This window comes from Lactobacillus sp. ESL0684 (assembly GCF_029392675.1).
Taxonomy (GTDB): domain Bacteria; phylum Bacillota; class Bacilli; order Lactobacillales; family Lactobacillaceae; genus Lactobacillus.
On the sequence record NZ_CP113941.1, the window covers coordinates 453,699 to 684,384 of the forward strand.

Annotated in this window: 236 protein-coding genes, 1 tRNA gene, 1 other RNA gene, 3 pseudogenes and 4 other annotated features (2 of these 245 only partly in view); of the genes and pseudogenes, 205 read left to right on the top strand and 36 right to left on the bottom strand. The window is 37.6% G+C overall.

Annotated elements, in window-relative coordinates; genetic code table 11:
- The 3 genes from OZX56_RS02165 to rpoC all read left to right on the top strand — a co-directional run.
- Positions 1-176, top strand: the 3' portion of a protein-coding gene (locus tag OZX56_RS02165) for an ATP-dependent Clp protease ATP-binding subunit (protein WP_277140020.1). It extends 2,329 nt beyond the left edge of the window; the window shows 176 of its 2,505 coding nt (coding positions 2,330-2,505); the start codon falls outside the window, past its left edge; the stop codon is at positions 174-176.
- Positions 177-378: 202 nt separating this feature from the next.
- A complete protein-coding gene (locus OZX56_RS02170; protein ID WP_277140021.1) occupies positions 379-4,023 on the top strand; it encodes a DNA-directed RNA polymerase subunit beta in 3,645 nt (1,214 codons plus the stop codon).
- A 16-nt stretch (positions 4,024-4,039) separates the two neighbouring features.
- On the top strand, positions 4,040-7,705 hold the full coding sequence (gene rpoC, locus OZX56_RS02175) for a DNA-directed RNA polymerase subunit beta' (RefSeq protein WP_277140022.1): 3,666 nt from the start codon (positions 4,040-4,042) through the stop codon (positions 7,703-7,705).
- A gap of 40 nt (positions 7,706-7,745) precedes the next feature.
- On the opposite strand, the gene OZX56_RS02180 is transcribed toward rpoC, so the two are convergent.
- Complete coding sequence (locus tag OZX56_RS02180; RefSeq protein ID WP_277140023.1) at positions 7,746-8,438, bottom strand: A24 family peptidase; 693 nt, start codon at positions 8,436-8,438, stop codon at positions 7,746-7,748.
- Between the two features lie 199 nt (positions 8,439-8,637).
- On the opposite strand from OZX56_RS02180, the gene rpsL reads away from it, so the two are divergent.
- From rpsL to OZX56_RS02375, 39 genes are all read left to right on the top strand, one after another.
- Positions 8,638-9,045: a 30S ribosomal protein S12 gene (gene rpsL / locus OZX56_RS02185; protein ID WP_277126879.1), complete on the top strand. Its 408-nt coding sequence runs from the start codon at positions 8,638-8,640 to the stop codon at positions 9,043-9,045.
- A 14-nt stretch (positions 9,046-9,059) separates the two neighbouring features.
- Positions 9,060-9,530: a 30S ribosomal protein S7 gene (gene rpsG / locus OZX56_RS02190; RefSeq protein WP_277126878.1), complete on the top strand. Its 471-nt coding sequence runs from the start codon at positions 9,060-9,062 to the stop codon at positions 9,528-9,530.
- Positions 9,531-9,561: 31 nt separating this feature from the next.
- Positions 9,562-11,655 carry an elongation factor G gene (gene fusA / locus OZX56_RS02195; protein ID WP_277126877.1) on the top strand — a complete coding sequence of 698 codons (2,094 nt, stop codon included), beginning with the start codon at positions 9,562-9,564 and terminating at the stop codon, positions 11,653-11,655.
- A 366-nt stretch (positions 11,656-12,021) separates the two neighbouring features.
- Entirely contained in the window at positions 12,022-12,330 is a 309-nt protein-coding gene (rpsJ, locus tag OZX56_RS02200; protein ID WP_046327486.1) for a 30S ribosomal protein S10, read from the top strand.
- A gap of 25 nt (positions 12,331-12,355) precedes the next feature.
- Complete coding sequence (gene rplC, locus OZX56_RS02205; RefSeq protein ID WP_277140024.1) at positions 12,356-12,985, top strand: 50S ribosomal protein L3; 630 nt, start codon at positions 12,356-12,358, stop codon at positions 12,983-12,985.
- A gap of 14 nt (positions 12,986-12,999) precedes the next feature.
- Complete coding sequence (gene rplD, locus OZX56_RS02210; protein ID WP_277126875.1) at positions 13,000-13,632, top strand: 50S ribosomal protein L4; 633 nt, start codon at positions 13,000-13,002, stop codon at positions 13,630-13,632.
- The gene (rplW, locus tag OZX56_RS02215) at positions 13,629-13,934 is read left to right on the top strand and encodes a 50S ribosomal protein L23 (RefSeq protein WP_277126874.1); all 306 of its coding nucleotides are present in this window, start codon (positions 13,629-13,631) and stop codon (positions 13,932-13,934) included. The genes rplD and rplW overlap by 4 nt, the downstream gene beginning before the upstream one ends.
- A gap of 15 nt (positions 13,935-13,949) precedes the next feature.
- Positions 13,950-14,786 carry a 50S ribosomal protein L2 gene (gene rplB, locus OZX56_RS02220; protein WP_277126873.1) on the top strand — a complete coding sequence of 279 codons (837 nt, stop codon included), beginning with the start codon at positions 13,950-13,952 and terminating at the stop codon, positions 14,784-14,786.
- 18 nt (positions 14,787-14,804) lie between these two features.
- Positions 14,805-15,089, top strand: coding sequence for a 30S ribosomal protein S19 (gene rpsS, locus OZX56_RS02225; RefSeq protein ID WP_277126872.1), 285 nt, complete (start codon positions 14,805-14,807; stop codon positions 15,087-15,089).
- A 19-nt stretch (positions 15,090-15,108) separates the two neighbouring features.
- Positions 15,109-15,462, top strand: coding sequence for a 50S ribosomal protein L22 (gene rplV / locus OZX56_RS02230; protein WP_277126871.1), 354 nt, complete (start codon positions 15,109-15,111; stop codon positions 15,460-15,462).
- 13 nt (positions 15,463-15,475) lie between these two features.
- Positions 15,476-16,147 (top strand): 30S ribosomal protein S3, encoded by a 672-nt coding sequence (rpsC, locus tag OZX56_RS02235; RefSeq protein WP_277140025.1) that lies wholly within the window; start codon positions 15,476-15,478, stop codon positions 16,145-16,147.
- Positions 16,147-16,587 (top strand): 50S ribosomal protein L16, encoded by a 441-nt coding sequence (rplP, locus tag OZX56_RS02240; protein ID WP_277126869.1) that lies wholly within the window; start codon positions 16,147-16,149, stop codon positions 16,585-16,587. The genes rpsC and rplP overlap by 1 nt, the downstream gene beginning before the upstream one ends.
- A complete protein-coding gene (gene rpmC, locus OZX56_RS02245; protein WP_277126868.1) occupies positions 16,577-16,774 on the top strand; it encodes a 50S ribosomal protein L29 in 198 nt (65 codons plus the stop codon). Before rplP ends, rpmC begins: the two co-directional genes overlap by 11 nt.
- A gap of 18 nt (positions 16,775-16,792) precedes the next feature.
- Positions 16,793-17,059: a 30S ribosomal protein S17 gene (gene rpsQ, locus OZX56_RS02250; RefSeq protein WP_277126867.1), complete on the top strand. Its 267-nt coding sequence runs from the start codon at positions 16,793-16,795 to the stop codon at positions 17,057-17,059.
- A 32-nt stretch (positions 17,060-17,091) separates the two neighbouring features.
- A complete protein-coding gene (rplN, locus tag OZX56_RS02255) occupies positions 17,092-17,460 on the top strand; it encodes a 50S ribosomal protein L14 (protein WP_277126866.1) in 369 nt (122 codons plus the stop codon).
- Between the two features lie 17 nt (positions 17,461-17,477).
- The gene (gene rplX, locus OZX56_RS02260) at positions 17,478-17,726 is read left to right on the top strand and encodes a 50S ribosomal protein L24 (protein WP_277126865.1); all 249 of its coding nucleotides are present in this window, start codon (positions 17,478-17,480) and stop codon (positions 17,724-17,726) included.
- Positions 17,727-17,740: 14 nt separating this feature from the next.
- Positions 17,741-18,283, top strand: a complete 543-nt coding sequence (rplE, locus tag OZX56_RS02265) for a 50S ribosomal protein L5 (protein WP_277126864.1) — start codon at positions 17,741-17,743, stop codon at positions 18,281-18,283.
- Positions 18,284-18,295: 12 nt separating this feature from the next.
- Entirely contained in the window at positions 18,296-18,481 is a 186-nt protein-coding gene (locus OZX56_RS02270; RefSeq protein WP_277126863.1) for a type Z 30S ribosomal protein S14, read from the top strand.
- Positions 18,482-18,502: 21 nt separating this feature from the next.
- Positions 18,503-18,901, top strand: coding sequence for a 30S ribosomal protein S8 (gene rpsH, locus OZX56_RS02275; RefSeq protein ID WP_277126862.1), 399 nt, complete (start codon positions 18,503-18,505; stop codon positions 18,899-18,901).
- Positions 18,902-18,925: 24 nt separating this feature from the next.
- Positions 18,926-19,456 carry a 50S ribosomal protein L6 gene (gene rplF, locus OZX56_RS02280; RefSeq protein WP_277140026.1) on the top strand — a complete coding sequence of 177 codons (531 nt, stop codon included), beginning with the start codon at positions 18,926-18,928 and terminating at the stop codon, positions 19,454-19,456.
- 25 nt (positions 19,457-19,481) lie between these two features.
- Complete coding sequence (gene rplR, locus OZX56_RS02285) at positions 19,482-19,841, top strand: 50S ribosomal protein L18 (protein ID WP_277126860.1); 360 nt, start codon at positions 19,482-19,484, stop codon at positions 19,839-19,841.
- A 15-nt stretch (positions 19,842-19,856) separates the two neighbouring features.
- Positions 19,857-20,363 (top strand): 30S ribosomal protein S5, encoded by a 507-nt coding sequence (gene rpsE, locus OZX56_RS02290; protein WP_277126859.1) that lies wholly within the window; start codon positions 19,857-19,859, stop codon positions 20,361-20,363.
- 11 nt (positions 20,364-20,374) lie between these two features.
- A complete protein-coding gene (gene rpmD, locus OZX56_RS02295; RefSeq protein WP_277126858.1) occupies positions 20,375-20,560 on the top strand; it encodes a 50S ribosomal protein L30 in 186 nt (61 codons plus the stop codon).
- A 23-nt stretch (positions 20,561-20,583) separates the two neighbouring features.
- Positions 20,584-21,024 (top strand): 50S ribosomal protein L15, encoded by a 441-nt coding sequence (gene rplO, locus OZX56_RS02300; protein WP_277126857.1) that lies wholly within the window; start codon positions 20,584-20,586, stop codon positions 21,022-21,024.
- Positions 21,024-22,319, top strand: a complete 1,296-nt coding sequence (gene secY, locus OZX56_RS02305) for a preprotein translocase subunit SecY (protein WP_277140027.1) — start codon at positions 21,024-21,026, stop codon at positions 22,317-22,319. Before rplO ends, secY begins: the two co-directional genes overlap by 1 nt.
- 11 nt (positions 22,320-22,330) lie before the next feature.
- Positions 22,331-22,984, top strand: coding sequence for an adenylate kinase (locus OZX56_RS02310; protein ID WP_277140028.1), 654 nt, complete (start codon positions 22,331-22,333; stop codon positions 22,982-22,984).
- 68 nt (positions 22,985-23,052) lie between these two features.
- A complete protein-coding gene (infA, locus tag OZX56_RS02315) occupies positions 23,053-23,274 on the top strand; it encodes a translation initiation factor IF-1 (RefSeq protein WP_034980408.1) in 222 nt (73 codons plus the stop codon).
- Positions 23,275-23,288: 14 nt separating this feature from the next.
- Positions 23,289-23,405, top strand: a complete 117-nt coding sequence (gene rpmJ / locus OZX56_RS02320) for a 50S ribosomal protein L36 (protein ID WP_003647815.1) — start codon at positions 23,289-23,291, stop codon at positions 23,403-23,405.
- 23 nt (positions 23,406-23,428) lie between these two features.
- On the top strand, positions 23,429-23,779 hold the full coding sequence (gene rpsM / locus OZX56_RS02325) for a 30S ribosomal protein S13 (protein ID WP_277126854.1): 351 nt from the start codon (positions 23,429-23,431) through the stop codon (positions 23,777-23,779).
- Positions 23,780-23,800: 21 nt separating this feature from the next.
- Positions 23,801-24,184: a 30S ribosomal protein S11 gene (gene rpsK, locus OZX56_RS02330; RefSeq protein WP_277126853.1), complete on the top strand. Its 384-nt coding sequence runs from the start codon at positions 23,801-23,803 to the stop codon at positions 24,182-24,184.
- 45 nt (positions 24,185-24,229) lie between these two features.
- Complete coding sequence (locus OZX56_RS02335; protein WP_277140029.1) at positions 24,230-25,168, top strand: DNA-directed RNA polymerase subunit alpha; 939 nt, start codon at positions 24,230-24,232, stop codon at positions 25,166-25,168.
- Between the two features lie 25 nt (positions 25,169-25,193).
- Entirely contained in the window at positions 25,194-25,577 is a 384-nt protein-coding gene (gene rplQ, locus OZX56_RS02340) for a 50S ribosomal protein L17 (protein ID WP_277126851.1), read from the top strand.
- 573 nt (positions 25,578-26,150) lie between these two features.
- Positions 26,151-27,002, top strand: coding sequence for an energy-coupling factor ABC transporter ATP-binding protein (locus OZX56_RS02345; RefSeq protein ID WP_277140030.1), 852 nt, complete (start codon positions 26,151-26,153; stop codon positions 27,000-27,002).
- The gene (locus tag OZX56_RS02350; protein ID WP_277140031.1) at positions 26,978-27,823 is read left to right on the top strand and encodes an energy-coupling factor transporter ATPase; all 846 of its coding nucleotides are present in this window, start codon (positions 26,978-26,980) and stop codon (positions 27,821-27,823) included. Before OZX56_RS02345 ends, OZX56_RS02350 begins: the two co-directional genes overlap by 25 nt.
- 5 nt (positions 27,824-27,828) lie before the next feature.
- A complete protein-coding gene (locus OZX56_RS02355) occupies positions 27,829-28,626 on the top strand; it encodes an energy-coupling factor transporter transmembrane component T (protein WP_277126848.1) in 798 nt (265 codons plus the stop codon).
- The gene (gene truA, locus OZX56_RS02360; protein WP_277126847.1) at positions 28,626-29,411 is read left to right on the top strand and encodes a tRNA pseudouridine(38-40) synthase TruA; all 786 of its coding nucleotides are present in this window, start codon (positions 28,626-28,628) and stop codon (positions 29,409-29,411) included. Before OZX56_RS02355 ends, truA begins: the two co-directional genes overlap by 1 nt.
- Before the next feature lie 106 nt (positions 29,412-29,517).
- On the top strand, positions 29,518-29,961 hold the full coding sequence (rplM, locus tag OZX56_RS02365; protein ID WP_277126846.1) for a 50S ribosomal protein L13: 444 nt from the start codon (positions 29,518-29,520) through the stop codon (positions 29,959-29,961).
- An 11-nt stretch (positions 29,962-29,972) separates the two neighbouring features.
- Positions 29,973-30,368: a 30S ribosomal protein S9 gene (gene rpsI, locus OZX56_RS02370; RefSeq protein ID WP_277126845.1), complete on the top strand. Its 396-nt coding sequence runs from the start codon at positions 29,973-29,975 to the stop codon at positions 30,366-30,368.
- A 79-nt stretch (positions 30,369-30,447) separates the two neighbouring features.
- Positions 30,448-32,391, top strand: a complete 1,944-nt coding sequence (locus OZX56_RS02375; RefSeq protein WP_277140032.1) for a TetM/TetW/TetO/TetS family tetracycline resistance ribosomal protection protein — start codon at positions 30,448-30,450, stop codon at positions 32,389-32,391.
- 20 nt (positions 32,392-32,411) lie between these two features.
- Here the strand turns inward: OZX56_RS02375 and OZX56_RS02380 are convergent, their stop codons facing one another.
- Entirely contained in the window at positions 32,412-33,284 is an 873-nt protein-coding gene (locus OZX56_RS02380; RefSeq protein WP_277140033.1) for a LysR family transcriptional regulator, read from the bottom strand.
- Positions 33,285-33,422: 138 nt separating this feature from the next.
- Here OZX56_RS02380 and OZX56_RS02385 point away from each other — a divergent pair, with 138 nt between their 5' ends.
- Both OZX56_RS02385 and OZX56_RS02390 read left to right on the top strand, forming a co-directional pair.
- Positions 33,423-34,424: an aldo/keto reductase gene (locus tag OZX56_RS02385; protein WP_277140034.1), complete on the top strand. Its 1,002-nt coding sequence runs from the start codon at positions 33,423-33,425 to the stop codon at positions 34,422-34,424.
- 25 nt (positions 34,425-34,449) lie between these two features.
- Positions 34,450-35,040: a histidine phosphatase family protein gene (locus OZX56_RS02390; protein ID WP_277140035.1), complete on the top strand. Its 591-nt coding sequence runs from the start codon at positions 34,450-34,452 to the stop codon at positions 35,038-35,040.
- A 49-nt stretch (positions 35,041-35,089) separates the two neighbouring features.
- On the opposite strand, the gene OZX56_RS02395 is transcribed toward OZX56_RS02390, so the two are convergent.
- Together OZX56_RS02395 and OZX56_RS02400 are read right to left on the bottom strand one after the other, a co-directional pair.
- The gene (locus OZX56_RS02395) at positions 35,090-35,674 is read right to left on the bottom strand and encodes a DJ-1 family glyoxalase III (RefSeq protein WP_277140036.1); all 585 of its coding nucleotides are present in this window, start codon (positions 35,672-35,674) and stop codon (positions 35,090-35,092) included.
- A gap of 36 nt (positions 35,675-35,710) precedes the next feature.
- Positions 35,711-36,367: an HAD family hydrolase gene (locus OZX56_RS02400; RefSeq protein ID WP_277140037.1), complete on the bottom strand. Its 657-nt coding sequence runs from the start codon at positions 36,365-36,367 to the stop codon at positions 35,711-35,713.
- A 154-nt stretch (positions 36,368-36,521) separates the two neighbouring features.
- Here OZX56_RS02400 and OZX56_RS02405 point away from each other — a divergent pair, with 154 nt between their 5' ends.
- The 11 genes and pseudogenes from OZX56_RS02405 (at position 36,522) to OZX56_RS02455 (ending at position 48,876) form a co-directional block, all read left to right on the top strand.
- On the top strand, positions 36,522-37,202 hold the full coding sequence (locus tag OZX56_RS02405) for a histidine phosphatase family protein (RefSeq protein ID WP_277140038.1): 681 nt from the start codon (positions 36,522-36,524) through the stop codon (positions 37,200-37,202).
- A 42-nt stretch (positions 37,203-37,244) separates the two neighbouring features.
- A complete protein-coding gene (locus OZX56_RS02410) occupies positions 37,245-38,135 on the top strand; it encodes a cation diffusion facilitator family transporter (protein ID WP_277140039.1) in 891 nt (296 codons plus the stop codon).
- A gap of 9 nt (positions 38,136-38,144) precedes the next feature.
- Entirely contained in the window at positions 38,145-38,321 is a 177-nt protein-coding gene (locus tag OZX56_RS02415; protein ID WP_277126836.1) for a hypothetical protein, read from the top strand.
- A 3-nt stretch (positions 38,322-38,324) separates the two neighbouring features.
- Positions 38,325-38,999 (top strand): 2,3-diphosphoglycerate-dependent phosphoglycerate mutase, encoded by a 675-nt coding sequence (locus tag OZX56_RS02420; RefSeq protein ID WP_277140040.1) that lies wholly within the window; start codon positions 38,325-38,327, stop codon positions 38,997-38,999.
- A 103-nt stretch (positions 39,000-39,102) separates the two neighbouring features.
- Positions 39,103-40,038 (top strand): AAA family ATPase, encoded by a 936-nt coding sequence (locus OZX56_RS02425; RefSeq protein ID WP_277126834.1) that lies wholly within the window; start codon positions 39,103-39,105, stop codon positions 40,036-40,038.
- A 111-nt stretch (positions 40,039-40,149) separates the two neighbouring features.
- Positions 40,150-41,313, top strand: a complete 1,164-nt coding sequence (locus OZX56_RS02430) for a galactokinase (RefSeq protein WP_277140041.1) — start codon at positions 40,150-40,152, stop codon at positions 41,311-41,313.
- Positions 41,314-41,334: 21 nt separating this feature from the next.
- Complete coding sequence (galT, locus tag OZX56_RS02435; RefSeq protein ID WP_277140042.1) at positions 41,335-42,813, top strand: UDP-glucose--hexose-1-phosphate uridylyltransferase; 1,479 nt, start codon at positions 41,335-41,337, stop codon at positions 42,811-42,813.
- A 140-nt stretch (positions 42,814-42,953) separates the two neighbouring features.
- Complete coding sequence (locus OZX56_RS02440; protein ID WP_277140043.1) at positions 42,954-44,519, top strand: ABC transporter ATP-binding protein; 1,566 nt, start codon at positions 42,954-42,956, stop codon at positions 44,517-44,519.
- A gap of 332 nt (positions 44,520-44,851) precedes the next feature.
- Positions 44,852-46,074: pseudogene (locus OZX56_RS02445) on the top strand (IS110 family transposase).
- Between the two features lie 202 nt (positions 46,075-46,276).
- Positions 46,277-47,170 carry a hypothetical protein gene (locus OZX56_RS02450; protein WP_277126830.1) on the top strand — a complete coding sequence of 298 codons (894 nt, stop codon included), beginning with the start codon at positions 46,277-46,279 and terminating at the stop codon, positions 47,168-47,170.
- 143 nt (positions 47,171-47,313) lie between these two features.
- On the top strand, positions 47,314-48,876 hold the full coding sequence (locus OZX56_RS02455; RefSeq protein ID WP_277140044.1) for an ABC transporter ATP-binding protein: 1,563 nt from the start codon (positions 47,314-47,316) through the stop codon (positions 48,874-48,876).
- A 43-nt stretch (positions 48,877-48,919) separates the two neighbouring features.
- Here OZX56_RS02455 and OZX56_RS02460 read toward each other — a convergent pair whose 3' ends face one another.
- The 3 genes from OZX56_RS02460 to OZX56_RS02470 form a co-directional block, all read right to left on the bottom strand.
- Positions 48,920-50,569, bottom strand: a complete 1,650-nt coding sequence (locus OZX56_RS02460) for an IS1182 family transposase (RefSeq protein ID WP_277140045.1) — start codon at positions 50,567-50,569, stop codon at positions 48,920-48,922.
- A gap of 156 nt (positions 50,570-50,725) precedes the next feature.
- On the bottom strand, positions 50,726-52,072 hold the full coding sequence (pepC, locus tag OZX56_RS02465; protein WP_277140046.1) for an aminopeptidase C: 1,347 nt from the start codon (positions 52,070-52,072) through the stop codon (positions 50,726-50,728).
- A gap of 80 nt (positions 52,073-52,152) precedes the next feature.
- On the bottom strand, positions 52,153-52,458 hold the full coding sequence (locus OZX56_RS02470) for a hypothetical protein (RefSeq protein ID WP_277140047.1): 306 nt from the start codon (positions 52,456-52,458) through the stop codon (positions 52,153-52,155).
- Between the two features lie 117 nt (positions 52,459-52,575).
- Between OZX56_RS02470 and OZX56_RS02475 the strand changes: the two genes are divergently transcribed.
- The 30 genes from OZX56_RS02475 to OZX56_RS02620 all read left to right on the top strand — a co-directional run bounded on the left by OZX56_RS02475 (position 52,576) and on the right by OZX56_RS02620 (position 81,280).
- A complete protein-coding gene (locus OZX56_RS02475) occupies positions 52,576-53,124 on the top strand; it encodes a dUTP diphosphatase (protein WP_277140340.1) in 549 nt (182 codons plus the stop codon).
- Positions 53,124-54,500 (top strand): DNA repair protein RadA, encoded by a 1,377-nt coding sequence (gene radA, locus OZX56_RS02480; protein WP_277140048.1) that lies wholly within the window; start codon positions 53,124-53,126, stop codon positions 54,498-54,500. The genes OZX56_RS02475 and radA overlap by 1 nt, the downstream gene beginning before the upstream one ends.
- Positions 54,501-54,574: 74 nt before the next feature.
- The gene (gene gltX / locus OZX56_RS02485) at positions 54,575-56,074 is read left to right on the top strand and encodes a glutamate--tRNA ligase (protein ID WP_277140049.1); all 1,500 of its coding nucleotides are present in this window, start codon (positions 54,575-54,577) and stop codon (positions 56,072-56,074) included.
- A 144-nt stretch (positions 56,075-56,218) separates the two neighbouring features.
- Positions 56,219-57,616: an APC family permease gene (locus tag OZX56_RS02490; RefSeq protein ID WP_277140341.1), complete on the top strand. Its 1,398-nt coding sequence runs from the start codon at positions 56,219-56,221 to the stop codon at positions 57,614-57,616.
- A gap of 41 nt (positions 57,617-57,657) precedes the next feature.
- Positions 57,658-58,548 carry an ATP-binding cassette domain-containing protein gene (locus OZX56_RS02495; RefSeq protein ID WP_277140050.1) on the top strand — a complete coding sequence of 297 codons (891 nt, stop codon included), beginning with the start codon at positions 57,658-57,660 and terminating at the stop codon, positions 58,546-58,548.
- Entirely contained in the window at positions 58,541-59,755 is a 1,215-nt protein-coding gene (locus OZX56_RS02500) for an ABC transporter permease (RefSeq protein ID WP_277140051.1), read from the top strand. Before OZX56_RS02495 ends, OZX56_RS02500 begins: the two co-directional genes overlap by 8 nt.
- 271 nt (positions 59,756-60,026) lie before the next feature.
- Positions 60,027-60,267, top strand: a binding site (T-box leader).
- A gap of 58 nt (positions 60,268-60,325) precedes the next feature.
- Positions 60,326-61,219, top strand: coding sequence for a proline iminopeptidase-family hydrolase (locus OZX56_RS02505; RefSeq protein ID WP_277140052.1), 894 nt, complete (start codon positions 60,326-60,328; stop codon positions 61,217-61,219).
- Between the two features lie 13 nt (positions 61,220-61,232).
- Positions 61,233-62,855 (top strand): peptide ABC transporter substrate-binding protein, encoded by a 1,623-nt coding sequence (locus tag OZX56_RS02510; RefSeq protein ID WP_277140053.1) that lies wholly within the window; start codon positions 61,233-61,235, stop codon positions 62,853-62,855.
- 134 nt (positions 62,856-62,989) lie between these two features.
- Complete coding sequence (gene cysS / locus OZX56_RS02515; RefSeq protein ID WP_277140054.1) at positions 62,990-64,411, top strand: cysteine--tRNA ligase; 1,422 nt, start codon at positions 62,990-62,992, stop codon at positions 64,409-64,411.
- The gene (locus OZX56_RS02520) at positions 64,404-64,847 is read left to right on the top strand and encodes a ribonuclease III domain-containing protein (protein ID WP_277140055.1); all 444 of its coding nucleotides are present in this window, start codon (positions 64,404-64,406) and stop codon (positions 64,845-64,847) included. Before cysS ends, OZX56_RS02520 begins: the two co-directional genes overlap by 8 nt.
- The gene (gene rlmB / locus OZX56_RS02525; protein ID WP_277140342.1) at positions 64,834-65,586 is read left to right on the top strand and encodes a 23S rRNA (guanosine(2251)-2'-O)-methyltransferase RlmB; all 753 of its coding nucleotides are present in this window, start codon (positions 64,834-64,836) and stop codon (positions 65,584-65,586) included. Before OZX56_RS02520 ends, rlmB begins: the two co-directional genes overlap by 14 nt.
- A gap of 46 nt (positions 65,587-65,632) precedes the next feature.
- Positions 65,633-65,851 (top strand): hypothetical protein, encoded by a 219-nt coding sequence (locus OZX56_RS02530; protein WP_277140056.1) that lies wholly within the window; start codon positions 65,633-65,635, stop codon positions 65,849-65,851.
- 68 nt (positions 65,852-65,919) lie between these two features.
- Complete coding sequence (gene rpmG, locus OZX56_RS02535) at positions 65,920-66,069, top strand: 50S ribosomal protein L33 (RefSeq protein ID WP_277126809.1); 150 nt, start codon at positions 65,920-65,922, stop codon at positions 66,067-66,069.
- A gap of 6 nt (positions 66,070-66,075) precedes the next feature.
- Entirely contained in the window at positions 66,076-66,246 is a 171-nt protein-coding gene (gene secE / locus OZX56_RS02540) for a preprotein translocase subunit SecE (protein ID WP_277126808.1), read from the top strand.
- A gap of 99 nt (positions 66,247-66,345) precedes the next feature.
- A complete protein-coding gene (gene nusG, locus OZX56_RS02545; protein ID WP_277140057.1) occupies positions 66,346-66,894 on the top strand; it encodes a transcription termination/antitermination protein NusG in 549 nt (182 codons plus the stop codon).
- A 127-nt stretch (positions 66,895-67,021) separates the two neighbouring features.
- Positions 67,022-67,447 (top strand): 50S ribosomal protein L11, encoded by a 426-nt coding sequence (gene rplK, locus OZX56_RS02550; protein WP_277126806.1) that lies wholly within the window; start codon positions 67,022-67,024, stop codon positions 67,445-67,447.
- Between the two features lie 72 nt (positions 67,448-67,519).
- Positions 67,520-68,212, top strand: a complete 693-nt coding sequence (gene rplA, locus OZX56_RS02555; RefSeq protein WP_277126805.1) for a 50S ribosomal protein L1 — start codon at positions 67,520-67,522, stop codon at positions 68,210-68,212.
- Between the two features lie 143 nt (positions 68,213-68,355).
- On the top strand, positions 68,356-69,237 hold the full coding sequence (locus OZX56_RS02560) for a phosphate ABC transporter substrate-binding protein (protein WP_277140058.1): 882 nt from the start codon (positions 68,356-68,358) through the stop codon (positions 69,235-69,237).
- Positions 69,224-70,216 (top strand): phosphate ABC transporter permease subunit PstC, encoded by a 993-nt coding sequence (gene pstC / locus OZX56_RS02565; RefSeq protein WP_277140059.1) that lies wholly within the window; start codon positions 69,224-69,226, stop codon positions 70,214-70,216. Before OZX56_RS02560 ends, pstC begins: the two co-directional genes overlap by 14 nt.
- 6 nt (positions 70,217-70,222) lie before the next feature.
- A complete protein-coding gene (gene pstA / locus OZX56_RS02570) occupies positions 70,223-71,116 on the top strand; it encodes a phosphate ABC transporter permease PstA (protein ID WP_277140060.1) in 894 nt (297 codons plus the stop codon).
- 9 nt (positions 71,117-71,125) lie between these two features.
- The gene (gene pstB, locus OZX56_RS02575; protein ID WP_277140061.1) at positions 71,126-71,923 is read left to right on the top strand and encodes a phosphate ABC transporter ATP-binding protein PstB; all 798 of its coding nucleotides are present in this window, start codon (positions 71,126-71,128) and stop codon (positions 71,921-71,923) included.
- A gap of 12 nt (positions 71,924-71,935) precedes the next feature.
- On the top strand, positions 71,936-72,691 hold the full coding sequence (gene pstB, locus OZX56_RS02580) for a phosphate ABC transporter ATP-binding protein PstB (protein ID WP_277140062.1): 756 nt from the start codon (positions 71,936-71,938) through the stop codon (positions 72,689-72,691).
- Between the two features lie 18 nt (positions 72,692-72,709).
- On the top strand, positions 72,710-73,378 hold the full coding sequence (gene phoU / locus OZX56_RS02585; RefSeq protein ID WP_277140063.1) for a phosphate signaling complex protein PhoU: 669 nt from the start codon (positions 72,710-72,712) through the stop codon (positions 73,376-73,378).
- A gap of 33 nt (positions 73,379-73,411) precedes the next feature.
- Positions 73,412-73,541, top strand: a sequence feature (ribosomal protein L10 leader region).
- Positions 73,542-73,574: 33 nt separating this feature from the next.
- Positions 73,575-74,084, top strand: a complete 510-nt coding sequence (gene rplJ, locus OZX56_RS02590) for a 50S ribosomal protein L10 (protein WP_277126798.1) — start codon at positions 73,575-73,577, stop codon at positions 74,082-74,084.
- 48 nt (positions 74,085-74,132) lie between these two features.
- Entirely contained in the window at positions 74,133-74,495 is a 363-nt protein-coding gene (gene rplL / locus OZX56_RS02595; RefSeq protein WP_277140064.1) for a 50S ribosomal protein L7/L12, read from the top strand.
- 242 nt (positions 74,496-74,737) lie between these two features.
- The gene (locus tag OZX56_RS02600) at positions 74,738-76,201 is read left to right on the top strand and encodes an SLAP domain-containing protein (protein ID WP_277140065.1); all 1,464 of its coding nucleotides are present in this window, start codon (positions 74,738-74,740) and stop codon (positions 76,199-76,201) included.
- A gap of 179 nt (positions 76,202-76,380) precedes the next feature.
- Positions 76,381-77,352 carry an ATP-binding cassette domain-containing protein gene (locus OZX56_RS02605; RefSeq protein ID WP_277140066.1) on the top strand — a complete coding sequence of 324 codons (972 nt, stop codon included), beginning with the start codon at positions 76,381-76,383 and terminating at the stop codon, positions 77,350-77,352.
- 219 nt (positions 77,353-77,571) lie between these two features.
- The gene (locus OZX56_RS02610) at positions 77,572-78,447 is read left to right on the top strand and encodes a C39 family peptidase (RefSeq protein ID WP_277126794.1); all 876 of its coding nucleotides are present in this window, start codon (positions 77,572-77,574) and stop codon (positions 78,445-78,447) included.
- Between the two features lie 31 nt (positions 78,448-78,478).
- Positions 78,479-79,498, top strand: coding sequence for an NlpC/P60 family protein (locus tag OZX56_RS02615; protein WP_277126793.1), 1,020 nt, complete (start codon positions 78,479-78,481; stop codon positions 79,496-79,498).
- Between the two features lie 228 nt (positions 79,499-79,726).
- Positions 79,727-81,280 carry a ClC family H(+)/Cl(-) exchange transporter gene (locus tag OZX56_RS02620; protein ID WP_277126792.1) on the top strand — a complete coding sequence of 518 codons (1,554 nt, stop codon included), beginning with the start codon at positions 79,727-79,729 and terminating at the stop codon, positions 81,278-81,280.
- Between the two features lie 42 nt (positions 81,281-81,322).
- Here OZX56_RS02620 and OZX56_RS02625 read toward each other — a convergent pair whose 3' ends face one another.
- Positions 81,323-82,390: a C39 family peptidase gene (locus OZX56_RS02625; protein ID WP_277140067.1), complete on the bottom strand. Its 1,068-nt coding sequence runs from the start codon at positions 82,388-82,390 to the stop codon at positions 81,323-81,325.
- Between the two features lie 164 nt (positions 82,391-82,554).
- Between OZX56_RS02625 and OZX56_RS02630 the strand changes: the two genes are divergently transcribed.
- The 17 genes from OZX56_RS02630 to tsaD all read left to right on the top strand — a co-directional run bounded on the left by OZX56_RS02630 (position 82,555) and on the right by tsaD (position 94,162).
- Positions 82,555-83,505: a serine hydrolase gene (locus tag OZX56_RS02630; protein WP_277140068.1), complete on the top strand. Its 951-nt coding sequence runs from the start codon at positions 82,555-82,557 to the stop codon at positions 83,503-83,505.
- 79 nt (positions 83,506-83,584) lie between these two features.
- On the top strand, positions 83,585-84,205 hold the full coding sequence (locus tag OZX56_RS02635; protein WP_277140069.1) for a class I SAM-dependent methyltransferase: 621 nt from the start codon (positions 83,585-83,587) through the stop codon (positions 84,203-84,205).
- Positions 84,205-84,702 (top strand): tRNA adenosine(34) deaminase TadA, encoded by a 498-nt coding sequence (gene tadA, locus OZX56_RS02640; RefSeq protein WP_277140070.1) that lies wholly within the window; start codon positions 84,205-84,207, stop codon positions 84,700-84,702. The genes OZX56_RS02635 and tadA overlap by 1 nt, the downstream gene beginning before the upstream one ends.
- 25 nt (positions 84,703-84,727) lie before the next feature.
- Positions 84,728-84,828: signal recognition particle sRNA small type (gene ffs, locus OZX56_RS02645), an RNA gene on the top strand.
- 53 nt (positions 84,829-84,881) lie between these two features.
- On the top strand, positions 84,882-86,666 hold the full coding sequence (dnaX, locus tag OZX56_RS02650; RefSeq protein WP_277140071.1) for a DNA polymerase III subunit gamma/tau: 1,785 nt from the start codon (positions 84,882-84,884) through the stop codon (positions 86,664-86,666).
- Between the two features lie 17 nt (positions 86,667-86,683).
- Entirely contained in the window at positions 86,684-87,013 is a 330-nt protein-coding gene (locus OZX56_RS02655) for a YbaB/EbfC family nucleoid-associated protein (protein WP_277140072.1), read from the top strand.
- Positions 87,014-87,613 carry a recombination mediator RecR gene (recR, locus tag OZX56_RS02660; RefSeq protein WP_277140073.1) on the top strand — a complete coding sequence of 200 codons (600 nt, stop codon included), beginning with the start codon at positions 87,014-87,016 and terminating at the stop codon, positions 87,611-87,613. It begins immediately after the preceding gene.
- Entirely contained in the window at positions 87,614-87,844 is a 231-nt protein-coding gene (locus OZX56_RS02665) for a YaaL family protein (protein WP_277126784.1), read from the top strand.
- A 101-nt stretch (positions 87,845-87,945) separates the two neighbouring features.
- Positions 87,946-88,593, top strand: coding sequence for a dTMP kinase (gene tmk / locus OZX56_RS02670; protein WP_277140074.1), 648 nt, complete (start codon positions 87,946-87,948; stop codon positions 88,591-88,593).
- Between the two features lie 5 nt (positions 88,594-88,598).
- A complete protein-coding gene (locus OZX56_RS02675; protein ID WP_277126782.1) occupies positions 88,599-88,922 on the top strand; it encodes a cyclic-di-AMP receptor in 324 nt (107 codons plus the stop codon).
- Positions 88,922-89,770: a DNA polymerase III subunit delta gene (locus OZX56_RS02680; protein WP_277126781.1), complete on the top strand. Its 849-nt coding sequence runs from the start codon at positions 88,922-88,924 to the stop codon at positions 89,768-89,770. The genes OZX56_RS02675 and OZX56_RS02680 overlap by 1 nt, the downstream gene beginning before the upstream one ends.
- 21 nt (positions 89,771-89,791) lie before the next feature.
- Positions 89,792-90,133 (top strand): DNA replication initiation control protein YabA, encoded by a 342-nt coding sequence (gene yabA / locus OZX56_RS02685; RefSeq protein ID WP_277126780.1) that lies wholly within the window; start codon positions 89,792-89,794, stop codon positions 90,131-90,133.
- Positions 90,134-90,136: 3 nt separating this feature from the next.
- Entirely contained in the window at positions 90,137-90,991 is an 855-nt protein-coding gene (gene rsmI / locus OZX56_RS02690) for a 16S rRNA (cytidine(1402)-2'-O)-methyltransferase (RefSeq protein WP_277140075.1), read from the top strand.
- A gap of 9 nt (positions 90,992-91,000) precedes the next feature.
- The gene (locus tag OZX56_RS02695; RefSeq protein ID WP_277140076.1) at positions 91,001-91,735 is read left to right on the top strand and encodes an acyl-ACP thioesterase domain-containing protein; all 735 of its coding nucleotides are present in this window, start codon (positions 91,001-91,003) and stop codon (positions 91,733-91,735) included.
- Positions 91,736-91,791: 56 nt separating this feature from the next.
- Positions 91,792-92,310 (top strand): folate family ECF transporter S component, encoded by a 519-nt coding sequence (locus OZX56_RS02700; protein WP_277140077.1) that lies wholly within the window; start codon positions 91,792-91,794, stop codon positions 92,308-92,310.
- Between the two features lie 28 nt (positions 92,311-92,338).
- Positions 92,339-93,079, top strand: coding sequence for a tRNA (adenosine(37)-N6)-threonylcarbamoyltransferase complex dimerization subunit type 1 TsaB (gene tsaB, locus OZX56_RS02705; RefSeq protein ID WP_277140078.1), 741 nt, complete (start codon positions 92,339-92,341; stop codon positions 93,077-93,079).
- Positions 93,080-93,112: 33 nt separating this feature from the next.
- Positions 93,113-94,162 (top strand): tRNA (adenosine(37)-N6)-threonylcarbamoyltransferase complex transferase subunit TsaD, encoded by a 1,050-nt coding sequence (gene tsaD, locus OZX56_RS02710; RefSeq protein ID WP_277140079.1) that lies wholly within the window; start codon positions 93,113-93,115, stop codon positions 94,160-94,162.
- Between the two features lie 58 nt (positions 94,163-94,220).
- On the opposite strand, the gene OZX56_RS02715 is transcribed toward tsaD, so the two are convergent.
- From OZX56_RS02715 to OZX56_RS02725, 3 genes are all read right to left on the bottom strand, one after another.
- Complete coding sequence (locus OZX56_RS02715; RefSeq protein WP_277140080.1) at positions 94,221-96,128, bottom strand: ABC-F family ATP-binding cassette domain-containing protein; 1,908 nt, start codon at positions 96,126-96,128, stop codon at positions 94,221-94,223.
- A gap of 72 nt (positions 96,129-96,200) precedes the next feature.
- Positions 96,201-96,611 (bottom strand): DUF3021 domain-containing protein, encoded by a 411-nt coding sequence (locus tag OZX56_RS02720; protein WP_277140081.1) that lies wholly within the window; start codon positions 96,609-96,611, stop codon positions 96,201-96,203.
- Positions 96,612-96,621: 10 nt separating this feature from the next.
- Positions 96,622-97,077, bottom strand: a complete 456-nt coding sequence (locus tag OZX56_RS02725) for a LytTR family DNA-binding domain-containing protein (RefSeq protein WP_277140082.1) — start codon at positions 97,075-97,077, stop codon at positions 96,622-96,624.
- Between the two features lie 254 nt (positions 97,078-97,331).
- Here OZX56_RS02725 and OZX56_RS02730 point away from each other — a divergent pair, with 254 nt between their 5' ends.
- From OZX56_RS02730 to groL, 3 genes are all read left to right on the top strand, one after another.
- Complete coding sequence (locus tag OZX56_RS02730) at positions 97,332-97,976, top strand: redox-sensing transcriptional repressor Rex (RefSeq protein ID WP_277126771.1); 645 nt, start codon at positions 97,332-97,334, stop codon at positions 97,974-97,976.
- Between the two features lie 188 nt (positions 97,977-98,164).
- Positions 98,165-98,449 carry a co-chaperone GroES gene (gene groES, locus OZX56_RS02735; RefSeq protein ID WP_277140083.1) on the top strand — a complete coding sequence of 95 codons (285 nt, stop codon included), beginning with the start codon at positions 98,165-98,167 and terminating at the stop codon, positions 98,447-98,449.
- A gap of 18 nt (positions 98,450-98,467) precedes the next feature.
- Positions 98,468-100,096 (top strand): chaperonin GroEL, encoded by a 1,629-nt coding sequence (gene groL, locus OZX56_RS02740; protein WP_277126769.1) that lies wholly within the window; start codon positions 98,468-98,470, stop codon positions 100,094-100,096.
- A gap of 62 nt (positions 100,097-100,158) precedes the next feature.
- On the opposite strand, the gene OZX56_RS02745 is transcribed toward groL, so the two are convergent.
- Complete coding sequence (locus tag OZX56_RS02745) at positions 100,159-100,995, bottom strand: helix-turn-helix transcriptional regulator (protein ID WP_277140084.1); 837 nt, start codon at positions 100,993-100,995, stop codon at positions 100,159-100,161.
- 176 nt (positions 100,996-101,171) lie between these two features.
- Here OZX56_RS02745 and OZX56_RS02750 point away from each other — a divergent pair, with 176 nt between their 5' ends.
- The 20 genes from OZX56_RS02750 (at position 101,172) to OZX56_RS02845 (ending at position 121,092) form a co-directional block, all read left to right on the top strand.
- Positions 101,172-102,380 carry a hypothetical protein gene (locus tag OZX56_RS02750; RefSeq protein ID WP_277140085.1) on the top strand — a complete coding sequence of 403 codons (1,209 nt, stop codon included), beginning with the start codon at positions 101,172-101,174 and terminating at the stop codon, positions 102,378-102,380.
- A 95-nt stretch (positions 102,381-102,475) separates the two neighbouring features.
- Positions 102,476-103,291: a hypothetical protein gene (locus OZX56_RS02755; RefSeq protein ID WP_277140086.1), complete on the top strand. Its 816-nt coding sequence runs from the start codon at positions 102,476-102,478 to the stop codon at positions 103,289-103,291.
- A gap of 2 nt (positions 103,292-103,293) precedes the next feature.
- Entirely contained in the window at positions 103,294-103,878 is a 585-nt protein-coding gene (locus OZX56_RS02760) for a hypothetical protein (RefSeq protein WP_277140087.1), read from the top strand.
- Positions 103,879-103,890: 12 nt separating this feature from the next.
- Complete coding sequence (locus OZX56_RS02765) at positions 103,891-104,496, top strand: ABC transporter ATP-binding protein (protein WP_277140088.1); 606 nt, start codon at positions 103,891-103,893, stop codon at positions 104,494-104,496.
- Positions 104,480-104,986, top strand: a complete 507-nt coding sequence (locus OZX56_RS02770; RefSeq protein ID WP_277140089.1) for a hypothetical protein — start codon at positions 104,480-104,482, stop codon at positions 104,984-104,986. The genes OZX56_RS02765 and OZX56_RS02770 overlap by 17 nt, the downstream gene beginning before the upstream one ends.
- Before the next feature lie 149 nt (positions 104,987-105,135).
- Positions 105,136-105,477 carry a type II toxin-antitoxin system Phd/YefM family antitoxin gene (locus tag OZX56_RS02775; RefSeq protein WP_277126763.1) on the top strand — a complete coding sequence of 114 codons (342 nt, stop codon included), beginning with the start codon at positions 105,136-105,138 and terminating at the stop codon, positions 105,475-105,477.
- Entirely contained in the window at positions 105,477-105,785 is a 309-nt protein-coding gene (locus OZX56_RS02780) for an addiction module toxin RelE (RefSeq protein WP_277140090.1), read from the top strand. The genes OZX56_RS02775 and OZX56_RS02780 overlap by 1 nt, the downstream gene beginning before the upstream one ends.
- Positions 105,786-105,880: 95 nt before the next feature.
- Positions 105,881-106,528: a pyroglutamyl-peptidase I gene (gene pcp, locus OZX56_RS02785; RefSeq protein WP_277140091.1), complete on the top strand. Its 648-nt coding sequence runs from the start codon at positions 105,881-105,883 to the stop codon at positions 106,526-106,528.
- A 135-nt stretch (positions 106,529-106,663) separates the two neighbouring features.
- A complete protein-coding gene (gene mutS / locus OZX56_RS02790) occupies positions 106,664-109,237 on the top strand; it encodes a DNA mismatch repair protein MutS (protein WP_277140343.1) in 2,574 nt (857 codons plus the stop codon).
- A 2-nt stretch (positions 109,238-109,239) separates the two neighbouring features.
- On the top strand, positions 109,240-111,120 hold the full coding sequence (gene mutL, locus OZX56_RS02795) for a DNA mismatch repair endonuclease MutL (protein WP_277140092.1): 1,881 nt from the start codon (positions 109,240-109,242) through the stop codon (positions 111,118-111,120).
- A 3-nt stretch (positions 111,121-111,123) separates the two neighbouring features.
- Positions 111,124-111,708 (top strand): Holliday junction branch migration protein RuvA, encoded by a 585-nt coding sequence (gene ruvA / locus OZX56_RS02800; protein WP_277140093.1) that lies wholly within the window; start codon positions 111,124-111,126, stop codon positions 111,706-111,708.
- A gap of 40 nt (positions 111,709-111,748) precedes the next feature.
- The gene (gene ruvB / locus OZX56_RS02805) at positions 111,749-112,759 is read left to right on the top strand and encodes a Holliday junction branch migration DNA helicase RuvB (RefSeq protein ID WP_277126758.1); all 1,011 of its coding nucleotides are present in this window, start codon (positions 111,749-111,751) and stop codon (positions 112,757-112,759) included.
- Positions 112,760-112,835: 76 nt separating this feature from the next.
- Positions 112,836-113,282 (top strand): preprotein translocase subunit YajC, encoded by a 447-nt coding sequence (gene yajC / locus OZX56_RS02810; RefSeq protein ID WP_277140094.1) that lies wholly within the window; start codon positions 112,836-112,838, stop codon positions 113,280-113,282.
- Positions 113,283-113,526: 244 nt separating this feature from the next.
- Entirely contained in the window at positions 113,527-114,486 is a 960-nt protein-coding gene (locus OZX56_RS02815; protein WP_277140095.1) for an ATP-binding cassette domain-containing protein, read from the top strand.
- Positions 114,476-115,246, top strand: coding sequence for an ABC-2 family transporter protein (locus OZX56_RS02820; protein ID WP_277140096.1), 771 nt, complete (start codon positions 114,476-114,478; stop codon positions 115,244-115,246). Before OZX56_RS02815 ends, OZX56_RS02820 begins: the two co-directional genes overlap by 11 nt.
- A 2-nt stretch (positions 115,247-115,248) precedes the next feature.
- Positions 115,249-116,025 (top strand): ABC-2 family transporter protein, encoded by a 777-nt coding sequence (locus OZX56_RS02825; RefSeq protein ID WP_277140097.1) that lies wholly within the window; start codon positions 115,249-115,251, stop codon positions 116,023-116,025.
- 124 nt (positions 116,026-116,149) lie between these two features.
- Positions 116,150-117,598 (top strand): glucose-6-phosphate dehydrogenase, encoded by a 1,449-nt coding sequence (gene zwf, locus OZX56_RS02830; RefSeq protein WP_277140098.1) that lies wholly within the window; start codon positions 116,150-116,152, stop codon positions 117,596-117,598.
- A complete protein-coding gene (gene dinB, locus OZX56_RS02835) occupies positions 117,591-118,727 on the top strand; it encodes a DNA polymerase IV (RefSeq protein ID WP_277140099.1) in 1,137 nt (378 codons plus the stop codon). The genes zwf and dinB overlap by 8 nt, the downstream gene beginning before the upstream one ends.
- A gap of 54 nt (positions 118,728-118,781) precedes the next feature.
- Positions 118,782-119,738 (top strand): bifunctional oligoribonuclease/PAP phosphatase NrnA, encoded by a 957-nt coding sequence (locus OZX56_RS02840; protein WP_277140100.1) that lies wholly within the window; start codon positions 118,782-118,784, stop codon positions 119,736-119,738.
- Complete coding sequence (locus OZX56_RS02845) at positions 119,731-121,092, top strand: DEAD/DEAH box helicase (RefSeq protein ID WP_277140101.1); 1,362 nt, start codon at positions 119,731-119,733, stop codon at positions 121,090-121,092. Before OZX56_RS02840 ends, OZX56_RS02845 begins: the two co-directional genes overlap by 8 nt.
- Positions 121,093-121,153: 61 nt before the next feature.
- On the opposite strand, the gene OZX56_RS02850 is transcribed toward OZX56_RS02845, so the two are convergent.
- Positions 121,154-121,795 carry a phosphatase PAP2 family protein gene (locus OZX56_RS02850; RefSeq protein ID WP_277140102.1) on the bottom strand — a complete coding sequence of 214 codons (642 nt, stop codon included), beginning with the start codon at positions 121,793-121,795 and terminating at the stop codon, positions 121,154-121,156.
- A 288-nt stretch (positions 121,796-122,083) separates the two neighbouring features.
- Here OZX56_RS02850 and leuS point away from each other — a divergent pair, with 288 nt between their 5' ends.
- Together leuS and OZX56_RS02860 are read left to right on the top strand one after the other, a co-directional pair.
- Positions 122,084-124,498 (top strand): leucine--tRNA ligase, encoded by a 2,415-nt coding sequence (gene leuS / locus OZX56_RS02855; protein ID WP_277140103.1) that lies wholly within the window; start codon positions 122,084-122,086, stop codon positions 124,496-124,498.
- A 96-nt stretch (positions 124,499-124,594) separates the two neighbouring features.
- Positions 124,595-126,238 carry a polysaccharide biosynthesis protein gene (locus OZX56_RS02860; RefSeq protein ID WP_277140105.1) on the top strand — a complete coding sequence of 548 codons (1,644 nt, stop codon included), beginning with the start codon at positions 124,595-124,597 and terminating at the stop codon, positions 126,236-126,238.
- A gap of 123 nt (positions 126,239-126,361) precedes the next feature.
- Here OZX56_RS02860 and OZX56_RS02865 read toward each other — a convergent pair whose 3' ends face one another.
- Positions 126,362-126,583, bottom strand: a complete 222-nt coding sequence (locus tag OZX56_RS02865; protein ID WP_277126746.1) for a PspC domain-containing protein — start codon at positions 126,581-126,583, stop codon at positions 126,362-126,364.
- 77 nt (positions 126,584-126,660) lie between these two features.
- A tRNA-Leu gene (locus OZX56_RS02870) sits at positions 126,661-126,744 on the bottom strand.
- Positions 126,745-126,842: 98 nt separating this feature from the next.
- On the opposite strand from OZX56_RS02870, the gene OZX56_RS02875 reads away from it, so the two are divergent.
- The 16 genes and pseudogenes from OZX56_RS02875 (at position 126,843) to OZX56_RS02950 (ending at position 139,617) form a co-directional block, all read left to right on the top strand.
- Positions 126,843-128,123, top strand: a complete 1,281-nt coding sequence (locus tag OZX56_RS02875; protein ID WP_277140106.1) for a D-alanyl-D-alanine carboxypeptidase family protein — start codon at positions 126,843-126,845, stop codon at positions 128,121-128,123.
- Between the two features lies 1 nt (position 128,124).
- Positions 128,125-128,970 (top strand): NAD(P)H-hydrate dehydratase, encoded by an 846-nt coding sequence (locus tag OZX56_RS02880; RefSeq protein WP_277140107.1) that lies wholly within the window; start codon positions 128,125-128,127, stop codon positions 128,968-128,970.
- Between the two features lie 30 nt (positions 128,971-129,000).
- Positions 129,001-129,645, top strand: coding sequence for a L,D-transpeptidase (locus tag OZX56_RS02885; RefSeq protein WP_277140108.1), 645 nt, complete (start codon positions 129,001-129,003; stop codon positions 129,643-129,645).
- 482 nt (positions 129,646-130,127) lie between these two features.
- Positions 130,128-130,733, top strand: coding sequence for a hypothetical protein (locus tag OZX56_RS02890; RefSeq protein WP_277140109.1), 606 nt, complete (start codon positions 130,128-130,130; stop codon positions 130,731-130,733).
- Positions 130,734-130,747: 14 nt separating this feature from the next.
- Positions 130,748-131,377 (top strand): hypothetical protein, encoded by a 630-nt coding sequence (locus tag OZX56_RS02895; protein ID WP_277140110.1) that lies wholly within the window; start codon positions 130,748-130,750, stop codon positions 131,375-131,377.
- A 197-nt stretch (positions 131,378-131,574) separates the two neighbouring features.
- On the top strand, positions 131,575-132,036 hold the full coding sequence (gene tnpA / locus OZX56_RS02900; RefSeq protein WP_277140111.1) for an IS200/IS605 family transposase: 462 nt from the start codon (positions 131,575-131,577) through the stop codon (positions 132,034-132,036).
- A gap of 459 nt (positions 132,037-132,495) precedes the next feature.
- Positions 132,496-133,452 (top strand): SLAP domain-containing protein, encoded by a 957-nt coding sequence (locus OZX56_RS02905; RefSeq protein ID WP_277140112.1) that lies wholly within the window; start codon positions 132,496-132,498, stop codon positions 133,450-133,452.
- Between the two features lie 245 nt (positions 133,453-133,697).
- Positions 133,698-134,057, top strand: coding sequence for a type II toxin-antitoxin system RelE/ParE family toxin (locus OZX56_RS02910; protein ID WP_277126738.1), 360 nt, complete (start codon positions 133,698-133,700; stop codon positions 134,055-134,057).
- Between the two features lie 4 nt (positions 134,058-134,061).
- A complete protein-coding gene (locus OZX56_RS02915) occupies positions 134,062-134,319 on the top strand; it encodes a helix-turn-helix transcriptional regulator (protein WP_277140113.1) in 258 nt (85 codons plus the stop codon).
- Positions 134,320-134,387: 68 nt separating this feature from the next.
- Positions 134,388-135,383 carry an SLAP domain-containing protein gene (locus OZX56_RS02920; RefSeq protein ID WP_277140114.1) on the top strand — a complete coding sequence of 332 codons (996 nt, stop codon included), beginning with the start codon at positions 134,388-134,390 and terminating at the stop codon, positions 135,381-135,383.
- A gap of 148 nt (positions 135,384-135,531) precedes the next feature.
- Entirely contained in the window at positions 135,532-135,816 is a 285-nt protein-coding gene (locus OZX56_RS02925; protein WP_277140115.1) for a type II toxin-antitoxin system RelB/DinJ family antitoxin, read from the top strand.
- Positions 135,797-136,174, top strand: coding sequence for a toxin-antitoxin system, toxin component, MazF family protein (locus OZX56_RS02930; protein WP_277140116.1), 378 nt, complete (start codon positions 135,797-135,799; stop codon positions 136,172-136,174). The genes OZX56_RS02925 and OZX56_RS02930 overlap by 20 nt, the downstream gene beginning before the upstream one ends.
- Positions 136,175-136,231: 57 nt before the next feature.
- A complete protein-coding gene (locus OZX56_RS02935; protein ID WP_277140117.1) occupies positions 136,232-136,486 on the top strand; it encodes an SLAP domain-containing protein in 255 nt (84 codons plus the stop codon).
- Between the two features lie 275 nt (positions 136,487-136,761).
- A complete protein-coding gene (locus OZX56_RS02940; RefSeq protein WP_277140118.1) occupies positions 136,762-137,106 on the top strand; it encodes a hypothetical protein in 345 nt (114 codons plus the stop codon).
- Between the two features lie 409 nt (positions 137,107-137,515).
- Positions 137,516-138,550 (top strand): annotated as a pseudogene (locus tag OZX56_RS02945) (IS30 family transposase).
- A gap of 56 nt (positions 138,551-138,606) precedes the next feature.
- A complete protein-coding gene (locus OZX56_RS02950; protein WP_277140119.1) occupies positions 138,607-139,617 on the top strand; it encodes a helveticin J family class III bacteriocin in 1,011 nt (336 codons plus the stop codon).
- An 88-nt stretch (positions 139,618-139,705) separates the two neighbouring features.
- On the opposite strand, the gene OZX56_RS02955 is transcribed toward OZX56_RS02950, so the two are convergent.
- Positions 139,706-140,962: a hypothetical protein gene (locus OZX56_RS02955; RefSeq protein ID WP_277140120.1), complete on the bottom strand. Its 1,257-nt coding sequence runs from the start codon at positions 140,960-140,962 to the stop codon at positions 139,706-139,708.
- Between the two features lie 351 nt (positions 140,963-141,313).
- On the opposite strand from OZX56_RS02955, the gene argS reads away from it, so the two are divergent.
- From argS to OZX56_RS02975, 4 genes and pseudogenes are all read left to right on the top strand, one after another.
- A complete protein-coding gene (gene argS, locus OZX56_RS02960) occupies positions 141,314-142,996 on the top strand; it encodes an arginine--tRNA ligase (RefSeq protein WP_277126731.1) in 1,683 nt (560 codons plus the stop codon).
- A 104-nt stretch (positions 142,997-143,100) separates the two neighbouring features.
- A complete protein-coding gene (gene fba, locus OZX56_RS02965) occupies positions 143,101-144,015 on the top strand; it encodes a class II fructose-1,6-bisphosphate aldolase (RefSeq protein ID WP_277126730.1) in 915 nt (304 codons plus the stop codon).
- Positions 144,016-144,188: 173 nt separating this feature from the next.
- Positions 144,189-144,650: a hypothetical protein gene (locus OZX56_RS02970; protein ID WP_277140121.1), complete on the top strand. Its 462-nt coding sequence runs from the start codon at positions 144,189-144,191 to the stop codon at positions 144,648-144,650.
- Positions 144,651-144,709: 59 nt separating this feature from the next.
- Positions 144,710-144,931 (top strand): annotated as a pseudogene (locus OZX56_RS02975) (ATP-binding cassette domain-containing protein); the annotation flags it as partial.
- 48 nt (positions 144,932-144,979) lie between these two features.
- Here the strand turns inward: OZX56_RS02975 and OZX56_RS02980 are convergent.
- The 3 genes from OZX56_RS02980 to OZX56_RS02990 form a co-directional block, all read right to left on the bottom strand.
- Entirely contained in the window at positions 144,980-145,501 is a 522-nt protein-coding gene (locus OZX56_RS02980; protein ID WP_277140344.1) for a Fic family protein, read from the bottom strand.
- Positions 145,396-145,782 (bottom strand): hypothetical protein, encoded by a 387-nt coding sequence (locus OZX56_RS02985; RefSeq protein WP_277140122.1) that lies wholly within the window; start codon positions 145,780-145,782, stop codon positions 145,396-145,398. Before OZX56_RS02985 ends, OZX56_RS02980 begins: the two co-directional genes overlap by 106 nt.
- A gap of 151 nt (positions 145,783-145,933) precedes the next feature.
- The gene (locus tag OZX56_RS02990) at positions 145,934-146,794 is read right to left on the bottom strand and encodes an RluA family pseudouridine synthase (protein ID WP_277140123.1); all 861 of its coding nucleotides are present in this window, start codon (positions 146,792-146,794) and stop codon (positions 145,934-145,936) included.
- A gap of 86 nt (positions 146,795-146,880) precedes the next feature.
- Between OZX56_RS02990 and OZX56_RS02995 the strand changes: the two genes are divergently transcribed.
- Genes OZX56_RS02995 through OZX56_RS03015 form a run of 5 tightly spaced genes read left to right on the top strand, consistent with a single transcriptional unit; the run spans position 146,881 to position 153,978 of the window.
- The gene (locus OZX56_RS02995; RefSeq protein WP_277140124.1) at positions 146,881-148,938 is read left to right on the top strand and encodes a PBP1A family penicillin-binding protein; all 2,058 of its coding nucleotides are present in this window, start codon (positions 146,881-146,883) and stop codon (positions 148,936-148,938) included.
- Between the two features lie 14 nt (positions 148,939-148,952).
- Complete coding sequence (locus OZX56_RS03000) at positions 148,953-149,303, top strand: YlbF family regulator (protein WP_277126722.1); 351 nt, start codon at positions 148,953-148,955, stop codon at positions 149,301-149,303.
- An 8-nt stretch (positions 149,304-149,311) separates the two neighbouring features.
- Entirely contained in the window at positions 149,312-150,523 is a 1,212-nt protein-coding gene (locus OZX56_RS03005) for a DNA repair exonuclease (protein ID WP_277140125.1), read from the top strand.
- Complete coding sequence (locus tag OZX56_RS03010) at positions 150,510-153,008, top strand: AAA family ATPase (protein WP_277140126.1); 2,499 nt, start codon at positions 150,510-150,512, stop codon at positions 153,006-153,008. The genes OZX56_RS03005 and OZX56_RS03010 overlap by 14 nt, the downstream gene beginning before the upstream one ends.
- Positions 153,001-153,978 carry an HD domain-containing protein gene (locus OZX56_RS03015; protein ID WP_277126719.1) on the top strand — a complete coding sequence of 326 codons (978 nt, stop codon included), beginning with the start codon at positions 153,001-153,003 and terminating at the stop codon, positions 153,976-153,978. The genes OZX56_RS03010 and OZX56_RS03015 overlap by 8 nt, the downstream gene beginning before the upstream one ends.
- 53 nt (positions 153,979-154,031) lie before the next feature.
- On the opposite strand, the gene OZX56_RS03020 is transcribed toward OZX56_RS03015, so the two are convergent.
- The 3 genes from OZX56_RS03020 to OZX56_RS03030 all read right to left on the bottom strand — a co-directional run bounded on the left by OZX56_RS03020 (position 154,032) and on the right by OZX56_RS03030 (position 155,816).
- Positions 154,032-154,931, bottom strand: coding sequence for a peptidylprolyl isomerase PrsA (locus OZX56_RS03020; RefSeq protein WP_277140127.1), 900 nt, complete (start codon positions 154,929-154,931; stop codon positions 154,032-154,034).
- Between the two features lie 138 nt (positions 154,932-155,069).
- The gene (locus OZX56_RS03025) at positions 155,070-155,378 is read right to left on the bottom strand and encodes a hypothetical protein (protein WP_277140128.1); all 309 of its coding nucleotides are present in this window, start codon (positions 155,376-155,378) and stop codon (positions 155,070-155,072) included.
- 6 nt (positions 155,379-155,384) lie between these two features.
- On the bottom strand, positions 155,385-155,816 hold the full coding sequence (locus tag OZX56_RS03030) for an HIT family protein (protein WP_277140129.1): 432 nt from the start codon (positions 155,814-155,816) through the stop codon (positions 155,385-155,387).
- 87 nt (positions 155,817-155,903) lie between these two features.
- Between OZX56_RS03030 and OZX56_RS03035 the strand changes: the two genes are divergently transcribed.
- The 14 genes from OZX56_RS03035 (at position 155,904) to OZX56_RS03100 (ending at position 171,325) form a co-directional block, all read left to right on the top strand.
- Entirely contained in the window at positions 155,904-156,644 is a 741-nt protein-coding gene (locus OZX56_RS03035) for an ABC transporter ATP-binding protein (RefSeq protein WP_277140130.1), read from the top strand.
- Positions 156,637-157,839, top strand: a complete 1,203-nt coding sequence (locus tag OZX56_RS03040) for an ABC transporter permease (protein ID WP_277140131.1) — start codon at positions 156,637-156,639, stop codon at positions 157,837-157,839. Before OZX56_RS03035 ends, OZX56_RS03040 begins: the two co-directional genes overlap by 8 nt.
- On the top strand, positions 157,840-158,499 hold the full coding sequence (gene trmB, locus OZX56_RS03045; protein WP_277140132.1) for a tRNA (guanosine(46)-N7)-methyltransferase TrmB: 660 nt from the start codon (positions 157,840-157,842) through the stop codon (positions 158,497-158,499). It begins immediately after the preceding gene.
- Positions 158,500-158,529: 30 nt separating this feature from the next.
- On the top strand, positions 158,530-158,850 hold the full coding sequence (locus OZX56_RS03050; RefSeq protein ID WP_277140133.1) for a thioredoxin family protein: 321 nt from the start codon (positions 158,530-158,532) through the stop codon (positions 158,848-158,850).
- A 20-nt stretch (positions 158,851-158,870) separates the two neighbouring features.
- Positions 158,871-159,518: a YtpR family tRNA-binding protein gene (gene ytpR, locus OZX56_RS03055; RefSeq protein WP_277140134.1), complete on the top strand. Its 648-nt coding sequence runs from the start codon at positions 158,871-158,873 to the stop codon at positions 159,516-159,518.
- Between the two features lie 136 nt (positions 159,519-159,654).
- On the top strand, positions 159,655-160,968 hold the full coding sequence (murC, locus tag OZX56_RS03060; protein WP_277140135.1) for a UDP-N-acetylmuramate--L-alanine ligase: 1,314 nt from the start codon (positions 159,655-159,657) through the stop codon (positions 160,966-160,968).
- Between the two features lie 135 nt (positions 160,969-161,103).
- Entirely contained in the window at positions 161,104-163,773 is a 2,670-nt protein-coding gene (gene polA / locus OZX56_RS03065; protein ID WP_277140136.1) for a DNA polymerase I, read from the top strand.
- 14 nt (positions 163,774-163,787) lie between these two features.
- Positions 163,788-164,615 carry a DNA-formamidopyrimidine glycosylase gene (gene mutM / locus OZX56_RS03070; protein WP_277140137.1) on the top strand — a complete coding sequence of 276 codons (828 nt, stop codon included), beginning with the start codon at positions 163,788-163,790 and terminating at the stop codon, positions 164,613-164,615.
- Entirely contained in the window at positions 164,615-165,214 is a 600-nt protein-coding gene (coaE, locus tag OZX56_RS03075; protein WP_277140138.1) for a dephospho-CoA kinase, read from the top strand. The genes mutM and coaE overlap by 1 nt, the downstream gene beginning before the upstream one ends.
- A gap of 4 nt (positions 165,215-165,218) precedes the next feature.
- A complete protein-coding gene (gene nrdR, locus OZX56_RS03080; RefSeq protein ID WP_277140139.1) occupies positions 165,219-165,686 on the top strand; it encodes a transcriptional regulator NrdR in 468 nt (155 codons plus the stop codon).
- A gap of 3 nt (positions 165,687-165,689) precedes the next feature.
- Positions 165,690-167,042 (top strand): DnaD domain protein, encoded by a 1,353-nt coding sequence (locus OZX56_RS03085; RefSeq protein ID WP_277140140.1) that lies wholly within the window; start codon positions 165,690-165,692, stop codon positions 167,040-167,042.
- Positions 167,043-167,052: 10 nt separating this feature from the next.
- A complete protein-coding gene (gene dnaI, locus OZX56_RS03090) occupies positions 167,053-167,952 on the top strand; it encodes a primosomal protein DnaI (RefSeq protein ID WP_277140345.1) in 900 nt (299 codons plus the stop codon).
- A 278-nt stretch (positions 167,953-168,230) separates the two neighbouring features.
- The gene (thrS, locus tag OZX56_RS03095; RefSeq protein WP_277140141.1) at positions 168,231-170,165 is read left to right on the top strand and encodes a threonine--tRNA ligase; all 1,935 of its coding nucleotides are present in this window, start codon (positions 168,231-168,233) and stop codon (positions 170,163-170,165) included.
- Positions 170,166-170,512: 347 nt separating this feature from the next.
- The gene (locus tag OZX56_RS03100; RefSeq protein WP_277126702.1) at positions 170,513-171,325 is read left to right on the top strand and encodes a transporter substrate-binding domain-containing protein; all 813 of its coding nucleotides are present in this window, start codon (positions 170,513-170,515) and stop codon (positions 171,323-171,325) included.
- Between the two features lie 404 nt (positions 171,326-171,729).
- On the opposite strand, the gene OZX56_RS03105 is transcribed toward OZX56_RS03100, so the two are convergent.
- The gene (locus OZX56_RS03105; RefSeq protein ID WP_277140142.1) at positions 171,730-172,353 is read right to left on the bottom strand and encodes an SAP domain-containing protein; all 624 of its coding nucleotides are present in this window, start codon (positions 172,351-172,353) and stop codon (positions 171,730-171,732) included.
- Positions 172,354-172,740: 387 nt separating this feature from the next.
- Positions 172,741-172,850 (top strand) — a sequence feature (ribosomal protein L20 leader region).
- Between the two features lie 40 nt (positions 172,851-172,890).
- Here OZX56_RS03105 and infC point away from each other — a divergent pair.
- From infC to OZX56_RS03165, 12 genes are all read left to right on the top strand, one after another.
- Complete coding sequence (gene infC, locus OZX56_RS03110) at positions 172,891-173,403, top strand: translation initiation factor IF-3 (protein ID WP_277126980.1); 513 nt, start codon at positions 172,891-172,893, stop codon at positions 173,401-173,403.
- Positions 173,404-173,423: 20 nt separating this feature from the next.
- Positions 173,424-173,624 (top strand): 50S ribosomal protein L35, encoded by a 201-nt coding sequence (rpmI, locus tag OZX56_RS03115; RefSeq protein ID WP_277126699.1) that lies wholly within the window; start codon positions 173,424-173,426, stop codon positions 173,622-173,624.
- 43 nt (positions 173,625-173,667) lie between these two features.
- A complete protein-coding gene (gene rplT, locus OZX56_RS03120; protein WP_277126698.1) occupies positions 173,668-174,024 on the top strand; it encodes a 50S ribosomal protein L20 in 357 nt (118 codons plus the stop codon).
- Between the two features lie 100 nt (positions 174,025-174,124).
- The gene (locus OZX56_RS03125) at positions 174,125-174,649 is read left to right on the top strand and encodes a YqeG family HAD IIIA-type phosphatase (protein WP_277140143.1); all 525 of its coding nucleotides are present in this window, start codon (positions 174,125-174,127) and stop codon (positions 174,647-174,649) included.
- Positions 174,642-175,751: a ribosome biogenesis GTPase YqeH gene (gene yqeH / locus OZX56_RS03130; protein ID WP_277140144.1), complete on the top strand. Its 1,110-nt coding sequence runs from the start codon at positions 174,642-174,644 to the stop codon at positions 175,749-175,751. The genes OZX56_RS03125 and yqeH overlap by 8 nt, the downstream gene beginning before the upstream one ends.
- A 10-nt stretch (positions 175,752-175,761) precedes the next feature.
- On the top strand, positions 175,762-176,406 hold the full coding sequence (locus OZX56_RS03135; protein ID WP_277126695.1) for a nicotinate-nucleotide adenylyltransferase: 645 nt from the start codon (positions 175,762-175,764) through the stop codon (positions 176,404-176,406).
- On the top strand, positions 176,399-176,998 hold the full coding sequence (yqeK, locus tag OZX56_RS03140) for a bis(5'-nucleosyl)-tetraphosphatase (symmetrical) YqeK (protein ID WP_277140145.1): 600 nt from the start codon (positions 176,399-176,401) through the stop codon (positions 176,996-176,998). Before OZX56_RS03135 ends, yqeK begins: the two co-directional genes overlap by 8 nt.
- Before the next feature lie 10 nt (positions 176,999-177,008).
- On the top strand, positions 177,009-177,356 hold the full coding sequence (gene rsfS, locus OZX56_RS03145) for a ribosome silencing factor (RefSeq protein ID WP_277140146.1): 348 nt from the start codon (positions 177,009-177,011) through the stop codon (positions 177,354-177,356).
- A 6-nt stretch (positions 177,357-177,362) separates the two neighbouring features.
- Positions 177,363-178,517: a nucleotidyltransferase gene (locus OZX56_RS03150; protein ID WP_277140147.1), complete on the top strand. Its 1,155-nt coding sequence runs from the start codon at positions 177,363-177,365 to the stop codon at positions 178,515-178,517.
- A 1-nt stretch (position 178,518) separates the two neighbouring features.
- Positions 178,519-179,085, top strand: coding sequence for a DUF177 domain-containing protein (locus OZX56_RS03155; RefSeq protein ID WP_277140148.1), 567 nt, complete (start codon positions 178,519-178,521; stop codon positions 179,083-179,085).
- 131 nt (positions 179,086-179,216) lie between these two features.
- A complete protein-coding gene (locus OZX56_RS03160) occupies positions 179,217-179,930 on the top strand; it encodes a response regulator transcription factor (RefSeq protein ID WP_277140149.1) in 714 nt (237 codons plus the stop codon).
- Positions 179,908-181,488 carry a HAMP domain-containing histidine kinase gene (locus tag OZX56_RS03165; protein ID WP_277140150.1) on the top strand — a complete coding sequence of 527 codons (1,581 nt, stop codon included), beginning with the start codon at positions 179,908-179,910 and terminating at the stop codon, positions 181,486-181,488. The genes OZX56_RS03160 and OZX56_RS03165 overlap by 23 nt, the downstream gene beginning before the upstream one ends.
- A gap of 89 nt (positions 181,489-181,577) precedes the next feature.
- On the opposite strand, the gene OZX56_RS03170 is transcribed toward OZX56_RS03165, so the two are convergent.
- From OZX56_RS03170 to OZX56_RS03185, 4 genes are all read right to left on the bottom strand, one after another.
- The gene (locus OZX56_RS03170; RefSeq protein WP_277140151.1) at positions 181,578-182,516 is read right to left on the bottom strand and encodes an NAD(P)H-binding protein; all 939 of its coding nucleotides are present in this window, start codon (positions 182,514-182,516) and stop codon (positions 181,578-181,580) included.
- A 104-nt stretch (positions 182,517-182,620) separates the two neighbouring features.
- Complete coding sequence (locus tag OZX56_RS03175) at positions 182,621-183,496, bottom strand: LysR family transcriptional regulator (RefSeq protein WP_277126687.1); 876 nt, start codon at positions 183,494-183,496, stop codon at positions 182,621-182,623.
- Between the two features lie 70 nt (positions 183,497-183,566).
- Positions 183,567-184,532, bottom strand: coding sequence for a membrane protein insertase YidC (yidC, locus tag OZX56_RS03180; protein WP_277140152.1), 966 nt, complete (start codon positions 184,530-184,532; stop codon positions 183,567-183,569).
- Positions 184,533-184,565: 33 nt separating this feature from the next.
- Positions 184,566-184,898, bottom strand: coding sequence for an acylphosphatase (locus tag OZX56_RS03185; protein WP_277140153.1), 333 nt, complete (start codon positions 184,896-184,898; stop codon positions 184,566-184,568).
- A gap of 92 nt (positions 184,899-184,990) precedes the next feature.
- On the opposite strand from OZX56_RS03185, the gene OZX56_RS03190 reads away from it, so the two are divergent.
- The 5 genes from OZX56_RS03190 to greA all read left to right on the top strand — a co-directional run bounded on the left by OZX56_RS03190 (position 184,991) and on the right by greA (position 190,509).
- On the top strand, positions 184,991-185,758 hold the full coding sequence (locus OZX56_RS03190) for an RNA methyltransferase (RefSeq protein WP_277140154.1): 768 nt from the start codon (positions 184,991-184,993) through the stop codon (positions 185,756-185,758).
- 78 nt (positions 185,759-185,836) lie between these two features.
- Positions 185,837-186,184 carry a helix-turn-helix domain-containing protein gene (locus OZX56_RS03195; protein ID WP_277126683.1) on the top strand — a complete coding sequence of 116 codons (348 nt, stop codon included), beginning with the start codon at positions 185,837-185,839 and terminating at the stop codon, positions 186,182-186,184.
- Positions 186,185-186,236: 52 nt separating this feature from the next.
- Positions 186,237-186,446 (top strand) — a binding site (T-box leader).
- 40 nt (positions 186,447-186,486) lie between these two features.
- Positions 186,487-187,536 (top strand): phenylalanine--tRNA ligase subunit alpha, encoded by a 1,050-nt coding sequence (pheS, locus tag OZX56_RS03200; protein ID WP_277126682.1) that lies wholly within the window; start codon positions 186,487-186,489, stop codon positions 187,534-187,536.
- Positions 187,536-189,953: a phenylalanine--tRNA ligase subunit beta gene (gene pheT, locus OZX56_RS03205; protein WP_277140155.1), complete on the top strand. Its 2,418-nt coding sequence runs from the start codon at positions 187,536-187,538 to the stop codon at positions 189,951-189,953. Before pheS ends, pheT begins: the two co-directional genes overlap by 1 nt.
- Before the next feature lie 79 nt (positions 189,954-190,032).
- Positions 190,033-190,509 carry a transcription elongation factor GreA gene (greA, locus tag OZX56_RS03210; RefSeq protein ID WP_277126680.1) on the top strand — a complete coding sequence of 159 codons (477 nt, stop codon included), beginning with the start codon at positions 190,033-190,035 and terminating at the stop codon, positions 190,507-190,509.
- A gap of 57 nt (positions 190,510-190,566) precedes the next feature.
- Here the strand turns inward: greA and OZX56_RS03215 are convergent, their stop codons facing one another.
- On the bottom strand, positions 190,567-191,478 hold the full coding sequence (locus OZX56_RS03215) for a BadF/BadG/BcrA/BcrD ATPase family protein (protein ID WP_277140156.1): 912 nt from the start codon (positions 191,476-191,478) through the stop codon (positions 190,567-190,569).
- A gap of 152 nt (positions 191,479-191,630) precedes the next feature.
- Positions 191,631-192,980, bottom strand: a complete 1,350-nt coding sequence (locus tag OZX56_RS03220) for a transposase (protein WP_277140157.1) — start codon at positions 192,978-192,980, stop codon at positions 191,631-191,633.
- A 272-nt stretch (positions 192,981-193,252) separates the two neighbouring features.
- On the opposite strand from OZX56_RS03220, the gene OZX56_RS03225 reads away from it, so the two are divergent.
- The 11 genes from OZX56_RS03225 (at position 193,253) to OZX56_RS03275 (ending at position 208,825) form a co-directional block, all read left to right on the top strand.
- Positions 193,253-195,343: a penicillin-binding protein 2 gene (locus OZX56_RS03225; RefSeq protein WP_277126678.1), complete on the top strand. Its 2,091-nt coding sequence runs from the start codon at positions 193,253-193,255 to the stop codon at positions 195,341-195,343.
- Positions 195,344-195,426: 83 nt separating this feature from the next.
- The gene (rpmG, locus tag OZX56_RS03230; RefSeq protein WP_277126677.1) at positions 195,427-195,576 is read left to right on the top strand and encodes a 50S ribosomal protein L33; all 150 of its coding nucleotides are present in this window, start codon (positions 195,427-195,429) and stop codon (positions 195,574-195,576) included.
- A 55-nt stretch (positions 195,577-195,631) separates the two neighbouring features.
- On the top strand, positions 195,632-196,204 hold the full coding sequence (locus OZX56_RS03235; RefSeq protein ID WP_277126676.1) for a 5-formyltetrahydrofolate cyclo-ligase: 573 nt from the start codon (positions 195,632-195,634) through the stop codon (positions 196,202-196,204).
- Positions 196,205-196,214: 10 nt separating this feature from the next.
- Positions 196,215-196,943, top strand: a complete 729-nt coding sequence (locus OZX56_RS03240; protein ID WP_277140158.1) for a rhomboid family intramembrane serine protease — start codon at positions 196,215-196,217, stop codon at positions 196,941-196,943.
- Positions 196,940-197,152, top strand: coding sequence for a YqgQ family protein (locus tag OZX56_RS03245; protein ID WP_277126674.1), 213 nt, complete (start codon positions 196,940-196,942; stop codon positions 197,150-197,152). The genes OZX56_RS03240 and OZX56_RS03245 overlap by 4 nt, the downstream gene beginning before the upstream one ends.
- 44 nt (positions 197,153-197,196) lie before the next feature.
- Positions 197,197-197,601: a rhodanese-like domain-containing protein gene (locus OZX56_RS03250; protein WP_277126673.1), complete on the top strand. Its 405-nt coding sequence runs from the start codon at positions 197,197-197,199 to the stop codon at positions 197,599-197,601.
- A gap of 72 nt (positions 197,602-197,673) precedes the next feature.
- On the top strand, positions 197,674-198,594 hold the full coding sequence (miaA, locus tag OZX56_RS03255; RefSeq protein ID WP_277140159.1) for a tRNA (adenosine(37)-N6)-dimethylallyltransferase MiaA: 921 nt from the start codon (positions 197,674-197,676) through the stop codon (positions 198,592-198,594).
- Entirely contained in the window at positions 198,587-199,837 is a 1,251-nt protein-coding gene (locus tag OZX56_RS03260; RefSeq protein ID WP_277140160.1) for a methionine gamma-lyase family protein, read from the top strand. The genes miaA and OZX56_RS03260 overlap by 8 nt, the downstream gene beginning before the upstream one ends.
- A gap of 145 nt (positions 199,838-199,982) precedes the next feature.
- Positions 199,983-201,320, top strand: a complete 1,338-nt coding sequence (gene glnA, locus OZX56_RS03265; RefSeq protein ID WP_277140161.1) for a type I glutamate--ammonia ligase — start codon at positions 199,983-199,985, stop codon at positions 201,318-201,320.
- A gap of 976 nt (positions 201,321-202,296) precedes the next feature.
- Positions 202,297-205,017: an SLAP domain-containing protein gene (locus OZX56_RS03270; RefSeq protein WP_277140162.1), complete on the top strand. Its 2,721-nt coding sequence runs from the start codon at positions 202,297-202,299 to the stop codon at positions 205,015-205,017.
- A 181-nt stretch (positions 205,018-205,198) separates the two neighbouring features.
- The gene (locus OZX56_RS03275) at positions 205,199-208,825 is read left to right on the top strand and encodes an SLAP domain-containing protein (RefSeq protein ID WP_277140163.1); all 3,627 of its coding nucleotides are present in this window, start codon (positions 205,199-205,201) and stop codon (positions 208,823-208,825) included.
- Between the two features lie 123 nt (positions 208,826-208,948).
- Here OZX56_RS03275 and pyrE read toward each other — a convergent pair whose 3' ends face one another.
- Together pyrE and pyrF are read right to left on the bottom strand one after the other, a co-directional pair.
- A complete protein-coding gene (pyrE, locus tag OZX56_RS03280; protein ID WP_277126667.1) occupies positions 208,949-209,584 on the bottom strand; it encodes an orotate phosphoribosyltransferase in 636 nt (211 codons plus the stop codon).
- 1 nt (position 209,585) lies between these two features.
- Positions 209,586-210,293, bottom strand: coding sequence for an orotidine-5'-phosphate decarboxylase (pyrF, locus tag OZX56_RS03285; RefSeq protein WP_277140164.1), 708 nt, complete (start codon positions 210,291-210,293; stop codon positions 209,586-209,588).
- A 246-nt stretch (positions 210,294-210,539) separates the two neighbouring features.
- Here pyrF and OZX56_RS03290 point away from each other — a divergent pair, with 246 nt between their 5' ends.
- The 7 genes from OZX56_RS03290 (at position 210,540) to carB (ending at position 219,790) form a co-directional block, all read left to right on the top strand.
- Positions 210,540-211,391: a MetQ/NlpA family ABC transporter substrate-binding protein gene (locus OZX56_RS03290; RefSeq protein ID WP_277140165.1), complete on the top strand. Its 852-nt coding sequence runs from the start codon at positions 210,540-210,542 to the stop codon at positions 211,389-211,391.
- A 95-nt stretch (positions 211,392-211,486) separates the two neighbouring features.
- A complete protein-coding gene (locus tag OZX56_RS03295; protein WP_277140166.1) occupies positions 211,487-212,410 on the top strand; it encodes a dihydroorotate dehydrogenase in 924 nt (307 codons plus the stop codon).
- A gap of 188 nt (positions 212,411-212,598) precedes the next feature.
- Positions 212,599-213,141: a bifunctional pyr operon transcriptional regulator/uracil phosphoribosyltransferase PyrR gene (pyrR, locus tag OZX56_RS03300; protein ID WP_277140167.1), complete on the top strand. Its 543-nt coding sequence runs from the start codon at positions 212,599-212,601 to the stop codon at positions 213,139-213,141.
- Between the two features lie 164 nt (positions 213,142-213,305).
- Entirely contained in the window at positions 213,306-214,259 is a 954-nt protein-coding gene (locus OZX56_RS03305) for an aspartate carbamoyltransferase catalytic subunit (protein ID WP_277140168.1), read from the top strand.
- Between the two features lies 1 nt (position 214,260).
- On the top strand, positions 214,261-215,535 hold the full coding sequence (locus OZX56_RS03310) for a dihydroorotase (RefSeq protein ID WP_277140169.1): 1,275 nt from the start codon (positions 214,261-214,263) through the stop codon (positions 215,533-215,535).
- Positions 215,536-216,618: a carbamoyl phosphate synthase small subunit gene (locus OZX56_RS03315; protein WP_277140170.1), complete on the top strand. Its 1,083-nt coding sequence runs from the start codon at positions 215,536-215,538 to the stop codon at positions 216,616-216,618.
- Positions 216,611-219,790 carry a carbamoyl-phosphate synthase large subunit gene (gene carB, locus OZX56_RS03320; protein WP_277140171.1) on the top strand — a complete coding sequence of 1,060 codons (3,180 nt, stop codon included), beginning with the start codon at positions 216,611-216,613 and terminating at the stop codon, positions 219,788-219,790. Before OZX56_RS03315 ends, carB begins: the two co-directional genes overlap by 8 nt.
- Before the next feature lie 58 nt (positions 219,791-219,848).
- Here carB and OZX56_RS03325 read toward each other — a convergent pair whose 3' ends face one another.
- From OZX56_RS03325 to OZX56_RS03335, 3 genes are all read right to left on the bottom strand, one after another.
- The gene (locus OZX56_RS03325; RefSeq protein ID WP_277140172.1) at positions 219,849-220,463 is read right to left on the bottom strand and encodes an endonuclease III; all 615 of its coding nucleotides are present in this window, start codon (positions 220,461-220,463) and stop codon (positions 219,849-219,851) included.
- A gap of 139 nt (positions 220,464-220,602) precedes the next feature.
- Positions 220,603-222,996 (bottom strand): Xaa-Pro dipeptidyl-peptidase, encoded by a 2,394-nt coding sequence (locus OZX56_RS03330; protein ID WP_277140173.1) that lies wholly within the window; start codon positions 222,994-222,996, stop codon positions 220,603-220,605.
- A gap of 76 nt (positions 222,997-223,072) precedes the next feature.
- A complete protein-coding gene (locus OZX56_RS03335) occupies positions 223,073-223,429 on the bottom strand; it encodes an arsenate reductase family protein (RefSeq protein WP_277140174.1) in 357 nt (118 codons plus the stop codon).
- A 169-nt stretch (positions 223,430-223,598) separates the two neighbouring features.
- Between OZX56_RS03335 and OZX56_RS03340 the strand changes: the two genes are divergently transcribed.
- The 3 genes from OZX56_RS03340 to OZX56_RS03350 all read left to right on the top strand — a co-directional run bounded on the left by OZX56_RS03340 (position 223,599) and on the right by OZX56_RS03350 (position 227,165).
- Positions 223,599-224,561: a D-2-hydroxyacid dehydrogenase gene (locus OZX56_RS03340; protein ID WP_277140175.1), complete on the top strand. Its 963-nt coding sequence runs from the start codon at positions 223,599-223,601 to the stop codon at positions 224,559-224,561.
- A gap of 98 nt (positions 224,562-224,659) precedes the next feature.
- Positions 224,660-225,847 carry an amidohydrolase family protein gene (locus tag OZX56_RS03345; RefSeq protein ID WP_277140176.1) on the top strand — a complete coding sequence of 396 codons (1,188 nt, stop codon included), beginning with the start codon at positions 224,660-224,662 and terminating at the stop codon, positions 225,845-225,847.
- A 121-nt stretch (positions 225,848-225,968) separates the two neighbouring features.
- On the top strand, positions 225,969-227,165 hold the full coding sequence (locus tag OZX56_RS03350; RefSeq protein WP_277140177.1) for an amidohydrolase family protein: 1,197 nt from the start codon (positions 225,969-225,971) through the stop codon (positions 227,163-227,165).
- A 152-nt stretch (positions 227,166-227,317) separates the two neighbouring features.
- Here OZX56_RS03350 and OZX56_RS03355 read toward each other — a convergent pair whose 3' ends face one another.
- Positions 227,318-228,358 (bottom strand): PTS sugar transporter subunit IIC, encoded by a 1,041-nt coding sequence (locus OZX56_RS03355; RefSeq protein ID WP_277140178.1) that lies wholly within the window; start codon positions 228,356-228,358, stop codon positions 227,318-227,320.
- A 279-nt stretch (positions 228,359-228,637) separates the two neighbouring features.
- Positions 228,638-230,410, bottom strand: a complete 1,773-nt coding sequence (locus OZX56_RS03360; RefSeq protein WP_277140179.1) for an oligopeptide ABC transporter substrate-binding protein — start codon at positions 230,408-230,410, stop codon at positions 228,638-228,640.
- A gap of 160 nt (positions 230,411-230,570) precedes the next feature.
- Between OZX56_RS03360 and OZX56_RS03365 the strand changes: the two genes are divergently transcribed.
- Positions 230,571-230,686, top strand: the start of a protein-coding gene (locus tag OZX56_RS03365; protein ID WP_277140180.1) for a serine hydrolase domain-containing protein. It continues 1,246 nt past the right edge of the window; only the first 116 of its 1,362 coding nucleotides appear in the window; its start codon is at positions 230,571-230,573; its stop codon lies beyond the right edge, outside the window.

A 230,686-nucleotide genomic window follows, 5' to 3' on the forward strand; every position in this document is an offset into this window, starting at 1 on the left:
CTAGACCTCTGCGTAGAGCTATTCAAACTGATATTGAGGACAAAATTGCTTCACTGCTGATTGCTGGTGATCTGCAGTCGGGAGATTTATTAAAGATTGGCAGCAGTCATGAAAAATTAAAATTTGCTGTAGTTAAAGCTGGCAATAGTGCTAGTAAATCAAGCTTAGTTAATTGACAAATGAAGTGTAACTTGTTACTATAATTGTTGATTTAAAAATGCTGAGTTTCAGAATTTTGCTGATCTATTGTCCAGCAGAATAATAAAAGACAAAAATGACGTGTGTTGTTTTTGTCTTTTTTATGCAAAAAATTCCAGTTTTTTATTTTTGTAATCGAAATGTAATATTTGCTTTCTCCAACAGAAAGGATGTTTCTCTTTGTTAAATGGACACGTAGTTAACTATGGTAAACACCGGACAAGACGTAGTTTTTCACGCATTAAAGAAGTGCTGGATCTACCTAACTTGACTGATGTACAGACTGAATCATACAAGTGGTTCCTTGATGAAGGTATCAAGGAAGTTTTTGATGATATTATGCCAATCAGTGATTATTCTGGTAAACTTTCCCTAGAATATATGGGCTATAAATTAGAAAAACCGAAGTATACGGTTGATGAGGCTCGTGATCACGATGCAACCTATTCTGCACCGATGCATGTTACGCTTAAACTCGCTAACCAAAAAACCGGTGAGATTAAGACCCAGGATGTTTTCTTTGGCGATTTGCCACTCATGACTGAATCTGGCTCTTTTATTATCAATGGTGCTGAGAGAGTTATTGTTTCACAATTGGTTAGATCACCGAGTGTTTATTATTCTGGTGATTATGATAAAAATGGTCGGCAAATCTTTGGTACAACAGTTATTCCTAACCGGGGTGCATGGTTAGAATACGAAACTGACGCTAAGAATATTTCATATGTTCGAGTTGATCGGACTCGTAAATTGCCATTAACTGTTTTAATTAGAGCAATGGGAATTGGCTCTGACAGTGACATTCTAGATATGTTTGGTGAGAGTGATACTCTGCAATTTACTTTGGATAAGGATGTCCATAAGAATCCAGCTGATTCTCGTGTTGCAGAGGCTTTAAAGGATGTTTATGAAAGATTGCGTCCTGGTGAACCGAAGACGACAGATTCGTCACGTTCATTGTTGTATTCACGTTTCTTTGATCCACGTCGTTATGATTTGGCACCTGTTGGTCGTTACAAGGTCAATAAAAAATTGTCGCTTAAGAATCGCCTTTATGGTCAAACCTTAGCTGAAACTTTAGCAGATCCAGATACTGGTGAAATTATTGCTAAAAAAGGTACGGTAATGACTCATGCTGTCATGGATACTTTGGATCCTTATCTTGACCGTGATGATTTTAAGATGGTAACGTATGAGCCTTCAAAAGAGGGGGTTTTACCTGATCCAATTACTGTTCAAGAAATTAAAGTCTTTTCTAAAGATAATCCTGAACGTGTTGTTAAGATTATGTCTAACGGTCATATTGACAAGAATATTAAATATTTAACTCCAGCTGATGTGTTAGCTTCAATCAATTACTTTTTCTTGTTACAAGATGGTATTGGTAACGTTGACGATATCGACCACTTGGGTAATCGGCGGATTCGCCGTGTTGGTGAATTGATGCAAAATCAATTACGAATCGGTTTATCCAGAATGGAACGAGTAGTTCGTGAACGGATGTCTACTCAGGATCAAGCAACAGTTACTCCACAACAATTGATCAATATTAGACCGATTGTTGCCAGCATCAAAGAATTCTTTGGTTCATCACAATTGTCGCAATTTATGGATCAACATAATCCTTTAGGCGAATTAACTCATAAGCGTCGGATGTCTGCATTAGGGCCTGGTGGTTTGACACGTGATCGTGCTGGATATGAAGTTCGGGATGTTCACTATACTCAATATGGTCGTTTATGCCCAATCGAAACTCCAGAAGGTCCTAACATTGGGTTAATTAACTCACTTGCCACATATGCAGTTATTAACAAGTATGGTTTTATTGAGACTCCTTATCGGCGAGTTTCATGGAAGACTCACAAAGTTACTGACAAGATTGACTATCTGACCGCTGACGTTGAGGATAATTATACGATTGCTGGAGCTAATACGCGGTTAAATCCAGATGGTTCTTTTAAAGATAAGTTGGTTTTAGCACGTCAAAAAGAAGACAACGTCGAAGTTAGTCCAGACAAGATTGACTATATGGACGTTATTCCTAAGCAAGTTGTGTCGGTTGCTTCGGCATGTATTCCATTTTTGGAAAATGATGACTCCAATCGTGCCTTGATGGGTGCTAACCAACAACGTCAGGCAGCTCCATTAATTAATCCGCATAGCTCACTAGTTGGTACTGGGATGGAGTATCGGGCAGCTCATGATTCGGGTGCGGCTTTGCTTGCTAAAGCAGATGGTCAGGTCGAATATGTTGATGCTGATACAATTCGCATTCGCCGTGAGGATGATACTTTAGATAAGTACACACTTGAAAAGTATCGTCGTTCCAACAACTCTAAATCTTACAATCAAACGCCAATTGTCAAATTAGGCGATCAAGTTGTCAAGGGTGAAGTTATTGCGAATGGTCCAACTATGGATAATGGTGAACTAGCTTTGGGACAAAACCCAGTAATTGCTTTCATGACCTGGAACATGTACAACTATGAAGATGCAATCTTGCTATCTGAGCGGTTAGTCAAAGATGATGTCTATACTTCAATTAGTATTGAAGATTATGAATCTGAAGCCCGTGATACTAAACTAGGACCAGAAGAAATTACACGTGAATTACCTAATGTTGGTGAGGATGCATTAAAAGATCTTGATGAGCACGGTATTATTCGGGTTGGTGCCGAAGTTCATGATGGGGACATCTTAGTTGGTAAGGTAACGCCTAAAGGAGTTACTGAATTATCAGCTGAGGAAAGATTATTGCATGCGATTTTTGGTGAAAAAGCTCGTGAAGTACGTGATACCTCATTGCGTGTACCACATGGTGGTGGCGGAATTGTCCGTGATGTAAAAGTTTATAATCGTGAAAACGGCGATGAACTTTCACCAGGTGTTAATACGCTAGTTCGGGTATATATTGCGCAGAAACGTAAAATTCAAGTCGGAGACAAAATGTCTGGTCGACATGGTAATAAGGGTACGGTAGCAGCTGTTATGCCTGAAGAGGATATGCCTTACTTACCAGATGGTACGCCAGTTGATATCTGTTTGAACCCAATGGGTGTTCCGTCACGTATGAATATCGGGCAGCTTTTGGAATTGCACTTAGGTAGAGCTGCTAATACGTTGGGTATCCATGTAGCTACCCCAGCCTTTGATGGTGCTAATGAGGACGATGTTTGGGATACAGTTCATAAAGCAGGAATTGACAAAGATGGTAAGACTGTTTTATATGATGGTCGTACAGGTGAGCCGTTCCATAACCGTGTTTCGGTCGGAATTATGCATTATCTGAAGTTAACTCACATGGTTGATGATAAGATTCATGCTCGTTCAATTGGGCCTTACTCATTGGTTACTCAACAACCTTTAGGTGGTAAAGCACAATTTGGTGGTCAGCGTTTTGGTGAAATGGAAGTTTGGGCTCTGGAAGCTTATGGTGCTGCGTATACTTTACAAGAAATTTTGACTTACAAGTCAGATGATGTTGTTGGTCGTGTCAAGGCATATGAGGCAATCGTCAAGGGTGAGCGAATTCCTAAGCCAGGTGTACCTGAATCGTTCCGAGTTTTGGTAAAAGAACTACAATCATTAGGACTAGATATCCGTGTACTTGATTTGGATCATAAGGAAGTTGAGTTGCGGGATATGGATGAAGATTCTAATGAGCATTTAAATATTGATACCTTATCGAAGATGGCTGAAGAACAAGAAAAGAAAAAGTTAGCCCAAGAAACTGTCAAGTCTGAAGACGAAGACACTAAAGAGTTACCAGCAAATGCTGAACCAGTGACTGATAACTCTAATGATGACACCAAAATTTCTAAATAAGTAGGAGGTTAAGCTTTTGATCGATGTAAATAAGTTTGAAAGTATGCAAATTGGACTTGCATCACCTAATAAAATCCGTAGCTGGTCATACGGTGAAGTCAAAAAACCGGAAACGATCAATTATCGTACTCTGAAACCAGAAAAAGATGGTTTATTTGACGAGAGAATATTTGGACCAACTAAAGATTGGGCTTGTGCCTGTGGTAAGTATAAGGGTGTTAGATATCGCGGAATTGTTTGTGATCGCTGCGGGGTTGAAGTTACTAACGCTAAAGTCAGACGCGAGCGGATGGGTCATATTGAATTAGCTGCTCCTGTTACTCATATTTGGTATTTCAAGGGAATTCCATCAAGAATGGGATTAATTCTTGATATTTCACCAAAGTTATTAGAAGAAGTAATTTATTTTGCAGCTTATATCGTGATTGATCCAGGTGATACAGATCTTGAATTTAAGCAGTTATTAACTGAAGCTGAATATCGTGAACAAAAAGGCAAGTATGGTAATCGCTTTACTGCTAAAATGGGTGCTGAAGCCATTCGAGATTTATTACGCAAAGTTGACTTAAATCAAGAAGTCGTTGATTTAAAGAAAGAACTAGAAACAGCAACTGGCCAAAAACGGACTAGAGCTATTCGTAGATTAGACATTTTAGATGCCTTTAAGGATTCGGGTAATAGTCCTGAGTGGATGGTAATGGATGCTGTTCCAGTTATTCCTCCGGACCTACGCCCAATGGTGCAACTGGAAGGTGGGCGATTTGCTACCTCTGATTTGAATGACTTATATCGGCGGGTAATTAATCGTAATAATCGGTTGAAGCGATTGCTTGATTTAAATGCACCAAATATTATTGTGCAAAATGAAAAGCGAATGCTGCAAGAAGCTGTTGATGCCTTAATTGATAATGGTCGCCGCGGTCGACCAGTTGTTGGACCAGGTAATAGACCTCTAAAATCCTTATCACACTTACTTAAGGGTAAACAGGGACGTTTCCGTCAAAACTTGCTTGGTAAACGGGTTGATTATTCTGGTCGTTCGGTTATCGATGTTTCACCAAAATTAAAATTTTACCAGTGTGGTGTTCCACGTCCAATGGCTTTGGAATTGTTTAAACCATTTGTAATGCATGAACTGGTTAAGCGCGGAATTGCATCCAATATTAAGAGTGCTAAGCGTAAGATTGATCGTGAAGACGATGATGTCTGGGATGTACTTGAAGATGTTATCAAAGAAAGAACGGTTTTGTTAAATCGGGCGCCGACATTGCACCGATTGAGTATTCAAGCTTTTGAACCGGTTTTGGTACCAGGTAAGTCAATTCGGTTACATCCATTAGCCTGTGAAGCTTATAATGCCGACTTTGATGGTGACCAGATGGCGATTCACGTGCCATTATCTGATGAAGCCGTAGCTGAGTCACGAATGTTAATGATGGCTTCGCACCATATCTTGGCGCCTAAAGATGGTAAGCCGATCGTAACTCCATCTCAGGATGTTGTGTTAGGTAATTATTGGTTAACCCAAGCAGAACGTGGCCGCGAGGGTGAGGGTATGATTTTTAATTCGATTGCTGAAGCTACAATAGCTTATAACAATGGGATAATTCATTACCATACTATTATTGGGCTTAATGCTGCGTCGATGCCTGATAAAACTTGGCCTAAGGATTGCGAAAATGGTATTTTTGTAACTACCTATGGTAAGGCGATTTTTAACCAAATTTTCCCTGAAGATTACTTCTATGTTAATGAACCAACTGAAGAGAACTTGAATAATCCACTGGCTAGGAAGTATTTCTTAGAACCAGGTGAAGATATTTATGAGAAGATTGATAATATTGGATCTGACTTAGTGGATACTCCATTTAAGAAGTCATTCTTATCGGATTCAATTGCCACAATTTATAAGTACTATAAAGTACAAAGAACCTCAGATTATTTAGATGACTTAAAGACTTTGGGTTATACCAGTTCAACAACTTCTGGTATTACTATTGGGATGACTGATGTTCCAGAAATTGATGATAAAGATGAAAAGGTAGACAAAGCCCATAAGCAAGTTGACGTAGTTTCTAAGCAATTCAGACGTGGTTTGATTACTGAACAAGAACGTCACGATCGTGTAATTAGTATTTGGAATGATTGTAAGGATCAAGTTCAGGACGAAATTGCCCAAATTTATGATCCACATAATCCAATTACAATCATGGCTGACTCGGGTGCGCGTGGTAACATTTCCAACTTTACTCAGCTGGCCGGAATGCGTGGCTTGATGGCTACTCCTAACGGTGGACTATTTGAAATTCCAGTTACTTCAAACTTTAAAGAAGGTTTGTCCGTTTTGGAGCTGTTCATGTCAACTCACGGTGCTCGTAAGGGAATGACTGATACGGCGCTAAAGACTGCTCAGTCTGGTTACTTAACTAGACGTTTGGTTGATGTTGCCCAAGATGTGATTATTCGTGAAGAAGACTGTGGAACTGACCGTGGTATTGTGGTTCACGCGATTATGGAAGGTGACGAATTAATCGAGCCGTTGTTTGATCGACTACTTGGACGTTTTACTGGTGAAACTGTTAAAGATCCACAAACAGGTGAAACAATTGTTGGTCCTGACGTAATGTTAGACGAAAAGCTAGCACATCAGATTTGTGATGTTGGTGTAACTAACGTTAAGATTCGTTCGATTTTAACTTGTGATACTTCACATGGTGTTTGTCGTAAATGTTACGGAATGAACCTAGCTACTGCTGAAGAAGTAGAAGTCGGTGAAGCAGTTGGTACTGTTGCCGCTCAATCAATTGGTGAACCAGGTACGCAACTTACTTTACGTACTTTCCACAATGGTGGGGTTGCTGGTGCTGAGGATATTACTCAAGGGTTGCCTCGTGTGCAAGAATTGTTTGAAGCAAGAAATCCTAAAGGTCGTGCGGTTATTTCTGAAGTTGACGGTGTAATTGATTCAGTTCAAGAAAATCCGGCGGAGCATACACGTGAAATTACTGTTAAAGGTAAGATTGATACTAGAAGTTATAGTGTGCCATATACTGCTTCAGTAGCTGTTGCAGAAGGTGATGAGGTTCGCCGTGGTGATAAGCTGACTTTGGGATCAGTCGATCCAAAAGAATTAATTCAGGTAACTGATACTTTAACTACTGAAGAATATATTTTAGTTGAAGTTCAAAAAGCCTATCGAATGCAGGGGGTTGATATTTCTGATAAACACGTCGAAGTATTGACTAGACAAATGCTGCAAAAGGTTCGAGTACTTGATCCAGGTGAAACAGATCTATTACCAGGTGAAACTTTAGACATCGATCAATTTAAGGAACGTAACAAATCAGTTATTATTTCTGGTGGGATACCTGCAACTGCACAGAGCATAATTTTGGGTATTACTAAGGCTGCGCTCGAAACTAACAGTTTCTTGTCTGCCGCTTCGTTCCAGGAGACGACTCGTGTTCTGACTGATGCTTCTATTAGAGGCAAGAATGATCCATTGCTTGGATTAAAAGAAAATGTTATTATCGGAAAAATTATTCCGGCTGGTACTGGTCTCCCAGTTTACCGTGATATGGAACCTGATGCTGATGTTAAGAAGCCGAAGTCTGTTTATTCAATTGCTGATATTGAAAAGCAGATGAAGGAAGCTGACAAGGCAAAGGTGCCACAAAAATAGATAAAAAAGTGTTCTACTATGATTTTTAGTAGAACACTTTTTAGTTGAAAGGCAGTTGCAATATTAATCCTAAGAATAAATATGGGATAAAGGCAACTGCTTTTTGTGTTGAATATTTTTTACGTTGGAAACAAAAGTACAAAATTAAACAAACTGATCCAGTTAAAAAAACTAGATTAGCGAAATGAGGACTAAAGAAAAATACTAGAACTAGATAAATAATTAAGTCGCCGCTACCAAGTTTGTGTTGCCAAACGAACGTTATCAATAGTAGTGAAATTGGCAAAAATTCTAGGTAATCAAGCAATTGATAGTGAGACAAGCTAGTAAGTCTAATGAAAGCTAAAAAAATTGCTGGCAAAATCATCACTAGATGAAACTCTTGCACTTCGAAATCGCAAATCGCGGCTAATAAAATCGAAAAAAGAATAATACAGGTTAAGAGATCATTGGATTGACTCAAATCCAGGCTTATAAAGGAGAAACCACCGAATGCTTCAATTATTGGTAATTTCACTGGAATAGGATTGTGGCAATAGCTGCACTTACCGTGCAAAAAAAGATAAGAAATTAGTGGTATTTCATCCAGCAAGCCTAGTTCGGTATAACAAATTTGACAGTAAGAGTGTGGAGACCAAAAATTTGCTTGATCAAACCGATCGCAGATAAGGGCAGCGTGTGAGGCAACACAAGCTCCGATTAAAAAGTTAGTAATTGAATAAAACCATTCCATAATAAGCTCCTTAGTTTTTTAATTCAAACATAAGTATGAAAAATATTGCAGTTTATTTTTTAAAATAAATAATAGCAATTGATTTATCTCTAAAAACGAGTACAATAGATTTGTATGTTTTTAATGATTATTCAGGATCTAAAAAAGAAACTCCTGGATGTGTGAACACAACAATTATTTTTTTAGGAGGAAACATTTAATGCCAACCATTAATCAATTGGTAAGAAAAGGCCGTCACACTAAGACGACTAAATCAAAATCACCAGCCCTAAGTTACGGCTACAACAGTATGAAGAAGGAATTAGTATTCAACCCAGCACCACAAATGCGTGGTGTTGCAACTCGTGTTGGTACTATGACACCAAAGAAGCCAAACTCAGCATTACGTAAGTATGCCCGTGTTCGTTTGTCAAACTTAATCGAAGTTACTGCATATATTCCTGGTGAAGGCCACAATTTGCAAGAGCACTCCGTTGTTTTAATCCGTGGTGGACGTGTAAAGGACCTTCCTGGTGTTCGTTATCATATTGTTCGTGGTGCGCTTGATACTGCTGGTGTTGACGGCAGAAAACAAGGTCGTTCCAAGTACGGTGCCAAGAAAGATTAAGGAGGAGTTAAATAATGCCTAGAAAAGGACATGTAACTAAAAGAGACGTTTTAGCAGATCCAGTATATAATTCAAAACTTGTTACCAAGTTAATCAACCATTTGATGGTTGATGGTAAGAGAGCTAAGGCTTCCTCTATTCTTTATGATGCTTTTGATATTATCAAGGACAAGACCGATAAAGAGCCACTTGATGTTTTTGAAGAAGCAATGAACAATGTGATGCCTGTTTTGGAAGTTAAAGCACGCCGGATCGGTGGTTCTAACTATCAAATTCCAGTTGAAGTACGTCCAGAAAGAAGAACTACTTTAGGTTTAAGATGGCTTGTTTCATACGCACGTTTACGTAATGAACACACAATGGATGAACGCTTAGCTAATGAAATTATCGACGCTTCAAATAACACTGGTTCAGCAGTCAAGAAGCGTGAAGATGTTCACCGGATGGCTGAAGCTAACCGGGCATTTGCTCACTACCGCTTCTAATTTGATTAATTTTTTAAGGAGATAAGAATTTATGGCTAATAAGCGTGAATTTCCATTAGAAAAGACGCGTAATATTGGTATCATGGCCCACATCGATGCGGGTAAGACTACCACTACTGAACGTATCCTTTACTACACTGGTAAAATCCATAAAATTGGTGAAACCCACGAGGGTGACAGCCAAATGGACTGGATGGATGAAGAAAAAGAACGTGGGATTACCATTACATCAGCTGCTACTACAGCTCAATGGAAAGACTACAGAATTAACATTATTGATACACCAGGACACGTTGACTTCACTATCGAAGTTGAGCGTTCATTACGTGTGCTTGATGGTGCTGTAACTGTGCTTGATGCACAAGCTGGGGTTGAACCACAAACTGAAAATGTTTGGCGTCAAGCTGAAACTTATGGTGTTCCAAGAATCGTATTCATCAACAAGATGGATAAAATTGGTGCAGATTTTGATAAATCAGTTACTTCTTTACATGAACGGTTAAATGCTAACGCTATAGCAGTACAAATGCCAATTGGTTCTGCTGATACTTTTGAAGGTGTTATCAATTTAATTGATATGGAAGCTGATATTTACGACGAAGATAAGCTTGGTTCAAGTTGGGAAACTGTTGCAGTACCTGATGAATACAAAGAAGAAGCTGAAAAGCGTCGTAATGAATTAATTGAGCAAGTAGCTGACGTTGATGATGGCATCATGGAAAAGTACCTTAATGGTGATGAAATTTCTATCGATGAATTAAAAGCTGCTATTCGTAAGGCTACCTTGGACTTAAAGGCTTTCCCAGTTTTTGCTGGTTCGGCATTTAAGAACAAGGGTGTACAAATGATGCTTGACGGTGTGGTTGATTACTTACCATCACCATTAGATGTTAAGCCTTATGTTGCTCATGATCCTAAGACTGACGAAGAAGTTGAATTAGTTGCAGGAGATGACAAGCCATTCTCAGCTTTAGCCTTTAAGATTGCTACTGACCCATTTGTTGGTCGTTTAACTTATATTCGTGTTTATACTGGTTCACTTGAATCGGGTTCATACGTGTTGAATGCTTCTAAGAATAGTCGTGAACGTGTTGGTCGTTTGCTTCAGATGCATGCTAACTCAAGAAGTGAAATTTCAGAAGTCTTTTCAGGTGATATTGCCGGTGCAATCGGCTTGAAAAACACTACTACTGGTGATTCATTGACTGATCCAGATCATCCATTAATTTTGGAAAGTTTGGAAGTTCCAGATCCAGTTATTCAAGTTTCAATTGAGCCTGAATCAAAGGCTGACCGTGATAAACTTGATGTTGCTTTGCAAAAACTGACTGAAGAGGATCCTACTTTTAGAGCCGAAACTAACGCTGAAACTGGGCAAACTTTGATTTCTGGGATGGGTGAATTACACTTACAGATCATGGTTGAACGTATGAAACGTGAATTCCATGTCGAAGCTAAGATTGGTGAGCCACAAGTTGCTTATCGTGAGACATTCACTAAGAGTGCCAAGGCTCAAGGTAAGTTTGTTCGTCAATCCGGTGGTAAGGGTCAATATGGTGATGTTTGGGTTGAATTTACTCCAAATGATCGCGGTAAAGGCTACGAATTCGAAGATGCCATTGTTGGTGGTGTAGTTCCTCGTGAATTTATTCCTTCAGTTGATGCTGGACTGCAAGAATCAATGCAGAATGGTATTTTAGCTGGATATCCACTGATTGATGTTAAGGCTAAACTTTATGATGGTAGTTATCACGAAGTCGATTCAAGCGAAACTGCCTTTAAGGTTGCTGCTTCATATGCATTAAGAAATGCTGCACCTAAGGCTGGTGCTGTTATCTTGGAACCAATCATGAAGGTACAAGTAATTACTCCTGAAGAATATCTTGGTGATGTAATGGGCTCGATTACTGCACGTCGTGGTACGATGGATAACATGCAAGATCGTTCAGGTGCTAAAGTATTGAATTCAATGGTGCCACTTGCTGAAATGTTTGGTTATGCAACTACTTTGCGTTCGTCAACTCAAGGTCGTGGGACATTTACAATGGTATTTGATCACTATTCACCAACTCCTAAGTCAATTCAAGAAGATATTATTAAGCAACGTGGTGGAAAGTCCGAATAACTTACGATAATAATTTTAAATAATCGAGATACTGGTAGAGCCAGTATCTCTTTTTTTATAAGTAGATATTTTTAGTTTTTATAAAATATTTATATGGTGAAAATACAATTTATTTTAATCAGTAATTTTGTTAGAAAATGATCTAAAAAATATAATTAAAAGCCTGTAAGCCTTGATATTTCAACTAAAAGCAGGTATACTAGTCTTTGTGTGTTTAGGGCATATTCTGTCTTAAGCCGCGAAATGTAGTAAAGCGTTGATGCAAAAGGTTGCGGCACACCAGGCTGCATTGCCACAGGAGGCGTAGCCGGTAATTTTTGCGGAGGCTAGTCATCTTTTAAAGAAGACGTATAAGGAGGTAATTCAATGGCAAGTCAATCTATTCGGATAAGACTTAAGTCTTACGAACATGGTATTCTCGATGAATCAGCTGCTAAGATTGTAGCTACTGCGAAGAGAACTGGTGCTGAAATTTCAGGTCCAGTTCCACTTCCAACTGAAAGAGTTTTGTTTACTGTTCTTCGTTCACCACATAAGAACAAGGATTCACGTGAACAATTTGAAATGCGCACGCATAAGCGGTTAATCGACATTTTAAATCCAACACCTAAGACTGTTGATTCTTTAATGAAGCTCGATCTACCAAGTGGTGTAGACATCGAAATCAAATTATAATTTTTAAAGAGAAAGAGGTGTAATCATGACCAAAGGAATCTTAGGAAAAAAAGTCGGTATGACTCAAATTTTCACTAAAGATGGTATCCTTGTCCCTGTAACTGTTGTCGAAGCAACACCTAACGTTGTTATGCAAGTTAAGACTGTTGAATCAGACGGCTATGAAGCAGTGCAATTGGGTTACCAAGATAAGCGTGAAGTTTTGAGCAACAAACCAGAAAAAGGTCATGCTTCTAAAGCAAAGACTTCGCCTAAGCGCTTCATACGTGAAATCCGCGGAGTTGAGCTTAAGGACTACGAAGTCGGCTCAGAAATAACTGTGGACACATTTAAGGATGGCGACGTTGTTGACGTTACCGGAATTACAAGAGGTCATGGATACCAGGGTAACATTAAGCGTTGGAACCAATCACGTGGACCAGAAACTCACGGATCAAGATATCACAGAATTCCTGGTTCAATGGGTTCAATCATTAATCGTGTACCAAAGGGTAAGAGATTACCAGGTCACATGGGTACTAAGAAAGTTACCATTGAAAACTTAGTAATTGAAAAAGTTGTAGCAGATAAGAATGTTTTGCTGATTAAAGGCAATGTTCCTGGTGCTAAGAACTCATTAATTACTGTTAAATCTGCTGTTAAGATTAATAAGTAGAAAGGAGGACAAGAATGGCTAATTTAAAAGTTATCGATCAAACAGGCAAAGATGCTGGTGAAGTTACTTTAAATGATCAAGTATTTGGGATTAAACCAAACGAAAGTGTTGTGTTTGATGCAATTATCAGACAAAGAGCTGGTAAGCGTCAAGGTACTTCTAAAGTTAAGAATAGATCTGCAGTTCGCGGTGGTGGTAAAAAGCCATGGAAGCAAAAGGGTACTGGACGTGCTCGTCAAGGTTCCATCAGATCACCACAATGGCGTGGTGGTGGTGTAGTATTTGGCCCAACTCCTCGCTCATATTCATACTCAATGCCAAGAAAGCAACGCCGGTTGGCTATCAAGTCAGTTCTTTCTCAAAAATTACTTGACAATGACTTAGTTGTTTTAGATCAATTGACTATGGCTGCTCCAAAGACTAAAGAGCTTAAGTCAACTTTAGATGGTTTAAAAGTTGAAGGTAAGGTTTTAATTGTTTCAGAAGATAGAAACGTACAACTTTCGGCTAAAAATTTACCTAAGGTTAAAGTAGTTACTATTAATGGCGTAAATGTTGAAGATGTTGTTAATTGTGACAAGATGATTTTGACTAAAGACGCTGTGGAAAAGCTAGAAAAGAATGTTGAGGGGGCTTCAGAAAAATGAGTGCACATGATATCATTTTAAGACCTGTCATTACTGAAAAGTCAACGAACTTAATGGATGATAAGAAGTACACTTTCAACGTGCTTTTGACCGCAACCAAAACACAAGTTCGCAATGCTGTTGAAGAAATCTTTGATGTTAAAGTCAAAAAAGTTAATATCATGAATGTTCGCGGAAGCGACAAACGTGTTGGTCGTTACACTGGTAAGACCGCTCGCAGTCGTAAAGCAATCGTAACTTTAACTGACGATTCAAATGACATTAAGATTTTCAAAGACGAAGAGAATAAAGAAAACAAGTAATAGGAGGTCAGTCAATTGGCTATTAAAATTTATAAGCCAACCACAAATGGTCGCCGTAATATGACTTCTTCCGACTTTGCTGAGATTACTACTAGCAAGCCAGAACGGACTCTGTTAGAATCACAATCACATACAGCAGGTCGTAATTCATATGGTCATATTACTAGTAGACATCGTGGTGGTGGACATAAGCAAAAGTACCGTATTATCGATTTTAAGCGTAATAAGGACAATACTAAAGCAGTTGTTAAGACAATCGAATACGATCCAAATAGAACTGCTAATATTGCTCTTCTTCACTACACTGACGGTGTGAAAACTTATATTTTAGCACCTAAAGGCTTAAAAGTCGGTGATGTTGTTGAATCTGGTGCTGATGCAGACATCAAGCCAGGTAATGCTTTACCACTTAAGAATATTCCTACTGGTACTTCAATTCACAATATTGAATTGAAACCTGAAAAAGGTGGTCAATTAGTTAGAAGTGCTGGTACTAGTGCTCAAGTATTAGGTGTTGATGGCAACTATACCTTAGTTAGACTACAAAGTGGTGAAGTTCGTAAGATTTTATCTGCTTGTCGTGCAACTATTGGTGTTGTTGGTAATGAGCAACATTCATTAATTCAACTTGGTAAAGCTGGTCGTAGTCGTTGGTTGGGTAGACGTCCTCAATCTAGAGGTTCTGTAATGAACCCTAACGATCACCCACATGGTGGTGGTGAAGGTAAAGCTCCAGTTGGACGTCCACAACCTATGACTCCTTGGGGTAAGAAGAGTCGTGGCGTTAAGACTAGAAATTCTAAGAAAGCCAGCGAGAAGTTAATTATTCGTCACCGTAAGGGTAGCAAATAATAAAAGGAGGGTTAATTAATGAGCCGTAGTATTAAAAAAGGGCCTTTTGCTGATGAGTCATTGTTAAAAAAGGTCAATGCACAAGCTGATGCGGATAAGAAGCAAGTTATTAAAACTTGGTCACGTCGTTCAACTATTTTCCCTTCCTTTGTTGGTTTGACTATAGCTGTTTACGATGGTAGAAAGCATGTTCCAGTTTATATTACTGAAGACATGGTTGGTCATAAATTAGGTGAATTTGTCCCAACGAGAACATTCCGTGGACACAAGACATCTGACGATAAAGCCACTGCAAAAGCTTAAAGGAAGGAGAAACACTTAAATGGCAGAACAAATTAGTTCAGCTAAGGCTGAAGCAAGAACTGTTCGGATTACTGCAAGAAAAGCTCGTTTAGTTATCGACTTAATTCGTGGTAAAGACGTTGCTGAAGCGTTAGCAATTTTGCAATTCACGCCTAGAGCTGCTTCCCCAATCGTTGAAAAAGTTTTACGTTCAGCTATTGCTAACGCAGAACACAACTACGATCTTGAGAGTGCAAATTTATACGTATCTGAAGCATATGTTAACGAAGGTGCAACTTTAAAGAGATTTCGGCCACGTGCCAAAGGTATGGCTTCTCCAATCAATAAGAGAACTAGCCATATAGTTGTTGTAGTTTCAGAAAAGAACGATTAAGGGAGGTATATTAATGGGTCAAAAGATTAACCCAAATGGGTTCCGTCTCGGCGTTATTCGCGATTGGGAATCTAAATGGTATGCTGACAGAGGTTATAAGGAAACTTTAAATGAAGATTTACGCATTAGAAAATTTATTTCTAAAAAGTTAAAATCCGCCTCTGTTTCTACTGTTGAAATTGAACGTGCAGCAAACAGAATCAATGTCTCAATCAATACTTCAAAACCAGGAATGGTTATTGGTAAGGGCGGTTCTGAGGTTGAAACATTAAGAAAAGAATTAAATGCTTTAACTAAGAAACAAGTTCACGTCAATATTGTTGAAATTAAGAAACCAGATCTTGATGCCAAGCTTGTAGCTGATAGTATTGCTAGTCAACTAGAAGCACGTATTGCTTTTAGACGTGCAATGCGTCAAGCTACTCAAAGAACTATGCGTGCAGGTGCCAAAGGAATTAGAGTGCAAACCTCTGGTCGTCTAAATGGTGCTGATATGGCAAGAAGAGAATGGCACACAGAAGGTCGTGTTCCATTGCAAACTTTGAGAGCTGATATTGATTATGCTTGGGTAAATGCTTACACTACATATGGTGAAATTGGTGTCCAAGTTTGGGTCAACCGTGGCGAAGTCTTGCCTACTAAGAGCAAGCAACCCGCTAAAGCTGCGAAGGGAGGAAACAAATAATGCCTTTAGTACCAAAACGAGTAAAACACCGTCGTGAATTCCGTGGTAAGATGCGTGGTGCTGCTAAAGGTGGCAAGACAATCGCTTTTGGCGAATATGGCTTGCAAGCCCTCGAATCGCACTGGATTACTACTCAACAAATTGAAGCTGCTCGTGTAGCGATGACTCGTTACATGAAGCGTGGTGGTAAAGTTTGGATCAGAATTTTCCCTCAAAAGTCATACACTGCTAAAGGTGTTGGTGTACGTATGGGTTCTGGTAAAGGTGCACCTGCTGGCTGGGTAGCTGTAGTAAAAAGAGAAAAGATTATGTTTGAAATTGGTGGTGTTGATGAAGCAACTGCTCGTGAGGCTTTAAGACTTGCTTCAACTAAATTACCAATCAAATGTAAGTTTGTAGCTAAAAGTTCGGAAGTAGGTGGCAATTCTAATGAAGACTAAGGATATCAGAGCGCTAACCACTGAGCAAATGTTGGATAAGGAAAAGCAATATAAAGAAGAACTTTTTAATTTGCGTTTTCAACAAGCAACGGGTCAATTAGAAAATACCGCTCGCCTAAGTAAAGTCCGTAAAAACATTGCTAGAATTAAAACAATTCTCAGTGAAGATGCACTGAAAAAAGATTAGTGGAAGGGAGTTATTAACTTGAGCGAATCAATCGAAAGAAATCATCGTCATGTATATCAAGGTCGTGTAATTTCTGATAAGAACGACAAGACAATTACTGTTGTTGTTGACACTTATAAGAACCACCCTGTTTATAAGAAGCGCATTAGATATTCTAAGAAATATTATGCACAAGATGAAAATAATGAAGCTAAAGTTGGCGATACTGTTCGTATCATGGAAACTCGTCCATTGTCTCGTACAAAGCGCTTCCGTTTAGTAGAAATTGTTAAAAAATCTGTTTAATTTTGCGGATTTTATGAGGGGAGGATTAAACAGTGATTCAAAATGAATCCCGTTTGAGAGTTGCTGATAACTCTGGTGCTAGAGAACTATTAGTTATTAGAGTCTTAGGTGGATCAAAGCGTAAGACCGGTAACATCGGTGATGTCGTAGTAGCAACTGTTAAACAAGCAACACCAGGTGGCGTTGTCAAAAAAGGTGACGTTGTTAAAGCTGTCATTGTTAGAACAAAATCAGGCGCTCGTCGCGAAGATGGCTCATATATCAAGTTTGATGAGAATGCTGGCGTAGTTATTAATGCAGATAAGAGCCCACGTGGTACTCGTATCTTTGGGCCTGTTGCACGTGAGTTACGTGAGCACGATTTTATGAAGATCGTCTCTCTTGCTCCTGAAGTCTTATAATTAAGTGAGGTGCACTGATGTTTGTTAAAACTGGTGACAAAGTAAAAGTTATTGCCGGAAAAGATAAAGGTAAAGAAGGTACTGTTCTTTCAGTTAATGTCAAGAAAAACCGTGTGGTTGTAAAAGGCGTAAATACTGTTAAAAAACATGAAAAGCCTTCACAAAATAATTCTAACGGTGGTGTGGTTGAATCAGAAGGTTCAATTCACGCATCCAATGTTAAAGTTATTGCAAAAGCTGAAAACAAAAAAGAAGATAAGGAATAGAGAGGAGGATACAAATGGCAAATTATTTAGCTCAAGAATATAAAGAAAAAATGGTTCCAGCAATGCAGGAAAAATTTAGTTATGACTCTGTTATGCAGGTACCAAAGATCGAAAAAGTAGTCTTGAACATGGGTGTTGGTGATGCAGTTTCTAATGCTAAAAATTTAGATGAAGCTGTTGAAGAATTAACTTTGATTTCTGGTCAAAAGCCATTGGTTACAAAGGCTAAGAAATCCATTGCTAACTTCCGTTTGCGTGAAGGTATGTCTATTGGTGCTAAGGTTACTCTTAGAGGGAATAGAATGTATGATTTCTTATATAAGTTAATCAACGTATCTCTTCCACGTGTTCGTGACTTTCGCGGTGTTTCAAGTCGGTCATTTGACGGTCGTGGCAACTACACTTTAGGTATTAAAGAGCAATTGATTTTTCCCGAAATTGACTTTGATAAGGTAAACCGTACTAGAGGTTTAGATGTTGTTATCGTTACTACTGCCAATACAGACGAAGAAGCACGTGAGCTTTTAAGTCAATTTGGTATGCCGTTTGCAAAATAATGGAGGACATTAATGGCTAAAACATCACAAAAAATCAGAAATCATCGTCCTGCTAAATTTTCATCACGCGAATATACTCGCTGTGAGCAATGTGGTCGTCCACACTCAGTATACCGTAAGTTTGGCTTATGCCGTATTTGCTTGAAAGATTTAGCTCACAAAGGTCAAATCCCAGGTCTTAAAAAGGCTAGTTGGTAATACGGTTAGGAGGATAGCATAATGGTCATGACAGATCCGATCGCAGATTATTTGACTAGAATTAGAAATGCCAACATGGCAAAGCATGATTCAGTTGAAATTCCTGCATCAAATATTAAAAAATCTATTTCGGAAATTTTGAAACGCGAAGGTTTTATCCGTGATTACGAAGTTGCTGATGATAACAAACAAGGCATTATCAAGGTTTTCTTGAAATATGGTCCAAACGGAGAACGTGTCATTTCAGGTTTAAAACGTATTTCTAAGCCAGGTCTTAGAAATTATGTAAGTGCTGAAGACTTACCTAAAGTTCTTAATGGTTTAGGTATTGCCGTCGTTTCTACTTCTGCCGGTGTAGTTACCGATAAGGAAGCAAGACAGAAAAACGTCGGTGGCGAAGTTCTTGCGTACGTTTGGTAATTCTGACAGAAAGGAGAACATGCAATGAGCCGTATAGGTTTAAAAACAATTGAGGTCCCTGAAAGTGTCACTGTTACCAAAGAAGGCGACAATATAACTGTTAAGGGCCCAAAGGGTGAATTAACTAGATACTTTGACCCAAAGATTACTTTCAATCAAGCTGATGGCAAAATCAACTTTTCTCGTTCAAATGAAAATGATAAAGCACTTCATGGCACTGAGAGAGCTAATTTAGCTTCAATGGTTGAAGGCGTAGTTAATGGCTATAAGAAGACTTTAAAGTTGATTGGTGTTGGTTACCGTGCTACTACTCAAGGTGACAAGTTAACTTTAAACGTTGGATATTCACAACCAGTTGAAATGACTGCACCTAAGGGAATTTCCGTTAAAGCTACTTCAGCAACTGAAATTGAAGTAGAAGGAATTTCTAAACAAGGTGTAGGTCAATTTGCTGCTGAAATCCGCGGTGTACGTCCACCTGAGCCTTATAAGGGTAAAGGTATTCGTTATGTTGACGAATACGTACGTCGTAAGGAAGGTAAAACAGGTAAATAATAATTAATTTTTTTGAGGTGAAATTGTGATTTCAAAACCAGATAAAAACAAGTTACGCTTAAAGCGTCACAAACGTATTCGTGGCAAGATTTCTGGTACTGCTGAGCGCCCACGCTTAAGCGTTTTTCGTTCAAACAAAAACATCTACGCTCAATTAATTGATGACGTAGCGGGTGTAACGCTAGCAAGTGCCTCAACTTTAGACGATTCTATTGCTAAGGATTCCACTAAAGTAGAACAAGCAGAAGCTGTTGGTAAAGCAATCGCTGAAGCAGCAAAAGCTAAGAACATTACAAATATTGTTTTTGATAGAAGTGGTTATTTATACCATGGCCGTATTTCAGCCTTGGCAGATGCTGCTCGCGAAAACGGATTAGATTTCTAGGAAGGAGAATAATACATGGCAAACCGCAACGATTCTCGTAATAATCGCAGAAATAAAGACGACATCGAAGATCAGTTAGTATCAATTAATCGTGTCACTAAGGTTGTCAAGGGTGGTCAGCGAATGAGATTTGCTGCCTTGGTAGTTGTTGGCGACAAAAAAGGTCGTGTAGGCTTTGGTACTGGTAAAGCTCAAGAAGTTCCAGAAGCAATCCGTAAGGCTGTTGAAGCTGGTAAAAAGAACATGATTAATGTTCCTACGGTTGGTACTACCATTCCTCACGAAGTAATTGGTCACTATGGTTCAGGTAGTATTTTGTTTAAGCCTGCACCAGCTGGTTCAGGTATTGCAGCTGGTGGTGCTGTTCGTATCGTAATGGATATGGCAGGTATTGCTGACGTTACTTCTAAGTCACTTGGTTCCAATACACCAATTAATGTTGTACGTGCAACAATTGATGGTTTGAAAAAACTTAGAACGAGTGAAGAAGTTGAAAAGCTTCGCCACGCAGATTTAGATTAGGGAGACAATAAATGACTGAATTAAAAGTTACTTTAATTAGAAGTGCTGCGCACCGTCTACCTAACCAAAAGAAAATTGTTAAGGCTCTTGGCTTAGGTAGAGTTAACAGCTCAGCTGTTCTACCAGACAATGCTGCTACACGTGGGGCACTGATGAAGATTGCTCACTTAATTTCTGTTGAAGAAATTAATAAATAATTTATTGAGGAGGTGCCGAATTAATGAAGCTTCATGAATTACATGCTGCAGAGGGTTCACGCAATACTAGAAAACGTGTTGGACGTGGTACTTCAAGTGGTTATGGTAAGACTTCTGGTCGTGGACAAAAGGGTCAATTGGCCCGTCAAGGCGGACATACTCGTTTAGGTTTTGAAGGTGGCCAAATGCCATTGTTTAGAACTATGCCTAAGCGTGGTTTTAAGAATGTCAACCGTAAAGAATATGCAATTGTTAATTTAGATGACTTAAACAAGTTTGAAGATAACAGTGATGTAACTATTACTGATCTAAAAGAAAAAGGCTTGGTAAAGAAAGAGTTATCAGGTGTTAAAGTACTTGCTAAAGGCGAGTTAAAAGTTAAGTTAAATGTAAAGGTTAATAAAGTTTCCGCTGCTGCCAAAAAAGCTATTGAAGCAGCTGGTGGATCTGTTGAGGTGATCTAATGTTTTCGACCTTGAAGAACGCCTTTAAGGATAAAGAAATTAGAAATAAAATTTATTTTACACTCTTTATCCTTTTGCTATATCGCATCGGTGCCAATATCGCTGTTCCCGGTGTTAATGCAAAAGCGATCACTCAAGTTGCTCAGACTGGATTAGTACCAATGTTGGATACTGTTTCAGGTGGTGGACTAGATAATTATTCAATTTTTTCTCTCGGAGTTTCTCCCTATATAACAGCACAAATTGTTATTCAGCTGTTGCAAATGGATATTGTTCCTGTTTTAGTTGAATGGGGAAAGCAAGGAGAAGTAGGTCGGCGTAAAACAAATCAGGTCACTCGTTGGCTTGCACTTGTAGTTGCATTTGTTCAGAGTATTGGGATCACTCTTGGTTTCAATTCGTTAACACAAATGGGATTAGTAAAAACGCAAACGTGGCAGACTTATGTAGAAATTGCCATAATTATGACTGCCGGCACTATGCTACTTACTTGGCTTGGTGATGAAATCACTGACAAAGGTCTAGGTAATGGTGTTTCTGTTATAATCTTTGGTGGAATTATTGCACGATTACCAGGTGGTCTTTGGCAAATTTTCAAAGAGGACGTTATAAATAATAACGCGAGTGATCGTTGGCAAGGAATTTTGTTCTTCATCGCGATTATCATTGCAATTCTCATCGTAACGCAATTGGTTACATGGGTTGAACAGGCAGATCGTCGTATTCCAATTCAATATACAAAAAGGGCTACTGTCAGTGGTTCAGAAAGTTTTTTGCCATTAAAGGTCAATGTTTCAGGTGTTATTCCAGTAATTTTCGCAAGTTCGTTTATTATTACACCTGCAACTATTCTAATGCTCTTTCAAAGAACTCAAGGCGATCAGCAATGGTACAAAGTAATGACCAGTATTTTTAGTATGCAAACGACACCAGGTGTAATCATTTACACTGTACTAATTATCTTGTTTACTTTCTTCTATGCTTTTGTTCAGGTTAACCCTGAGAAGCTGGCTAAGAATTTGCAAAAACAAGGTGCTTATATACCAAGTGTCTGGCCTGGTAAGGATACCCAAAGTTACGTTTCAAAATTGTTGATTAGATTATCAACAGTTGGATCAGTTTTCTTAGGTTTAGTTGCCTTATTGCCACAGCTTGCTACTAATTTCTGGGACTTACCTAGTTCAATTGGTTTAGGTGGAACAAGCCTTTTGATTGTTATTGGGGTAGTTTTGGAGCTATCTCGTCAAATTAATGGATTATTAATGAAGAGAGAATATGTTGGATTCATCAGATAGGAAATGGAAAAATGATTAACTTATTTCTTTTGGGATTGCCAGGAGCTGGCAAAGGTACGGTATCAGAGCAAATTGTTGATAAATATCACTTAACTCATATTTCAACTGGGGATATGTTTAGGGAAGCAATGGCTAATGAGACTAAAGTTGGTCTTGAAGCTAAAAGTTATATTGACAAAGGTAATTTGGTACCTGATGAAGTAACTGCTAAATTAGTTGAGGAACGTCTGGCTCAGCCTGACATTAAAAATGGTTATATTTTGGATGGTTTTCCAAGAACAACTGTCCAAGCTGAAATGTTGGATGAAATCACTAAAAGGCTTAGTAAACCTTTAACAAAAGTTATTTCGCTTGAAGTTAAAGAAGATATTCTAGTCAAGCGTTTATCTGCTCGCTTTATGTGTAAAAAATGTGGTGCTACTTATAACAAGATTACTAAGATGCCTAAAGAAAAAGACACCTGTGATCGTTGTGGTAGTCATGAATTTTATCAACGTGAAGATGACAAACCAGAAGTAGTTAAGAATCGTTTAGAAGTTAACGAAAAGATGAATACGCCTTTGAAAAACTTTTATCAAGCAAAGGGTTTGCTAACAACTGTAAATGGTGAACAAACTCCAGAAAAAGTTTTTGAAAGTGTAGACACAGTTTTAAGCGATAACTAATAATTTAGATATTTGCTTGGACGTGTTATAATCTCAAAGTATGACTGTTTAATTGCGGAGGAAAGACTTTGGCAAAAGATGATGTCATTGAAGTAAAAGGTAAGGTTGTAGATACTTTGCCTAATGCTATGTTTAAAGTTGAATTGGAAAATGGAGCTGTTATTTTAGCACATGTTTCCGGCAAGATTAGAATGCACTACATTCGTATTTTGCCTGGTGACCGTGTTACTGTGGAACTTTCTCCTTACGATTTAACAAAAGGTAGAATTACGTATCGGTTTATAAAGTAATAACGGGGGTAAACATGAAGGTTAGACCATCTGTTAAACCAATGTGTGAACATTGTAAGATTATTAAAAGACATGGTCGTGTAATGGTTATTTGTTCTGCAAATCCAAAGCACAAGCAACGTCAAGGTTAAAAATAAAATAGGAGGTGCAATTTATGGCACGTATTGCTGGTGTTGACTTACCAAGAGATAAAAGAATAGTTGTTGCTTTAACATATATTTATGGTATTGGTGAACCAACAGCTCAAAAGATTTGTTCAGATGCTGGTGTTTCTGAAGACATCCGTTCAAAAGATTTGACTCCAGATGATCAAGAAAAGCTGCGGATGGAAGTTGACAAATACCGTGTTGAAGGTGACTTGCGTAGACAAGTTAGCATGAATGTTAAGCGGTTAATTGATATCGGTTCATACCGCGGCATTCGCCATCGTCGTGGCCTTCCGGTTCGTGGACAAAATACCAAGAATAATGCACGGACTCGTAAGGGTAGTAAAAAGAATAGATAAATTTTATAAGGAGGTTTATTGATGCCAAAAACAGCACGTAAGCGTCGTGTGAAGAAGCACGTTGAAAAAGGCGTTGCGCATATTCATTCAACGTTTAATAATACTTTAGTCATGATTACTGACGTACAAGGTAATGCAGTTGCTTGGTCTTCAGCTGGTGCATTGGGCTTTAAGGGTAGTCGTAAGTCTACTCCTTTTGCAGCTCAAATGGCAGCAGAAGCAGCAGCTAAGAGTGCAATGGATCAAGGCATGAAACATGTAGAAGTTTCTGTTAAGGGTCCTGGCGCTGGTCGTGAATCTGCTATTAGATCACTGCAAGCCGCTGGTCTTGAAATCACTACAATTCGTGATGTTACTCCAGTTCCCCACAATGGTTCCAGACCACCAAAACGTCGTCGTGTATAATTTTGTTCTTAATGAAGAACATTGCGTTTTGAAAGGGGCCTAGTAATGATTGAATTTGAAAAACCCAATATTACCGTTGTTGACCAAGAGAAGTCTTACGGCAAATTTATTATTGAACCACTTGAACGTGGCTTTGGTACTACTTTAGGTAACTCATTACGTAGAGTTTTACTTACGTCTATCCCAGGAACCGGTCTGGTTTATGTTCAAGTCGATGGTGTCTTGCATGAATTTTCAACAGTACCCGGTGTTCGCGAAGATGTAACTAAAATGATTCTGAATTTGAAGAAACTTGAATTAAAGTCTCTTTCAGATGAACAAAAGCTTATTGAGTTGGATATTGAAGGACCGGCTACTGTAACTGCCGATGATCTTAAAGTTGATTCAGATGTTCAAATACTGAATCCAGATCAATATATTTGTACTATTGCTGATGGCAGTCACTTGCATATGCAAATTGCTGTCAAAAATGGTCGTGGATATGTAGCGGCGAGTGACAATAAGAGTGAAGATATGCCAATTGGGGTTATACCAGTAGATTCTCTTTTCTCACCAATTAAAAAAGTTAATTATCAGGTTGAATCGACTCGGGTTGGAAAAAGGGATGACTTTGACAAGCTTACTTTAGAAGTTTGGACTGATGGTTCAATCAAACCTAATGATGCCCTTAGTTTTGCTGCTAAAATTTTAGTAGAACACTTCAAAGTGTTTGAAACTGCTGATGCAAGTACAAAATTTGATGATGTTATGATTGAAAAAGAAGACAATACAGCAGAGAAAAAACTTGAAATGACAATTGAAGAGTTAGATTTATCTGTTCGTTCATATAACTGTCTTAAACGTGCAGGCATTAATACTTTGCAAGAGTTAACTGATAAGACTGAAGCAGATATGATGCGAGTACGTAATTTGGGTCGTAAATCATTGGAAGAAGTTAAGAACAAATTAGCTGACTTAGGACTTTCACTTCGTCAAGAAGATTAATGAAAAATAAAAGGAGGTAAACTTGATGGCATACCGTAAATTAGGCTGGGACAGTGCACATAGGAAAGCAATGCTGAGAGAAATGACCACTCAACTGATCATTAAAGAGCGGATTGTTACTACTGAAACTCGTGCCAAAGAGATTCGTAAAACAGCCGAAAAAATGATTACTTTAGGTAAACGTGGTGACTTGGCCGCAAGAAGAAAAGCTGCTGCTTTTGTTCGCGATGAAGTTGCTGATATCCATGAAGAAGATGATGCAGTAGTTGTTAAATCAGCATTGCAAAAGCTTTTTAGTGATATTGCTCCACGTTACAAAGATCGTAATGGTGGTTATACTAGAATTATGAAGTTAGCTAACCCTCGTAAGGGTGATGCAGCTCCAATGGTTGTTCTTGAATTAGTTTAGTTTCAGAACAACAAACTTAATAGCTATTAAGAATTATCCATGAAAGTGAGAATAAGCGTTAAGATGATGACGAAAGTTTAGTCTAGCTTAGATAATAAAAGTTATCCCTCTTCATGGATGATTTTTTTTGCTTTTTTATAAAAATGGCTACTAACAGATTTATATTTTATCTTGTTAGTAGCCATTTTAATTATTTAGACACTTAATTCAATAAATTGTATAGCTGGTCATATACTTGATGTGAGAATCCAGGTGCAAATAACAAAATTATCCCTAGTAAAAGTAGAGCTATTACGACTGTAATTATTAACATCTTCCAAAATTTAGATGTAATTTTGGAACTTATAACAAGTAAAATTATTCCAATAATTAATGTTGATAGTAGCATTGTAAAGCCCATATTGATCACCACCCTTTTATATAATATATATTTTACTGTATATTAATTAAGTTATAGTTAAGAATGGAAAAATTATAATTAAAATTAATACTTAATAAAAAAATAAATTAAGTAATATCACAAATAACTGGTCATTTTTGGTACAATAGAAAAGATTATAGGACGGTGAAAAGATGGCTGAAAATAGTATTATTAAGATTAAAAATGTAAGTTATACTTATCCCGAAACCAAGAAGCCGGCAATAGACCAGATTAGTTTTGAAGTTGAAAGAGGATCGTGGACTGCAATAATTGGACATAATGGTAGTGGCAAATCAACTATTATTAGATTAATTAATGGTTTGTTAGTTCCAGATGAACAGGGACAACCGTATATTGAGGTTGATGGTGTAGAGCTAACTGATGATACAGTTTGGCAGATTAGAAACAAGGTCGGGGTAGTTTTTCAAAATCCTGACAATCAATTTGTTGGCGCTACTGTAGCTGACGATGTGGCTTTTGGTTTGGAAAACCGCGGTGTTGCTCGTAATGAGATGTTGAAGATTATTCCTAAAGTTCTTGAAGCAGTAGGAATGTCTTCAAGTAGTGATGTTGAGCCTGCCAATTTGTCAGGAGGACAAAAGCAAAGAGTAGCAATAGCTGGTATTTTGGCAATTAAACCTAAAATTATTATTTTAGATGAGGCAACCTCAATGCTTGATCCTGAAGGAAAAAATCAAATTTTGGAAATTGTGCGCCAAATGAAAGAAAAATATCATTTAACAGTTATTTCAATTACGCATGATATTGATGAGGCTAGTCAAGCCGATCAGGTAATCGTTATGAATGATGGCAAGCTAGTTGATCAAGGATCAACCAAAAAGATTTTTAATCAAACACAGTTACTTGATGATTTAGGACTTGATGTGCCATTTTTTCAACAAATAAAAATAAGACTTATACAAGATGGCATCAAACTGCCTAATGATATTGATTCAGAAGAAGAGATGATCAATTACTTATGTCAATTAAATTCGAAAATGTAAGCTATATTTATGCACAAGATTCGCCAACTGAAAAAATTGGGTTGAAGAATATTAATTTTGAAATACAAGATGGCTCTTTTGTAGCAATCATTGGGCATACTGGTAGTGGCAAGTCGACTTTAATGCAGCATTTTAATGCCTTACTTAAGCCTGCAACAGGGAAAATTGAAATTGCTGGGACGACAATTACACCTGAAACAACCAATAAAAATCTAAAAGAATTACGACGAAAAGTGAGCTTAGTGTTTCAATTTCCAGAATCGCAATTATTTGAAAGTACTGTCTTAGATGATATTGCATATGGACCAAAAAATTTCGGTTATAATAATGCAGAGGCTAATGAGCTGGCAAAAAAATGGCTGAAAAAAGTGGGATTGCCTGATTCACTTGCTAGTGTATCTCCATTCGAATTATCTGGCGGACAGATGCGTCGAGTAGCAATAGCTGGGGTAATGGCTTATGAACCAGATATTCTTTGTTTAGATGAACCAGTCGCAGGACTTGATCCACAAGCGCGCAAGCAAATTATGCAACTATTTGCTGAATATCAAACAGAAGGGCACACTGTTATTTTGGTAACTCATAATATGGATGATGTAGTAGATTATGCCGATGACGTAATTGTTATGGAACAAGGAAAAATGATAAAGCATGATCGTCCAAGCAAAGTTTTTCAGAAGCGCAGTTGGCTTCGACAACATCACTTAGATGAACCTAAAGCAATGCTGTTTGCCAGTCGTTTGCATAATTATACTTTTCCACAGCTGCCGCTTACAAGTAATGACTTGGTGAAAGCAATTGCAGAAAATTTGCGGAGGTAGTTTAGATGAGTAAGATTTTAATTGGACGTTATGTCCCGGGAAATTCACTTGTTTATAAAATGGATCCGCGTGGAAAACTGCTAGCAACCATCTTCTTTATTTTGATTATTTTTCTAGCTAATAATCCAGTCACGTATGCAATTGTGACAATATATAGCTTGTTAGCTGTTGCAGCGACAAAGTTAAAACCACGAGTTTTCTGGGATGGCGTCAAGCCAATGATTTGGCTGATTTTTTTCACTTCTGTCTTACAATTATTTTTCACAGTGGGTGGAACTGTTTATTGGCAGTGGGCATTTCTCGCGATTTCAAGTTATGGGATAGAGAATGCAGTCTTTATTTTTATTCGATTTACGGTGATTATTTTAATTTCAACGGTAATGACGGTAACTACAATGCCGCTTGAAATTGCTGATGCGATGGAATGGCTTCTGACGCCATTGAAATTGTTTAAAGTTCCTGTGGATAAAATTGCCTTAGTTATGTCGATTGCACTTCGCTTTGTGCCAACTTTATTTGATGAAACGGTTAAGATAATGAATGCACAACGTTCTCGCGGAGCTGATTTTAATGACGGAGGCTTGATTAAGCGCGCTAAAGCAATCACACCTTTATTAGTGCCATTGTTTATTAGTTCTTTGGAAACAGCCCTTGATTTGTCAACGGCAATGGAATCACGTGGCTATCGCGGTGATGCAGGCAGAACCAAATATCGTATTTTACGCTGGTCAAAATATGATCTATATAATTTAGGCTATTTTGCTAGTTTAATTATATTACTAATAATTTTTAGGACTGCATAATGAAAACTAATTATAAAATGACCCTGGCATATGATGGGTATTTATTTCATGGTTTCCAGTCACAGCCAAACCAGAGAACGGTTCAAGGTACTATTGAAGCTGCTCTGAAAAAAATGTCTAAGGGTAAGACGATTCAGGTTGAAGGCTCAGGTCGAACTGATGCTGGTGTTCATGCGCTAGGGCAAGTAATTCAATTTATTTATGAAGGCAATCCGATTGTTCCTGAAAGAATGTTGTTTGCGCTAAATTCAATGATGCCGCTAGATATTGTTTTTAAAGAGTGTGAAATTGTTAATTCGGATTTTCATGCCCGTTACAGTGTTAAAGGTAAATGGTATCGATATCGAGTTAGTCTGGATAAGTTCGTTGATCCTTTCAAACGATTTTATACCGGTCACTATCCTTATCCAGTTGATATCGCAAAGATGAAATTAGCTGGTCATGATTTACTGGGAAGGCATGATTTTACAAGTTTTGCGGCAAGTGGTGGCCAAATAAAAAATAAGGTTCGCACTATGTATTATGTCAATGTTGAAAAAGATGAGGCTAGCAATGAAGTAATTTTTGACTTTATTTGCTCTGGCTTTTTGTATAATATGGTGCGGATTTTAGTGGCTACTTTACTTGAAATAGGTAATGATAAACGACCTATAGATGATATTCCCCGGGTAATAATGGCTAAAGATCGTGAACAAGTCAGGGAAACAGCTCAAGCAAGTGGGTTATATCTATACCATGTTTTTTATGAAGACGTACCTGAAAAATATCGACAAGACTTAGCCTAACATTGACATTTTAGTAAAAATGGCGTATTCTAGTACAGTATGTTTGTCCATGATAGGCCCCGGAAACTTATTGTTTTCAAACAACGTATAAACGGAGGAAATTACATTGCGTACTACACAATTAGCAAAACCTAATGAAATTGAACGTAAGTGGTATGTTATTGACGCAACAGATGTATCTTTAGGTCGTCTGTCTACTGCAGTAGCCACTATATTAAGAGGCAAAAATAAGCCTCAATATACACCGAATGTTGATACTGGTGATAACGTGATTATTATCAACGCTGCCAAGATTAAGTTGACTGGTAAAAAGGCTACTGATAAGATTTACTACCATCACTCTGAATATCTTGGCGGTATGAAGGCCACTCCAGCTGGTGAATTGCTTGCCAAGAATCCAGTTAGATTAGTTGAATTGTCAGTTAAGGGTATGCTTCCAAAGAACACTCTTGGTCATCAAGAATTTTTGAAGATGCACGTTTATGCAGATGCTAATCATAAGCATGAAGCACAAAAGCCTGAAGAATTAGACATTAAAAAATTAATCTAGGAGGTTAAATAATGGCACAACAAGTTGCATATGCAGGTACTGGTCGGCGCAAAGATGCAGTTGCGCGTGTACGTTTGGTACCAGGCAGTGGAAAAATTACAGTTAATAATAAGGATGTTGATCAATACATCCCATTTCCTAACTTGGTTAAGGATTTAAAGCAACCATTGACTTTAACTGAAACAGAAGGTCAATATGACGTTAACGTTAATGTTAATGGTGGTGGCTTTGCTGGTCAAGCTGGTGCGATTCGTTTAGGTGTTGCACGTGCTCTTCTTGAAGTTGATCCAGATTTCCGTGGTCCTTTGAAGAAGGCAGGCTTCCTAACTCGTGATCCTAGAATGGTCGAAAGAAAGAAGCCAGGTTTGAAGAAGGCTCGTAAGGCTTCTCAATTCTCAAAACGTTAATTTACATTACGTTTATTCAAAAAAGTATCCTTTGCGGGATACTTTTTTTGTTTACTAATTGGTGAACGGAGGAATTGCTATGAAAAAGGTTGTAATCGGTATTTTGGCTAACGTTGATGCTGGAAAGACATCGCTTGCAGAAGCAATGCTTTATCAGTCTGGAGCTATTCGCCATTTAGGTCGAGTGGATAAGCAAGATGCTTTTTTAGATCCTGATCAACTAGAAAGACAACGTGGTATCACTATTTTTTCACACCAGGCTAATCTAGAATATCAAACAACGCAGCTGACTTTACTTGATACTCCAGGACATATTGATTTTGCTAGTCAAACAGAGGCAGTCTTGAGTGTGTTAGACTACGCGATTTTAGTAGTTTCAGCTACCTCTGGAGTGCAAAGTTATACACGTAAAATTTGGCAACTATTGCATCACTATCAAGTTCCTACTTTTATTTTTGTTAATAAAATGGATGTCGCTAATCAAGAAATTAGTTGTTTAATGAGTCAATTACAAGAAAATCTCTCTACTAATTGCATATCTTTTGCTGATAAAACTAATTTATCAGCTGAAGCATATGAAGAACTTGCTTTACAAGATGAACAATTGCTCAGCGAATACTTGACTAAGGGGAAGCTAACAACTGAAACAATTCAAGTACTTATTCAACAGCGAAAAGTATTTCCTTGCTTTTTTGGTTCAGCACTCAAATTAACAGGAATTAGTAAATTTTTAACAGGTTTGAATGATTGGACAGCAGAGTATCATTCTGAAGAAACGGAATTTAGTGCACGAGTCTTTAAAATCTCACATAATCAAAAAGGTGAGCGGTTAACATGGCTGAGAGTTTTTGCTGGTAAATTGCAGCCGCGGCAGCCTTTAGGTAGTGAGCAAAAGGTAAGTGAACTCCGAGTTTATCAAGGAGATAAGTATCAAGGAGTTGACAGAATTACAGCTGGAGCAGTTTGTACGATTCCGGGTTTAAAAAATACTTATGTAGGTCAAGGTTTAGGAAAACTTTCAGATAGTGTGCAGCCGGAGCTTAAACCAGTTCTAACCTATGAAGTTGCTACTGGAGAGTACGATCCGTTAATTTGTCTTGAAGCGCTACGAGAATTAGAAGATGAAGATCAGCAGTTGCATGTTCTTTGGAACCGGCACCAGCAGAAACTTAGTATTCGGATTATGGGTAAAGTGCAATTGGAAATTTTACAGCAATTACTAGCTGATAGATATGACTTAAAACTTAAATTTGTTGAAGGTAAGGTGCTTTATCAAGAGGCAATTACCCAATCAGTCGAGGGAGTAGGTCACTTTGAACCATTACGTCATTATGCAGAAGTTCACCTATTACTTGAACCAGGACCTCTTGGCAGTGGCCTGACCTTTGCCAATAACTGCCCCAATGATATGCTGGCAACAAATTGGCAAAAGCAGATTATGAGTGATTTGACAAATAAAGAACATCTGGGGGTGTTACTTGGGGCGCCATTGACTGATGTAAAGTTGACTTTGATTAGCGGGAAATATAGTAACAAACATACTGTTGGTGGTGATTTTCGGCAGGCCACGTGGCGAGCTGTTAGACAGGGACTAATGGTTTTAAAGAAGCAAGGACAGTGTCAGTTGCTTGAACCGTGGTATCAATTTAGTCTGACTGTAAATCAAGAGCAAGTAGGACGTGCCCTTAATGATTTGCAGTTAATGAATGCTACATTTCAATTGCCTAAAATAAGTGGTCAACAAGCAACGCAAACAATTAAGGGTAAGGCTCCAGTTACCAAAATGCAAAATTATGCCCAAACTTTGCGATCGTATACCCATGGTCAGGGACAATTAGAATGTAGCTTTGCGGGATATCAACCGTGTCAAGCTGCAGCACCAATTATTGCGCAAAGTAATTATCAGCCAACTAGTGATTTAGATAATACACCCGATTCGGTTTTTTGTGCTAAGGGAGCGGCTGTTCAAGTGCCTTGGGATGAAGTGGCTGATTGGATGCACTTACCATATGCAACAAGATGAGTTGATTACCTAATAAAATGTTAAGTTAGGATTTGTTTTAACTGGCTCAAAAAGAGCTCCGCAGCTGGTGACAAGGACGCAGTTTTTGGCCAGATTAAGATTGAGTGAATGAGTATTTTTGGCGCTAATGGAATGAAAACTAGGTTTGATTGTGCTGTATTGATAATACCATCTAAACAAAGTACATGACCCACGCCACTTTCAGCCAATATTGCGGCGTTATTAAGTAGATTATAATTGCCAATAACCTGAAAATTGTGCTCACTTTCGCCTAACCAATTGTTTAATAGGCTGCGACTATCTGGTCTTTGTGGCATGATAAGTGGTTGCAAATCTAAGTCGGCTACTATGATCTGACTTTTTTGTGCTAAAGCTGAATCTTTTCTAGTTAATATTCCCCAGCGAGTTGTTCCAGGCAAGTTTAAAAAATTATAGTTAATTTTATTAAATGGTTCCAATACAAAACCAAAATCAAACAGACCATTTTGAATTTTAGTCTGGACTTCGTTAGCATCGCAACTATGTAAATTAATAGTAATGTTAGGTGCTATCTTTTTAATTTTATTAATTGTATCAGCAATAATAGTAATCATGGGTGCCTCAGAACAGCCAATCATAATACTACCTTTAATTTCACGGTTGTTACCTAGGTTAGCAACCGTTTTACTAGTTAGAGTAAGAATTTGTGTAGCTTGATTGGCCAAATATTCACCGTCAGGTGTTAATTCAATAACTTTGGTACCACGCTTGAATAATGTAGTGCCTAGTTCTTTTTCCAAATCAGCAATTTGTCGTGAAATTGCTGGTTGAGAAAGATGTAATTTTTTGGCTGCATTCGAAATATTGTGTTCTTGGATTATTGCTAAAAAATACTTCAATACTCTAAGTTCCATATTTTACTCCCACTAAATAAATTATTGATATGCATATTTATTATACCTCAATATATAAAATAAGTATTAGACATACTGTTTTTTTAAAAATATAATAAGAAAAGGATGTAATTGTGTATTAAGCAGAGGCAATAGAAAATGGAATATATAAATTTAGGCCAGACAAATATAAAAATATCAAAAGTATGTGTTGGTGGGATGAGTTTTGGCCAAGCCGGTACTATGCATGATTGGACTCTGGATGAAGAAAAAACTGCAGAAGTAGTTGCTCATGCGTTATCTTTGGGAATCAACTTTTTTGACACTGCTAATAGTTATTCTGCAGGTACTGGTGAAGAATACTTGGGTAAAGCACTTAAACGCAATATTGCTAGAGATAAGGTAATCTTGGCTTCAAAAGTTTATTTTAATCCAGGACATTTATCAAAACCTGCAATTACCAGAGAAATTGATGGTACACTTAAACGTTTAGGTACTGATTATTTAGACTTATATATTATTCATCGCTTTGACTATGAAACGCCAATTGAAGAAACTATGTCGGCTTTAAATGATTTAGTTAAAGCGGGGAAAGTGCGTGCGATAGGCGCATCAGCCATGTATGGTTATCAATTTTACAATATGCAGTTGGTAGCGCGTGAGCATGGTTGGGCACAATTTTCGGCAATGGAAAATCATTACAATTTGTTATATCGTGAGGATGAGCATGAATTGATGCCAATTTGTAAGCAGCAAAATGTTACTTTGATGCCATATAGCCCTCTTGCAGCCGGTCGTTTAGCACGTCCTAACTGGGATACAGATACTTTGCGTAGTCAGACTGATCAGGTTGCCAAAGGGAAATACGATCATACTAAACAGTTTGATATGCAAATTACCAGTAGGGTAGCTGAATTAGCTAAAAAATACCAAGTTAAGATGTCGCAGATTGCTTTATCCTGGTTATGGTCCAAGGGTGTAGGAGCACCAATTATTGGTGCAACGAAGGCAAATCATTTTGATGATGCTAATCAGGCATTAAAAGTTAAATTGACTAAAGCTGACCTTTCGTATCTTGAGCAACCATATGTACCACATAGAATTGTTGGCGCAATAAGTCAAAACCCGCCAGATGGTACAATATTGCTAGACAAAAATTAAATGTAAAATAGGTAAGGAGTAAATCATGAAAGAACTATATTTAATGCGTCACGGGCAAACATTATTCAATCAATTACACCGGATTCAAGGGGTATCAGACTCACCATTGACTAAACAAGGAATAGCAGATGCTAAAGAAGTAGGACAATACTTTCGGAAAAATAATATCAGTTTTGATCATGCCTATGCCTCAACGCAAGAGCGAGCTTGTGACACGCTTGAGAATATTACTAGCCAACCTTACCAAAGGTTAAAAGGGATCAAGGAGTGGAACTTTGGCGTTTTTGAAGGCCAAAGTGAACAATTAAATCCTCAAGATGATAGTCAGCGTCATTCTTATGGTGACTTTTTTCTGCAATTTGGTGGCGAGTCAGATTTGCAAGTGCAAGAGCGGATGAACGCAACCTTGACAGATATCATGAATCAGCCAGATCATCAGCGGGTTTTAGCAGTCAGCCACGGCGGCGCTTGTTTTATGTTTTTGCAAAAATGGTTACCATATGCCGATATTAAAAAGCGAGTTAAGAATTTCCACAATTGTTGTATTCTGAAATTTACTTATGATCAGGAAAAATTTGAATTTATTGAATCAATTAATGTCAAAGAACTTATTTAAACTAAAAAAAACAGTTGCTATCTGCAGCTGTTTTTTAGTTGGGATAGTCTTAAAGACTATCCTTAATATTATCGGCTAAATAATTGTAGAGCATGCCTTCTTTTAAATCCTTAGTTGAAACACCAACAGCTTCAGCAATCGCATATGCAAAGGCCCAGGCAGTAGCTGGACCACGGCTAGTAATGATTTTATTTTGGTAATCAGTGACGGTTATCGTAGTTTTAAAATGACCGCTAGGAGCCTCTTTTTTAGTTTGCTTATCAAAACCAGGATAGCAAGTATAATCAGCATTATTTAGTAAACCATAATGTGCAAACGCAATTGGTGCCGCACACATAGCAGCATTCCACTTATTAGCAGCTTGACGGCTAACCATGATATCGCCAAGTTCTTGACTAGCACGCAAATTCTCTGCACCTTGCTTGCCACCAGGAAAAACGACCACGTCATAATCAAGCAGGTCTGACCCGATAACTTGGTTACAGGTTAATTCGATCTGGTGGTCGCCAATAATTTCTGTACTAGTCAAACCTACCATATCTGTAGTAATTCCTAATCTGCGAAAGACATCGACTTGACTGAGACCTTCTACTTCTTCACAACCATTTGCAAAAACAACCGCAATTTTTGTCATTATTATTACCTCACAATTCTTTTCTTTTATTATAAACTAGCTTAGGTTGAGGTAGAATAATAAATCACTTAACCTAGTTAGATGCATGGTTGGACGCGGATTAATCGGCAGCTTAACTTTTTTGGGAGCAAGCCAAACAGAGGCTAAATTGGCTTGATTGGCTGCCTGAATTTCGTCAGCTAAGTCTGTTCCAATAAGCAAGCAGGTTGCAGGATTAATTGCAGGTTCTGCTTGCAATACTTGCCCTAAAATTGTTTGGGTAAAAGTATCAGAGAAATCTTCGCTAAAATAACATGCACTAAAAAAGTTTAGCAATTTACTATCTGTTATGCGAGTGCTAATAACTTGTTTGGGTTCCTTAGCCAATAAAACTAATTTTACTTGGTCCGGAATTTGTTCTAAAAAGGAAATTGCGCCTTTGACTAATTGGGTTTGGTGAGCTAATTTTTGCCAAAAGATTGGTTTGGCAGTTTGATAATTTGCTTTGCAAAAAGTCTGTAAAGTTAATTCAATGCGTTCATTTAGTCCCAATAACTTGGCTTGTTCCTGTATTTCAGTGTACTGCAAACGTTCCTTAGGCCCAAAACCTTCGTTTAATGCTGCTAAGGTCTGGCTAAGAGCTGTTCTTTGTGCTAGTTTTTCATTTAGCAGACTTCCTTCAGGGATGAAGATCAATGTTTCAAATTTGGTCATGGATGATTACCTTCTTTATTTGTTTCTTAGATACCATTATAATAGATATAATTGTGGTAGGTTAGTTGTGACTTTTTTATAAGTAAAAATTAGCTAAGTAAGCATCTTGGCTGATAGTCTGATAAACTAATTTTATTAGGAAAGGAACATGCCAATGAGTACAGAAGTATATTTAATTCGCCATGGCGAAACCATGTTTAACCAACTAAATAAGGTCCAAGGTTGGTGTGATTCACCACTAACGGTAAAGGGTATCAATGATCTAAAACGGACAGCTGAGGCACTGAGCCAAGTCCATTTTGATAATATGTATTCTTCTGATTTAAAACGTGCAATTGACACGGTTCACTTGATGAAGGATGCTAACCAAGTCTCAGAAATTGGTAAAATTAAAAAGTTACCGGAATTTCGGGAAGTCTTTTTTGGCTCTTTTGAAGGTGATGATGTAGTTGATACCTGGCAGCAAGTTGGTCTAGCAGCTGGAATTGGTGAAGAAACGGATGTCACCAAGATTATTAATCAAGTTGGGATTTACGAATTTCGCCAGGCTACCAAAAAGGCTGATCCAAGGCACTTGGCTGAAGATAAAGAAGAATTAGATGAGCGCATGGTTCGAGCAGTTAAAGTGCTAACTGAATTGACTAGAAATGAGAAGCGGGTCTTATTGGTGTCACATGGTGACTTTATTAAAACACTAGGCATTAAGTATTGGCGCAAGAGTGATGGACTGCATGATATTGTTTTTCCTGACAATGGCAGTGTCAGTCGCGGGATTTTGAATGATAATGGTAAATTTGAAATTGTTGACTATAATGTTAATGCAAAACAGTTGTAGACAGGCGTAATTTATCTAGATTATTAATCGGAGACATGCAAGATGAAAGATCAGACTACTAAACGCTATTTTTGGGTAACATTGCTCAATATCGTGATCACGATTGCTGAATTTTGTGGCGGCTTTATTTCAGGATCACTGTCCTTATTATCTGATGCCGTTCATAATCTGAGTGATGTTGGGGCAATTATTATTTCGTTTGTGGCGCATTTAATTAGTAATCGCAAGCGTAATCAAATTAAAACTTTTGGTTATGAGCGAGCCGAAACTTTAGCGGCGTTTACCAATGGTATTATCTTGATTTTAATTAGTTTGTCATTGTTTGCTGAAGCAATCGAACGTTTTTGGCAACCAACTAAAATCAATGGTGGCGTAATGTTAATTGTTTCGATAATTGGCTTACTGGCTAATGTCATTTCGATGTTGACCATGCATCAGGATGCACAGGGCAGCTTAAACGTCCGCTCAACTTTTTTGCATATGTTGAGTGATGCCTTATCAAGTGTAGCAGTGGTGATTGGTGCAATTTTCATTTACTTTTGGCAAGTTAGTCTGCTTGATCCAATCATGACGTTGGTAGTTTCTATTTTTGTTTTGCGTGAAGCCTATCAAATTACCAAGCAAGCAGCAAATGTGTTAATGGAATCTAATCCAGATATTGATTTAGATCAGGTAAATAAGATTGTGTTGGCAATTCCAGCAATTAAGAATATTCATCATGTTCATATCTGGCGTTATAGCGATGACTATATTATGTTAGACGCGCACGTTAATGTAGCACCGGATTTAACTGTGCAAGAGTTTGAAAAGCTAACGCAGCAACTCAGTCATGATTTACAAAAGTTGGGAATTAATCACCTTAATTTTCAAGCAGAGTGTGATCGTGGCAAATATGATGAAATGATTGTTTCAAAGCAAAAGTCAGAAAATTAGGAGAAAAAATTGAAAGTTAATATTTTTACCGCAATTATTGTGTTAATCGTTGGCCTCTATGACTTGTCTTATGCTTATAATCGTCGTCAGCAAAAACGTAATGGAGCTGCAAAAGCTTTTATGTGGTTGGGGATTATTTTTACTATCGGCGGTATAGTGATGCTAATTATGCACTGGGTGAATTAAACAATGGTCAAGTTAGTCTTGGTTAGGCATGGTGAAAGTACAGCTAATTCAGCCAATATCTACACCGGTTGGAACGATGTTGCACTAACCAAAAAGGGTCGGATGCAGGCTGAAAATGCAGGTCAATTGATTAACCAGCTAGCAGATTTTAAGCCGACACGATTGCATACTTCAATTTTGTCTCGGGCCATTGAAACAGCCAATATTATTGCAGATGTGAGTAATTTTTTATATTTGCCAATTACTAAGACTTGGCGATTAAATGAGCGGAATTATGGTAAATTACGTGGTCTTAATAAAGATCTGTCACGTCAGATTTATGGTGAACAGCAAATCTTGAAATGGCGGCGCGGCTTTTATGCAGTACCTCCTAAGGGAAAGCCAATCATTGATCGTCGCTATCATAACTGTGACTTTGCCCATCTGCCGCAGGCAGAGAGCCTGTATCAAACTCAGCAACGACTGTTGCCATACTATTATAATCAGATTGCCAGTCGTTTAGCTAAAGCAGAAGATCAATTGGTTGTCGCTCATGGTTCAAGTTTACGGGCACTGATTAAGCAATTAGAAAAAATCACTGATCAGGAAATTGTGAATCTTGAAGTCCCCAATGCTGAGCCAATTGTGTACACGTTAGATGATCAGCTAGAAATTATTGATAAAAAGATTTTGAGTTAAAGTTAGGTTGACAATTTATTTCTGATTAAGGATTTCGCAAGATATATGGTAGAATTTATTACGATACTAAATAAATTTTAAATTCTTAGTTTGGAGTAAAGGTATGCGTAAAATATTTTTATTACGAGGCGCACCTGGCTCCGGTAAATCTTCTTTCATTGCTCGTCACCACTTACAGCCATATTCAATCAGTCGTGATCAGATTAGATTATTATTGGCAAATTTAACCTATTATTATGAAGAAGATACCGATTACTTGCATCAAGTAATTCCGCGTTATGCAAACAAGCAGACGGAGCAGCTAGTTGACTTTCTCGTAGAAGAAAAAATGAAACGCGGTGAAACGGTAATTGTTGATAGCACACATATTGTGACAGACAATATTGAGCACTACAAACCGTGGGTCGATCGTTATCGTTATGAATTATTCGTTGTTGATTTGATGTATCATAAGAGTTTACGGAATTTGCTTAATCGTAATGAAGTGCGAAAGCAATATGATTGGGTCAAGCCAGATGTTATTAGGGAGATGTATTTAACATACAAGGATAATTTTCGACTCCCTGAATGGGTGCATGTGATTAGCCCTAACCAGATGGATAGTGCTTTGGCGCAAAGAGAAAGTAATTTGGATCGGTTTGCCCATGTGATGGCAATACCGGATCAAGTTGCTGAAGCGGATTTTCCTCATGTGCATATTTCTAATTTTTATTTTTCGTTTAATGATCAATTTACGGCCAAGTATGGCACTTATCGCAATGTGATTACGATTGGTAAAACTAAAACGGAAATCGTGGATGAATTTCGGTTACCATTTTTTGTCTTTAAATTTCATCACAAGCATTTTCTCATTTCAGCTTATCCCATTAGAAATGAAATGCTAGAACCAATCAAAAAGGTTAAGGGGGTCTGGACGTATTCAACTGGCTTGGTTAATTTAGCCGATTTTGCGGAAAAGTTTCCTCAAAGTCGACCGCAAGAGGTTCATCAATTTAATTTGAGTAAGTTGCATCCAGATCGATTGTTGCATATTTGGTAAAAAAGACGCTGTATTAGCAGCGTCTTTTTTTGACTACTTTAATGTTACACCTAAATCAAGTATAATGGGATAAGTATTTGAGAGCGCTTTTTAGAAAAATAGGTGAAGATAATGCAACAAGTAGAATTAGTAGATGAATTCTTGAAAGTTTTTGGGCAGAAGCCGACTAGGTTATATTTTTCACCCGGACGAATTAACTTAATAGGCGAGCATATTGATTATAATGGTGGGCAAGTTTTTCCATGTGCTATTTCCTTAGGAATTTATGGTGCAGTTAGTCCGCGAAGCGACCGTAAGTTTTGCTTTTACTCCGCCAATTTTAGTGAACTTGAGACAATTGAAGTAGATTTGGCTGATTTAAAATATGTTCAAACTGACTCTTGGGTAAATTATGCTAAAGGGATGTTGTATTCTTTATTGGTAAATGGCTATCAATTGGATCATGGCCTAAATATTTACGTTAATGGTGATATTCCTGATGGTGCCGGTTTGTCTTCTTCAGCGGCTTTAGAAATGTTGATTGGAATAATTGCCAAGGATCAATTTAAGTTAAATATTAGTAAACTCGCTTTGGTAAAATTAGGTGTCAAAACCGAAAATGAGTTTATTGGGGTAAATTCTGGCGTGATGGATCAATTTGCCGTGGCGCTTAGTCAAAAGGACCAGGCGATCTTACTTGATACCACCACCTTGGCTTACCAACAAGTACCGTTAAAACTGGCTGACAATTTAATTGTTATCATGAATACTAATAAACGTAGAGAACTAGCAGATTCGAAATACAATGAACGGCGAAAAGAATGTGAACAGGCACTGCAAATTTTGCAAAACCAATTAAAACTTGATTCACTTAGCGACCTCGATAGTGCAACACTTGATGAATATAGTTATCTGCTACCCCTAAAGCTGTTAAAGAGAACGCGTCATGTAGTTTCAGAAAATAATCGGACATTTCTAGCAAAGACGGCGCTAGAGGATGGTGATTTGGCCCGCTTTGGCCGCTTAATTAATGCTTCACATGTTTCACTAGAGTATGATTACGAGGTTACTGGCAAGGAACTTGATACTCTAGTACATGCGGCTTGGCAGCAGCCTGGGGTATTGGGTGCGCGAATGACTGGTGCTGGTTTTGGTGGCTGTGCAATTGCTTTGGTGCAAAAGGGGCAAGTCACTGCTTTTCAAGAACAGGTTGGTGCCATTTATGAACAAAAAATTGGTTATCCACCTTCATTTTACTTAGCTGAAACGGCTGATGGTGCAAAAGTTTGGCAATAAAATTTAGTAAGGATTATTAAGATGAAAAAGTCCAATTTAGTAAAAGAATTTGTCGATCAGGTAATTGGCATGAGCGACTATACTGACTTAGACCGAATTTATTTGACTAATCGTGTTTTGCGCTTAGTTGGCGATGAGGCCCTTCATCAGCAGACAAGTAGCGGTGATTTGCTAGATTTAAAAGCTGAACTAGTTAAAACTGCACAGGTAGCTGGTAAATGCGGTACATCAAATAATGAGGCTGATATATTAGAAGCGCAGTTAATGGAGTTAATCGTGCCCAGGACAAGTGTGGTTAATCAACGCTTTTGGCAGACTTATCAGGATAGTCCGACTCAAGCAATTAACGATTTTTACACTTTGAGTAAAAGTAGCGACTATATCAAAACTCGTGCAATTGCCAAAAATGTCTATTTTGTTACGCCTAGCGAATATGGTGATTTAGAAATCACCATTAATTTGGCTAAACCTGAAAAGGACCCCAAGGAAATTGCAGCGGCTAAAAAGCAGGCCAATCATAGCTACCCCTTATGCCAATTGTGTCTTGAAAATGAAGGTTATCTGGGGAGAATGGCTTATCCAGCACGCAGCAATCATCGAGTTATTCGTTTTCAATTGGGGCAAGAAGACTGGGGCTTTCAATACTCACCGTATGCCTATTTTAACGAGCATTGTATTTTTTTAGCGGCTAAGCACCAAGAAATGAAAATTGAACGACAAACTTTTAAGCGCCTGTTGACAATTCTCGAGCAGTTTCCAGGGTATTTTGTCGGTAGCAACGCTGATTTGCCAATTGTTGGTGGCTCAATTTTAACGCATGAGCATTATCAAGGCGGTCGGCATGACTTTCCGATGGCTAAGGCGCCAATAATGACGAAGCTATCTTTTTGCGGCTTTACTGATGTGACGGCTGGAATTGTGAAATGGCCGATGTCAGTTATTCGCTTGCGTAGTTCTAAAAAAGAGCAGTTGGTAGAACTGGCAAATAAAATTTTAACCACTTGGCGCACCTATAGCGATGAAACCGTCAATATTCGCGCCTTTACTAGTCAAACGCCACATCATACGTTGACCCCAATTGCTCGCATGCACGATGATCAGTTTGAATTAGATTTGGTTTTACGTGATAATCAAACTTCTAAGCAATATCCAGACGGAATTTTTCATCCGCATCCTGACGTGCAACATATCAAAAAGGAAAATATTGGCTTAATCGAGGTAATGGGCTTAGCAATTTTGCCGCCGCGACTGCAGGATGAATTACATGAAGTCGAAAAATATCTCTTAGATAAACCTAACAAGATTAAGTCAATTCATCTTGCTTGGGCCAATGAGTTAAAAACTAATTTTGAAATTAATCCCAAAAATGTTACTCAGATCTTGCAAACTGCGTTAGGGCAGGTATTTGCCCGAGTTTTGGCGGATGCGGGTGTCTTTAAACAAACGCCGCAAGGTCAAGCAGCGTTTTTGCGATTTGTGCAAACTGTCGGTATAGAATAATGAAAATTGCAATCGAACTTTTGAGACATTAAATGCCGCCACTTAGCTGGCTAGAGTAACCACTTGGTCAAATAGCCTTGTAAATAGTCTTAAAAAAGCCTTAAACTAACATCAATTTAACTGTTAGAAAGGCTTTTTTTATGATTATAAAATATTATACTAAATGGAAACTTGTGGCACTGGTAGTGTTGGGCGTGATTGCTAGTACGCGGAATATTGTGATGGCTTATATAATGGAAACGATGACTAATGCCTTAGCCAAGCGTGACCTACATGAATTACCACAGATGTTTGCAAATGCCCTCGTTTTATTGTTAATCGTCTTAGCGGCTGAATTAGGCTACAATTATTTGAAGAATAACGCGATTAGAGAAGTCAATACTTTGTTGCGTGGTAAAATTTTAGCAGGGATGCTGCGGACTTCGACTGAAGATAATGCCTCAGCTTTAGGATTTTTGACCAATGATTTTAAATTATTGGAAACTAATCGCTTTAACGCGGAAATTAATATCGTTTTTTATTTTGTTACGGTAGTTGTTTCGCTAGTTTACGCAATTTATATTAATTCACTTTTGACTTTGTTTTTTCTAATTGGTTCTGCTATACCAATACTACTTTCAGCTTTACTGCAAAAGCCGATACGCAAGTCTGCTAACCAGTGGACTAAAGCTAATGGCAAGTATGTTAGTCAAATAAAAAATATCTTAGCAGGCACGGACTCGTTAAAGCTATATCGCAAGCAGGCCAATGCAGTTGCGGAAAATCGACCAAAGATTTCACGTTTAGAACAGGCTCTGTGCAAGATGAATCTATCGAGTGATAATATTCAAACTATTGTTGGTTTTGTGGGAATTTATGGTACCTTCGTTATTCCGGCCTATTTAGGTGGGTTAATGGTGTTGCATAATCAGACTACTATTGGCGCTTTGTTTGCAATTGTGCAATTATCTAATTCGGTTGTTAATCCGCTGATGCAAATCTTGGAAGAACGTAATCACTTGTCAACTACCAAAGATATTGTTAAAAAGGTAAATTACTATTTAGATTTGTCAAATGCTAAAATGCCAGCGGTTGTAACCACTTTTAATAAGCAGGTAAGTTTAGCAGATATTACTTTAACTCGGGCTAACCAGCAGCTAGTTAGTGGACTTAATTTAACGATTAATTCAGGAGAAAAGGTAGCAATTATTGGACCTTCTGGTAGTGGCAAATCTACTTTGCTGCAATTTATGATATCTGGTAAGTTTGGTAAAGCAGCAAAAATTATGATTGATAATCAAGAATTTAAAGCAGGACAAATTTCCGAGCTATTTGCTTATGCTAGTCAAGCGCCTGTAATTTTTGCGGATACTCTATGGTTTAACTTAACTTTGGGTGAGGAGTTACCTATCAAAGCAGTCGAAAAAGTTTGTGAGCAATTGCAATTGACTGCTATGGTGGCGGAAAAAGGCTTTGATTATCAATTAGGGGATAATGCGGATCAGTTATCTGGTGGGCAATTAGCGCGAATTGAATTGGCACGGGCAATTCTGTCTAAACGACCAATTTTGTTACTTGATGAAATTAATGCATCGCTTGATCAAGCAACTTCAAACGTAATTCATCAAGTATTATTGCAATCAGATTTAACTTTTATAGAAGTAATCCATCACTATCACACTGCTGATTTGGCTAAGTATGATCAAGTAATTGACCTTGCAGGTTAGCAACTTGGCTAAAAAATACTCTACATTTTTTCTGACAAAATAGTAAAATAAATAAAACATACTAACCTAGTAGTGGGTCAATATTCGACGGAATATTGATTCACTGCTTTTTCTTTGTTTTAAAATTGAAGCAGGGTTGAAGTTAATATGCCCTAGTTACTTTTGACGCTTGTACCTAGTACTTGACGCCCTAAATAAAACTGACAGCTTCATCAGTTAAACTTAAATCTCTTCGTAGTATGTTGGCACTTGATGTCCGGTATAGAAAATTAGATATAGTTTAGCTTGTAACTTCTACCCTGCACAATTAAGTTAGTTGGAGGTATTTGAAGATGAATAATTTAGTTGTAGTGGGAATTGACGTGAGCAGTCGTAAATCTGCTGTTTGTATCATGCTTAATAAGCAAGTCATTAAACAGTTTAATATCACCAATGATGCCATTGGTTTTCAGCAGCTACTTGATGAATTAGAATTTTATCACCAACAACCACAGATTGTCTTTGAAGCAACTGGGGTTTATTCTTGCAGATTGCAGGCTTTTCTTAACCAATATCATTATCGCTACACTATGCTTAACCCACTTAAAGCCAAACAGCAATTAGATCAATTTAGACGCAATAAAACTGATCGCCGCGATGCTAAAGATTTAGCTTACTCACAGTTTATTTATCATCGCGGACCAACTTATCTACAAGACCCTAACTATAAGCAGTTAGGTGCCATGAGTCGTTTTTATGAGCAATTAACTCATGATTTGGTTTCAGCTAAGAACCGGTTACACCGCGTATTACAGTTTACTTTTCCTGAGCTAGAAACCTTAACTAGTCATCCTGACGGTACGAATTATTGGCGCTATGTCCAAACTTTTACGCATCCACAAATCGTTAAAAATTTAGGTTACGAAGGAGTTATGCAGTATTTTTAAGCTTCCATGGTATTGGTAAGCAGCGTGCAAATAAGTTGGCAACTAACTTACTTGAACTGGCTGACACAGCTTATCCAGCAGTTGATAAAGCTGCTTTTGAAGTTGAACAAGCTAGATATTATGCTCAACGACTAACCAAACTAACTAAAGAGCGTGAAAATGTCATTCAAAAGATGTCTGACTTAGCTAGTAAATTACCCAACCGTGATCTAAAAATTCTTGAAAGTATTCCAGGTATTTCACAAATTACCGCAGTTAGATTATTAGGTGAATTAGGCGATATCAGACGTTTTCGTAATCCTAATGCCTTAAATGCCTTTGTTGGTTTAGACTTACGTCATTACCAGTCGGGCGAAATGGAATTGACTGATCATATTAGTAAACGTGGCAATCCCATTGGTCGTAAGATTCTCTACCGTACGATTGGACAAATGGATTCAGTAAGATATTCTGAGCCTTGTCACATTGCCGATTATTACGAAAAGAAAAAACGATCTTCTCAAAGTAGAAACTTCAAGAAGATCGCCATCGCAGCAGTCCACAAACTAACACGGACTGTCTACTATTTGATTGTGCATGATCAATTATATGATTATAGCGTAGTCAAAAATAAACAGGGCTTTAACTAAAACCAATTGATCATAAGATTACTATAACAGCTTAGTTCAAAAATGCAATTGGACTAAGCTTATTTGGGTTACAACATATTATCTAAGTTTAATCTACTTAAAGATAATTCTAATGACGGACTACAAGAATTATGATTTAATACCTTGATATACTTGACTTTGAGTAGAAAAGTGAGTCTATTTATTTTGAAGGAGTAGTCCAATGCCAATTAGTAATCTGCTTTTAATTACCTTTGCTTGTATCTCGGCTTTTTCACGGGGAATAATTTCGGTGATCGATCGCTATCAGATGGGGTATCGCAAGCAAAGCTCAATTAATGTTAACTTTATCAACAACTTGTGTAGTACCTTGCTAGTAACGATCTTTTTAATTATTTTATTAACTAAAATCCCTGGCCCTAAACTCACTGCCGGCTACTTATTTCGAGTATTAATCTATGGGCTATTAGCCCAATTGGTTGCTTATGGTTATAGTTATGTATTTAAAAAAGTAACTATTATGCAGTCAATTGTTTTAAGTAAGTTAACCGACTTGTTTATTCCATTGGCCATTTTTATAACTATGGGTTATCTTAATGGTGGCTCATACCTCATTTCAATTATTTCTACGGTAATTGTGGTTGTGTATGTTATTTTTAAGCAAAGGCGTGATGGTTTAAATTTGCAAGTTCTCTTGCAAACTTTCATAGTAATTGCACCGTTATTAATTCTGCAAGCCGCGCTTTCGCCGCTGTTAACCAAAGGACTAATTAAGGCGATTGATTTAATTTATTTCACGATTGCAACTATTTACATTCGGTTTATTATTTCATTTATTACTTTTGTAGTAAAAAATCATGGTTTAAAAATGCAGCTGGCAAGAGCTGATCGCCAATTAACGCTAATTTACTTGACGCGGGCAGTGCTTACCTTACTAGCACAAGTGACCAATACTCTGGCCACCTCTTCACCTAATTCCAGTATTGCCTGGGTCTTTCTCAATATGACCAACCTCTATAGTGTGATTATTGGCAGTATTGTCTTGAAGGAAAAAGTTAAAGTTTCCGATGTCTTATTGGTAGTTTGCATTTTTTGTTTGGCCTTAATTCCGCAATAGAATAGGTAACTTATGATTTTCTAAATATAACTAAAATAGCTAGTGTTAGTTTCTACTTAATAATTAAAAAAGCATTGCAAAAATAAATAAATTATTAAATAATAGATCAATAGTAATTTTTGTTTATTTTTGGAGGGGTAGCCATGTTTAAATATCTGAAACAGCATTTTCTATTAGTAGCTTTGGTTAGTATATTGTTGTTATCTAACTCATTCTTACAGGTTTATGCAGCTACCCAAATGGCACAATTAGCCAACTTTCTAATAGCCCGTAAATTTACTGCCTTCATGACAACACTAGCTTTCATTTTTGGCATTTGGCTCATTACCTTTGTTTTGACTTTTATAGAGGGTTATCTGCAAGAATTGGTGACGCAACAGATAGTTACTTCGATTAGAACTGATTTAGTTGATAGCTTAAGTCACTTGTCTACACTGGAATTCCAACAAAAATCGGTTGATTATTATGAGTCCTGGCTACAAAATGATGTTAACTTAATTAGGCAACAAGGTATCAATTCTTTGTTTGTGATTATTAGGTTTAGTGGTAATGCTATTTTTGCTCTAGGTGCCTTACTTAATTACAGTTATCTGCTCTTTAGCATTGCTCTTATTTTGTTAATTTTAATTATTGCTGTGCCCAAGCTGGTTAAACCCTTTTTAACCAAGGGAGCCAGCGAAATTTCGGCTGCTAATGAAAAATTTCTGCAAGTAACTAGCAGCGCTTTACATGGCTACGAAACCTTGTCTGCCTTTAATGCGTTAAAGGAGTTGGTACACTTAACTAAGGTTGGTTCTCAATTTGTTAAACGCGCCAATGTGCATAACGCTTGTCGTCAGGGTGAGGTTGGCTTGGTAACTGGAATGATTAACATTGGCAGTCAGTTGGTTGTTTTGGGAGTGACTGGATATTTACATTTTCAGGGTGTGGTTAGCGCTGGGGCAATTTTGGCTACAGCAGAACTAGCTACCAAGGTGTTTGATTCAGCAGGAATTATTAATAATAACTTTGCGAAAATGATGTCGGTTACTGAATTATTTGCTAAGTTCAAACAAATTGATGCTCAAACTGATAATAATGAACAACAGATAAGTTTACCGAATGACCAATTTGAGTCACTTGAATTTCGCAACGTTAGCTTTAGTTACCCGAATACCAAAACTGACATTATTGATAATTTTTCATATAAATTTACCGCAGGTGAAACTTACCAATTAACTGGGGTATCCGGACGCGGTAAGACAACGCTATTTCGGCTTGCGACCAAGCAATTATTACCACAATCTGGGCAGATCTTGTTAAATGGGATTGATCTTTGTCAGTTATCGCGTGAGCAAATCAACCGTATAATTGTGGCTGTTCCGCAAAATATCACCATTTTTCCAGAATCGCTTGACTATAATGTTACTTTGGGGCGTGAGCTCAAGACGCAAGCACTTGCAAAGACAAAGCAGACTTTTGGCGTTAATGATAACTGGCAAGTTGAGAGTTTATCAGGTGGGGAGCGGCAGCGTCTGGCACTAGCACGATTAGTCGCTGTCAAAGATAAATTGGTCTTGTTAGATGAAAGTTTTTCTAGTGTCGATCTTCCGACCAGCAAGGTTTTGCTAGAAGCAGTGCTCAAGCAAACAGATAGTGTGATCTTGATTTCCCATCGCCAAGCTGAAGTTGCCGGACTAAAACTACATACTGTATCTTTAGATTAATTGGCAAATAAAAAGTGTCTGGGAAAAAACTAACTCTTCAGACTTAAAAACAGACCAAGTTTTCGTAATAGAAAATCTTGATCTGTTTTTTGTTGCTTATTTCCTGTAAAAGAAGTTTTCCGCCACCTCTTCTACTCCAATATTTGCTCAAATTCATCATCATGAACATCAAGCCTACATCGGTTTCGACCTTTTTCTTCCCTCGCAAATGAGTTCTGCGCACACCAAAAACGTTCTTCATATGTCCAAAGACTGGCTCTACGTCCGTTTTTCTACAGCCATAGATCCGTCTGCCTTCGCTACTTTGAAGAGTTTGTTTAGCTTTTGCCTTTAAATATTGCCAATTGGGGTTGTATTGCACCTGCCTTTGGCGTCCGCTCTTAGTTTTGGCTAGCTCAGTCAATTCAGCGGTTAATTGAAACTCATCTGCTTCATATATTTTTAGATCAGAGATTAACCCCGTACTCTTATTCCTTCGCTTACCATAACGTTTGAAATTGAACTGCACACCTTGCCAGTCAAGATAATAATCTGCTTGTTCGTTATAGGTCCAATTAGCTAGCTTAGTGGGATCTTTCTTGTACTTTCTAGTCTGCTCCTTATCGTAAAGGCTGTAAGGAATAAAATATTGTTTATCTTCATACTCATTTTCAAGCATAGAATAATTATATTCGCTGCCATAGCCGGCATCGGCAACGATGTTCTGGAACTTGTCTAAATTTGTCATTTGCTTTAAGAAAGGTTCTAAAGTCTTGAAGTCTGTTGGATTAGGGTAAAGTGCATAATCTACTACATATTGGTTGGTAGTTGCCACTTGAATATTATATCCGGGTTTAAGCTGACCATTCCTCATATGATCTTCTTTCATATGCATAAAAGTGGCATCATGATTGGTCTTTGAGTAGCTATTACGCTCACCAAAAGTTGCTTGCGCCTGTTCATACTTTTCTGCTCTGGGGATAAAATCCTTACGCAACTTATGCAAGACTTTTTTAAGGCCTCGCCTTTGACGTTTTTTAGTTGAACCTCCAGGAATTACTTTCGGCTCAGCCGCGATTGCTTCATCTAGTTGCTTGATGGCAGTTTCTGTTTGTTCTGCCATGATTGCCAGACCCTGACTAGTTTGTGCTTCTTCTTCAGTAATCGCTTGGATTACTTCTTTTTGAATCAATTCGTCATAAAGCTCAACTGCATTAGCCTTTAACTTAGTATGAAACTTTTCGACAGCTCTTTTCCAAACGAAAGTATACTTGTTAGCATCAGCTTCAATTTTGGTCCCATCAATAAAGATGGCATCTTCTCTAAGCAACCCTTCTGCTTGCAAAAGATTAGTAAAATAGACAAAAGCTTGTTTAATCAGCTGATTGGTATGGCTACTAGCTCTAAAGTTATTGATCGTATGATATGAAATATGTTTACCACTAGCTATGACCATCATCGGGAGGTTTTCTGTGAGCATCCGCTCAATTTTTCTACCAGAGAAAACGCGTCTAGAGTAGGCAAAGAGTAGTATTTTGAGCATCATTGCTGGGTGATAGGCAGGTCGACCAGTATTTGAATTGTCTTCCAGCAGCACATCGGCAGGAATCGAGTCGACAAAATCACTGATAACCTGAGCAAGATGATTTTTAGGAATAGAAAAGTCAAAGTTGAGTGTTAAAGCAGTTTGACCTGTGATATAATTTTGATACATGAAAAGCCCACCTTTTTTGTTTTTTGTAGTAATTTAATAATAACAAGGTTAGGCTAGAATGTATATGAAAAATCCGCTAGAACGCAAAGGTTCTAACGGATTTTTTGCTTTTAAGGGTCTAGTTTTTTCCCAGACACCTTATTTTTTCTAGTAAAATTATTTGAAAGCTAAAGCACCCATTGGATCCCATGGCAATAATTGCGTTGGGTTCTTGCTGCCTTCGTCAAATTCTTGCTTAACTTTATCTGACAAGAATTTCTTGTTAATAACTGCTTGATAAACAAAGTCATCAAACCAAGCATCACTCATCACGAAGTAACCTTTAAAACCAGGTTTGTCGCCCCAAGAGTTTTCGATCTTCCACTTAGTTGGTTTGTCGTCGACTAAATCAACCCCAGTAATGACCATGGCGTGATCCATCATGCTTTCGCCAGAATCAAGTTTGTCTGCTTTAGACATTGACAGATCAATATCAAATAATTGATCGCGTTGGTAAATCTTAGTATCAAGCAAACCAAGTTGGCGCTCTGAATCTTTACCGACATTAGAGCCGAACCAAACTACTTCGCCTGATTGCAATTGCTTGATGATTAGGTCTTTCATTTCAGCAACTTCTAAATTAAGGTGCCGGACTTGGCGACCGTCAACGATGTTACCTAGATATTCAACTGAGAATACTTGGTGATAAGGTTTATCAGCAGTTGGTGAATTGATAATTGAAACGTGGTCTTCCAAATTCATGCCCACATATTTGTCAAAGAATGCTTTGGGCGTAATTCCAGCTTCACGGTGATAATTATTGTCATCGTCGCGATATTCAAAATCAAATTTTGTTGGTGGCACACCCAATGAAATAGCCAAAATCCGAAAGACATCATTTAACATCTCATTTTTACGGTCTTCAACTTCTTGGTCTGTTTTACCAGCATTGACTAGTTCGCGTAATTCTAAGCCGTCCTTACGTAATAACGTGTTTAGCGTATCATTTAAGGCACTAGAATTGTTAGAGTTAGCAGTTTCTGGATAAACTGATTTTGGGACAATTCCGTATTTTTCGATTAAGCCGCAGAGCATATCCCATTGACCACCGTCTTGTTGTGGAGTGGCAAATAAGAAGGCAACTTTACGATCGCCTAAAGGTTGATTGGCAGACGCAATTACATTTTCAAAGAACCAGTTAGACTTTTCAAATTTATCCCAGAAGTTAGTGTAATTTTGGGATAATTCGAAATCCTTAATCTTGTATTCTTTTTGCATTGGGTGACGCATGGTGTTTAAGGCTGAGAACATCCAGCAACGTCCAGATTGCTTTTGATCAGCCGGTTTGCCCGTGGCAATTTCTACTGAAAAAGTTGGTTCTAAATCAATCTTTGATTGAGTATTTTGGCTGGCCTTGTAAATGCCATTTTCTTGAGCGGCATTGGCAGCAATATTGCTGCCAGCATGGTTTGCTAAATCTTTAGTAAATTCGGCAATTGCTTGCTCAGTAATTTCTTTAGTCATAAATTTTTCCTCCTTGAAAATTGGTATGTATTCTATTTTAGCCTATTATAGCTGCAGCTATCAACTTAATTAATTGTAAATTAATTTTTTTCAGCTGGTTTATGATACCAAAATTCAGCAAATTCATCATGCTTACTAAAATAGTCAATTACCAGGGGGTCTAGTGGCCAAATAGGTGTTTTTGTTTCTTGAGCAAATTCTAAAAGAAATTGCATTTCTTCCGCTAAAATTTCATTACTATCTACTTGTGGATTAATAAAAAGGTGATTCATTAACCAAACTTCACCGTCTTGCCGCTGCAGCTTATCCATTGTCCAGCGGCAAGTTAAAACGTCGTCATCGTCGTAAAATTCGAAAAATTGGTGGGGATCGTTAAGATTAAACATAAATGGTTCCTTTTAAGAATAAATTTGCTATTTCTGTATTTATTATAGAAGATTTTACAATAAAATGCGTAATTTATTGTAGAATAGTGTCTGGAGCATAATAAGGAGATAAGTATGATTAAGACACGTGGATTTGAAAGAGTTTCTAAGTATCAAAATAAAAATATTAACCTTCCTAGAAGACAGACGATTGCTAGTGCGGGTTATGACTTGGAGGCCGCTAAAGACGTATTAGTGCCAAGTATTTGGCGGTTAAACTTTGTCCGGATTTTTCGCTTAATCAGAAATGGACATCAATTATACGAACCAGATTATGAATTAGCTGATCATGTGTTAAAGCCGTTGCTGATTCCGACTGGAATTAAGGCTTATATGCCAGATGACGAGGTATTGCTACTTGCCAATCGTTCGTCCAATACAATGAAAAAAAATTTAAGTTTGCCTAACGGAATTGGGGTAATTGATGCTGATTATTACAATAATCCGAATAATGAGGGCGAAATCTTTATGCAGGTAATTAATTATGGTGTTAGACCGCTGCAAATCCGTAAAGGTGATCGAATCGGGCAGGGGATTTTTATTCACTATTTAAAAACTGATCAGGATTTACCAGTTAGCCGTAAACGGATGAATGGTTTTGGTTCAACTAATAAGGAAGAGAATTAATGGCTAAAATAAAAACTAAGTATAAGTGTCGTTCTTGTGGCTATGTTTCGGCAAGTTATTTAGGACGTTGTCCTAATTGTGGTGCTTGGAACCAATTTGAACAAGAAAGCGAAGCAGTTGCTAACCGTTCTACTAAGGGAAGTCCTAGCCGGTTAATTAAAAAGACTGGTACTAATGATCCCGTTAAATTAAATAGTGTTCAAGCGGAAAAAGAAGAACGGATTTTGACAAGTTCTAAGGAATTGAATCGTGTCTTAGGAGGCGGTATTGTTCCAGGGTCTTTAGTCTTAATTGGTGGGGATCCCGGAATTGGAAAGTCCACATTAATGCTCCAGATTATGAGTGATCTAGCTAAAACATATAAAGTTTTATATGTTTCAGGAGAAGAGTCTGCAAGTCAAATAAAACTGCGAGCTAATCGCTTGGACCTAGGTGCTAGCGATATGTTACTCTATCCGGAAACCGACATGGAAGATATTCGCCAGCAAATTGCAGAGGTTGAGCCGGATTTTGTGATTATTGATTCTATTCAAACGATGAACGAGCCCAGTCTTGATTCGATGACTGGTTCCGCCTCACAAGTTCGAGAAGTGACCAGTGAACTAATGAAAATTGCCAAGATGCAGGCTATTACCGTTTTTGTCATTGGGCATGTGACTAAGGAAGGAACAATTGCCGGGCCTAAGATTTTGGAACATATGGTGGATACAGTACTTTATTTCGAAGGTGATGAACACCATGCTTATCGAATCTTGCATTCTGTTAAAAATCGCTTTGGTGCTGCCAATGAAATTGGGATGTTTGAGATGGTTAACGAGGGATTACAAGAAGTCACCAATCCATCAGCAATTTTTCTCGATGAACGCTTGCCGCAGTCAACTGGCTCGGCAATTGTGGTTTCACTTGAAGGAACGCGGCCGCTGCTTGCTGAAATTCAAGCTTTGGTAACGCCAACAGCCTTTGGCTACGCTAAGAGAACGACTTCTGGTATCGATTATAATCGGGCTGCTTTGCTTTTGGCAGTTCTGGAAAAGCGTGGCAACCTAATGTTGCAGAATCAGGACGTCTATTTGACGGCAACTGGTGGAATTCGGTTAAATGAGCCTGCTGTTGATCTGGCAGTGATTATGGCGATTGCATCTAGTTATAAAAATCAAGAGATTTCCCCTACTGATTGTTTTGTTGGTGAGGTTGGCTTAACTGGAGAAGTTCGCCGGGTTAATAAAATCGAAGCACGGATTAAAGAAGCAGCTAAAACAGGGTTTAAGCGAATTTATATTCCTAAACATAATATGCAAGCCGGTTTGAAAAACTTGGGGATTGAAGTAATTCCAGTTGCTAGTATCAGACAGGCACTAAAGCTAGTTTTAGGCTAGGAAAGATTGAACTTTTGACTCATAACGGGTAAACTAAAAGCATTGAATTTACTATTTTGAAAGAGGCAAGTATTTTGGCAAAACAAAAAATTCGGGTAAGATACGCCCCAAGTCCAACGGGTCACTTACATATTGGTAATGCGCGAACAGCATTATTTAACTATTTGTTTGCGCGGCATAATAAGGGAACTTTTGTATTAAGAATTGAAGATACCGACCAAAAACGTAATGTTGAGGGTGGCGCCGCTTCTCAGATGGATAATTTACATTGGCTGGGAATTGATTGGGACGAGGGTCCTGATAAGGGTGGCGATTACGGTCCTTATCGTCAATCTGAGCGTAAAGATCTTTATCAAAAATATGTGCAACAATTGCTTGATGAAGGTAAGGCTTATTATTCTTATAAGACTTCTGAAGAATTAGACGAGCAGCGCGAAGAACAACGGGCTATGGGTGTAGCACCGCATTATACTTATGAATATGAAGGTATGACTGCTGATGAAATTAAACAGGCACAAGATGCGGCAGCAGCTAAGGGTTTAAAACCAGTTGTACGGATTCATATTCCCGAAATGGAAACTTATGCTTGGGAAGATATTGTCAAGGGTCACTTAAGTTTTGAATCAGATACAATTGGCGGCGATTTTGTTATCCAAAAACGTGATGGTATGCCAACCTATAATTTTGCCGTTGTTATCGACGATCATTTAATGCAAATTACTCATGTATTGCGCGGGGATGACCACGTTTCTAACACTCCTAAGCAATTAGCTGTTTATGAAGCGTTTGGTTGGGAACCACCGAAATTCGGTCATATGACTTTGATTATTAATGCCGAAACTGGCAAAAAGCTATCTAAGCGTGATGAATCTGTCTTACAGTTCATTGAACAATATCGCGACTTAGGCTATTTGCCAGATGCCATGTTTAACTTCATTACTTTGCTTGGCTGGTCGCCTGCTGGTGAAAGTGAAATCTTTAATCAACGGGATTTGATTAAACAGTTTGATCCTGATCGCTTATCTAAGTCACCAGCCGCCTTTGACCAAAAGAAGTTGGAATGGATTAATAACCAATACATCAAGCATGCTGATCGTGACCAATTGCTTGATCTGGCGCTGAACAATCTGCAAGAGGCAGAGCTAGTTGAAGCAGACCCTACACCTGAAAAGTTGGAATGGGTAAGGCAATTAGTCAATATTTATTCTGTGCAAATGTCATATACTAAGCAAATCGTGGATTTAGCGAAGATATTCTTTGCTTCTCCAAAAGAATTATCAGCTGAAGAACTTGATGAGTTCCGGCAAGATGAGGCGCGACCAGTTATTGAAGAGTTTAAACATCAGCTTGAATTACTGCCGCGTTTTACCGCAACACAGATTATGAATGCTGTGCAAGCAACACGTAAAGAGACTGGAGTTAAAGGACGTAAGTTATTTATGCCGATTCGGATTGCGACTACTAGATCAATGGTTGGACCTGGTGTTGGCGAAGCAATGGAATTATTAGGTAAAAAACGAGTTATGGAGCACCTTGATCTGACTTTGCAACAGATGAGTGCGAATGGACTTTAAATTAATGAGAAAGCATTATTGTGATTAAGCAGTAATGCTTTTTTAATGTTCTAATAATAATTTTATTTTTTGCTAGCTTTATCTGCTGCTTTCCCATATAATGTTGATAATTCAGTTGAAGATTTTAAGCATGAGGTGAAAATTATGAAGCAGCAGGAGAATGATAAGTTAGGATTTATTGCAATTATCTTTTTGGCAATCAATTTAATTATTGGTTCGGGGATTTTTTTAACTCCCGGTACCGTTGTTAGGCAAGTCGGTAGTAAAGCATTATGGGTATATCTATTAGCAGCAGTCTTTGCCGCAGTTCTGGCACTGCCGTTTGCAGCTGCTTCTAAATATGTTAATAAGTCTGGTGCTTCTTATGCTTATGCTAAAGTAGCTTTTGGTAATAAGTTTGGCTTTTATATTGGAATTACTTGTTACTTTGCTAATAATGCCGTTTGGAGCACAGGGCTAGTTGGTGTTGTTAAGGCGGTTATTGCTTTACTTGGCGGTGAGGCAGATAATAGCTGGCTAATTACCATTGGCTTAGTGCTAATCATGTTGTTAGATACGGTAGTTAATTTATTTGGTCAAAAAATCACTAAATATGTTATGAACTTATCGACAATTTGTAAAACACTAGCTTTAGTGGTCATCATTGTTGCAGGTGGCTTTCTAATTTTTAAATCTGGTGCGAATTTTGATTTGAGTGCAGTTAATCGCATTAAAGAGGGTGGCAAAAATATTGTGCCGGCAGTGACACTGAGCACTTTTATGATGGCGGTTGTTTCAGCTTTATATGCTTTTTCTGGGTTTGAAGCAGTGGCTTCAGGTGCAGAAGATATGGCCGATCCAGAAAAAAATTTGCCGAAAGCTATTCCATTAGCAGTAATTTTAATTGCCGTTATTTATATTGGCGTCTTAGCAGTTGCGATGATTTTAAATCCAAGTGCTTTAATGAAGACTAATCAGGTAGTGGCACTTGCTGCAATTTTTGATAATCCGCTTTTAAGTGGCATTATTTTGAGTGGAGCAATTATTTCTATGCTGGGAATTAACTTTGCTTATAGCTTTAGTGCCCCACGTTTTTTAGAAGCAATGGCTAAAGAACATCAGTTATCACAAACACTAACTAAAAGAACCAAGAGGAACTTTCCTAGCCGTGCTTTCTATATTTCGGCCGTGATTGCAGTAGTAATTCCGATGGCGTTTCAATATGATTTAACTAATCTAGTTACCTTGGGTTCGATTGTGCGTTTTTTGGAATTTGCCATTGTGCCAGCAGCAGTCATTCAATTTTACCGTGGACGTGCTAAGCAGCCGACGATTGCTGCACACAAAAATATTTGGACTGATTTAATTGCACCAATTTTTTCAATTTTGATTGTGATTTTTATGTTAATTGAATATAACTGGCGGGTGCAATTTGGCATAGTGGATAATGGTCAAGTTGTCGGAGTAAATTGGTTTGCTGTTGCAACCATGATTTTTGGTTTTGTCATTTTGCCATTAATTATGTATTGGCTTTCAAGAAAGGAATGGGATAATCTGAAGTAAAGAATTTATAAGTGGGAGTTTATTTTTTTAAAGGGGAAATTATGTTAAAAATTGACCAGGTTAGTAAGAATTATGGCGAAATAGCGGCCCTCAAGCAGGTTAGCTTTACTGTAAAACCGGGAGAAATTCTGGGGCTAATTGGAAAAAACGGTGCAGGTAAGTCGACCTTATTTCATAGTATTTTACGTTTGATTAAGTTTCAAGGGAGTATTACTTGGAACGGTCAGCCGATTACGGCGCAGATGTTTGATGAAATTGGTTATTTGCCAGAAGAACGTAGTTTGTTGCCTAATTTGACTGTTGGACGACAAATTTCATACTTGGCTAAGTTGAAAGATTTCAAGGCTAGTAATGAATTAATCGATCAGTGGTTAGCTCGTTTTGAAGTTAAGGGAAATAGACAGACTAAGATAAAGTCATTGTCTAAAGGTAATCAACAAAAAGTGCAATTAATCTGCACTTTAATTCATAAGCCAAAATTGATTATTTTAGATGAACCATTTAGTGGATTAGATCCAGTTAATGCAGGATTACTTAAAACGGCAATTATAGCAGCTAAGCAACATGGCGCAGCAATTATTTTTTCTAGTCACAATATGGCTAACGTTGAAGCTGTCTGTGACAAGTTAGTAATGTTTAATTTGGGACAGATTGTTTTAGCGGGTAGCACACAGTCGGTGCGGGCCCAATTTGGCAAGGTGAATTTATTTATTACGACAGATTGGTCTGAGCAGCAGCTACAAAAACTTCAAGGAGTTGATGAAGTAATACGACGCAATTTGCGACAGTATTTACTTAAGTTACGTGATGAGACTTTTGGACCAGCAATTTTTAAGCAATTAACTAATGGCAATTATATTGAAGAATTTAGTCAGCAGCCGCCTAGTCTAGCAGAAATTTTTCGCATGAAAGCTGGTGCAGCTAATGCGTAAATTATGGACGATTATTAGTGAAACCTATGGCCGACAAGTTAAATCTTGGAGTTTTTTGTTACTAGTTTTAGGACCATTTTTGCTGTTAGCAGTTAGTCTTGGTGCAGGCTATCTTGCAGCTGTTAACAGTGGGGAATTGACGAAACCAAAAATAGCAGTAATTAGTTCACAAGCAGATTTGCGGCAAAATTATGCTGCGCAAAGTAAAGTTAAGATTGAGCAATCAATTACTACGCAAGCTGCGGCAAAAAAAGCAGTTAAGCAAGATCAAATTAAGGGTTACTTACTTTTAACTAATACTCATGGCAAATTAGAGGCCACTTTTTATCATGGTGATAATGCCAATACGCCTAAAAAAGCTGATATTAATGCAACTTTAATTCAATTGCAAAGTAGCCTGAATATTCGTCAAGGGCACCTAACTAGTCAACAATTGCAGGCTTTGCAAGTGCAACCAAATTTAAAAACTGTTAGTTTGAATAATTCTAGTAATAATGATGATGTACGTTATATTACAATTATGGTTGTTTTGATTATTATTTATATGATTGTTTTAACTTATGCGTCAATTATTACCCAGGAAATAGCTGGTGATAAAAGTCATAAAATAATTGAAGTGATCTTTTCGAGTACCACGCCCGGAGTGTATGTCTGCGGCAAAATTATTGCCTTACTATTGATGATTGTGACACAACTAGTTGCTTATGTCTTAATGGCTTTAGCTGCTTTAGCCATTGCCCAAACTATTCCGACGACCCAAAATTGGCTGGCTGCTAATCAGCCAGTTTTAGGAGAAATTTTACATAATTTTACGGGTTCAATCGTGTTGTATATTGTGCTGGGAGTAGTTGCCTATACTGTCTTATCAGCTTATTTTGGCGCATTGGTCAAAAGCAGTGATAATGCTGCTAAAGCTGCACAACCAGCATCAATGTTAGCAATAGCCGGTTTTTTAATAGCAATAACTTTTATCAATCAGCCGCAAAACATTTTGGTTAAAATCTTGTCGTATGTTCCTTTATTTTCATCATATCTGATGCCAGTGAGAATGTTTGCGGACAAGGTTAATTCGTGGGAAGTGTTGGTATCCTTGTTGCTATTGTTAGTCACGATTTGCGGTTTCCTATGGTATCTTTGCCGAGTGTACGGCAAGTTGATGTTACAAAAAGAAACACCTAAGTGGCGTTTTTCTTTCTTTAAGAAGTAGTAGAAATATAAAATCTCCTCTTAAGTAAGATAGTGATCTGAACTCCGAAATTAGGACAATCCAATTTCAGAGTTTTATTATGTCCAAATTATCTAAACAAGATAAAATCGATATTTATAATTTATGGAAAATTTTTCATTACTTCTAGATTAATATCACTTTAGCGTAAAAATAAAAATAAAATAAGACTTGTCAATTTATTTTTAAAAAAAGTAATTGACAAGCAGAAAGATTAGCCTTATGATTTACGTTAAATAAAAATGATAAAAAAATAAAAGCAAAGAAAAAGTAAGTAAGAAGTAATAATTGCTTAGCGAACCTGGTCTAGTGCAAGCAGGTGTAACTGTTACTAACTGAAAATCACTTTTGAGCTGCAAGCTGAAAACTAGTAAGTATTGCCGGGATGCATCCGTTATTTTCGCAGCAAATCGCAGCTTAGTCTGCCGTTTGTGGAAAGAGGCTTTTTATTAAAAAGCAAAATTAGGTGGTACCGCGCTAGTAGCGTCCTATTTAAGATTTATTCTTAAATAGGACGCTTTTTTTATCAAAAAAATAAAGGAGTAGAACAAAATGACAGGAAGCAAAATTGTAACATTAACTAATGGATTTCATTTATTTACCCGGACTGTGGGCAGTGGCAAAATCAAATTATTATGTGTCCATGGTGGACCAGGTAGTAATCATGAGGAATTTGAAAACTTTGGTGATGAATTAGCTAATTACGGCGTTGAGGTTTCAATGTATGACCAACTAGGCTCATTTTATTCCGATCAACCTGATTTTTCTGATCCAGCTAATCAAAAATATTTGACCATCGATTATTATTTATCAGAATTAGAAGAAGTCAGACAAAAGCTGGGCTTGGATAATTTTTATTTACTAGGTCATTCATGGGGTGGATTATTGGCCCAAGAGTATGCCTTAAAATATGGTCAACATCTTAAAGGGCTAGTAATTATGAGCATGATTGACAATATTCCAGAGTACATTACAAATATTAATCGTTTGCGCGATGAAATGTTTTCAGAGTTTGAAGTTAATTATATGAAAGAAGTTGAAGCGGAAAATCGTTTTGACGATCCAAAATATAATGAATTGGTTGCTAAGCTCTATCAAGTTTATGTTATGCGCCATCCAGAAAATGCTGGACATCATACCGTATCGACTAATGCCACGCCAGTTTACAATTATTTCCAGGGAAATAATGAGTTTGTGATGACTGGAACCTTGAAAGATTGGGATCGCCGCAGCGATACACACAAGATTACTAATAAAACGCTATTGACCTTTGGCGATCACGATACAATGCCGTTAGCTGTTGCGCAGCGCATGCATCAAGAGATGCCAAACTCGCGCTTAGTATTGACACCTGATGGTGGCCATTGTCACAGCAGTGATAATCCTAAGGCATTCTTCCAGACTTTAGGAGAATTTTTAACAGATGTAGAAACGGACCGATTTTGAGGAGAATTAACTGATGAAGTATAAATTTTTATTGACATTACTAGCTAGTTCAGCAGTTTTATTAGCTGGTTGTGGACATGAACAGCAATCAAGTACTAGTGCTAAGCCTGCTCAAAAGCTGACATTAATGCAGACTAGTGATTTATTATCACTAGATACTTCTGAACATGCAGATTTGCCAACTTGGAATACCTTAGAGAATTCAATGGAGGGGCTTTATAAAGCAAATAGTCAGCACGAGCCAGCTCCTGCAATGGCAACTAAAGTAGTTAAACCAACTAATCATGGCTTAACCTACACTTTTAATTTACGCAAAGATGCAAAATGGAGTAACGGTGAGCCAGTTAGTGCTAAGGATTTCGTTGCTTCTTGGCGGCGGTCAGTTTCACCTAAGTCCAAATCAGGCTACAATTATATTTTTTCTGGAGTAAAGAATGCCGATGACATTACTGCTGGCAAGAAACCTGTTAGCAGCTTGGGAGTGTCTGCACTTGATGATCATACTTTACGAGTACAATTGGAACACCCAATGCCATATTTTGATAAGATGATGGTGATGCCAGCGTTTTTCCCAGAGAATCGCACGGCTTTAAGGAAATTTAAAACTAAGTATGGTACCAAGTCAAAGTATCTCTATTATAATGGTGCCTTTAAGGTTACTAAGTGGGATGGGTCAAATGATAGTTGGGTATTAAAGCCAAACAAATATTACTATGCTAAGAAAAAAGTGCATTTAACTAGTTTAAAGTATTTAGTTGTTAAGGATGCTAATACTGCACATGAATTATTTGAACGTAACAAGTTAGATGATGCAACCATTACTGGTGTGACAGCAAAAGAATTGCAAGGCGACAAAAATATTGTCCATGAACGTAAAGCCGGCAATTATTATTTGCGGGTTAACTTGCGCGGTGGGCAACCTTTAACTAATCAAAAGATGCGTCAGGCAATTAGCCTAGTGCTAGATCGCAAGGCGCTAACTAAAAATGTGTTGGCAGATGGTTCACTGCCAGCTTATACTTATACTGCTAAAGATTTGGCTAATGATCCTACTAGTAACAAGGATTTCGCTACAGAAACCACACCTAAGGACAAATACAATGTTGCTAAGGCTAAAAAGCTTTGGCAAGCAGGGCTAAAAGAAAGCCATTTAAGTAAGACAGTTAATTTAGAACTACTAGGTGATGATCAAACGATTACTAAGAATGTTGCACAATTTTTGCAAGATTCGCTTGAGAAGCATTTACCTAAAGTTAAGGTAGAAATCCGCAATATACCTGAAAAGGCGGTATCTAGTGAAACTAGTAATGGTAAGTTCTCATTGGGACAAACATTGTGGCTTGCTGATTATTCTGATCCAATTAGTTTTATGGATATTTTGAGTAGCAGTAATCCGCAAAATAAGGGTAAATACCATAATCAAAAATTTGATAAACTTTACCATGCTGCTAGTCTTGCCAGTGAACCAAAAGTTTATTGGTCAAAATTACGCCAGATGCAGCAGCAATTAAACCAAACTATGCCAGTTATTCCACTATATCAAATGGTTGAAAGCCACCTTGTTAATCCTAAACTAAAGGGTGTCTTGCGCCATCCAGTTGGTGAAGACGACTACACAAGAGCATATTTCCAATAATTTTTTATAATAGCAATGTCGCTAAGGAGCAGCATTGCTATTTTTGTGGTTAATTTTATTGTCCAATAGTGTTTGCAAACCATAATTCTGCTAAAATAGGAAATAGTTATATTTAAGGAAGAGGCAAACTGGCCATGAAGATTTATAATACTTTGACCAAGCAAAAAGAAGAATTTAAGCCAATTAAACCGGGGCAAATTTCGATGTATGTTTGTGGCCCGACTGTCTACAATTACATTCATATTGGCAATGCCCGCAGTGTTGTTGCTTTTGACACTATTAGACGTTATTTTGAATATCAGGGCTATCAGGTGAATTATGTTTCAAATTTTACTGATGTTGATGATAAGATGATTAATGAAGCACAAACTGAAGAAACGACGGTACCTAAGCTAGCTGAGCGTTATATTGCGGCTTATTTAGCTGATACTAAAGCACTAAATGTTGAGCCAGCAACTTTGCATCCGCGTGCAACTGAAGAAATACCAGCGATTATTGCCTTTATTCAGAAGTTAATTGCTAAAGGATATGCATATGAAAGTCATGGTGACGTTTATTATCGTACCAAAAAATTTGAAAATTATGGTCAACTAAGTAGTCAAAATATTGCAGAGCTTGAAGAAGGCGCTTCGCAACACACTAATGTCCGTGAGCAAGAGCGTAAGGAAGACCCAATTGACTTTGCCTTGTGGAAAGCACAAAAAGCTCCTGATGAAATTGCGTGGAATTCTCCTTGGGGCTTGGGCCGTCCCGGTTGGCATGTGGAATGCTCTGTTATGGCTACTAAATATTTGGGTGAAACCATTGATATCCATGGTGGTGGTCAAGACTTGGAATTTCCACATCATGAAAATGAGATCGCTCAAAGTGAAGCTGCAACTGGCAAGCAATTTGTCCACTATTGGCTCCATAATGGCTTTGTAACGGTGGGTAATCAGCAAGAAAAAATGTCTAAGTCACTGCATAATTTTGTGACTGTTCATGACTTACTGCAAGATGTTGATGCACAGGTGTTGCGCTTCTTTATGGCTAGCGTGCAGTATCGCAAGCAGATTAATTATTCGGCTAAAAATTTAGAGCAGGCACAGATTATCTTGCAGCGCTTTAAGAACACCTTGACTAATTTGGCTTATCGATTAACTGATAATACGTCAAGCCAACCAGCAAAGCAACTTGAACAAGCTTTAGCTGAGACTAAACAAAAATTTGATTCCGCAATGAACGATGACTTTAATGTGCAAAATGCTCTAGCGGCAATTTATGATTTTTTACCAATAATTAATGCACATCTTAGTGAAGCTGAGGTGGATAAACCAGTCTTAAAACAAGTACAACAAGCATTAACCACTTGGTTAGCAATTTTTGGAATTGATACGTCAAATTTAATTGCCAAGGAAGCTGATGATGACAAACAAGTTGCTGAATTAATTGCTAAGCGCGAGCAAGCAAGACAGAATAAAGACTGGGCATTAAGCGACCAGATCCGTGACCAATTAAAGCAAATGGGAATAACTATTCAAGATACTGCTCAAGGAACGAGGTGGAGTCGTGACTAAAATTAAAAAATTAACAGAAGAGCAAGTCAATCCAGATACGTTAAATGGTCAAACTTTGGCTTATTTGGGTGATGCAGTTTATGAAATTAGAATTAGACAGCACTTAATTAAAGGCGGAATTGTTAAGCCCCAGGTTTTGCAACGTGAGGCAACCTACTATGTTTCAGCTAAAGCCCAAGCAGCTTTAATTACTAAATTACAAGCTGATGATTTGCTAACAGCAGATGAATTAGCTACATATCGCCGCGGACGCAATGCTAAAAGTCATACCAAGGCTAAAAATACTAGTTTGGCTACCTATCAGATGTCAACTGGGTTTGAAGCCGTTTGGGGTTATTTAGAACTATTAGGACAGGAAGCGCGCATTGCGGAATTAACTTCGTGGTGCATTAAGACAGTAGAGGAAGGTGGAATTGAGCAATATGACTTCAACTGAGCAAGATTTTGTATTTGGTAAACATGCAGGTTTAGATTTTTTAAAGACTCAATCAGCGCAGCGGATTAATAAGGTGTTTTTACAAGAGGGCGTTCAGGAAAGTTTTGCTAACGAAGTGTTTTCCTTGGCTAAACCAAAGGGCATCGTAGTGCAAACTGTGCCTAAGAATAAGCTAGATCGGTTAGTGCAAGGTGGTAATCATCAAGGTTTGGTCTTGACTATTGCTAGCTTTGAATATGCAGACTTAGATGAATTGCTAAATCAATTTGAAGACGAGGATAAGCGTCCCTTTTTATTAATGCTTGATTCAATTGAAGATCCGCATAATTTGGGTTCGATTTTGCGTTCAGCAGATGCTACTGGAGTTGATGGGATTATTATTCCTAAGCGTCACGCTACTGGATTAACTTCGGTGGTTGCCAAGACATCGACTGGGGCAATTGATTATGTACCAGTTGCCAGGGTCAATAACTTAGTCCAGACTAGTCAAATGCTAAAAAAGCGTGGTTATTGGCTTTTTGGCACTGATATGCAAGGAACAGATTATCGGCAATGGGATGCTAATGGTAAGACAGTGCTGGTGATTGGTAATGAAGGTAAGGGTATCTCCAGATTGCTAAAAGAGCAAATGGATCAAATGCTGACTCTGCCAATGCGTGGACATGTCCAGTCACTTAACGCTAGTGTGGCAACTGGGGTGTTGCTGTACCAGATGCTTGATAGTCGTGTAACTAAATAAATTATCTAAAATAATTTTTGCTTGTGCATGATAAGGAGAGTCGTAAATGACTAGAGAAACCAGTCAAAATAGTATTTTGGATCAACCAATGAACCAAGTCTTTGATAATAGTAGCGATACTGAAACAATGAGAAGCTTTTTATGGAATTATTTTATGGAGCAGGCTGGCAATGACAGTGTGGCAGCAGAAACCGCCATGTTGCCACTATTGCAAAAAAGTGATCAAGAAATTATTGCCTTTGCTGATGAACAATTAAAAAAGTAAGCTAATCATTAAATTAATTGCTCCAGCTTGATTTTTTTGATAAACTACAATAGTTTGGAAGTGAGATTATGGTAGTGAAAAAAGCATCTTTGGCTTGCAGCGTTTGCGGCTCGCGTAACTATTCAATTACCACCAGTAAGAATCGCACACAGCGGCTTGAGCTCAATAAATTTTGTAAGCATTGTGGTAAAAAAACTCTGCATAAGGAAACGAGGTAAGCGGTAGTGATTAAATTTTTAAAGAGTGTTGGACATGAGATGAAATTGGTAACTTGGCCAACAGCTAAGCAAAATCGCCATGATACTGCAATTGTGGTTGGTACTTCAATCTTGTTTGCGGTATATTTAGGTGCATTGGATTTGTTATTTAGCAGTCTGACACAGATAGTGATGTAATAGCAATATTTTCCTATGTATGTTATACTAGTTCCAGTTAGAAAAACCTCTTACGTAGAGGCTTTTTTTGTTGGTCAAAATAGAAAAGAGAGTTAAGTAATGGTTGAAACAACGAAAAAGCAATGGTTTGTATTGCATACTTATTCAGGTTATGAAGATAAGGTTAAGTCCGACCTGTTATCACGTGCGCAAACCATGGGAATGCAAGATTATATTTTTCGAGTAATGGTACCGGAACAAGAAAAGATTGAAACGGTTAAAGATAAGAAAAAACAAGTCGAAGAGAAGATTTTTCCAGGGTATGTTTTGGTGGAAATGGTAATGACTGATGAAAGTTGGTTTGTAGTTCGTAACACACCTAATGTTACTGGGTTTGTCGGCTCTCACGGTGGTGGTTCTAAGCCTTCACCGCTACTTGAAGAAGAAGTCAATCGCTTATTGCGCCAGCAAGGTGAACCGGCCAAAAGAGCTCAAATTGATTTTGAAGTGGGCGAGACAGTCACGATTATCGATGGTGCCTTTAATGGTGTTGAAGGCAAGATTACAGAAATTCAGCCTGATAAGTATAAATTATTTGTTTCAGTAGATATGTTTGGTCGAGAAACTACGACTGAACTTGATTATGAGCAAGTTAAAAAGATTGACTAGCTTGTTAGTTAAAATTGCAATTATCTGTAGTTAATGCTAAAATACTTAAGTACTTTTATTACTGTGGGAGGAGAAGTAAGTTACCTCTCCATTTTCACCACATCACGGAATCAAGGAGGTTTTGACCGTGGCAAAGAAAGTTATTAATGTTGTCAAATTACAAATCCCAGCTGGTGCTGCAACACCTGCACCTCCAGTTGGTCCTGCTTTAGGTCAAGCGGGGATTAACATTGTTGGTTTTACTAAGGACTTCAATGCTAGAACAGCTGACCAAAAGGGCATGATTATTCCTGTAGTCATCACAGTTTATGAAGATCGTTCATTCGAATTCATTACTAAGACTCCACCAGCTCCAGTGCTTTTGAAGCAAGCTGCTAACCTTGAAAAGGCTTCAGGTGAACCAAATACCAAGAAAGTTGGTAAGGTAACCAAGGACCAAGTTAAGGAAATAGCCGAAACTAAGATGAAGGATCTCAACGCTGCAGATGTTGAAGCTGCTATGCGGATGATCGAAGGTACTGCTAGAAGCATGGGTATCGAAGTCGCAGACTAATCCTGTTATTTATAACAATTTAGGTGGGAGAACTGAAATGTTTGTTTGACCACATATTAAGGAGGAAATCACATGCCAAAGCATGGTAAAAAGTATTCAGAAGCTGCTAAAAAAGTAGATTCAAAGAAATTATATTCAATTGCCGAAGCAATGAAGTTAGTTAAAGAAACTTCATATGCAAACTTCGATGCTTCAGTAGAGGTCTCATACGACTTGAGTGTTGATCCAAAGCAAGCTGACCAACAAATCCGTGGTTCACTTGTGTTGCCTAACGGTACTGGTAAGACCCAAAAAGTAGTAGTCTTTGCTGAAGGTCCACAAGCTGAAGAAGCCAAGGCTGCCGGTGCTGATGAAGTCGGTTCAGATGACTTAGTTGAAAAAGTTCAAAATGGCTACTTAGACTTTGATGTTGTTGTTGCAACACCAATGATGATGGCTAAAGTAGGACGTTTGGGTAGAGTATTGGGACCTAAAGGTTTAATGCCGAACCCGAAGACTGGTACAGTTACTATGGACATTGAAAAGGCTGTTAAGAACGTTAAGGCCGGTCAGGTTGAATACCGCGTTGACCGTCAAGCCGCTATTCACGCAGCTATTGGTAAAGTTTCATTTACTGACGAACAATTAATTGAAAACTTTAACGCATTGCGTGATGTTATTTTACGTGCTCGTCCATCAGCTGCTAAAGGTCAATACATTAAGGGAGTAGCCGTTGCTGCAACCTTTGGCCCAGGGATTAAGCTTGATCCACTAAACTTAGAATAATTAAGTTAATTAAAAAGTAAAAAAGCAATTTGTTATTTTTAACAGATTGCTTTTTTTTACTCAATTTCGACAATTATGATTGGTCATTCGGTTAAGTTTTGGTAAACTAGGGTAGAATTTTAATATCTAATTGAGGGATTACAATGCGTAAAAATAACTTGGGCAGTTTATTAACCTTGATTTTGTTTGTTCCACTTTTATTAGTGGGATGTAGTAAAGATCAAGCCAAAATTACGGTTGTTGGTGCTAGTAGCGTTCAGCCACTAGTCGAACAGGCAGGTAATGATTATCATCTTGCTCATCTAAGTAGTAACATTGTCGTACAAGGCGGCGGCTCAGGAACCGGACTAAGTCAAGTTCAGGCTGGTGCTGTTGAAATTGGTACCGCTGATGTATTCGCCGAAACACAACCGGGAATTAATGCTCGGAAGTTAGTTGATCATCAAATTGCGGTAGTAGGGATAGTTCCAATTGCCAATAAGGATGTTGGTGTTAGCAATTTGTCGGCTAAAAATTTAATGCGAATTTTCACTGGTAAAATCACTAATTGGCGGCAAGTGGGTGGCAAGAATTTGCCAATCATTGTCATTAATCGTTCTCGTGGTAGTGGTACTAGGACAATTTTTGAAGATTTAATTTTGCAAGGTAAAGAGGCAATTAATTCACAAGAGCAAGACTCTAATGGGACAGTCAAAAAGATTGTCAGTTCTACTCCAGGGACGATCTCATACATTTCTTTTCCTTATGCTAATGATTCACATATTCAAAAATTAAGTATTAATCAAGTTAAGCCAGTAAATCATAATATTTTGACTAATAAGTGGCCGCTTTGGGCGTATGAGCATATGTATACTAAGGGTAAACCAAGTAAGTCAACTGCTGCGTTTATTGACTATGTGCTAAGTGAAAAAGTCCAGAAAAATTTGGTTCCTAAGACTGGTTACTTGAGTATTCATGAAATGAAAGTATCACGTGATAGCAAAAATAAAATTACAAAAATAGGTGATCCACATGAGCAAAAATAAGCAGGACTTACAGGAAGTTGTTGAACAAGCGATTGCTGAGCAAAAGGTGCCGCATGTTAAATTTAAAAAGACAGCTCCACAAAATGTAGATGTTGCGAAGTTAACTAAAGCTTCAAAGGAAACTCGTCAGGAACGCTGGGGTAAAGGGCTGACTTTCTTGGCGATAATTTTAATTGGTATTTTGATCATTGCGATTATTGGCTTTGTCGGGATGCATGGCCTGGCAACTTTTACTAGTGACAAAGTAAATATTGGGCACTTTTTATTTTCAAGCGAATGGAATCCCAGTGCTGGCAGTAGTCATGTTGGTGCTGGCGCGATGATTGTTACGTCGTTTGCCGTCACTTTGCTGGCTGCACTAATCGCTACCCCCTTTGCGATTGCTGTTGCCTTATTTATGACAGAATTTGAATTAGGAAAAAGATCTAGTTTGTTACAGTCGGTAATGGAGCTGTTAGTTGGTATTCCGTCAGTAGTTTATGGCTTTTTGGGATTAACTGTAGTAGTACCAGCGATTAGAACTATCTTTGGTGGTACTGGTTTTGGTATTTTAGCCGCAACTTTAATTTTATTTGTTATGGTATTACCAACAATTACTTCACTAACTGTTGATGCCTTTAAAGCTGTCCCTAAAGAATTACGCAAGTCATCAGCAGCTTTAGGGGCAACTAGATGGCAGACAATTTATCATGTGGTGCTGCGAGCTGCGCGTTCACGAATTTTGACTGCAATTATTTTTGGAATGGCGCGTGCCTTTGGTGAAGCCTTGGCTGTTCAAATGGTAATTGGGAACGCAGTGCTAATGCCGGCTAACCTAGTTAGTCCATCAGCCACGTTAACTAGTCAATTGACTAGCCAAATGGGGAATACGGTTATGGGAACTTTACCTAACAATGCTCTTTGGTCACTAGCGTTGCTGTTATTAGCAATGTCGTTATTTTTCAACTTCTTGGTACGCTTGATTGGAAAGAGGAGCTAACATTAAATGAATTCAAAAAGGAACGATCGTATAGCGACTGGTGTTATTTATTTCTTAGTTGGGTTAGTAATTCTATTATTAATTGGAATTATTGGTAATATTTTATTGTCGGGTGTGCCACATTTGTCATGGGACTTCTTGACTAAGGCATCATCGTCGTTTGAAGCAGGCGGCGGGATTCGGGATCAATTGTTTAACTCACTATATCTATTAGTCTTAACCTTATTAATTTCGTTACCCATTGCCTTAGGGGCAGCAATTTATTTGGCTGAATATGCGGCAGATACTTGGCTAACCAGGTTAATTCGTACGACAATCGAGATTCTAAGTTCGCTACCATCAATTGTTGTTGGATTATTTGGCTACTTAGTTTTTGTCGTTCAGTTTGGACTCGGCTTTTCGATTATTGCTGGTGCTCTTGCATTAACTTTTTTTAATTTGCCGATTTTGACTAGCAATATTGAACAGGCGATTAATGGTGTGCCACAAGCTCAGCGTGAAGCGGGCTGGGCGTTAGGTTTATCTAATTGGAAAACGATTCGCGGGATTGTCTTGCCAGCAGCTTTACCTGGAATAATTACCGGGGTTATCTTGAGTGCTGGAAGAGTTTTTGGTGAAGCAGCTGCCTTGATATATACGGCTGGTCAAAGTGGGTCTACAATCGATTATGCTAATTGGAATATCTTTAGTCCAACGAGCTTTCTTAATGTGATGCGTCCAGCTGAAACGTTGGCAGTTCATATCTGGAAAGTAAATACTGAGGGAATTGTTCCTGATGTTAATGTGGTTTCGGCAGCGACTTCTGCTTTGTTAATCATCGTAGTCATCATTTTTAACTTTGGTGCACGTGCTTTAGGTAACTGGCTATATAAGCGGTTAACAGCGGCTAAGGCAAAGTAAGGAGTTTTTATGGAAAATATGCAAAATCAGGCTTACATTAAGACTTTTAAGCAGCAAGATTGTGCGATTACCACCAAGGACTTAAGTGTTCGTTATGGCGGGACTAATCAAAAGTTGTTTGATGTTAGTTTGGGCTTTAAAAAGAATACGATTACCGCTTTAATTGGTGCTTCTGGTTCAGGAAAATCGACTTTTTTACGGTCTCTTAATCGGATGAATGACCGAGTGGCGACAGTTGATGGTCAAATCATGTTTCATGATTTGGATGTAAATCAAAAAAAGATTAACGTTTATGAGCTACGCAAAGCGATCGGGATGGTTTTTCAAAAACCAAACCCCTTTCCTAAGTCAATTAGGGAAAATATTACTTATGCTCTAAAAGCCAATGGCTCTCAAAACAAAGCTAAACTTGAGCAAACAGTTGAAGAAAGCCTTAGGGCAGCAGCGCTATGGGATGAAGTTAAAGATAAACTTGATCAAAGTGCTTTAGCTCTGTCGGGTGGACAACAGCAGCGCTTGTGTATTGCGAGGGCATTAGCACTAAAGCCTGAAATTTTATTACTTGATGAGCCCGCAAGTGCATTAGATCCAGTTTCCACAGCTAAACTTGAAGATACTCTTAAGCAATTGCGGAGTAAGTACACGATGATCATGGTAACGCACAATATGCAGCAAGCGTCACGAATTAGCGATTATACTGTCTTTTTTCATTTAGGACGAGCACTTGAATATGATACGACAACTAATATCTTTACTAACCCTCAAGGTGAAATTACTGAGCAATATATTCAGGGGAGTTTTGGCTAAAGGAGCAAAATTATGACAAACATTATGGAAGTCAGGGATGTCAAGTTAAGCTATGGTAGCTTTGAAGCTCTGCATGGGATTGACTTGGCTTTTCCCAAGCAAAAATTGACTGCCTTAATTGGTCCATCTGGTTGTGGTAAATCTACTCTTTTACGTTGTTTGAACCGGATGAATGATGATATTGAAGGCATTAAGATTACTGGCAACGTTCTGCTAGAAGATCAAGATATCTATCAATCTAGGCTGGATTTAGTTGTATTACGTAAAAAAGTAGGGATGGTGTTTCAGCAGCCAACGCCATTTCCATTCTCAGTATTTGATAATGTAGCTTATGGGCTAAAAATTGCTGGAATTAAAGATAAAGACGTTATTGAAGAACGAGTAACGGAGAGTCTTAAGCAAGCAGCTATTTGGGATGAAACTAAGGACAATTTACAACGCAATGCTCAGGATTTTTCTGGTGGACAACAACAGCGAATTTGTATTGCTCGTGCGCTAGCAATTAGACCAGAAGTGGTTTTACTTGATGAACCAACTTCAGCGCTAGATCCAATTTCAAGTGCCGAAATTGAAGAGACATTGCTTGGCCTAAAGCAAGATTATACCTTTATCATGGTGACCCACAATTTACAACAAGCCAGTCGTATTTCTGATCAAGTTGCCTTTTTGATGAATGGTGATTTGATTGAAGCAGGTTCCACTCAGGAAATGTTTTTGGCACCAAAAAAAGAAATCACCAGTAATTATCTAAATGGACGTTTTGGATAGAAAGTTTGAGGTAGCAAAGTGCACGAGATATTTTTAGATGAATTGAAAAAATTAAATACGCAATTTATGGAAATGGGAGTTTTAGTTAATGATTTGATCGATCAGGGGACCAGGTCGTTTGTCGATCATGACAAAAAATCAGCCCAAAAAATGATTACTGAAGCTGATGTTGTCCCTAAAGAAGCCATCAGAATTGAAAAGAAATCACTTGATCTAATGGCATTACAGCAACCAGTGGCAACTGATTTTCGAGTTGTGATTAGCATTTTAAAAGCAACAACTGACTTAGAGCGAATTGGCGAAAATGCACTTAGCATCGCGCTGGAAACGATTCGCGTTAAGGGTAATCCGCGAATTGAAGCGGTAGAAGATATTATTTCGAAAATGACCCACCAAGTTCGCAAAATGCTAATTCAGGTATTGACTGCCTATGTCCAAGAGGATGAGAAGACGGCCCGCAAAATGTTGTCTGACCGCGAAACAGTAATGAATGATTATCAAGAAGCACGAAAAGTTATTATTGATGGTGTTGAACAAGATACCAATGTGGCGGTAGCCTCCGCTAGTTATTTTGTGATTATCAGATTGCTAGAACGGATTAGTGATCATATTGTTAATTTGGCCAGCTGGGTTATTTACAAAACTTCAGGTGAATTATTTGAATTAGCCGAGCCAAAGATTGAATAAAAAATTTGCGTTGGAAAGCTGTTACTGTTATACTAATCAAAGTAAATTCTACCTAAGACTCGGGTGGCATAACGCCTTAATTTCCCGCCGAGGCCGGAAGATAATGAAGACTTTTTTGAGAAACTCCATGTCTTGCTTGGCATGGAGTTTTTGGCCTTATTAGGATTTATTAATGAATTTGTGGAGGTGAATCTAATTGAGTAAAGCTGCTATTGCTGCAAAGGCTGAATACGTTGACGCGTTTGCTGAAGAACTTAAGAGTGCAAAGGCTATCTTGGTAATTAATTACCTAGGGATGTCAGTTGAAGAAGTTACTAATATGCGTAAGGAACTTCGTGATAACGATGTTAAGATGAAAGTTATCAAGAATACTTATCTAAGACGTGCTGCTGCTAAAGCTGGTATCGAAGGTCTTGATGATACTTTTGTTGGTCCAACTGCTGTTATTTATACAGATAATGCTGATGACGTAACTGAACCTGCTCGTATTGTTTCAAAATATGAAGATGACATTGATGTGATCGAGATTAAAGGTGGTATGCTTGAGGGTAAGTTGACTTCTAAAGAAGAAATCAAGGAACTCGCTGCTATCCCTGGTCGTGAAGGCTTGCTATCAATGCTTGTTTCTGTATTACAAGCTCCTGTGCGCGACTTCGCATGTGCTGTTAAGGCTGTTGCCGATTCAAAAGATGAAGCTGCAGAATAAAATATTGTAAATTATATCTAATACTGATTTTTCGGAGGATACTTAAATATGGCTTTAGATACTGAAAAGATTATTGAAGACTTAAAAGGTGCTTCAATTCTTGAATTAAATGACCTAGTAAAGGCTATTGAAGATGAATTTGATGTTACTGCTGCTGCCCCAGTTGCTGCTGCAGGTGCTGGCGCTGAAGCTGCTGCTAAATCAACTTATGACGTTGAATTGACAGAAGCTGGTCAAGAAAAGGTTAAAGTTATTAAGGCTGTTCGTGACCTTACTGGTCTTGGCCTTAAGGACTCAAAAGACCTTGTTGATGGTGCTCCTAAGAACGTTAAGGAAGGCGTTTCTGAAGACGAAGCTAACGACATTAAGGCTAAGCTTGAAGAAGTTGGTGCTTCAGTAACTTTGAAATAGTTACTGACCAACTGGTCAAGCTAATAAGAAACCGTACAAGCTCAAAGTTAGAGCTTGTGCGGTTTTTGTTTCTCGTTTTTGTACAACGAAAATTACTTTATCATTATTTAGAAGATTACGATAATAAAATTAATTTGTTGTGGAAGTACGGGCAAATAATTAAAGCGATTGACTAATAGCTAGGTGTATAATTATTACTAATAGAAATATTTAATATGATTTGCTTTGAGGTAAATAATAAAATGAAAAACAGAAAACTAGTGTTGCTATTAACAGCAGTCTCATTGGCTGCCGCACCAACTACTATGTTGCTAAATTGTTCAGTTTCAGTGCAAGCTGCTGCAACTACGGTTAAGTTAGGTCTAAATCATAAGACACGTGTTTATAATAAAAAAGGACAGAAATTATGGTATTACCAAGGCTCAAGCGCACTTATATCTAGTAAAAAGACCGTGAAAGCTGCGAAAAAAATTAAGTCAATTACTGATCCGTATTCGAAGCAGTATTCATTTCATGATAATGAATGGAATTGGTTCTATTTGCCATATAAAGTAATCAAGGGACAAGAATATTACAGTATCGGTCATGGTGGTTATATTAAGGCAGCCAATGTTGATACAGTCAACAAACAGGAATTGATGACCAATCGGGTGACAATCAAGCTGACGAAAAAGATGCTTGACGAAAAAAATACGATTAAAGTTTATGATGCTACAAGTGATCAAAAGCAACCAGTGCATTTTAAATTGGGTCAAAAGGTTACATTTGATGCTCAAGTAGATGGTAACAATGATTGGGGAACTTTTCGTACTGATTCGGGAACATACTACCTGTTGAGGATTAAGGGAACCGATAAGTATTTTGTCGAGGAATATGATGAAGATGGTGATAGCTTAACACCGACTTATACTACCAAAAATTTATTGCCATATGCCAAGTATGAACAAGTTGCAGTTATTGCTAATACACCTTTATATAATGAAAACGGTGAATTAGCCAAGGAACATACTAATCATGGCCAACGCAAGGTGACACTTAAGAAGGGTAATAGCACTTATGGTGTCACTAAGGAACTGTATCTTCGGCTACCTGGACAAAGTAAGGCGGAATTGTTTTATCAATTTCAAGATGGCTGGGCTACGTGGGATGCTTATAATTTAGTCAAAGCTGCCGATGTTAAATATGCTTACGGTCCAAGGCTGCAAGTTGTTAATACAGAAGCTGATGCCATGAGCGGCAAGGCACTGGCAACTGACGCTAATCGGGCCGAGTTAAAAGCATTACTGGATGAAGCACCAAAAGTACGAGCAAGTGAACGCTATAGTTATTCGCAGTTTGAAGTTTATTATGATAGTGCAATAACGGAGGGGCAAAGAGTTTATGACGCACTGATTAGCTCAGATACAGAAATAAAGGCAGCAATAGCTAATTTGCAGGGTGCTGACCAAACTTTAAATGATGGGAAAAGGGTTCCCGTCAAGGATTTGCAGCACATAACTGATGATGAAGCTGAAAAGATTGTTACTTTAGCAGACCACGCTAGCTACCTGAAATATCCGAAAACTAATAATTTTCAAAATCGCCAAGTGAAGTTTAATGATGATAAGACCGAGCTAGATTTATTTATCACGGATTCGAGTAGTAAACCCGCAACTATGAAAAAGTATAAGCTGGATGTTAATGACTACGTGACTAAGGAAAATTAACTGCAATAGGTAAATAATAGTCAACTAGATGGCATTAAGTAATGGCAATCTTCTTGGTCATATTGACTGAGTAAGGTAGCAGTGGAATAATCCTTGAACTGCTTTCTTGTTGTGATTCTAATATAGAAGATTGGAATCAAGTTTTTCTTTTGTAGCATTCATGTGTAGAGGAAATAGTTATGAAATATAATGTATTACAAAACCTTGGCTGGCTAAGAAAATTTATGAAAGAGGAACGACTTTATTTAGAAAGTTGGCCACTTTTAAGTAGTATTGTTAAATTAGTTAGTTCTATTTTAGATGCTAGTTTACCGGCAGTTGTAATATGGGCATTTTCTGAAAGTCATATAACTTTTAAATTTAGTTTTCTAGTTGCTTTATGTGTTTTAACAGGAATTTTAACATGGTTTGATAGTTGGTATAATCGAAAAATGTTTTGGGAAAACACCAAGCTAACTATGAGACTTGATATTGAAGATGCTGAATTGTATTATAATGAGCCATTTGCTGACAGCTTGTCAAATAAAATACAGGATAGAAGATTTTCAGATACACAGTACGCTTTTTTTAATGAAAATTCTGGTGCTGGGATTTTCATACCAAGCTTGGTTAAATTTATATCATCTGCAGCTTCACTGGTTGTTATTTCAATTTTGACTATAAAAATAAGTCCAATTGTTTTAGTGATAATTGCTATCAGTGTTGGATTTAGCTATTTGTTATTGCGACAATTAACTATCAAGAGAAATAAAATTAGAACAAGTATTGATGCTGAACAATTAACAAGAGAATATTATCTTAAAACTAGTTATGATGAAGGTATTAACTTTTCTGGTGGAGAATTGCAAAAAATTGCTATTGCCCGTGTTGCTTATCGTAAAAGTGAATTTTACGTATTAGATGAGCCAACTTCAGCGTTAGATCCAATTTCTGAAGAAGAAGTGTTCAATCAATTTGAACAATTGACCCACCATAAATCAGCATTGTTTATTTCCCATAGAATGAGTTCCACTAGAAAGAGCGATTATATCTATGTTTTTAATCAGGGAGAATTGGTTGAACAGGGAAATCATAACAAGCTAGTGAGCTTGAAAGGACTATATTATAAATTGTACAAAGCACAGTCGATATTTTTTACAAGTAATGATTAAATTTCTATTTTTTATCAGTAATCATGTTATAAAAATAATAATTATTAATCAGGTCTAGAGTTTTGAATTTACAAGTAAAATTTTAACTTTTTAAGGCTATTTAACTGAGTAGTTATGATTAAATTGTGTTATTTTTTATATAAAGTATTGTACTTATTTTCCTAAAAGAGTAAATTAATATAATGGAAAAATAATTTGCTTGGAATTAAGGGAGTGAGTATGAAGCGAAGAATAATTTTGGTATTGCTGGCCATCGTATTGGTTATAAAGTTAGCTTGGCCAACTAGTATTGTTGCAGCAGACAGCGATGATGGCCAAGCTGATACAGGTACGAATGACACTCAAACCACAGCAGATACTGAAAAGGATGGCTGGGTTAAAGTTGGAAAGAAGACTTATTACTATAAGTCAGGCCATCTAGTCAAAGGTCTAGTTAAGATTGGAAATTTTAATTATTTGTTTGATAAAAAAGGTCAGATGCTGACTGGCGTGCGTAAAACTCCGCATCAAGAAAATTATAGCTATTATCGTGCTAATGGTCGCAGAAGTGAAAAATCGATTTCCACTAAAAAAGCACACTATTGGATTAAGCAGGGCAAAATTACGGGTATCAAAAATCAGGCAAAGGTAATTAGTCAAAAGCCTGAATTGCCAACCGGTTGCGAAATGACTGCAGTGACGATGATGCTAAATTTTGCTGGAGTAAAGGTTTCTAAATTGACTGTTGCCAAAAAGACCCCGCGCAGCAATAATCCTAATCGTGGTTTTATTGGTTCGCCGTATAAAGAATATCCAGCGGGATATTGGGTAGCACCAGATGGAATCAAGGGAGTAGTTAAACATTATTTGGGCAAGGCGAGTGTAATGAGCGGTAAAAGTTTAAAGTCAATTAAGAAAAAATTGCTACGCTCGCATTTAGTGGTCGTTTGGGTTAAAGGAATTGACGGTCTAGCCAATCATGCATTAACTCTAACCGGCTATCATAAAAGTAAGTTATATTACAACGATCCTTGGACTGGTAAAAAGTCATCAATTAGTGAGAAAAAATTTATGCCACATTGGCGTGGAGATGGCCTTAGGGCATTAAGTTATTAATATTGTTTATTTATTTTGAAGGGAAAAGAATATGAAATATCGTAAACAACTATATACAGGGTTAGCTGCTATCCTATTATTATCGGGGACAGCTAATACCGTTGTTGCTGCTCAAGAGAGTACAAATACTGTGCCACCAGTTCAAGATTCGACTGATGTAGCACAGCCAACGGCAGACTCACAGCCAGCTGCTACGGAAGCTAAGACAAAGTCTGCTTTTAGCGGTTTGCATACTAAATATAAGTGGACAGCTGGAGATAAGATTACTGATCAAGTTTCCTTAAACGGCAAGGGGAAGCGTGAGGTTAAGTTACAAAAGTGGAATGGTAAAAAGTATATTAATCAAAAAACATACCATACTGATGAAAATGGTAATTTTAAAATAACCTATCCTAGTGTTTGGTATCACCATCAACATTCTACATGGCGCCTGTCTGCACCGGCCACTGATGATGCTACTGCTGTTAAAAGCCAAAAAATTGGTATCTCAACTGTTCGTCGTTATCAAATTCCAAAGAAGTACCGCCAAATTCACAATAAGAGCATGCATCTTAAAGGCTACTATGTTAGTCCACTTGACAAGAGCTTGAATTATGCTTCTACTAGAAAAGATTATATTAAGGCCTTTATTAATCGTGGATATCAATATAAGAATGCAGGTACTGCTTGGATTGATTTTACTTCTAAAAAGCCAGGTACCTCTGTTGATTGTTCCGGTTTAATTATGCAATGTATGTATGCTGCGGGAATTGATCCATCCCCATCTAACCCTAAATGGCATGCAACTCATGAATGGGGTTGTCGCTCATTAGTTCAAAGTAAAACTCTACAAACGGTTAAGTTAAAGAACCTTAAACGTGGCGATATTATTTTTTATGGTAAACCTAAGCCAAGTAACTATCATGTTGGGATTTATTTAGGCAAGAATAAGGTATTGCATTCATGGCCAAATTGGGGTGTAACTGTTTCTAACGCAAACTTCCGACCATACTATTATGCTAAACGAATTTTCCCAGTTGCTAAGACTAAAGTTGTTCATCAAAATAGTTAAAAATTATAAGGCAATTAAAAGCTAGCCTGAACCCTGGAGTTAGGATAATCTAATTTCAGGGTTTTAGTGTGTCTGAATGATTTGAGCAATAAAGTTAACTGGCGTTGTCAATGTCTTGGCAACTAGTAATCTGATAAGAGATACTAGTATAGAGTTAACCTCACTTTTTAGCTGTTTTGGTGTAAAATGGAAAAGCAAACTTATGTATGTCAAGGAGGATGAAGCTTTGTGCGCAATCGCTCAGAAATAAAATTATTGGGACAAGCACTTTTAGTTGGATTATTTACAGGAATAGTTGTTGGGATTTTTCGTTTGGGGATCGAAAGGATGACGTCCTTTTGGTTAAAATTATTTCAGTTGGCACACGCTAATCTTTACTGGCTAATCGTAATTGTGATTGGTTTATGTATCGTTGGGATTATTGCTGGCTATTTTGTGAAGCAATATAGCCATGTTGGTGGTTCAGGAATTCCCGAAGTAAAATTGCAATTGCAAGGAAATTTATCGCTTTCCTGGTTTCCAATTTTATGGCGGAAATTAATTGGTGGTATCTTGGTTATTAGTACAGGTCTATTCTTGGGCCCTGAAGGACCGTCACTGCAATTAGGAGCAACTATTGGCCAAGGCGTTGGTGAAACTGCTAAGCAAACTAAAACCAATATTCGAGTTTTGATTGCAACCGGGGCAGCAAGTGGTTTAGCTGCGGCTTTTGGTGCACCGCTAAGTGGAGCGTTGTTTGTTTTGGAAGAAGTTTTTCATAACTTTTCACAACGCGTCTGGTTAAATGCGTTGGCAGGTGCAATGATTGCCGATTTTGTTGTTTCTAATTTGTTTGGGCAACATGCTACACTTGCACTTACTTATAACTATTCATTCCCGATTCCATTGTATTGGCATTTATTAATTTTAGGTGTACTGTTAGGTATTTTGGGCCATTTATATAAAATTGGTCTGTTTAATTGTAAAAAATTATATGAAAAAGTTAGATTTCTACCTAAATGGCTTTTTGGCTTCATTCCGTTACTGCTTTTAATTCCAATTGCTTATTTCTTACCATTAATTACTGGTCCAGGTAATCGCCTAATTTTGGCTTTGCCTAAGTTAATCACTAAACCGGGTTGGTCAATAATTGGTCTGTTATTGGCCTTTTATGTGATTAGACTAATTTTTTCAATTATTTCCTATGATTCGGGACTGCCGAGTGGAATTTTTTTACCTATTTTAACAATGGGAGCTTTAATTGGTGCTGTCTATGGCCTTTTCATGGTGCAACTTCATCTATTACCACAAAAACTAGTCATTAACCTGATTATTTTTGCAATGGCAGGTTATTTTGCTGCAATTATCAGAGCCCCATTTACAGCAGTTATCTTAATTACTGAAATGGTTGGTTCTCTTTTGCATTTAATGCCGCTAGCGGTGGTTTCGTTTATATCGCTATTAGTTGATGAATTGTTGGGAGGCTTGCCAATTTATGATAGCTTGGCCCAAGCGATGATGGATAAGCAAAAGACACGCAGAACCGCGACTATCGGCCAACGCGATCAATTAACGATACCTATTTACGAGGATAGCAATCTAGTTGACCAAAAAATTGCAGCGATAGCTTGGCCCAAAAACACTTTGGTTAAGGTAATCCATCGTGGCGGAAGGGATGTTATTCCTAATGGTCAGACCAAAATTGCCAATGGTGACAATCTAGTCTTAGAGCTTGATGCGGGAGAGCGTGGTCAAGTTTATGATAAAATCAAGCAGCTACAAGCAGTAGAATATGATGGTTAAAAAAAGAACTTCATTGAGTTGAAGTTCTTTTTAGTCTGTAAGTTATTTAAAAGTGATTGCTTTATGGTTATATTCGTTTTGAATTTGCTTTTTGGTTACCCAAGCAATAGCACCATGGTCGTAGTTCATATTCTTACCACCAGTACCAGCGCCAGCATTCTTGGAGTAGTATAGTGGATCGTAAACCCTGAACTTACCATTCTTGTAACCAGTGATTACCTTACAGTGATTGCGGTTGTAATCGCCAGCTTTTTGATATGAAGAAAAGCCGTAGTACAAAACTGGCTTGCCAGCTTGGATATACATTCTGAAGTCGTTAACTGTCGGCTTCTTGCTGGTAATATTAGTTAGATCCTTACCTTTTTTAAAAGTATGACCATACTTGGTTAAAGCTCCGGGACTAATTACATAGCCAAAGCCTTCGCCAGTATAAACGTTACCCTTTTGGCCACCCTTAGTTGGCTGCATTGGTAAGTTGTTTTGGATTTTTTGTAATAAGGAAGTGGTAATCTTTTGACCCTTGTAGCCTAGCATCATCGCTAAAGATGCGCCGGCACAACCCCAGGGAGTTTTAACCGGAGTGTATTGACTAACGTAAGGTACTTTGACCAGTTTCTTTTGACTGGATTTAGCTACAGCCTTTTTATTGATGTAACCAATCGTCTTCTTGCCTTTATATAGCCAGTAATAAGTCTTCTTGTTGTGCTTGAATGACTTCTTCACAGTATATGGCTTGTGGAAGTACTTCGAAGCTGATTTCTTATTAGCAAAGTTACCAGTGTAAATGCCATAATTCTTCTTGATGATATAAACTTTAAAAGACTTAACTTTTTTGGCTTTAGTTGAAGATTGTTTCTTTTTTGCAGGTTTGGCTACTGGCTTAGCAGCCGTGGTAGTAGCAGTCCCTGCTGGTTTTTCACTAGTTGTAGCTGTTGGACTAGTAGTGTTAGCTGTTTGACCAGCATCAGTAGCCGGTGACGTAGGTTGGGCTTCAGTAGTAGCAGGTTCTTCTGCTGCCAAAGCGACTGCTGTTGGCATTGCCACAGGTGCAGCTAACAAAATAGCGGCAGAAAAAGTTACTAGCTTAGTAATGACTTTAGTCTTTTTCATATATAACTCCTATAAATAAAATATTAATACTAATATTATATATTTCATTAGACGTAAAAAGCAATAGTAATTAGAATGAACAATAAAGTTGTTCTGGATGTAATTGGTTTGTAAAGGTTATGTGCTAAGATAAAAAATAATAACTGATGAAAGAGTGTTTCCAATTGAAATTTAAACTAAAAAAATACTTATTAATAGGTATCGGTTTTATTAGCTTGATAATTATTGGTAGTGATGTTTCTGTTCATGCTGCTGAATATAGCACTGAACAAGCCGAAACGGTTGGCAAAACCAGTAAGGTCATTAAGGCTAAGAAACCAAAAACTAAGGCTAAAGCTTATGCAGTTTTAGATCGCAAAACGGGTGAAGTATTGGTACAAAAGAATGCTAACAAGCAATACTTAACTGCTTCAACAGGTAAATTAATGACGATCTATTTGGCGGCTCGTAAAATTGATAATAAATCTAAAAACTGGAATAAAAAAGTTAAGTTTTCCAAAACCTTAGTTAATATGGGGAATAATCCTAATTTTGACAGTTTTCATGTTAAGAGTGGGAAAAAATATACGATTAGGCAAGTGATGCAGTCAACCATTATTAATTCAGCTAATAATTCGGCGATTCGGCTGGGACAGTGGGTTGCTGGTTCAAACAAAGAATTCATCAAAATGATGAATAAACAAGCTAAGTTGTGGGGACTAAAAGCGACCTTTACTTCTGCTTCAGGTTTAGAAAATGATGATTTATCTCCTTATGGTTATTGGGTACAAGGTGATCTTAATTCGGGGAACTTGTTGTCCGCTAAAGATTTAGCGATCATTGCTTATCATGTTGCTAATGATTATCCAGAGTTAATGAAATACTTTAAAACTACTTCCAAAGTAGTTGCTGGGCAAAAGTTGGTTAACCAGAATCGCACATTACCGGGTCAAAAATTTTATCAAAAGTCCCTCAAGCCTGATGGTATGAAAACAGGTTGGACGCCGCGAGCAGGTTATTGTTTTGTTGGTAGTAGTCAAAAAGACGACGGTCTGATAACGGTTGTGCTTAACGATCCTGATGAATTTTCTGATACGACCAAGTTAATGAACTTTACTTATGATAATTTAAATTAATGAAGATGAGGACGCTTTGTCGATAAGCGTCTTTTTTGCTAGAATAAAATAGTAGATTATAATTTAGAAATGAGCAAAAATGACTAAAGAAGAAAATCAAATGTACTTTGCTGCTAATCCGACTGCTGCTCATGATGAGCATCTAGTTGATTATAGTGCTAATGGCATTAATTTGAAGTTTAAAACTGATGCTGGTGTGTTTTCTAAAATGCGGGTTGACTATGGTTCTGGTGTCTTGATCAAGGCATTGAATGATGTGCAACTTCCTGCAGGAGATATTTTAGATCTGGGGGCGGGTTATGGCCCCTTGGGATTATTTGCTGCTAAAATTTGGCCGCAGCATACAGTTCATTTAGTTGATGTTAATGAACGTGGGCTAGATTTAGCACGGCAAAATGCAAAGTTAAATCAGATAACTAATGTGGAAATTTATGCTTCAGATATTTATGAACAGATTGATTCGACTAAGAAGTTTGGCTTAATTATTACCAATCCGCCTATTCGGGCTGGTAAAAATGTAGTTACGCAAATGCTTGCGCAAGCTCAAGACCATTTGATTAATGGTGGTATTTTACTAGAAGTTATTCAAAAAAAGCAGGGCGAGCCAAGTAGTCGAAAATTGCTTCAGGAGACCTATAGTAACTGCACTATTTTGACTCGTGATAAAGGCTATTATGTTTTGCAGGCAGTGAATAATTAATGGAATTTACTAGTGAAAACAAGCAGAAATATATGCAGCTAGCCTTTGATCAGGCGCAAATCGCACAAAACTTGGGTGAAGTTCCAATTGGTGCAGTAATAATTGATCCTGACGGACAAGTAATTGGTAGTGGTTATAACCGGCGCGAACTCGACCAAGACGCTACAGGACATGCGGAAATGATTGCGATTAGACAGGCTTGTACTAACATAGGGACTTGGCGTTTAATTGATTGTAGTCTTTTTGTAACTTTGGAGCCGTGTCCCATGTGTGCTGGAGCAATTATCAATGCGCGAATCAAAAATGTCTTTTATGGTGCGCTTGATCCTAAGGCTGGTGCTGGTGGTAGTGTTGTTGATTTATTTGCTGTACCTAAATTTAATCATCATCCCAACGTGATTCGTGGGTTATATCGCGATCGTGCTAGTCAGATGATGAAAAGTTTTTTTAAAGAGATTAGACAGAAACAAAAATCAGCAAAAAAATCGGCAAAATAGTGGCAACTTTAGTCAAAATACGGTATTATATTTATTGGGCAATGTTTGACCTCCGAAGCGTGTCAGGACCGGAAGGTAGCAGCACTAAGGTCGCTTCAGGCATGTGCCTTTTATTAGACATTTACAAACTCTTAACTCTTAAACAAGAGTTAAGAGTTTTTTACTAGAGAAAGATTATCATGGCTTATCAAGCGTTATACCGTAAGTGGCGACCGAGAACTTTTGCAAGTGTGGTTGGTCAAGCAGACATTACGAATACTCTGAAGAATGCCATTGAGCGTGGCACGATTTCGCACGCTTTTTTATTTGCGGGCCCGCGCGGGACTGGGAAAACTTCTTGCGCCAAGATTTTTGCTAAAGCGTTGAACTGTAATAATTTACAGGCTGGCGAACCTTGTAATGAATGTGCTAATTGTCAGGCTGCTGATCAGGGGGCTTTGCCTGATATTATTGAAATTGATGCGGCTTCAAATAATGGTGTTGATGAAATTCGTGAAATTCGTGATAAGGTAAAATATGCTCCGACTCAGGGTAAATATAAAGTATACATTATTGATGAGGTACATATGTTGTCAATGGGCGCCTTTAATGCCTTATTGAAAACTTTGGAAGAGCCGCCTGAGCATGTGGTATTTATCTTAGCAACTACCGAAATTCAAAAGGTTCCGGCAACCATTATTTCACGGACACAGCGTTATAATTTTAAACGGTTACCAGCAACAGAGCTAGTTAAGCAAATGACCTATATTCTTGATCAAGAAAAAGTTTCGTATGATGATCAGGCACTGGCAGTAATTGCTCAAGTAGCTGATGGCGGTATGCGGGATGCCCTGAGCATTTTAGATCAATTGCTTAGTTATGAAAAAGATTCGGTTAACTATCAAGATGCCTTGCAGATTACCGGTTTTGCGGCTAAAGAGCAGATTGAGCAACTCTTGCTGGCACTGCTAGATCATGATGCCAATCAGGCTTTAACATTAGCTCAAGATGAACTACAAAATGGTGCTAGTTCTAAGAATATCTTGGATGAAATTATTGATTTGGCGACTACTGCTTTAATGGTAATTAAGGCAGGCAGTGATGACCAGAACACGTTTATGACGACTGGTTTTGCTGATCAAATTAAAAGTGTGCCAGTTGAGCGCTACTTTCAATTGATTAAGGCGGCTAATACTGCTTTAAACGATTTACGCTATACTAATCAGCAACAAATCCCGTTAGAAGTTTTTATTGTTGAGAGTACTAACGACACAGCAACGTCGCAAGCACACCATAGTCAATTGCAGTCTGCTGATGCAGATCTAGCTAACGAAGTTACTAGTTTAAAAAACCAGGTTGTTAAGCTGGCTGATCAAGTTGCTCAACTTTCCAAAAAACCAGCTGGCAAGAATAATCAGATTTTTCATCTTGATGATGGTCCAAGTTCTTCGACTAAAGCAAATGAGCCAGTTGCGACTAAACCGAAGCAGAAAAAACGGTCGGTCAAAAATACTCAGCGAATTAATCAACGAAATCGTGAGCAGGTATACCAGGTGCTAGAAAGTGCTACTAAAACTGACTTGCAAGCCATTAAAGATGTCTGGCCTGATTTACAATCGGTTTTAGCCGTCTCGCAGCGAGCACTACTAGACGTGCTTGAGCCGGTTGCAGCTAGTCCTGAACAAGTAGTAATGAAGTGTAAGTATACCCTATGGTTTGAAAAAGCTAGTTCTGATGATGATTTATTAGCTAAATTAACTGGAGAAATTGCCAAATTTACTCAACATGATTATGAGATTGTCTTGGTGCCTGATGAGGATTGGCTTAAGGTGCGCCAAGAGTTTGTACAGACTCACGGTAAAGAATTATTGGCTAAAAAGCGTGGCTCGCAGGATCAAGCTACTCAGCAAGAATCAGACACTGGCCAGGAAGTTATTCAAAAGGCTAAGGAGTTATTTGGCGATACGGTTAATGTTAAGGATTGAAATTTAAGGAGAATATAATGAATAAAAAACCTAATTTTGGCGCGATGGGTGGCATGAATATGCAACAAATGATGAAGCAAGCCAAAAAGATGCAGGATCAAATGGCGCAAGAACAACAAAATATTACCAGCCAAGAATTTGTTGGTAAATCTGCGGAAGATTTAGTAACAGCTACTTTGACAGGTGATCATCGTTTAAAAAATCTTGAGATTAATCAAGAGGCAATTGACCCAGATGATCCAGATATGTTGCAAGATTTAATAATTGATGCAGTTAATAAGGGCTTGAGCGCAATTGATGAAGCAACGCAAGCCAGTTTAGGGAAATATACGAAGGGTATGATTTAAGTGCAGTATCCAGCACCAATTGCACATTTAATTGATTCTTATATGAAATTACCGGGAATTGGCGAGAAAACCGCGATTCGTTTAGCCTTTTATACTTTGGATATGCCGGATAAAGATGTAACGGATTTTAGCAGTGCGCTTAGTGAGGTTAAGGATAAGCTGCATCGTTGTTCAGTATGTGGCAATATTACTGAAAAAGATCCTTGTTCAATTTGTGCTAATCCTGATCGTATCCAAACAACGATTATGGTAGTTGAACAACCTAAAGATGTCATGGCGTTTGAAGATATGGGTGAATATGACGGTCTATATCACGTTTTACATGGAGTTTTATCGCCAATGGATGGTATTGGACCTGAAGAGATTAATATTAAGTCGCTAATTGTTCGCCTGCAAAAGCTTGATAGTGTTCAAGAAGTGATTCTGGCATTGAATTCCACTCCAGAAGGTGAATCAACTGCAATGTATCTTAGTAAATTAATTAAACCAGCTGGAATTAAGGTTACCCGCTTAGCAGCAGGTTTGGCAGTTGGTAGTGATATTGAATATGCTAATTCCATTACTTTAAAACGGGCAGTTCAAGGAAGAACGGCGATTTAAATGGCACGCAATAAAGTTAAAAAGTTAGGTGACCAGAGATTGGTCATGATGGTTGAAAAATTACAATCTGAAATTGCTGTGCAAAAAACACTTGCACCAACCACATTAGATATGTCAACTGATAATATTGTGGCTAATAAAATTTTACAAGCCAAGTACTCATTCTTATATAATGAAGCTCGGCGGCGTAATACTAGATTTAGTGGTTATACTAATGCAATTTCTGACTAAAAAGTCTACTGAAGTAGGCTTTTTTCTTTTTTATAAAATAAAAGTTGGTTAGGGTGTTCAGAACGAAAAATCTTCTGTAAAATAAAAGCAGGGAGAGTTTTATGAAAAGTTTTTTTGTAAGTTTTGAGGGACCAGATGGGTCAGGTAAAAGCACGGTAATTCAGCAAATGGTTACGCAAATCGCACCATTTTTAAAAGTACCATATCTTGTGACTCGTGAACCAGGAGGTTCGAAGATTGCGGAACAAATTCGTCAGTTGATTTTGGATCCGGCTAACGACGCAATGAGTGCTGAAACAGAGGCTTTGCTTTATGCAGCGGCTAGGAGTCAGCATATGAAGGAGACGGTGATTCCAGCTCTTTTAGAAGGCAAAATTGTTTTTTCGGATCGGTTTGTTGACAGTTCGCTAGCGTATCAAGGAGTTGGACGTGATTTGGGGATTAAGCAAGTCAAACAAATTAATGATTTTGCGACTAAAGGGATTGCCCCTGATTTAACGATCTTTTTAGATGTTAAGCCTGAAATCGGATTGGCACGGATTGCTAAACAACGCTCAGGTCAAGAAGATCGCTTGGAACAAGAAAAGTTACTTTTTCATCAAAAGGTTTATGCAGGTTACCAAACGGTTATTAAGCAGTATCCGGAACGAATTCAAGTAATTGATGCTAATCGTTTGCTTACAGATGTGGTAGACGACTGTGTTAAACTTATCATAAAACGTTTACCAAAAGAGTTGCTAAAGGACTGATTTTAATGAAATTAATAATTGCAATTGTACAAAAAGAAGATGCCAATCGGCTGCAACAAACCTTTGTCAAAGAAAACATTCAAGCAACCAAGTTGGCTACAACGGGTGGCTTTTTGAGCCAAGGAAACACTACTTTTTTAATTGGAACAGACGATGATCATGTTAAAAGAGTCCTGCAGGTTATTAAGGATGAATCTCAGGCGCGTGAGGAATATATGAATCCTAACATGACTATGGCTGGTTTTGAAGTTAGCAATCAACCCGTTAAATTTACTGTTGGTGGAGCAACCTGCTTTGTTTTACCAGTTGAAGAGTTTAAACAATTTTAATGACGATTGAAATTACCAAGAAAAATGCTAAACAGGCGGCTTTTTTAAAACGGGCATTCGAGCAAAAGCAATTGGCACAGAGTTATTTGTTCGTTGCAACGGATGTGCAAGAAGCGCTAAATACTGCATATTGGTTAGCCTGTTTATATAATTGTACTGGTGCAGATCGGCCTGATGGGACTTGTCGAATTTGTCAGCAGATTATCTCAGGTAATCATCCCGATGTTTTGGAGATTACCAGAGGCGATAAACAGACGATTGGGATTGATCAGGTGCGCGTATTAAAGTCCGAACTTGCTAAAAGTCCAGTGCAGAGTGATTGCCGCTTTTTTTTCATTAAAGAAGCCCAGAAGTTAACGCTACCTTCCAGTAATGCTTTGCTGAACTTGCTTGAGGAGCCAGTTGCACCAGTTGTTACCATTTTAATCACTAATAATGCTGATAAGATTTTGCCGACCGTTCGTTCACGGACGCAGATTATTAATTTTGCTGGTGAAGTACTTGCAGATAGTAGGACTAAGTTCTTAATGCAGGCTGGTTTCAGTTCAGCAGACTTGGCTGAACTAGGAGATACTCAAGCGCTAGATCAGTCAATTAAGTATTTTTATCAAGAATTAAGTGAAAAAAATGCCTTAGCCGTTGTTAGTGCACATAAATTGGGTGAATTAGCTAAGAAAAAAATAACACAAAATTATATTATTAATATGTTAAAATTGTTGGCACAACAAGATTTAACACATAAACAGCAAGCTGGAGCAAAAATATTAAAGAACTTATTGAAAATTGATCGCATGCAACATAGTAACGTCAGTTTTCGTAATCTTTTGACTTATCTTGCTTTGCAGTAGAAACGGTAGGTGTTTTTACAGGTGGATTCTTATTCAAAATTGCAACAGCTGCATGACTCAATGGTTAATATGACTAAGACAATTGCGAGCTTAGAAAATGATATTTTAGATACACTTAAAGAAAATACGGAATTAAAGGTAGAAAATCAACTTCTACGCGAGAAGCTAGACAAGATGACGAATGCCCATAATGGAACGATTAAAACTCAGAGTGGACTAGAGTCTTTACGGCAAATTTATAATTCTGGCTATCATATTTGTAATATGTATTATGGTTCACATCGTGATCCTAGTTCAGATTGCATGTTTTGCTTGGATATTCTTGATAATTTTGGTGAAAAAAAGAAAGTACACAAAGGTTAGATAATGCAGCAGCAAAGTAGTTATGCGCAAGAAACAGGAAAGCTTTACTTGGTGCCAACTCCGATTGGAAACCTAGAAGATATCACTATTCGTGCCAAAAAAATTTTAACTCAAGCTGATTATATTGCAGCTGAGGATACTAGAACCAGTGGGATTTTATTACAGAAAATTGGCGTTCATAATCACATGCTGTCATTTCATAAATATAATTCTAAGCAGCGGGCTCCAGAGCTAGTTAAATTAATGAAAGATGGTGCAGTGATTGCCGAAATTAGTGATGCGGGGATGCCGGTGATTTCTGATCCTGGTTTTATTTTGGTACAGGAATGTTTAAAAAACGATATTCCAGTTGTGCCATTACCTGGTGCGTCAGCGTTTACAACAGCTTTGATTGCATCTGGGTTTGATGCGCAACCATTTACTTATTATGGTTTTTTGCCGCGCAAAACTAGTGAACAACAGGTGTTTTTTAAGCAGATGAATGAAGCACGGGCAACTTCAATTTTTTATGAAGCACCGCATCGATTGCTTAAGACTCTTACCAATATGGCGTCAGTCTTGCCAGCTAGTCGTAAAATTGTAGTGGCACGTGAATTAACTAAAATTCATGAAGAATTTATTCGTGGGACTGTTGCAGAATTGACGGACTATTTTACACAAACGCCACCGCGTGGCGAGTTTGTGATTTTGGTTTCACCAAATACGGAGCAACCACAGCAATTAACTTGGTTGGAGTTAATTAAATTAGTCGATCAGCAAGTAGCTGCGGGTGAGACTAAAAAGTCAGCAATTAAGGCAGTAGCTCAGCAGCAGCACGTTTCTAAGAATATGTTGTATGATCAGTATAATCATAAGTAGAGGAAGCTAATGGAGTATAGTGAACAAAGACGCATTGAATTTTATGAATGTGATGAAAATGAACGTTTAAAATTACCTGCCATGATTGATTTAATGATGAGTGTTTCTGAACATCAATTAGTCAGTGGCAGCGCTAGTACCGATGCATTAACCAAAAGGGGATTAGGCTGGGTAGTAACGCAATATCAGATTGAAGTTAATACTTTGCCTAAACCCAATGATTTAGTTACAGTTAGTACTCAGGCAACAGGATATAATCGCTTTTTAGAATATCGTGATTTTACGTTTACCGATCAAGCTGGTAATCAGCTGATTAAAGCTAAGAGTGAATGGGTTTTGTTTGATTTGCAAAAACGTAAAATGGTTCCAACGGATCAAAAGATGATGACTGAATTAGGAATTCCGTTATTAAAAAAGGTTCCCAAATTTCCTCGCTTGCGTGCTCAAAGTGAGTATCAACTTCAAAGACAATATCGTGTGCGTTATGATGATTTAGATACTAATCATCACATGACTAATGGGCACTACTTTAGCTGGTTTATTGATACTTTAGATCGTGATTTTCTAAGAACACATGTAGTCCAAAAAATTGATATTAAGTTTAACCAAGAAGTTAGTTACGGACAAGAACCGCAAGTTGCTCTTAGCACGGATTGTGCAGCAAACGAATGTAAAACTTATCATTGCGTTAAGGATAATGAGGCTGCTAGAGCAATATGTGAGCTAACTTGGCGGCAAGTATAATATAATTAAAAAGGCATGACGCAGTCATGCTTTTTTAATGAAAGGAAGTGGCAGCTATGTCTTCAAAAAAATTACTCAAACTTGATTTAAATGAGTTAGTTCTGCTTGGCATAATTGTGGCGATGCAAATTATACTGGGACGATTTAGTTTTGGGACATCTGCGGTACACGTTGGCTTAAAATTTATTGGTAGTGTTCTATTGGGATATTTGTTTGGTCCGGCTTGGGGAGCAGTTGGTGGTGGCATCGGTGACTTAATTTCGTCAGCTATCTTTGGTAACCAAGGTGGGTTCTTTGTTGGTTTCACTATCAGTGCAATGCTTGAGCCAATGATTTATGGTTGCTTTTTTTATCAAAAACCCGTTAAAGTTTGGCGGATTGTGCTAGCAACGCTTATGGTTACTTTGATTATTAATATTGGCTTGAATACATTGTGGTTGCATATTTTATATGGACTGGATTATCAGGCTGCACTAGTTCAACGCATTCCTAAGGAAATAATTGTACCTTGGTTACAAATGTTTGTTAGCTTCTTTGTTTTACAGACCATTTCTCGTGTTAAAATAAAAAGGTAGATTTTTAAAAAGGGAATAGTAATCTGAAATGAAAATTTTAAGTGTGTCAACTGCAACTAATTATCTGAGTGTAGCGCTCAATGATGGACAAAAAGTACTGGTGGAAAAAGGTGAACCTGATGAACGGAATCATAGTGAACACCTTGATCCATTGATTGATGAGATTTTAACTAGTAATAATTTAGCGTTAACAGATATTGATCGTTTTGCAGTTGCTAATGGTCCTGGTTCATATACTGGTTTGCGGATTGGGGTAACTACCATGAAGATGTTTGCCAGTATTTTAAATAAGGAATTAGTTGGTATTTCAACGCTTGAAGCCTTAGCAGCTAGTTCAACTGCAGAAAACACGTTAATTGTTGCTGGAATTGATGCACGTAATGACAATTACTTTGCTGGAGCATATATCAAACGTGATGGTCAACTAACTAATGTGCTTGCCGATGGCCATTATCATATCACCACTTTGCTTGAGGCGGTTAAACAAATTGCTAATACTAATTCTTTTGGTAAAATCGAATTCTTAGGTACCGGCTTTGATAAACAAGCATCAGCGTTAACACAATTGCCTCTGCCAATTAGTTACGGTACTGAACAACAAAACTTGATTCATGCCGGTCTAATCGGAAGATTAGCTGAATCCGTGCAGCCAGTTGATCCAGATCTATTGTTACCAAATTATTTACGGCGTACACAAGCTGAAGTTGATTGGCATCAAAAGACCGGTCAGCCTTTTGCACCTGATAGTGATTATGTGGAAGAAGTATAGTCACTAATTCGTTGTGACAGAGGAGATTTTATTTTGAAGAGCAAAAAAGATGTTCGAATTTTGGCTTATGAAAGTTCATGTGATGAAACTTCCACTTCAGTCGTTAAAAATGGGCGTGAAGTAGAAAGCCTAATTGTAGCTACACAGATTAAAAGTCACCAACGGTTTGGCGGAGTGGTCCCCGAAGTTGCCAGCAGGCATCATATTGAAGTGATTAGTCAAATTACCAAAGAGGCATTGGCTAAGGCTAATGCAACTTGGCAGGATATTGATGCAATTGCGGTTACCTATGGTCCAGGACTGGTAGGAGCTTTATTAATTGGGGTTAGTGCGGCTAAAGCTGCGTCGATGGCTACTGGTATTCCACTAATTGGAGTTGACCACATTATGGGTCACATTATGGCAGCTCAACTAGAAACGGAAATTGAGTATCCTGCTTTGGCTTTACAAGTTTCTGGTGGTCATACCGAAATTGTCCTGTTAAAAGATCCTACTCATTTTGAAATTGTTGGTGATACCAGAGATGACGCGGCGGGAGAAGCTTATGACAAAATTGGTCGTGTTTTAGGGGTACAATATCCAGCGGGAAAAACGATTGACGAGTGGGCACACCAAGGTCAAGATACGTTCAACTTTCCACGGGCGATGATTGATGATAATAGTTATGACTTTTCTTTTTCTGGATTAAAGAGTGCCTTTATTAATACCTGTCATCATGCTGACCAAATTCATCAAGAACTTAATAAATATGATTTAGCAGCTAGTTTTCAGGCTGCTGTCGTTGACGTTTTAGTCACCAAAACAATTAGGGCAATCAAACAATATCAACCTAAAACTTTTATTTTGGGTGGCGGAGTAGCAGCTAATCTTGGCTTGCGTGAGCAGATGCAGACGGAAATTACTAAGTTACCTGATTCTATGCAACCGAAAGTAATTCTACCAGCACTTAAATTATGTGGTGATAATGCGGCAATGATTGGCGCAGCAGCTTATAATTTATACAATGAAGGTAAGTTTGCGGATTTGACGCTGAATGCTGATCCATCATTAGAATTGCCATATGCTGACAGCATGCTAAATTGATTATCAAACAAAAGGACTAAGAATTTTTGATCTATTAGATCTACTTCTTAGTCCTTTTTTAAAATTCATCTAGTTCAGTTAATGCGGTTTCCCAAAGTTGATTTGCTTGATCGAGTTCTGTTTGCACGGCCGATAATTTTTCTTGTAGTGGTCCTAATTTACCGAAGTCAGTAGCAATCTCTGGATCAGCCATTTCTGTTTGAACAGCAGTTTGTTGTTGTTCTAACTCTTCGATTTTTGCTTCAGCCTGCTCAACTTGGCGTTCTAACTTACGTTTTTGTGAATCACGCTGCTTTTGTTGTTGATAGTTAAGTTTACTAGTGTCAACAGGTTGCTCTTGTTCATTCTGAATTTGCTGACTGGCCAGTTGCTCTTTAGCTTTTTCATTTAAATAATAGGAGTAATCGCCTTCATAAATTTTGGCACCTCCGTCTTTAACTGCAACAATTTTATTAGCTAATTGATTAATAAAATAGCGGTCATGTGAGACAAACAGCAGAGTGCCATCAAATTTTTGCAAGGCTTGCTCAAGGACTTCTTTAGCTTCAATGTCCAAGTGGTTGGTAGGCTCGTCCATTAACAAAAAATTGTTATGTTCAAGCGATAAGACTGTCAGCGTTAATCGTGCTTTTTGACCGCCAGAAAGTTGACCAACGGTTTTGTCAATATCTTGTGCAGTAAATAAGAAACTGGCTAAAACAGAACGTACATCGCGTTCAGGCATTGTTTTGTGGCGATCCCAAATGGTATCGAGAACGGTCTTGCTGGAATCGAGCTGCTGCAATTCCTGATCGTAATAACCAATGTCAAGTGAGGAACCGTATTTAATGGATCCAACCTTGGGCTTTAAGTCGTGCATTACGGTTTTTAAGAGAGTGGATTTACCAATCCCGTTTTGTCCAATGACAGCTACGCGATCTCCCTTGTTTACTTGCAATGAAATGTTTTTAACCATGGTTTTAGTTGGGTAGCCAATGGTTAAGTTATTTAAGATTAGTACTTCTTTACCAGATGGTCGTTCACTCTGAAAGTTAATCCGCACCTTACTTTGATGCTTAGGAGGATTGATGCGATCAATTTTGGCTAACTGTTTACGCCGGCTTTGGGCTCGTTTGGTAGTAGTTGCCCGAACAATATTTTTTTGGATGAATTCTTCATCCTTTTTAATTTGCTCTTGCTGTTTTTCATAGGCCTGCTCTTGCTGCTGATCACGTAATTGACGCTGTGCTAAATAATCAGAGTAGTTACCTTTAAAAGTAGTTAATTTACCAAAGCGTAATTCGAAAATTTGATTAGCTAAATGATCCAAAAAGTATTGGTCATGCGAAACCGTTAGAATTGCTCCAGAATATCCTTTAAGATAGTTTTCAAGCCAATCCAAGGTATCAATATCTAAATAGTTAGTCGGTTCGTCTAGCAGTAATAGCGGAGGTTTGCGCAACAACAGCTTAACGAAAGCCAAACGAGTTTTTTCACCACCAGAAAGGCTCGCAATTTGCTTAGACCAAGTTGGTTGTGGAAAATTAAAACCATTGAGAATGCTCTTGATGTCAGCTTGGTATGTGTAGCCACCACGCTGTTCGAAGTCAAATTGTAATTGATCGTATTGCATTAATAAGTCTTTATTTTCTGGATGTTGAGCAATTTGTTCTTGCATAGATTGGATTTTAGAGTTGAGTTTAATTAAGCTCTCAAAAACGCCTAGCATTTCGTTCCAAATTGTTTTTTCTTCGTTTAGACCGTTTTCCTGTGCAATATAGCCAACGTCGACATTTTTATTGATAGTGAATTCGCCATGAGTTGAACTTTCTTGTCCAGTCATAATTTTCAGCAGAGTGGTTTTGCCAACTCCGTTTGAGCCGACTAAGCCAATTCTGGCATTATCAGCAATAGAAAAATTCACATTTTTAAATAGTATATTAGCACCGAATTGTTTTTCGATATCATGTCCTTGTGCAATTATCATTTATTTCACCTAAAAACTATTTTAGCATAAAGCCGGATTTTATTGGATAGTCTTAAAGGTAAAAAGTCATGGTTAATTATTAGTAGTTCGCTGCTTTTCGGCTAGCTTACGGTTGATTTTGTTAATTGATAATCGCTCAAAGAAAATCACAATTGCCCAGATTAACAGATAAATAGCAAAAAAGGCTCCACCAAAGGTTAAAATATTAGTAGGACTGGTGATCCAGCCATTATAGGCGATCATGGCAACTACTAGCGCAAAGGTAGCACTAAAGTGGATCAGCAATGTCTTAATGGTAATCCCTTGACTAAAGAGGTGGGTTAAAAGTCCAATTAGAAAACTCATAATCCAAATACTGATAATATTTTTGGCTGTTGGAAATGCAGACTGTATCTTAAATAGTAGAATCAACAAGTATGAAAAAGAGCCAAAGCCAATCCCAGTAGTACCGTTGACAAGAATATTGATAATTTTTTGTTTCATTTTTAATCTCCTAAATGCCTAAAAAATGCATTAAATCCTTTACGTACTTGCGACTAACGCTAGTCGTAAGCTGATGAGCCAGTTTTGCTGTCAGGTTACCAGAAAAACTGTCTTCTAAGGCTAATAAGTAATCAACATTAATGATGGCATGTCTTGAAACTTGCAAGAAGTGTTTAGGCGTTAGCTTTTGATGAAAACTGACTAGAGTTTCTTTAGTTTTAAGAATGCCATCAACTGTATAAATTACTAACAGATTATCGACAAGATCCACTAAAATGATCGATTTAGTTTTGACCATGTTAAGCTGTTGCGAAGTTTTGACAGGAATGATGTCACTTTTTTCTGCTTGAAAATGTTCAAGAGCCGCCATAATAGCTGCTGCTTTATCAGTTTGTTTTGCCGCTTGAATGATAATTGTTGGCTCTTGTGGATCAATTTCTGGATTAGTTTCAAAAATTAACTTCACGTTCTCACCTCCTTAACTTATATGCCAATTGTACTGATTGCTGGCCAGTTTGTCTGTAAGATTGAGACAAGTGGTTAGCTGAAGCAGGCAAAAAGTAAGCTTAGCAGGTTAAGCGGTGTCGAAAATCGCCAGAAAATTTGCAAAGTTATCCGTAGATTGTGAAAAAAATATTTGCAAATAGCTAAGCTTCACGGGTACAATAAGGATAATTAATATTTAGTTCACAAATAAAATCTGGGAGGCTTTTTAAATAAATGGAAACAATTAAAATTCCAACGGCAACGGCCAAGCGGTTACCGCTTTATTATCGGTACTTAATTATTTTGAATGATAGCGGTAAGGAGAAAGTATCTTCAACTGAATTATCTGAAGCTGTTCAAGTTGATAGTGCTTCAATTCGGCGCGACTTTTCTTATTTCGGCGCATTGGGTAAGCGAGGTTATGGTTATGACGTCAAAAGTTTGCTGACCTTTTTTAAGAAAATTTTGAACCAAGACACCTTAACTAATGTGGCATTGGTTGGTGTTGGTAATTTGGGTCATGCGCTGCTCAACTACAACTTTAAGCGTAGCAATAATATTCGGATTTCTTGTGCCTTTGATATCAATGAAAAAATCACCGGTAAGATACTGAGTGGTGTACCGGTTTATGGGATGAGTGAGCTAACTAAACAACTCAGTGATCAACAAATTTCGATCGCTATCTTAACTGTGCCAGCTAATACCGCGCAAAAGACGGCTGATGAAATGATCGAGTCTGGAATCAAAGGAATTATGAATTTCACTCCAATCAGACTTTCGGCACCAAGTGGCGTGCGCATTCAAAATGTTGATTTGGCAACAGAATTGCAGACGCTGATTTATTTCTTGGATGCTGATAAGGCTGATGAAGATAAGTAATTTGGGTATTTGCCATGGCAAGATTTCATGATAAAAGCAGAAATTAGCACTTTAACCAAAAAAGTGCTAATTTTTACTTGCATTCTATTTCAAAAGGGGTTATTATCATATTTGTAGGTTGGCACTTGGGTAATAAGAGTGCTAATAATTATTAAAAAGTTAAAATTTTGATTATAGGAGGGACAAACGTGTTACAACCAATCGGTGATCGCGTGATCGTAAAAGTTAAAGAAGAAGAAGAAAAGACTGTTGGCGGTATCGTCCTAGCTTCCAACGCTAAGGAAAAACCAACTGAAGGTGAAGTTGTTGCTATCGGCCAAGGTAACTTTGCAGATAATGGCGATAAGATTCCAATGACCGTTAAAAAGGGTGACGTTGTTCTTTACGACAAGTATTCAGGTACTGATGTCAAATATGAAGGCGAAAAATATTTAGTTCTTCATGAAAAAGATATTTTGGCAATTGTTGAATAGTTAAGGAGTGAATTAAGAATGGCAAAAGATATTAAATTCTCAGAAAAAGCAAGACGTTCCTTATTAAAGGGTGTTGATAAGTTAGCTGACACTGTTAAGACTACCATTGGTCCTAAGGGTAGAAATGTTGTTTTAGAGCAATCATACGGCAACCCTGATATTACTAATGATGGTGTAACAATTGCTAAGTCAATCGAATTAAAAGATCACTATGAAAACATGGGTGCTAAGTTAGTTGCTGAAGCTGCACAAAAGACTAATGACATTGCTGGTGATGGTACTACTACTGCTGTTGTCTTAACTCAAGCAATTGTACGTGAAGGGATGAAGAACGTAACTGCTGGTGCCAACCCGGTTGGTGTTCGTCGCGGTATTGAAAAAGCTACTAGTGCTGTAGTTGATGAATTACACAAGTTAAGTCACGATGTTTCTTCTAAAGATCAAATCGCGCAAGTTGCTTCTGTATCTTCAGCTTCTACAGAAGTTGGTGATTTAATCGCTGAAGCAATGGAAAAAGTTGGCAATGACGGTGTTATTACTATCGAAGATTCACGTGGAATTGAAACTGAATTGTCAGTAGTTGAAGGTATGCAATTTGATCACGGTTACTTATCACAATACATGGTAACTGACAACGATAAGATGGAAGCAGATTTGGATAATCCTTACGTCTTAATCACTGATAAGAATATTTCTAATATTCAAGATATTTTGCCATTGTTACAAGAAATTGTACAACAAGGTAAGTCATTATTGATTATTGCTGATGATGTTTCTGGTGAAGCATTACCAACCTTAGTTTTGAACAAGGTTCGTGGAACTTTCAACGTGGTAGCTGTTAAGGCTCCTGGCTTTGGTGACCAACGTAAAGAACAATTGCAAGATATTGCTGCTTTGACTGGTGGTACAGTGATTACCGATGATCTTGGTCTTGACCTTAAGGACACTAAGATTGAGCAATTAGGTCAAGCTCGCCGGATTACTGTAACTAAGGACTCAACTACGATCGTTGATGGTAGCGGAGCTGCTGATGCAATCAAGGATCGTGAAGATTCAATTAGAAAGCAAATCGAAGAATCAACTTCAGACTTTGATAAGAAGAAGTTGCAAGAACGTCTTGCTAAATTAACTGGTGGTGTAGCGGTTATCCACGTAGGTGCTGCTACTGAAACTGAATTAAAGGAACGTCGTTACCGGATCGAAGATGCCTTGAACTCAACTCGTGCTGCGGTTGACGAAGGTTACGTTGCCGGTGGTGGTACTGCTTTAGTTGATGTTAAGGGTGCCGTTAAGGATCTTAAGGGTGATACTCCAGATGAACAAACTGGTATCAACATCGTTTTGACTGCTTTAACTGCTCCAGTTCGTCAAATTGCTGAAAATGCTGGTGAAGATGGTTCAGTTATCTTGAACAAGCTTGAAGAACAGGATAATGAAATTGGCTATAACGCAGCTGATGGCGCATGGGAAAACATGGTTGAAGCTGGAATTATCGACCCAACTAAGGTTACTCGGACTGCTTTGCAAAATGCTGCTTCAATTGCTGCATTATTGCTGACTACTGAAGCTGTTGTAGCTGATATTCCTGAAGACAAGCCTGCTGCCGATCCAAATGCTGCAGCTGCTGGTGCCCCAGGGATGATGTAATTAAATAGTTAATATTTTAAAAGAGCCACTCGATTGAGTGGTTCTTTTTGTGTGTAATAAAATTAATTGAATAAATAGGAAAGTTGCTTAATTTGTTGTTTTAATACTGTAGCAATATCGCTAGCTCCGATTTCGTTTAATAAATTGATATAATAATCTGTTTGTTGCAGATTTTTATCACAAAAAGCAAGTTCAGTTTTGCATAATAGCAACTTTTCAAATTGATTATTCTCTTTTGCAAGTTTGGCAGCTAAAGTTAGTGTCTTTTTTGCGAGAAAAATATCGTGGTTATCTAAATGGATATTAGCTAAGTTGATTAATGTATTACATTTTAAGCTCTTAAGAAATGGATAGTGATTATCTATTTCGTTTAATATTGTAGTAATAATTTGAATATTAGTTTTGTTGTCGAAAGCATAAGCAATCATATTTAATAAGGCGATGTCGAATATTGTCAGTGTTTTTATTTTTGCTAAGTAATTGTACCAAATAGGTTGGACCAATTTTTTAGCTTTCGATAAGTTATGCTGCTGACTAAGTAACAGTTGAGCTTGTAAGACTGTTCTGATTCGCTTAATATCATCGTCATTGTAAATACTTGAACACTCCTTTATTAGTGAATTTATTTTCTCTATTTCTGTATTAGAGCTGATGTTAAAGAAATGGTATAAAATTTGTTCTTTTTTTGAAGCTGAGTAATTACGTTGAATATATTCAAATTCTGTAGCACTAACACCTAAGCGAGAGATGAGCATACTAGCAACTTGTTGAGAAGGATAGGATACACCACTCTCGATTCTTGATAATCTGCTACGATCAAAGATTCCCTTAGCTAAATCCGTTTGACTAATAGAAAGTGATGTTCGTAATTTTCGAAAAGTTTGTCCGAAGTCTTCCATAGTAATACTCCTTTTTATTACATTATATATCATATAAGACTACTTGCAAATACAAATAAATAGTGTCAAAAACGCACAGTTATTATTTTTAATACGAGTTATTATAGATGCAAGGACATTTACCGATGAGTACTTAGATATTTTGTTCTGTTATATATTATTTTAGTGAATTTATAATGATATTTTTTAAACACAATTTTTGGGGTAAAGCAATACTAGTAGCCGGAACTGTGGTAGCATTAAGTGGAACTGCAGTTGTGGGAGCTGCAAAAGGTACATGGACTGTTTCTTCTGAAACAGTTAGTGCACATGGTGATTGGAGTTCTTATGGTTCTCCTAATACTAAAAAGAACAATTCTAATATAGCATCATTTAACGGTAATTCTATACCTAATCAGTTAGGTTATAGTGTAAGACTAATTAATAGTAATGCATCACTAAAATCGGGAAAAACTGGCTTGTATAGAGATCAGACTACATATGGGAGCAACAATACTGAAACAGTTAATTATAAGTATTATGCTGATATTCGTTTTAGTTTGATTAGAACGGTGAGCGTAAGTTGGGGGAGTAGTTTTATGCCAAAAAGGACTAAAAAGATAATCATCATTGCTATAATATTTTATTTGTTATTGATAACCGCATATACATTTGCTACCTTTAAAGATAAGGCTGGTCTTTTAAAGAGAGGCAATATTTCCGTACATGCTTTTTTTGAGCTTCAATCGGGATTAAGTGACAATGTTGTACTTGACGTAGTGCAAATGTTTCTTTTTCCACTACTTGGTTCTGTTTTGTTTATTTATTTAAAGAATAATAGCATGGTAAATATTCAACAGCGTATTGATTATAGAGGATTTCTTAAACGAGGAATAAGCACTACCTTTTTAGCTGGTGCTGGAATCTCTTTACTAACCAATATTTATGAAATGGGTTTAATTAACTGGTTTTATTATCCGTTTATTTATGATTTTAACGATCCTTTTTTAAATGGTATCAGACCTGGAAACTTTACTAACAATGACTTAACGGAAATTATTTTATTTATCATATTTGCAGCGCTTGGTTGGGGTGTTTTTGCTGTTTTTATTTTTAGTGTGGGTTTGTTTGTTCGGAAAACGGCTTTATACTTTGCAATGGGACCTGTCTTAGGTTTAATGTTAATTTTACTAGTAACTTTGAGTAATATGAGTAGTTGGGCTTGGCGAGCATTCTATTTTTCTTGGCTTCCGTACACTTTAATCGCGCCTGGTCAGTATACGCTTATAGGTATGGCTCCGCCGATTAGGCCCGGACTATCATTTGTAATTGCTGCTATGATTTATTTAGCAGTAGCAGCGCTTTTGATTAGTATCTGGTGTAAAAAACAGAGAAAAGGGGCCTAATCATGCAAGCTAACATGTTTGGCAAAAGTTAATTTAACTAGTTTAATTATCGCATTACTGAGATTAATAGTTGGCATAAGTTAGGGAGTAGTTTTATGCTGAAAAGAACTAAAAAAATCATAAGTATAACAATAATATTATATTTTTTTCTAATAACTTGTCATACTTTTGTATCTATTAAAGATGGGCAAGGCATTCTTAGTGCAGGGGGAAATATTTCTGTTAGTATATTTTTTGAAATGCAAGCTGGGGGTGGTAATGGGTCTGAAATAGTCGATTTGACGATGATGGCAGTATTATCGGTTATTGGATCAGGATTATTTATTTATATAAAAAATAATAATATGTTTGATAGTGTTCAACAGAGATTGCGCTATAAACGATTCTTAATGAAAAGCGTTATTACTACTTTTTTAGCTGCTACTGGATTATCCATATTTACTAATCTGTATGAAATGAGTTTAATTAATTGGTTTTATTTTCCATTTACATATAAAATGAATGATCCCTTTTTGAGATCGCATCGACCTAGTAACTTTACAAATAATGATTTCGTAGAAATACTATTATTCATTATACTTGGTGCTGTTGGTTGGGGAATTTTTGCTATTTTTATTTTTAGTATTGGTTTGTTTGTGCGTAAGAATGCATTTTATATAATTGTTGGTCCGATTATTGGGCTGGTACTAATTTTATTACCAATTTTAGGTAATATACATAGTCTAATTTGGCGAGTATTTTCGTATTCTTGGTTTGTCTATACTCTAATTGCTCCCGGACAGTATACTTTTATCAGTGAAGCTCCACCGATTAAGCCGGGACTATCATTTATAATTGCTGCTATGATTTATTTAGCAGCAGCAGTGCTTTTGATTAGTATCTGGTACAAGAAGCAGCGAAAAGAGGCTTAATCATGCAAGCTAAACATGTTTGGCGAAAGCTAAGCTTAACTAGTTTAATTATCACGTTGCTTGGCTTATGGGGTGGTTGGTATTTAACTACACAAAGTGAGCCTGCCACGATGGAATTACCCAATGCCTATCTTAATGCCAATTTAGTATCGCTGTACTTGCAGCCAGCAGTCTTAATTTTAATTTACAACCAGATTTTAACTTTTCGTAAAATCAACTTATTGGTTGGCGTGCGGCAATGGACTAATAAGATGATTGCCCGTTTGTTAATCTTGGCAACGCTAGATTGTCTACTCTTCTGTGCTGGACTGATAATTCCTTATCTGATGACTGATTTTCCATTCTTTCGTAATGGTAGCCCTCTGCTGGGTACGGCATTACTGCTGTTACATGTTGCGGTGCTGATCTTAATGGCTTGGCTACTAGTTGGTGCCTATCAAATGCGCTATCCGCAATTATTGTTATTCATCGTTATTATTATCGATTTGGTGTATCATTTCTATTTTGAAAAGCAGGCTTTGATACTGTATAGTCCGCTATATGATCCACTATACCGAGCAGTTCATCGGATTTATGGTGGATATTAATGGAGAATTATTATGTTAGAAATTAAACAGATAAAAAAGTCATTTGGTCGCAAGCAAGTTTTACAAGATGTGACACTATCCGCTCAAGCTGGTGAGTTGATTCATATTTCAGGAATTAATGGCTCAGGCAAGTCAACGATCTTTAAAATTGTAACTGGTCTGCTAAAGCCCGATAGTGGCACAGTCAAGTTGGGACAAAACGATGTTATTGGCGCCTTAATTGAGAATCCCGGTTTTCTGGAATATGAATCCGCAATGACCAATCTTCAGTTCTTGGCTAATCTTAACCATAATTTTAATGAAGCAAAAGTTAGCGAATTACTGCAATATTTCGAACTAGATCCAGCGGATAATCAAGCTATTGCTAAGTATTCGGTTGGTATGCGGCAAAAAGTGGGTATTATTCAAGCAGTTATGGAAGATCAAAATATTATTTTGCTTGATGAGCCGACTCGCGGGATTGATCAAGCAAGTATTAGACAATTTGCTAATTTGCTAATCAAACTTAAGCAAGAGAATAAAACGGTAATTGTTGCTAGTCATGACCGAATTGCCGAAATTAAATATGATCGCCGTTTAAATTTGCAGGGCGGTGTACTTAGTGATGAAGATGAATAAGAAGCGAATCTTTCTGGCTTATGCTGCTGTCAGTGCTTTGTTAGTCTGTTTAGCGCGTGTGAATTGGTCTAGCTATCTATCTGCTGCCAAGTTATGGCAGATTAATTTTGCCTGGATTACTAAGCCGATGGTATTTGCCTTATTAGCGACTAACTTGGTTTTCTTTGATTCTCTAGCAGTTTGGTTGCCACGAAGTGGGCTACATAATATTAGTCCGCTAATGCAGGTTCGCAAACCGACTTTTAAACAACTAATAAAAAATATTGCCCCACAGGTTTGGCAATACTTAGTCATCTTCTTGTTGGTACATGTATTTGCCTTTGACTACGGTAACTGGGGTTATTCATTATTAACGTTGCTAGGTTTGAGTCTGCTATGGCTAGCGTGTACTTTTTGTCCGGTTTATCATTGGCCAGTCGGAGTGCAAAATTTATTGGTCATGATAGGCTTTTTTGGAGTTAGGCTAGCTCTGTGTTATTGGATAATTTAATTAATTTATTATGGTTTGTAAATAGATAATTAAATAATTTTAAAAAATTGCTTGTGATGAGCAATTTTTTGTTTTTGGTAATTTCTTTGCTATGGCACTAAACAAGGTGCTATAATTAGTGCTATAAAAAGACTGTATGGAGGTATAAAATGGTTTTAGCAAGTAGAATAAATGTACCGTTAACTTCAATCTCTGAAATAAAAAAAGCACCAATGACGGCTTTTTCATTGTCAAAAAAAACGCAGGAGCCAGTCTATGTTCTTAATAATAATAAGGAAGTTGGGGTTGTGTTAGACATAGACCAGTATAATTCAATCGTTGATTTTATTGAAAAAGCTCAGGCTATAATTGATAATGTGGCTGAGGATGCTTATCAAGAGAAAATTGAACAACGGATAAACTCAGATAAAGACTCAAATCTTTCTAATGAAGAAGTTCTTGGTAAAAATTGGCGAAAAAATTTGGAACAAATTCCGGATGAGTGGGATTAATGTATCAGTTATCATGGTTTAAAGAAGCGGTAACGGAGTATCAAAAATTAGATGGTTCTCAAAAACTCCAAATTAAAAAAGGGATTGCGAGAATTACTGAACGTGGTATGCAGGCTGGTAAGCTACTTGCAAAGAAAAAATATGATTTGTCAATGTGTCGTGAAATTAAGATGCGACGATTAGGTTTAAGAATAGTTTTTAAACAAAATAATCAAGCAATTCAGATTATCGATATTGTCTGTGTGGGTAAACGTTCTGATGAAGCAGTATATGAGCAGGCAGCAAAATTATTAGGATTATTACCTTAATTCTTAAAATCTTACTTTGACAGCTAACTCTTTTTTTAATATCATATAGAGATAATATTTTAACACTATCTTAACACGTGTGGTGAGTAAATAAAATGAAGATTTTAGTAACGGGATTTGATCCTTTTGGTGAAGATAAGATTAACCCAGCAATTGAAGCAGTTAAACGCTTAGATGATGAAATTGCTGGTGCAAAAATTGTTAAGCTAGAAATTCCTACTGTTTTTGGTGAATGTGCTGAAGTAGTGCATGAAGCAATTGTCAAGCATCAACCTGATTACGTCTTAAATATTGGTCAAGCTGGTGGTCGTTATGCTTTGACTCCAGAACGGGTAGCAATTAATTTTGACGATGGTCGGATTAAAGATAATAAGGGCTATCAGCCACTAGCCACACCAATTCATGAAGATGGACAAAATGCATACTTCACGCAATTACCGGTTAAAGCAATTGCGCGAGCAATTCGGGGTGTTGGTGTGCCAAGTGTGGTTTCAACTACTGCTGGCACCTATGTTTGCAACCATATTATGTATCAAGTTCAGTATATGATTGATAAGGAATTTCACGGGTTAAAGGCCGGATTTATTCATATTCCATTTTTGCCTGAGCAAGTTGTTGATCGCCCAGATACTCCTAGCTTGAGTTTAGCAGATGATGTTAAAGGTATTACTGCAGCCATTGAAGCAATTGTTAAGATGGATGGCAAGGAAGATATTGCTAGCATTGAAGGACATATAGCTTAACTAAAAAATTTCCCACTAACAAATATTTAAGGATTTGTTAGTGGGATTTTTCTTTTACTATTGCCTTTAGCGTATAATAGTAATGATAAATAAAATAAAGAAGAGGAACAAATGGTTAATTCAAGTACGACGCCTATGATGGAACAATATTATGAAATTAAAAAGCAATATCCCGATGCTTTTCTGTTTTATCGGGTCGGAGACTTTTATGAGTTGTTTGAAGATGATGCAGTTAAAGGTGCGCAGCTTCTTGAGCTGACTCTGACACATCGCTCAAATAAAACTGCCAATCCAATTCCTATGGCAGGTGTGCCCCATGTAGCAGTTGATTCATACGTTGATACTTTAGTTGATAAAGGCTATAAGGTAGCTTTGTGTGAGCAACTGGAAAATCCTAAAGATGCTAAAGGGATGGTTAAGCGTGGAATTATTCAGCTGGTTACACCAGGTACCAAGATGAATGATAAGCCTAGTGAAGCAAAAGACTTTAATTATTTAACTTCAGTCATTACTACCAAAAGCGGCTTCGGATTAGCTTATAGCGATCTATCAACTGGTGAAATTTTTGCGACTCACTTAAAAACATTTGCCACTGTTGTAAATGAGCTGTTATCATTGCGTACCAAAGAAGTTGTTTATGGTGGATATTTGGGCGATCAGGAGCAGGAAACGTTACGCAAAGCCAATATCACAGTTTCAAAACCGGTTGAATTAACTAAGACACATGCAGAGATAGCGTTTGCTCAGCAAAAGCTAACTAATCAAGCAGAAAAGACGGCTGTTAAGCAATTAGTTAGTTATCTGCTAGTTACCCAAAAACGTAGTTTAGCCCACTTACAAATTGCACAAAGTTATGAAGTCAGTCAATATTTACAAATGTCTCATACCGTACAAAATAATTTGGAATTGGTAGCGTCAGCCAAAACTGGTAAAAAAATGGGTTCGCTATTTTGGGTACTCGATAAGACGCATACCGCAATGGGTGGTCGTTTGTTAAAACAATGGTTAGCCAGACCGCTACTTTCAACTAATGAATTGAATAAGCGCCAAGAAATGGTACAAGCATTGGTAGACGATTATTTTACTCGTGAAAATGTCGTAGATGCGCTAAAGGGAGTCTATGATTTGGAACGGCTGACTGGTCGAATTGCTTTTGGTAATGTTAATGCACGTGAGCTGCTTCAATTAGCAAATTCACTTACTGCTGTTCCAGTGATTTTAGCAGCTTTGACTAAGTCTCATAGTTCAGCTTTACAAAACTTCGCGCAAAAAATTGATCCGTTAAAAGGGGTAGCTAAATTGATTAGCGATACTTTGGTAGCTGAGCCACCAATTTCTACAACTGAAGGTGGTCTAATTCGTGAAGGTGTTGACCAGCAACTTGACCGTTACCGCGACGCAATGAATAACGGTAAGCAATGGCTAGCAGAGATGGAAGCTCAAGAGCGGCAAAAGACTGGGATTGAGAACCTGAAAGTTGGTTATAATAAGGTTTTCGGCTATTATTTACAAGTGACTAATTCTAATAAAAATAAGGTGCCAACTGAGCGTTATACTCGTAAGCAAACCTTGACTAATGCCGAGCGTTATATAACGCCAGAACTAAAAGAACATGAAAATCTAATTTTAGAGGCACAAACTAAATCGACAGATTTGGAATATGATTTATTTGTCAAATTGCGTGAAGAAGTGAAAAAGTATATTTCTGCATTACAAGAATTGGCATCACAAGTAGCAGCAATTGACGTCTATTGTTCGTTTGCCCAAGTCGCAGAGACCAACAATTATTGTCGACCGCATTTTCAGACTGACAGCCAGAACGTTAAGATCGTTAATGGTCGTCATCCAGTTGTAGAACAAGTAATGCAGGCTGGTGCGTACATCCCTAATGATGTGCAGCTTGATGAAGAAACAGATATCTTTTTGATTACTGGACCGAATATGTCAGGCAAAAGCACTTATATGCGGCAGTTAGCGTTAATAACTGTTATGGCGCAAGTTGGTTCATTTGTCCCGGCAGATAGTGCTGAATTACCAATTTTTGACCAAATTTTTACGCGAATTGGTGCCGCTGATGATTTGATCTCTGGGCAAAGTACCTTTATGGTAGAAATGACTGAAGCAAATGACGCCTTGCAAGCGGCAACTAAACGTAGTCTGGTGCTATTTGATGAGATTGGTCGCGGAACGGCAACGTATGATGGGATGGCATTGGCCGGTGCAATTGTCCAGTATTTACATGATGAAGTGGGAGCCAAAGTACTGTTTGCGACTCATTTTCATGAATTAACGGATTTAGAACAAACTTTACCACGTCTTAAAAATATTCATGTTGGGGCAACTCAGGAAAATGGTAAATTAATCTTTTTGCATAAAATTTTACCTGGACCTGCTGATCAAAGCTACGGAATTCATGTTGCGCAATTGGCTGGTTTACCAAGTAAGGTTTTGCGTCAAGCGACTAAGTTATTAAATCGTTTAGAGGCTCAAGGAAGTAGCCTTGGACCAAGCACGCATCAACTTGATTTGTTTGCAACGGAAACCGATGAAGATATGATTAGTCAAACTCCAGAGGTGACGACTGATGAAGTTACAGTTAAGGAAAAAGATGTCTTAAAAGAACTTAATGGGTTGTATCTAGCTGATAAAACCCCACTGGAAATTATGCAAATAGTTGCGAATTGGCAAGCGGACTTAAAGGATGAATAATCATGGCACAAATTCATGAATTATCAGAAAATTTAGCCAATCAAATTGCAGCTGGTGAAGTTATTGAGCGACCAGCCAGTGTGGTTAAGGAACTAGTGGAAAATGCGATTGATGCTGGTAGTAGCAGAATTCGGATCGATTTTATTGATGGTGGATTAAAGCAAATTGTCGTGCAGGATAATGGCAGTGGAATTCGCAGTGATCAAATTGATCTGGCCTTTCAAAGACATGCTACGAGTAAAATTAATAATGAACATGATTTATTTAAGGTTGGAACGCTGGGGTTTCGGGGTGAAGCTTTAGCTTCGATTGCCGCGGTAAGTCATGTGGAAATTTTGACTAATGCTGGTAGTGCGGCTGGAACGCTGGCTAAATTTAGTGCAGGAGTTAAGACTAGTCAAGAAGAAGCTGGCGGGGCACAAGGAACCAAGATTACAGTTAAAGATCTGTTTTATAATACTCCTGCTCGATTAAAATATTTACGTAGTCAGCGAACCGAGATTATGAAATTAGTAGATATTGTGAATCGGATTGCTTTAGGTTATCCAGAAATTGCATTTACCCTAACTAATGAGGGACGTCAATTACTAAAAACCGTTGGTAATAGCAATTTGCAACAAGCTATTTCCAGTATTTATGGTCGGCATACTGCTGAAAAGATGTTACCTTTTGAGCAGAGTAATGATGATTTTACAGTTAGCGGCCTAGTTTCTAAACCAGAATTGACCCGCTCGACGCGAAATTTTATTTCGATTTTACTTAATGGTCGGTATATTAAGAACTTTAAGTTGGCTGCGGCTGTGATGGCTGGGTATGGTAGCCAATTATCTGCTAAGCATTATCCAATTGCTATTATTAAAATTACGGTTGATCCTTTACTCGTCGATGTAAATGTGCATCCTACTAAGCAAGAAGTTCGCTTATCAAAAGAGCAGGAATTGAGCCGATTAGTAACTAGTGCTATTAGCGATTGCTTGCTGCGAACAACTACACAATCTGATGCGCTTGCTAATCTTGCTGGTGGCAAAGAGGACACTTTAGTCGATCAATTGAAATTTAATTTAAATAAAAATGTGGTCGACACTAAGCGACCAGAATCTTCAGAAGTTCACGAAAGTCAACCAGCCAAAATTACTAGTCGCAAGCCAGCAAAATACGTTGATTTGACTGTGCCACGTGATGATTCACGCTATCTGATTACTGCTACTTGGGTCCAAAATGTTAAAAAACAGCAGTCACTGCGACCTTTTTCAAGTACTAATCAAACTGCTGAAGTCATGACAAGTGGGGATGAATTATTAATTAATAGCTTGCCAGAATTAACCTTGGTTGGTCAAACTGCCAACTATATCGTTGCTAGCGCTAATAATAACCTTTATCTAGTGGATCAGCTTGCGGCAAGGAGACTGCTCAAATTTGAGGAACTTAAGCGACAAATTACGGCACAAAAAATCACCGAGCAAGGGTTACTAACACCATTGACCTTAACCTTTGGCAACTTAGACTTCATTCAAATTCAAGCCAAACTCCCTGAACTTAAGAAAATCGGTTTGTTTTTAGAAGAGTTTGGCCAAGACACGTTTATTTTAAGGTCATATCCGACTTGGCTAACGAGTGATAATTTAGAAACATCGGTTAGATCGATTATTGATAGCTATTTAAATGTGGATCAAACTGATTCTGTTACTTTAATTAATCGGATTGCTGCTGATCAGGCTCAGAAAATGGTACCTGGTCGAAGCAAGTTAAGCAGTGCTGATTGCGAAGACATGTTGACAAGACTGCGCCAAATAAGCGATCCCTATCACGATGCTAAGGGAAATGTGGTATTGGTGTGCTTGCGAGCAACACAACTCCAAAAAATGTTTAAAAAGGATGAGTAGTAAATGTATGAATATTTAACGGGTGTGGTGACTAAGATTATGCCCAATTTTATCGTTGTCGAATGTGGCGGTGTAGGTTACAAAGTTTTTAGTCCAACGCCTTATAGTTATCATGAAGGAGCAAAAGCTCAAGTTTATATTGAGCAAATTGTGCGTGATACGGGGATAACCCTTTATGGTTTTCAAACTGAAGAGGATAAAGGGCTATTTTTAAAATTACTTAGCGTTAGTGGGATTGGGCCGAAATCTGCGATTGCAATTATGGCCGCAGAAAACAGCGATTCGCTAGCTGAAGCCATTGAACAAGGTGAAGTAAAGTATTTAACTAAATTTCCAGGTGTTGGCAAAAAAACCGCTTCGCAAATCGTACTTGATTTAAAAGGAAAATTAGGCGATTATGTGCAGCGAGTTGATCAGACAACTAAACAGGATATTTCACCAGAGTTAAATGATGCACTGTTAGCATTGCTGGCGCTAGGATATACTCAAAAAGAAGTTGATCGGATAACTGATAAACTTGCTAAAGAAGAGGCAACTAGTGCCGACCAATATATTAAAAAAGGCTTGGCATTGTTGTTAAAGAAGTAATACTGGGCAAGAATCTGATACGGCAAAGGAAGTGAAACAAGTGACAGATAAAGAAGAACCAATCGTTTCTGGAGAAAGTCAAGGGGATTTAGAAACAGCTAGTGAGATGTCGCTGCGTCCGCAAACTTTAAAGGATTATTTAGGTCAAGCGGCAGTCAAAAAAGAATTAGCGGTTTATATTGAGGCTGCTAAAAAACGTGACGAAGCGTTAGACCATGTGCTACTTTATGGACCACCTGGCTTAGGAAAAACGACCTTGGCATTTGTGATTGCCAATGAACTAGGAGTTAATTTAAAAAGTACGAGTGGGCCAGCAATTGAAAAAGCTGGCGACCTGGTGGCACTGTTAACTGAACTTGAACCAGGCGATGTACTGTTTATTGATGAAATTCATCGGTTGTCAAAGCCGATTGAAGAAGTATTGTATTCCGCTATGGAAGATTATTACATTGATATTGTAATTGGTGAGGGACAAACTACGCATGCAGTGCATATGCCATTGCCACCATTTACTTTAGTGGGAGCAACGACTTTGGCAGGACAGTTATCGGCTCCGCTGCGTGATCGCTTTGGAATCATGGCACACTTAGAATACTATCAACTGCCAGAACTTGAAGAAATTATTCAGCGGTCGAGTAAGGTATTTAAGATTGAAATTGCGCCGCAGGCAGCTCATGAGCTGGCACGTCGCTCGCGAGGAACGCCGCGGGTTGCTAATCGCTTATTGCGACGGGTGCGGGATTTTGCCCAAGTTAAAGGTGAAAAGGTGATTTCTTTTGAAACTACTAAGGCATCTTTAGAGCAATTACAAGTTGATAATGAAGGACTTGATCAAACTGATCGAAAGTTATTACGGGTAATGATTGAAAACTATCATGGCGGGCCAGTTGGTGTGCGTACTTTGGCAGCTAATGCAGGTGAAGATGTGGAAACTATTGAATCACTTTATGAGCCATACTTATTGCAGAATGGCTTTATTATCATGACACCACGTGGCCGGATGGTCACTGATAAGGCTTATTTACAATTAGGGCTACCAATTCCGGGTTAGCCGTGCAATTGTTGCTATTTTTTTGTATAATTAGATAGTTGATCTTGTTCGAATATTTTGAATATGAGGTGTAGAATTGAATACTTTATTTTTAGCAAAAGCTAGTGGCGGTATGGGCAGCATGTGGTCAATAATTCTTTTAGTAGTGTTATTTGCCCTGATGTACTTCACGATGATTAAACCGCAGAAAAAGCAACAACAGAAAAAAGCAGAAATGATGAATCAATTGAAAAAAGGTGACGATGTTATCTTGATTGATGGCTTGCATGCTAAGATTGATTCCGTTAATACTAAGGATAAGACAGTGGTTGTTGATGCTGATGGTATTTACCTGACTTTCAGCCGGATGGCCGTGCAACAGATTGTTTCAAGCGATACTACTGATCCGGCTGCTATTCCAGCAAATGAAGCCAAGCAAGAAGAGCAAGCTGAAACTGCAGCAAATGAATCAACTGAAGAACAAGCACAAACTCCTGATAAGCCTGCAGATCAAGCTGAACAAGACAAGCCAAGTGCTGAATAATTAACTTTTTAAAAAAGTACCTATTGGTGCTTTTTTATTTTGCCTTAATTTTCTATTGCAATTTTAATCATGTGACTTATACTGAAGATATTATTTTTAAGATAAGGTGGTAACTATGAAAAATACAATTTTAAACACAAATTTAACCAAGCAAACGAGTAATTCTGCTAATCTGGCAAATAGAAAATAACTTTAAATTAGAGTAATTTCTTAATTTCTAGCATGGCAGAATACTCATTAACTAATGAATGGAGTAAAAGTCATGTTAATTGAGATGGAGAATCTCACTCGTTTTTATCAAAAAAAGCAGTCAGCTAGCTTATGGAAGCAGCATTCGCAAAAAATTGCTGCTGTTCAAAATATTTCATTAAAGCTTAATTCTGGGGAGCGTATTGGTCTAGTTGGCTTAAATGGCTCAGGAAAGTCAACTTTAATTAAACTGATTCTGGGAATTTTGCAGCCTTCACAAGGCAAAATAAGCACTTTTGGACTAGATCCAGTAAAAAATCGACAGAGGAATGCTTTAAAGATTGGTATAGTTTTCGGTCAGAGAAGTCAATTAAGATGGGATTTGCCAGCAAGCGATACATTTAAGCTGAACCAAGAGATTTATCAGATACCTGAAGCAAAATTTCAAGAGCAATTAACGTTGTTAACTACTTTGCTTGATGCTAAAGAGATTGTTAATCAGCCAGTCAGAACCTTGAGCTTGGGTCAGAGAATGAAGGCGGAGTTTATTGCGGCTTTGATTCATGATCCTGAGCTAATTATTCTAGATGAGCCTACAATTGGTTTGGATATAATCTCTAAAAAGCGTATTATCCAATTTTTAAACGGCTTAAAGAAAAAAACGATTATTTTTACTTCCCATGATTTAACTGAAGTCGAAAGTGTCTGTAATCGAGCAATAATTCTTAGTCATGGGAAGGTAATAGTTGATAACAGCATGCAGGAAATTAGGCAACTTGATCTACCAGTGACAATTAGGTTTACCTGTGCTGATCCGAAGCTTGATTTGCCTAATTTAGTGCGCTTACCAAGTGGTGAATATGAGATTTCTGCAGTCAAGCGTTCAAATGTTTCATATTTACTTAAACAAATAACTGATAATTATGCTGTTGAGCAAGTCACGATTGAAAATCGCAAGTTGGAATATTTATTAGAACAAACTAATTTTCAAGCAGGTGCAGCGGATGAAAATTAGATTCTCATTACTTAAAATCGGATTCAAAAAAGGTTTATCCTCTAAATTGGCATTGGCGTTCTTATTATTTTCAGCAGTAATTTCATTTGTAGTTGAGTATTCTTTATGGCAATCTGTTTTACAGGGACGTCCGCGTCAAGTATTTCAGCAGACGATCAGCTATCTGTTAGTAATGCAGTTTTTAAGTTTGCTCTTTCCTAAGGCGAGTTATGAAATCTATCATGAAATTGCTAATGGCGACATCGCAATTGATTTAATTAAACCGCTATCGTTATTCACTAAGCTACTGTGGGAAGATGTTGGCTACTCGCTTGCAAAATTACTAATAATCGGAATTCCTGAAATCATACTTTACTGCTGGATTTTAGATTTTAAAATACCAATATTGAGTAGCTTAAGTATGATTATCAGTGGGTTGCTAGCCTATTTGCTTTATTATGAACTGGAATTGTTGATTGGTACTTTTTCGTTTTATACATATAGTATTTGGGGAATTACAACTTTCAAATCCGCAATTTTGTTGATTTTTTCTGGCAATCTCTTTCCGGCTAACTTTTATCCACCAGTAATTAAAGCTCTTGCGCGTTGTTTGCCATTTGAGTATACGTTTGGCGCAATTGGTTTGTTAGCGCAAAATCCGACTTTTACTTTAGCGAGTCAAACTATCTTAATTCAGTTAGGATATGTAGTATTATTTTACTTGTTATGGCAACTACTATTTAAGCATGCGGTTAATTCAATTGTGATTCAAGGAGGTTAGCGATGCGTTATTTAAAATTATTTAGCTGTTATTTACGAACTAATCTCAAATCACTAGTAATTTATGATATTGATTTTTATTTTGCGATTATTGGGATGATAACGCAAAATCTTTTAAATATCATTGCCTTACGTTTTATGTTTAATGTGGTTCCTAAAATCAAAGGTTTTAATTTTACTGAACTGCTACTGACCTATACTTTGGCAACACTGGCTTTTGCAATTTTTCGCTGTTTTTTTATTAACACATTAAATATTACTGATTATATTCACAATGGTGAACTTGATCAAATTTTAGCTAAACCAGTTAATCCGCTATTTCAGCTAATTAATGCCCGTGTAGATGATGATGCGTGGGGAGATTTATTAGTGGCGCTAGTTTTATTAATTGGCGTTGATATCCGTTTGCACAATCCCTGGTATATCACGTTAATGTTTTTGTTTATAGCCATTTTTACGTCATTAATTTTTTTAGGAATTGCATTGCTTGGCAATATCGCCGCACTGTTTTCTAATGGTTTAGCAGATTTGGCAGAAACGGTTTTTGATTTTTTTGAATTTAGCAAGTATCCGTTAGCAATTTATTCAAACGTATTAAAAATCTTTTTGGTTTGGGTTATACCGCTAGGCTGGGTGGCTTCGATTCCGCAGGAGGCAATCGCAGTTAAGCATGAGTGGTTTTGGCTGCTAATTATTCCGGCGGTCTGCTTAGGATTTTTCCTAGCAATTTATCAAATTTGGCGACTATTTTTGACTAAGTACCAGAGTACTGGCAGCTAATAGAAGAGGACATCAATTTGCAACATTGGTGCCTTTTTTTAATTTCTAGATTGCGAGGATTAATATTTGACTAAAAATATTATAAAATAGAGATAACATGATAGTTAATGAAAGGGATGTCCTTATGAAAAATATTCCAGTGGTAATGATCATCTTTGGTGGTAGTGGTGATTTAGCGCATCGAAAATTATATCCAGCTTTGTTTAACTTATATGAACAAGGTCTAATTCGTGATAACTTTGCGGTGATTGCGACTGCAAGACGTCCCTGGACTCATGAATATTTGCGCGGGCAAATAGCTGATGCGGTTCATGAAACTCATACTGAAGTCAATGAGAATGATTTAGCTGACTTTACACAACATTTTTATTACCAATCACATGATGTTACTAACGTCGGGCATTATGAAACGCTCAAAGAATTAGCGCAAGAACTTGATGATCGTTATAGTGCTCAAGGTAATCGCATCTTTTATCTAGCAATGGCGCCACGCTTTTTTGGGACAATTGCGACCCACTTAAATGATCAACATTTAACCAGTTCAGGTTTTAATCGGATTGTGGTGGAAAAACCATTTGGTCATGAATTAGCGTCCGCAGAGAAGTTGAATCAGCAAATAACGGCATCATTTGCAGAAGATGATATTTTTCGCATTGATCACTATTTAGGTAAGGAAATGGTGCAGAATATTTTGCCAATGCGTTTCACTAATCCGCTAATTAAAAATGTGTGGAATAATTCCGAAATTAAGAATATCCAAGTTACTTTGGCTGAACGCTTAGGGGTCGAAGCGCGTGGTGGTTATTATGATACTTCAGGAGCGTTGCGAGACATGGTGCAAAATCACATTTTTCAAATTGTGACTTTACTGGCGATGCCTGAGCCTAAGGACCTGAATGCCAGCAGTATTCATGAAGCTAAGCAAGAACTTTTAGCAGGTCTAATTATTCCCAGTGAAGCAGAAATTGCTCAGCATTTTGTTCGTGGGCAATATCTTGGTAGTGATACAACTTTTGGTTATTTGCAAGAAGCTAATGTGGCAGAAGACTCGGCTACTGAAACGTTTGTAGCAGGTGAGATGAAATTTAAAAATGGTCCAATAGCCAATGTGCCAATCTATTTTAGAACAGGTAAAGAACTTAAGGAAAAGAAGACCCGAATTGATATTGTCTTAAAGCATAGATCTAATCCGTACGGTCAAGCACATTCGAATAATATTACGCTCATTGTTGACCCTAATATGGAAATTTATATTACGATTAATGGTAAAAAGATTAGTCAAACTGGGATTCGTCGTGAAAATTTGGATTATAATTTTTCTAAAGATGAGTTAGCTGAAGTTCCAGATGGCTATGAGAGATTGCTGCATGACGTGTTTGTCAATGATTCGACTAACTTCACCCATTGGAGCGAATTGCAAGCTTATTGGAAATTTATTGATGCAATTGAGTCGGCTTGGCAAAAGGCTGATCAAGCTGGTCAAAAACCTGCCCAATATTTGCCATACCGCATGGGACCTAAGGAAGCTGACCAAATTTTTGAAAGACCAACAGAACATTGGATCTATGAGTGATACGAGCGACGGTTTATTACCTCAAAATGATCTGCATCGGCGCATTATCCATCTTGATATGGACGCCTTTTATGCATCAGTTGAAATGCGTGACGATCCTTCGTTGAAAAATAAGGCATTGATAATTGGGCAAGATCCAAGGCAAAATCATGGGCATGGAGTGGTGGCTACTGCTAATTATGTTGCCCGTAAATATGGAGTTCACTCTGCTATGCCTGCTATTAAGGCAGTGCGGCTAATTCCAGCGGAAAAATTGGTTTTCAAGATGCCTGATTTTGAAAAATACCATGAAGTTTCAACACAAATTCACCAATTGATGCATGATCTGACCGATCTAGTGCAATCGATTGCGTTAGATGAAGCTTATCTTGATGTTACGCAAAATAAGTTGGATAGTACATCTGCCGTGCAATTGGCGATTGACTTGCAAACTAGAATTCGCCGAGAATTAGGGCTAAATTGTTCTTTTGGGGTCAGCTATAATAAGTTTTTGGCTAAAATGGGTTCTGAATATTCGAAGCCAATGGGGCGAACTGTCATTTTACCTAGTGAAGCTAAGGACTTTTTGGCAAGACAACCGATTGCCGCGTTTCATGGGATTGGTCCTAAAACCCAGGAAAAATTGCATAAAATGGGGGTTTATACGGGTAAAGATTTACGAGAAATTCACGTTCGTGACTTAATTAAAACTTTTAATCGCATGGGCTATCTGATGGCAGAACACGCGCATGGCATTGACTTATCTAGAGTAGTTCCAGATGACGAGCGTAATCGCAAATCAATTAGTATTGAGCGTACATATGAACCTTGCGTTTATGCAGAACAAGCAGCTCTAACCAATTTGCGTAATTATGCCAGTAGCTTGGCAGACAAGTTAAAAGAGCGTAACTTTTATGCAACGACTATTGTCCTAAAAACGCGCAATAACTCCTTTGTAACGGTCACTAAACGGCAAAAACTAAGCAAGGCAACTAATGATGGTACCCAGATTTATGAAGTTGCCCGTGACTTGTTTGGGCAAATTTCTAGTAGTTTCCTTAATGACGGGATTAGATTGTTGGGAGTAACTGCAACAGATTTTAGTGAGGCTAATTTTTCTGACGTCGATTTAGACTTGTTTTCGGATTAAGCCAACTTTTCTGTTAAACTAAATATTGATATTTAAAAATCTGAAGGAGAATTTATGAGCACTTTTGCGCAAATTTATCAAAAAATCGAACAATTTTCGACTATTATTTTACATCGGCATACTAGTCCAGATCCGGATGCGTTGGGGTCACAAGCTGGGCTTGCTCGCAGTTTGAAACTTAAATTTCCTGCTAAGCGTATTCTATGTGCAGGTGAAAATGACGAGGGCGACTTAAGCTGGATTAACCAAATGGATCAAGTTGAGCCTACAGATTATCAAGGAGCACTAGTTATTACTACCGATACTGCCAACACTGCTCGGATCGCTAACAAATTATATGATCAGGGTGATTTGTTAATTAAGATTGACCACCATCCTGACGTTGAACCATATGCTGATTTAAGCTATGTCGATGCTGATGCACCAGCTGCTTCACAGATTGTGGCTGACTTTATTATTGAACAAGGCTTGCCACTTACTGACCAAGTCGCTTATCCTTTGTATGCTGGAATTGTTGGGGATACAGGGCGCTTTATGTATCCGGAAACTACTGAGCATACTTTTAATGTGGTAGCTAAATTGACAGCTACTGGTATTAATATTAATGAAATTGCTCGCCGAATTAGTGATGTAACTTTTGAACAGGCTAAGCTGCAAGCAGTCGTTTTGGATTATATGGAAGTTGACCCAAGTGGTGCTGCATATGCGGTGCTATCACAAGCAACCTTAGCTAAATTGGGGGTTGATTTTGAACAAGCTTCATGCACGGTTTCAACTCCAGGTCGGATTAAAGATATCATTGCGTGGAATGTTTTCGTGGAAAAACCCGATGGCACTTATCGGGTACATTATCGTTCTAAAGGTCCAGTAATTAATGAATTGGCTGCTAAACACGATGGCGGCGGACACGCCTTAGCAAGTGGTGCCAATGCGAAAGATTTAACTGAAGTAAAGCAGATTTTCGCAGAATTAGTCCAAGTAACTAAGGAATATCAAAAAAATTATGAATAATATTTTTACATCTGAAAGAATAAAGCCTGCCTTGCAAGCTGGATTGAGCAAAATTAATTTTATTACGCCGTCTAAGGTGCAAGAAGCAGTGATTCCAGTATTACTTGATCAGCAAAACGCTGTTGTACAGGCAGTTACTGGGTCAGGAAAGACGCACGCATTTTTAGTACCAATCTTAAATGAGCTTGATGAGCAGCTGACTTTTCCCCAAGCGATAATTACTGCGCCAAGTCGTGAACTTTCCGAGCAACTGTACCAAGTTGCTAGACAATTGCGGGATGCTGCTGGTTTGAAAATTTCAATTGCACATTTAGCAGGAGGTAGTGATCGCCAAAGGCAGTTGACTAGGTTAACAAATCACAAGCCTCAATTGATAATTGCCACACCAGGTCGGTTACATGATTTTGTGGAAAAGAAGCTTTTGCCTTTAGATTACGTACAATACTTTATTATTGACGAAGCAGACATGACTTTGGACATGGGCTTTTTAGCTGATATCGATTTTATTGCGCAAAGATTGCCGAAAAAAGCAGTTTTAGCAGCTTTTTCAGCCACTTTACCTGTCCAATTGATGAACTTCTTGCGTAAATATATGGCTAAACCCAAACAAATTGTAATTGATAATCCTAGTGTGATTTCACCGACTGTCAAAAATGACTTGCTCGATGTTGGTGCCAAAAATCGAAAGACTATCTTATATAGGTTATTAACCATGGGACAGCCATACTTAGCACTAGTTTTTGCTAATACCAAGCAAAAGGTGGATGAAATAACTGCTTATTTGCAAAATCAAGGTCTTAAGGTGGCTAAAATTCACGGGGGAATTACTGAGCGTGAACGCAAGCGGGCGTTGCGTGAAGTGGCTGCAGGTCAATATCAGTATGTTGTGGCAACTGATTTAGCAGCACGAGGTTTGGATATTGACGGCGTCAGTTTAGTGATTAATTATGAAATTCCTCGTAATTTAGAGTTTGTGGTGCATCGCATCGGGCGAACTGGGCGCAACGGCCACTCTGGTCACGCCATCACTTTAATTCGTGAAGAAGAAATGCCGAGGATTGCTGGTTTAGAAAAGCTGGGCATCAAGTTTGATTTTGTGGAAATTAAGCATGATGAATTAGTCCCGCGTAAACATTACGCACGCCGCAATAATCGCAAAGAATCTGCCCATCAGGTTGATAACCACTTGAATGGCTATGTTAAAAAAGCTAAAAAGAAACGCAAACCTGGTTATAAGAAAAAGATTAAGCGGGTTGTTGAACAAGATAAGCAACAAAAACGCCGACTTGAACAACGTCATGAGATTCGCAAGGCAAAACGTCAGCGTAAGCAGCGTCGTGATAATAGTCGCTAACTAAAAAAGCTTTATTGCAGTTTAAAACGCAATAAAGCTTTTTTGACGTTATTAAATTAAGTTATGATTTAGCATAATAGTAATGATACAAGCAAGAATAGCCGATTAGTAAAAAGCTGATTCCCTCAAGAAAACCGCCGACTACATCTGAAGGGTAATGGACATGCGCGAAGATTCGAGTATAACCGATTAACACGGGAAAGCAAAACCAAATTGCACACATAATTGTTTTGAGTGGCTTATTTTTAACTAACAGAAGTGTTAAAACGATTAAAATGCCAAATAAAGTTGCGCTACCGACAGAATGTCCTGATGGAAAACTGTAACCATCTGCATAGACGAGATGATGTACGCTTGGCCTTGGTCTGGCAATTGCATGTTTAATAATCCAATTAAAGCCATTAGCAGCAATCATAGTACCAGCCGTAAAACAGGCATAAGCATATTTTTTAAAAATTACTAAAATTATTACTAAAATTATAGTTTCAGCAATAATTACGCTGGTATTACCCAAATTAGTAAAAGATTTAGTAAATTGGGTAATAGATTCGTTATTGTTGGTAACGATCCCAATCACGATTTTATCGAATTGCTGAATAAAATTACTGCCCGCAGAAACTAGGATAGCCCAGATTGCGTAAATAACCAAAAAGACACTTGCGGGCACAATCGTATCCGTTTTTGGTTGATTTGTATTGTTCAAATAATATTCTCCCCTTGTTTTTTTTAGTGTTTGTGGTAAATTATAATCATTATTAAATAAAAAATAAAGGTTAGGAACTAATAGCAATTTTATTTTTCTTTAGAGAAAAGTCGGTCGGTGCAAGACTTAAAAAATAAATTGTGAACTGAGCCTAGAACAAGCCTTTCGTTGTGCTTTCCGCGTTAAGGAAGCGTTTGAGGGTCACGTGCGAGCGTGAAACTTAGGTGGTACCGCGATTATTCGTCCTATGAAGTGAGTTCATAGGGCTTTTTTTATGAGGTAAAGAATATGTACAATCACAAAGTTGTTGAAAAAAAGTGGCAAGCTTATTGGGCTAAGAACCATACTTTTAAGACTGGTTCTGATCCTAAAAAGAAAAATTATTATGCCTTAGATATGTTTCCCTTTCCGTCAGGCAAAGGTCTACATGTTGGTCACCCAGAGGGTTATACGGCAACTGATATTGTTTCAAGGATGAAGCGGGCACAAGGCTACAATGTTTTGCACCCAATGGGTTGGGATGCTTTTGGTCTACCAACTGAACAATATGCGTTAAAGACGGGTGAAGATCCAGCTGTTGTTACTAAAGAAAACATCGCAACTTTTAAGAAGCAGCTCAACCAATTGGGTTTCTCTTATGATTGGGATCGGGAATTTGCGACTAGTGATCCGGAATATTATAAGTGGACTCAATGGATTTTTGAACAAATGTACAAGAATGGCTTGGCTTATGAGGCTGAGGCGCCAGTTAACTGGTCACCGGATTTAGGAACTGTTGTTGCTAACGAGGATATTGTTGATGGCAAAACCGAGCGTGGTGGCTATCCAATCTATCGGCGGAACATGAAGCAATGGATGCTGCGGATTACCGCTTATGCGGATAGATTATTGGCAGGGTTAGATAACCTTGATTGGCCTGAACCTGTTAAAGAAATGCAACGTAATTGGATTGGTCGCTCTGAAGGTGCGCAAGTTACTTTCAAGATTCAAGATTCTGATCAGTCTTTTGACATCTTTACTACGCGTCCTGATACTTTGTTTGGCGCAACTTATGCAGTACTTGCTCCAGAAAATAAATTGGTTGAAAAGATTACGACTGATGGACATCGGGCTGAAGTTGACGCTTATCTTAAAGAAATTGAGTCTAAATCTGATCTGGAACGGACAGACTTAAATAAGAATAAGACTGGAGTCTTTACTGGTGCTTATGCCATTAATCCGGTTAACAATGAAGCAATTCCAGTTTGGATTTCTGATTATGTTTTGGCAAGTTACGGCACTGGTGCGCTAATGGCTGTTCCGGCTCATGATGATCGTGACTATGAATTTGCACAAAAATTCCATTTACCGATTAAAGCAGTAATTGAAGGTGGCGACATCAGTAAGAGTGCTTATACTGGCGAAGGACCACACATCAATTCCGAATTTTTGAATGGCTTAAATGTAGATGATGCCAAAGAGAAAATTTTAGCTTGGCTTGAAGAACATCATGTTGGTGAGAAGAAGGTCAACTACAAACTGCGTGACTGGGAATTCAGCCGTCAACGTTATTGGGGTGAGCCAATTCCAGTAATTCACTGGGAAGATGGCGAAACCACACTGGTTCCAGAAGATGAATTACCGCTGGTCCTGCCACATGCAACCGATATTAAGCCTTCAGGGACTCCAGAGAGTCCACTAGTTAATCTAAAAGATTGGGTTAATGTTGTCGATAAAAATGGCCGCAAGGGTAAGCGAGAGACTAATACGATGCCGAATTGGGCTGGTTCTTCTTGGTACTTCTTACGCTTTGCTGATCCACATAATGACAAGGAACTAGCCAATTACGATATTTTGAAGAAGTGGCTACCAGTAGACATCTATATTGGTGGTGCAGAGCACGCTGTGCGGCATCTACTGTATGCTAGATTTTGGAATATGGTGCTTTATGATCTGGGGATCGTTCCTAATGAAGAGCCATTCCAGCGCTTATATAACCAAGGCTTGATTTTAAAGAATCATGAAAAGATGTCCAAGTCTAAGGGTAACGTGGTTAACCCAGAAGATGTGGTTGAAGAATACGGTGCTGATAGCTTGCGGATGTATGAAATGTTCATGGGGCCGCTAGATGCGTCAATTGATTGGGACGATAATGGCCCTGTTTCGACTAAGAAGTTTTTAGATCGGGTCTGGCGATTATTTGTTAATGATCTTGATCTTAAGGCAATTCCGCAAGAAAATATTGTTGCGGAAAATGATGGTAGTCTAGATAAGGTTTATAACGAAACCGTTAAGAAAGTTACTGAAGACTTTGAAGATTATCATTTCAATACCGCTATTTCACAATTAATGGTTTTCGTTAATGCTGCACAAAAGGCCAAAACGATCCCAGTTGAATATGCAGAAGGCTTTATTAAATTGCTGGCGCCAGTTGCTCCACACATGATGGAAGAAATTTGGCAGGTGTTTGGTCATGATGAATCGATTACTTATGCCAAATGGCCGACTTATGATGCAACTAAATTAGTCGAAGCCACGGTTGAAATTATGGTTCAAGTTAATGGCAAACTGCGTGGTAGTTTCAAGATTGATAAAGATACTGCTAAAGATCAGGTCCAAGAACAAGCTTTAGAGTTGCCACATGTGCAAAAGTTCTTGACTGGCAAAGAAATCAAAAAAGTAATTGTGGTACCAAACAAGATTGTTAATATTGTAGCTAAATAAAATTTAATTTTTCCTAAAAAGAATAGTTATTTTGTTGTTAATCTGCCTGTTTGTTTCAAAATAGGATAGTTAGAACATTAGATTTAGGGAAAATTAATGAAAGAAAATAATTTGAAAGAACAAAGCACGCAAGATACCTTTATCAAAGGTAGTGCATGGATGACTTTTGGCTCAATTACCTCTCGTATTTTAGGTGCTTTATATATTATTCCTTGGTTTATGTGGATGGCACCTTATGGTAATATCGCTAATGCGTTAACTGCTAGAAGTTATAATATTTATAGTATCTTTATTTTGATTTCAACTGCTGGGATTCCAGGTGCTGTTGCTAAGCAGGTAGCCAAATATAACGCGCTAAATGAATATGAGGTTGGACAAAAGTTATTCCGCAAAGGATTGCTGTTAATGGCGTTCTTAGGAATAGTTTCAGCGGCGGTAATGTATTTTGCTTCGCCACTACTAGCATCAAATGGGTCAAGTAGCGATCCACGCCAAATTGCAGTGATGCGGAGTTTATCGTATGCGATTTTAATTATTCCAATTTTGAGTTTTATGCGTGGGTATTTCCAGGGATATACTGACATGATGCCGTCCGCAATGTCACAATTTGTGGAGCAGCTTGCGCGGGTTGTGTGGATACTGCTAACTGCCTATGTCATTATGCAAGTGCAACATGGTTCTTATGTTGATGCAGTTGTCCAGTCGAACTTTGCTGCTGCAATTGGGGCGGCCTTTGGGATTGGTATCTTAGCGTGGTTTTTGTTTTCTCGACGCAAGCAGATGAACGAATTAGTGGCTAATTCTGCTAATAAGGTACAAGTTTCTACTAAGGACTTATTTGTGGAAATCATTGGTCAAGCAGTGCCTTTCGTTATAACAGATGCTGGAATTCAATTATTCTATTTGATTGATCAGTATACTTTTCATCCGATGATTGCTAGTATCATGAAGGTATCTACAAATACGATTGAAACTTGGTACGCCTTATTTGCACTTAATGCTAACAAGCTAATTATGATTATTGTCTCGCTAGCTAGCGCAATGGCGGTTACGGCAATTCCACTATTATCTGCAGCACACACGAAGCATGATCAGCATGGCATTTCCAAACAGATTGGTAGTATTATTGATTTATTTTTGTTTGTGATGATACCAGCAGCGTTTGGTATGGCAGCAATTTCCAAGCCAATTTATACTATCTTTTATGGCTTTGATCAGCTGGGTTCCAACATCTTGTATCTTTCAGCTTTTACGGCAATCACTTTAGGTTTATTTACTGTTTTGACAGCAATTTTGCAAGGTTTATCTGAAAATGGTCTGGCAATTAAATATCTGATTCTTGGGTTGATAATTAAGTTTGTTGTGCAATATCCAATGGTATACTTATTTAAGGCCTTTGGGCCGCTAGTTGCGACTAATGTTGGGATGTTAGCAATTATTTGGTTGGCTTTGAAGCATTTAAGGGTTAATTATCATTTCAATGCTAGTCGAACTAGTCGCCGTTTTATCGGGATTACTGCATTTTCAGTATTAATGTTTTTGCTAGTATTAGCAGTGGAAAAAGGTTTGGAACTGTTCCTAAGTCCTGCTAATCGCTTGCATGCTTTGATTATTGTTGTTATTGCAGTACTAGTTGGTGCAATATTCTACGTAGTTATGACGATTAAGTCAGAATTAGCACAAAAGATTTTAGGTAATAAATTTACGGCAATTTTAGCTAAATTGCATATTAAAGCATAAAAAAGACGCCATCATTCAATTGCGAATGATAGCGTCTTTTTGAGTTTTGTCAAAAGCTGATTTACTTTTGGCTGCCCCTGCCAAGGAACTTTATTTTATCAATTGCTGTTATAAGATGCAATTTTATGATTGATGAAATTCACCATCTGTAACATGAGTGTGGTGATTTGCCTCAGGCATTACAATAGCAGCAACGATGTAAAGGATGATACCCCAACCGGAAACAAGCATTAGCGCGCAACCGCAGATTCTAGTCCAAGCCTTATCCCAATTAAAGTATTCAGCGATTCCGCCAAAGACACCAGCAACTATTTTATTATGAGATTTAGTTAATCTTTTTCGCATATTGGCCTCCCTTTACTGAAATTTAAGGTTGATTTTACAAAAAAAGCTAATCAATTTGATTAGCTCTTAAAGATTGATGCCCCGAAAAAGATTCGAACTTTCACTTAGTTACCTAAACAGCGACCTGAACGCTGCGCGTCTGCCAATTCCGCCATCGGGGCTTAAGAATTTTTAATACAGTAATAATCATACCAAAAATTTGGTAAAATGTAAGCATAAATAGTAATTTATCTCAAAAATTTTTGGTAAAGGAGATTCTATGACTTGTAAAAGAAGAGTTAAGCAGGTAATAATTGCCTTAGTAGCCGTATTATTACTACTGCCAATTCATAAAGTCAGTGCCCAAGAGCTGCCTGCTAATTATCATAATGATTTGCAATTGGATGCTAAGGCGGCAATTGCGATCGATAGTCAATCTGGTCAACTTTTATACGGCAAAAATATTAATCAGCCGCTGCCAATTGCATCAATGACTAAGTTAGTGACAGCCTACCTGACTTTGCAGGCGATTCAACGAAAAAAAATTACTTGGCAAACTAAAATTACACCAACGCCGGCAATTGTCAAAGTAGCAGGCAATCGGGATTTTTCCAATGTACCATTAAAAGCAGGGCATTCATACACGGTTAAACAGCTTTATCGAGCAACTTTAATTGAGTCAGCTAATGGTGCCGCGATGCTACTAGCTGAAGCTGTCAGTGGCTCGCAGCAGGCATTTGTAAGACAGATGCGCGAGCAGCTGCGTAAGTGGCAAATTACGGATGCCAAAATTTATACGACTTGTGGATTACCTAATAAGAGCGTCGGCAGTGATGCATACCCTAATGCAGATCCTGATGCAGAAAATCAAATGTCCGCTAGAGATATGGCAATTGTCGGGCAGCGATTATTGCAGGATTTTCCTGATGTGGTACAGACTACTACGATTGCGAGACGTGATTTTGTTGATCAAAATCAGCGCTATCCTATGACTAATTTTAATTGGATGCTTAAAGGCTTGCCGCAATATCAACCGCAACTAAAAGTTGATGGTCTCAAGACTGGGACAACAGATGCAGCTGGTGCTTGTTTTATTGCTACAGCTAAACATGAGGGAGCACGTGTTATTACGGTGGTACTTGGAGCAGCGCACAAGAGTCCGACGGATCCGGCTCGTTTCGTTCAGACTAGCCATTTATTGCAATATCTCTATCAGAATTATCGACCATTGATCTTTAAACCAAACGAAGTAATCACGGGTTTAACCAAGATGAAGGTTAAGAATGGTAAGCAAAAGCAGGTTAATCTAGGAATGAAGAGTGCCTCAGCGATTTGGCTACCAGTAAATGGTCCAAAATTGCAGGTAGAATTAGTCAATTCGAGTGTTGAGGCGCCAATAAAGCGCGGACAAATAATCAATGCTTATCAGTTTAAAGTTGGCAAGCAGAAGTTGTTGTCTGTACAGAATCCTACTGGTTTACGTATGCCAGCTAGCTCATTGCAAGCAACTGACAAAGTTAATATATTTGTTCGTTTCTGGCGTTGGCTTTTTGGAGAATAATATGAGTGAAATTAAAGCAGATATTTTGACCAAAGTGATTAAAAAACGACATAGCGCAACACACAAAGGAGATTATGGTCGCGTATTGCTAATCGGTGGCAACGAAAATTATGGTGGTGCAATTATTATGGCTACAGAGGGTGCGCTCAATACTGGTGCGGGCTTAGTGGCCGTAGCGACGCATTCGCTTAATCTAACCGCACTTCATGCTCGCGACCCTGAAGCAATGTATCTTGATTGGCGTGATCATAATTTAGCTAGCTTGATTGGCAAAGTCGATGTTGTAGTCTGTGGTCCAGGATTAGGAACTGGTAAATTTGCTAAACAAATTTTACAACTAATAGGAGAATATACTACTAGCAAACAGACATTAGTTTTAGACGCAAATGCGCTTGATATACTTGCTCAAGAGCGGCAATTGTTGCCAAAGCATGCCGGGACAATTGTGCTGACGCCGCATCAAATGGAATGGCAACGTTTAAGTGGAATAAAGATACCCTATCAAACTGACAGTGCTAATTTAGCAGCGTTTAATGAGCTGATTGATCAGCAAAAAGCGATTTTAGTATTAAAATCAAATCAGACGCATGTTTATGATAATCAGGGCAGAGTTTTTGTCAATCTAACCGGCAATCCTGGTATGGCGACTGGTGGAATGGGTGATACCCTTGCAGGAATTATTGGTGGGTTTACCGCGCAATTTGGCGGCGAGCTTGACAGTGTTTTAGCTGCTGTATATCTGCATTCTCTAGCAGGGGATGTGTTAGCCCAAAATAATTATGTGGTTAAGCCAACTAGTCTGAGTGAATTGTTGCCGCAGTTAATGCAGCAGTATGCTAGTAAATAAGTGATATAAAGCGGAAAAGAGGAAGAGCGTATGAAAAATAGGTTGCTGAAATGGGGTACTTTTTTAGCAATAGCAGTAATTGGAGTAATTAGTTTAGCTCGAGTTTCAATGCCACCAAATAAAAGTGATGTTAAACAAGTAGCGCCTAAAAAAGCCTTAGTCAAAAAATCGCAGCCAACTTATCGTTCATATCGCGATCCTGCTACTTTACGCAAACCCTATGATTGGCGCAGATCAAGTGAGGTTAGAGCATATCCTAAAATTAAGCGAATAGAAAATGATTTAACGATTCGGGTTTCACTTAAAGGAAATCGAGTTTATATTTTACGTAATAATGAACGAATTTATACGATGCTCGCTAGTGGTGGATTGTTTAAGAAGGGTAAATCATTGACGCCACTTGGCACTTTTAAGATTCAAGGTGGGCGAGGAGACGCTTTTTATAATCCGAACTTGAATGAAGGTGCTAATAATTGGACCAGTTGGGATGAACAGAATGTCTATCTGTTTCACTCCGTGCCAACCAAGAATAATGGCAAATATAATTTGACGCAAGCACGAAAATTGGGTAAAGAGCCAGCCTCTCATGGTTGTATTCGTTTAAGTGTAGCCGACTCGTTATGGCTTAAAGATAATATTCCCACTGGAACAAAGGTAATTATTAAAAATGAATAGACAAAAACCAATAGATATTAGAGCTGTTGGTTTTTTTATTGTCAGATTGATCTTGCCTAACAGAAAGTGAACATTATCTTGCATAGATACAGATCAGGAATTAGAAGATTGGATTAATAAAAGCAAAAAGTATTGATTAGGAACGGCTGACATTGTATATCACTTTTGTTAATGGAAAGGATGCTAAACGCTGTTTTTTGGCTATTACATGGTAGCAATTTTTTTAAAGTGAGGTGGATTCACTACAGATTATGGTAAAGAATTTAATTTTAAAAAGGTTAAAGCGAACATAAGGATTTGCTAGTGAATAACAAAAGACTCTAAATTGGTATATTGCTAATTATTTTTTTGAAAGCGCTTGATTAAATAAAGATATAGATATAATATAATATTATAAAGCTGAAGGGAAGAGATAATATGAATGTTAAAAACTTATTGGTTTAAGTGCTTCAGCAATTGCATTAGCAACTGTAATAGCTCCTATGGATACTAACGTAAATGCTGAAACAATAAGCGATACATCAGTTGAAAGCTCTGTTTCGAAAAATGATATTACGTCTGTAGCTAATCATAATAATCAATCGCTAAGACAAATTGCTAAAGATAATAATCTTAATTTGCAAGTAGTTGAACGACTTAATGACAATCTTGATCCTGATATCCAACTTCAAAGTGGTACACCAATTTATTTACCTCAAAATGTTAAAAATCCTGATGATTTTTCCGAGGGAACAATTAATGATAATACTATTTTGGACTTTGATAATGACTCTATGTTACGTAGCTATGGACATACACCTCAAGGGAATCCATATGCTAATGTTCCAGCAAGTATTAAGAAAAAATACTATGATAATTTAAGTAGTGCAAATAGGTCAGCAAAAGTTTGGATAGCTTATAATGAATCTACCTATCGTTATAGTGCTTCTAATGGTCAGTATTATGGCAGATTTCAGTTAACCAAAGCATATCTTAATTATGATTATAGTAAAGCTAATCAGGAAAAATGTGCAGATAAATATGTTAAAAATCGTTATGGTACGTGGTCAAAAGCTAAAAAATTTTGGCAATCAAATAAATGGTACTAATGTAGGTGAGCAAAATGAGAAGAAGATTTAAAGTTATTTTAGCCTTAGTGCTATTAATCTCTGTTTTTCCAGTTACAAAGTTAAGTAATACTAATACAATATCAGCTCAAGCAGAAACAACTAGGCATCTATCCGATAAAGCATGGACTAAGAAATTAGCTAATGCTGGATACGTTTTTGAACTTCCTGATGCTACTAAAGGAGCGCTGTACAAGAATACAGCAGCTAAGGGCGGTAAATCATACAGTAAAAAGGTGCTAAAGAAGCTTGTTAAGAATCATACACTATTTAAGGTTAAAAAACTGTCAACTGTTAAAAATGGTATTTCTGTTGATCTAGTCTCTAAGGATGGTAAGTATAAAGGCTACACTAACTATATTAATGGGATTTATAATAAAAATTTGCTAAATAAGAAATTACAGCCATTAATTAATTTAGAGCTCAAAGCAATTGATGAAAAAGATAAAAAGGTTGCTAAAGCTGATGTTGCAAAGGTAAGTAAGCTAGCAAAACAATTAACTGGTAAGAATAAAAAGGTTGCCAATACTTCAATTAACCAATTAAAACAATTCCTTAAAAACAAAGATTTATCAGAAACTCCAGTACTTCTAATTGGGAAGTATCCTGGTAATATTTTAGAATAAAAAACAAAATATCGTTAGGTCAGAAACCTAGCGATATTTTTTAATTAAGGTCTTTAGACCTAGTTGAGCACGCGTAGCGTGCGAAACATAAAACCACCCGCTATGCGGGTGGGAGTCACTGGGTTACCACAAAAAACTCCTCTTTTGTTTTAGAATATGATTGTCGAAGTCAAAATCTAAAAAGGAAGAGGAGAACAATGGCACAAAAACTAAATAGTTTAGCTCATACCAAAAGGTTATGTAAATACCATATTGTGTTTACACCAAAGTATAGAAGAAAAATAATTTATAATCAATATCGGCGGGATTTGGAAGAATATATCAAGCTGCTTTGTAAGTATAAAGGTGTGGAAATAATCGAAGGCCATATGATGCCAGATCATGTTCATCTGTTAGTGAGCATACCGCCAAAATTAAGTGTTGCATCATTTATGGGATATTTAAAAGGTAAAAGTGCATTGATGATGTTTGATCGCCACGCAAATTTAAAATATAAATTTGGTAATCGCCATTTTTGGGCAGAAGGATATTATGTAAGCACAGTCGGATTAAATGAAGCCACAATCCAGAAGTATATTAGGGATCAAGAAAAACATGATATCGTCAAGGATAAGTTGACAGAAGTAGAGTATCGCGACCCTTTTAAGGGTGGCAAGTAATACAAAGGCCGCTTAAAGCGGCAGCGAAGTAATAAAAGTATTTTGGCTTTGACGAAAGAAAAAGCCAGCGCCTTGAGACGCTGACTGATCATAAGGGCTTATGGCCCTGAGCAAACCACCCGTTTTACGGGTGGTTATGATTGATAAATAAAAAGTGGTTATGATTGATAAATAAAAAGTGGTTATGATTGATAAATAAAAAGTGGTTATGATTGATAAATAAAAAACAGCATTATTACTAGGAATAATGCTGTTAATGACTAAAATAGTGAAGTTTACCATGGCAGAACGTAATGTTTGAATAGCTCTGTCACAATTAAGCATAACATGTTTAATGTTTTTAGGCCTAAGATTAAGGTCAGCGATTTCATAAAAGTGACATTTGTAAGAATGGACAAGTAAGCGGATAACTACTAGACTAAAAATGGAAAACTACAAAATGCTATAAGGAGGACCAATATGAAGAACAAGAAGGCTCTGCTAGGACTAGCGGCAACATTATTGCTAACGACTTCAGCAGTATCATTAATGACCAACACTAATCAAGCTCACGCAGTAGAAGATACAACCAAAGATGTGGCTAATGAACAGGGGACTTTAGAGCTTAACCACAATGCTCGAGTATATAACAAAAAAGGTAAGAAGTTAAAAAAATTTCAAGGTAAGAGTTCATTACTAAAGAAGAACAAATCAGTTGAATATGCCAAGGAAGTTAAGCCCATTACTGATCCAAGTGCTAAACGATATTCCTTCCATGATGATGAATGGAATTGGTTCTACCTGCCATATAAGACAATCAAGGGTAAAGAATATTATAGCTTAGGTCATGGTGGTTATATTAAGGCAGTAAATGTTGATAAAGTTAATGGAAACTTTCTTTATATCAATGAAGTTAATGCTACAACAGAAACATTTGGTGGTTTTTTAAAAATCAAATTATATGATAGTCATGGTAAGCAGATTAACAAATATTTAAAGTCTGGTAAAAAAATTATTCTTGATAGAAAAGCTAATATTGATGATTTTGATGAAATGATAGATTATAGTAATGGATCAGAATATTTTTATCGAATTAAAGAGAAGGATGAGTTTATTAGCTTTAAAAATGTTAAACTTAAATTAAGACAACCCCTACACCTATTTAGCAATTACGCACATGTGCTTTTTAAAAACGATTCATATGTGTATACCGAAAAAGGTGTCAGATTTGATTCAAATTTAAATAAACCAAGATTTAAGAAAAATTCTGAAGTTATAGCTACACAAGTAAAAGACATTCGGATTAAAGAAGAAAACAAAGTGGAACAGTGCTATCAACTTGAACAGAGTTATACAAGTGGTGAAGGTATCGGATTTGTAAAGGTATCGGATACCAGATTAATTGGTGGACGTGATATATTATCAAGTAACCAATAATATGTTTTTTCTCAAAAAGTAAAGGGACTAGTTTCTTTACTTTTTTAATTAATTTCAATTTTTTTGTTGCATAATTTTGTAGTGGAGATCATTAATGTAGGGATACTGATGGGTAAAAGAAGAAATTCAAAGCTTAAAAAAATATGCAGAAGATTTTAAAGTGCTTAGTAATGAGCAATTGCTCAAGTATAGCAAGTAAGTTATAATAGCAAATATAACCTACTTGCTATATTTGAGGGAAAGCAATGTATGATGTAGAAATTTATGAAGATAAGTGTGGTCATAGTGAAATAAAAGATTGGCTAGATTTGTTGAATAATAGTTCACAAACAGAAGATAAACGGGTACTTAAAAAAGTAAGGTATCAATTAAAGTTGTTGCAAGCCCTAGGTCCCAATATTAGGCCACCGCAATCTAAAATTCTTAAAGGCTATAAATATCCTATTATGGAATTGCGTCCTTTACCGGATAGAATTTTTTATGCTAGTTATGACGAAAATAAATTTATTTTATTGAATCACTATACTAAGAAGCAGAATAAAACTGATAAAAAACAAATTCAGCGAGCAATTAATCTTTTAGAAGACTGGTTAGAAAGGCAGTGATTAGATGAAACTTAATGATATCGAGGGTAGCTTTTCGTCTATTTCAGAAGATGAAAAAGTAAGTATTGACACTATGGCAAAGCTTTATGCGGAGAGAATTAGACGTAATATCCCGCAAGTAGTATTTGCAAAAAGAATTGGTATGAAGCAGCCACAGTTAGCAAAGTTAGAAATGTTAGACTCAGTGCCAACATTAGCAACATTGAATAGATATGCCCAAGGGTTAGGCTTAAAACTTGAAATTGATCTAGTTTCTGCTTAATAAATCGGATGTTTTTTGTTAGTAGTTAACTAGAAATAAAACCATAAAATGCTATAAGGAGAATCAATATGAAAAACAAGAAGGCTCTGCTAGGACTAGCGGCAACATTGCTGCTAACTACTCCAGCAGTATCATTAATGACCAACACTAATCAAGCTCACGCAGTGGAAAGTACAACTCAAGATCCAGTTAATGAACAGGGGACTTTAGAGCTTAATCATAATGCTCGGGTGTACAACAAAAAAGGCAAGAAACTAAAAAAATTCCAAGGTAAAAGTTCATTACTAAAGAAGAACAAGTCGGTTGAATATGCCAAGGAAGTTAAGCCCGTTGCTGATCCAAGTACTAAACGATACTCCTTCCATGATGATGAATGGAATTGGTTCTACTTGCCATATAAGACAATTAAGGGTAAAGAATACTACAGCCTAGGACATGGTGGCTATATTAAGGCAGTAAATGTTAATAGTATCAACGATAATTATCTTTATACCAATGAAATTAAAGCTACTACCATAGCAAATGCTCCAACTACAAAAGTAGCACCATTATATGATACTAATAATAATAAGATCAAAAAGACTTTAAAAATAGGTAAAAAGATAATATTAGATAAGCAATCTGAATCAACAGACTTTACTGAGATGGGTGACGGCTATGACGGGCTGACTACTTATTATCGGATTAAGGGGACAAATAATTTTATAGAAAAAAGTTTTTTAAAGCTTGGATCAAAAGCTTTATTACCAACTTTTTCTAACTTTATGCATGTAGCTGCAAAAAGGGATACACATGACTATACAGCTCAGGGAGAATTGTTTACACCTGATGATGTCGAATATAATCAACATATAAAGAAAGGGACGGATTTAGTAGTTACAGCAGCAACATATGTATGGATTAAAAGTGAATCAAAAACTGAGTTACTATACAAACTTGCTCCTACAAGTGACTTAAGTGCAATATATAATCAACCTAAAGGATATATTAAAGCTAAAGATTTTAAATATGTTGCTGGAAAGAAGTTACAGCCTTTAAATACTTTTAGCGAAATTAATCAATGATCGTAATAAAAGTGATTGACCATCCATATTATCATTAATTTTTACAACGCTTTACACTCTATGAAGAATATATTTTGTAAAAAATAAGCAAAAGTCATATTAAACACTTATTTTATAGTATAATTTAAGTATAAAAAGGATGATTCACATGCAAAGTTCAACTAAAAAGAAAAGAATTCAGGTACAACTCGATCAGACTATAGCTGATAATGCAACTATGGTTTTTGAAGAGTTAGGAATAAATCCAACTACGGCAATTACATTGTTTTACTCTAGAGTTGCTGCTGAAGGCAAGTTACCTTTTGATGTTGCTTTAACAGAACGCGAGAAGGCGAACCTTGCCTTAACTGATGCCTTTAAAGGATTACCAAATGAAGAAATAGCTACAGATCAGGAATTAAAAGATTGGATTAATGAAAGTGAAGAATACTAATCTACAAGTGTCTGATATCGTAACTGCTTATATCACTTTTGTTAATGGTAAGGGTGGTAAACGCAGACCTGCCTTGATAGTTGCAGACACTAACGACAAATTTGCAATGGTTAGTATAACTTCAAAGTACGAAAATAAGTCTGATCAAATTAAAAAGCAGTATTATCCTTTGGAAGATTGGGTAAAAGAAGGCTTGACGAAAAAGTCTTATATCGACATTTTATCTTTGAAATGGGTAAAAAGAGATTTACAATCTAGGTTCAAGAAGATAGGTATAATTACGATTAATGATGAACAAAAACTAAGTGAATTTGTTATTAAGTATCGTAAAGAATTTAAGGGTAGAATAGACAAGTAAGCGGATAGCTACTAGACTAAAAATAGAAAACTACAAAATGCTATAAGGAGGATCGATATGAAGAACAAGAAGACTCTGTTAGGAATAGCGGCAACATTGTTGCTAACTATTCCAGCAGTATCATTAATGACCAACAATAATCAAGCTCATGCAGTGGAAGATACGACTCAAGATCCAGCTAATGAACAGGGGACTTTAGAGCTTAATCATAATGCTCGGGTATATAACAAAAAAGGTAAGAAGTTAAAAAAATTTCAAGGTAAGAGTTCATTACTGAAGAAGGACAAATCGGTTGAATACGCAAAGAAGTAAAACCAATTGCTGATCCAAGTACTAAGCGATATTCTTTTTATGATGATAATGGGAATAGTTTTTATTTACCATACAAAACTATTAAGGGAAAAGAATATTATAGTATTGGTCATGGTGGATATATTAAATCTATAAATGTTGCAGAGATCAATGACCATTACCTTATAGCTAATTATGCTACAGTTATTGTTAAAAAGAATAGTAAAAATAAAATCTATGCTTATGATTTTGCAAATGGAGCACCAAAAAAGCTTTTAAAAAAGGGAGAGAAAGTTTTGGTTGATCGTGAATCAAGTACATTTGATCTGATGGGAGATGACAATGGTAATTTGACTTATTCTACAGCAAATTATCGAATAAAGGGTACAGATGGCTTTTTTATTGACGATGTTGACCTGGATAATAGACCTAGACAGCATCTTTTGCTTTATAGTGTTTATCCGCATGTATTCTTTATAAATAATTCATACGTTTATAATAAAAGTGGAAAAGCCCAAAAACCTACGAACACTCAAAACTTAAATGCTTATCGTTTTGATAAAGGAAGCTCAGTTGAAGTGACAAAGTTGGTTAATATTTGGTTTCCAGATGAAAATAATATGAGCTTTGTTACGAGTTAGCTCCTCAAGGAGATGCAGAAGGCTACGATTATATTAAAGCTTCAGATGTTAAGTATGGTTATGGACCTCAAATAACTAATGTAAGTCCATTATAATAGATTTACATAAGGAATTATAATTAATATATACAAGTAAGTGTCTGGGAATTATATAGAATTCTTGAAGTGTATTCCGCACGAATTGTTGATATTCAAAAAGAACGTTAGTTTTTAATCCTAACGCTCTTTTTTGCAATCCTTGCTTATTCATAGTAATACATCAATCATAATTTTAAGGAATTTGCTTATAAAGAATATTTATTTAAAAAGGACCCCGAATTTAAAATTGAAGTGCAACGTTAATTGTTAAACAAAAAGGTCATGAAGACCTAAACTTGAATTGTATCAAAAAGCAAGAAAGGAAAATCTTCATGACCAATTCAAATTCTAGCATGTCTAGCCGTTATCATCAATTAACCAGTGTGCAGCGTGGTCAAATTCAAGCGTTGCTTGATGCTGGCATCACTTCTCGTACAGTTATTGCCCAAGAGGTTGGTTGTCATAAGTCAACGATTAGCCGTGAAATCAAACGTGGCAGTGTACTTCAACGTGATCATAATTATTTTCTCTACAAGCATTACTATGCCGATACTGCCTAAATCTATCATGATCAAAAGCGTTTAAATTGCTATAAACGCGATCCACTTAGGCATTTTTCAGTCTTCTTCAAAATGCTCTCAAGACGCTTTAAGACTAAGTTTGACGCAACCAGCATCGATGAATTCGTTGGTGAATTCAAACTGACTATGCCTGGCTATCCTTGTCCTAGTACTCCAACAGTCTATCGCTATATCGATCAAGGATTGCTCGATATAAGCAATATTGATCTACCAATGAAACTGAAGAGGCGTAGAAGCAAACGTCGTCACAATCATGGTGGACATGCGCTGCACAAGAAGCATCTAGGTGATTCGATTGAAGATCGTCCAGCAGAAGTAGAAGATCGAAAAACGCTGTTGCACTGGGAAGGTGACCTAGTTAAAGGTGTTAGGCGTAAGAATCAGCCAGCTTTAATGACCTTGACTGAACGTGTAACTCGTTTTGAAGTGGTTATCAAGATTCCAGATTACCGTGCTGCTACTTGCTTGAGGCTTCTGCAAGAAGAAATTGATAAACATCCAAGCTGGTACAAGACGATCACGTTTGATAATGGTTCAGAGTTTGCGGATATGGTTCAAATACAGCACTGCAAGATTTACTTTGCACATCCATATTCGCCTTGGGAAAGAGGAACCAATGAAAACTGCAATGGTCTACTTAGACAGTTCTTTCCCAAAGGTCAAAGTATGCAAGATAAGACAGATGACTATGTTCAAAAAGCAACTAAAGCAATTAATCGTAAACATCGTCGAATCCTCCATTACCAAACAGCAGAAAACCTATTCAAGCAATATATATCTTCATAGACCAATAACTGTTGCACTTAATTTGACAATTCAGGATTTAAAAAGGACTGATAAAAATGCAGGAAAAATTCCCTAATGTATCATTATTAAAAGATCTATCTGGTGCTTACAAAGTTGTAATTCAAAATGGTAACGTAACGCAGAATAATATTTATGCTTTGCAACTTCGTAATAGCCAAACTGATACATATGTAATTTGTGGTTCTAGAGCAACAGGTATTTTTAATAAAACGCCAGCATTAATTTTACATGGTGATAAAACTAAGGGATATAATGCTGGTGGTCATACACAAACTTGGGAATATGCTAATAAGCCAGAATCATGGTTTGTAGGTACCAAACCTAACAATGCAAACTGGAATACCCAAATTGCTCGTGTTAAATTTCCATCATCTGGTACTACACATATTTATTACAATACAGATATGCCAAGATTGTCGTACCTTAATCGTGCAGGTAAAGAATTTGGCATCAATTATCTGGGTAAAAATATGAAACGTGTTGAGGCGGCTGTTTCACCTAATTATGTCTATATGCTTATTGCAAGCGTAGATACTACAGGTACTGGATACTTTTCTATTTATAATTTAGCAGAAGTTAACAATTTTCTTGACAAGGCAGCAAATAATCCCAAGCCTATTCCTGATGTACCAATTATGGACTTATCATGTCAATCTGCGTTTAAAATTGATAACTTTGTCAATATTTTAGGTAATCTTCAACATGATCCAAAAGGTGGTTCAATTCAAGGTTATGATATAGATGATAACCTTAATATCTATATTTCTAGTGAAAAATCTCCTAAACAGGGTAATCTAAAACAGTTGCCAAGAAAAATTGTCAAAATTCCTTGGGGTATTACTGATACAGCCCAATGGGAATTTGCTGATCTTGATAGCGAGAACATGGATATACTTGGGTACATTTCTGAATTTGAAAGTATCCAAGTTATTGATGCAAATACTCTGTACTTAACAGTATCGTATCATAAAAAGGCTAAGGACTTTGAAACAGGTAAACGTCTAAGAACAACTAAGCAGCGTATTTATCAAATTGACTGGTACTAATTAAAGTTGTCCAACCTTATTTGCAGGAATACCATCGGTCACTAACTGGGAATTTAACTATATGTTAGGATCGACTTTAGTTAACATTTTAGTCTAATGGAACGTCGTCAACTGTAAAAGTATATTTACCAATATTTGGCAATTTAACTGTTGGTGGAACTAAGACGATCTCGGTAACACCATAGTTATTTTCTTCAGTGCTAGGACAGAAGTATGCACCTATTTTATATCCTTTAAAGTCGTTGAATTTCTTATGCTGACGTTTTAAGTCTTTTGCAATTTCTTTTTTAGCAGCTTCGTAGATTTCTTCATCACTTTTTCCTTTTCTGTATGTTGGACTTTTCCAACCTAACATGCTCCTAACAAAAACCACTTTTTTCTTATAATTTTTACCAAGAATATCTTTGCAAATGTCATCGTAGTGTTCTGGATAGTCAGCGGATACATCAAAATATGATTGGTACAAATTGGCAGCCAATTGAACTTGATCATTTTTTACTGTTCCAGGAAAGAGGTTAATTAAAGCATTGTTACGCTCAGTGTCGATATAATCAGAACTAACAACTCCAGAATAATTTTTGGGATCATAAAATACGGTCGATAATTTAGTTGGTATTGATCCAGGTGACTTTAACATAACGATAGTTTTCTTACTTTTTGGATTTACATAAGCACCGATCTTAAAGCCGTTAAAGCCAGTAAAAGCTTTATTATTTTTAGCTAATTCCTTTTGTAGTTGCTTATATATAAAGTCTTTAAAGTTATCGTGATTGTTATATTTTGCATTAACAATTATTGATACACAACTTTCGGTTCCAATTATGTTATTGTCAAAAAGGTCAGCAGCTAATTGTGTCTGTTTGTCATGAATTGTATTAGGAAATAAGCTAATCACCGAATTGTTTAAGTTGTTATCAATATTTTTAGTGTGAATACCATATTCTGGATTTAGTGGATTAAATAATACTGATGTGGTAGGGGTGCTAGTAGCTGCATATTTCCCCTTAGTTAAATAGCCATGCCAGACATAGCCAGAGTGCCTCTTATTACCGCTTTTAACCTTATAATAAATAGCTTTAGTCGAATCATGCTTCATAGTAACTGAAGCTGAAGCATACCAAGTTGTGTGTGGATAATTTTGCAAGTTACTTATAGGCTTGGTATGTTTTTTATTCCAAATTTTGACACTTTTGTCAGGGTCTTTAGCATGATAAGGCTTATTTTTTGCATAGTTCTTTTGTTTAACAACATGATATGTTGCGGCTTGTACTGGGTGCATGTTAACTTGAATACTAAATAATGCACAAAAGGCGATTAGTAAAGAGATAAATTTCGATTTTTTCATAATGTAAATCCTTTCCCAATAAATTGTTAAGTTAGTTATACCACAATTATCTCGTTGTTTTTTTGATAAAAGAAATCAGAATAAATCAGTAAAAAGATTGGCTAACTACGATTTTCCTGTTATAATCATGATTTAAAGGGGTTAGGAGTAGTAATTCAATTTTTCTGGATAGCGAATTTGCAATTGGTGAAAGGCAAGTAAGAGAATTGGCTGAAGGCGTGCCTAACTGATAACTTAGTAAATTAATAAGCGGATACTTTGTATCAATAAGAGTGGTACCGCGGGTAAAAACTCGTCTCTTCTTACGATAATGTAGGAAGAGACTTTTTTATTGCATTTAGGAGGTTAAAGATGAATTTTAAGGATAAAGTGGTTGAGCTAATTGCTAGCAAAGTGGATTTGCCCAAAGAACAGATTGATTCGCTGATTGAGCGACCAAAGAATGAAAAGATGGGGGATTATGCTTTTCCGGCTTTTGCCTTAGCTAAGGTTTTGCATCAGAATCCAGCAGAAATTGCACAAACGATTGCGTCGGAATTGACTAGCAGTGATTTTGCTAGTATCAAGGCTGCAGGCCCATATGTTAACTTCTCAATTAACCATGAAAAGCTGATCTCGCTGACACTGCAAGATGTCTTGACGCAAAAAGAGCATTATGGTGATCAAAAGTTAGGCGAAGGCAATGTGCCAATTGATATGTCTAGTCCTAACATTGCTAAGCCGATGTCGATGGGACATTTGCGCTCAACAGTGATTGGCAATTCAATTGCTAAAACTTTGCAAAAGGTTGGCTATACCCCAATTAAGATCAACTATATTGGCGATTATGGTACCCAATTTGGTAAACTAATTGCTGCTTATAAGCACTGGGGTGTTGAGGCAGATGTCAAAAAAGACCCGATCATGAATTTGTTTAAATATTACGTCAAATTCCATGAAGAAGCTGAAAAAGATCCAAGCCTTGATGATGAGGGGCGTGCTTGGTTTAAGAAGCTAGAAGAAGGGGACTCTGAAGCAGTTGAACTATGGCAATGGTTCCGAGATGTTTCGCTAACTGATTTTAAACGGATTTATAAACAACTAGGGGTGGAGTTCGATTCTTATAAAGGCGAGGCCTTCTTTAATGATAAGATGCAGCCTGTGATTGATGAATTGAAAGATAAAGGTTTGCTTTATGAATCAAATGGTGCTCAAGTAGTTGATATTGGTGAAGAGAATCCAGCATTAATTGTTAAATCCGATGGTACCAGTATTTATTTGACTCGAGATTTAGCAGCAGCGATTTACCGAATGAATAATTATCATTTTGTTAAGATGCTTTATGTTGTTGGTAATGAACAATCTAATCACTTTGTGGAACTTAAGGCAGTTTTGAAGCGTATGGGTTATGATTGGTCAGACGAAATTACGCATGTGCCATTTGGTTTGATTACGCAGAATGGCAAGAAGCTATCAACTCGGAAGGGTAACGTTGTTTTTCTTGATCAGGTGTTAAACGATGCAGTTGACTTGGCTCAAAAACAAATTGAGCAGAAGAACCCAGACTTAGCTAATAAAGAACAAGTTGCCCATGATGTTGGTGTTGGTGCCGTAATCTTTCATGATTTAAAGAACAACCGGACTGATAATTTTGACTTTGACTTAGATGAAGTAGTGCGCTTTGAAGGTGATACTGGTCCTTATGTGCAATATACCAATGCCCGGGCACAAAGCGTTTTGCGCAAGGCTGCTAAAATTGGACAAGAACCAAGTTTGACAGATCTTGCCTTAAGCGATGATTGGGCTTTTAGTGTTGCTAAGACAATTGCTGATTTTCCACGGATTATCGCTCGTGCTAATGATAAATTTGAACCGTCAATTATTGCTAAGTATGCTTTAGATTTGGCCAAGAAGTTCAATAAATATTACGCTAATGTGAAGATTTTAACCCAAGATGAGCAAATCAATGCACGTCTAGCTTTAGTTGAAGCAACTTCGATTGTATTGACCGAAGCATTGCGATTATTAGGGGTAAATGCACCTAAGGAAATGTAATTGTAAATATTTTTAAAAACAGCGGTTACATCAGAAGAAAAGATTGTTCAATTTTTAATTAATACGGTACAATATTATTGTAAGTTTTATAGGAGGTATTTTTAATGGCATATTTAGATAATGGTAATCAAATCTTTAAAGACGCTCGTAAAAACCATTATGCAGTAGGTGCTTATAACACTAACAACTTGGAATGGACACGTGCAATTTTGCAAGCTGCCGAAGAAACCAGAACTCCAGTATTAATTCAAGTTTCAACTGGAGCTGCTAAGTACATGGGTGGTTACAAGGTTGTTAAGGACTTAGTTGAAGACGAAATGGACGCAATGAACATTTCAGTGCCTGTTGTTTTGAACTTAGACCACGGTGATTTTGAATCAGCTAAAGAATGTATCGCACTTGGCTATTCATCAGTTATGTTTGATGGTCATGCACTTTCAACTGAAGAGAACTTAGCTAAGACTAAGGAAATCGTGAAGTTAGCTCATGAACGTGGCATTTCAGTTGAAGCTGAAATTGGTAAGATTGGTGAAAACCAAGGTAGTGAGGGTGGAGAATTAGCTTCAGTTGAAGATGCTAAGGCTTTCGTTGCTGCTGGTGTTGACAAACTTGCTTGTGGTATTGGTAATATCCACGGAGTTTACCCAGAAGGTTGGACTGGTCTTAACTTTGATCGTTTGAAAGAAATCGCTGATGCTGTTGACGTACCATTGGTACTTCACGGTGGTTCAGGAATTCCTGAAGAACAAGTTAAGAAGGCTATTTCTCTTGGTATTTCAAAGGTTAACATTAACACTGAATTCCAATTGGCTTTCCAAGAAGCTACTCGTGCATACTTTGAAGCTCACAAAGATGAAGATAAAGCTGGTAAAGGCTATGATCCTCGTAAATTGTTGCTTCCAGGTACTGAAGCAATCACTAATTCAATGAAGGAAATGATCGGCTGGCTTGGTACTCCATCAATTGATGACAAGGTTAAGTCTGCAGCATTTGACAAGAGTTCATTGAACGAAGAATAATATTAATAAGCATAATAAAGGAAGTCTAGTTATTTGAAAGAGTAAGTGGGCTTTTTTATTTTGCAAAATTTGCTTTTAGTACTTAGATATAAATGATATAATCATATTTGTAGACAACAGTTATAGTATGTGCAAAGATAAGTTATATTTGTTTTAGTTATTTAAGGAGTATTATGAAAAGAAAAAAGCGAATTTTAGCCATTGTAATTGCTAGCCTTAGCTTAGTAATTGGTCTAGGAGTGGTTGTTCCTAATAGTAGTCAAGCAGTTAATGCCAAAAGTACGGTTAGTCATACCGTTCCTAAGAAGTTTCGTGGATCATGGTATAGTTATAATGCTGATGATTCCTATACTATTCAGAAATATACTAAAAATAAGGAAGCTTTTTATACATCGGATACCAAACCGTATTATCACAAGGTGACTGTGCGTAAGTATAACAAGAACAAGTACTTAATTTATCCAGGGAAAAAAATGCCGAAATATCGCCAGTATTTGTCAATCAAATCGATGGCTTATAATAACAAAAAGATTAAGGCATTAGTGATTAAAGAAAAGGGATTGACTCCGTCGTATTACTTTAACCGTAAAATCAAGGCGCATTATTCACCATCAACTGGCGAATTTTATAAATAAGTAGATAATGAAATAGTTTCAAGAACAGACTAAGTGGTCTGTTCTTTTTTGTTAGGTGATTATCTGGTGGTCAACAGCAGCGAGTTGCAGTAGCTCGCGCTCTGATTAAGCCCAGCGAACTGGTTTTAGCAGATGAACCGACTGGGTCCTTAGATAGTAAAAATCGTGATGAAATCATTGATTTGTTGCTGGAACTTAATAACTCTGGCAAAACAGTGGTAGTTGTTACTCATGATGATCATGTGGCAGCAAAGTGTCAACGAGTAATTACACTTAAATAAGTTAAGACCATTAAAAAACAGATACGCTGATTTTGCGTATCTGCTTTTTTAATCTTTTGCTTTTAAATTCGAAGTTGACTTTTGAGCTTTAAGTTTTGCTCGGGCATCCTGTTCTAGTTTATCCCAATTAATTTTACTTTCCTTAAATGATTCTTCAGCTTCTTTAGTATATTTTTCGTTTAATTGCAGGATGTCAATTCTATTATTTAGTTCTTTTTCAACGTAGTCAGCAATTAAATCCCTAAATGGCTGTGAATTATTTTCCGGTGATTCTGCGCTGGCTAAAGCTTGCATGTACTTATCTCTAGCATTTTTTGATGGATTAACGTTGATAACAGGATAGCCATTTTCGGTTAAAACTAGATTCATTAGTAGTCTTGCTGTACGACCATTACCATCCCTAAATGGGTGGATAGTAACAAATTTTTGATGTAAATCAGTGGCATATTGAACAGGATGCAAGCTTATTCTAGCTTGATTACTCCAATTTTGTAGTTGTTGCATCTTTTCTGGAATTTCAAATGGAAGTGCATAGGGTCTTTTATTTGAGCCATAAGGATATACTTCAATTGTCCGATAAGCACCAGCTTCTGATTTAGGTTTCTCATATCCGCGATAGTAATTTCCTGTTTTTGTGTAGCTAAATCCTCCATATAATTATAAGCTTGATTTAGGTCAAGTATCTCTAGTGTTTCTTTGATCGTCTTACCATGAATAGTTGCTCCTATTCCGCTATCAATAATGGCGGCTGTTTCATTCTCAGATAAGGTGTTACCTTCAATTGCGGCTGATGACCAAACATGTTCAATTCTAATATTTTTTTCTAGTCGTTTAATCTCTAATGGAGACAAAGGGCGATATGTGTCTAACTTTTTTTGAGCTCGCTAAGAGTAGCTAAGCGTTTTTGATAATCCATGTTAGTCCTCCATATATCAGTGTAAGATCTAGTGATAGTTTTGTCATTATGGCATTAAGTTGATTATTACACAGAATAGCCATTAATCAAAATCGCCGCTTTGCATTTGGTAACTCTATTTGAACCTTATCAAAAGAAAAAGGCTTAATGAATGACATTCGGTAGGCTGTTAGGTGTAAGAGTTCACCTTGTTGATATTCTGAGTTATACAAAGGATCGCCAACTATGGGAGACCCAAGGCTAGCTAGATGAACCCGTATTTGATGAGTACGCCCCGTTTCTAAAGTAAGCTTAACTAAAGCCGTGTTATCCGGCATGTATCGGATAACTTGGTAATGCGTAATTGCAGCTAAGCCATCAGCTCGCACCATACGTTTACGTTGGTCGTGGGGGTCATGTCCTAATGGTTGTCTGATACTACCTGTGCTAGCTAGCTTGTCTGCATGCGCGATGGTAGCTAAATATTCACGTTGAAAAACTTTAGTGGTTAATTCACGATTTAAAATCGGAACCACAGCTGGATTTTTGGCAACTAACAATAAACCAGAAGTTAACATGTCTAATCGGTGGACAATATAAGGACTTTGACCTAAATAAGTAGCGCAGTCATTTAATGCAGTATTAGTTTCACCTTGATTGGGATGAGTCTTTTGACCAGCTGGCTTGTTAATTACTAATAGATTAGCGTCTTCATAAATAATATCGGGCAAATTGTTACTTGATGGATAATTGCTTTGACGACTTTCAACCCGATCTAATGTCAGTTCAATTTTGTCATTAGGATAAACCAACTGATTAACTGACCGATAGCAACCGTTAATCAGCACTTTTTGATCACTGCGCAGGTAGTGGCGCCATTTGCGCGGAATTAATAATGCTTTTAACAAATCGCTGACCGAACACGGTTTGAGATTTTTGGGATAATTAAGGGTAAAATAATAGCTCATAAATATTTGTTAAGTATTTCTGGTAAAATAAACCAGTCCTCTTAGATATGGTACAATTTTAGGTGTTTCTAAAAGGAGCAGATTCAATGGACAATAATGAACCAAAGAAAAACGGGTTTCGTGCCGCGTGGCAGCGATTTGACCGTCGCTTTTACGTTGGTCGCTGGATCATTTTGATCTTGCTAAGCATAACTTTTTTGATTTGTTCGTATTATACTGTCAAAGTTAAGACTTCCAACATTGCTAACTTGAAAGCCTCTTTGTCAACAACGACGACGATTTACGATGCTAAAGGTCAAAAAGCCGGCTCGCTATATTCGCAAAAAGGTTCCTTTGTTGAATATAATCAAATTTCGTCAAATGTCAAGAATGCGGTAATTTCAACTGAAGATAGAACTTTTTGGACTAATCCTGGTTTCAGTATTAAAGGGATGGCTCGTTCTGCTTTGGGGCTAGTGATTCATCACGGTCAGATTTCGGGTGGTGGTTCAACCATTACCCAACAATTAGCTAAGAATGCCCTGTTAACGCAAAAGCAGACTTTTTCACGGAAATTAGAAGAGTTATTTTTTTCAGTCGAGATTAATCATGTTTATTCCAAAAAAGACGTGCTAACTATGTACTTAAATAATTCTTATTTTGGTAACGGGGTTTGGGGCGTTCAAGATGCTAGTAAAAAATACTTTGGTAAGAATGCAAGTCAATTAACTGCCAGTGAAGGCGCAACTTTGGCTGGAATTTTGCGTAACCCTAGCCAATATAATCCGATTGATCATATGTCGTATGCTTTATCGCGGCGCAATCTGATTTTGGACTTAATGGTTAGCAATCATAAGTTATCAAATGCGCAAGCTAAAAGCGCTAAAAGCCAGGGGCTTACTTTACAAGATACTTATCATAATCAGAATGGTTACCGATATCCTTATTTCTTTGATGCTGTGGTTGATGAAGCGATTAGTCGTTATGGACTAAAAGAAGAAGACGTAATGAATAAGGGCCTAAAGATTTACACAACTTTAAACCAGGACTATCAAGGCCAATTACAAGAAAAATTTAAACAAGATTGGCTATTTCCACAATCAGCTGCTGATGGTACTCAAACTCAAGGTGCTAGCGTGGTGATGGATCCGGGGTCTGGAGCTGTGCGTGCGGTGATTGGTGGTCGCGGTAAGCATATTTTTCGTGGTTATAATCGCGCCACTCAAATGAAACGTCAACCTGGTTCATCAATTAAGCCACTGGTTTCATATGCACCTGCACTGCAAGCTGGTTATCATTATGATTCGCCGCTGTCCAATAAATTACAGCAGTTTGGTAAGAACAATTATGAACCACATAACGTTGATAATGCTTATTCTGACAAGATTCCCATGTATTCGGCTTTAGCTCAAAGTAAAAATGTTCCAGCAGTCTGGTTATTAGACAAAATAGGAGTTGCTAAAGGGGTTGAGTCCGCCAAGAACTTTGGGCTAAAGGTACCAAAAGAAGATCAAAACTTAGCATTAGCTTTAGGTGGACTATCCAGCGGTGTTTCACCGCTGCAGATGGCACGTGCTTATTCTGCCTTTGCCAATAAAGGTAATTTACCTGACAATTCTTATTTTATTACCAAGGTAACTGATGCTAGTGGTAATGTCTTAGCTGAAAATCATGATCCGGGAACTCACCGAGTTGTTTCGAATAATACTGCTAAAGAAATGACGACCATGTTGCTAGGCGTTTTTAATAATGGTACGGGGACTGCGGCCCAACCAGCAGGTTATCGGGTAGCAGGTAAGACTGGTTCAACTGAAGTTCCTAATTCGTATGGCTTTGGAACCAAAGATCAGTGGATTGTTGGCTATACACCAGATGTTGTGGTTGCTACGTGGGTTGGTTTTGATCGGACTAATCGTGAGCATTATATGCATGGCATCTCTGAAACTGGTATTACTAAACTCTATAAAGCTGAGATGGAAGGAATTTTGCCATATACCGCGCAAAATCAGTTTAGTGAAAAGGCACCTGGACAAATTATCAAGCATAATGGTTCTGGCAAAGATTGGACTGGTGGCCTAGGCGAAAAAATTGAAAAAGGGATAGAATCTGCGGGTGAAAAGTTTAATGAATGGTATAATGATTTCAAAGGTTTTTTAGGACATTAATTAAGGAGGACTTTATGGTAAATATTTATGATTCAGCTAATGAATTAGCTGCTAACATACAAGAGATTGATGAATATAAGGCTTTGTCGGCTGCACTTGATGACGTTAAGCAGAACGCAACTAGCCTAGCATTGTTTAAGGAAATGGATCAGATCCAATCACAAATTATGAATGCTCAGGCTCAAGGTGAAGAGTTATCACAAGAGCTGCAAGACAAGTACCAAAAATTGGATGAAAAAGTGCAAAAAGATGCTACAATTATGAAGCTTTTGCAAGCAGAGCAAGGATTGTATAAGATAATTGATGACGTTCAAAAGACACTGACTAAGCCAATTAATGATCTATATAATGATCTTAGAAAATAATTATAACAATGAAATTTATTCATTTAGCAGATGCACATTTAGATAGTCCATTTTTGGGGCTATCTTTTTTGCCATCTGAGCAATTTTCACAGATTCGTCAGGCACCTAATGAGTCGTTGACTAAGATTGTTGACTTGGCATTAGCAGAGCAAGTTGATTTAGTGCTGATCGCTGGCGACACTTTTGATAGTGCTAGACCTGATCCGAGTAGTCAGTTGTTTTTTGCTCAAGAAATTAGTCGATTGACTGCAGCTGAAATTCAAGTAGTGATGATTTTTGGAAATCATGATCATATGCAGGAAAGTGATTTGTTAATACCAGATAGTCCATATTTTAAGCTATTAGGCAATCGCGAGCAGGTGGAAACTATTACTTGCCAGACTAAGACTGGCTTTAACTATGCGGTTAACGGCTTTTCATATCTTAATAATCACATTACAACTGATATGTTAGAACAATTTCCAGCTAAAAGTAGTCAGTACACTTTTGGATTGATGCATGCACAGGAAAAAGCCGGTCAAAGCAATCAAAATGTTTATGCTCCTTTTAGGTCAAGTGATCTAAAAAATTTGAATTATGACTATTTTGCTTTGGGTCACATTCATTTGCGACAAGTTTTATCTGAGAATCCGCTGATTGTCTATTCAGGTAATATTCAGGGTCGACATATTAATGAGCTTGGTGCTAAGGGATGTTATTTAGGAGAAATCAATGAAGCTACTAGACAAACTTCTATCACGTTTGTGCCGACTAGTCCGATTACTTGGGAGCAGACTAAAATTGAATTAAGTAGCGAAGTTAGTCTTAATGACCTACAAGAGCAAATTTTAGCTAAATTACATCCACAAGTAGCAACGTATTACAGTTTGAAAATTATTGGTGCTGATTTTTTAACCGATGCACAGCGTGAACTAATGCAAGATAGTGGTTTTTGGCAGCAGATTTCTCAGCAGTTGACAGCAAACTCTCAGTTAGTCGATGTGCGGTTTGTGACTACGGAACATTTAGAAATTGCTGAAAGTGATCGGCCTTATTTTGAGCAGGCAAAAACAGAGCTTTTTACAGATCAAGAATTTGCTGAATTAGCTAAAGATTGGCTGAAAAAAGATGATTATGCCGCGCAGCTAGCTGAAGATCCGCAGTTTAAGCAGGAAGTACAGCAATTAACTGAGGTGGAGCTGAATCGGCGGTTGAAAGGAATTGAGCATGAAACTGATTAGAATCGAGATAGTTAATTTTGGTCAATTTTCGAATTTTACTTTAGCCGTGCCACATCATGGTCTTAATGTTTTCTTTGGCGCTAATGAAGCAGGCAAGAGTACGATTGTTGCCTTCATTAAGCAGATTATGTTCGGCTTTCATTTATCTAAGAGAACTGGTCCATTTTTTGAAGATTACAAGCCTTTGGCAAGAGTTAGTCCAATGGGTGGCTCGCTCTTTTTTGAAGATGAGCAAGGTAGCCATTATGAATTAGAACGCTTGTATGCTAGTGGAAAAGGTTCAAAATTAGGAACTCTAACAGTTAAGCGTGACAACCAGATAGTTCCAGAAAGTGTGTTTTTTGATCAACTAAAAAATATCGATGCTGATTTTTACGCACAGAGCTTTATTTTTAATCAAGATATGCTAGCCAATGTGACTAATATCAGCCAAGATGAATTGCTAGAACGAATTTATTTTTTAGGAGCTGCTAATAGTGATCAACTAATCGATCAGCGGAATATTTTTATTCAAGCAGCTAGTGACTTATTCAAAAAAGGTGGCAGTAAGCCACCAATTAATCAATTGCTCAAGCAGCTAGGCCAAGATCGCGGCCAGCTTGCTCAAGCAGAGCAGGAATTTACTGATTATCAAAGACTTGAAGCACAGCTTGCGGAGCAAACACAGTTGCAGGACAAGACTTCAACCCAACTAGCCGATTTGCAAGCTGAATTAGGCAAAGTTGAGCAATTACAAAAATTATTGCCTAGTTATCAAAAATTGCAGGAGTTAAAAAAGCAGGTCAAAGCAGTTAAGTTTGATCAAGCTAACTACCAAACAACGCAAAAATTATATTTGCAGCAACAGAGTTTACAACAGTCAATTAAGTCAGTACAAACTCGTTTGGATGAACTTAAAGGACAGCCACTTGCTGAAGATGCCACAAAAGTACTTCAACAAAAAGCAGAATTATTGCAATGGCAATCTGAATATCGGAACTGTCAGCAAAAGGCAACGGAAATAGCTACGTCTAAGCAGCAGTTATTGTCCTTAAATCCTGACTTAGCAGCAGTTGCAGAGTTTGATCAAGAGCAAATTAACAATTTGCAAGCAGATTATCAAAAGATCCCTGAGAAAGTTAAAGGTGAATCTGCTGTTAAGGATACGGGGAAAAACCTCTTATTTGGTGGGGCTGGTTTAATCGCGTTAGGGATTATATTATTAATGTTCATGCCTAAAGTTTGGGCAATTTTAGCAATAGTATTTGGTGGAGCTAGCATTTTGCTAGGATTAAACCAACAAAAAAAGTTTCGTGTTGAGCAGCAGATTTACAAAAAACAACAGGCTAATTTTGATCGGTTGCAAGCAGACTTTTTACAAAAATATCATGTAGATGCAAACAAAGTTGATCTAGCAAATTTGCTTAATGATTGGCGCCAGTATCAGTTACAAAAGCAAAATGAGCAAAGCAATCTGCAACACATGCAAGAAATAGATACTCAAGTAGCTTCACTTGCTCAGCAAGTGAGTGCATTATTAGGACAGCGGGTAGCGGCTAGTTTTACGGCAGTTTTAACAGCTTTTGCCCAAGTAGAAGAGTTAGTAGCTAAGAGTCAAAAACAGCAAGCAACTAAGGCAAGTCTAGCAGCCAATTTAGCTGAAAGTCAGGCTGCTTTGCATGAAGCAGAATTAAAATTGCAGACTAATTTTGCACAGGCGAATGTTAAGGATCTAGCTGAATATGATCAATTGCAGCAGCAAGTACAAAATCAAGCTACTATTAAGACTGAAATTGCTGCTTTAACAGCTAATTTAGGCTCTGATTTAGACCAATTAGAACATTTGGCGCAAAATCAGACAGTAATAGCTGCTAGGCAAGCAGATTTAAACCATAAGTTTATTGTTGTACAAAAAGAATTAGGCCAACAGCAAGCAAAGATCGCTGAAACTAAGGTTAAGATGACCAATCTGGCTAATTCGACAGCTGTTTTTTCTGCTAAACAGCAATTGGCAAATACTAAAACAGAATTTCAACGCTTGAGTAGAGAATATCTAGCTAATTTGTCGGCTGCTAAGTGGATTAATCGAGCACTGGATTTAGCTTCCAATGAGCGATTTCCGAAAATGATTATTGCTGCTAAGGAATATTTGCGCTTATTAACGCAAAATCGGTATAATAATATTGAGTTTTCTAAAAAAATAGCGGTTACACGGAATGATGGCAAAAATATTGGTGTCCAATATTTATCGCGTGGAACCCAAGAACAACTCTACTTTGCCTTAAAATTAGCATTTACTGAACAGATTAAGGATCAAATTAATTTACCAATTTTAATTGATGATTCCTTTGTTAATTTTGATGAGCAAAGAACCAAGCAGATTGAGCAATTATTGGAGCAAATTGCTCGGAATAATCAAGTTTTAATCTTTACGGCGCAAACTAAGGTGGCGAAGCAATTGCAACTTCAGCCACTAACTTTTACGAAAGGGACAGAAAATGTTTAAACGTTTACTGGATTACAATGATAGTGAAGAGCTGGAGTTGGTAGTTTTAATTAAGAATTCGCAACTGCGTCATACTAAGAAAGGCAAGCTATATTTGGCTATGTCTTTTGGAGATAGTTCTGGCGAGATACGTGGTAATCTATGGGATGCTAGTGAACGGGATGCGGCTACTTATAATGATGGCACGTTGGTCGAATTAAATGGTAAGCGTGAAGAGTATCAAGATCAACCACAGATTAAGATTTATAGTTTAAGAGTGGTCGGGCCTGAGGAGGGATATGACCTTAATCAATTTATTAAGGCTGCTCCGGAAGAAATTTCGAACATGAAAGATGAAATTAATCAGTATGTTCTTGAGGTTCTGAATCCAACTTGGAATCAGATCGTATGTTACTTACTAAAAAAGTGGGATAAACGTTTCTTTGATTATCCAGCTGGTAAAAGTAACCATCATGCTGTTCGTGGGGGCTTAGCCTACCATACACTTTCGATGTTGCGTGATGCCAAGGCAATTGCTGATAATTATCCTCAGGTTAATCGGTCATTGCTTTATGCTGGGTGTATTTTGCATGATATGGGTAAGGTTTTAGAATTAACTGGACCGGCGGCAACCCAATATACTGCAGAAGGCAATTTAATCGGTCATCTGGTTTTGATTGATGAACAGATTATGCTGGCCGCTAGTGAATTAAAGATTGATACCGAATCTGAAGATTTGTTGATGTTACGGCATTTAGTGTTGTCGCATCATGGTAAGTATGAATATGGGTCTCCTAAATTGCCGGCAACTTTAGAAGCTGAATTACTGCACCGCATTGATGATCTTGATGCTGCCGTTTACGCCATAACCAATGCCTTGCAGAATACTAAGCCAGGGCATTTTACTAATAATATTATGAGTCAGGGTGGGCGAAAGTTCTATCGTCCTAAGATTGATGAAGCATTGAGTAATTCACATAAATTAGAATAATCAAAAAAGAAGCTCCAGATGGAACTTCTTTTTTACTTATTTAAAATTTAGTATTATTTTTTATCTTTTGCTTTTGGAATGTATGAAGATAATACGTTCTTCAAGTCGTCATCCTTGATGGAAACATCTGCCTTCTTCAAGACCTTAGCAATGACATCATGCATAGTTTCTTGATCTTGGGACATGGATTGATAAATTTCGTTATCAATTTCCTTCTTGTGTGAAGCAAATGATCCCTTAGCTGGATGTTTGATCATTCTGATTACATGGTAGCCAGATTGTGATTTAACTGGACTACTAGTGGTTTGACCGGTCTTAAGTTTAAAAGCGGCGTTCTTAAAAGCTGGATCAAGGCTAGAATCGGTAGAATCAAAAGCAGGTAATTTACCAGCCTTATCCTTGGTACCAGGATCTAGTGAATATTTCTTAGCCAAGCTCTTAAAACTCTTACCATTATCTAATTGGTTGATAATGTCTTGAGCTTTGGATTTCTTAGAAACTAAAATGTGTTGCACAGTAACTTTAGGTTGGTATGACTTCCAAGCTTTTTGTTCTTGACTCTTGGAAATCTTCTTGATGTCTTTAAGAGCAGCTTCAGAAAGCAAAGTAGTCTTGAGGTTATCTTTAAAACCATCTTCAGTCATACCGTTTTGTTGTAAAACGGCACTGAATTGAGAACCGTATTGCTTTTTGTAATTATTAAATTGTTTATTAACTTTGTTCTTAGGAACTTTATTACCATATTGTTCATCTAAAACGTGATTAATAATCATGTTAGCTAAAGCAGTTTGACCAGCCTGAGACTTCTTCATTTCTTTGTAGTAATCGTCTTGAGTGATCTTGCCACCTTTGTATGAGGCAACGGTCTTGCCGCCATTAGAACAAGCAGCAGTTGACAATGCAATACCAGCTACAGCAACAACTGCAGCAATTTTTTTAATATATTTATTCATAAGATTAAATTCTCCACATCCTTAACAAATTTAAATCACTGTCCATTAATATAACACAAATTGCTTAATAAGATTTTGTATTTAGCGATTTTCACAGAAAAATCACACATTCTTTACTATTTTTAAACAGTTTTACAATTACTTTAGCTGATTAATTTCCGATTTTATCTCAGTTAATTGTCTGTCTATGTTCAATTGATAATATTCTAAATCATTTTGGAGTTCAGTAACTGTTTTTTTGGCTTGAGGCAAAGTATTAGTTAGTTCAGCTTTTGCTTGTTTAACATCCGTAATTGCTGAAGAAAGATTGGAAAAGTCCTGCGTGGTTTGTATAATACTTTTTTTGCAGTGTTTACCCAGGCGGGTTCCTTGTTTATCAGGTACTAGCGAAAGTCCCGCGCCAATAACAGCTCCTAAAATTACTCCTAGACTAAAGTGTTTCATCATTTTCCCTTAAAATTGCGCTTTAATCGTGTCAGCAATTTTTTGATAATCTGCTGGTTCGTAGTTATCTGCGTTGTTGCGTGTTTGATTATTTAGTCCATCACCTGCAAAGCGTGGAATAAAGTGAATATGTGAGTGCATTACCACTTGCCCAGCACTTTCGCCATTATTAGTAGTAACGTTCATCCCTGTAATTTTAGGATCAAAATTCTTGATAGCATTGGCAACTACTGGAATGTATTGCAGATATTGTTGAGCATCCTCAGCGCTGTAATCAAAAAAGTTAGTTATGTGCTTTTTAGGAATTAGCAGTGTATGTCCCGGATTTACTTGTGAAATATCTAAGTATGCCTTGACGTCTTCGTTTTCAAAAACGGTATAACTAGCTACTTCGCCGCGAATAATTTTACAAAATAAACAATCTTTGTCTAATTCATTCATATTAAAACCTCTTTTCAAAATTTAGTTTCTTTTAATATCATGCTATCATATAAATTGAGTAAATTCATTAAAAGAAAGACAGGAAATATGGTTCTAAAAATTGAGCACCTAACTGGTGGGTATACTGGAGTACCAGTTATTAAAGAGGTTAACTTAGAAATAAAGCCGGGCCAAGCCTTAGGGCTAATTGGCCTTAATGGTGCTGGGAAATCAACGACAATTAAGCATATTTTAGGCTTGTTAAGACCGCAAAAGGGTACGATCAGTTTGAACGGAATAAGCTTAGCGGCGCAACCAACGGCTTTCAAGCAAAAATTGGCTTATATTCCAGAGACACCAGTTTTGTATCCAGAATTAACGTTAAAAGAACATCTTGAGTTAACAATGTTAAGTTATCAACTCGATGAGCAAGCAGCATGGAGCAGGGCTGACGAGCTATTGAAGATGTTTCGTTTGGACAATAAAATGGATTGGTTGCCAATTCATTTTTCTAAAGGCATGCAACAAAAAGTGATGATCGTGACGGCTTTTTTGCCGCAGACTGATCTATTAGTGATTGATGAGCCATTCACTGGGCTTGATCCCTTGGCAGTTGCGAACCTGATTGATTTAATTAAGCAGGCTATTAGTCAAGGTAAAATGGTCTTAATGACTACTCACGTGTTGGCTGATGCGCAACAAGCAATTTCCAATTATGCGGTTTTAAATAATGGCACAATTGAAATTATTGGCAGTCTTGGTGAAATTCGGACGCATTATGGGTTAAAACCGACTGACGCTTTTGATAAGCTTTATCAGATTTTAAATCAGGAGCAACAGCATGCGTGAGTTAGCGAATAAACGACTGCAAAAAAATTTCCGCAAATCACTTAAGTATTTGACTTTGGTTTTTAATGATTTTTTTGTCTTGGCCTTGATTTTCTTGTTTGGTGCGTTAATGTTTTGGTATGCCCAGAGTATGAAGACTATGCCACAAGGATTGTGGTTTTATCGTCCGCTAGTAGGTGCTATTTTGTGGCTGCCACTACTAATTGGCAATTTGGTTACCCTAATTGATAGAGCAGATTTACAATTTTTGTTGCCTCAAGATGAACAGATGCTTGAGTATCTAAAGCCAATGTTTTATTATAGTTTGCTATTTCCAACCTTTATGATTGTAGTAATTGCCGGAATTTTATTTCCCTTTGCTACAATTAAGGCCGAGATTAGCCCATTAATGTATGGCATTTCCTTGATAGCTGTGTTGGCTAGTAAGGTAATCCAGTTGCAATTAAGTCAGTGTAATCTTTATTTTGGGAAAAAGCTTAACTTAAACTGGCTTAATTTGGCTTTTTTGCTAATTTTTGTAATTGGAACGTGGCTACCAATTAGTATGGTGGTAGTGACTGTTTTATTGCTAGCTGCGGTGGTACTGTTGCATGCAAAACCAACTGCGACTAAATTGTTTGATTGGCAATACGCAGTTAATCAGGAAAACAAGCGGAAAAATCGTGTCTATACTGCCTTTAGTATGTTTACCGATGTCAAAGAAAAGCGGGTTAGCATTAAACGGCGTAAATATTTGGATTTTTTGTTACCTAAATCATTATCTAAGGAAAATCCGAATAAATTTTTATATCGACGCTCTCTTTTACGTAATCCGGAAAACTTGAACTTATTAGTTAGAATGACAATGTTTGCTGTTTTAATTTCTTGGCTGGTTCAGGAGACATCATGGGCACTTGGTTTAGCGTGCTTGGTAATTTTTTTAACAGTCTACCAATTATTGCCGATGGCTGAAGAATTTGACGATAACTTAATGTATCGTGTATATCCAATAGATCGGGGTAAGCGTGGTCAAGATTTGATTGCGGTCTTAACTTTTGGCTTGTTATTGCAATGGTTAATTGTTAGTCTATTTTGGTTGCTCATTTTACCGATTAATGGGCAATTGTGGATAGCCATTGGAATATTATTAGTATTTAGCTTATGCATCACGCGGATTTATTTACCATATAAAATTAAGAAGAGGAAGATTTCATAGATGAGATTACGTAATAAGCCTTGGGCAACTAAATTAGTTGCTGAGCATCCAGAAAGTGTGCTTGATCGACCTGATCCAAAACGCAAAATTGACTGGACAAAACGATTTAGCGATTTTTCTAAGCCACTTGAAATAGAGGTTGGATCAGGGAAAGGGCAATTTATTACAACTCTGGCTCAGCAGCATCCTGAAAAGAACTTTATCGCTTTAGAGTTACAAATGACTGCAGCAGGGATGATTTTACGGACTAAACTTGCAAAAGGGCTGACTAATTTGCAAATTCTTTGTGCTGATGCGGCTAATATTAATTGCTTTTTTGCACCTGCCAGTACCAATGTGATTTATCTTAACTTTAGTGATCCTTGGCCTAAGGCTCGTCATGAAAAGCGGCGACTAACTTACCATACTTTTTTAAAGAAATATCAAGAAGTATTACAGCCAAGTGGCCAGCTTGAATTTAAAACTGACAATGCGGGGTTATTTGCTTATTCGCTAAAGAGTATGAATAACTATGGCATGAATTTCGACTTTGTGTCAGTTGATTTGCATCATGAACAATCAGAATTTGCTAAAACAAATGTTGAAACTGAATATGAGCACAAATTTGCTGCAAAGGGCAATCCAATTTATGCTGTTCATGCAGATTTTGAGGTAAAATAATAATTATTATTAAATCAAAGGAGTTCAGTGATGGAACAAATTAAAGAATTAACTCAAGCAAAATTAGCTGAAATTACCCAAAATGGGCGAACAGTATTGGAATTTTCGGCAGATTGGTGTCCTGATTGTCGGTTTTTAGATCCCTTTTTACCAGAAATTGAAGCAGATTTTGATAAGAGCAAGTTTTATCAAATCGATCGAGATGGTTGTATTGACTTGGCTAAGGATTTAAATATTATGGGAATTCCATCATTTGTTGTCTACCAAGATGGTAAAGAAATTGGTAGACTAGTTAATAAGAACCGTAAGACTAAGGATGAAGTAGAGCAGTTTTTGCGATCCCTAGATTAGTGAAGGAGATTAATTTTTAAATGATTACTAGTATAAACAAACGTAGTTATCCCAATACTCTAATTGTGATTTTGGCTCAGGATCAAGGTAAGAGTAGCTATATTGAAAAAAATGACATTACTCAAGTTACGGATGAACAGGGTAATGTTACTGGCTATAACTTTTTCAATGTTGACCAGCTAATTGATTATGATAAATTGCCAGACGGTCAAGTTGAGCTAACTGATGAAGAGCTAACTAAACTTAATGAAAAATTGTCACAGGTGGGCTTTGACACTCAATTAGGGTATGGTGAGCCAACGTTGGTTTATGGTTATGTTAAAACCTGTGATCCTCATCCAGATTCTGATCATTTGCACGTCACAACCGTTGAAGTTGGTAATGATCGTGAAGTCCAAATTGTTTGTGGAGCTCCTAACATTGCTCAAGGTCAAAAGATTGTTGTCGCATTGCCAGGGACGCTAATGCCAAATGGCCAGCAAATTTGGCCAGGTGCCTTGCGCGGTGTTGATTCATTTGGCATGATTTGTGCGGCGCGTGAATTAGGTTTGCCACATGCAGAACAAAAGCGCGGTATTATGGTAGTGCCAGATGATTTTACAGTAGGTGCTGCTTTTGAAGCACAAAAGTGTGACGAACTTTTGGCTAATGGTAAAATTCAACTTTAAAATAGCCTAGAACTTCTTGATGAAGTTCTTTTTTTGTTAAAAAAGTTTTATTACCTTTTTGCTCAGACTGCTTTTTAATGGTAATAATGGTAAAATGTTTCTTGATTATAAAATAATATTTTGGAGCAATTGTAAGATGTTAGATAAAGACAAACAAATTTGGTTTATCGGAATTAAAGGTACTGGTATGGCTGCATTAGCATTGCTGTTGCATGATCTAGGTTATCAGGTAGCTGGTAGCGATATTGCCAAGTATACTTTTACGCAGGAACCATTAGCAAAAGCTGGGATCAAAGTAGTTGATTTTGCTTCGGATAATATTAAGCAGACTGGTCAAGTAGTGGTCAAAGGTAATGCTTTTAAAGCAGATAACGTTGAGGTAGCGGCATGTACAGCTAACAACGTTGCTTGGCAAAGTTATCCTGATACGGTTGAAGAAGTTGTCAAGATGCATACTAGTATTGGAGTAGCTGGTACTCATGGTAAGACCTCAACAACTGGACTTTTGGCCCATGTGTTAGGTGCGGCTGTGCCAACTTCTTATTTGATTGGTGATGGTGAAGGCCAGGGCGTTGCTGATTCTAAATTCTTTGTCTATGAGGCTGATGAATATCGTCGTCATTTTTTGGCCTACCATCCAGACTATCAGATTATGACTAATATTGATTTTGATCATCCCGATTATTTTAAGGATCAAGCTGATTATACTGCTGCCTTTCAAACAGCCGCAAAGCAGACTAAGAAGGCCTTATTTGTTTGGGGAGGCAATCAACATTTGCAGCAATTGCAAACTGATATTCCTAAATATACCTATGGATTTGATGAAAATGATGATTTCCAAGCAGTTGAAATTAATCGCTCTACTACTGGATCGACTTTTACTGCTTTAGCACATGGGCAAAATATTGGTAGATACACTGTGCACTTGTTTGGTGATCATAATATCTTGAATACTTTAGCTGTAATTGCCGTAGCTTATACTGAAAAGGTGCCACAAGCTGTTATTCAGCAAGGATTATCATCTTATCAAGGAGCCAAGCGCCGATTTGCTGAAGTGGATTACGGTAATCTTAATATTATTGATGATTATGCGCATCATCCAACAGAAATGCGAGCAACTATTCAGGCCGCACGGCAGAAATTTCCTGGCAAACGACTAGTTGTAGTTTTTCAACCGCATACTTTTTCACGAACTAAAAAATATGCTGACGACTTTGTTAATATTTTGCGCGGCGTCGATAAAGCATATTTAACACCAATTTATGCATCAGCAAGAGAGCAGACCGGTGATATTAGCAGTGAAGATTTGACAGCACAAATTCCCAATTCAGAGGTGATTGATTTAGACAATATTGCAGATTTAACGCAAAATCGTGATAGTGTCATTATCTTTATGGGTGCAGGCGATATTTCTAAATATGAAACTGCTTTTGAAAAGTTACTACAATAATTCAAATTTGAGTAAAAACTAGTTGCTTGGGCGACTAGTTTTTTTATCCTGGTACTCTCATATGGCTTGCTTTTACCAAAAGCTGCTAAAATGGTAACAGGACTGATTACCCAGATTAATTAATAAGGAGAAATAATGGCTGATAAAAAATTACTTTTAATAGATGGTAATTCAATTGCCTTTCGCGGCTTTTACGCATTGTATCGGCAACTAGAAAATTTTAAAAACTCTGAGGGTTTACATACCAATGCCATTTATACTTTTAAGAATATGCTTGACGTTTTGCTTAAAGATATTGAGCCAGACTATGCCTTGGTTGCTTTTGATAAGAGTAAAACCACTTTTAGAAATAAAATGTATGATGACTATAAAGGTGGACGTCAAAAAACTCCGCCTGAATTATTGGAACAACTGCCATACGTGCAGGAATTATTGCATGATTTAGGAATTTCTACTTATGAACTAGCTGATTATGAAGCCGACGATATTATTGGTACTTTTGCCAGACTAGGTGAAGAACAAAAGTTTACAGTTACAGTTGTGACAGGCGATAAAGATCTGACGCAATTAGCATCAGATAAAACAACAGTTATGGTAACTAAGTCGGGGGTTTCGGATTTAGAAGCGTATACCCCTGCACATATGAAAGAAGTCAATGGAGTTACACCAACCGAGTTTATTGATATGAAAGCCTTGATGGGGGATAACTCAGATAATTATCCCGGGGTAACCAAGGTTGGACCCAAGACTGCTTCACGTTTGATTCAGGAATACGGCTCAGTGGAAAAGCTATATGATCATGTTGCTGATATGAAAAAATCAAAGCTTAAAGAGAATTTGATTAACGACAAGGACAAGGCCTTTTTAGCTAAAAAGTTGGCGACAATTGATCGTAATAGTCCAGTAACTATTGGGTTAGCCGATGTGAAACGTAAAGAAGTAGATCAAGAACAACTGCGGAAGTTCTATGAAAAAATGAATTTTCGGAAGTTCTTAGAACAATTAGATAGTAGCGATGAAGTCACACCGGAATATCAAGCTGCTGATGTTAAGATTGAATATACTGAGTTAACCGAGTCAAAATTATCAAAGTTAGTTGATCAAGCTGGAACTAGAATTAGCTTTTATTTAGGGATGCTTGGAGCCAATTATCATTTGGCCGACATAATTGGTTTTGCAATTGAAGCTGGTCAGCAAACCTATGTTAGTGCTAATTTAGACCTGCTTAAATCGGCTGAATTGAAACAGCTACTTGAAGATGAAACAGTTAAAAAAGATGTGTTTGATCTCAAGCGCACAATGGTTGGCTTAAGCCGTTTGGGTATCAAAATTGCCGGAATTGACTACGATATGCTATTGGCGTCTTATTTAATTAATAATGAAAACAATTCTGACGATCTCGGTGAGGTTTGCCGATTATACGGAGATTATACAGTTAAGAGTGATTATGATGTTTATGGCAAGGGTCAAAAGACACGGATTCCTGAAGATGAGCAGGTTCTGTATAGTCACTTAGCCAGCAAACCGCAGGCAATCGCTAATTTGAAAAACCAGCTACTAGATAAATTGCAAGACCATGAGCAAGACGATTTATTTGCTAACATTGAACTTCCTGTTGCGCGGGTTTTGGCAATTATGGAAATGAATGGCATCAAGGTAGAAGCTACTACTTTGACCAAATTACAAGATGAATTTGCAGCAGAATTAACAGACTTGGAACACAAGATTTATGAGCATGCAGGTGAGGAATTTAATATTAATTCTCCTAAACAGCTAGGTCATATCTTATTTGAAAAGCTAGGATTACCACCGGTCAAAAAGACTAAAACGGGCTATTCTACTTCTGTTGATGTGCTAAATCAATTACAAGATCAGAGTCCAATTATTCCTGAAATCTTGTCTTATCGCCAATTAGCTAAGATTCAGTCAACGTATGTTAAAGGGTTGCTTGATGTCATTCAAAAAGATGGCAGAGTTCATACACGTTATTTGCAAACTTTGACTGCTACTGGGCGGCTGTCTTCAGTCGATCCGAATTTGCAAAATATCCCAACTCGTACTGAAGAGGGTAAGCAGATTAGAAAGGCCTTTGTTCCAAGTGAACCAGATGGTTATATCTTTTCTTGTGATTATTCCCAGATTGAGTTGCGAGTTTTAGCCCAAGTTTCTGGGGATGAACATATGCAAGAAGCCTTTAAAACGGGGTATGATATTCACTCACATACTGCTATGAAAATTTTTCATTTGGAATCGCCAGACGAAGTCACCCCGCTCATGCGTCGCCGGGCAAAAGCGGTCAATTTTGGGATTGTTTATGGGATATCTGATTATGGCTTGTCGAAAAACTTAAATATTAGTCGTAAGCAGGCCAAAGAATTTATCGATAATTACTTTGAACAATATCCGCAAATTAAGAATTATATGGATGAAGCAGTGAAAGTTGCCCGTGAAAAAGGCTATGCAGAAACAATCATGCATCGTCGTCGCTATTTACCAGATATTCATGCTAAGAATTTCAATGTGCGTTCATTTGCTGAACGAACAGCGATTAATTCGCCAATTCAGGGTTCTGCAGCTGATATTATTAAGATTGCTATGATGAATATGCAAGCAAAATTGACTGAATTAGGACTTAAGACCAAAATGGTAGTTCAAGTCCATGACGAATTAATTTTTGATGTGCCTAAAGAGGAACTGGAAACTATTAAAAAGCTGGTTCCAGAAGTTATGCAGTCTGCAGTAAAACTTGATATACCGCTCGTAGCAGATTCTGGGTGGGGACATAATTGGTATGATGCTAAGTAAGGAAGTGACGTCTAATGCCTGAAATGCCTGAAGTAGAAACAGTTCGCCGCACACTTTTACCATTAATTAAGGGTAAAACTATTGCGGAAGTGACTTTGTGGTATCCTAAAATCATTACAGGAGACGCGGCAGATTTTGTTAAGCGAGTAACTGGCCAAAAGATTATGACAATTGATCGTTATGCCAAATTTTTACTGATTCGGTTAAGCGGAAATTTAACGATTGTCTCACATTTGCGCATGGAAGGTAAATATCGTTTAGTTGCAATTGATACTGTTAAAGATAAACATGATCATGTGCAATTTGCCTTTACTGATGGTACAGATTTACGTTATAACGATGTTCGCAAGTTTGGCCGCATGCAATTGGTCGAAACAGGCACTGAAAAAGTAGTTACTGGTATCAGCAAGTTAGGTGTTGAACCTAATTCTGCAGAATTTACCACGGCTTATTTGCAAGAGCGACTAAGTCATAAACACAAGAATATTAAGAGTACCTTGCTTGATCAGTCGATTGTTGCTGGATTAGGAAATATTTACGTTGATGAAGTTCTTTGGCAAACAAAAATTCATCCCTTAAGTCTTGCTAATAATCTTCCACAAGAAAAAGTTGCCCAACTTCATGACAATATCAATTCTTTGATTGCATTGGCAATTGAACAACACGGCACTACGGTTCATACATATCTTGATGCGAATGGACAAACGGGTGCTTTTCAAGCGATGCTGAAAGTTTATGGTCACCGAGGCGAGCCTTGTCAGCGCTGTGGGACTAAACTAGAAAAGATTAAAGTCAATGGTCGCGGGACTACTTTTTGTCCAAAGTGTCAGGTGACATACTAATGACAGTCGTCTTAGGATTAACAGGCGGTATTGCCAGTGGCAAAAGTACTGCTGATGCTTTCTTTCAAGCTAAAGGTGTGCCAGTTATTGACAGTGATCGAATTAGTCATGATATTTTGAATATTGGTCAAGAAGGCTATCAAAGAGTTGGTGCACAGTTTGGCCCGGAATACTTAAATGCTGATCAAACGATTAATCGACGTAAATTAGGTCAGCTAGTTTTTAATGATAAACAGCAGTTAGCAAAGTTAAACAAACTAACTCATCCCTTGATTTTTCAGACAATTGCGGCTAAAATTACGCATCATAAGCAAGCAAATGTACCGTTAATAGTTGTTGATGTACCATTGCTGTTTGAGGCTAATGGTCAAAGTTATTGTGATCAAACCTTATTGATTGCTTTGCCCGAAAGTTTGCAGCTTGAAAGATTGATGCAGCGGGATCAATTGACTAGATCGGCGGCTTTAGCTAGGATTAACAGCCAGATGCCGCTAGCACAAAAAGTCCAATTAGCTGATTATGTAATTGAAAATACCGGTACTGTAGCAGAATTGAATGCGAAGTTAGCTCAATTAATGTTTAAGTTAGAAGAAGGTTGATTATATGGAATGTCCTCATTGTCGTCAGAATGCTTCGCGGGTGATTGACTCACGTCCAAGTGATGAGAACCGCGCGATTAGACGCCGTCGCGAATGCGAGAACTGCGGATTTCGTTTTACCACGTTTGAGCGAGTTGAAACAACCCCATTGTTGGTAATTAAAAATGACGGTACTCGTGAACCATTTAACCGGAAGAAAATTTTACATGGAGTAATGGCAGCAGGTCAAAAACGCCCAATTACTAGTGGTCAATTCGAAGAGTTAGTTAATCATGTAGAAAACAAAATTCGTCAGCAAGGCGGCAGTGAGATTTCTTCTAAAAAGATTGGCCAGCAGGTCATGGATGAATTGGCCAAGATTGACGATGTAGCTTATATTCGTTTTGCTTCCATTTATCGTGAATTCAAAGACATGTCTAGCTTTATGAAGACGATGGAAGATATGATTGCTAAACGTGAGCAGAAAGATTAGTTGATGTTTGAAAGTGCTAATCCAAAGCAGCCGTTTCTAATTAATAATCGAGTACCAATTTTTCCACGTGACTTGAGAATCTTGCTGAAACTATATCAGCCGCTACTTGGGGGACTTGGCAGTTCACTTTATTTAACTTTAAATGAAGATTATCGCGAAACTGCAATGATTTCTGATGCCCAAGGTTTGTATAGCTTGCAAGAACAATTAGATTGTAGTTTGCAAGATCTGTTTGCCGCAATTCACAAGCTTGAAGGCGTAGGATTACTGCAAACAAGGGTGCTCGACAATGAAATCATGGGTCAAGTTTTGGTATTTAGTTTAAATGTAGTACCCAGCAGCAGTGAGTTTTTTGCGACTGCCTTATTGGCTAGCCTGTTAAAAGAAAAGGTGGGTGAAGCTGCTTTTCATGACCTGAGTCACAGTTTTGCTAGGGAAAGTCAACAGGATGAAAATCAACTTAATGGCTTACAAACCGCGCAAGATGTTTCTGCTTCATTCATGGAAGTTTTTCATTTACCTAGTCAAGAGGCCATCAGTCCGTCTGAAGATGTTCAACAAGCCGCACAAGAAAATCAAGTCAAGCGGCCAACTAAAGCCCAGATTAACCAAGCAGAACACATTGATTGGGAATTCATGAAACAGCAATTTGAAATATACCAAATTGCGCCTAGTGAGATTGATCAACATCAAGCGGATATTGCTGGACTGATGCGGACGTATGGCTTGTCAGAGCAAGAATTTGTTGATGAAACATTATCTTGTTTGCACGGTAGCTATCAGTTGAATATGCCACTAATTAAGCAAACGATTGCTGAAAATATTCATAGTGTTGATACTAAGGCTCGCCTTAAGTCTGAAAATCAAGATGTTTCTGACCAAGTAAAGCAAAAGTTTAATTCACGTGAGCAGCAAATTTTAACCATGGCAAAAGAAAAGGCACCTGCACAATTTCTGTATCAGTTAAAGACTGCTAAGCATGACTATGTTGATGCTAGTGAATATAAGGTGCTTGATAATTTATACAACAAGCAAAATGTGCAAACAGAGTTACTTAATATTTTGGCCTATGCCTGCTTACAAGAAAGTTCAACGGTTTCTTATCGGCTTGCTAATACGATTTTACATGATTGGCTCCAGCATGGTGTAAAAACCGGAGCACAGGCACTGGAGTATCTGGCTAATCGGGCAAAGAAAAAAGCACAAAGGCAGCCGCGTTCACGTTATGGTGCCAATAAGCGTGTTGAAAAGGGAACTGACTGGAGTAAAAAGCAAGCGGCAGTTAATCAAGATATTTCTTCTAAAGATTTGAAGGATTTCTTTAAAAATCTTGAAGATAAGAACGGTATGAAGTAGGTGCAAGATGATGCAAGCGATTAGCAATTTGATTAGTAAATTAGATCCAGAATTGGTTAAAAAGTATAATTTGACAGAAATTTATCAACAAGTTTTAGCAGATCCAGATATTAAACAATTCTTGCAAGAAAATCAGACTAAGATTACTGCTGAAATGATTAATAAGAGTTTGCCTAGTCTATATGAATACTATACTAGTAAGCAACGCAAGGATCCGGTTACTAATGGCTATCGCCCTGAATTGTTCATTAATAATCAGGCTATTGACTTACGTTATGTTCCAGAGGCTAGTAAGCTAGCACGTGACCGCGTAGCTAACACTAAGAAGCATTTGCAATTAATTAAGTTGCCGCAGGCTTTGCATGATGTACGTTTGAGTCAGGCGGAAATGACTCAGGGTCGGTCGCAAGTTATGGCATTAATTCAGCAATTTTTAGCAAAATATGCACAAGATATTCATCAAAAAGGATTATATTTGTCAGGCGATTTTGGTGTTGGTAAAACCTATATTCTAGCTGGACTGGCTAATCAGGTAGCAGCAATGGACCAACAAGTGGTTTTCCTGCATTTGCCAGCATTTATTGCTAGTTTATCTAGTCATTTTGAGGATAATAGTTTGCAGTCGGAAATCGATCGGGTAGCTCAATGTGATTTATTAATTTTAGATGATATTGGGGCTGAAACTCTGAGCCAATGGTCACGCGATGACGTATTAGGTGTAATCTTACAAGCAAGAATGGATAATGTTTTACCCACCTTTTTTTCATCCAACATGGCAATGGATGATTTAGAAGAGCATTTTAAGGAAACTAAGAATGCCATCGATCCAGTAAAGGCAGCACGCTTGATGGAACGGGTACGCACACTAGCAACTGAAGTGGTAGTTTCGGGCAAAAACCGTAGGCGTTAATTAAAAAATTCTTGCAATTTGTTAATTATTCGGTATAATGAATGACAATGAATGAACATGATGTTGCTTGATTCAGAGAGAAAAGACGTTTTTCTGGAAGTCTTTCAAGTAAGTAACACCCCACTCATCCATCCTAAAAGATAATAAACTTTGGCTGGATTCCATTATCGATCCTTAATGAGATGATTATTAAGATAATCTAATTTTGGGTGGAACCACGCTACTAGACGTCCCAGTGCTTAATTGCACTGGGACTTTTTTATTTATGGAGGAAAAATATGAGTTTTGTAATTACATTACCAGATGGTTCAAAACGTGACTTTGATGAGGCACTAACAATTAGTGATTTGGCGCATGGCATTTCAACTTCACTTGGTAAGGCGGCGCTTGCTGGTAAAGTTGACGGTCAATTGCAACCAGTTGATTACGAACTTAACGCTGATGCTGAAGTTGCAATTATTACTGATAAGGATGATGAAGGCTTAACAGTTTTACGAGCAACCGTTGCTTTTGTTTTAGAAGCGGTTGCCAAAAAGGCTTATCCAGAATTACATTTCGGTGAACATGCTGCAGATGAAGATGGCTTCTTTGTTGATACTGACAAGGAAGAACAAATTAAGATTAGTGAATTGCCAAAGTTTGAAAAGGAAATTCAAAAGGTAATTAAAAGTGGTGCCAAGATTGAACGGGTACAGTTGCCAAAGAGCGAACTTGCAGATATGTTTGAAGGCGATCCTTATAAGCTTGAATTGCTAAAAGCCGAATCAGATTTAGTTACTGCTTATCAGTTAGGTGACTTTGTTGACTTTGGTTTTGCTGCATTATTGCCTAATACTGGTAAAATTAAGCAATTCAAGTTGTTGTCTGTTGCCGGTGCATATTGGCAAGGACAGTCAGCTAATCCAATGCTGCAAAGAATTTCAGGGACAGCCTTCTTTAAAAAGGCTGATCTCGATGCTGATTTGAAGCGGCGTGAGGAGATTAAAGAACGTGATCACCGTAAGATTGGTCGTGATCTTGATTTATTCTTCGTTGATCCTAAGGTTGGTGCAGGCTTGCCATACTGGTTACCCAAAGGTGCCACTATTCGCCGCGTAATTGAACGTTATATTACCGATAAAGAGGTAGCTCGCGGGTATCAACATGTGTATACTCCAGTTTTAATGAATCTTGATGCCTATAAAACTTCAGGTCACTGGCAACACTATCGTGATGATATGTTTCCGCCAATGGATATGGGCGATGGCGAAATGTTGGAAATTAGACCGATGAATTGTCCATCTCATATTCAAATTTATAAGCATCATATTCGTTCTTACCGTGAATTGCCAATCCGGATTGCAGAACTAGGAATGATGCACAGGTATGAGAAGTCTGGTGCTTTATCTGGATTGCAACGAGTAAGAGAAATGACTTTGAATGATGGTCATACTTTTGTAACCTTAGATCAAGTTAAAGACGAATTTGCCAGAACCTTGCAATTAATCATGGATGTTTACAAGGACTTTGATATTACAGATTACTATTTCAGACTGTCTTATCGTGATCCTAAGAATACTGAAAAATACTTTGCTAATGATGAAATGTGGGAACGTAGTCAATCAATGCTTAAAGGCGCTATGGATGACATGGGTCTTGATTATGTTGAAGCAGAGGGTGAAGCTGCCTTTTATGGTCCTAAACTTGATATTCAAACTAAGACTGCCCTAGGTAGTGATGAAACTATGTCAACAATTCAACTAGATTTTATGTTGCCAGAGCAATTCGACTTAACTTATGTTGGTCAAGATGGTGAAGACCATCGTCCAGTGATGATTCACCGCGGAATTGTAGGGACAATGGAGAGATTCATTGCTTATCTAATTGAAATGTACAAGGGTGCTTTCCCAACTTGGCTAGCTCCAGTACAAGTGGAGATTATTCCGGTTAACCTAGATGCTCATGGTGATTACGCTAAGAGCATTCGCGATGAGCTAAATAGTCGCGGCTTTAGAGCAGAAGTTAATTTTAGAAATGAAAAGTTAGGTTACAAGATTCGTGAAGCTCAAACACAAAAAGTCCCGTACACTTTAGTTCTGGGTGATAAGGAAATGCAAGCAAACGGCGTTAATGTTCGCCGTTATGGTACAGAAGAAGAAATTTCCAAGAGCTTAACTGAATTTATTACTGAAATCGACCAAGATGTTAAGTCATATTCACGTAAAAACAACTAGAAATTAAAACCAATAAATGTATTAATAATTTCGGCACTTTTAAATTTAAAAAATCTTTTAGTATTGTAAGCCTGAGTTGCAAAAGTAGTGTAGACGGGATATAGTATTGGATTTTAGCTAGCTGAGTGTTCAATTTGATACTTAAATTTAGAATTAATATTTATTAAGGAGAAATTTATGTCGATGATCGAATTCCACAATGTGCAGAAATTTTATAAAAAATTCCAAGTTTTGTATAATGTTAATCTTTTGTCGAAGCTGACGATAGTAGCAGCTTCTTTATGCAACCTAAAACGCAGCTCGCAGCAGTTTTTAAGCAAGATTATTGCTTATTAAGGAGAAATATCATGAAGAAAAAAATATGGCTTATACCAATTATTTTCACGGTTTTCTTATTATCTGGCTGTAGTAAAAAAGTTGCTGATCAGACAACCATAAAAAATGTTCGCAATTCAAATACGTTAACTTGGGGAGTTGAGGGCGATAAAAAGCTATTCAGCCTAATTGACGTGCATGATGATCAGGTAAAAGGTTTTGAGATCGACTTAGCTAAAGCAATTACTAAGGAAATTTTAGGACCTAAAGGACAGAGTCGATTTGTTTTGGCTACTTCGCAATCGCGAGTACCACTACTAAAAAATGGCAATGTTGATGCGGTGATTGCTACAATGACGATTACTCCTGAGCGGCAAAAAGTAATTAATTTTTCTAATGTTTACTTTAATGCGGGAAAAACGTTGCTAGTTCCTAAAGATTCTGATATTAAAAGTGTTAAAGATCTAAATGGTAAAACTGTGATTGGTATTCTAGGTGATAATTCTGTTCAGGCAGTTAAGAAGTATGCTCCTAAGGCGAAAGTCATTGCTATGCAGGACTATGGTCAAGCAGTATCGGCCTTAAAATCGCATCAGGGGGATGCCTTAACTAGCGACAATGGCGTTTTGTTTGGATTAGCAGCTGAAAATCCTGTGCTAAAAGTATGTGGTGGCACTTTTACTAAGGAACCCTATGGTATTGCTGTTAATAAACACCAGGCCGGACTTGAGAAGGCTATCAATCAGGCGATTGCTCATCTTCAGCACAGTGGCAAGTATAATCAGCTAGTCAAGAAATGGTTTAGTCAAGTCCCTGGATTTAATTATCGGCAGTTATATAAGTAAATTTAAGAAATAAAATATGAGAATATGGAGTGCTTCTAGATGCTAAATTTAGGAGCACTTTATTTTTTATTCCATTAAAATATACACAATAGTAAGAGAGGAGGACAGATATGAAAAAAATCAATTTATCCGGTTATTATTTTGTTATAAGCTCTTCTAATATAGATAAAATGGTCACTGAGGGGAAATATCTTGAGCAGAAGACGCGATTGTACTATGATTGAGGGTAAAGAAATCCTGAACCACAAGACCTAAGTTTACATGTTAACAATTTGATTGGTTTAATTTAAAATAAAAAATAATTCTGTAAAATCAATTACAGAATTATTTTTGCTTTGGTTAAAGATATTTGTGATAATGATAACTTTTAAATAGTAGTACGGCTGGTTTTAATTGAATAATTATTAATTTGCCCGATAAGAACTTATTTCTTGTGCATACTTAGTAAGCAGTTCATGACAATAAACTTTCTCATCTGTCGCTGATCGTACATGACGCCACAATAATGCCGCAACTTTCAATGGCTCATGAAAGTTACTTGTATCCTTATCTTGAAAAAAGTCGCGCACAAAATTATTCCACTGATAAGTTAGCTCTTCTGCTACCTGATCAATCTGATTTTTGCTAAGTATTTGCGCTTGTTGCAATAAATCTTCTACCGTCATTTCGGTATCATTTTCCTTTTCGGCTTTTCGCTTAACAATCGCCATTTCTTTTTTAAAAGAAAATTTGGAAAGACCAAAATAAGCTGCAAAAAATTTTCGGGCTTCATTATTAAATTTAAAACCTGAACCAACCACTTTTGTATTCAGTGAAATTTCTTCAGCCTTAAGTGTTTTGACTGCTTTATTTTTACGTTTAGGCTTAATGTCTCTAGCCGGTATGCCAGAAAAATAAGCTATCAGATAAGAATTTAATTCTGCTTTAGTTCCAACGGCTGGTAAACAAAATTTGCGGCAGAGTTTTACCAAGTCAGTTTTATAATAATAAGTAGTCTTAAATTGGGTTAAATTTTGCGGGATTTCCATCTTGCTCTCCCTTTCTCATTTTTTTAATTATAGCTAAATTAAAATCGTTTTAACAGTTGATTGTTTAAAATACTTTTTGAATTCATCATTATTAAATCTGATTGATAATAAATCATTTAAAGAGTAATGTTTTTGATTTATAATAATTAGTTGGCTAGTATATTACAGTGATGAAGTAATGCCAATCATGTTTACCATCTGTAATATGCTGCAGAGGTTGTTTTCACCTTGTATACAATTGGAGTAGCGTTTATGCTTTAGTATAAACCGCCCGAAAAGCAGCGTCTTGGAGAAAAAAGTCAATTTGGTAATTGCAAATATTGACAAGCTAAAATGGAGTAGTTATTGACAGATGATGGGTTTAGAGTGTATACTGTTAACTTAGTTGAGAACAAGAAGAAGCTCCCGCTTCTCGCCTAAGTTAAATTGACCTCTAGGCTAATCGATATTTTCTGTTGATTAAGAGCGGGTTCAAGTACCCGCTCTTTTCTTGTCCTCAAATTATCACGGAGGTGAAGAATTATACCAAGGAGTTTAATTTTAAACGACCAGATTCGTTCTCGCGAAGTTCGTTTAATTAATGCAGATGGTCAACAAGTTGGTGTTGTAACTAAGACTGAAGCCTTGCGGCAAGCAAGTAGTGCAAACCTAGATTTAGTGCTAATTTCGCCTAATGCTAAGCCACCAGTTGCCAGAATCATGGACTACGGCAAGTATCGCTTTGAGCAACAAAAGAAGCTCAAAGAGTCACGCAAAAAGTCTAAGACAGTTAGCGTCAAAGAAATCCGTTTAAGTCCAACCATTGAAGGTAACGATTTTAACACCAAGTTAAAACATGCGCAGAAGTTTCTGACTAAAGAAGGAGCCAAAGTTCGTGTTTCGATTCGGTTCAGAGGTCGTGCAATCACTCATAAAGAATTAGGACGTGAAGTACTAGAAAAGATGGCTGAAGCCACTTCGGATATTGCTACTGTGATTAGTAGACCGAAGATGGAAGGACGTTCCATGTTTTTAATACTTGCTCCTAAGAGTGATAAAAATAAAAATTAATTAATTTGGAGGAATAGAAAATGCCTAAAATGAAAACCCACCGCGCTTCTGCTAAGCGTTTTAAAAAGACTGCTACTGGTGAATTAAAACGTCATCACGCATTTACTGGTCACCGTTTCCACGGCAAGACTAAGAAACAACGTCGTCATTTGAGAAAGGCTGCATTAGTTTCACGCAGCGACTTGAAACGCATCAAACAGATGGTTTCTCAAATGCGCTAATTATCAAATAAACAAGACTAACGATATTTAGGAGGAATTTTAGATGCCAAGAGTTAAAGGTGGAACAGTCACACGTAAACGTCGTAAGAAGGTTATGAAGCTTGCCAAGGGTTACCGTGGCGCAAAGCACATGCAATTTAAGGCTGCAAGTACTCAGTTATTTGCTTCATACAGATATGCTTTCCGTGACCGTAGAAAGCGCAAGAGCGAATTCAGAAAGTTATGGATTGCCAGAATCAATGCTGCAGCCAGACAAAATGATATTTCATATTCTAAGTTAATGCACGGCTTGAAATTAGCTGGTGTTGACATTAACCGTAAGATGTTAGCTGATATTGCTTATAGCGATTCAGAAACCTTCGCTCAATTAGCTGAAACTGCTAAGAAAGCTTTAAATTAATTTAAAATGGCGCTTATGGCGCCATTTTTTTATGTCAAAATTTAGCACTTTAGCTTTATTTTTTGATATATTAGACATAAGTAAATGAAGGGAATGTTAAATGATATTTAGGCCGCGCTATACAATTGATACAATTTATCATTTAGATACTGCCACATTAAAAAAATTAGGGATTAAAGCTGTATTTTCAGATTTGGATAATACCTTGCTAGCTTGGAATAAGTTTGAAACAGCTAAAGAAATGTCTCATTTAAATAGTCGTCTTGCTAAAGCAGGAATTACATTAGTGGTGATTTCCAATAACAATGCTCAACGAGTTGCTAAAGTGCTGGACCCATATCAGATCGATTTTGTAGCAAAATCAAAAAAGCCACTGCCGTTTGCGATTACTAAAAAACGGCAATCAATGGGTTTAAGTCAAAAGCAAGTAATGATGATTGGCGACCAATTAATTACTGATATTCAAGCAGGCAACTTAGCAGGTGTGGAATCAGTTTTGGTGAAACCTTTGGTTCAGACTGACAAGTGGAATACGCGAATTAATCGCTTTTTGGAAAAAATTATTTTTTTCTTTTTAGGCTTAACACACCAAGTAACTTTTAAGGAGACTTTAAAAAATGGATGATGAAATTATTTGTATCGGCTGTGGAGCGAGTCTGCAATCGCAGCAACCTGATGAAGCGGGGTATTTACCTGCTTCGCGATTGGCAAAGGTAGTAGAAGATGAGGATAATGATGTTTATTGCCAACGTTGTTTTCGCTTGCGACATTATAATGAAATCATGCCGGTTAAAATTGATAACGATGATTTTTTAGCTTTGCTTAATTCGTTAGCAAGTAAAAAGGCGTTAATTGTCAATGTCGTAGATTTATTTGACTTCACCAATTCACTTTTGTCATCGTTAAAACGATTTGTTGGTGATAATGATTTCATTTTAGTGGGTAACAAGTTTGACTTGTTTCCACAAAATTCTAGACAAAGTCGCATTAAAGATTGGATGCGTCAAGAAGCAAATCGGGTTGGTTTGTTTCCGAAGAAAATCTTTTTGGTTAGTGCGTCCAAAAAGAAAAATTTGGATCAATTAATTGCTTATTTAGATCAAAAATCTCATGCAGAAGATATTTACTTTGTGGGAACAACTAACGTTGGTAAATCAACCTTGCTTAATGCTATTATTGATCAAATGGGTGATATCAAGGATTTAATTACTACTTCACGTTTTCCCGGGACAACTCTTGATCGAATTGAAATTCCACTGGAAAATGGCCATTTGCTAGTAGATACTCCAGGAATTATGACTGAAAATCAATTAGCCACACACCTAAATGGTAAGGATTTAGCAGTTGTGTCTCCCCAAAAGTCGCTGAAGCCAGCAACTTACCAACTTAAGCCTGGCAATACCCTATTTTTAGGGGGATTAGGACGGTTAGATTACTTAAAGGGTGAGCCGATTAGTATGACAGTTTATGCAGCACGTAATCTTTATGTTCATCGTACCAAAACGGCTAATGCAGATGAGTTTTATCAAAAGCATGTGGGTGAGCTGTTAAGCCCTCCATCTGCTAAAGAAGAGTTGCCGGATTTGGTAGGTCAAGAAATCCATACGACTTATAAGAGTGACTTACTGTTTGGTGGGATTGGCTTTGTCACAGTACCTACTGATTGCCTAGTTAAAATTTATACACCTGGTAAAATTGGTTTAGGACTTAGACATGCTTTAATATAAAGGCGGAAGAATGACTTATACAAAAAGTATTGCACATGAACCAACAGTTTTGGTTGAAGAAGAAAAGATTGATCAAGCAAAAGGACGTCAAATTGGAATTTTTGGTGGGACCTTTAATCCGGTTCACCTTGGGCATTTGCTAGTAGCTCAGCAAGTGCTAACTAAATTGCATTTAGATGAAGTCTGGCTGATACCTACTAATTTGCCCCCTTTAAAGGCAGTTCCGAGCGTGACAGCTCAAGATCGTGCGCACATGCTTAAATTAGCAACTAAAGATAATCCTAAGTTTCAGGTTAAGTTGTTTGAGTTATTTCGCGGTGGCGTTTCTTACACTATTGATACTTTGAATTACTTGAGTGAGCAATCTCCCGAAAATCACTACTATTTAATTATGGGCAGTGATCAAGTTAGTCAATTCGATCATTGGAAACAACCTGCTAAGTTGGCCCAAAAAGCTACTTTGGTCGGTGTTAAGCGACCAGGATATGATTATCCGCAAAAAGCGGAATTGCCGATGATTTGGGTTGATGTCCCATTAGTTGATATTAGTTCAACGATGATTAGACAGACTCTTGCTATGGGTGGCTCAATCAGATATTTGGTACCTGAGTCTGTTCGTGAATATATCGAAGAAAAGGGGCTGTATAATGAGTGAGCTATTCTTTAAGCAAACATATTCACCCTTAACGAGTGAGCAATTGGTGTCGCAAGTAAAACGGAATATGGATGAGGAGCGCTTTAATCATTGTGTGCGTGTCAGTCAAACGGCAAGGGAATTGGCTAAATTAAATCATTATGATGAAAATAAAGCTGCCGTTGCTGGGTTAGTTCACGATTATGCTAAGCAAGTTCCCGTGTTGCAATATCAAACAGTGATTAAAACACAAAATTTTGATCCAGATTTATTAAATTGGAATCGTGCTATCTGGCATGGAATTGTAGGAACTTATTTTATTGAGCGCGACTTAAAGATTACGGATCCTGAGATTTTGACTGCAGTGAAGCGCCACACCACAGGTGACGTGCAAATGACGACTTTAGATAAGATCGTTTTTATGGCAGATTATATTGAACCAGGTAGGCATTTTGCTGGCGTGGAACAGGCTCGAGAAGTAACATATCAAAATCTAGATAACGGAGTTGGCTATCAATTAGCCCATACTCTTACTTTTTTAATTGAAAATAGAAATAAAATTTATCCCCGCACTTTTAAGGCATATAATGTGTGGAGCGTCAAAAAAGATTAAGGAGAAAATCTTGGAAAGCAAAGAAGTTTTAGCTTTTGCATTAAAAGCAATTTCGGATCGTCATGGTGAAGATACTCAGGCTTACGATATGCAAGGATACAGTATTTTAGCAGATTATTACGTGGTGACTAGTGCAAGTTCTAATCGCCAGCTACATGCGATTGCCAATGCCATTATTGACGAAGCTCATCAGGCAAATTATTCAGATTATCGAATTGAAGGTTCAAGTGAGTCTAATTGGCTACTAATTGACTTAGGAGATGTAGTCGTCAATGTTTTTACTAATGAAGCACGAGAATTTTACAATGTAGAAAAATTGTGGGGCGATGGTAAAAGACTAGCCCTAAAGGAAGACTAAATTGTTATGGCTGTAGTAGGAATCATTGCAGAATATAATCCATTTCACAGTGGGCATGAATTCTTGATGAATCAAGCTCGACTGGTAGCTGGTAACGACAATCCAATCATTGTATTAATGTCAGGCAATTATGTCCAACGCGGTGAAATGGCGATTATGGATAAGTGGGCAAGAGCGCAAGCTGCATTGGCAGCAGGTGCTGATTTAGTATTAGAGTTGCCATTTTCTACTTCTGTTCAGCCAGCTGATCTGTTTGCTTTAGGTAGTATTGCCCAGTTAGAAAAGCTAGGTGTCAATGACCTAGTTTTTGGTGTTGAAGATGCTACGCTTAACTTTGCGTATTTAGGTAGTAAAATAGCTGAAATTCCACCTAGTCATATGGAATTTAGTGATTATAGTCAAACATATTCCACTCAGTATAATCAGATGGTTGCTCGTGAAATTGGTCATGAAGTCAATGAGCCTAATGCCATTTTAGGATTAGCATATGCTGTAGCCAATCATAATTTAGGAGCGCCGCTCGATTTGCAGCCAGTTAATCGAATTGGTGCTGGGCATGACGATATCTTGGCAACCAATGGTGTAGTGCAAAGCGCCAGTGCGATTAGGAATTTGATTTTACATCAGGGAGTCAGTGAAGAATTAGCTAATTGGCTGCCTAAAGCTGAAATTAAGAACTTAATGCAGCAAACTACTTTTCCTAATTGGAATATCTTATTTCCATTTTTAAAGTATCGTCTTGAGTCTTCTTCGATTGAAGAATTGCAGCAAATTTATCAAATGAGTGAAGGCTTAGAATACAAGATGAAACATGAAATTCATCGAGCACAGAATTTTACTGAGTTCTTGCGTTTGATCAAGTCTAAGCGTTATACTTATTCACGTTTGCGTAGATTATGTCTTTACACCTTGCTAAATGTAAGCCAAACAGATATGATTGCTAGTTTCAATCATGAAGCCTTGTTATTACTAGGCTACAGCAAGCTTGGTCAACGTTATTTGAAACGAATTAGAAAAGCTACGACAGCTGATATTGTTTCTAAAGTTGATCAAAGAAATACTAAGCAAGGTTCAATGAATTTACAATTGCGTGTTGACCGTTTGTTTGAACAAATTATGCAGGTTGACCAGGACTTCGGTCACCGGCCTTTGGAGGGGTAAAATGTTTGTGATTAATTTTTCTCAGATAAAGAATAGTACAGAACCTTTAACACATATTGAGCATGATCTTGAAGTGCGACCAGAATTTTTGGAACGGAGTAAAAAGCTGCTCTATCAAGCTAAAAAGGTTCATGTGAGTGGAGATTTATTTTATAATGAACCATATGTAAGCGGTGATTTTCACGTTCAAGCTGACCTAATTGTGCCATCTAGTCGTAGTTTAGACGCAGTAGCATATCATGAAGATTTTCACTTTAATGAGGATTATACAGAAGCTGAAGTTGCTCAAGATAAATCAGAAGAAACGGCAGCTGTAGTTAAAGTAGTAGATGATTTGATTGATTTGCAGACGGCAATTGAAGATAATTTGTTGTTGCATATTCCAATTACTATTTTAACTCCTGAAGAAGAGGAGCAAGACATTTATCCTGCTGGGAATGGGTGGTCGGTTATTTCAGAAACGGAATACAATGAACAAAAACAGCAACCAGCTAATTCAGCATTTGCTAACTTGAAAGAGTTGCTTGAGCAAAAGCAAGGCTTAGATCAAGATAAACCGAGCAAATAAAAATGAAACTGATAAACGAGCAGCTTTTTTAATCTTGTTTTAAAGGCATTTTTAAAGTATGCTTAAGCTATAATTTCCTTAAAAATTGTCTGGTATCGACGTAAATTTTAAATATGAAAAGGATGAGTAAAATGGCAAAAATTTTAATTATTGAAGACGAAAAAAACTTGGCTCGTTTTGTCGAGCTGGAATTAAAACATGAAAAATATGAGACTGTTGTGGAAACTAATGGCCGTAAGGGATTAGAATCAGCTTTAAATGAGGATTTTGATGCTATCTTATTAGACTTAATGCTGCCAGATTTAAATGGTTTAGAGATTGCCCGTCGAGTACGCCAAGTTAAGACCACGCCAATTATTATGATGACTGCCCGTGATTCTGTAATTGATCGGGTTTCAGGACTAGATCATGGTGCTGATGACTATATTGTTAAGCCGTTTGCGATTGAAGAATTATTAGCAAGACTGCGTGCAGTGTTACGTCGAGTTAAGATTGAGAAAAAGGCTTCAGACAATACTGTAGAAAAGAAAGTCATCAAGTTTAAGGATATGACGATTGAAACTGCTAACCGCATTGTACGTCGCAGTGACGGTAAGACAGTCGATCTAACTAAACGTGAGTACAACTTATTAATTACATTGATCAAAAATAAGAATAATGTGGTTAGTCGTGACCAATTACTTGCTAAGATTTGGGGCCCAGGTTCTAATATTGAAACTAATGTGGTTGAAGTTTATGTGCGTTATTTACGTAATAAAATTGATGTCCCAGGTCAACCATCCTATATCAAGACCGTGCGCGGTACTGGATATATGGTAAGAGATGAAGACGATGAGAAGAACTAAAGATAAGAATCAAAATAAAAAAGAGACCAAACATTCATCGCTAGTAATACGTTGGGTTAGTATCGTGGCTTTGACGATCATGGTCTCTTTTGTTGTATTTTCCGTAGTAATTTATTCTTTTGTAGGCAGACAATCAATTGCCCAGCAAAAAGTGACTTCTAATGGTATGGTGGTTAAGCTAAATGATAGTTTAAGTCCAATTTCGAAAGAATTACAAATTGCCAATGTTGTACCAGCACTAACTCCATCAGCTAGAAAGATTATGCAAGGTGATCCTGCGATCAATCGTGATGACCATAAGAGCAATGCCTTTAACGATGATTTATTGGCTTCTTTAACTAATCCTGACTTAAATGTGGTTGTTTATAATCTAGAAAAAGAAGACGTATTTGACAATGGCAATGGTAATAGCCTACCACCATTTAAAAAGTTTAAGAATGATTACCATATGGAACAGGTTCATCGCGGACATCGCCAAGAATTATTAACTTATCAAAAGGTACGATCTATTCGCACGGGTAAAGTAACTGGCTATATTGTGGTTGCGAACAAAATGTCTTATTATAATGGCCTAATGAAAAATTTGCTCAAGTGGATGGTGCGGATTTCACTGATTGCAATTATTTTCTTTACCTTTGTAGCCTTTTTAGTTGTGTATGATATTGTAAAACCAATTAAAGAAATCTCTAAAGTGGCAAGAGAAGTTAATGATGATCCTAATAGTACTGCGCGTATTAAAGATTTTCATCGTCATGATGAATTAGAGGAATTGGCAGTTTCGTTTAATCAAATGCTTGATCGGATGCAACGCTATATTGAACAGCAAAAAGAATTTGTTGGCGATGTTTCGCATGAGCTGCGTACTCCGGTTGCCGTAATCGAAGGCCATTTAAATATGTTGGAGCGTTGGGGTAAGGAAGATCCTGAAATTCTATCTGAATCGATCAATGCCTCACTGCAAGAAGCTAAACGCATGCAGCACTTGATCCAGGAAATGTTAGACTTAACTCGGGCAGAACAGATTAATGTGCACTATCCAAATGAGATTACGACGGTATCTGAAGTTTTGCAACGGGTAGTTGGAGATATGGCAATGGTTCATCAAGACTTCAAAATTAGCCTTGATATGGACGACTTGCCTCAAGATACAGAAATTCAAATTTATCAGGGGCATTTAGAACAAATTTTAGTCATTTTGATCGATAATGGCATTAAATATTCAACGGATCGAAAGCAAATGAATGTTTCGGCTGGCCTTTCGCAAGATGACGTTCAAATTGTTGTGCAGGATTTTGGTGAGGGAATTTCCAAGACTGAACAAAGTAAAATCTTTAATCGCTTTTATCGTGTGGATAAGGCACGTACTCGAGAAAAAGGTGGTAATGGCTTAGGGTTATCAATTGCCCAAAAGCTAGTTACCAGTTATCATGGCCAAATCAGTGTTGATTCTGTTGAAGGACAAGGTAGTCAATTTAAAATGATTTTTCCAGCTTTGAGTAAGCAGCAAGCAGTTGTTTTGCGTAAGCGAGCACAGGCTGAAAAATCCAAGCAAGCATAATTGAAAAATGTTTATCCAAAAAACTCCGTTATTCCTGCAATAAAATTCAAGAATAACGGAGCTTTTTTGTGTGTCTAACTAATATTAGATTATTCGGTTGGGTGTCTGTCACCTAGCTGATAATTATCAGCATCTGCAAACATTTCTTTGACACTAATTGGTAGTCTACCACATACGCTACTGAAATCACTAGTTGCCATATCCAGGTAGCCTTCACGAACTGTGGTACCAAAAGTTACCATACCTTCAGAAGTTGCTTTGATTGGACTCTTAGAAAAATCACCATCTGTATTTCGAGGAACACCAATACTGTCAAAATATTCGTAAAGCTCTTCATCAGTCTTTTTGACGTAATGAATATCGTTACCAGTTACCTGATTGCCGACTGCTAAAAATTCGCCATAGGTTAGAGGCTCACAACCATTAATATTTAGAACTGCCCGATGTAATAAGTTGCTGGCAAGTGCACAGGTAGCTGCTAGGGCAGCATCTTTTCTAGAAATAAACCAAACGCGCCCTTCGCCCATATTCTTTTCAATTGCCTGTTCGCCAGAAGCGACTGCCCGAGTGTAATCGGTAATAAACGATTCAGCAAATAAGGAATTACGCAAAATCACATAATCTAAGCCACTATTTTGAATTAGGGCTTCTGTATAACCGTGATCAACATTTTCAATACTTGGATTAAGCGGATTGCCGGCAGATAATACTGAAGTATATAGTACCTGACTAACCCCAGCAGCTACACAAGCTTCAACCGCATTTTTTTGAGCTTTGCGGCGTTTTTCACCAACAAATGGCATGGAAATTAAGAGTACTTTTTCTGCACCCTTAAAAGCAGCCTCTAGATTGGCTTGAGAATTAAAATCGGCATCTCGACATTCAATTCCAGCATCAGCGTATTGTTTTAATTTTTCAATTCGTGGTGCGGTAAAAATTAACTGTTCTTTTGGAACTAATTTTTGAATTTCAGTGGCAACAACACTACCAAAATTACCATCAACACCAGTTACAACTAGTTTTTTCATTATATTTTGTTTCTCCTTTTTATTAATCGCTTACATTTTAAATTAATAAGTTAACAAAGTCTAATACAAAAATACAATGCTGCATAAGTAAACTTGCTACTATGTTATAGCTTAATTGCAGAGATTGCCCTAATAAGCGCTGTTTGATTAAAATCCTTTCGGTAAGCAAAGACGATTTTAAATTTGTGATTAGTATCTTTAATTGGCAATAAGTGTAAATCATGGTGATTTTCAGGCAGGGGATAATTATTAGGGAAGAAACCAATTAAATTTTGAGTGCGCAACAAGAAAAACTCTGTTTCAATATCGTTAACAGTTTGAGCGATATTAGGTAAATAGCCGTCTTGTTTAGCATGAGTGAGCATTAATTGATAAGATTTGCCAATTGCATTTGGTGATAACATCACAAGTGGATAATCATAAAGCTGTTTGTTAGTAATGAACGACTGATTGAATAATGGATGGTTTTTGCCAACTAGACCACAATAAGTTCCTTCATAAAGGGTTACCGTTTGCAACAACTTTTCATTTGAAAATTCTGAATCAAAACTAATTGCCAAGTCAAATTGACCGTTACGCAAATTGGCTGCAATCTCTTTTTGTGGTTGCTTTTCAAGTTCAAATAATAAGTTTGTCTGATTTTGTAATTTTTTAGTTAAACTTACTAAAAAGTCTAAATCAATTAGTGAAGTGTATTCGATTCTGATTCTATTTTGGCCGGTTTGAAAGTCAGACATGGTTTGCTCTAGTTTGGCATATTGCTGGACAACTTTTTGAGCTTCCTGATAAAGCAAGCGACCAGCCTTAGTTGGCCTAACAGGATTGACATTGCGATCGATTAGTTTTGTATTAAAATGGTCTTCAAGTGAGTGTACTTGCTGACTAATACTTGTTTGAGCAATATGATTCATTTGACCTGTCTTGGTAAAGCTGCCTGAATTAACCAAATCGATAAAATATTGTAGTTTTTCTAGTTTCATTGATTTATCTTCTTTATATTATTTGTTTGATTAAAAAACCACTAGTTTAACTTAACTAGCGGTTCAATTATTAATGCTTATGCTGCTTTCCTTGATTGCGATTACGCAAATCTTCGTGCATTTTTTGAGTTTTTGGATTAGCCGCTGTTTGCTTGGTATTTTGGCTTAGCAGTTCATCTATTCCGGCTTGAGTTACAATCTCTTTAATTGGCTTATTTTTAAGTTCTTCGTCAACATTTCTTTTAACTTTAGGAGTAATTATAAAAGTTACAATTATTTGTTGAATGACGGAGAAGAGGTTACCAGCAGCCCAATAAAGTGCTACAGATCCGGATACTGACATTGAGATGAACATTGTCATAATTGGGTTCATTAGTAACATTGATTGCATTTGTTTCTTCTGCTGCTTAGGTACGCCAACAGTGGATAAATAACTTTGAATAAAAGCAAACAGTGTTGCGGCAATGGTTACAGGAATAGACCTACTACTTAAAGAAATTCCGAAAAAGTTGGAATTAGCCAAGGTCTTAGAATACATTACGGCTTGATAGATACCAATCATGATTGGAAACTGAATAATCAACGGTAGACAACCCATTCCACCGGTCATTGATAAATTATTTTTTGAATATAGTTCTCGCTGCCAATTTGCTAGAGTCATTTGTTGATCTTGATTTAGATCTTTACGTTTCATAGTTTTTTGGATCAATTGCATTTGTGGTTGAACGCGAGTCATCTTTTCTTGCTGCAATGTCGATTTTTTCTGCTGATTCAGCATTAATGGCAAAAGTACCATTCTGACAATGAAAGTCATTAAAATGATTGCCCAGCCTGCTCCATTTGCTCCACCAATTAATTCAGAACAACGTAGCATGATATTTTGCAATGGTTGCCCAATCCAGTTGTAAATCCAGCCATAGAAACCACCTGAGGGTGGAGTATTAACTGCAGAGCTGTTCTGAGCACAACCAGTAAGGATCAACATTACTGCCAATCCAAGTACTATTAATTCGAAATATTTACGAAATTTTTTCATTAAATTCACCATACTATTAATTTTAGTCAACATCTAATATAATACATGAAATCCTTGCATTTTGCCTACATTTACCAGTTTTTCTTTTTTTATCTTGGAAATTTTAGCAAATTGTGAGATATTGTGTGGCAGAGCAGCGCAAAATTCATTGACTAAAGCAAGGCTTGCTTGTATTACGATTGTGACGGTTTGATCAGAATTATTTTTGACAGTTCCGCGTAGTTGCATTTGGTCAGCTAAGGTTTGGACGCTCCAGCGAAAACCAACCCCTTGAACTCTGCCAAAAACAGTTAGTTGCCAAGTTTCTTGGGGTGTGGCAATCTTATTTTTTACTTGTGAATGGTTAAATTGCTTTAAAAAGCGCATAATAAGTCCTTTCTGAATTAGCTTAATTAATTTTAGCATGTTCGAAATAAGATATTAAATTAAAACGTAAATTTGAAAGAAGAAGTTTAATTATGGAACAAATTAGTTCAGTTAATAACCAGTTGGTTAAAGATTTAGCCAAATTGAAGCAAAAAAAGTATCGTGAACAAGCAGGACTTTATTTAATTGAAGGCTTTCATTTGATTGCAGAAGCACTTAAGTCTAAGCGAAAGTATGTTTATCTGCTTGGTACTAGCGAAGCTCTCGATCAGGTAGCAAAAACTACCGATATCGATATATCTAACAAAAATGTTTATTTAATCAATAATGCAATCGTGCGGCATTTGACAAGTACACAAAATTCACAGGGGATTTTTATGGTTTTAAAAATCTCGCAACCTAAAAATTATGCTTTTAGCTATGGCAAATGGGTTTTGCTTGATGGCCTGGCTGACCCAGGTAATGTCGGCACAATTATTCGGACAGCAGACGCAGCGGGGTTTGACGGGGTGGTTTTGGCACCCAATTGTGTTGATCTATATAATCCCAAAACGCAAAGAGCAATGCAAGGTAGCCAATTTCACCTTAGTTTGATTGTGCAGGATTTGCTTGAAACAATTGGAATTTTAGAAAATAATGCGATTCCTGTTTATGCTAGTATGCTTGATCAAACTGCTAAGAAACTGGCAGACTTTAACCCGCAACCGCAATTAGGTTTAGTAATTGGCAATGAGGCTCATGGGGTAAGTGAGCCAGTTGCCAATTACTGTAATGAAAAATTGTATATTCCAATTAAGGGACAAGCAGAATCATTGAACGCTGCAGTTGCTGCTGGAATCATGATTTATCATTTTGCTTAGGAGTTTGCACTTGTTTTTAGTAAGTAAGTTTTTTATACTAGTCTAAAGATTAATGCTTTAATGCAGGAGGAATTGGTCATGGCTGCTGGAGTTAAGAGTAGAGTACCTGGCTGCGGTGCGGCTAGTTACGAATCATGTCAGCATTTTATTAATGCGTTTTCAATTATTGGCAAAAAATGGAATGGATTAATTATTTGTTCTTTGTGTGACAAGGAATTTTTGCGTTTTAAAGACCTAGCTAGTCGAGTAAGTGCTTGTTCTGATCGGGTACTAGTAGAGCGTTTGAAGGAATTAGAGCAAGAGCAGATTGTTAAGCGGCGAGTTGATGAAAAAACCAAAATTATCTCGTATGGCTTGACTGAAAAAGGTGCAGAACTCAAGCCCGTGTTTGATCAAATTCATGATTGGGCAGATAAATGGGTTTAAAAAAGTATTAAGTTTTACTTGCAAGTTTTATTTAAAAGACTTATTCTATTAGTTAATTACGTTGAGCAAGACTAGTAGCAGATTAGCTTTAGCAGAGAGACTTTTTTGATTAAGCTGGAAGAAAAGTTTAAAGTAAACTGTGAATTTCATCTTGTTAGTTGAATTTAATCAATTCCGGTATTCACCGTTATCGAAGACTTAAGTGTGGGGACGTATTTTGTGTTCTCAAACTAGGGTGGTACCGCGAAGCTTCGTCCCTTGATTGGGATGAGGCTTTTTTTGTTTGAAAGGAAAATATATAAATGGACTTATTTGATCGCCTAAAAGAATTGCGCGAATCTGGTCTTGCCGAAATTGACAAGGCAAAAAGCGAAGTAAAATTAAATGAAGTTCGGGTGAACTTGGTTGGCCGCAAAGGTGAATTGACTGAGATTTTGCACTCGATGAAGGATGTTGCACCTGAAAATCGTCGCGAAATTGGGCAACGGGTAAATCAGTTGCGAGATTTGTTTAATGATCGGCTTGATGATGCTAAGAGTGAGCTTGTAAAAGATCTAGTTGAGCAGCGTCTTAAAAAAGAAGCTATTGATGTTACTTTGCCTGGTAAGCAACCACATCTTGGTTCTCAACACCCAATTAACGTTGTGTTAGATGATTTAGAAAAGTATTTTATTGGTATGGGCTACGAAGTTGTCCAAGGACCAGAAATTGAAACAGATCATTATTGTTTTGAAATGATGAACTTGCCTAAGGATCACCCTGCTCGTGATATGCAAGATACTTTCTATGTTGATAGTGAAGATTTATTGCGTTCACAAACTTCTGGTGATCAAGCAAGAACTTTAGAAAAACATGATTTTGCTAAGGGCCCGTTAAAAATGGTTGGTCCAGGTAAGGTTTATCGGCGTGATGATGACGATGCTACGCATTCACATCAGTTCATGCAGATGGAAGGCTTAGTGGTTGATCGCAATATTACTATGGGTGATTTAAAAGGTACATTGGATTTAATGGCTAAGCATGTCTTTGGTCAAGACCGCAAAACGCGGCTGCGTCCGAGTTATTTTCCATTTACTGAACCATCAGTGGAAATGGACGTTTCTTGCTTTAACTGTGATGGCAGTGGTTGTTCAATTTGCAAGGAAACTGGTTGGATTGAAATCCTAGGTGCTGGAATGGTTCATCCTAATGTTTTAGAGAATGCCGGTGTTGATCCGCAAGTTTATGGCGGCTTTGCCTTTGGCGTCGGCTTAGATCGTTTGGCAATTTTGAAGTATGGGATCGACGATATTCGTGATTTCTATACTAATGACGTTCGTTTCTTAGAACAATTTCATAAGGAGGAAAGATAATGTTAGTTTCCTATAATTGGTTGCGAGACTTTATTAATTTAGACCAAGATCCTAAGCAGTTAGGAGAAAAGATTACGCGCACTGGTGTAGAAGTTGCAGAAGTTAAACATCCTAAAACGGGACTGAAAAATCTTGTTGTTGGCCATATTCTTGAATGCGAACCAATTCCTGGAACCCATCTAAATGTCACGCAAGTTGATGTTGGCCAAGAGCAGCCGAGGCAGATAGTTTGTGGGGCACCTAACGTTGCTGCAGGTGAAGATGTTATCGTGGCTTTGCCTGGTGCGCGGATTGCTGATAATGTCAAAATAAAAAAAGGCAAAATGCGTGGCTATGAGTCAAATGGTATGATTTGTGGATTGGACGAAATAGGATTCGCCGATAACTTGGTTCCTGAAAAATACACTAATGGAATTTATGTTTTTCCAAGTGATGCTGATTTAAAGCCGGGTCAAGATGTCTATGAGCCATTAGGGATGGACGATTATATTTTTGATTTTGATATTACGCCTAACCGGGCTGATACCTTGTCAATGGAAGGTTCAGCTTATGAGGTTGGAGCAATTGTTGGTGAACCAGTCAAAGTTGAAGATGTTAGCTTAAAAACGGATGGTCCTGATTGGACTACTGATTTTACAGTTGATGTCGATAAGCAGTTAGCTCCCAAATTTTATTTACGTAAAGTTACAGGTGTAAAAATCGCGGATAGTCCGTTGTGGCTGCAAACACGCTTATGGAATGCTGGTATTCGGCCAATTAATAACGTGGTTGATGTTACTAACTACATTATGCTGTTAACTGGGCAACCAATGCATACTTATGATGCTCGTGCTTTTAAGAGTAATCACTTAGTTGTTAGACAGGCCGAGGCTGGAGAAAAGTTGACACTGTTAAATAATAAAACCGTTGATTTAGACCCCAAAGATATTATTATTACTGATGGAAAAACTCCAGTAATGATGGCTGGTGTAATGGGCGGACTTAATTCTGAGATTGAGGCCGATACTACCGATGTTATTTTAGAAGCTGCTATTTTTGACTCAACTTTAATCAGAAAATCAGCTTTGCGGCATGCTAATCGGACTGAGGCTTCTAGCCGTTATGAAAAAGGTATCAATTGGGATGCAACGCAGCGAGCACTTGATATGGCAGCACTCTTGTTGCGCAACAATGCTTCAGCAACTGTTGCCGAAGGTGTAATTAAGGCAAGTGACCAAGTAAAAGAACCGACTGTTATTAAGACCACTATTTCTTATATTAATAAGGTTCTAGGCGCGCAAATTTCTGCTGATGAAATGCTTCATATTTTTGAACGTTTGAATTTTAAGGCTGAAGTATCTGGAGATGAGTTAACTGTCGATGTACCGGCTAGACGCTGGGATGTGGCAATTGCAGCCGATTTAGTTGAAGAAGTGGGTCGTTTGTATGGCTACGATAATTTGGAATCAACCCAGCCAATTTTAGCTGAAACTCACGGTGGTTATTCTCCGTTTGAAACAGCTATTAGACGAATTAAGCAAGTTGCTCAAGGTCAAGGACTTAATGAGGCTATTTCTTATTCACTAACTTCTCCTGAAAAGGCAGTTTCGTACACTAAAGAAGCTAAAGAATTAGTACAGGTACAGTGGCCGCTAAATTCTGGTCGATCAACAATGCGGCAAAACTTATTAACTGGATTGGTTGATGCAGCCAGTTATAATATGGCACGTAAGCAAACCCAACTTAGTTTATATGAGCAAGGACGAGTTTATGATCGTGACCAGGGTACTTATAATGAAACTGAACATTTGGCTGCCTTATACTCAGGTAATATTTATTTCCAAAACTGGCAACATGATGATGAGCCAATCGACTTTTACTATGTCAAAGGCCAACTGACCAATCTGTTTGTTGCAATTGGCTTAGATCCTAGTCAAATTGAATATCGACCTGAAGAAATTGTTGGGATGCATCCAACGCGAACTGCTGGATTATATCTCGGTGACCACTATATCGGGATGATCGGAATGATTGCCCCAATGGCAACAATGAAGGATAAGGCATTAAATGGTGCGCAACTTTATGGTTATGAACTTGATTTAACGGAAATAATTCCACTGATTATTAATCCAAAAACTGTTTCTAAACCAGCACCTAAATTCCCAGAAGTTGAACGTGATTTATCAATTTTAGTAGAAAAATCAGTTACTGATCAGGCAGTTGAAGAGATTATTAATGCAAATGGCGGCAAGTATTTACATAGTTTACGAGTAATTGACGTTTACCAAGGTTCACATATTGATAGCGATAAGAAGAGTTTGACTTATGGATTGACCTTTATGAATGAGTTAGATACGTTGACTGATAAGGTCGTTAATCAAGCAATAGAGGCAATTACGACTAGTTTAGAAAATAAAATTGATGCAAAGATACGCTAAAGGCTTGACTTTGCAAAGATAAATTAATATCATTGTCCCTTGCAAAAGAAAATTTGAACTTTAAGGAGTAGAAAATTTTATGCCTGAAAAAACATATCCGATGACTGCGGAAGGCAAAGCAAAGCTTGAAGCGGAATTAAGAAGTCTAAAACTTGAAAAACGTCCACAAGTAATTGAACGACTGAAGGTCGCACGTTCTTATGGTGATTTATCCGAGAACTCTGAGTATGATGCTGCTAAAGATGAACAAAGTCACCTAGAAGATCGCATCAAGGTGGTTGAGCATATGCTTAAATATGCCAATGTTGTTGACGCAACTGCCACTGATCCTGATGAGGTAGCGATTGGTAAAACGGTTACTTATACCGAAGTTGGTGAAGACGATTCAGAAACTTATACAATTGTTGGTAGTGATGAATCTGACCCATTAAATGGCAAGATATCGAATGATTCTCCAATTGCTCAATCGATTTTGGGTAAGAAAAAAGGGGATAAAGTCACAATTACTACACCAGGTGGTAAGTTTGATGCAGTTATTGACCAAGTTGAAGAATAGCAAAAAAGAAGTAAGTTACAATAACTTACTTCTTTTTTGTTTCATTAAGGTAGCTGACTAACTTGTGAAATGACGATAATCATTACTTTTGTCATAAATAACACCACGGGCATTTTCACCGTTAGAAACCGTAAATTTTGCCTTGGGATATTTTTTCCAGACTTCATTTTCTAAAAAATTACGTAACATTTGATTATTAGCTAAGACAGATCCGGTCAGAGCTACTGTCATTGGCTTAGGGTCTTCATAGCGATCCATACCAATAATAATATCTCGTGCTAAGAGTTGGGATTGCTGCTTAATCACAGCAGTTGCGGCAGGATTACCTTGATCAGCTAACTTGGCAACGTCAACGGCCATTGAGGCAACTTCAGGGTTACTCATTTGGTAAAATTTGGCAGTGGCATCAACTAAATTTTCGACATCAAATAATTGATTGAATAGCTGAATTAAGGCATTTTCTTCACGCTTGTCCCAACTAAGCAGTGCGGCCTTGAGTGCAGCTAAAGTAATCGCATAGCCGGATCCTTCATCACCCAAAACTGCGCCATAGCCACCAGTAGTAATAATATGGCCTTTTTGTAAACCGTTAAAAACTGATCCAGTTCCAGCAATCACTAATCCGCCGTCTTCACCTTTAAGTCCATTGTAAAGTGCCAATAATGAGTCGGTGACTGCTCTAGTTGGCAAGTTGCCAATCTTACTAGAAATTTCTGCTGCTACTTGAGGAGCATTTCCGATTACTGATAATCCAGCCATTCCGCATAGTACACGTTGACAGTCACCATCAATTTGATTTAAAAGCTGGTTAATTGCGCTAGTAATGTTGTTAATTGCGTCCTCATAGTCGGTATTTAGTTGCCCCGGTCCAGTTTCAATTTGTTCAAGTTCTTGTCCAGTTGTGTCATAGGCAATTGCAATGGTGTGGGTTCCACCAGCATCTACGCCAATTTGGTATTTTAGTGTCATATTAAGTCTTCTTTCTGCTTAAGCTTGTAACTTCTTTATTTTATTACAAACGCTACCAATTTAGAAGATTTTTATTAGTAACTGAAACTTGAAAGCAGTAAAACTAGCCAGATTCCTTATTGAGTCTGGCTTTTTTGGTTCTTAATTATATTTTAAACGCTTCTCTGCAGCTGCTTTTGAATAAATCCTGGCAGTAATTTAATAAAATTATTTATTATCCGCTCGACTTCTGTAGTTATTTCTTCTTTAACTGCTTTTAGGGCACTTAGCAGGTAGACCAATGCTTCTTCAAACGCCAAATCCGGCAACGCATCATTCATCAAATAGAATAAATCCCCAATTGTTCGCTCATCAACTGCTTGTCTCTCTTGCCAAGCCAGCAAGTCATAAGTTAAGGCGGTAATTGCAAAATATCCGCACTGACCATCGTAACTTTGAATTTGTGATTTATCTAAAGCTAGGTATTGCTTAGCTGCTTTAAAGTAGGTTTCTATCTGCCATCTACGACCATAAAGCTGAATGACTTCTTTAGGTTGCAGCTGATATCTGGTGGTAGCCAAGACCAAGTACTTTCCCTTATTACCACGTTTAGTAACATATACTAATCTGATAGGAAAACTATGTCCTTGATACTCTGCCTCGACTACACAACTATAAAGATAGTCATCTTTGGCTTTCAGCTTTGAGCCAGCTAAGCGTTCATACAAACTTTTTACATCATAAAGGCGACCACGATAGCAGTAGTATACCTTCTTGCTCAACTTAAGCATCGAGACACTGTCTAATCCTAACTGCTTTAACTGCCAGAACATTTTGGGCGAGGCAAACCAGCTGTCAAACAGTACATAGTCTGCTGGTACACCTTCATTGATAGCTTGCTTAAGCAATTCAACCGTGACATCATTCATTTGCCTTTGGGCTTGGGTTCTTCTTCTGCCTGCAATAGAACGATTATCGGTTGTAGTGGCTTTACTGCCAAGCAGATTTTGTTTTCTCTTGGTGGACATCAAAGCAAAATTAACTGGCAAAAAAGTATTGCCGTCACTCCAACCAACGGTCAAGCCACGATAACCATTAACATATTTATGCTCATTATGATCGTAAACTTTGGCAAGTAATTCCGCTTTCTTAGAATAGGAACGTGCTAGCAAAGTATCATCTACAATCAAAGCTAGTCTTCTACGCTTGTCGATTACCGGTTTAAGTACCTTAATTAGTTTGGCAGCAGCTAAGCAAAGCAGTTTTTGCCAATTGATGCGGCCATCATTAAGGATATTTCTGCCAGTCTTAGAGGTAAATTCAGCTGGTTGGTCAAAACGATACAGTGATTTACGGGCAAAACGTGATTGGATTAGCCATTTAACTACCATCAGCAGGCTAACTAAAGAATGACGTCTAAAATTAACCTGTTTACTTAAGTCAGCTAGACCAATTAATTTTGTAAAAGATGAAATTAAGGAAGAAGTGTCCTTTTCTTGATTGAATTGCGGTATACTGTTCATAACGTAAGAACTCCTGTAACTTTAGTTTTGGTTATTTAAAGTATAACGCAGAGAGGGCTTGCGTTTTTATTTTTTAGGCAAAAAAGCTAGAAATCACGCTCTTTTGAGGTGATTTCTAGCTTTCAAGTTTCAGTTAGTAATAAAAAAAGCGGCACATTTTTTGATGAGATTAATTTGCTAGTCTTAAAATTTTAGCAAAGTTATGGTTGAGATGATAGCATTAACTAGTGGCTTTTGATAGAATAATTCTAGTTTAGAGAGGTTTGGATTTCGTGAAATATTCTAAGAAAAATCGGGGAGCAGCTGGCTCGAAAAAACAGGCTTCGACGCCAATCCGAATGAAAATTATTTTAGTGATTATTTTTATTTTGTTTGCTGCTTTAATAGGTCAATTACTATACCTGCAAGTAGGCTATGGTTCACGCTTTAAAGCAGAAGTGCAGAAGTCTAATTCTGCAGTAGTTTCAAGTCAAGTGCCTCGCGGGGTAATGTATGACAATAAGGGACGCGTTCTAGTTGGTAATAAGGCGCAAAGTGCCATTACTTATACTAAGAGCGTTTCGACTACTGCTGATCAGGCTTATACGCTTTCAAATGCTTTGAGTAATTATATAAGTCTTAATGATAAACTTAGCAATCAGCAGTTAATTGATTATTATTTGGCAGATAAGGACAATAGTAAAAGGGAGTTGGCTAAAGTTCCAAAGTCGATTCGCAAAACTGAAGATAATGACCTGATTAATGCTCAGATTGCTAAACAAGTTAATCAAGAGCATATTAAGCTATCTAAGCGCGAAAAGACAGCTGCTTCAATTTATAATAAAATATCTGGTGCGTATACTTTATCAACTATTTATTTAAAAAATTCTGATCTAACTGATAAAGAAATTGCAGAAGTAGGAGAGCATTTATCTAGCTTGCCTGGTGTAGGTATTGGAACTGATTGGAAACGTTCATATCCTAATGGATCATCTATTCAAAGTATTATTGGCTCCGTCTCAAGTGAAAAAGCTGGTTTACCGAGTGATAATTTGCAATACTATTTAACTAACGGTTACTCACGTAATGATCGCGTCGGTACCTCTTATCTAGAAGAAAAGTATGAACCTTTACTAAAAGGAACCAAAGCAACTAGTAAGGTTTGGACTAAAAGTGATGGTGATATTGAACAAACCAAATCGGTTTATTCTGGTCAAGCTGGTGCTAGTTTAGTGTTGACACTAGATGCTAAATATCAAAAGCAAATCCAGTCGTCACTCAAGTCAATCTATAGTTCAGCTTTAGCTTCTGGTGCTGCTCGTTATTCAAATGGTGCCTATGCGATTGCAATGAATCCTAAAACCGGTGCTATCTTGGCAATGGCAGGAATCAGTCGCGATCCCAAAAAGAACAAGTTAAGTGATAATGCTTTAGGAGCAATTAATCAAACCTATGTTATGGGATCAGCGGTTAAAGGTGCGACAGTTGCGGGAGGATTGATGAACAAGGTAATTACGCCTACGAGTAGTACAATGCCTGATACGCCGGTTTATTTACCCGGTTCGCCAATTAAAAAGTCCGTTTATCCAGTTGGAACTTTTGGTGCTTTAGATGCACCGAGTGCTCTAGAAGTTTCCAGCAATATTTATATGATGCGCATGACAATGGACTGGGTTCATGCTAAATATGTACCTAAAGAATATATCAGCATGCCCAACACTGCTTTTGATACATTGCGGCATAATTTTAGTATGTTTGGGCTTGGACAAAAGACGGGGGTTGATTTACCCGGTGAAGTGTCGGGGATTAAAGGACGTTCTTTTAATAGTCAAGGACAAATCCTGTCTGGTTCTGTACTTGACCTGTCCTATGGTAACTATGATGCATATACGCCAATTCAAATGGTTCAGTATGTTTCTACAATTGCTAATGGTGGCTATCGTATGCAGCCATATGTTGTTCAATCAGTTGGACGCAGCGCTAAAGATGGTAAGAAAGTCTATATTGATTATAATAAAAAACCAAATGTCCAATTGCGGATCCCATGGCAACAGGATGAACTAAATGTTGTTAGGCAGGGATTTTGGCGGGTTGTCCATGGAACTAATTCATGGGGAACTGCTCACAAGTTAAAGGATGTAAAGCCGTCAATTTCTGGTAAATCTGGTACGGCGCAAACATTTTATTATGATCCTGACAATCCTAATCAGAAAAATCCGCCAGAGGTAGTTAATGCAACCTTTGTTGGATATGCACCATCAGATAATCCAGAATTAGCTACTGCGGTAGTTTTTCCAGGACTAGATCCTGATTTAGAAGGCTCATACACATTGCAAATGACCAAGGCAATGGTTCAGGATTATTTTAAATTGCATAAAAAATAGTTTTTTAACATTATTACTGGAAAAGTCCTAAATAACATGGTATTCTTACATAGTTAGAATAAAAATTGTAGGTGGTGAAAGAAATGGCAGATAATATCATTTTGGAATGCACCGAATGTGGCGATAGAAGTTACTTATCTAAGAAAAACAAGCGTAAGCATCCGGAACGTTTAAGTTTGAAGAAGTATTGTCCTGTTGAAAGACAAACAACTCTTCATCGTGAAACTAAGTAATAACCCAAAATAGCAGGAGCCTATGCTCCTGCTATTTTTTATCTTTGGAAGAATTATGAACAAAAAAGAATTACGGCAAAAACAAGTAGAAAAATTACAGCAGTTTAAAGATAATCCGGACAAACAAGCTGAAGATCAAGCCTTACTTAACCAGGTGATGTCTTTGCCATTATTAAAGCAAAGCCAAAGCATAGGGGTAACCTCGTCCTTACCATATGAGGTTGATACTTCCAATCTAATTGCTAGTCTTTGGGATCAAGGTAAGGATGTGTACTTGGCTCGTGCCAATAATGATGCTGAGCATACTCAAGACTTTCTGCATTACAATTACATGACACAACTAGCCAAATCCAGCTTTGGCGTTGAAGAAGTTAGTGATCCTAATGCTGAAATTAATAACGAATTAGATTTAATGATTGTACCCGGTTTAGCGTTTGCTCTTGATAGTCATGAGCGTTTAGGATTTGGTGGTGGTTATTATGACCGCTTTTTGGCTAAACATCCACAGACTCAAACAATTGCATTAGTTAATTCACAGATGAGCTTTGAATCTGCTAACTGGCAGATCGAACAGACTGATATGCCAATTAAATGGCTGATTACTCCAACTGAAATTTTGGAAAGTTAGTAGGCTTGTAATGAATAGACGACAGAATTTTAAAGATTGTTATATGACTTGGACTATCTTGGCTGTGTTATTTCTGGTCTTTTTACTAGAAACTGGGCTAGGTGGTTCAAAAAATACTACCGTATTAATTGAATTGGGTGCAATGAACAAGAAAGTAATCTTAGAAGCTGGACAATGGTGGCGCTTATTTACTGCCCAATTCCTGCATATTGGCATTATGCATCTGATATCTAATGTGGTAATGATTTATTACTTGGGTACTTATCTAGAACAAATTCTGGGACATTGGCGATTTTTGTTAATCTACCTACTAGCTGGCGTTGGTGGCAATTTGCTTAGCTTAGCTTTTGGCGATGTTAATCTACTTGGCTTAGCTTTAGGAGACAACAATGTTATTGTTAGTGCAGGTGCCTCTACAGCTTTGTTTGGCTTAATGGGTGCAATGACTGCTATTGGCTTGCGTAATCATGATAACGCAGCGATTGTCTATTTAGGTAAACAAGCTTTTTGGTTAGCGCTGCTAAACTTAGGTTTTGACTTATTTGATCCCAACATTGATTTATGGGGACACCTTGGTGGCCTGCTTACTGGATTGCTTTTAGCAATTATTGTAGGTGATCGCAGATTTCGCCAGTATCCGTTTAAGGTTCGCCTAGTAGCTGTATGTATTTTAATAATTTATATTGTGGCCACGGTTCACAGGGGCTTGAGTATGGCTTTAGGTGGTGGCTTTGCGTGAAGAATCTCTATGATGTGCAGCAATTGCTTGAAAAGTATGGCGTTTTAGTTCATGTGGGTAAGCGAATTTGGGATATTGAATTAATGGCTCTTGAGCTTGACAATGTTAATCAATCACATTTAATTGATCAAAAGCTTTATCTAGAAGCTAAAATGATTTTGGCTCGTGAACACGAATATGAAGAGCGCAAGGCAAAGGATCATAGCTAGTATAGTAAGAATTATTTTAGAAAGTTTTTTAGGAGAAAAGCATCATGTCAACTTTTTTAATTATTTTAGATGTTGTCCTGGTCCTGGTTATTCTCGGCTTTGTGGCAGTTTGGTTATGGAATAAGTACCAGACTAAACGCCTGGGAGACGGTGATTTGACCAACGAGGAATTTAAACAGGGAATGCGCAAAGCACAAATTGTTGATTTGCGGGAAAAAGCACCATTCAAAAGAAAGCATATTGATGGTGCCAGAAATTTGCCATCAACTATGTTGAAATATCAATATAGTGAACTACGTGCAGATTTGCCAGTTTATCTTTATTCTGACTCATTGACAGTAACACTTCGTGCTGCCAGATTTTTGCAAAAGAAAAAATTTACTTCAATTAAATGGCTTAAAAATGGCTTTGATGAGTGGGATGGTCGGACTAAGGCATCTAAATACTAATTGGTGGAACATGTTTGGCAGATTTGCTCAAACGTGTTTTTTATTTTATATTATTAAAAAGGATTTTAAAATATGCAAAAAGTATTGGCAATTGTTGGTCCAACAGCGATTGGAAAGACTAGTTTAGCGATTACCTTGGCTAAGCAATTGTCAGGAGAAATTGTGTCAGGTGACTCGATGCAAGTTTATCGAGAAGTAGCAATTGGAACAGCTAAAGCTACACCGCAGGAGCAAAAGCAAGTTAAACATTATTTGGTTGATACACGTTCTATATTTGAACCATATTCTGTCAAAGACTTTGTTGATCAGGCTGAAGCCGCAATTCAGCAAATTGGTCAACAGGAGAAATTGCCGATGCTAGTTGGTGGAACTGGTTTTTACGTGAATGCATTGTTAAATCAATTGCAATTAGGAGAAAAATCTGGTCATAATTCAGCAATTGACAATAAATGGCAAGCCTATCTATTAGCTAATGGCGAGCAAAAGTTATGGCAAGAATTAAATATGCGTGACAGCGAAGCTGCTAGTAAAATTGCACCGCAAAATTCACGGCGAGTTTTGCGTGCGTTAACAGTGATTGAACGGACAGGACAACAGTTTTCCAAGCAACAGACCGAAATAAAACCACGCTATGATTATTTAATTATCGGCTTAAATTCTGAACGGTCAGAAATTTATCGTCGAATCGATTTGCGAGTGGACCAAATGATGGATCAAGGAATGCTCAAGGAAGCAGAATTTGTTTATCAGAATCGTCAACGCGAATATCAGATCTTGCAAGCAATCGGTTATAAGGAATTCTTTCCATATTTTGAGGGTGAAAAAAGTTTGGCAGATTGTGTTACTCAGCTAAAAATGGCTTCGCGTCATTATGCCAAACGGCAATTAACGTATTTTCGCCATCAGTTGCCACTTACGTTTTTTGATCCATTAAATGATCCCGATTGTATTAAAAAGATTCTAGAGAAAGTTGAGGAATGGTTAAATGAATAATTGGCCAACAGAATTACAACAGTTAGTTAAGGAAGTAGATCAGCAAATTGCGCCGCAATTAGCTAAAATTGACGATAATATTTTATATAATCAAAATAAAGTTTTGCAGGCATTTAAAGATCATGCAGTAGCAGAGGCTGATTTAATTGGTTCGACCGGTTATGGTTCCGATGATGCTGGCCGTGATAAATTAGATCAAATTTATGCCCAAATTTTTCAGACTGAGGATGCGTTAGTACGTTCTCAATTTGTGTCTGGGACTCATACTTTGGCTACAGCGATGGCAGGAAATTTATTACCTGGTGATGAATTGACGTATTTAACTGGAATGCCATATGACACGGTTCAACAAGTGATCGGACTAGCTGGTGATGGTCGCGGAAGTTTGATGTCCTATGGGGTTAAGTTCTCCCATGTTGATTTAAAAAATGGCGAAGTTGATTATCAGGCTGCTCGTCAGCTGCTTAGCTCGCACCAGCCTAAGATGATAGTTATCCAACGCTCTCGCGGCTATGATACACGGCAGAGTTTTACTGTCGGCAAAATTAGACCAATGATTGAAATGATTCGCGAAGTCAGTCCCAAGAGTATTATTTTTATTGATAATTGTTATGGCGAGTTTTCTGAGCAACATGAACCAACAGAATATGGCGCTGATCTAATGGCGGGTTCACTAATCAAGAATGCTGGCGGTGGTTTGGCTAAAGTTGGTGGTTACGTTGTTGGTAAACATGAATTAATTGAAAATACAGCTGCGAGATTGACCGCTGGTGGCATTGGTCGCGAAGAAGGCGCTAGTCTTAATAATAATCTGGATTATTTTGAGGGATTGTTTATTGCACCTAACATTACTGGTAATGCAATTAAAGGTGCGATTTATACGGCTGCAATTTTGGCAAGAATGGGCGAAGAAGTAACACCCAAATGGGATGAAGACCGCACAGATCTGATTCAAGCTGTAATTTTTCATGATAAGGACAAGATGATTCGATTTGCTAAAGTCTTGCAGGCTAATTCGCCAGTTAATTCGTTTGTTGATCCAATTCCAAGCAACGATACTGGCTATGAAGATCAGGTTATCATGGCTGACGGCTCCTTTATTGAGGGTGCCAGCATCGAATTTTCTGGTGATGGTCCAATTAGGCCACCTTATGCCATTTATATGCAAGGTGGTCTAACTTATGCTCATGTTAAAATTGCGATTACTAATGCAGTTAATGAGTTATTCTTTCAAAATAATTAAAGTTAAAACTTGGTTAAATATACTAGACCACTTTGACTTTTGCCAAGGGGTTTGTTAAGGTGTTAATCAGGTTTAGCAGAGAGCTAGGAAAGGCTCTGTGACCAGACCAATTATTATGCAGTTTGATTTTATTAGGTGGCAAAACATGACGAAAACAATTACAGCAGATGATATTAGAAAAAGTGTTGCTGATCATGATGTACGTTTTTTGCGGTTAGCTTTTACTGATATAAACGGTAAGCTTAAGGCTGTCGAAGTACCAAATAGCCAGTTGGAGAAAGTATTGTCCAATGATATTCGATTCGATGGGTCTTCGATTGATGGCTTTGTGCGTTTAGAAGAAAGTGACATGGTATTATATCCTGACTTCTCAACTTGGGCAGTTTTACCTTGGTCAGATTCTCAAGGAGGCAAAATTGGTAGTTTAACCTGTTCAGTTCATACAACTGATGGTGAGCCATTTGCAGGGGATCCTAGAAATAATCTGAAACGGGTACTTGCAGAGATGAAAGACATGGGCTTTTCTGATTTTGATATCGGTTTTGAAGCAGAATTTCATTTACTTAAACTTGATAGTAATAATGATTGGACTACTCAAGTGCCAGATCATGATTCGTATTTTGATATGAATTCAGACGATGAGAGTGCTAGATGTCGACGTGATATTGTTGAAACATTGGAAAGTATTGGTTTCGAGGTTGAAGCAGCCCACCATGAAGTTGGCGACGGTCAGCAAGAGATTGATTTTCGGTTTGATGATGCGTTGACTACAGCGGATCGAGTACAAACTTTTAAAATGGTGGTGCGGGAAGTTGCTAGAAAGCACAACTTGTTTGCTACCTTTATGGCTAAGCCATTGCAAAATCAACCGGGTAATGGGATGCATACGAATATGTCGTTATTCAAAAATGGAAAGAATGCTTTTTATAGTAAGGATAATGAATATCACCTTTCTGATACTGCGCTCTACTTTTTAAATGGTATTTTGTCTCATGCACGGGCAATTACTGCAGTAGCTAATCCAACAGTCAATTCATATAAACGGTTAATTCCTGGCTATGAAGCACCTGTGTACATTTCATGGGCTGCTAAGAACCGCTCACCGCTAGTCCGGATTCCTTCGGCAGAAGAAGTAAATACACGTTTAGAGATGCGGTCTGCTGACCCAACAGCTAATCCATATTTACTGCTTGCTGCTTGCTTAACTGCTGGTTTAGATGGAATAAAACAGCAACAACAGCCAATGGCTCCTATCACTTCCAATGTCTTCAATATGAGTGAAGAAGAGCGTGAAGCTAAAGGAATTAAGCCATTGCCATCAACGTTACATAATGCAATTACTGCATTTAAAGCTGATAAATTAATTCAAAGTGCCCTTGGCAGTCGTCTTTCGAAGAGTTTTATTAGTTCTAAAGAATTGGAATGGGCACAGTACACACAAACTGTTTCTGATTGGGAACGTCAACGTTATATGGAATACTAGATAGTAATGAAACTTCTTAACAACATTATCCACGAGTTCATAATTTTATGAGTTCGTGGATTTTTTGTATATATTATTTTCTATGAGTTGCTTAAGAAAGCGCTATATTGAGAAAATATCTAGCAAGTGCCTGCTTTTTTTTATGAACCACTTCAAAATTTATTTTTTCTAAATTTAAGTAGCTTAAAATCAATAAGCGCTTTATTCATTATTACTCCGGTATTTATAAGTTAGCTACTTAAGTAACAACTAGACTATTTAAATTTATACCAATTTTAAATAAGTGGATTTTTTTAAAAAAATCTGGTGTTTATTTAATTATCATGTTCCTATTTTGTGATGTTATGAATAAAATTACGGCAAAGTTTTTAGTTGATTAGTTATTAAAACTAAAATATAGAAAATTTATTTCACAATTTATTAGCATAGTTGAAAAACAATATTGTCAAAAATCGGTAAGTTAAAGTCTTGATATTTTAATAAGTATAGTTGAAAGGCCGCCTTTGATTGACATTTATTCATTAAAAAAAGACATATATATGAAAACGCAATCAAAAAAATGGTTATTTTTATTTGTGATTTTAAAATAACTTTCTGATGCTTAAACTTAATAAATTTACTTTTTTCAAATAAAATTTGTTATTTTAATATATCTATGCTAGAATAGCATTAATCTAAATTCCTTTAAATGCAACAATGTAGCCGATTAAAAAAGCAGTTTTTTGTCTAATTATTTAAATTAGCAAATATTGATGTTATTATATCTTTTAAAGCATAATTGATAATATGGATTAACGGATTTTGCTAAAATTTATAAATGTTATTTTTATTGGGTATAAATAACAAAAAATATGTTGTGTTAGGTGAAACTTATACCAATTTTTTTGCCTAATTTTATTGACATATTTGAATAATTTGATTACGATAGTTATGTAATTCATATAGTTATGCGATATAGCTAAGAAAGAGAGGAATTATGTTAGGAAAAAATAATTTTGATGAAAGGTTACGGCAAATAGAGAATCAATCTAAAAAAGATCGTTTCTCTATTCGTAAGTTAACCGTAGGTGCTGCTTCAGTATTGATCGGCTTGAGCTTTGTTGGTGCAAATGCACAAACAGCTAAAGCTGATACTGTTGCTCCTGATGCTCAATCAACTGAAGAAGTTTCAGCTTCAACTGAAACAACTCCAGCAGAAAATGAAGCAAACGAAAAAGCAGCTTCTAGTGCCACCAACACTGAAGCTGCTTCAAGCAAAGCTAAGGATAATTCAAAAACCGACTTGTCTTCATACAAAGGTTTGAAATCATTCTTAAAGGATGCTAATAGTAATAATGAGACAGAAAAAGACGAATCAACTGATTCAGCTGCTTCTGCAAATACTACTGTTACCAATGATAATACTTCTAAGCCTGAAGCACAAGCAGATGACCTTAGTAGCGCTACAGTTGCGGATGCTCAAAACTTCGTTCTTGCTTTAGGTAAGGGTGAAATTAAGACAGTTAATTTGGAATCTGATATTGATGTACCAAATGGTATTACCGATACTTGGATTAACAAGTTAGGTGAAATTGGTGTTCGTGGTGACAAGGTTATTAATGGTAATGGCCACACCTTGAAGCTAAACAACAACCAATTGAGTGGTAACATTATCAAGAGTGGTAGTGTACCAAGCATTACTTTCAATGACATTACTATTGAAGGTACCGGTAGTTACTTAACTAATATTCCAATTGTTAACAATTATCCATGGACCACTTTAGGTGATTTCAGTAACATTAACTTGCACAATGCACACACTAAGAATATTACTTTTGGTGGTGGCTTTGATGCTCCATTAATCGCTGCTAACATCAATATTTCTGGTGACACTACTATTGATTACCTTGGCAACGACAAAGGTAGCAGAGGTGCAACCTTGTTTGATGGTAATGTTAATGTAGCCAATGGCTCTAAAGTTACCATTAACGCTAAGAATCTTGTTCAAGTATTTAATGGTGAAGCCTTAAATTCAATTGAAAGTTTAATTCCAAACTTAAGCAATGTTCTTAGCCAGCTTAAGGATAATGGTTTAATTGATGGTATCACTAATACAATTGGTGATTTGAGACTTGGTTCAAGATTTGTTATTGGTGACAAGGCTAATGTTAATGTTAACATTGATTCAACTGTAACTCGTTTAGCTGATTCAGCAATTTTGAACATTGACGTTAACGATGGTGCAAGATTTAAGATGGTCGACAATGCACCCGCTGTTGATGCTAGCTTACTTGATGCAACTGCTAACTGGGTATACTTGACTGCTAACAATCCTGCTTCAGTTAAGATTGTAACTACCAATCCTAACTTAAGACGTCCAGCAATCAACTACTTAGGTACTTGCATCAATGGTAAGAATATTGGTATGGCTGATGTTGGTCAATCGAAGAACTGGGTCTTTGATGCTAAGAATGCTAACCTAATTTCAGCAACTTATATCCCATTCTTATCAGATGCAATTGATAGTATTGTTACTACTGTGTTCCCACAACTTAACATTGATGGTATGAACACCACACTGGATAATGATTACAAGACTCCAGTTGATAAGATTGCTACTAATGGTAATGCAAGCAAGACATTTGTTAACATGGGAACTGAAAAAGACTTGATGAAGTACTTCTCATTCTTGAACGGTCCACTTGTTGATGCAACCATGATTCCTGGTGGAATTGGTGACTTAATTGGTGATCCAATTAACAACTTACTTGGCATTAATGCAGTTCCTGGTTTGCAATTTGGTACTGACTTAGATGATGTCTTGGTTAAGACTGGTGCTGGTCGTTTCGACGTTTCAGCTAAGCCTCAAGATGCCGTTAGTGCTGATTCACTTGGTTCAGCAGAAGACATTCTTTCAGCTTACGATAGTTCAACTAAGACCACTCGTTCAGTTGCTAACTTGAAGAAGACCAAGACTATTACCGATGCATCATGGATGATCGATAAAGCCATGACTAAAGATGGTTCTTTGATTGACGGTGGTGTTATCGCAAGTAACACTGGTAAACTTAATAAAGCTGCTGGTAATGCTACAGCTGACGAATTAGGTAACGCAGTTATTCAAGTAACTTATACTGATGGTACTGTTGACTATGTTCCAGTATTGGTTAAGGTAGTTGCAGATCCAGTTAAACCAGATAAGCCAACTGATGAAACTAAACCTGCCGACAAGCCTACAGACAACACCAACAATGGTGGTTCAGTAGCACCTGCTCCAGCACCAGCACCAGCACCAGCTCCTTCAACTCCAGCAACTGACAATAACAGCGATGCTGATAAGGATAAAGATAGTCAAAAGGCAACTGAAAAGACCTTAGGTCACGATGCTTATGTTTATGATGAAACTGGTACTCGTACTACTAAGAAGTACAAGGCTGGTGCAACTCTTGATACTTATGGCACCAAGAACATTGATGGACGTAAATATTATGACCTTGGAGACAACAAATACATTGTTGCTTCAAACATTGATGGTAAGAAGAGAAAGCTTAAGAAGAACGCTTACGTTTACAAGAAGAACGGCAAACGGGCTAATAAGAAGACTCTGAAGAAGAACAAGTATGTTACTACATATGGTGGTCCTTCTACTATTAAGGGTAAGAAGTACTACACTATCGGTGGTAACAAGTACGTTAAAAAGGCAAACTTTCGTAAATAACTAATACTTATAACTCTTTCTATATTATTAAAATAGCACACACACACGAAAAGAACGTTTGAAAATTTCAAACGTTCTTTTTATATGCACTTGTAAAACTGTAATCCATTTGTTATGATTCTGTTTACTTTACGTTATTTTTTATTTAAACGGTTTAATTTTTTATGGAAGGGATATAGCCATGATTAGAAAAAATAAAAGCCGAAAACAACCGCTTTCAGTCACAAAAAAGAAACAAAGCTTTGCCATTCGGAAGTTGGCAATTGGCGCGGCTTCTGTGTGTTTGGGAAGTTATTTTATTACTACACAAATTACCGCAACGCAAGTTAAAGCAGATACTGTGTCTGAGACGCAGCAAGTTACTGATTCTAAGTCTAAGCAGCCTAATTTAGCAACTTTTCAAGGTTTAAGTGAGTTTGTCAAAGCAGATACTGATAACAATTCTAAGTCAACTACTAGAGCTAACGAGCATCAAGAGCATCCAGAGATTATGCAGGAACTACAGCCGGTGGAATCAAGTCAAGACATCAATTCATCACCTAATGCTCAAAGTTCAAAGACTGTCGTTACTTCTAATACTGTATCAAATAAGCCAGCATTACTAACACAAGTTCAAAGTGCATTTACTGATGTAGAAGAAGTAGTAACTGCTCCAGATTATGCAGATAGGATTGATCTTAAGACTCAAGAGAAAGTTGCGGATTGGTATAACTTTGCTGCAGACAATCTGCGTGGCGTGCTTAATGATCCTGATCAATACACTGAAACAGATATTCAAAAGCTATTAGAGCAAGATGGCGATATTCGAGAGTATGCTAAATGGCTTAAAGCAGAATATAATGCTCCTTCGCAGCTAGCTGTAGATAATTGGTCAGATTTTTTATTAGGTATTGCAGCTCCTAGAGTGAAGACTATCGATTTATTGTGTGATCTTTATTCGCCAACAGAATTAGCTTCAGATACAGAAGTCAGAATTACCTTTTTAAATGATAAGGTAGTTAATGGTCATGGGCATAGCTTGATAATGCAGCAATGTTATTACTTTAGCAACGATTACCTAGTACCAAATGTGACAGTAACTTTTGAGCAAATGAGAGTTGTTAACGCGATTAATGACTTGGCAGCCAGGGAATATGCAATATTTAACTTTGATGCTGATGGTTATAATAGTGAAAGCGGTAAAGCCATCTACCCAACTCTTAAGCTAGATCAGGTAACTTTACAAGGTGACTTTAACGTTAATTCAGTTGGCATGCTTGCATTAAATAGTGTTAAGATTGATCATTCGTTGAATCGTCTTAAAGGACAGAGACAACTAATAATTACGGGTGACAATTATTTCGATTATTTCTTTGATTATAATAAACAGGATATTTGGTCATTAGAGAATAATCCATTAATCTCTGGTGGTGAAGAAGGTGTGAGCATTGCTAAACAGTTCTATTGTATGCTTTTGGCAGAAGATGCACGGCTTACTGCGACTTTTAATGCCATTAATATGCCTGAAGATTTGGATTATCGGCAAGGATTTGATTTTATTGGTGGCGGATTTATTGTCGGTAAAAATGCGCAACTGACACTTTCCGGTGATTACATTGCCAAACTACTACCTAGATACGATCAGGGAGTGTTTGTAGTCGGAGACAGTGCCAAGGTTGATATCCAGGCTGGTGAGCATTGTGGGAATGTCTTAGCGACTTCACCAATTGAAGCCCGGCAAGATTCAACTTTTGTAGCGGAACTTAATTCGATTCATTGTGATGAATATCCTGACAGTGCAACTCTATGGTCATTACACCCTATGAATCCCAAGCTTTTCAAGATTACTAGCAAGTCAACAATTACTTTTGCCTCATCTGATGGTTTGTATATTCATGGCGAAAAGATTGCATTGTCCGGTGATCATCAGCACAATTGGCTGATTAGTAAGCCGCGTGCAGCCACTAACCCTGATGGAACATTAGTTGATGAAGCAATGGATGATCGAATTAATGCAACAACTAGCTTGGCTTTTAATCAAACTGATTTTTCTGAGCTGAGTGCTAGTCAACAAGCTGATTATCTTAACGGTTTTGGTAATCCAATGGTACTTAACCAAGATCCGCTAGCAGAAATCAAACAGTTTTTACCAGCAAGTGATATTGCGACCCAGGGTAAAGCTTATACAAAAGATGGTCAGGTCGATCTTAATGGTGGTTATTTGCCATTTGGCAATGCAGGGTCATTATCATGGGGTGAAACTGATGCTAACGGTAATCACTTGCCAGGGTTCAGTGAATGGCAAAATCCTGATCATAAAATTTATAACTTGCGACTAGGAATGGATTATCAACAGATTCTAGAGCAGACTGATGCAGGTAATTACGATGTGCAGGCTGCTGCAGAAGTAGCGGCGGATGCCAAAAATATTAATTTAAGTCAGGTTATTTGGCAAATTAAAGATAAAAAATCTGCTAAAAATGTTTCCTTAACAGAGCTTATGAATACTAAAGATAGCTTTAGTCCAGATCAAAACGTGGTAGTCAACATCAACTTTCTACCTGGGAAGTCAATGAATGCAGCTGGAGAAGTTGAAGATCATGGTCTAGTTGGTGAAAATGGACAATTACTTAAATCCGCTCAAATGAATCCAACTGACTTAGGAAATGCAGTGATTAAGGTAGTCTATGGAGATGGCAGCTTTGATTTAGTGCCAATTCTAATTAAACAAGCTGCAAGTAATCAGCCTAGCGATACCAATCAGTCTGGTGCTAACATTACCGACAGTGTAGATAATGGTAACGTTCCTAATCAGGTAGGTGAAGCAAGTACTCCAGTTGCGGGTAATGACCATGAGACAAGTACTCCAGCTGAGACAGGTAATGTTGATAATGGTAAACCAGGAAATATTGATCAGGTTAATCCAGATCAAGGAAATATACCGACTGGCTCAGAAAATAATCAAATTTCAATAGTTGATGAAAATCATACTACTGAAATTGAGAATCAGCCTCAAGATAACCTTAATCTTGATCAAAATCCAAGTGCTAGTGCTGGAGAAGTTGAAGCAAGTACTCGCAAGCAACTGCATCACAATGCCTATTTGTATAACAAGCAAGGAAAGCGTATTACTAATTTAGTACTTAAATCAGGTTCTTGGGTGACGGTTTATGGAGTAGCCGTTATTAATCAGCGCAAATTTTACCGACTAGAACAAGATTTATATTTGGCAGCTGGTAATATTGATGCCCAAGTACGCAAGTTAAATCATAACGCTTATGTCTATGATCAAATTGGCGCTAGAGTTACATCAGAATGTAAGCTTAAAGGTTCTGAACTTGAGACGTATGGAGATCCAGTCAAGATTAAAGGACAGGATTATTTAATTATTGGTGATAATCGTTTGGTTAAAAGCAGCAATATTGCTAATGCACCAATTGCGCCAGAACGAGCAAAAGTTACTGGTTTAGTGCTTAATGGAGAACTAAAGCATAACGCTTATGTTTATGATGCACAGGGCAAGAGAACTAATCAGGTGATTTTGGCGATTGGTTCACAAATGTATGCGGCAATTGAAGAGACAATTAATGGTCGTAAATACTATGATTTTGGCAATAATCAACGATTATTAGCAGCTAATATTGATGGTAAACCAAGAAGTTTGACTCATAATGCCTATATCTATAATAGATATGGTCAGCGAATCGGTAAAAAGGTTCTTAAAAAGCAACAAAGGATTCAAACCTATGGTTCCCCAATCAAGATTAAGCAGCAAAGTTATTATGTAATTGGCGATAATCAATATCTTAGATGTAGCAATTTTAAATAAATAATAAAAAAGATCAAACATTTTAATTTGAAGTGTTTGGTCTTTTCATTTGCAAATATTTGCTTTGTTGAAAAAATTGGCAATTACGGAAAATAACTTGATCTCAGTAAAATAGCAAATGCTCTATTTGAACTGTTTCCCCCACAGCCAAGGGTCTTCATGCCAAGTTTTTAGAGTGTCATATTCAGCTGCAGTAATTTGCTTTTGATCTTTTTCTTCTTGCAATAATTCTGGATAAGATAGTAATGGATTAAAACTAACGTTAGCTTTTGCGAAGTTTTCACGTGCATCAGGTAAATAATAGGTGAAGATTGATGACACACCAATAACTTGGCCACCTTCTTTTTGGGTGGCCTTGACGGCATCTAAAACGGAACCACCAGTAGTAATTAAATCATCAATTAATACGATTTGGTCAGTTGGGCTAAAACGCCCTTCAATTTGTCGACCTTTGCCGTGGTCTTTAGGTTTTGGGCGAACATAAATCATCGGTAAACCAAGCTTAGCGGCTACTAAAGCTGCATGCGGTATGCCGGCTGTAGCTACGCCGCCAATGATACTCACATCAGGATAGTTAGTTTTAATTAGATCTGCTAAATCGCTAGCAATCCAAGCACGCAAGTCCGGATATGAGATGGTCAAGCGTAAATCGGTATAAATTGGTGACAGCATACCACTAGCATAAGTAAATGGCTTGGCAGGTGAAATAGTAATGATCTTTTCTTGAATTAATCTTTTTATAATTTGTGTCTGGTGCATCTTAATTGAACTCCTGTTTAATAGTTTGGTAAACATCTTGCGGATTAGCTGCTTGAGTGATAGGGCGCCCCACGACAATCGCACTCGCCCCAAGTTTACACGCTTTTTGCGGGGTAGTAACTCGCTTTTGATCATCCTGCGGATTTGACTTTAACCTAATACCAGGTGTAACACATAAAAATTCGCTACCAAGTTGCTGTCTGATAGCTGCTGTTTCTAGTGGTGAACAGATAACGCCGTCAGCACCAGCTTTTTTAGCCATTTTAGCTAGACTAATTACCTGTTCTTGCATGGGCAGCACGCAGTTTTGCTCGTTTTTCAAAATTGCTGGCGAAATCGACGTTAATTCAGTAACTGCTAAGAGTTTAGGAAGAGGTTTTCCGGCAGGACTGCCAGCTGCTAGACCGGAGCGGGCTGCCGCAATCATTTCACTGCCGCCTAATGCATGGACAGTTGTGCAGTAGATGCCTAGTTGTGCTAGTTGTTTGGCAGCATGATAGACGGTATTAGGAATATCATGTAATTTTAAATCTAGGAAGATTTGATAGCCTTGCTGAGATAACTCTGTTACTAAATTAGCGCCAACATGGTAAAACAATTCCATTCCAATCTTAAGGTAAGTTTGTTTAGGTGAGCCTAGCTTAGCTAATAAATCAGTAACTGCTTGTTTACTTGGTAAATCTAAGGCTACAAAAACTGCTTTTTCCATCAAAACCTCCATACAAAAAGTCTATTCTGGCACAGAGCGCGTCAAAATAGACTTTTTATATATTATAAGATAGTCAAAATCAACTTGCGGTCTCTCTGTACCGATTAAAGTTTACAATTGTTATGCTACCATCATTGCTTAGCAAAGACAACTATTTTCGAAAAATAATTTAGTAAATTAACTTTGCTTTTTAACTTATTGCTATAATTAGATTGATAGTTAAGCTGTGGAAGGAGTTTAAAAATTTTGGCTAGAAAAAGAAGAAAACATTTATTAATTGGGATAATTGCTTGCTTATGTTTATTAGTTTCCGGATGGTTTAGTTTCGGTCCTGGGATTGCTAACAACAATTCACGTGAAGTCACAATTGGCGTAGTTGGTCAAAGTAAGGCTGAAGCAGCTATTTGGCACAAAGTTGATCAAAAGGCACAGCGGGATTATGGAATAAAAGTAAAAACTAAGGTTTTTACTGACTATAATCAACCTAATAAGGCTTTGAAAAACGGCGATATCGATTTGAATGCTATTCAGACCACAACTTTTATGCATACTTGGTCTAAAGCAAATCATACTAAGATTGTTTCACTGGGGCAGACTTATATTGCACCAATTAGACTTTACTCAAAAAAGTATCATAAATTAAATCAATTACCTCAAGGAGCAACAATTGCAATTCCGAGCGATGCAGCTACAGAATCTCGGGCACTCTATGTTTTAAAAAACGCTGGGTTAATCAAGTTAAGGCCATCTCATAAATTGAAAACGATAGCTGATATTATACAGAATCGACAAAATTTAAAAATTAAAGAAGTTAGTGATGAGCAATGTGCTCGCATTATCGATTCTGTTTCTGCAGTGATTGTTAATAATGATTTTGCAATCCCTGCAGGCCTAGGACCAAAAGAAACGATTTATACTGAGCCTATAAATCATGATTCAGCAGGTGCAATTAATAATATTTGCGCCCGTGCTGATCAAAAGGATAATTCGGATTATGCCAAAGTAGTTAAATGCTATCAAACAGCTGAAACTAAGCGCTTGTATCGCAAATACTATGGTGATATGCAACAAGCCGTTTGGGATGTAAAGCTAAACTAAGTAATTCCAAGTTTTAACTTGGCAAAATTAAAAAAACGTGTAAAATTAACTGCAAAATAATGGTAATGTCTGTGAGCATTAATTTTGGAGGAAAAATGACTAAAATAAGTGTAAGTTTACCGGGACTTAATTTAAAAAATCCAGTTATGCCAGCAAGTGGCACTTTTGGTTTTGGCGATGTTGCTGCCGCTAAAAAATTTGACTTGAATGAATTAGGAGCAGTAGTGCTTAAGACGGCTACACTAAAATCGCGTCTAGGCAATCCGCAGCCGCAAGTTGCTGTTTTGGGCACTGGTGGGGTATTAAATTCAGTTGGGCTAACTAATCCGGGAGCAAAAGTGGTGGCTCAAGAAAAGCTCCCAACTTTGCGTGAACAATATCCTGATTTACCGATTATTGCTAGTGTAGGTGGCGGTGATAAAGCAGAATATGTTGCTGTCGCGCAAATACTGGCAAGTAGTCAGCCTAACGCTCTAGAAATCAATTTTTCTTGTCCCAATGTAGCACGTGGCGGAATGACAATTGGGGTGCAGCCAGAATTAGTTGAATCAATTACGGCAGCTATTAAGCAAAGTGTTGATTTACCAGTTTATGTTAAGTTAACTCCTAATGTGACAGATATTACGATAATTGCACAAGCAGCTGCAGCTGGCGGTGCCGATGGTTTATCGTTAATTAATACGGTAATGGGGCTAGAGATCAATCTTAAATCGCGTAAACCAGTCCTTGGCAATAATGTTGGCGGTCTCTCAGGCAGTGGCATTAAGCCACTAGCTCTCTATCAAGTGCAACGTGTTCGCAAAGTGACGGATTTACCGATTATTGGCATGGGCGGCATTACTACTGCTCAAGATGTGGCAGAATTTATGCTGGCTGGAGCTAACGCGGTGGCTGTTGGCAGTGCTCATTTCAATGATCCACTAGCTTGCGTTCATATTATTCAGGAGCTGCCGCAAGTTCTGGCGGATTTGGGAGTTAGCGATATTAATGATTTAGTTGGACAAGTTAGTTTTAATTAGTTAAGACTAGCAGTTTCAGTTGACAATTTAGCTGTTTGCACGTATATTGAATGAAATGTCCTTTAAAATAGTCCTGTGAGGCTAGTAAGGTGAACAAGTATGATACTTTTCCCCTACAAAACACTTAGTCTCAAGTTGGCTGGGTGTTTTTTCATGGACGTAAAAGATAATTTAGGAGAAAAGTTAAGATGGCAAAAGAAATTTGGGATGCGTTAGCGATGAAGCGGGCGTTAACTAGAATTACCTATGAAATTATTGAACGCAATAAAGGAACTGAAAATTTGGTATTAGTCGGGATTAAGACTCGCGGTGTTTATTTAGCGCAACGTATTCATAACAGAATTCAGCAGCTAGAGGGTGTTGATGTACCGCTAGGCCAACTTGATATTACGCTTTACCGTGATGATCGCCATGATGCTTCTTTAAAGCAAGATCCAATCGTTAATTCGGAAGCGGTTGGTGTTGATATTGCTGATCAGCATGTAGTCCTAGTTGATGATGTTATTTATACCGGACGTACGGTTCGTGCAGCTATGGATGCGCTCATGGATTTAGGACGTCCAAGTTCAATTGCTGTGGCTGCTTTGGTAGATCGGGGACATCGTGAGCTGCCAATTAGAGCAGATTTTGTTGGTAAAAATATTCCTACCTCAATGAGTGAACAAGTAGCGGTTAAGGTGACGGAAATTGATAATCAGGATAGTGTTGAACTAAAGACATTACCAAAATAAAAAAGATACAGTTAAATTCAACCATTTAATTGGCTCCAGTGAGGGTCAGAAGGGTTTGAGTTCTTTTGTAATATGCTGAGTATTGCATGGTTAAGAACCCTTTTGTTAAGTCTGGAGCAGGTTAGATGCTTCAGATTTATTTTTTTACAAAAAAGGATTCACTTATGAAAAATAAAAATATAGTTGCTTTACCACATTTTGTTAGTGTAGAAGATTTAAGTACAACTAAGGTGCAGGCATTAATTGATCGCGCAGAATATTTTAAAGCCGGTGGCACTTCTCCTAAATTAACTGAGCCAGTTTATGTTACCAATATGTTTTTTGAAAATTCTAGTAGAACACATACTAGTTTTGAAATGGCTGAAACTAAACTTGGTTTAACTGCTATTCCATTTGATCCAGCCCATAGTTCAATTAAAAAAGGTGAAACTTTGTATGATACTGCCTTAACTATGGCGGCTTTAGGAATTAACTTAGCAGTTATTCGGCATCCTGAAAATGAATATTATGAAAAATTGATTAATCCGGCTGCTACTGAACATCTTAATTTAGGCATTATTAATGGTGGCGACGGCAGTGGTCAGCATCCGTCACAATGTCTGCTAGATATGATGACGATTCATGAACATTTCGGTCATTTTGCAGGGTTGAAAGTAGCGATTGTTGGTGATATCACTAATTCGCGAGTTGCCAAAAGTAATATGGTGTTATTGACTAAACTAGGTGCGCAAGTTTATTTTTCAGGTCCAGAGTATTGGTATGATCAGGAATTTGACCAATACGGTCAGTACTGCGCAATTGATGAGTTAGTTGATAAGGTCGACGTTATGATGTTGTTGCGAGTACAACACGAACGTCACGCTGACGATCCCAACGAAGCTGAGTTTGATAAGGTAAAATATCATGAACAATATGGGATTAATGTTAAGCGCTATGCTGCACTTAAAGACAATGCCATTATTATGCATCCAGGTCCAATTAATCGTGGTGTGGAATTAGCTAGTGAATTAGTCGAAGCTCCTAAGAGCATGTTCGTACGTCAAATGGAAAATGGCGTTTTCATGCGGATGGCGATGATTGAGGCAGTCATGCGTGGACGCGGATTGGGAGGCCTGTAAAATGACGACAGTCATCAAAAATGGGCAACTGTACTTAGCTGGACACATTGTTAACGGTGATTTATTACTAGAAAATGGCAAAATTGCTGCAATCGGTAAAGACCTTACGGCTGAACAAGTAATCGACGCAACTGACAAACTAGTAACTCCTGGATTAATCGATCTGCATGTTCACTACCGCGATCCTGGTCAAACCGAAAAAGAAAATGTGCGAACTGGTTCACTTGCAGCAGCTCACGGTGGTTTTACGACCGTCGGGGCCATGCCGAATGTAGTGCCAGTTCCTAATACTCCAGAACTACTTCAGCAAATGGTAGCCAATAATCACCAAAATGGCTTAGTGCATATTTTACAATATGGACCGATTACCGTTAATGAAACGGGTGACCAATTACCAGACTATGCAGGTCTAAAGATGGCAGGTGCTTTTGCCTTAAGTAACGATGGTAAGGGGGTCCAAAATGCTCAAACCATGTATTTGGCTATGCAACAAGCGCGCGTGCAGAACTTAATTATCGCTCAGCATGCGCAAGATGATGCGCTATTCAATCTGGGAGTAATCAATGCCGGAGCTAAGGCGCAAGAATTCTCAGTGCGACCAATTAGTGAACTCGCTGAGACTACCCAGATTGCCCGTGATTTGCTATTAGCGCAAAAAACTGGCGTGCATTATCATGTTTGTCATGTTTCCACTAAAACCAGTGTGGAATTGATTCGGCAAGCTAAGCAAAGTGGAATTAACGTAACTTGTGAGGTAACGCCACACCATTTATTGCTAAACGAGACAGACATAATGCGGGATGACAGTAATTATAAGATGAACCCACCATTGCGCTCACAAGCAGATCAAGCTGCTTTGATTAATGGCTTAAAAGACGGCACCATTGATATGATAGCGACCGACCACGCCCCCCACACTGCTCAAGATAAAGCAGGCGGCTTTAAACGAGCTGCTTTTGGCATTACTGGTAGCGAAGCAGCCTTTAGTCAGTTGTACACGCATTTAGTTAAACCAGGGATTTTATCTTTGTTCCAGTTAATTGACTTATTCACGAATAAACCTGCACAGGCGTTTAATTTACCACATGCAGGCACGATCGAAATAGGTGAACCAGCTGATTTGGCCATTTTTGATTTAAAGCATAGCTCAAAGTTACAGGTAGAAGATTATCTGTCTAAAGGACGTAATACGCCATTTACTGGTGACCAAGTCTTTGGACAAACCGCTATGACACTAGTTGATGGCAAAATCGTTTATCAGAGGAAGGGAAACTAGATGCGTTATTTAATTTTAGAAGACGGCAGTATCTATGCTGGTGAAGGTTTTGGTAGTCAAAGGCAAACTAATGGCGAGGTAGTTTTTACTACGGGGATGACTGGTTATCAAGAAGCGATTACTGACCAATCCTATGCTGGACAAATTTTGGTATTTACGAATCCATTAATTGGTAATTATGGCATTACGCTAGCCGATTATGAGTCACTTGAGCCGGGAATTGCAGGTGTTATCTGTCATCAGGTCGCGCGCCAGCCTGATAATTGGCGAATGCAAACTAGTTTTCCAGAGTTTTTAACTAGTTTGGATATTCCTGGTATCCAAGGCATCGATACTAGAGCGTTGGTCAAAAAACTCCGGGTTCATGGCACTATGCGGGGACAAATTGCTGATTCAAGCGCGCAGGCAGCTGCAATTGCTGAAAAGTTAACGAACAGTAATCCAGTACGAAAAATTGTTGAGCAGGTTTCCACTACCAAGGCCTATCCTGTTCCTGGTTCAAAGCGCAATGTCGTTGTGGTCGATTTTGGTTTAAAGAATAGTATCTTGCGTGAGCTTGCACAACGTGATTGTAACTGTATCGTTGTGCCTTATACTACTTCTGCTGCCAAAATCTTAGCATTGCATCCTGATGGGGTCTTGCTGTCAAATGGCCCGGGCGATCCGCAGGAAATGTTGTCGGCTTGTGAAATGGTTCGTGAAGTTGAAAAAAAGATACCGCTAATGGGAATTTGTATGGGACATCAGGTTTTTGCTTTAGCCAATGGTGCACAGACTTATAAAATGAAATTTGGGCATCGTGGTTTTAATCATCCAGTAAGAGAAATTGCTACGAAGAATATTGGTTTTACTTCGCAAAATCATGGTTATGCAGTACAAGCAGATTCAATTGATCCTAGTCGGCTGCGTGTGACACATGTTGAAGTTAATGATGGCACGATTGAAGGCTTGCAACATAAGCAATACCCAGCTTTCTCCGTGCAGTTTCACCCAGATAGTACTCCGGGACCGCATGATGAAGTTGGACTGTTTGATTATTTTATGCAAATGATTGACCAAGAAAGGAATCAGACTAATGCCTAAAAGAACAGATATTCACAAAATTATGGTGATTGGCTCTGGACCAATTATTATTGGTCAAGCAGCCGAATTTGATTATTCGGGAACTCAAGCGTGCTTAGCATTGCGGGAAGAGGGGTATGAAGTTGTCTTAGTTAATTCTAATCCCGCAACCATTATGACAGATCGTGAGATTGCTGATAAAGTCTATCTAGAACCATTGACGGTTGATGCCGTTTCGCGAATTATTCATCAAGAATATCCAGATGCTATTTTACCAACTTTAGGGGGACAAGTTGGACTTAATATGGCATTATCATTAGCTGAAACTGGTATTTTGGACGAATTAAATATTGAACTTTTAGGAACCAAACTAGCTTCGATTGAGCAAGCTGAAGACCGGGAAAAATTCAAGCAACTTTGCCAATCCTTGGGCGAACCAGTCCCTGCATCTAAAAGTGTCAAGACGGTTACTGATGCTTTAGATTTTGGTGAAGAAATTGGCTATCCGATTATTGTACGGCCAGCCTTTACCATGGGTGGTACCGGCGGCGGTATCTGCAATAATCGCGATGAACTGACGCAAATAGTTAAGAATGGATTAGAACTTTCACCAGTCACCGAATGTTTAATTGAACGTTCGATTGCAGGTTATAAAGAGATTGAATTTGAAGTGATGCGTGATAGTAGCGATAACGCCATGATTGTCTGTTGTATGGAAAACTTTGATCCAGTGGGGATTCATACAGGTGACTCAATTGTGTTTTCGCCATCACAAACCTTGTCGGATAAGGAATATCAGATGTTACGTGATTGCTCATTGCGGCTAATCCGGGCTTTAAAAATCGAAGGTGGTTGCAATGTCCAACTAGCATTAGATCCTAATAGTTTTAATTATGATGTGATTGAAGTTAATCCGCGGGTATCACGTTCGTCAGCGTTAGCCTCAAAAGCTACGGGTTATCCAATTGCCAAAATGGCAGCTAAAATTGCCGTTGGTCTTACTTTAGATGAAATTAAAAATCCGGTTACTGGAACAACCTTTGCGGAGTTTGAACCAGCTCTAGATTACGTAGTCTGCAAAATTCCGCGCTGGCCGTTTGATAAGTTTACTCAGGCTGATCGGCAACTTAGTACGCAGATGAAGGCGACCGGAGAAGTCATGGCAATTGGTCGCAGCGCTGAAGAAGCCTTGCAAAAGGCGGTTCGTTCGCTTGAAATTGACGAAAAGGATTTATACTCGCCTACTGCTCATCAAGCAAGTGATGAAGCATTAACTAAAAAGTTAGTTAAGGTTGAAGACGATCGACTATTTTATTTGGCAGAAGCGTTTCGCCGTGGCTATTCACTGGCTGAATTACATGAATTAACCAAAATTAATTTTTATTTTCTAGATATTGTGCAGCATTTGGTTGAATTAGAACAAGAAATTGCTAGTCATCCACAGGATGTAGCTACTTTAACGACTGCCAAAAGGTATGGTTTTAGTGACCAGACGATTGCAAATTTATGGCACGAAAAGCCTGATCAAGTGCGGCAACTGCGCTATGATAATAAATTGTTGCCAGTTTATAAATTGGTGGATACCTGCGCGGCTGAATTTGCTTCACAGACACCGTATTTTTATTCGACTTATGATTTTGAAAATGAAAGTCACCAATCAGACAAAAAATCAGTGCTTGTAGTTGGCTCTGGACCAATCAGAATTGGTCAAGGAGTTGAATTTGATTATGCTACGGTTCACTGTGTCAAAGCCTTGCAAAGCTTAGGCTATGAAGCAATTGTTATCAATTCTAACCCGGAAACAGTTTCAACGGATTTTTCGATTTCTGATAAATTATATTTTGAACCGTTAACGCTTGAAGATGTCTTGAATGTCTGCGATCTTGAACAACCGGTGGGAGTAATTATTCAATTCGGTGGGCAAACTGCAATTAATTTAGCAGCTGGACTTGAGCAGCATGGTGTTAAAATTCTAGGTACTAGTTTGCAGGATCTTGACCGTGCCGAAGATCGAGAACTGTTTGACAATGCAGTTAAAGACTTAAACTTAAAGCAGCCCCAAGGTATTACTGCTACAACACATGCCCAAGTACTGCAGGCAGCAGAGCAATTAGGCTATCCAGTTTTGGTACGGCCGAGCTATGTTTTAGGTGGCAAGGCAATGGAAATTGTCTATAACCAGACAGAACTTGAGGACTATTTGAATCAACATGCTGATATTGCTAGCAGCCATCCGATTTTGGTAGACGATTATCTTGATGGTCGTGAATGCGATGTGGATGCAATTTGTGACGGAGAGCGCGTTTTAATTCCGGGAATCATGGAACACATTGAGCACGCAGGAGTGCATTCGGGTGATTCGATGGCGGTTTACCCAGCGCAGACTTTTACTCCTGAAATTAAGCAAAAAATTGCACAGATAACTAAGCAGCTGGCCTTAAAACTTAATTGCCGCGGCATCATGAATTTGCAGCTAATTGAACGAGACGGTGAAATCTATATTATCGAGGTTAATCCGCGAGCCAGTCGCACCGTACCATTTTTAAGTAAAATTACTGATATTGAAATGGCACAGGTGGCAACACGGGTAATTATGGGACAAAGTTTGGCACAGCAGGGTTATGCCGATGGGCTGGCTGCTGAACCAAAAATGATTAGTGTGAAAGCACCAGTCTTTTCCTTTAGCAAGTTAGCCGATGTGGATAGCTATCTAGGACCCGAGATGAAGTCAACAGGCGAAGTTATGGGGAGTGATATTAGTTTTCCAAAGGCTTTGTATAAGGCCTTTGCTGGTGCTAACATGGTGATTCCAGATAACGGTAATGTGCTGTTAACCATTGAGGATCGTGATAAGGAAGCGATTTTGCCAATTGCCCAAAAATTCGCGCAAATTGGGTATCGGTTGTTTGCGACAAAGGGAACGGCGGCTTTTCTAGAAAATAACGGCTTGCAGGTTAGTGTGGTAAATAAGTTGGGTGAAAATGACCAACACAACGTTGCGACATCGTTAAAGAATGGGCAGTTTGATTTGGTAATTAATACCATGGGTCATGATGTCGCTAAAAATTCGGATGGCTTCATCATTCGTCAAGTGGCAATCCAGCAAAATGTACCACTAATTACTAGTTTGGATACGGCTCAAGCACTACTTACAGCACTGGAAAATCGCTCGTTTTCAACTACTAGTTTATAAACTATCTTATAAAATTAAAAAAGCTCAGATGCATTTGGTACTTCTGAGCTTTTTAGCTTTACGATTTTTCTTTTTGGATGGTTAAATAGTCAATTATATGTTCATCGATTAAGGCATGAAATTCTTGAAAGTCACTAGTTGTTAACTCTGTTAGCTGGGCTTCCATTTCTGTCTTTACTTGCAAATACTTTAATTTTTTACTGTCCCTGTTTTCAAAGAAACTAATCATCTTTTTAGAGTAAGCGTCTGCTATAAATACTGGTCTTTGGAAGATATAGAGTAAAATCACATCAGCAGTTTCGTTGCCAATTCCCTTAATTTTTAACAGCTCATTGCGTAAGTCACGAGTAGGAATAGTAGTTGAGACTACCTTAGAATTGACATTGAACCTATTAAAATATTGTAAGGCTGCATGAATTGTTTCCGATTTAGCATGGTAAAATCCACTGGGAATAATCAATTCTTTGATTTCTGCGCTATCTAGCTTAGCTAAAAGCTGAGGTTCGAAATTGGTTGCTGATCGCAGATTTTGCAATGACTTTTCGGCATTTAGCCAGTTGGTATTTTGAACAAGAATAGCTCCAATTAATGTTTCCAGTACAGAATCTGAGGGCCACCAGTTTTGCGGACCATAGATGTTAAGCATGTCATGATAGACATCAAGATAATTCATAACGTTTCCTTAAAAAATTTATAAAATTAGTTTTATTTAAATGTAATCGATTTCCAGCCTTAACGTCAAGCTATTTTTGATAAAATGACTAACTAAAAAGCAGCTATGCACAAACTAGCTGCTTTTTGGGTGAATTAATTTACTTTTGGCTAAATTTAATCTCTGTATTAGCCAAGTCGATAGTATAGTCTTCTGCTGCAAGTGGGCGTTTGGTCATGCCCTGATCCGTGGAATAGATGATGAGGCAGAGCTTAGCGCCAACTGGCAGAGTGTAATAGGTTGGCTGCAGTTTAAAGCTTAAGTCGTAAAATTTTCCGGCTTCAATTGGAGTTGGCTTTTGCAGATCAGAATAATTTTGCAAATTGATATGTGCCTTAGTGATTAACTTAGCTGGGGTTGCTTTAGTCGGTACAAATTCTTGCAATGTATCGGTGCCAAAACGGTAGGCTAGTTCTTGACCGCCAGACATCAAAGCCTTAGGTGTAGCAGTTAAACGTTGACGCTCACCAAGTTCTACCAAAGCAACCGAAAGCTGACCGGTTGTTTTGCTGGCAGAAACACGTAACTTAACTTCAGGCCTGCCGACAAGCGTAACGGGATGGATAAATTCATCACTAACAAAGCGTAAGCTAGCTTTAGCCCATTTTGGTTCACCCGCTATAAATTGATTTTGCCATTCTGATTCAGATATTTTGGCAGCTTTAAATTCGCTACCTCCTAGATCAGTGAAAGTTAGTTGCTGCTTGCCATTACCATCTTTTTGCAATGTTCCGTCATTAGTGGGGTAATAGGTTACAGGTTGACCAATTTCATCGCTCCAATCATTTTCAGCGTGCCATTGATCAGCTTGCAGATTGTCTTGCACTAGCACGGTTGACCACTGCTCATCTGTATGATTATCAACTTCCAGCAATTCATGAACGAGCCAGAGATTCATTAAATCAGTAAAATCGATTGAAACCAAGTTATTCATATTATAATGCGGTCCTTGATGTAAGAAAAGATGATGCTCAATTGGTAATTGCTTGACCTTTTGCCACACTTTGTAAACATTCTTTGGTTTGACATTCCAATCATTCAAACCATGGACACTAATCCAAGAACACTTGATTTGATCGGTGTGGTGACGGTAGTTGCGAGCTTCCCAAAAATCTGAATATTGTCCGGTTACTCGATCTTCTTTAGTCAAAAGCGTCTTTTGCATTTCATCATAGCGTGGCTTAATTTTAAGATAGTCGCCTGCATCCCAAAGGTTAGATTGGCAGGTTTCGGCTAACAAGTCTAGGTCTTCTCCTTGACAGGCTTCGGGAGCAATAACTAAGCCATGCTCACGATAGTAATCATACCAAGAAGAGATTGCAGCTTCAGAAATAACGGTTTTCAGACCTGCAACGCCAGTAGTTGCGACAGCAATCTGCAAGGTTCCTAGGTATGAACGACCAGTCATGCCAATGTTACCATTACACCAACTGGCTTTAGTTTCATATTTTTTAGTGCGGTCAGTATAGGCAATTCGGTCGCCATGAAGCCATTCGATAATTTCTTTGGCACTTTCAGTTTCTTCAGGTGAACCGGTAATGCGTAGGCCATCACTGCCCTTAGTACCGATACCGCCAGCAAATACACTAGCAAAGCCACGTGCCAGCATGTATTCGTTTAACGGATAAGAAGATTTACCAGTAGCTTGCTCAGTAGTTGGATAATTTTCATCTCCCGTTGGTTTGGCAGCAATTTGATTAGCGGGTTCATATTGTGGATTAGTCCAGGTGGTGGCGTCGCTTAAATTTTCATCAACGTTATGATTACGCTGTTCATTGCTAATGATTCCGCCAAAATATGGGCTGGCCGTGTATAACGCAGGCACAGGCATCCTGTTACTTTCGACAGGACGGAAAATGGTGGTTTGTAGTAGGTCGGGTTGCCCGTCATGGTCGGTGTCGAGGTCACTTTCAACGTAGACCACTTCCCGAATAACTTTATTAGTATCAAAAATTGGCAGGCTTTTACCATTAAATAAGATAAATTTGTTTTTAGGCCATGTTCCCAATTGCCGATAGAAGTAGCCTTTACCCGCCATGACATCAATTAATAACTGACCATTTTTGGTACGGGTATTTAATAAGCGGTAAAAAGCGCTGATTAATTCAGATTGATTAGTGATGTGGCAAACAACGGGTAATGCTTGCTTATTCATAAAGCGTATTGGATCGGCTAAATCGTAGTCGTAATCAACATGGTAGCCTAATAGTTGCAAAGCAACATTGTAAAATTGCTTGAGACTGATACTTTCAGGATTACTGGTGATGAATTCGGCTAATGACTGCTTGGAACTAACGGCAAATTCTTGCAGTTTTGCTAATCGCGCAGAATCGGCGGTTGGGTTGACTTCAGCTAAGGTATTAGCTACTAATTCGGCTAATAATTGTCCAAAGGATAAATTTTGGTAATTTTTAGGTAAAAAATTAATCGCTTGTAATTCTTGTAATTGGGTTTGGTAGTCAGTTTCGACATAGGCATATTGATTATACTTCATAATTCGCTCCTTTTTTATTTCCTATTGTACTAGTTATTTGAGCAAGAGAAAACGGGCCTTAGCCCGTTTTAGTGTTTTATAGCCAAGTTTCTGTGTAAACTTGCTCGTTAAAGCCGCAGGTAAGTTTATTACTACCGACAACTAATGGTCGTTTGATAAGTTTACCATTTTTCGACATTAAATCAGCTGCTTCATCAATCGACATCTCGGCAATTTTATCTTTTAATTGCATTTTGCGATAATCCATGCCGTGGGTATTGAAGAAATATCGTAAACCGCGGTCCTGATATTGCTTCATCCAACTAATTAACTCCTCTTTTTGAGGTGGCTGCTCGACTAAATCTTGAAATTCAAATTGGACACCGTGATCTTCTAGCCATTTTTGTGCGCTCCTGGAAGTAGAGCAACGTTTGTAACCGTAAAATTTAATCATTTTTCTGCCTTCTTTTTAAATTAATAGTTTAATTATAACAAAACCTGTTAGCAGTCTAAAACTTTAACGCTGTTGGTTGGGCTGACTAGTAAATTTGCTTGGAAGTAAGCTATACTAAGGTAAAATGAGTGATTAACAAGCTAATCTTGAAATGTGAGGAAGAGTAAACATGAAAATTGTAAATTTGGATAGCTATGCGCTAAATCCTGGCGATTTAGATTGGTCAGAATTAGAAAAAATTGGTAATTGCACTTTTTATGATCGAACACCGGTAGACGATGATCAAGAAATCTTGCGTAGAATAGGCAACGCTGAGATTGTGTTAACTAATAAAACGCCACTTGATGAAGCGGTGATTACGGCAGCTCCGCGTCTAAACTATATTGGCGTAACTGCTACTGGTTATAACGTGATTGATCTTAATGCCGCTAAAAAGGCTGGAGTAACAGTAACCAATGTGCCAACTTATGGTACTGAGGCAGTTGCTCAAGCAACTTTTGCTCTATTACTAGAAATAACCAATCAGGTAGGTTTGCATAATCAATTGGTGCATGATGGCAAGTGGTCCAGTAATCCTGACTTTACCTTTTGGGCTAAACCATTGATGGAACTTCAAGGGAAAACTCTAGGCCTAATTGGTTTTGGGGCAATTGCTCAAAAGGTGGCTGAAATAGGTCACGCATTTGGGATGAAAGTAATCTTTTATAATCATCGACCAAAAACTGTGCCAGCAGCATGGGTGGAGCAGGTAAGTCTAGCGCAATTATATGCGCAATCCGATGTTATTAGTCTGCATGTACCACAAACTACGCAGACAACTAATCTGATTGATGCAGCTGCAATTAAACAAATGAAAGCGGATGTAATCATTATTAATACTGCTCGTGGCGGATTAATTAATGAAGCCGATTTGGCGACAGCCCTAAATAATGGTCAAGTTGCAGCTGCAGCTGTTGATGTTGCTCAAACAGAACCAATTCCTGCTGAAAGTCCGCTGCTTTCAGCCAAAAATTGTTATTTAACACCGCATATTGCTTGGGCACCACAGGAAACACGAGAACGTTTACTGGCGATAGTCGTGGACAATTTAATTGCTTTTTTAAAGCATGAAAGATTAAACGTCATTGAGTAAGCTTCGCGGTTACTAGTTCAGTATTTTGGATTGCTATTGTTATCATTGAAAAAACGGCATAAAATGTGGTTATTAGATGTGGATTAAAGGAGCACGCGATGAAAACCAAAACTATTTATCAGAATTGTAATTTATTTGATGGTGAAACGAATCAACTTAAGCAGAATGCTTGGTTAGAAGTCGATGATGAAACGGGTAAGATTACTGCGCTTGGTACGGGGAAGGCGCCGCAAGCGGATAACTGGGTAGATCTTCAAGAGAAGTATGTAATGCCAGGTCTAATCAATTGTCACACTCACATGGTGATGGATCCAACTGATTCTCGGGGCGTGACCGATTTTAATGTGATTGAAACGACTGTTAATGCGGTAGATAACCTGCATACAATGCTAAAGTCTGGCGTTACCTACGTGCGTGAATGTGGCTCAACTTTTGACATTGATTTAACGATTGCTAGGATGATTGCTGAAGGAAAAATTACTAAGGTACCAGAGGTACTGCCTTCGGGACGGCCATATTCAATGAGCGGTGGTCATGGAGATATTCCCAACTTCGGTTATATTGTTGATTCTCCTGACGAAATGCGCAAGTCTGTGCGTCAAGGATTAGCACGTGGTGTCAAGGCTGTGAAAGTCATGGCTACTGGTGGAATTATGACTGAAAAAGATTCGATGGATGATCCACAATTAAGTGTTGACGAGATTCGTGTGGCTGTCCAAGAGGCTCATCACAAGGGACTAATTGTTGCAGCTCATGCAGAGGGAATTGCCGGAATTATGAATGCGCTAGAAGCAGGTGTTGATTCAATTGAACATGGCTACTATGTTAATGATGCAGCCATAGATTTGATGCTGAAAAATGGCACTTATTTAACGCCGACAATTATTGCTGCTTGGGCTTTTCCTGAATATGCGCAAGATATTGCTCCTGCCTGGGAGATGAATAAGGCAAAAACAGCTTTGGCTGATCTGCAAGTAAACATTGCCCATGCTCATGAACGTGGTGTTAAAATTTCACTTGGTACTGATGCTGGTACAACTTTTAATGGCTTTGACAAGACACCAGTTGAGCTCCAGCTTTTAGTTGATACTGGTTTTAGTAACTTTGAAGCTCTGCAAACTAGTGTTAATGCTGCTAAATTAATGAAAATTTCTGATGAATATGGCACCTTAGCTACTGGCAAATATGCCGATTTCTTAGTCCTAGATAAAAATCCTTTAACCGATATTAAGGCAGTTGCCCAAACTAATAAGGCAGTCTATAAGAAGGGCAAAAGGGAGTATTAATTTGAATTAAATATAGGAATACTGCAATCTTACAATATTCATAAATTCCACTATTTTTATCTTAAAAATAGGTTATAATAAGACTAAAAAATTAATTTATGTAGAAAGATGGGTAATTTCAATGGCAACTTTATATAAGAATTGCAACTTGTTTGATGCAGTTAATGAAAAGATTCAGGGAAATGCTTGGCTGCTGGTCGATGACCAAGGTATAATTACTAAAACTGGTACAGGTAAGACACCACAAGCTGAAAAAGTGGTTGATTTGCAAGGACAATATGTCATGCCGGGGTTGATTAACGCTCATACACATATCATGCTTGACCCAACGCTTAAGGTACAAGCAGATTCGACTGAAACAGCGGCTACGGTACAAGCATTGCATAATTTACGTACGTTACTTAAATCGGGTGTCACGGCTATTCGCGACTGTGGTGCCGTATTTGATGTTGATATTCAGTTAATGAAGTTAATGCAACAAGGACTCGTTGATGGTCCAGAAATCGTACCGTCGGGTAGACCAATGTCGATTGTGGGCGGTCATGGTGATTTCACCGTTGGTCAAGATCATGATCAAAATTGGGGTCACTTAGTTAATTCCAAGGCAGAAATGCGGCAGGCTGTGCGTGAAGAGTTCAAGCATGGTGCAAAGAATATCAAGGTTATGGCTACTGGCGGAGTGATGTCACCAACTGACCGAGTAGATGATACGGAGCTAAGCTTGGAAGAATTGCAAACTGCTGTTAGTGAGGCACATTCCAAGCACATGACCGTAGCTTCTCATGCTCAAGGTAATCGCGGGATTGAATTGAGTCTACAGGCTGGAGTCGATTCGATTGAACATGGGATTTTTCTTGATGAAGCACAAGCTGATTTTATGGTTGAGCATAACGTTTGTTTAGTGCCAACGTTGAATGCTAGTCAATGTATCGCTGATGCTGGAGATTTAGTACCAGATTATATGCAAAAGAAAAACTCGCAAATTATCAAAACATTTTATAAGAATGTGGGTATGGCGATTAAAAAGGGTGTTAAAGTTGTTGTTGGTACTGATGCAGGTACTCCTTTAAGCATGTTTGATCGTAGTACGACTCGTGAGATGGATTTGCTAGTTAAAGCAGGTGCAACAACGCTGCAAGCGCTGCTGGGCGCGACTCGCTACGCGGCTGAATTGTTACAGATTGCTGATCATTGTGGAAGCTTGACTGCAGGTAAGGAAGCTAACTTTTTAGTTTTGCAGAATAATCCATTGGCCGATGTTACCGCAGTAAATCAAGTAGATAAGCAGGTATATCAACGTGGTCAGTTAGTTAAATAGTTAACTTGTTAGTAATTTTGAAAATGCTTTTTCATTAGAGAAAGCATTTTTTATTAACGTTATTAGTTACAGGTATAAATATTTCGGTTTACCAAATAAAAAAGTCAGCACCTTGAGGCACTGACTAAATAATGAATCCATTGTTTTAGCAATTATTCAAAATTTAAAGCAAAATCTTCAGCAGTAAAGAAATGTAGCTTGTAATTAAATAGGTAATTAGCCACCAAGCCTAAGGCAATTGGCAAGATAAAGAACAGAATTATTACCAAACTGATATTAGCAAAATCACTAGGTCGATTAGCCAATGCTGCTAGTGGTCCAATTAAGCCAGAGAAGCCGAATCCCGCACTCATTGGCGTGCCTCCAATTTTAAAAATGGCACCTAAGCCACCTAAAATTCCAGCATTAATGGAAATTGGTAATAATAGTTTAGGATTGGTCATCAGATTGGCCATTTGCATTTTTGGTGAACCCAAGAAGTGGGCAATTGAGGTGCCAAAGGAATTCACCTGCCAGCCAAAAATCGCTAAAGCAAAGGATACGCCGACAATACCCAGGTTAGCTGATCCAGCGGCTATGCCTGAAAGGCTAATTGCTGTGGCAATTCCGACAGATGAAATTGGCGATACAATTAATAAACCGAATATAATACCCATGATGATTCCCATTAAAATTGGTTGTAGACCAATTAGGTGTTCAATACCGATTCCAATTAAAGTTGTTATTTTTCCTACTGGGATCAGGGTTAAGTGGCCAATTCCGCCAGCTACTACTAGGACGATTAAGGGCAATAATAAAATTGTGTAGGCTTTTAAACTTTTGCCTAGTAATAAAATCACACCATAGCCAATCATAATAGTAATTGCTATATTAATGACGTCACCGCTACCGTTAACCGTAATATTGCCGTTCTTCATAGTAAAATTACCAGCGCCAGCGATTGCCGCCAAAGCAAGTGCTGAAGTCTGAATCGGTGATAGTTTAGCCGTCATGCCCACACAAACCGCGCTAATTGCTGGTAATAATCCTGATGCAAATGCGGTTAATGCGAGGATAAATTGCAATTGCGGCCAAGTTGGTAATAATGCTTGGACTAGTTGATTAACTAATGCTCCTGGAATTAGTGCGACAACGATTCCGATGGATAGGCCATTTAAGGTATCTAAACCAATCTTTTTAAAAGTTTTCATCAAAATTCTCCTTAAAATAAAAAACACGCAGCTGACGACAACTGCGTGTTTTTTAGAAAAGAGGAACTAATCAAAAAAGTTGAACACGCAGATTGTCTTGAATACTGACCTGTGTGTCTAACTCAATAGCAAATTTGGCACTCAGCTCAACTGTCTAAAGTAACCAAAATAATATTTAACTGAAGTGTAATTAACGTTTATACGTGTCGTCATAATTATAATACCTCTCATAATTGCTTAATAAAATAATACTAGAATCTAGTTAAAAATGCAAGCCTAAATTTATTTACTATAACCAACCTTATACCATAGGGTGTGATTGTTGTTGCTGGAAGATGGTTTTAATGAATATCCTGTAACTTGATCGTTAATAGCGGTAATTTGATAGAAACTATCAATCGGAATATTGTATGCCTCTTTATTCATATAAGTTTGCCATTCATGCAATTTTTTGACACGATATTGATGGTCGAAAGCCTTCTGTGAATCAATTTCTTTTAATAATTTATTGTTCTCAGGAGTTACGAAGCGCGAGTAATTTAGGATAGAACTCTCACTATAATAGGATTGCGGTGAAGGATCACTTGGCAAGCCCCAGCCTGCGGTAAACATATCAACTTTGGGATCGTCATTTTGTAATTTATCATAGAAGGAATTAAATTCAATTAGGCGTCCATTAGTTAATTTAACGTTTAGACCAATTTTATGCCATTGTTGAATATAATTTTGAATAATTGGTTCACGTGTTGAGTCACCAGTCATTGCCGCAAAGTTAATAGTCAAAGGCTTACCATTAGGCTGAGTCCGCCATTTTCCTTTTTTCTTATAACCAGCTTTATCTAAAATAGCATTGGCTTTCTTCAGATTGTAAGAATAGCCTTTCTCATTTTTGTTGAAATAGTCGCCAAATGGTGCTGGAATTAAAGTCGGAATGGCGAACTTGATACCATAAGTGTATCGCTTATCAACGGCATCTGTGTTCATTGCGTACCCAATTGCTTGGCGCAAGGCTTTATTATTCATCTTGGAATTCTTATCCATGACATTTTTGCCTTGTTTGGCATCCCATTTACCAACTTTAAATCCTAAATAATAGTAGGTAAGTGGAACTTGTGAAATAAAATTAACATTTTTGGTATTTTTAACTTGTTTCCATTGGGTTGGAATAACTGTGGCAACATCGAATTTGTGACTTTTAATTGCTTGAGAAGCAGAATTTGAGGCAACTACTTGGGTCACGATTTTATCTAACTTCGGCTTACCACGCCAGTAATATTTGTTTGGTGTCCAAGTAATTGATTGTCCGCGAACCACTTTACTTGCTTGATAAGGACCAAAGAACATAGGCTTTTGTCTAATTTTATCGGATGACTTTAACTTGTTAAATGGAACGTCTTTTAAATAGTGATATGGCTCTGCGGCTTCCCAGAAATAACGATTACCACTGTTGTACATGCCAGGCTTCAACTCTTTGCAATGAATAACAATGGTTCTGCCGTTTTCTCCATCTGGCATTTCAATCCCAGAAATCGTTTCGGCCTTGCCTTCGTGATATTCTTTTACACCAATAATGTTTTCGATATTAGTATTGTAGCGTTCTGATTGCGTCTTTTTATTGGCAATGATTTCATAAGGATACTCCAAGTCCTTAGCAATTACTTGTTTGCCGTCTGACCACTTGACACCTTTCTTAACAGTAATAGTGATAGTACTGGCTTTTTGATCTAGCTTTAAGGTAGCTGGCCCTTTGTTAGTAATGCGGTAATGGTCATCAGTGTCAAACAAGGTTTCCTGACCAGGACTGGCGGCTTGCGAGTCGATATCACTAGTTGACAATTCATTAGAAAAGATTCCTGAAAATGGCGTATCAGTTTCTAGTGCAACTTTAAGTGTACCACCTTGTTTTGTCTTTTTGACTGGTGTTTCATGTGCAAATTTGCTGACGGACTTTGATTGATTATCATTGTTGGTATTTTTGTTATTACTACATGCGGCGAGGGTTAATGCCGACAAGCTAATAGTACTAATTGCTAATAAAGCTTTATTTTTTCTCATCAGAATGCTCCTTTTATAATGTTGATTAAAGTGATGATTAAAATTTTAACAGACATTATGAAAAAAGCAAATAAAGATTAAAAAAATTGTAATAATACAAATATTTAATTTTTAATAGATGTGGTATAATCATAAGATGCATAAAGGGAGGACTTATTTAATGAAAACCGCAGAAATTAATAATTATGCCGAGCAGGTAATGGCAGAATTTAAGTTGCCGAGTCTAGGAGTTGGAATTTATCATCATGGGGAGACCTTTAGCCACGTCTATGGTGA

Excerpts from the sequence above, each read along its gene's own strand:
- OZX56_RS02180 (WP_277140023.1), bottom strand. The coding sequence starts at position 8,438 with ATGGAATGGTTTTATTCAATTACTAACTTTTTAATCGGAGCTTGTGTT.
- rpsL (WP_277126879.1), top strand. The coding sequence starts at position 8,638 with ATGCCAACCATTAATCAATTGGTAAGAAAAGGCCGTCACACTAAGACG.
- rpsG (WP_277126878.1), top strand. The coding sequence starts at position 9,060 with ATGCCTAGAAAAGGACATGTAACTAAAAGAGACGTTTTAGCAGATCCA.
- fusA (WP_277126877.1), top strand. The coding sequence starts at position 9,562 with ATGGCTAATAAGCGTGAATTTCCATTAGAAAAGACGCGTAATATTGGT.
- rpsJ (WP_046327486.1), top strand. The coding sequence starts at position 12,022 with ATGGCAAGTCAATCTATTCGGATAAGACTTAAGTCTTACGAACATGGT.
- rplC (WP_277140024.1), top strand. The coding sequence starts at position 12,356 with ATGACCAAAGGAATCTTAGGAAAAAAAGTCGGTATGACTCAAATTTTC.
- rplD (WP_277126875.1), top strand. The coding sequence starts at position 13,000 with ATGGCTAATTTAAAAGTTATCGATCAAACAGGCAAAGATGCTGGTGAA.
- rplW (WP_277126874.1), top strand. The coding sequence starts at position 13,629 with ATGAGTGCACATGATATCATTTTAAGACCTGTCATTACTGAAAAGTCA.
- rpsS (WP_277126872.1), top strand. The coding sequence starts at position 14,805 with ATGAGCCGTAGTATTAAAAAAGGGCCTTTTGCTGATGAGTCATTGTTA.
- rplV (WP_277126871.1), top strand. The coding sequence starts at position 15,109 with ATGGCAGAACAAATTAGTTCAGCTAAGGCTGAAGCAAGAACTGTTCGG.
- rpsC (WP_277140025.1), top strand. The coding sequence starts at position 15,476 with ATGGGTCAAAAGATTAACCCAAATGGGTTCCGTCTCGGCGTTATTCGC.
- rplP (WP_277126869.1), top strand. The coding sequence starts at position 16,147 with ATGCCTTTAGTACCAAAACGAGTAAAACACCGTCGTGAATTCCGTGGT.
- rpmC (WP_277126868.1), top strand. The coding sequence starts at position 16,577 with ATGAAGACTAAGGATATCAGAGCGCTAACCACTGAGCAAATGTTGGAT.
- rplX (WP_277126865.1), top strand. The coding sequence starts at position 17,478 with ATGTTTGTTAAAACTGGTGACAAAGTAAAAGTTATTGCCGGAAAAGAT.
- rplE (WP_277126864.1), top strand. The coding sequence starts at position 17,741 with ATGGCAAATTATTTAGCTCAAGAATATAAAGAAAAAATGGTTCCAGCA.
- OZX56_RS02270 (WP_277126863.1), top strand. The coding sequence starts at position 18,296 with ATGGCTAAAACATCACAAAAAATCAGAAATCATCGTCCTGCTAAATTT.
- rpsH (WP_277126862.1), top strand. The coding sequence starts at position 18,503 with ATGGTCATGACAGATCCGATCGCAGATTATTTGACTAGAATTAGAAAT.
- rplF (WP_277140026.1), top strand. The coding sequence starts at position 18,926 with ATGAGCCGTATAGGTTTAAAAACAATTGAGGTCCCTGAAAGTGTCACT.
- rpsE (WP_277126859.1), top strand. The coding sequence starts at position 19,857 with ATGGCAAACCGCAACGATTCTCGTAATAATCGCAGAAATAAAGACGAC.
- rpmD (WP_277126858.1), top strand. The coding sequence starts at position 20,375 with ATGACTGAATTAAAAGTTACTTTAATTAGAAGTGCTGCGCACCGTCTA.
- rplO (WP_277126857.1), top strand. The coding sequence starts at position 20,584 with ATGAAGCTTCATGAATTACATGCTGCAGAGGGTTCACGCAATACTAGA.
- secY (WP_277140027.1), top strand. The coding sequence starts at position 21,024 with ATGTTTTCGACCTTGAAGAACGCCTTTAAGGATAAAGAAATTAGAAAT.
- OZX56_RS02310 (WP_277140028.1), top strand. The coding sequence starts at position 22,331 with ATGATTAACTTATTTCTTTTGGGATTGCCAGGAGCTGGCAAAGGTACG.
- rpmJ (WP_003647815.1), top strand. The coding sequence starts at position 23,289 with ATGAAGGTTAGACCATCTGTTAAACCAATGTGTGAACATTGTAAGATT.
- rpsM (WP_277126854.1), top strand. The coding sequence starts at position 23,429 with ATGGCACGTATTGCTGGTGTTGACTTACCAAGAGATAAAAGAATAGTT.
- rpsK (WP_277126853.1), top strand. The coding sequence starts at position 23,801 with ATGCCAAAAACAGCACGTAAGCGTCGTGTGAAGAAGCACGTTGAAAAA.
- OZX56_RS02335 (WP_277140029.1), top strand. The coding sequence starts at position 24,230 with ATGATTGAATTTGAAAAACCCAATATTACCGTTGTTGACCAAGAGAAG.
- rplQ (WP_277126851.1), top strand. The coding sequence starts at position 25,194 with ATGGCATACCGTAAATTAGGCTGGGACAGTGCACATAGGAAAGCAATG.
- OZX56_RS02345 (WP_277140030.1), top strand. The coding sequence starts at position 26,151 with ATGGCTGAAAATAGTATTATTAAGATTAAAAATGTAAGTTATACTTAT.
- OZX56_RS02350 (WP_277140031.1), top strand. The coding sequence starts at position 26,978 with ATGTCAATTAAATTCGAAAATGTAAGCTATATTTATGCACAAGATTCG.
- OZX56_RS02355 (WP_277126848.1), top strand. The coding sequence starts at position 27,829 with ATGAGTAAGATTTTAATTGGACGTTATGTCCCGGGAAATTCACTTGTT.
- truA (WP_277126847.1), top strand. The coding sequence starts at position 28,626 with ATGAAAACTAATTATAAAATGACCCTGGCATATGATGGGTATTTATTT.
- rpsI (WP_277126845.1), top strand. The coding sequence starts at position 29,973 with ATGGCACAACAAGTTGCATATGCAGGTACTGGTCGGCGCAAAGATGCA.
- OZX56_RS02375 (WP_277140032.1), top strand. The coding sequence starts at position 30,448 with ATGAAAAAGGTTGTAATCGGTATTTTGGCTAACGTTGATGCTGGAAAG.
- OZX56_RS02380 (WP_277140033.1), bottom strand. The coding sequence starts at position 33,284 with ATGGAACTTAGAGTATTGAAGTATTTTTTAGCAATAATCCAAGAACAC.
- OZX56_RS02385 (WP_277140034.1), top strand. The coding sequence starts at position 33,423 with ATGGAATATATAAATTTAGGCCAGACAAATATAAAAATATCAAAAGTA.
- OZX56_RS02390 (WP_277140035.1), top strand. The coding sequence starts at position 34,450 with ATGAAAGAACTATATTTAATGCGTCACGGGCAAACATTATTCAATCAA.
- OZX56_RS02395 (WP_277140036.1), bottom strand. The coding sequence starts at position 35,674 with ATGACAAAAATTGCGGTTGTTTTTGCAAATGGTTGTGAAGAAGTAGAA.
- OZX56_RS02400 (WP_277140037.1), bottom strand. The coding sequence starts at position 36,367 with ATGACCAAATTTGAAACATTGATCTTCATCCCTGAAGGAAGTCTGCTA.
- OZX56_RS02405 (WP_277140038.1), top strand. The coding sequence starts at position 36,522 with ATGAGTACAGAAGTATATTTAATTCGCCATGGCGAAACCATGTTTAAC.
- OZX56_RS02410 (WP_277140039.1), top strand. The coding sequence starts at position 37,245 with ATGAAAGATCAGACTACTAAACGCTATTTTTGGGTAACATTGCTCAAT.
- OZX56_RS02420 (WP_277140040.1), top strand. The coding sequence starts at position 38,325 with ATGGTCAAGTTAGTCTTGGTTAGGCATGGTGAAAGTACAGCTAATTCA.
- OZX56_RS02425 (WP_277126834.1), top strand. The coding sequence starts at position 39,103 with ATGCGTAAAATATTTTTATTACGAGGCGCACCTGGCTCCGGTAAATCT.
- OZX56_RS02430 (WP_277140041.1), top strand. The coding sequence starts at position 40,150 with ATGCAACAAGTAGAATTAGTAGATGAATTCTTGAAAGTTTTTGGGCAG.
- galT (WP_277140042.1), top strand. The coding sequence starts at position 41,335 with ATGAAAAAGTCCAATTTAGTAAAAGAATTTGTCGATCAGGTAATTGGC.
- OZX56_RS02440 (WP_277140043.1), top strand. The coding sequence starts at position 42,954 with ATGATTATAAAATATTATACTAAATGGAAACTTGTGGCACTGGTAGTG.
- OZX56_RS02450 (WP_277126830.1), top strand. The coding sequence starts at position 46,277 with ATGCCAATTAGTAATCTGCTTTTAATTACCTTTGCTTGTATCTCGGCT.
- OZX56_RS02455 (WP_277140044.1), top strand. The coding sequence starts at position 47,314 with ATGTTTAAATATCTGAAACAGCATTTTCTATTAGTAGCTTTGGTTAGT.
- OZX56_RS02460 (WP_277140045.1), bottom strand. The coding sequence starts at position 50,569 with ATGTATCAAAATTATATCACAGGTCAAACTGCTTTAACACTCAACTTT.
- pepC (WP_277140046.1), bottom strand. The coding sequence starts at position 52,072 with ATGACTAAAGAAATTACTGAGCAAGCAATTGCCGAATTTACTAAAGAT.
- OZX56_RS02470 (WP_277140047.1), bottom strand. The coding sequence starts at position 52,458 with ATGTTTAATCTTAACGATCCCCACCAATTTTTCGAATTTTACGACGAT.
- radA (WP_277140048.1), top strand. The coding sequence starts at position 53,124 with ATGGCTAAAATAAAAACTAAGTATAAGTGTCGTTCTTGTGGCTATGTT.
- OZX56_RS02490 (WP_277140341.1), top strand. The coding sequence starts at position 56,219 with ATGAAGCAGCAGGAGAATGATAAGTTAGGATTTATTGCAATTATCTTT.
- OZX56_RS02495 (WP_277140050.1), top strand. The coding sequence starts at position 57,658 with ATGTTAAAAATTGACCAGGTTAGTAAGAATTATGGCGAAATAGCGGCC.
- OZX56_RS02500 (WP_277140051.1), top strand. The coding sequence starts at position 58,541 with ATGCGTAAATTATGGACGATTATTAGTGAAACCTATGGCCGACAAGTT.
- OZX56_RS02505 (WP_277140052.1), top strand. The coding sequence starts at position 60,326 with ATGACAGGAAGCAAAATTGTAACATTAACTAATGGATTTCATTTATTT.
- OZX56_RS02510 (WP_277140053.1), top strand. The coding sequence starts at position 61,233 with ATGAAGTATAAATTTTTATTGACATTACTAGCTAGTTCAGCAGTTTTA.
- cysS (WP_277140054.1), top strand. The coding sequence starts at position 62,990 with ATGAAGATTTATAATACTTTGACCAAGCAAAAAGAAGAATTTAAGCCA.
- rlmB (WP_277140342.1), top strand. The coding sequence starts at position 64,834 with ATGACTTCAACTGAGCAAGATTTTGTATTTGGTAAACATGCAGGTTTA.
- OZX56_RS02530 (WP_277140056.1), top strand. The coding sequence starts at position 65,633 with ATGACTAGAGAAACCAGTCAAAATAGTATTTTGGATCAACCAATGAAC.
- rpmG (WP_277126809.1), top strand. The coding sequence starts at position 65,920 with ATGGTAGTGAAAAAAGCATCTTTGGCTTGCAGCGTTTGCGGCTCGCGT.
- nusG (WP_277140057.1), top strand. The coding sequence starts at position 66,346 with ATGGTTGAAACAACGAAAAAGCAATGGTTTGTATTGCATACTTATTCA.
- rplA (WP_277126805.1), top strand. The coding sequence starts at position 67,520 with ATGCCAAAGCATGGTAAAAAGTATTCAGAAGCTGCTAAAAAAGTAGAT.
- OZX56_RS02560 (WP_277140058.1), top strand. The coding sequence starts at position 68,356 with ATGCGTAAAAATAACTTGGGCAGTTTATTAACCTTGATTTTGTTTGTT.
- pstC (WP_277140059.1), top strand. The coding sequence starts at position 69,224 with ATGAGCAAAAATAAGCAGGACTTACAGGAAGTTGTTGAACAAGCGATT.
- pstA (WP_277140060.1), top strand. The coding sequence starts at position 70,223 with ATGAATTCAAAAAGGAACGATCGTATAGCGACTGGTGTTATTTATTTC.
- pstB (WP_277140061.1), top strand. The coding sequence starts at position 71,126 with ATGGAAAATATGCAAAATCAGGCTTACATTAAGACTTTTAAGCAGCAA.
- pstB (WP_277140062.1), top strand. The coding sequence starts at position 71,936 with ATGACAAACATTATGGAAGTCAGGGATGTCAAGTTAAGCTATGGTAGC.
- rplL (WP_277140064.1), top strand. The coding sequence starts at position 74,133 with ATGGCTTTAGATACTGAAAAGATTATTGAAGACTTAAAAGGTGCTTCA.
- OZX56_RS02600 (WP_277140065.1), top strand. The coding sequence starts at position 74,738 with ATGAAAAACAGAAAACTAGTGTTGCTATTAACAGCAGTCTCATTGGCT.
- OZX56_RS02605 (WP_277140066.1), top strand. The coding sequence starts at position 76,381 with ATGAAATATAATGTATTACAAAACCTTGGCTGGCTAAGAAAATTTATG.
- OZX56_RS02610 (WP_277126794.1), top strand. The coding sequence starts at position 77,572 with ATGAAGCGAAGAATAATTTTGGTATTGCTGGCCATCGTATTGGTTATA.
- OZX56_RS02615 (WP_277126793.1), top strand. The coding sequence starts at position 78,479 with ATGAAATATCGTAAACAACTATATACAGGGTTAGCTGCTATCCTATTA.
- OZX56_RS02625 (WP_277140067.1), bottom strand. The coding sequence starts at position 82,390 with ATGAAAAAGACTAAAGTCATTACTAAGCTAGTAACTTTTTCTGCCGCT.
- OZX56_RS02635 (WP_277140069.1), top strand. The coding sequence starts at position 83,585 with ATGACTAAAGAAGAAAATCAAATGTACTTTGCTGCTAATCCGACTGCT.
- tadA (WP_277140070.1), top strand. The coding sequence starts at position 84,205 with ATGGAATTTACTAGTGAAAACAAGCAGAAATATATGCAGCTAGCCTTT.
- dnaX (WP_277140071.1), top strand. The coding sequence starts at position 84,882 with ATGGCTTATCAAGCGTTATACCGTAAGTGGCGACCGAGAACTTTTGCA.
- OZX56_RS02655 (WP_277140072.1), top strand. The coding sequence starts at position 86,684 with ATGAATAAAAAACCTAATTTTGGCGCGATGGGTGGCATGAATATGCAA.
- OZX56_RS02665 (WP_277126784.1), top strand. The coding sequence starts at position 87,614 with ATGGCACGCAATAAAGTTAAAAAGTTAGGTGACCAGAGATTGGTCATG.
- tmk (WP_277140074.1), top strand. The coding sequence starts at position 87,946 with ATGAAAAGTTTTTTTGTAAGTTTTGAGGGACCAGATGGGTCAGGTAAA.
- OZX56_RS02675 (WP_277126782.1), top strand. The coding sequence starts at position 88,599 with ATGAAATTAATAATTGCAATTGTACAAAAAGAAGATGCCAATCGGCTG.
- OZX56_RS02680 (WP_277126781.1), top strand. The coding sequence starts at position 88,922 with ATGACGATTGAAATTACCAAGAAAAATGCTAAACAGGCGGCTTTTTTA.
- rsmI (WP_277140075.1), top strand. The coding sequence starts at position 90,137 with ATGCAGCAGCAAAGTAGTTATGCGCAAGAAACAGGAAAGCTTTACTTG.
- OZX56_RS02695 (WP_277140076.1), top strand. The coding sequence starts at position 91,001 with ATGGAGTATAGTGAACAAAGACGCATTGAATTTTATGAATGTGATGAA.
- OZX56_RS02700 (WP_277140077.1), top strand. The coding sequence starts at position 91,792 with ATGTCTTCAAAAAAATTACTCAAACTTGATTTAAATGAGTTAGTTCTG.
- tsaB (WP_277140078.1), top strand. The coding sequence starts at position 92,339 with ATGAAAATTTTAAGTGTGTCAACTGCAACTAATTATCTGAGTGTAGCG.
- OZX56_RS02715 (WP_277140080.1), bottom strand. The coding sequence starts at position 96,128 with ATGATAATTGCACAAGGACATGATATCGAAAAACAATTCGGTGCTAAT.
- OZX56_RS02720 (WP_277140081.1), bottom strand. The coding sequence starts at position 96,611 with ATGAAACAAAAAATTATCAATATTCTTGTCAACGGTACTACTGGGATT.
- OZX56_RS02730 (WP_277126771.1), top strand. The coding sequence starts at position 97,332 with ATGGAAACAATTAAAATTCCAACGGCAACGGCCAAGCGGTTACCGCTT.
- groL (WP_277126769.1), top strand. The coding sequence starts at position 98,468 with ATGGCAAAAGATATTAAATTCTCAGAAAAAGCAAGACGTTCCTTATTA.
- OZX56_RS02745 (WP_277140084.1), bottom strand. The coding sequence starts at position 100,995 with ATGGAAGACTTCGGACAAACTTTTCGAAAATTACGAACATCACTTTCT.
- OZX56_RS02750 (WP_277140085.1), top strand. The coding sequence starts at position 101,172 with ATGATATTTTTTAAACACAATTTTTGGGGTAAAGCAATACTAGTAGCC.
- OZX56_RS02755 (WP_277140086.1), top strand. The coding sequence starts at position 102,476 with ATGCTGAAAAGAACTAAAAAAATCATAAGTATAACAATAATATTATAT.
- OZX56_RS02760 (WP_277140087.1), top strand. The coding sequence starts at position 103,294 with ATGCAAGCTAAACATGTTTGGCGAAAGCTAAGCTTAACTAGTTTAATT.
- OZX56_RS02765 (WP_277140088.1), top strand. The coding sequence starts at position 103,891 with ATGTTAGAAATTAAACAGATAAAAAAGTCATTTGGTCGCAAGCAAGTT.
- OZX56_RS02775 (WP_277126763.1), top strand. The coding sequence starts at position 105,136 with ATGGTTTTAGCAAGTAGAATAAATGTACCGTTAACTTCAATCTCTGAA.
- OZX56_RS02780 (WP_277140090.1), top strand. The coding sequence starts at position 105,477 with ATGTATCAGTTATCATGGTTTAAAGAAGCGGTAACGGAGTATCAAAAA.
- pcp (WP_277140091.1), top strand. The coding sequence starts at position 105,881 with ATGAAGATTTTAGTAACGGGATTTGATCCTTTTGGTGAAGATAAGATT.
- mutS (WP_277140343.1), top strand. The coding sequence starts at position 106,664 with ATGATGGAACAATATTATGAAATTAAAAAGCAATATCCCGATGCTTTT.
- mutL (WP_277140092.1), top strand. The coding sequence starts at position 109,240 with ATGGCACAAATTCATGAATTATCAGAAAATTTAGCCAATCAAATTGCA.
- ruvA (WP_277140093.1), top strand. The coding sequence starts at position 111,124 with ATGTATGAATATTTAACGGGTGTGGTGACTAAGATTATGCCCAATTTT.
- OZX56_RS02815 (WP_277140095.1), top strand. The coding sequence starts at position 113,527 with ATGAATGGAGTAAAAGTCATGTTAATTGAGATGGAGAATCTCACTCGT.
- OZX56_RS02820 (WP_277140096.1), top strand. The coding sequence starts at position 114,476 with ATGAAAATTAGATTCTCATTACTTAAAATCGGATTCAAAAAAGGTTTA.
- OZX56_RS02825 (WP_277140097.1), top strand. The coding sequence starts at position 115,249 with ATGCGTTATTTAAAATTATTTAGCTGTTATTTACGAACTAATCTCAAA.
- zwf (WP_277140098.1), top strand. The coding sequence starts at position 116,150 with ATGAAAAATATTCCAGTGGTAATGATCATCTTTGGTGGTAGTGGTGAT.
- dinB (WP_277140099.1), top strand. The coding sequence starts at position 117,591 with ATGAGTGATACGAGCGACGGTTTATTACCTCAAAATGATCTGCATCGG.
- OZX56_RS02840 (WP_277140100.1), top strand. The coding sequence starts at position 118,782 with ATGAGCACTTTTGCGCAAATTTATCAAAAAATCGAACAATTTTCGACT.
- OZX56_RS02845 (WP_277140101.1), top strand. The coding sequence starts at position 119,731 with ATGAATAATATTTTTACATCTGAAAGAATAAAGCCTGCCTTGCAAGCT.
- leuS (WP_277140103.1), top strand. The coding sequence starts at position 122,084 with ATGTACAATCACAAAGTTGTTGAAAAAAAGTGGCAAGCTTATTGGGCT.
- OZX56_RS02860 (WP_277140105.1), top strand. The coding sequence starts at position 124,595 with ATGAAAGAAAATAATTTGAAAGAACAAAGCACGCAAGATACCTTTATC.
- OZX56_RS02865 (WP_277126746.1), bottom strand. The coding sequence starts at position 126,583 with ATGCGAAAAAGATTAACTAAATCTCATAATAAAATAGTTGCTGGTGTC.
- OZX56_RS02875 (WP_277140106.1), top strand. The coding sequence starts at position 126,843 with ATGACTTGTAAAAGAAGAGTTAAGCAGGTAATAATTGCCTTAGTAGCC.
- OZX56_RS02880 (WP_277140107.1), top strand. The coding sequence starts at position 128,125 with ATGAGTGAAATTAAAGCAGATATTTTGACCAAAGTGATTAAAAAACGA.
- OZX56_RS02885 (WP_277140108.1), top strand. The coding sequence starts at position 129,001 with ATGAAAAATAGGTTGCTGAAATGGGGTACTTTTTTAGCAATAGCAGTA.
- OZX56_RS02890 (WP_277140109.1), top strand. The coding sequence starts at position 130,128 with ATGGATACTAACGTAAATGCTGAAACAATAAGCGATACATCAGTTGAA.
- OZX56_RS02895 (WP_277140110.1), top strand. The coding sequence starts at position 130,748 with ATGAGAAGAAGATTTAAAGTTATTTTAGCCTTAGTGCTATTAATCTCT.
- tnpA (WP_277140111.1), top strand. The coding sequence starts at position 131,575 with ATGGCACAAAAACTAAATAGTTTAGCTCATACCAAAAGGTTATGTAAA.
- OZX56_RS02905 (WP_277140112.1), top strand. The coding sequence starts at position 132,496 with ATGAAGAACAAGAAGGCTCTGCTAGGACTAGCGGCAACATTATTGCTA.
- OZX56_RS02910 (WP_277126738.1), top strand. The coding sequence starts at position 133,698 with ATGTATGATGTAGAAATTTATGAAGATAAGTGTGGTCATAGTGAAATA.
- OZX56_RS02915 (WP_277140113.1), top strand. The coding sequence starts at position 134,062 with ATGAAACTTAATGATATCGAGGGTAGCTTTTCGTCTATTTCAGAAGAT.
- OZX56_RS02920 (WP_277140114.1), top strand. The coding sequence starts at position 134,388 with ATGAAAAACAAGAAGGCTCTGCTAGGACTAGCGGCAACATTGCTGCTA.
- OZX56_RS02925 (WP_277140115.1), top strand. The coding sequence starts at position 135,532 with ATGCAAAGTTCAACTAAAAAGAAAAGAATTCAGGTACAACTCGATCAG.
- OZX56_RS02930 (WP_277140116.1), top strand. The coding sequence starts at position 135,797 with ATGAAAGTGAAGAATACTAATCTACAAGTGTCTGATATCGTAACTGCT.
- OZX56_RS02935 (WP_277140117.1), top strand. The coding sequence starts at position 136,232 with ATGAAGAACAAGAAGACTCTGTTAGGAATAGCGGCAACATTGTTGCTA.
- OZX56_RS02950 (WP_277140119.1), top strand. The coding sequence starts at position 138,607 with ATGCAGGAAAAATTCCCTAATGTATCATTATTAAAAGATCTATCTGGT.
- OZX56_RS02955 (WP_277140120.1), bottom strand. The coding sequence starts at position 140,962 with ATGAAAAAATCGAAATTTATCTCTTTACTAATCGCCTTTTGTGCATTA.
- argS (WP_277126731.1), top strand. The coding sequence starts at position 141,314 with ATGAATTTTAAGGATAAAGTGGTTGAGCTAATTGCTAGCAAAGTGGAT.
- fba (WP_277126730.1), top strand. The coding sequence starts at position 143,101 with ATGGCATATTTAGATAATGGTAATCAAATCTTTAAAGACGCTCGTAAA.
- OZX56_RS02970 (WP_277140121.1), top strand. The coding sequence starts at position 144,189 with ATGAAAAGAAAAAAGCGAATTTTAGCCATTGTAATTGCTAGCCTTAGC.
- OZX56_RS02990 (WP_277140123.1), bottom strand. The coding sequence starts at position 146,794 with ATGAGCTATTATTTTACCCTTAATTATCCCAAAAATCTCAAACCGTGT.
- OZX56_RS02995 (WP_277140124.1), top strand. The coding sequence starts at position 146,881 with ATGGACAATAATGAACCAAAGAAAAACGGGTTTCGTGCCGCGTGGCAG.
- OZX56_RS03000 (WP_277126722.1), top strand. The coding sequence starts at position 148,953 with ATGGTAAATATTTATGATTCAGCTAATGAATTAGCTGCTAACATACAA.
- OZX56_RS03005 (WP_277140125.1), top strand. The coding sequence starts at position 149,312 with ATGAAATTTATTCATTTAGCAGATGCACATTTAGATAGTCCATTTTTG.
- OZX56_RS03010 (WP_277140126.1), top strand. The coding sequence starts at position 150,510 with ATGAAACTGATTAGAATCGAGATAGTTAATTTTGGTCAATTTTCGAAT.
- OZX56_RS03015 (WP_277126719.1), top strand. The coding sequence starts at position 153,001 with ATGTTTAAACGTTTACTGGATTACAATGATAGTGAAGAGCTGGAGTTG.
- OZX56_RS03020 (WP_277140127.1), bottom strand. The coding sequence starts at position 154,931 with ATGAATAAATATATTAAAAAAATTGCTGCAGTTGTTGCTGTAGCTGGT.
- OZX56_RS03025 (WP_277140128.1), bottom strand. The coding sequence starts at position 155,378 with ATGATGAAACACTTTAGTCTAGGAGTAATTTTAGGAGCTGTTATTGGC.
- OZX56_RS03030 (WP_277140129.1), bottom strand. The coding sequence starts at position 155,816 with ATGAATGAATTAGACAAAGATTGTTTATTTTGTAAAATTATTCGCGGC.
- OZX56_RS03035 (WP_277140130.1), top strand. The coding sequence starts at position 155,904 with ATGGTTCTAAAAATTGAGCACCTAACTGGTGGGTATACTGGAGTACCA.
- OZX56_RS03040 (WP_277140131.1), top strand. The coding sequence starts at position 156,637 with ATGCGTGAGTTAGCGAATAAACGACTGCAAAAAAATTTCCGCAAATCA.
- trmB (WP_277140132.1), top strand. The coding sequence starts at position 157,840 with ATGAGATTACGTAATAAGCCTTGGGCAACTAAATTAGTTGCTGAGCAT.
- OZX56_RS03050 (WP_277140133.1), top strand. The coding sequence starts at position 158,530 with ATGGAACAAATTAAAGAATTAACTCAAGCAAAATTAGCTGAAATTACC.
- ytpR (WP_277140134.1), top strand. The coding sequence starts at position 158,871 with ATGATTACTAGTATAAACAAACGTAGTTATCCCAATACTCTAATTGTG.
- murC (WP_277140135.1), top strand. The coding sequence starts at position 159,655 with ATGTTAGATAAAGACAAACAAATTTGGTTTATCGGAATTAAAGGTACT.
- polA (WP_277140136.1), top strand. The coding sequence starts at position 161,104 with ATGGCTGATAAAAAATTACTTTTAATAGATGGTAATTCAATTGCCTTT.
- mutM (WP_277140137.1), top strand. The coding sequence starts at position 163,788 with ATGCCTGAAATGCCTGAAGTAGAAACAGTTCGCCGCACACTTTTACCA.
- coaE (WP_277140138.1), top strand. The coding sequence starts at position 164,615 with ATGACAGTCGTCTTAGGATTAACAGGCGGTATTGCCAGTGGCAAAAGT.
- nrdR (WP_277140139.1), top strand. The coding sequence starts at position 165,219 with ATGGAATGTCCTCATTGTCGTCAGAATGCTTCGCGGGTGATTGACTCA.
- OZX56_RS03085 (WP_277140140.1), top strand. The coding sequence starts at position 165,690 with ATGTTTGAAAGTGCTAATCCAAAGCAGCCGTTTCTAATTAATAATCGA.
- dnaI (WP_277140345.1), top strand. The coding sequence starts at position 167,053 with ATGCAAGCGATTAGCAATTTGATTAGTAAATTAGATCCAGAATTGGTT.
- thrS (WP_277140141.1), top strand. The coding sequence starts at position 168,231 with ATGAGTTTTGTAATTACATTACCAGATGGTTCAAAACGTGACTTTGAT.
- OZX56_RS03100 (WP_277126702.1), top strand. The coding sequence starts at position 170,513 with ATGAAGAAAAAAATATGGCTTATACCAATTATTTTCACGGTTTTCTTA.
- OZX56_RS03105 (WP_277140142.1), bottom strand. The coding sequence starts at position 172,353 with ATGGAAATCCCGCAAAATTTAACCCAATTTAAGACTACTTATTATTAT.
- rpmI (WP_277126699.1), top strand. The coding sequence starts at position 173,424 with ATGCCTAAAATGAAAACCCACCGCGCTTCTGCTAAGCGTTTTAAAAAG.
- rplT (WP_277126698.1), top strand. The coding sequence starts at position 173,668 with ATGCCAAGAGTTAAAGGTGGAACAGTCACACGTAAACGTCGTAAGAAG.
- OZX56_RS03125 (WP_277140143.1), top strand. The coding sequence starts at position 174,125 with ATGATATTTAGGCCGCGCTATACAATTGATACAATTTATCATTTAGAT.
- yqeH (WP_277140144.1), top strand. The coding sequence starts at position 174,642 with ATGGATGATGAAATTATTTGTATCGGCTGTGGAGCGAGTCTGCAATCG.
- OZX56_RS03135 (WP_277126695.1), top strand. The coding sequence starts at position 175,762 with ATGACTTATACAAAAAGTATTGCACATGAACCAACAGTTTTGGTTGAA.
- yqeK (WP_277140145.1), top strand. The coding sequence starts at position 176,399 with ATGAGTGAGCTATTCTTTAAGCAAACATATTCACCCTTAACGAGTGAG.
- OZX56_RS03150 (WP_277140147.1), top strand. The coding sequence starts at position 177,363 with ATGGCTGTAGTAGGAATCATTGCAGAATATAATCCATTTCACAGTGGG.
- OZX56_RS03155 (WP_277140148.1), top strand. The coding sequence starts at position 178,519 with ATGTTTGTGATTAATTTTTCTCAGATAAAGAATAGTACAGAACCTTTA.
- OZX56_RS03160 (WP_277140149.1), top strand. The coding sequence starts at position 179,217 with ATGGCAAAAATTTTAATTATTGAAGACGAAAAAAACTTGGCTCGTTTT.
- OZX56_RS03165 (WP_277140150.1), top strand. The coding sequence starts at position 179,908 with ATGAAGACGATGAGAAGAACTAAAGATAAGAATCAAAATAAAAAAGAG.
- OZX56_RS03170 (WP_277140151.1), bottom strand. The coding sequence starts at position 182,516 with ATGAAAAAACTAGTTGTAACTGGTGTTGATGGTAATTTTGGTAGTGTT.
- OZX56_RS03175 (WP_277126687.1), bottom strand. The coding sequence starts at position 183,496 with ATGAAACTAGAAAAACTACAATATTTTATCGATTTGGTTAATTCAGGC.
- yidC (WP_277140152.1), bottom strand. The coding sequence starts at position 184,532 with ATGAAAAAATTTCGTAAATATTTCGAATTAATAGTACTTGGATTGGCA.
- OZX56_RS03185 (WP_277140153.1), bottom strand. The coding sequence starts at position 184,898 with ATGCGCTTTTTAAAGCAATTTAACCATTCACAAGTAAAAAATAAGATT.
- OZX56_RS03190 (WP_277140154.1), top strand. The coding sequence starts at position 184,991 with ATGGAACAAATTAGTTCAGTTAATAACCAGTTGGTTAAAGATTTAGCC.
- OZX56_RS03195 (WP_277126683.1), top strand. The coding sequence starts at position 185,837 with ATGGCTGCTGGAGTTAAGAGTAGAGTACCTGGCTGCGGTGCGGCTAGT.
- pheS (WP_277126682.1), top strand. The coding sequence starts at position 186,487 with ATGGACTTATTTGATCGCCTAAAAGAATTGCGCGAATCTGGTCTTGCC.
- pheT (WP_277140155.1), top strand. The coding sequence starts at position 187,536 with ATGTTAGTTTCCTATAATTGGTTGCGAGACTTTATTAATTTAGACCAA.
- greA (WP_277126680.1), top strand. The coding sequence starts at position 190,033 with ATGCCTGAAAAAACATATCCGATGACTGCGGAAGGCAAAGCAAAGCTT.
- OZX56_RS03215 (WP_277140156.1), bottom strand. The coding sequence starts at position 191,478 with ATGACACTAAAATACCAAATTGGCGTAGATGCTGGTGGAACCCACACC.
- OZX56_RS03220 (WP_277140157.1), bottom strand. The coding sequence starts at position 192,980 with ATGAACAGTATACCGCAATTCAATCAAGAAAAGGACACTTCTTCCTTA.
- rpmG (WP_277126677.1), top strand. The coding sequence starts at position 195,427 with ATGGCAGATAATATCATTTTGGAATGCACCGAATGTGGCGATAGAAGT.
- OZX56_RS03235 (WP_277126676.1), top strand. The coding sequence starts at position 195,632 with ATGAACAAAAAAGAATTACGGCAAAAACAAGTAGAAAAATTACAGCAG.
- OZX56_RS03240 (WP_277140158.1), top strand. The coding sequence starts at position 196,215 with ATGAATAGACGACAGAATTTTAAAGATTGTTATATGACTTGGACTATC.
- OZX56_RS03250 (WP_277126673.1), top strand. The coding sequence starts at position 197,197 with ATGTCAACTTTTTTAATTATTTTAGATGTTGTCCTGGTCCTGGTTATT.
- miaA (WP_277140159.1), top strand. The coding sequence starts at position 197,674 with ATGCAAAAAGTATTGGCAATTGTTGGTCCAACAGCGATTGGAAAGACT.
- OZX56_RS03260 (WP_277140160.1), top strand. The coding sequence starts at position 198,587 with ATGAATAATTGGCCAACAGAATTACAACAGTTAGTTAAGGAAGTAGAT.
- glnA (WP_277140161.1), top strand. The coding sequence starts at position 199,983 with ATGACGAAAACAATTACAGCAGATGATATTAGAAAAAGTGTTGCTGAT.
- OZX56_RS03270 (WP_277140162.1), top strand. The coding sequence starts at position 202,297 with ATGTTAGGAAAAAATAATTTTGATGAAAGGTTACGGCAAATAGAGAAT.
- OZX56_RS03275 (WP_277140163.1), top strand. The coding sequence starts at position 205,199 with ATGATTAGAAAAAATAAAAGCCGAAAACAACCGCTTTCAGTCACAAAA.
- pyrE (WP_277126667.1), bottom strand. The coding sequence starts at position 209,584 with ATGCACCAGACACAAATTATAAAAAGATTAATTCAAGAAAAGATCATT.
- pyrF (WP_277140164.1), bottom strand. The coding sequence starts at position 210,293 with ATGGAAAAAGCAGTTTTTGTAGCCTTAGATTTACCAAGTAAACAAGCA.
- OZX56_RS03295 (WP_277140166.1), top strand. The coding sequence starts at position 211,487 with ATGACTAAAATAAGTGTAAGTTTACCGGGACTTAATTTAAAAAATCCA.
- pyrR (WP_277140167.1), top strand. The coding sequence starts at position 212,599 with ATGGCAAAAGAAATTTGGGATGCGTTAGCGATGAAGCGGGCGTTAACT.
- OZX56_RS03305 (WP_277140168.1), top strand. The coding sequence starts at position 213,306 with ATGAAAAATAAAAATATAGTTGCTTTACCACATTTTGTTAGTGTAGAA.
- OZX56_RS03310 (WP_277140169.1), top strand. The coding sequence starts at position 214,261 with ATGACGACAGTCATCAAAAATGGGCAACTGTACTTAGCTGGACACATT.
- OZX56_RS03315 (WP_277140170.1), top strand. The coding sequence starts at position 215,536 with ATGCGTTATTTAATTTTAGAAGACGGCAGTATCTATGCTGGTGAAGGT.
- carB (WP_277140171.1), top strand. The coding sequence starts at position 216,611 with ATGCCTAAAAGAACAGATATTCACAAAATTATGGTGATTGGCTCTGGA.
- OZX56_RS03325 (WP_277140172.1), bottom strand. The coding sequence starts at position 220,463 with ATGAATTATCTTGATGTCTATCATGACATGCTTAACATCTATGGTCCG.
- OZX56_RS03330 (WP_277140173.1), bottom strand. The coding sequence starts at position 222,996 with ATGAAGTATAATCAATATGCCTATGTCGAAACTGACTACCAAACCCAA.
- OZX56_RS03335 (WP_277140174.1), bottom strand. The coding sequence starts at position 223,429 with ATGATTAAATTTTACGGTTACAAACGTTGCTCTACTTCCAGGAGCGCA.
- OZX56_RS03340 (WP_277140175.1), top strand. The coding sequence starts at position 223,599 with ATGAAAATTGTAAATTTGGATAGCTATGCGCTAAATCCTGGCGATTTA.
- OZX56_RS03345 (WP_277140176.1), top strand. The coding sequence starts at position 224,660 with ATGAAAACCAAAACTATTTATCAGAATTGTAATTTATTTGATGGTGAA.
- OZX56_RS03350 (WP_277140177.1), top strand. The coding sequence starts at position 225,969 with ATGGCAACTTTATATAAGAATTGCAACTTGTTTGATGCAGTTAATGAA.
- OZX56_RS03360 (WP_277140179.1), bottom strand. The coding sequence starts at position 230,410 with ATGAGAAAAAATAAAGCTTTATTAGCAATTAGTACTATTAGCTTGTCG.